The organism is Verrucosispora sp. WMMC514, from assembly GCF_027497295.1.
Lineage (GTDB): Bacteria > Actinomycetota > Actinomycetes > Mycobacteriales > Micromonosporaceae > Micromonospora > Micromonospora palythoicola.
Genome location: NZ_CP114906.1, coordinates 2,750,810 through 2,975,249, shown reverse-complemented (window position 1 = coordinate 2,975,249; position 224,440 = coordinate 2,750,810). Strand labels below are relative to the sequence as shown.

Annotated in this window: 225 protein-coding genes, 4 tRNA genes, 3 pseudogenes and 1 riboswitch (2 of these 233 cut by a window edge); of the genes and pseudogenes, 112 read left to right on the top strand and 120 right to left on the bottom strand. The window is 71.6% G+C overall.

Features of this window, described 5'->3' with window-relative positions:
• The 12 genes from O7597_RS13435 to paaA form a co-directional block, all read right to left on the bottom strand.
• Positions 1-813, bottom strand: the 5' portion of a protein-coding gene (locus O7597_RS13435) for a geranylgeranyl reductase family protein (protein ID WP_281582881.1). The gene continues 462 nt to the left of window position 1, outside the view; the window shows 813 of its 1,275 coding nt (coding positions 1-813); its start codon is at positions 811-813; the stop codon falls past the left edge of the window.
• Positions 814-944: 131 nt separating this feature from the next.
• Positions 945-1,154: a hypothetical protein gene (locus O7597_RS13430; RefSeq protein ID WP_269740264.1), complete on the bottom strand. Its 210-nt coding sequence runs from the start codon at positions 1,152-1,154 to the stop codon at positions 945-947.
• 127 nt (positions 1,155-1,281) lie between these two features.
• The gene (locus O7597_RS13425) at positions 1,282-1,992 is read right to left on the bottom strand and encodes a demethylmenaquinone methyltransferase (RefSeq protein WP_269740265.1); all 711 of its coding nucleotides are present in this window, start codon (positions 1,990-1,992) and stop codon (positions 1,282-1,284) included.
• A gap of 137 nt (positions 1,993-2,129) precedes the next feature.
• Positions 2,130-3,314 carry a cell wall anchor protein gene (locus O7597_RS13420; RefSeq protein ID WP_269740266.1) on the bottom strand — a complete coding sequence of 395 codons (1,185 nt, stop codon included), beginning with the start codon at positions 3,312-3,314 and terminating at the stop codon, positions 2,130-2,132.
• 491 nt (positions 3,315-3,805) lie between these two features.
• The gene (gene mqnC / locus O7597_RS13415) at positions 3,806-4,996 is read right to left on the bottom strand and encodes a cyclic dehypoxanthinyl futalosine synthase (RefSeq protein ID WP_269740267.1); all 1,191 of its coding nucleotides are present in this window, start codon (positions 4,994-4,996) and stop codon (positions 3,806-3,808) included.
• Between the two features lie 103 nt (positions 4,997-5,099).
• The gene (locus O7597_RS13410) at positions 5,100-5,510 is read right to left on the bottom strand and encodes a type II toxin-antitoxin system VapC family toxin (protein WP_281582880.1); all 411 of its coding nucleotides are present in this window, start codon (positions 5,508-5,510) and stop codon (positions 5,100-5,102) included.
• Entirely contained in the window at positions 5,507-5,785 is a 279-nt protein-coding gene (locus tag O7597_RS13405; protein ID WP_269740269.1) for a type II toxin-antitoxin system prevent-host-death family antitoxin, read from the bottom strand. The genes O7597_RS13410 and O7597_RS13405 overlap by 4 nt, the downstream gene beginning before the upstream one ends.
• 32 nt (positions 5,786-5,817) lie before the next feature.
• Complete coding sequence (gene paaE, locus O7597_RS13400) at positions 5,818-6,939, bottom strand: 1,2-phenylacetyl-CoA epoxidase subunit PaaE (protein WP_281582879.1); 1,122 nt, start codon at positions 6,937-6,939, stop codon at positions 5,818-5,820.
• Positions 6,936-7,412: a 1,2-phenylacetyl-CoA epoxidase subunit PaaD gene (gene paaD / locus O7597_RS13395; RefSeq protein WP_269740271.1), complete on the bottom strand. Its 477-nt coding sequence runs from the start codon at positions 7,410-7,412 to the stop codon at positions 6,936-6,938. Before paaD ends, paaE begins: the two co-directional genes overlap by 4 nt.
• Before the next feature lie 4 nt (positions 7,413-7,416).
• Positions 7,417-8,136 carry a 1,2-phenylacetyl-CoA epoxidase subunit PaaC gene (gene paaC, locus O7597_RS13390; protein WP_281582878.1) on the bottom strand — a complete coding sequence of 240 codons (720 nt, stop codon included), beginning with the start codon at positions 8,134-8,136 and terminating at the stop codon, positions 7,417-7,419.
• A 55-nt stretch (positions 8,137-8,191) separates the two neighbouring features.
• On the bottom strand, positions 8,192-8,479 hold the full coding sequence (paaB, locus tag O7597_RS13385) for a 1,2-phenylacetyl-CoA epoxidase subunit PaaB (RefSeq protein WP_093404003.1): 288 nt from the start codon (positions 8,477-8,479) through the stop codon (positions 8,192-8,194).
• The gene (paaA, locus tag O7597_RS13380; RefSeq protein WP_269740273.1) at positions 8,476-9,531 is read right to left on the bottom strand and encodes a 1,2-phenylacetyl-CoA epoxidase subunit PaaA; all 1,056 of its coding nucleotides are present in this window, start codon (positions 9,529-9,531) and stop codon (positions 8,476-8,478) included. The genes paaB and paaA overlap by 4 nt, the downstream gene beginning before the upstream one ends.
• 356 nt (positions 9,532-9,887) lie before the next feature.
• On the opposite strand from paaA, the gene O7597_RS13375 reads away from it, so the two are divergent.
• On the top strand, positions 9,888-10,865 hold the full coding sequence (locus O7597_RS13375) for a hypothetical protein (protein ID WP_281582877.1): 978 nt from the start codon (positions 9,888-9,890) through the stop codon (positions 10,863-10,865).
• On the top strand, positions 10,865-11,797 hold the full coding sequence (locus tag O7597_RS13370) for a serine hydrolase (protein WP_281582876.1): 933 nt from the start codon (positions 10,865-10,867) through the stop codon (positions 11,795-11,797). Before O7597_RS13375 ends, O7597_RS13370 begins: the two co-directional genes overlap by 1 nt.
• Positions 11,798-11,815: 18 nt before the next feature.
• Here O7597_RS13370 and O7597_RS13365 read toward each other — a convergent pair whose 3' ends face one another.
• Genes O7597_RS13365 through O7597_RS13355 form a run of 3 tightly spaced genes read right to left on the bottom strand, consistent with a single transcriptional unit; the run spans position 11,816 to position 14,623 of the window.
• On the bottom strand, positions 11,816-12,667 hold the full coding sequence (locus O7597_RS13365; protein ID WP_281582875.1) for a menaquinone biosynthesis protein: 852 nt from the start codon (positions 12,665-12,667) through the stop codon (positions 11,816-11,818).
• A gap of 33 nt (positions 12,668-12,700) precedes the next feature.
• Positions 12,701-13,999, bottom strand: a complete 1,299-nt coding sequence (locus tag O7597_RS13360; protein ID WP_281582874.1) for an MFS transporter — start codon at positions 13,997-13,999, stop codon at positions 12,701-12,703.
• A gap of 42 nt (positions 14,000-14,041) precedes the next feature.
• Complete coding sequence (locus O7597_RS13355) at positions 14,042-14,623, bottom strand: metalloregulator ArsR/SmtB family transcription factor (protein WP_281582873.1); 582 nt, start codon at positions 14,621-14,623, stop codon at positions 14,042-14,044.
• Between the two features lie 173 nt (positions 14,624-14,796).
• On the opposite strand from O7597_RS13355, the gene O7597_RS13350 reads away from it, so the two are divergent.
• From O7597_RS13350 to O7597_RS13340, 3 genes are all read left to right on the top strand, one after another.
• Positions 14,797-16,875: an AAA family ATPase gene (locus O7597_RS13350; protein WP_281582872.1), complete on the top strand. Its 2,079-nt coding sequence runs from the start codon at positions 14,797-14,799 to the stop codon at positions 16,873-16,875.
• A gap of 136 nt (positions 16,876-17,011) precedes the next feature.
• A complete protein-coding gene (locus O7597_RS13345; RefSeq protein WP_269740281.1) occupies positions 17,012-17,782 on the top strand; it encodes a VOC family protein in 771 nt (256 codons plus the stop codon).
• Positions 17,783-17,856: 74 nt separating this feature from the next.
• Positions 17,857-18,621: a VOC family protein gene (locus O7597_RS13340; RefSeq protein WP_281582871.1), complete on the top strand. Its 765-nt coding sequence runs from the start codon at positions 17,857-17,859 to the stop codon at positions 18,619-18,621.
• A gap of 17 nt (positions 18,622-18,638) precedes the next feature.
• Here the strand turns inward: O7597_RS13340 and O7597_RS13335 are convergent, their stop codons facing one another.
• The 7 genes from O7597_RS13335 to mqnE all read right to left on the bottom strand — a co-directional run bounded on the left by O7597_RS13335 (position 18,639) and on the right by mqnE (position 25,840).
• Complete coding sequence (locus O7597_RS13335) at positions 18,639-19,436, bottom strand: ABC transporter ATP-binding protein (protein WP_281582870.1); 798 nt, start codon at positions 19,434-19,436, stop codon at positions 18,639-18,641.
• Complete coding sequence (locus O7597_RS13330; RefSeq protein WP_281583248.1) at positions 19,433-20,524, bottom strand: iron ABC transporter permease; 1,092 nt, start codon at positions 20,522-20,524, stop codon at positions 19,433-19,435. The genes O7597_RS13335 and O7597_RS13330 overlap by 4 nt, the downstream gene beginning before the upstream one ends.
• Before the next feature lie 39 nt (positions 20,525-20,563).
• Entirely contained in the window at positions 20,564-21,499 is a 936-nt protein-coding gene (locus O7597_RS13325) for an ABC transporter substrate-binding protein (RefSeq protein WP_164446527.1), read from the bottom strand.
• Positions 21,500-21,610: 111 nt separating this feature from the next.
• Positions 21,611-21,671: riboswitch (cobalamin riboswitch) on the bottom strand.
• Between the two features lie 172 nt (positions 21,672-21,843).
• Positions 21,844-23,724, bottom strand: a complete 1,881-nt coding sequence (locus O7597_RS13320) for a M14 family zinc carboxypeptidase (protein ID WP_281582869.1) — start codon at positions 23,722-23,724, stop codon at positions 21,844-21,846.
• Positions 23,725-23,900: 176 nt separating this feature from the next.
• Entirely contained in the window at positions 23,901-24,191 is a 291-nt protein-coding gene (locus O7597_RS13315; RefSeq protein ID WP_093403985.1) for a DUF4229 domain-containing protein, read from the bottom strand.
• A gap of 32 nt (positions 24,192-24,223) precedes the next feature.
• Positions 24,224-24,646, bottom strand: a complete 423-nt coding sequence (locus O7597_RS13310) for a hypothetical protein (protein ID WP_269740286.1) — start codon at positions 24,644-24,646, stop codon at positions 24,224-24,226.
• A 24-nt stretch (positions 24,647-24,670) separates the two neighbouring features.
• Positions 24,671-25,840 carry an aminofutalosine synthase MqnE gene (gene mqnE / locus O7597_RS13305; protein ID WP_269740287.1) on the bottom strand — a complete coding sequence of 390 codons (1,170 nt, stop codon included), beginning with the start codon at positions 25,838-25,840 and terminating at the stop codon, positions 24,671-24,673.
• Between the two features lie 248 nt (positions 25,841-26,088).
• Here mqnE and O7597_RS13300 point away from each other — a divergent pair, with 248 nt between their 5' ends.
• Positions 26,089-27,687 carry a C40 family peptidase gene (locus O7597_RS13300; RefSeq protein ID WP_281582868.1) on the top strand — a complete coding sequence of 533 codons (1,599 nt, stop codon included), beginning with the start codon at positions 26,089-26,091 and terminating at the stop codon, positions 27,685-27,687.
• A gap of 626 nt (positions 27,688-28,313) precedes the next feature.
• Here O7597_RS13300 and O7597_RS13295 read toward each other — a convergent pair.
• Positions 28,314-28,739 (bottom strand): hypothetical protein, encoded by a 426-nt coding sequence (locus O7597_RS13295; RefSeq protein WP_281582867.1) that lies wholly within the window; start codon positions 28,737-28,739, stop codon positions 28,314-28,316.
• A gap of 271 nt (positions 28,740-29,010) precedes the next feature.
• Here O7597_RS13295 and O7597_RS13290 point away from each other — a divergent pair, with 271 nt between their 5' ends.
• The 3 genes from O7597_RS13290 to O7597_RS13280 all read left to right on the top strand — a co-directional run bounded on the left by O7597_RS13290 (position 29,011) and on the right by O7597_RS13280 (position 31,901).
• Complete coding sequence (locus O7597_RS13290; protein WP_281582866.1) at positions 29,011-29,478, top strand: hypothetical protein; 468 nt, start codon at positions 29,011-29,013, stop codon at positions 29,476-29,478.
• A 176-nt stretch (positions 29,479-29,654) separates the two neighbouring features.
• A complete protein-coding gene (locus tag O7597_RS13285) occupies positions 29,655-31,193 on the top strand; it encodes a DEAD/DEAH box helicase (RefSeq protein WP_281582865.1) in 1,539 nt (512 codons plus the stop codon).
• A 78-nt stretch (positions 31,194-31,271) separates the two neighbouring features.
• A complete protein-coding gene (locus O7597_RS13280; RefSeq protein ID WP_269740291.1) occupies positions 31,272-31,901 on the top strand; it encodes a putative glycolipid-binding domain-containing protein in 630 nt (209 codons plus the stop codon).
• Positions 31,902-31,961: 60 nt separating this feature from the next.
• Here the strand turns inward: O7597_RS13280 and O7597_RS13275 are convergent, their stop codons facing one another.
• A complete protein-coding gene (locus O7597_RS13275; RefSeq protein WP_269740292.1) occupies positions 31,962-33,053 on the bottom strand; it encodes a PLP-dependent cysteine synthase family protein in 1,092 nt (363 codons plus the stop codon).
• Positions 33,054-33,091: 38 nt separating this feature from the next.
• A complete protein-coding gene (locus O7597_RS13270) occupies positions 33,092-33,550 on the bottom strand; it encodes an Lrp/AsnC family transcriptional regulator (RefSeq protein WP_164446543.1) in 459 nt (152 codons plus the stop codon).
• 268 nt (positions 33,551-33,818) lie between these two features.
• On the opposite strand from O7597_RS13270, the gene O7597_RS13265 reads away from it, so the two are divergent.
• Complete coding sequence (locus O7597_RS13265; protein ID WP_099847941.1) at positions 33,819-34,088, top strand: BldC family transcriptional regulator; 270 nt, start codon at positions 33,819-33,821, stop codon at positions 34,086-34,088.
• Between the two features lie 27 nt (positions 34,089-34,115).
• Here O7597_RS13265 and O7597_RS13260 read toward each other — a convergent pair whose 3' ends face one another.
• On the bottom strand, positions 34,116-34,745 hold the full coding sequence (locus tag O7597_RS13260; RefSeq protein ID WP_269740294.1) for a UbiX family flavin prenyltransferase: 630 nt from the start codon (positions 34,743-34,745) through the stop codon (positions 34,116-34,118).
• 159 nt (positions 34,746-34,904) lie between these two features.
• Here O7597_RS13260 and O7597_RS13255 point away from each other — a divergent pair, with 159 nt between their 5' ends.
• A complete protein-coding gene (locus tag O7597_RS13255; RefSeq protein ID WP_281582864.1) occupies positions 34,905-36,035 on the top strand; it encodes a terpene synthase in 1,131 nt (376 codons plus the stop codon).
• On the opposite strand, the gene mqnP is transcribed toward O7597_RS13255, so the two are convergent.
• Together mqnP and O7597_RS13245 are read right to left on the bottom strand one after the other, a co-directional pair.
• Positions 36,010-36,927: a menaquinone biosynthesis prenyltransferase MqnP gene (gene mqnP / locus O7597_RS13250; protein WP_281582863.1), complete on the bottom strand. Its 918-nt coding sequence runs from the start codon at positions 36,925-36,927 to the stop codon at positions 36,010-36,012. The genes O7597_RS13255 and mqnP overlap by 26 nt on opposite strands.
• A complete protein-coding gene (locus tag O7597_RS13245) occupies positions 36,927-38,387 on the bottom strand; it encodes a menaquinone biosynthesis decarboxylase (RefSeq protein WP_269740297.1) in 1,461 nt (486 codons plus the stop codon). Before O7597_RS13245 ends, mqnP begins: the two co-directional genes overlap by 1 nt.
• Positions 38,388-38,565: 178 nt before the next feature.
• Here O7597_RS13245 and O7597_RS13240 point away from each other — a divergent pair, with 178 nt between their 5' ends.
• Both O7597_RS13240 and O7597_RS13235 read left to right on the top strand, forming a co-directional pair.
• A complete protein-coding gene (locus tag O7597_RS13240; protein WP_281582862.1) occupies positions 38,566-39,978 on the top strand; it encodes a hypothetical protein in 1,413 nt (470 codons plus the stop codon).
• 64 nt (positions 39,979-40,042) lie between these two features.
• Complete coding sequence (locus tag O7597_RS13235; RefSeq protein WP_281582861.1) at positions 40,043-40,930, top strand: transglutaminase-like domain-containing protein; 888 nt, start codon at positions 40,043-40,045, stop codon at positions 40,928-40,930.
• Between the two features lie 18 nt (positions 40,931-40,948).
• Here O7597_RS13235 and O7597_RS13230 read toward each other — a convergent pair whose 3' ends face one another.
• Positions 40,949-41,509: a carboxymuconolactone decarboxylase family protein gene (locus O7597_RS13230; RefSeq protein WP_281582860.1), complete on the bottom strand. Its 561-nt coding sequence runs from the start codon at positions 41,507-41,509 to the stop codon at positions 40,949-40,951.
• Positions 41,510-41,573: 64 nt separating this feature from the next.
• Between O7597_RS13230 and O7597_RS13225 the strand changes: the two genes are divergently transcribed.
• On the top strand, positions 41,574-42,050 hold the full coding sequence (locus O7597_RS13225) for a MarR family winged helix-turn-helix transcriptional regulator (RefSeq protein WP_281582859.1): 477 nt from the start codon (positions 41,574-41,576) through the stop codon (positions 42,048-42,050).
• Here the strand turns inward: O7597_RS13225 and O7597_RS13220 are convergent.
• Complete coding sequence (locus O7597_RS13220; RefSeq protein WP_281582858.1) at positions 42,040-42,234, bottom strand: DUF397 domain-containing protein; 195 nt, start codon at positions 42,232-42,234, stop codon at positions 42,040-42,042. The genes O7597_RS13225 and O7597_RS13220 overlap by 11 nt on opposite strands.
• Positions 42,222-43,013, bottom strand: a complete 792-nt coding sequence (locus O7597_RS13215; RefSeq protein WP_332317137.1) for a helix-turn-helix transcriptional regulator — start codon at positions 43,011-43,013, stop codon at positions 42,222-42,224. The genes O7597_RS13220 and O7597_RS13215 overlap by 13 nt, the downstream gene beginning before the upstream one ends.
• 220 nt (positions 43,014-43,233) lie before the next feature.
• Between O7597_RS13215 and O7597_RS13210 the strand changes: the two genes are divergently transcribed.
• The 3 genes from O7597_RS13210 (at position 43,234) to O7597_RS13200 (ending at position 44,708) form a co-directional block, all read left to right on the top strand.
• Positions 43,234-43,506, top strand: coding sequence for a hypothetical protein (locus O7597_RS13210; RefSeq protein WP_269740303.1), 273 nt, complete (start codon positions 43,234-43,236; stop codon positions 43,504-43,506).
• Between the two features lie 232 nt (positions 43,507-43,738).
• Complete coding sequence (gene nfi, locus O7597_RS13205) at positions 43,739-44,374, top strand: deoxyribonuclease V (RefSeq protein ID WP_269742677.1); 636 nt, start codon at positions 43,739-43,741, stop codon at positions 44,372-44,374.
• A 136-nt stretch (positions 44,375-44,510) separates the two neighbouring features.
• Positions 44,511-44,708, top strand: coding sequence for a hypothetical protein (locus tag O7597_RS13200; RefSeq protein WP_269740304.1), 198 nt, complete (start codon positions 44,511-44,513; stop codon positions 44,706-44,708).
• 12 nt (positions 44,709-44,720) lie between these two features.
• Here the strand turns inward: O7597_RS13200 and ccsB are convergent, their stop codons facing one another.
• The 6 genes from ccsB to hemL are packed head-to-tail and all read right to left on the bottom strand — an operon-like array spanning position 44,721 to position 50,837.
• On the bottom strand, positions 44,721-45,788 hold the full coding sequence (ccsB, locus tag O7597_RS13195) for a c-type cytochrome biogenesis protein CcsB (RefSeq protein WP_269740305.1): 1,068 nt from the start codon (positions 45,786-45,788) through the stop codon (positions 44,721-44,723).
• Complete coding sequence (locus O7597_RS13190) at positions 45,788-47,434, bottom strand: cytochrome c biogenesis protein ResB (protein WP_281582857.1); 1,647 nt, start codon at positions 47,432-47,434, stop codon at positions 45,788-45,790. Before O7597_RS13190 ends, ccsB begins: the two co-directional genes overlap by 1 nt.
• On the bottom strand, positions 47,434-48,273 hold the full coding sequence (locus O7597_RS13185) for a cytochrome c biogenesis protein CcdA (RefSeq protein ID WP_269740307.1): 840 nt from the start codon (positions 48,271-48,273) through the stop codon (positions 47,434-47,436). Before O7597_RS13185 ends, O7597_RS13190 begins: the two co-directional genes overlap by 1 nt.
• Entirely contained in the window at positions 48,273-48,848 is a 576-nt protein-coding gene (locus O7597_RS13180) for a TlpA disulfide reductase family protein (RefSeq protein WP_269740308.1), read from the bottom strand. Before O7597_RS13180 ends, O7597_RS13185 begins: the two co-directional genes overlap by 1 nt.
• A 1-nt stretch (position 48,849) precedes the next feature.
• Positions 48,850-49,497, bottom strand: a complete 648-nt coding sequence (locus O7597_RS13175) for a histidine phosphatase family protein (RefSeq protein WP_269740309.1) — start codon at positions 49,495-49,497, stop codon at positions 48,850-48,852.
• A 2-nt stretch (positions 49,498-49,499) separates the two neighbouring features.
• Complete coding sequence (hemL, locus tag O7597_RS13170) at positions 49,500-50,837, bottom strand: glutamate-1-semialdehyde 2,1-aminomutase (protein ID WP_281582856.1); 1,338 nt, start codon at positions 50,835-50,837, stop codon at positions 49,500-49,502.
• A gap of 139 nt (positions 50,838-50,976) precedes the next feature.
• On the opposite strand from hemL, the gene O7597_RS13165 reads away from it, so the two are divergent.
• Entirely contained in the window at positions 50,977-51,312 is a 336-nt protein-coding gene (locus O7597_RS13165; protein WP_269740311.1) for an STAS domain-containing protein, read from the top strand.
• Between the two features lie 111 nt (positions 51,313-51,423).
• Here the strand turns inward: O7597_RS13165 and O7597_RS13160 are convergent, their stop codons facing one another.
• Positions 51,424-51,984: a response regulator gene (locus O7597_RS13160; RefSeq protein WP_269740312.1), complete on the bottom strand. Its 561-nt coding sequence runs from the start codon at positions 51,982-51,984 to the stop codon at positions 51,424-51,426.
• Positions 51,981-56,351: a HAMP domain-containing protein gene (locus tag O7597_RS13155; protein WP_281582855.1), complete on the bottom strand. Its 4,371-nt coding sequence runs from the start codon at positions 56,349-56,351 to the stop codon at positions 51,981-51,983. Before O7597_RS13155 ends, O7597_RS13160 begins: the two co-directional genes overlap by 4 nt.
• Before the next feature lie 154 nt (positions 56,352-56,505).
• On the opposite strand from O7597_RS13155, the gene O7597_RS13150 reads away from it, so the two are divergent.
• Positions 56,506-58,587 (top strand): SpoIIE family protein phosphatase, encoded by a 2,082-nt coding sequence (locus tag O7597_RS13150; protein WP_281582854.1) that lies wholly within the window; start codon positions 56,506-56,508, stop codon positions 58,585-58,587.
• A 6-nt stretch (positions 58,588-58,593) separates the two neighbouring features.
• Here the strand turns inward: O7597_RS13150 and O7597_RS13145 are convergent, their stop codons facing one another.
• A complete protein-coding gene (locus tag O7597_RS13145; RefSeq protein WP_281582853.1) occupies positions 58,594-59,940 on the bottom strand; it encodes an FAD-binding oxidoreductase in 1,347 nt (448 codons plus the stop codon).
• Positions 59,941-60,022: 82 nt separating this feature from the next.
• Between O7597_RS13145 and O7597_RS13140 the strand changes: the two genes are divergently transcribed.
• A complete protein-coding gene (locus O7597_RS13140) occupies positions 60,023-62,119 on the top strand; it encodes a S9 family peptidase (protein ID WP_281582852.1) in 2,097 nt (698 codons plus the stop codon).
• 21 nt (positions 62,120-62,140) lie between these two features.
• On the opposite strand, the gene O7597_RS13135 is transcribed toward O7597_RS13140, so the two are convergent.
• Positions 62,141-62,821 (bottom strand): DUF998 domain-containing protein, encoded by a 681-nt coding sequence (locus tag O7597_RS13135; RefSeq protein WP_281582851.1) that lies wholly within the window; start codon positions 62,819-62,821, stop codon positions 62,141-62,143.
• Positions 62,822-62,954: 133 nt separating this feature from the next.
• Between O7597_RS13135 and O7597_RS13130 the strand changes: the two genes are divergently transcribed.
• Both O7597_RS13130 and O7597_RS13125 read left to right on the top strand, forming a co-directional pair.
• Complete coding sequence (locus O7597_RS13130) at positions 62,955-64,244, top strand: sensor domain-containing protein (protein WP_269740317.1); 1,290 nt, start codon at positions 62,955-62,957, stop codon at positions 64,242-64,244.
• Positions 64,232-64,894: a response regulator transcription factor gene (locus O7597_RS13125; protein ID WP_281582850.1), complete on the top strand. Its 663-nt coding sequence runs from the start codon at positions 64,232-64,234 to the stop codon at positions 64,892-64,894. Before O7597_RS13130 ends, O7597_RS13125 begins: the two co-directional genes overlap by 13 nt.
• A gap of 46 nt (positions 64,895-64,940) precedes the next feature.
• Here O7597_RS13125 and O7597_RS13120 read toward each other — a convergent pair whose 3' ends face one another.
• From O7597_RS13120 to O7597_RS13105, 4 genes are read right to left on the bottom strand one after another with little or no spacing between them, the layout of a single operon-like run.
• A complete protein-coding gene (locus O7597_RS13120; RefSeq protein ID WP_281582849.1) occupies positions 64,941-66,365 on the bottom strand; it encodes an FtsX-like permease family protein in 1,425 nt (474 codons plus the stop codon).
• On the bottom strand, positions 66,362-67,063 hold the full coding sequence (locus O7597_RS13115; protein ID WP_281582848.1) for an ABC transporter ATP-binding protein: 702 nt from the start codon (positions 67,061-67,063) through the stop codon (positions 66,362-66,364). Before O7597_RS13115 ends, O7597_RS13120 begins: the two co-directional genes overlap by 4 nt.
• Positions 67,060-67,596, bottom strand: coding sequence for a PadR family transcriptional regulator (locus tag O7597_RS13110; protein WP_269740320.1), 537 nt, complete (start codon positions 67,594-67,596; stop codon positions 67,060-67,062). Before O7597_RS13110 ends, O7597_RS13115 begins: the two co-directional genes overlap by 4 nt.
• A 58-nt stretch (positions 67,597-67,654) precedes the next feature.
• Complete coding sequence (locus O7597_RS13105; RefSeq protein ID WP_281582847.1) at positions 67,655-68,227, bottom strand: TIGR03086 family metal-binding protein; 573 nt, start codon at positions 68,225-68,227, stop codon at positions 67,655-67,657.
• Between the two features lie 31 nt (positions 68,228-68,258).
• Between O7597_RS13105 and O7597_RS13100 the strand changes: the two genes are divergently transcribed.
• Complete coding sequence (locus O7597_RS13100; protein ID WP_269740322.1) at positions 68,259-69,047, top strand: helix-turn-helix domain-containing protein; 789 nt, start codon at positions 68,259-68,261, stop codon at positions 69,045-69,047.
• Between the two features lie 37 nt (positions 69,048-69,084).
• Here the strand turns inward: O7597_RS13100 and O7597_RS13095 are convergent, their stop codons facing one another.
• From O7597_RS13095 to O7597_RS13070, 6 genes are read right to left on the bottom strand one after another with little or no spacing between them, the layout of a single operon-like run.
• On the bottom strand, positions 69,085-70,620 hold the full coding sequence (locus O7597_RS13095) for a SpoIIE family protein phosphatase (RefSeq protein WP_281582846.1): 1,536 nt from the start codon (positions 70,618-70,620) through the stop codon (positions 69,085-69,087).
• A gap of 1 nt (position 70,621) precedes the next feature.
• Positions 70,622-71,971: a sensor histidine kinase gene (locus O7597_RS13090; RefSeq protein ID WP_269740324.1), complete on the bottom strand. Its 1,350-nt coding sequence runs from the start codon at positions 71,969-71,971 to the stop codon at positions 70,622-70,624.
• On the bottom strand, positions 71,968-72,990 hold the full coding sequence (locus tag O7597_RS13085) for a SpoIIE family protein phosphatase (protein WP_269740325.1): 1,023 nt from the start codon (positions 72,988-72,990) through the stop codon (positions 71,968-71,970). The genes O7597_RS13090 and O7597_RS13085 overlap by 4 nt, the downstream gene beginning before the upstream one ends.
• Positions 72,978-73,397 carry an ATP-binding protein gene (locus O7597_RS13080; protein ID WP_269740326.1) on the bottom strand — a complete coding sequence of 140 codons (420 nt, stop codon included), beginning with the start codon at positions 73,395-73,397 and terminating at the stop codon, positions 72,978-72,980. The genes O7597_RS13085 and O7597_RS13080 overlap by 13 nt, the downstream gene beginning before the upstream one ends.
• Positions 73,394-73,804, bottom strand: coding sequence for an STAS domain-containing protein (locus tag O7597_RS13075; protein ID WP_281582845.1), 411 nt, complete (start codon positions 73,802-73,804; stop codon positions 73,394-73,396). Before O7597_RS13075 ends, O7597_RS13080 begins: the two co-directional genes overlap by 4 nt.
• Positions 73,804-74,664 carry an STAS domain-containing protein gene (locus O7597_RS13070; protein ID WP_281582844.1) on the bottom strand — a complete coding sequence of 287 codons (861 nt, stop codon included), beginning with the start codon at positions 74,662-74,664 and terminating at the stop codon, positions 73,804-73,806. The genes O7597_RS13075 and O7597_RS13070 overlap by 1 nt, the downstream gene beginning before the upstream one ends.
• A 164-nt stretch (positions 74,665-74,828) precedes the next feature.
• Here O7597_RS13070 and O7597_RS13065 point away from each other — a divergent pair, with 164 nt between their 5' ends.
• On the top strand, positions 74,829-75,185 hold the full coding sequence (locus O7597_RS13065) for an STAS domain-containing protein (protein ID WP_093403921.1): 357 nt from the start codon (positions 74,829-74,831) through the stop codon (positions 75,183-75,185).
• Positions 75,186-75,195: 10 nt separating this feature from the next.
• Here the strand turns inward: O7597_RS13065 and O7597_RS13060 are convergent, their stop codons facing one another.
• On the bottom strand, positions 75,196-76,542 hold the full coding sequence (locus O7597_RS13060) for an MFS transporter (RefSeq protein ID WP_281582843.1): 1,347 nt from the start codon (positions 76,540-76,542) through the stop codon (positions 75,196-75,198).
• 50 nt (positions 76,543-76,592) lie between these two features.
• Here O7597_RS13060 and O7597_RS13055 point away from each other — a divergent pair, with 50 nt between their 5' ends.
• From O7597_RS13055 to O7597_RS13040, 4 genes are all read left to right on the top strand, one after another.
• The gene (locus tag O7597_RS13055) at positions 76,593-77,276 is read left to right on the top strand and encodes an FCD domain-containing protein (RefSeq protein ID WP_281582842.1); all 684 of its coding nucleotides are present in this window, start codon (positions 76,593-76,595) and stop codon (positions 77,274-77,276) included.
• Positions 77,277-77,314: 38 nt separating this feature from the next.
• Entirely contained in the window at positions 77,315-77,788 is a 474-nt protein-coding gene (mscL, locus tag O7597_RS13050) for a large conductance mechanosensitive channel protein MscL (protein WP_269740331.1), read from the top strand.
• Between the two features lie 83 nt (positions 77,789-77,871).
• Positions 77,872-78,105 carry a hypothetical protein gene (locus O7597_RS13045; protein ID WP_164446583.1) on the top strand — a complete coding sequence of 78 codons (234 nt, stop codon included), beginning with the start codon at positions 77,872-77,874 and terminating at the stop codon, positions 78,103-78,105.
• A gap of 181 nt (positions 78,106-78,286) precedes the next feature.
• Entirely contained in the window at positions 78,287-78,646 is a 360-nt protein-coding gene (locus O7597_RS13040; RefSeq protein WP_281583247.1) for a hypothetical protein, read from the top strand.
• A gap of 33 nt (positions 78,647-78,679) precedes the next feature.
• Here O7597_RS13040 and O7597_RS13035 read toward each other — a convergent pair whose 3' ends face one another.
• Positions 78,680-79,861, bottom strand: a complete 1,182-nt coding sequence (locus O7597_RS13035; protein ID WP_269740332.1) for a LuxR C-terminal-related transcriptional regulator — start codon at positions 79,859-79,861, stop codon at positions 78,680-78,682.
• Positions 79,862-79,923: 62 nt separating this feature from the next.
• Here O7597_RS13035 and O7597_RS13030 point away from each other — a divergent pair, with 62 nt between their 5' ends.
• The 5 genes from O7597_RS13030 (at position 79,924) to O7597_RS13010 (ending at position 83,837) form a co-directional block, all read left to right on the top strand.
• The gene (locus tag O7597_RS13030) at positions 79,924-80,643 is read left to right on the top strand and encodes a protein phosphatase 2C domain-containing protein (RefSeq protein ID WP_269740333.1); all 720 of its coding nucleotides are present in this window, start codon (positions 79,924-79,926) and stop codon (positions 80,641-80,643) included.
• Between the two features lie 82 nt (positions 80,644-80,725).
• Positions 80,726-81,064, top strand: coding sequence for a PadR family transcriptional regulator (locus O7597_RS13025; protein WP_093403911.1), 339 nt, complete (start codon positions 80,726-80,728; stop codon positions 81,062-81,064).
• The gene (locus O7597_RS13020) at positions 81,061-81,879 is read left to right on the top strand and encodes an ATP-binding cassette domain-containing protein (protein WP_281582841.1); all 819 of its coding nucleotides are present in this window, start codon (positions 81,061-81,063) and stop codon (positions 81,877-81,879) included. The genes O7597_RS13025 and O7597_RS13020 overlap by 4 nt, the downstream gene beginning before the upstream one ends.
• Positions 81,876-82,568, top strand: a complete 693-nt coding sequence (locus tag O7597_RS13015) for an ABC transporter permease (protein ID WP_281582840.1) — start codon at positions 81,876-81,878, stop codon at positions 82,566-82,568. Before O7597_RS13020 ends, O7597_RS13015 begins: the two co-directional genes overlap by 4 nt.
• 54 nt (positions 82,569-82,622) lie before the next feature.
• Positions 82,623-83,837 carry a hypothetical protein gene (locus O7597_RS13010; RefSeq protein WP_281582839.1) on the top strand — a complete coding sequence of 405 codons (1,215 nt, stop codon included), beginning with the start codon at positions 82,623-82,625 and terminating at the stop codon, positions 83,835-83,837.
• A 12-nt stretch (positions 83,838-83,849) separates the two neighbouring features.
• Here O7597_RS13010 and O7597_RS13005 read toward each other — a convergent pair whose 3' ends face one another.
• Both O7597_RS13005 and O7597_RS13000 read right to left on the bottom strand, forming a co-directional pair.
• Positions 83,850-84,899 carry an NAD-dependent epimerase/dehydratase family protein gene (locus O7597_RS13005; RefSeq protein WP_281582838.1) on the bottom strand — a complete coding sequence of 350 codons (1,050 nt, stop codon included), beginning with the start codon at positions 84,897-84,899 and terminating at the stop codon, positions 83,850-83,852.
• 89 nt (positions 84,900-84,988) lie between these two features.
• Positions 84,989-85,474, bottom strand: a complete 486-nt coding sequence (locus O7597_RS13000; RefSeq protein ID WP_281582837.1) for an anthrone oxygenase family protein — start codon at positions 85,472-85,474, stop codon at positions 84,989-84,991.
• A gap of 171 nt (positions 85,475-85,645) precedes the next feature.
• Between O7597_RS13000 and O7597_RS12995 the strand changes: the two genes are divergently transcribed.
• Positions 85,646-85,717: transfer RNA gene (locus O7597_RS12995), tRNA-Lys, on the top strand.
• Positions 85,718-86,477: 760 nt separating this feature from the next.
• On the top strand, positions 86,478-86,969 hold the full coding sequence (locus O7597_RS12990; protein WP_281582836.1) for a hypothetical protein: 492 nt from the start codon (positions 86,478-86,480) through the stop codon (positions 86,967-86,969).
• Between the two features lie 206 nt (positions 86,970-87,175).
• Here the strand turns inward: O7597_RS12990 and tcmP are convergent, their stop codons facing one another.
• From tcmP to O7597_RS12975, 3 genes are all read right to left on the bottom strand, one after another.
• Positions 87,176-88,291: a three-Cys-motif partner protein TcmP gene (tcmP, locus tag O7597_RS12985; protein WP_281582835.1), complete on the bottom strand. Its 1,116-nt coding sequence runs from the start codon at positions 88,289-88,291 to the stop codon at positions 87,176-87,178.
• Positions 88,292-88,352: 61 nt separating this feature from the next.
• Positions 88,353-89,120 (bottom strand): phage Gp37/Gp68 family protein, encoded by a 768-nt coding sequence (locus O7597_RS12980; RefSeq protein WP_281582834.1) that lies wholly within the window; start codon positions 89,118-89,120, stop codon positions 88,353-88,355.
• Positions 89,121-89,433: 313 nt separating this feature from the next.
• Complete coding sequence (locus O7597_RS12975) at positions 89,434-90,423, bottom strand: HIRAN domain-containing protein (protein WP_281582833.1); 990 nt, start codon at positions 90,421-90,423, stop codon at positions 89,434-89,436.
• 310 nt (positions 90,424-90,733) lie between these two features.
• Between O7597_RS12975 and O7597_RS12970 the strand changes: the two genes are divergently transcribed.
• On the top strand, positions 90,734-91,300 hold the full coding sequence (locus O7597_RS12970; RefSeq protein WP_281582832.1) for an NUDIX hydrolase: 567 nt from the start codon (positions 90,734-90,736) through the stop codon (positions 91,298-91,300).
• On the opposite strand, the gene O7597_RS12965 is transcribed toward O7597_RS12970, so the two are convergent.
• On the bottom strand, positions 91,301-92,722 hold the full coding sequence (locus O7597_RS12965) for a helix-turn-helix transcriptional regulator (RefSeq protein ID WP_281583246.1): 1,422 nt from the start codon (positions 92,720-92,722) through the stop codon (positions 91,301-91,303).
• A gap of 259 nt (positions 92,723-92,981) precedes the next feature.
• Here O7597_RS12965 and O7597_RS12960 point away from each other — a divergent pair, with 259 nt between their 5' ends.
• From O7597_RS12960 to O7597_RS12935, 7 genes and pseudogenes are all read left to right on the top strand, one after another.
• Positions 92,982-93,209 (top strand): hypothetical protein, encoded by a 228-nt coding sequence (locus O7597_RS12960; RefSeq protein WP_281582831.1) that lies wholly within the window; start codon positions 92,982-92,984, stop codon positions 93,207-93,209.
• A 55-nt stretch (positions 93,210-93,264) separates the two neighbouring features.
• Positions 93,265-93,612: pseudogene (locus tag O7597_RS31755) on the top strand (hypothetical protein); the annotation flags it as partial.
• Positions 93,501-93,905 (top strand): hypothetical protein, encoded by a 405-nt coding sequence (locus tag O7597_RS12955; protein WP_281582830.1) that lies wholly within the window; start codon positions 93,501-93,503, stop codon positions 93,903-93,905. The pseudogene O7597_RS31755 and the gene O7597_RS12955, both read left to right, overlap by 112 nt.
• 155 nt (positions 93,906-94,060) lie before the next feature.
• Positions 94,061-94,454: pseudogene (locus O7597_RS12950) on the top strand (type II toxin-antitoxin system RelE/ParE family toxin).
• The gene (locus tag O7597_RS12945; protein WP_281582829.1) at positions 94,454-94,768 is read left to right on the top strand and encodes a helix-turn-helix transcriptional regulator; all 315 of its coding nucleotides are present in this window, start codon (positions 94,454-94,456) and stop codon (positions 94,766-94,768) included. Before O7597_RS12950 ends, O7597_RS12945 begins: the two are co-directional and overlap by 1 nt.
• Before the next feature lie 206 nt (positions 94,769-94,974).
• The gene (locus O7597_RS12940; protein ID WP_281582828.1) at positions 94,975-95,148 is read left to right on the top strand and encodes a hypothetical protein; all 174 of its coding nucleotides are present in this window, start codon (positions 94,975-94,977) and stop codon (positions 95,146-95,148) included.
• A 242-nt stretch (positions 95,149-95,390) separates the two neighbouring features.
• A complete protein-coding gene (locus O7597_RS12935; RefSeq protein WP_281582827.1) occupies positions 95,391-95,690 on the top strand; it encodes a type II toxin-antitoxin system prevent-host-death family antitoxin in 300 nt (99 codons plus the stop codon).
• A gap of 206 nt (positions 95,691-95,896) precedes the next feature.
• Here the strand turns inward: O7597_RS12935 and O7597_RS12930 are convergent.
• A pseudogene (locus O7597_RS12930) lies at positions 95,897-95,995 on the bottom strand (PIN domain nuclease); the annotation flags it as partial.
• Positions 95,996-96,105: 110 nt separating this feature from the next.
• Between O7597_RS12930 and O7597_RS12925 the strand changes: the two are divergent.
• From O7597_RS12925 to O7597_RS12915, 3 genes are read left to right on the top strand one after another with little or no spacing between them, the layout of a single operon-like run.
• Entirely contained in the window at positions 96,106-96,444 is a 339-nt protein-coding gene (locus O7597_RS12925; RefSeq protein WP_281582826.1) for a helix-turn-helix transcriptional regulator, read from the top strand.
• The gene (locus O7597_RS12920) at positions 96,441-96,917 is read left to right on the top strand and encodes an SRPBCC domain-containing protein (protein ID WP_281582825.1); all 477 of its coding nucleotides are present in this window, start codon (positions 96,441-96,443) and stop codon (positions 96,915-96,917) included. Before O7597_RS12925 ends, O7597_RS12920 begins: the two co-directional genes overlap by 4 nt.
• A complete protein-coding gene (locus O7597_RS12915) occupies positions 96,914-97,540 on the top strand; it encodes a dihydrofolate reductase family protein (protein WP_281582824.1) in 627 nt (208 codons plus the stop codon). Before O7597_RS12920 ends, O7597_RS12915 begins: the two co-directional genes overlap by 4 nt.
• Before the next feature lie 16 nt (positions 97,541-97,556).
• On the opposite strand, the gene O7597_RS12910 is transcribed toward O7597_RS12915, so the two are convergent.
• On the bottom strand, positions 97,557-98,582 hold the full coding sequence (locus O7597_RS12910; RefSeq protein ID WP_281582823.1) for a sodium:calcium symporter: 1,026 nt from the start codon (positions 98,580-98,582) through the stop codon (positions 97,557-97,559).
• A 123-nt stretch (positions 98,583-98,705) separates the two neighbouring features.
• Here O7597_RS12910 and O7597_RS12905 point away from each other — a divergent pair, with 123 nt between their 5' ends.
• Positions 98,706-99,476, top strand: coding sequence for a hypothetical protein (locus O7597_RS12905; RefSeq protein WP_281582822.1), 771 nt, complete (start codon positions 98,706-98,708; stop codon positions 99,474-99,476).
• Between the two features lie 91 nt (positions 99,477-99,567).
• Here the strand turns inward: O7597_RS12905 and O7597_RS12900 are convergent, their stop codons facing one another.
• Positions 99,568-100,296 (bottom strand): TetR/AcrR family transcriptional regulator C-terminal domain-containing protein, encoded by a 729-nt coding sequence (locus O7597_RS12900; protein WP_281582821.1) that lies wholly within the window; start codon positions 100,294-100,296, stop codon positions 99,568-99,570.
• A gap of 91 nt (positions 100,297-100,387) precedes the next feature.
• Between O7597_RS12900 and O7597_RS12895 the strand changes: the two genes are divergently transcribed.
• Positions 100,388-101,104, top strand: a complete 717-nt coding sequence (locus tag O7597_RS12895) for a DUF4386 domain-containing protein (protein ID WP_269740346.1) — start codon at positions 100,388-100,390, stop codon at positions 101,102-101,104.
• 148 nt (positions 101,105-101,252) lie between these two features.
• On the top strand, positions 101,253-101,738 hold the full coding sequence (locus O7597_RS12890) for a hypothetical protein (RefSeq protein ID WP_269740347.1): 486 nt from the start codon (positions 101,253-101,255) through the stop codon (positions 101,736-101,738).
• Positions 101,739-101,748: 10 nt separating this feature from the next.
• On the opposite strand, the gene O7597_RS12885 is transcribed toward O7597_RS12890, so the two are convergent.
• Complete coding sequence (locus tag O7597_RS12885) at positions 101,749-104,127, bottom strand: glycosyl hydrolase family 65 protein (RefSeq protein WP_269740348.1); 2,379 nt, start codon at positions 104,125-104,127, stop codon at positions 101,749-101,751.
• 57 nt (positions 104,128-104,184) lie between these two features.
• A complete protein-coding gene (locus O7597_RS12880) occupies positions 104,185-104,883 on the bottom strand; it encodes an A24 family peptidase (RefSeq protein ID WP_269742681.1) in 699 nt (232 codons plus the stop codon).
• Positions 104,884-105,569: 686 nt separating this feature from the next.
• On the opposite strand from O7597_RS12880, the gene O7597_RS12875 reads away from it, so the two are divergent.
• From O7597_RS12875 to O7597_RS12820, 12 genes are all read left to right on the top strand, one after another.
• The gene (locus tag O7597_RS12875) at positions 105,570-106,139 is read left to right on the top strand and encodes a hypothetical protein (protein ID WP_269740349.1); all 570 of its coding nucleotides are present in this window, start codon (positions 105,570-105,572) and stop codon (positions 106,137-106,139) included.
• Positions 106,140-106,216: 77 nt separating this feature from the next.
• On the top strand, positions 106,217-107,092 hold the full coding sequence (locus tag O7597_RS12870) for a hypothetical protein (protein ID WP_269742682.1): 876 nt from the start codon (positions 106,217-106,219) through the stop codon (positions 107,090-107,092).
• Positions 107,093-107,141: 49 nt separating this feature from the next.
• Complete coding sequence (locus O7597_RS12865; RefSeq protein WP_281582820.1) at positions 107,142-107,804, top strand: SAF domain-containing protein; 663 nt, start codon at positions 107,142-107,144, stop codon at positions 107,802-107,804.
• 2 nt (positions 107,805-107,806) lie between these two features.
• The gene (locus tag O7597_RS12860) at positions 107,807-108,607 is read left to right on the top strand and encodes a ParA family protein (RefSeq protein ID WP_269740351.1); all 801 of its coding nucleotides are present in this window, start codon (positions 107,807-107,809) and stop codon (positions 108,605-108,607) included.
• Positions 108,597-110,126: a CpaF/VirB11 family protein gene (locus O7597_RS12855; RefSeq protein WP_269740352.1), complete on the top strand. Its 1,530-nt coding sequence runs from the start codon at positions 108,597-108,599 to the stop codon at positions 110,124-110,126. The genes O7597_RS12860 and O7597_RS12855 overlap by 11 nt, the downstream gene beginning before the upstream one ends.
• A gap of 4 nt (positions 110,127-110,130) precedes the next feature.
• Complete coding sequence (locus O7597_RS12850; protein ID WP_269740353.1) at positions 110,131-111,033, top strand: type II secretion system F family protein; 903 nt, start codon at positions 110,131-110,133, stop codon at positions 111,031-111,033.
• Entirely contained in the window at positions 111,030-111,893 is an 864-nt protein-coding gene (locus tag O7597_RS12845; RefSeq protein WP_269740354.1) for a type II secretion system F family protein, read from the top strand. The genes O7597_RS12850 and O7597_RS12845 overlap by 4 nt, the downstream gene beginning before the upstream one ends.
• A gap of 26 nt (positions 111,894-111,919) precedes the next feature.
• The gene (locus tag O7597_RS12840) at positions 111,920-112,123 is read left to right on the top strand and encodes a hypothetical protein (protein WP_093403874.1); all 204 of its coding nucleotides are present in this window, start codon (positions 111,920-111,922) and stop codon (positions 112,121-112,123) included.
• Between the two features lie 3 nt (positions 112,124-112,126).
• Positions 112,127-112,570 (top strand): TadE family protein, encoded by a 444-nt coding sequence (locus O7597_RS12835; RefSeq protein ID WP_269740355.1) that lies wholly within the window; start codon positions 112,127-112,129, stop codon positions 112,568-112,570.
• Positions 112,555-113,019 carry a pilus assembly protein gene (locus tag O7597_RS12830; RefSeq protein ID WP_269740356.1) on the top strand — a complete coding sequence of 155 codons (465 nt, stop codon included), beginning with the start codon at positions 112,555-112,557 and terminating at the stop codon, positions 113,017-113,019. The genes O7597_RS12835 and O7597_RS12830 overlap by 16 nt, the downstream gene beginning before the upstream one ends.
• A complete protein-coding gene (locus O7597_RS12825; protein ID WP_269740357.1) occupies positions 113,016-113,441 on the top strand; it encodes a pilus assembly protein TadG-related protein in 426 nt (141 codons plus the stop codon). Before O7597_RS12830 ends, O7597_RS12825 begins: the two co-directional genes overlap by 4 nt.
• A gap of 16 nt (positions 113,442-113,457) precedes the next feature.
• On the top strand, positions 113,458-114,615 hold the full coding sequence (locus O7597_RS12820; RefSeq protein ID WP_281582819.1) for a LysM domain-containing protein: 1,158 nt from the start codon (positions 113,458-113,460) through the stop codon (positions 114,613-114,615).
• A 98-nt stretch (positions 114,616-114,713) separates the two neighbouring features.
• On the opposite strand, the gene O7597_RS12815 is transcribed toward O7597_RS12820, so the two are convergent.
• On the bottom strand, positions 114,714-115,565 hold the full coding sequence (locus tag O7597_RS12815) for a Rieske (2Fe-2S) protein (protein ID WP_269740359.1): 852 nt from the start codon (positions 115,563-115,565) through the stop codon (positions 114,714-114,716).
• Between the two features lie 86 nt (positions 115,566-115,651).
• Here O7597_RS12815 and O7597_RS12810 point away from each other — a divergent pair, with 86 nt between their 5' ends.
• Positions 115,652-116,416 (top strand): crotonase/enoyl-CoA hydratase family protein, encoded by a 765-nt coding sequence (locus tag O7597_RS12810; RefSeq protein ID WP_269740360.1) that lies wholly within the window; start codon positions 115,652-115,654, stop codon positions 116,414-116,416.
• Positions 116,417-116,463: 47 nt separating this feature from the next.
• Here O7597_RS12810 and O7597_RS12805 read toward each other — a convergent pair whose 3' ends face one another.
• The 8 genes from O7597_RS12805 to O7597_RS12770 all read right to left on the bottom strand — a co-directional run bounded on the left by O7597_RS12805 (position 116,464) and on the right by O7597_RS12770 (position 131,103).
• Positions 116,464-120,054 carry a discoidin domain-containing protein gene (locus O7597_RS12805; protein ID WP_281582818.1) on the bottom strand — a complete coding sequence of 1,197 codons (3,591 nt, stop codon included), beginning with the start codon at positions 120,052-120,054 and terminating at the stop codon, positions 116,464-116,466.
• 100 nt (positions 120,055-120,154) lie between these two features.
• Positions 120,155-122,998 (bottom strand): discoidin domain-containing protein, encoded by a 2,844-nt coding sequence (locus O7597_RS12800; RefSeq protein ID WP_281582817.1) that lies wholly within the window; start codon positions 122,996-122,998, stop codon positions 120,155-120,157.
• Positions 122,999-123,119: 121 nt separating this feature from the next.
• Positions 123,120-124,787 carry a glycoside hydrolase family 13 protein gene (locus O7597_RS12795; RefSeq protein ID WP_281582816.1) on the bottom strand — a complete coding sequence of 556 codons (1,668 nt, stop codon included), beginning with the start codon at positions 124,785-124,787 and terminating at the stop codon, positions 123,120-123,122.
• The gene (locus O7597_RS12790; RefSeq protein WP_281582815.1) at positions 124,784-125,671 is read right to left on the bottom strand and encodes a carbohydrate ABC transporter permease; all 888 of its coding nucleotides are present in this window, start codon (positions 125,669-125,671) and stop codon (positions 124,784-124,786) included. Before O7597_RS12790 ends, O7597_RS12795 begins: the two co-directional genes overlap by 4 nt.
• 13 nt (positions 125,672-125,684) lie before the next feature.
• Positions 125,685-126,641, bottom strand: a complete 957-nt coding sequence (locus O7597_RS12785) for a sugar ABC transporter permease (RefSeq protein ID WP_281582814.1) — start codon at positions 126,639-126,641, stop codon at positions 125,685-125,687.
• A 109-nt stretch (positions 126,642-126,750) separates the two neighbouring features.
• A complete protein-coding gene (locus O7597_RS12780; RefSeq protein ID WP_281582813.1) occupies positions 126,751-128,130 on the bottom strand; it encodes an extracellular solute-binding protein in 1,380 nt (459 codons plus the stop codon).
• 420 nt (positions 128,131-128,550) lie between these two features.
• Positions 128,551-129,552, bottom strand: a complete 1,002-nt coding sequence (locus tag O7597_RS12775; RefSeq protein WP_269740366.1) for a LacI family DNA-binding transcriptional regulator — start codon at positions 129,550-129,552, stop codon at positions 128,551-128,553.
• A gap of 72 nt (positions 129,553-129,624) precedes the next feature.
• Complete coding sequence (locus O7597_RS12770; protein WP_281582812.1) at positions 129,625-131,103, bottom strand: NAD(P)/FAD-dependent oxidoreductase; 1,479 nt, start codon at positions 131,101-131,103, stop codon at positions 129,625-129,627.
• 159 nt (positions 131,104-131,262) lie between these two features.
• On the opposite strand from O7597_RS12770, the gene O7597_RS12765 reads away from it, so the two are divergent.
• Entirely contained in the window at positions 131,263-132,627 is a 1,365-nt protein-coding gene (locus O7597_RS12765) for an Nramp family divalent metal transporter (protein ID WP_269740368.1), read from the top strand.
• Here O7597_RS12765 and O7597_RS12760 read toward each other — a convergent pair.
• Positions 132,624-133,946, bottom strand: coding sequence for a deoxyribodipyrimidine photo-lyase (locus tag O7597_RS12760; RefSeq protein ID WP_281582811.1), 1,323 nt, complete (start codon positions 133,944-133,946; stop codon positions 132,624-132,626). The genes O7597_RS12765 and O7597_RS12760 overlap by 4 nt on opposite strands.
• Positions 133,943-134,854, bottom strand: a complete 912-nt coding sequence (locus tag O7597_RS12755) for a phytoene/squalene synthase family protein (protein ID WP_281582810.1) — start codon at positions 134,852-134,854, stop codon at positions 133,943-133,945. Before O7597_RS12755 ends, O7597_RS12760 begins: the two co-directional genes overlap by 4 nt.
• A gap of 65 nt (positions 134,855-134,919) precedes the next feature.
• On the opposite strand from O7597_RS12755, the gene O7597_RS12750 reads away from it, so the two are divergent.
• From O7597_RS12750 to O7597_RS12700, 11 genes are all read left to right on the top strand, one after another.
• Positions 134,920-136,074 (top strand): polyprenyl synthetase family protein, encoded by a 1,155-nt coding sequence (locus O7597_RS12750; RefSeq protein ID WP_269740371.1) that lies wholly within the window; start codon positions 134,920-134,922, stop codon positions 136,072-136,074.
• Positions 136,075-136,104: 30 nt separating this feature from the next.
• Positions 136,105-137,586 (top strand): phytoene desaturase family protein, encoded by a 1,482-nt coding sequence (crtI, locus tag O7597_RS12745; protein ID WP_281582809.1) that lies wholly within the window; start codon positions 136,105-136,107, stop codon positions 137,584-137,586.
• 55 nt (positions 137,587-137,641) lie between these two features.
• A complete protein-coding gene (gene idi, locus O7597_RS12740; RefSeq protein ID WP_281582808.1) occupies positions 137,642-138,232 on the top strand; it encodes an isopentenyl-diphosphate Delta-isomerase in 591 nt (196 codons plus the stop codon).
• Entirely contained in the window at positions 138,222-139,163 is a 942-nt protein-coding gene (locus tag O7597_RS12735; RefSeq protein WP_269740374.1) for a MerR family transcriptional regulator, read from the top strand. The genes idi and O7597_RS12735 overlap by 11 nt, the downstream gene beginning before the upstream one ends.
• Positions 139,164-139,313: 150 nt before the next feature.
• Positions 139,314-140,102, top strand: coding sequence for a polysaccharide deacetylase family protein (locus O7597_RS12730; protein WP_281582807.1), 789 nt, complete (start codon positions 139,314-139,316; stop codon positions 140,100-140,102).
• A 154-nt stretch (positions 140,103-140,256) separates the two neighbouring features.
• Positions 140,257-140,329, top strand: a tRNA-Glu gene (locus O7597_RS12725).
• A 33-nt stretch (positions 140,330-140,362) separates the two neighbouring features.
• Positions 140,363-140,436 (top strand) — tRNA-Asp (locus tag O7597_RS12720).
• Positions 140,437-140,538: 102 nt separating this feature from the next.
• Positions 140,539-140,612 (top strand) — tRNA-Phe (locus tag O7597_RS12715).
• A 209-nt stretch (positions 140,613-140,821) separates the two neighbouring features.
• Positions 140,822-141,163, top strand: coding sequence for a hypothetical protein (locus O7597_RS12710; RefSeq protein ID WP_269740376.1), 342 nt, complete (start codon positions 140,822-140,824; stop codon positions 141,161-141,163).
• A gap of 273 nt (positions 141,164-141,436) precedes the next feature.
• Entirely contained in the window at positions 141,437-141,634 is a 198-nt protein-coding gene (locus tag O7597_RS12705; RefSeq protein WP_269740377.1) for a hypothetical protein, read from the top strand.
• Entirely contained in the window at positions 141,631-142,035 is a 405-nt protein-coding gene (locus tag O7597_RS12700; protein WP_281582806.1) for a type II toxin-antitoxin system VapC family toxin, read from the top strand. The genes O7597_RS12705 and O7597_RS12700 overlap by 4 nt, the downstream gene beginning before the upstream one ends.
• 192 nt (positions 142,036-142,227) lie before the next feature.
• On the opposite strand, the gene O7597_RS12695 is transcribed toward O7597_RS12700, so the two are convergent.
• Positions 142,228-142,554: a hypothetical protein gene (locus O7597_RS12695; protein ID WP_281582805.1), complete on the bottom strand. Its 327-nt coding sequence runs from the start codon at positions 142,552-142,554 to the stop codon at positions 142,228-142,230.
• Positions 142,555-142,635: 81 nt separating this feature from the next.
• On the opposite strand from O7597_RS12695, the gene O7597_RS12690 reads away from it, so the two are divergent.
• The 5 genes from O7597_RS12690 to O7597_RS12670 are packed head-to-tail and all read left to right on the top strand — an operon-like array spanning position 142,636 to position 145,118.
• Positions 142,636-142,989 carry a hypothetical protein gene (locus O7597_RS12690; protein WP_281582804.1) on the top strand — a complete coding sequence of 118 codons (354 nt, stop codon included), beginning with the start codon at positions 142,636-142,638 and terminating at the stop codon, positions 142,987-142,989.
• The gene (locus O7597_RS12685; RefSeq protein WP_281582803.1) at positions 142,986-143,423 is read left to right on the top strand and encodes a MerR family transcriptional regulator; all 438 of its coding nucleotides are present in this window, start codon (positions 142,986-142,988) and stop codon (positions 143,421-143,423) included. The genes O7597_RS12690 and O7597_RS12685 overlap by 4 nt, the downstream gene beginning before the upstream one ends.
• A gap of 45 nt (positions 143,424-143,468) precedes the next feature.
• Entirely contained in the window at positions 143,469-143,816 is a 348-nt protein-coding gene (locus tag O7597_RS12680; protein ID WP_281582802.1) for a metalloregulator ArsR/SmtB family transcription factor, read from the top strand.
• Positions 143,813-144,508, top strand: coding sequence for a cation transporter (locus tag O7597_RS12675; RefSeq protein ID WP_281582801.1), 696 nt, complete (start codon positions 143,813-143,815; stop codon positions 144,506-144,508). Before O7597_RS12680 ends, O7597_RS12675 begins: the two co-directional genes overlap by 4 nt.
• Positions 144,509-144,512: 4 nt before the next feature.
• The gene (locus O7597_RS12670; RefSeq protein ID WP_281582800.1) at positions 144,513-145,118 is read left to right on the top strand and encodes an isoprenylcysteine carboxylmethyltransferase family protein; all 606 of its coding nucleotides are present in this window, start codon (positions 144,513-144,515) and stop codon (positions 145,116-145,118) included.
• 125 nt (positions 145,119-145,243) lie between these two features.
• Here O7597_RS12670 and O7597_RS12665 read toward each other — a convergent pair whose 3' ends face one another.
• Positions 145,244-146,428 (bottom strand): hypothetical protein, encoded by a 1,185-nt coding sequence (locus tag O7597_RS12665; RefSeq protein WP_281582799.1) that lies wholly within the window; start codon positions 146,426-146,428, stop codon positions 145,244-145,246.
• A gap of 197 nt (positions 146,429-146,625) precedes the next feature.
• On the opposite strand from O7597_RS12665, the gene O7597_RS12660 reads away from it, so the two are divergent.
• A complete protein-coding gene (locus tag O7597_RS12660; protein ID WP_164446642.1) occupies positions 146,626-147,138 on the top strand; it encodes an SRPBCC family protein in 513 nt (170 codons plus the stop codon).
• 34 nt (positions 147,139-147,172) lie between these two features.
• Here O7597_RS12660 and O7597_RS12655 read toward each other — a convergent pair whose 3' ends face one another.
• Entirely contained in the window at positions 147,173-147,562 is a 390-nt protein-coding gene (locus O7597_RS12655) for a hypothetical protein (protein ID WP_281582798.1), read from the bottom strand.
• Between the two features lie 154 nt (positions 147,563-147,716).
• Between O7597_RS12655 and O7597_RS12650 the strand changes: the two genes are divergently transcribed.
• Positions 147,717-149,078 (top strand): ABC transporter substrate-binding protein, encoded by a 1,362-nt coding sequence (locus tag O7597_RS12650; RefSeq protein WP_281582797.1) that lies wholly within the window; start codon positions 147,717-147,719, stop codon positions 149,076-149,078.
• Positions 149,079-149,138: 60 nt separating this feature from the next.
• On the opposite strand, the gene O7597_RS12645 is transcribed toward O7597_RS12650, so the two are convergent.
• Complete coding sequence (locus O7597_RS12645; RefSeq protein ID WP_269740388.1) at positions 149,139-149,882, bottom strand: enoyl-CoA hydratase/isomerase family protein; 744 nt, start codon at positions 149,880-149,882, stop codon at positions 149,139-149,141.
• A complete protein-coding gene (locus O7597_RS12640) occupies positions 149,879-150,805 on the bottom strand; it encodes a 3-hydroxyacyl-CoA dehydrogenase family protein (RefSeq protein WP_281582796.1) in 927 nt (308 codons plus the stop codon). Before O7597_RS12640 ends, O7597_RS12645 begins: the two co-directional genes overlap by 4 nt.
• A 194-nt stretch (positions 150,806-150,999) precedes the next feature.
• Between O7597_RS12640 and O7597_RS12635 the strand changes: the two genes are divergently transcribed.
• Complete coding sequence (locus O7597_RS12635; protein WP_269740390.1) at positions 151,000-151,296, top strand: hypothetical protein; 297 nt, start codon at positions 151,000-151,002, stop codon at positions 151,294-151,296.
• A 77-nt stretch (positions 151,297-151,373) separates the two neighbouring features.
• Here the strand turns inward: O7597_RS12635 and O7597_RS12630 are convergent, their stop codons facing one another.
• Positions 151,374-152,153 carry a methyltransferase domain-containing protein gene (locus O7597_RS12630; RefSeq protein ID WP_281582795.1) on the bottom strand — a complete coding sequence of 260 codons (780 nt, stop codon included), beginning with the start codon at positions 152,151-152,153 and terminating at the stop codon, positions 151,374-151,376.
• Positions 152,154-152,207: 54 nt separating this feature from the next.
• Here O7597_RS12630 and O7597_RS12625 point away from each other — a divergent pair, with 54 nt between their 5' ends.
• Positions 152,208-152,588 (top strand): PPOX class F420-dependent oxidoreductase, encoded by a 381-nt coding sequence (locus O7597_RS12625; RefSeq protein ID WP_269740392.1) that lies wholly within the window; start codon positions 152,208-152,210, stop codon positions 152,586-152,588.
• 100 nt (positions 152,589-152,688) lie between these two features.
• Here the strand turns inward: O7597_RS12625 and O7597_RS12620 are convergent, their stop codons facing one another.
• Complete coding sequence (locus O7597_RS12620) at positions 152,689-152,898, bottom strand: BldC family transcriptional regulator (RefSeq protein ID WP_007073996.1); 210 nt, start codon at positions 152,896-152,898, stop codon at positions 152,689-152,691.
• A 252-nt stretch (positions 152,899-153,150) separates the two neighbouring features.
• Positions 153,151-153,990 carry a hypothetical protein gene (locus O7597_RS12615; RefSeq protein WP_269740393.1) on the bottom strand — a complete coding sequence of 280 codons (840 nt, stop codon included), beginning with the start codon at positions 153,988-153,990 and terminating at the stop codon, positions 153,151-153,153.
• A gap of 272 nt (positions 153,991-154,262) precedes the next feature.
• Between O7597_RS12615 and O7597_RS12610 the strand changes: the two genes are divergently transcribed.
• Positions 154,263-155,345: a Glu/Leu/Phe/Val dehydrogenase gene (locus O7597_RS12610; RefSeq protein WP_269740394.1), complete on the top strand. Its 1,083-nt coding sequence runs from the start codon at positions 154,263-154,265 to the stop codon at positions 155,343-155,345.
• Between the two features lie 294 nt (positions 155,346-155,639).
• Positions 155,640-155,852: a DUF3073 domain-containing protein gene (locus tag O7597_RS12605; RefSeq protein WP_093403828.1), complete on the top strand. Its 213-nt coding sequence runs from the start codon at positions 155,640-155,642 to the stop codon at positions 155,850-155,852.
• Between the two features lie 146 nt (positions 155,853-155,998).
• On the opposite strand, the gene amcA is transcribed toward O7597_RS12605, so the two are convergent.
• From amcA to O7597_RS12580, 5 genes are all read right to left on the bottom strand, one after another.
• Complete coding sequence (gene amcA / locus O7597_RS12600) at positions 155,999-156,235, bottom strand: multiple cyclophane-containing RiPP AmcA (protein WP_269740395.1); 237 nt, start codon at positions 156,233-156,235, stop codon at positions 155,999-156,001.
• Complete coding sequence (gene amcB / locus O7597_RS12595; protein WP_332317180.1) at positions 156,204-157,307, bottom strand: cyclophane-forming radical SAM peptide maturase AmcB; 1,104 nt, start codon at positions 157,305-157,307, stop codon at positions 156,204-156,206. The genes amcA and amcB overlap by 32 nt, the downstream gene beginning before the upstream one ends.
• Positions 157,308-157,483: 176 nt before the next feature.
• Positions 157,484-158,638, bottom strand: coding sequence for a phosphoribosylformylglycinamidine cyclo-ligase (gene purM, locus O7597_RS12590; protein WP_210939082.1), 1,155 nt, complete (start codon positions 158,636-158,638; stop codon positions 157,484-157,486).
• 64 nt (positions 158,639-158,702) lie between these two features.
• Positions 158,703-160,262, bottom strand: a complete 1,560-nt coding sequence (purF, locus tag O7597_RS12585; protein ID WP_281582794.1) for an amidophosphoribosyltransferase — start codon at positions 160,260-160,262, stop codon at positions 158,703-158,705.
• Between the two features lie 163 nt (positions 160,263-160,425).
• Positions 160,426-160,788, bottom strand: a complete 363-nt coding sequence (locus O7597_RS12580) for a sterol carrier family protein (RefSeq protein ID WP_269740398.1) — start codon at positions 160,786-160,788, stop codon at positions 160,426-160,428.
• Positions 160,789-160,890: 102 nt separating this feature from the next.
• Here O7597_RS12580 and O7597_RS12575 point away from each other — a divergent pair, with 102 nt between their 5' ends.
• On the top strand, positions 160,891-163,173 hold the full coding sequence (locus O7597_RS12575) for a carboxypeptidase regulatory-like domain-containing protein (RefSeq protein ID WP_281583245.1): 2,283 nt from the start codon (positions 160,891-160,893) through the stop codon (positions 163,171-163,173).
• Between the two features lie 157 nt (positions 163,174-163,330).
• On the opposite strand, the gene O7597_RS12570 is transcribed toward O7597_RS12575, so the two are convergent.
• The 4 genes from O7597_RS12570 to purS form a co-directional block, all read right to left on the bottom strand.
• Positions 163,331-164,086 (bottom strand): 2-phosphosulfolactate phosphatase, encoded by a 756-nt coding sequence (locus O7597_RS12570; RefSeq protein ID WP_281583244.1) that lies wholly within the window; start codon positions 164,084-164,086, stop codon positions 163,331-163,333.
• Between the two features lie 4 nt (positions 164,087-164,090).
• On the bottom strand, positions 164,091-166,901 hold the full coding sequence (gene purL / locus O7597_RS12565; RefSeq protein WP_281582793.1) for a phosphoribosylformylglycinamidine synthase subunit PurL: 2,811 nt from the start codon (positions 166,899-166,901) through the stop codon (positions 164,091-164,093).
• A 67-nt stretch (positions 166,902-166,968) separates the two neighbouring features.
• Entirely contained in the window at positions 166,969-167,652 is a 684-nt protein-coding gene (gene purQ / locus O7597_RS12560) for a phosphoribosylformylglycinamidine synthase subunit PurQ (protein ID WP_269740401.1), read from the bottom strand.
• Positions 167,649-167,912, bottom strand: a complete 264-nt coding sequence (purS, locus tag O7597_RS12555) for a phosphoribosylformylglycinamidine synthase subunit PurS (protein ID WP_281582792.1) — start codon at positions 167,910-167,912, stop codon at positions 167,649-167,651. Before purS ends, purQ begins: the two co-directional genes overlap by 4 nt.
• A 393-nt stretch (positions 167,913-168,305) precedes the next feature.
• Between purS and O7597_RS12550 the strand changes: the two genes are divergently transcribed.
• Positions 168,306-168,986: a trypsin-like serine protease gene (locus O7597_RS12550; RefSeq protein WP_269740402.1), complete on the top strand. Its 681-nt coding sequence runs from the start codon at positions 168,306-168,308 to the stop codon at positions 168,984-168,986.
• A gap of 25 nt (positions 168,987-169,011) precedes the next feature.
• Positions 169,012-169,575, top strand: a complete 564-nt coding sequence (locus tag O7597_RS12545) for a YbjQ family protein (RefSeq protein ID WP_269740403.1) — start codon at positions 169,012-169,014, stop codon at positions 169,573-169,575.
• Positions 169,576-169,680: 105 nt separating this feature from the next.
• Here O7597_RS12545 and purB read toward each other — a convergent pair whose 3' ends face one another.
• Complete coding sequence (purB, locus tag O7597_RS12540) at positions 169,681-171,105, bottom strand: adenylosuccinate lyase (RefSeq protein WP_269740404.1); 1,425 nt, start codon at positions 171,103-171,105, stop codon at positions 169,681-169,683.
• A 90-nt stretch (positions 171,106-171,195) separates the two neighbouring features.
• On the opposite strand from purB, the gene O7597_RS12535 reads away from it, so the two are divergent.
• Positions 171,196-171,405, top strand: coding sequence for a type II toxin-antitoxin system VapB family antitoxin (locus tag O7597_RS12535; RefSeq protein ID WP_269740405.1), 210 nt, complete (start codon positions 171,196-171,198; stop codon positions 171,403-171,405).
• Positions 171,402-171,827 carry a PIN domain nuclease gene (locus O7597_RS12530; RefSeq protein WP_269740406.1) on the top strand — a complete coding sequence of 142 codons (426 nt, stop codon included), beginning with the start codon at positions 171,402-171,404 and terminating at the stop codon, positions 171,825-171,827. Before O7597_RS12535 ends, O7597_RS12530 begins: the two co-directional genes overlap by 4 nt.
• A gap of 20 nt (positions 171,828-171,847) precedes the next feature.
• On the opposite strand, the gene O7597_RS12525 is transcribed toward O7597_RS12530, so the two are convergent.
• Both O7597_RS12525 and O7597_RS12520 read right to left on the bottom strand, forming a co-directional pair.
• The gene (locus tag O7597_RS12525) at positions 171,848-172,075 is read right to left on the bottom strand and encodes a hypothetical protein (protein ID WP_269740407.1); all 228 of its coding nucleotides are present in this window, start codon (positions 172,073-172,075) and stop codon (positions 171,848-171,850) included.
• A gap of 98 nt (positions 172,076-172,173) precedes the next feature.
• Positions 172,174-173,466 (bottom strand): acetyl-CoA C-acetyltransferase, encoded by a 1,293-nt coding sequence (locus tag O7597_RS12520; RefSeq protein WP_281582791.1) that lies wholly within the window; start codon positions 173,464-173,466, stop codon positions 172,174-172,176.
• Between the two features lie 54 nt (positions 173,467-173,520).
• On the opposite strand from O7597_RS12520, the gene O7597_RS12515 reads away from it, so the two are divergent.
• From O7597_RS12515 to O7597_RS12485, 7 genes are all read left to right on the top strand, one after another.
• Positions 173,521-174,894, top strand: coding sequence for a 3-oxoacyl-ACP reductase (locus O7597_RS12515; RefSeq protein ID WP_281582790.1), 1,374 nt, complete (start codon positions 173,521-173,523; stop codon positions 174,892-174,894).
• 308 nt (positions 174,895-175,202) lie between these two features.
• Complete coding sequence (locus O7597_RS12510) at positions 175,203-176,048, top strand: MaoC/PaaZ C-terminal domain-containing protein (protein WP_281583243.1); 846 nt, start codon at positions 175,203-175,205, stop codon at positions 176,046-176,048.
• Between the two features lie 84 nt (positions 176,049-176,132).
• Positions 176,133-176,885, top strand: a complete 753-nt coding sequence (locus O7597_RS12505; protein WP_281582789.1) for an NUDIX domain-containing protein — start codon at positions 176,133-176,135, stop codon at positions 176,883-176,885.
• Positions 176,882-177,856 (top strand): serine/threonine protein kinase, encoded by a 975-nt coding sequence (locus O7597_RS12500; RefSeq protein WP_281582788.1) that lies wholly within the window; start codon positions 176,882-176,884, stop codon positions 177,854-177,856. Before O7597_RS12505 ends, O7597_RS12500 begins: the two co-directional genes overlap by 4 nt.
• 10 nt (positions 177,857-177,866) lie before the next feature.
• Positions 177,867-178,826, top strand: a complete 960-nt coding sequence (locus O7597_RS12495) for a hypothetical protein (protein WP_281582787.1) — start codon at positions 177,867-177,869, stop codon at positions 178,824-178,826.
• Positions 178,827-178,945: 119 nt separating this feature from the next.
• Entirely contained in the window at positions 178,946-180,235 is a 1,290-nt protein-coding gene (locus tag O7597_RS12490; protein WP_281583242.1) for an adenylosuccinate synthetase, read from the top strand.
• 54 nt (positions 180,236-180,289) lie between these two features.
• Positions 180,290-180,904 (top strand): DedA family protein, encoded by a 615-nt coding sequence (locus O7597_RS12485; protein ID WP_281582786.1) that lies wholly within the window; start codon positions 180,290-180,292, stop codon positions 180,902-180,904.
• 11 nt (positions 180,905-180,915) lie between these two features.
• Here the strand turns inward: O7597_RS12485 and O7597_RS12480 are convergent, their stop codons facing one another.
• Complete coding sequence (locus O7597_RS12480) at positions 180,916-181,554, bottom strand: TetR/AcrR family transcriptional regulator (protein WP_281582785.1); 639 nt, start codon at positions 181,552-181,554, stop codon at positions 180,916-180,918.
• 67 nt (positions 181,555-181,621) lie between these two features.
• On the opposite strand from O7597_RS12480, the gene O7597_RS12475 reads away from it, so the two are divergent.
• Genes O7597_RS12475 through O7597_RS12465 form a run of 3 tightly spaced genes read left to right on the top strand, consistent with a single transcriptional unit; the run spans position 181,622 to position 184,854 of the window.
• Positions 181,622-182,074: an SCP2 sterol-binding domain-containing protein gene (locus tag O7597_RS12475; RefSeq protein ID WP_093403799.1), complete on the top strand. Its 453-nt coding sequence runs from the start codon at positions 181,622-181,624 to the stop codon at positions 182,072-182,074.
• A 1-nt stretch (position 182,075) separates the two neighbouring features.
• A complete protein-coding gene (locus O7597_RS12470; RefSeq protein WP_281582784.1) occupies positions 182,076-183,290 on the top strand; it encodes an acyl-CoA dehydrogenase family protein in 1,215 nt (404 codons plus the stop codon).
• Between the two features lies 1 nt (position 183,291).
• Positions 183,292-184,854, top strand: coding sequence for an AMP-binding protein (locus tag O7597_RS12465; protein ID WP_281582783.1), 1,563 nt, complete (start codon positions 183,292-183,294; stop codon positions 184,852-184,854).
• A 14-nt stretch (positions 184,855-184,868) separates the two neighbouring features.
• Here the strand turns inward: O7597_RS12465 and O7597_RS12460 are convergent, their stop codons facing one another.
• The 10 genes from O7597_RS12460 to O7597_RS12415 all read right to left on the bottom strand — a co-directional run bounded on the left by O7597_RS12460 (position 184,869) and on the right by O7597_RS12415 (position 199,225).
• The gene (locus O7597_RS12460) at positions 184,869-185,693 is read right to left on the bottom strand and encodes a hypothetical protein (RefSeq protein WP_281582782.1); all 825 of its coding nucleotides are present in this window, start codon (positions 185,691-185,693) and stop codon (positions 184,869-184,871) included.
• Positions 185,686-186,204: a SigE family RNA polymerase sigma factor gene (locus tag O7597_RS12455; RefSeq protein ID WP_281583241.1), complete on the bottom strand. Its 519-nt coding sequence runs from the start codon at positions 186,202-186,204 to the stop codon at positions 185,686-185,688. Before O7597_RS12455 ends, O7597_RS12460 begins: the two co-directional genes overlap by 8 nt.
• 64 nt (positions 186,205-186,268) lie before the next feature.
• Positions 186,269-191,353, bottom strand: a complete 5,085-nt coding sequence (locus tag O7597_RS12450; RefSeq protein ID WP_281582781.1) for a DNA repair ATPase — start codon at positions 191,351-191,353, stop codon at positions 186,269-186,271.
• On the bottom strand, positions 191,346-193,367 hold the full coding sequence (locus tag O7597_RS12445; RefSeq protein ID WP_269740419.1) for an SPFH domain-containing protein: 2,022 nt from the start codon (positions 193,365-193,367) through the stop codon (positions 191,346-191,348). Before O7597_RS12445 ends, O7597_RS12450 begins: the two co-directional genes overlap by 8 nt.
• Positions 193,368-193,509: 142 nt before the next feature.
• A complete protein-coding gene (locus O7597_RS12440; protein ID WP_281582780.1) occupies positions 193,510-194,142 on the bottom strand; it encodes a hypothetical protein in 633 nt (210 codons plus the stop codon).
• A 117-nt stretch (positions 194,143-194,259) separates the two neighbouring features.
• Positions 194,260-194,856 (bottom strand): hypothetical protein, encoded by a 597-nt coding sequence (locus tag O7597_RS12435; protein WP_269740421.1) that lies wholly within the window; start codon positions 194,854-194,856, stop codon positions 194,260-194,262.
• Positions 194,853-195,356 (bottom strand): RNA polymerase sigma factor, encoded by a 504-nt coding sequence (locus tag O7597_RS12430; protein ID WP_269740422.1) that lies wholly within the window; start codon positions 195,354-195,356, stop codon positions 194,853-194,855. Before O7597_RS12430 ends, O7597_RS12435 begins: the two co-directional genes overlap by 4 nt.
• 146 nt (positions 195,357-195,502) lie before the next feature.
• Entirely contained in the window at positions 195,503-196,753 is a 1,251-nt protein-coding gene (purD, locus tag O7597_RS12425; protein WP_281582779.1) for a phosphoribosylamine--glycine ligase, read from the bottom strand.
• 90 nt (positions 196,754-196,843) lie between these two features.
• Positions 196,844-197,761, bottom strand: coding sequence for a type IV toxin-antitoxin system AbiEi family antitoxin domain-containing protein (locus tag O7597_RS12420; protein ID WP_281582778.1), 918 nt, complete (start codon positions 197,759-197,761; stop codon positions 196,844-196,846).
• A gap of 174 nt (positions 197,762-197,935) precedes the next feature.
• Complete coding sequence (locus O7597_RS12415; protein WP_281582777.1) at positions 197,936-199,225, bottom strand: adenylosuccinate synthase; 1,290 nt, start codon at positions 199,223-199,225, stop codon at positions 197,936-197,938.
• Between the two features lie 125 nt (positions 199,226-199,350).
• Here O7597_RS12415 and O7597_RS12410 point away from each other — a divergent pair, with 125 nt between their 5' ends.
• Together O7597_RS12410 and O7597_RS12405 are read left to right on the top strand one after the other, a co-directional pair.
• Entirely contained in the window at positions 199,351-200,349 is a 999-nt protein-coding gene (locus tag O7597_RS12410) for a hypothetical protein (RefSeq protein ID WP_269740426.1), read from the top strand.
• A 76-nt stretch (positions 200,350-200,425) separates the two neighbouring features.
• Positions 200,426-202,453 carry a chromosome partitioning protein gene (locus tag O7597_RS12405; protein WP_281582776.1) on the top strand — a complete coding sequence of 676 codons (2,028 nt, stop codon included), beginning with the start codon at positions 200,426-200,428 and terminating at the stop codon, positions 202,451-202,453.
• A gap of 98 nt (positions 202,454-202,551) precedes the next feature.
• Here the strand turns inward: O7597_RS12405 and O7597_RS12400 are convergent, their stop codons facing one another.
• Positions 202,552-202,980: a DUF3151 domain-containing protein gene (locus tag O7597_RS12400; RefSeq protein WP_269740428.1), complete on the bottom strand. Its 429-nt coding sequence runs from the start codon at positions 202,978-202,980 to the stop codon at positions 202,552-202,554.
• 249 nt (positions 202,981-203,229) lie between these two features.
• Between O7597_RS12400 and O7597_RS12395 the strand changes: the two genes are divergently transcribed.
• Positions 203,230-204,474 (top strand): hypothetical protein, encoded by a 1,245-nt coding sequence (locus O7597_RS12395; RefSeq protein ID WP_281582775.1) that lies wholly within the window; start codon positions 203,230-203,232, stop codon positions 204,472-204,474.
• Positions 204,475-204,547: 73 nt separating this feature from the next.
• Here O7597_RS12395 and fbaA read toward each other — a convergent pair whose 3' ends face one another.
• On the bottom strand, positions 204,548-205,573 hold the full coding sequence (fbaA, locus tag O7597_RS12390) for a class II fructose-bisphosphate aldolase (RefSeq protein WP_281582774.1): 1,026 nt from the start codon (positions 205,571-205,573) through the stop codon (positions 204,548-204,550).
• Between the two features lie 190 nt (positions 205,574-205,763).
• Positions 205,764-206,156: a phage holin family protein gene (locus O7597_RS12385; RefSeq protein WP_269740431.1), complete on the bottom strand. Its 393-nt coding sequence runs from the start codon at positions 206,154-206,156 to the stop codon at positions 205,764-205,766.
• Positions 206,157-206,315: 159 nt separating this feature from the next.
• Here O7597_RS12385 and O7597_RS12380 point away from each other — a divergent pair, with 159 nt between their 5' ends.
• The 5 genes from O7597_RS12380 (at position 206,316) to O7597_RS12360 (ending at position 211,775) form a co-directional block, all read left to right on the top strand.
• Positions 206,316-206,528 carry a hypothetical protein gene (locus tag O7597_RS12380; RefSeq protein ID WP_093403775.1) on the top strand — a complete coding sequence of 71 codons (213 nt, stop codon included), beginning with the start codon at positions 206,316-206,318 and terminating at the stop codon, positions 206,526-206,528.
• Between the two features lie 260 nt (positions 206,529-206,788).
• Positions 206,789-207,718, top strand: a complete 930-nt coding sequence (locus tag O7597_RS12375) for a 3' terminal RNA ribose 2'-O-methyltransferase Hen1 (protein WP_281582773.1) — start codon at positions 206,789-206,791, stop codon at positions 207,716-207,718.
• Entirely contained in the window at positions 207,673-208,221 is a 549-nt protein-coding gene (locus tag O7597_RS12370; protein WP_281582772.1) for a methyltransferase, read from the top strand. The genes O7597_RS12375 and O7597_RS12370 overlap by 46 nt, the downstream gene beginning before the upstream one ends.
• Positions 208,218-210,743, top strand: coding sequence for a polynucleotide kinase-phosphatase (locus O7597_RS12365; protein WP_281582771.1), 2,526 nt, complete (start codon positions 208,218-208,220; stop codon positions 210,741-210,743). Before O7597_RS12370 ends, O7597_RS12365 begins: the two co-directional genes overlap by 4 nt.
• Positions 210,744-210,839: 96 nt before the next feature.
• The gene (locus tag O7597_RS12360; RefSeq protein ID WP_281582770.1) at positions 210,840-211,775 is read left to right on the top strand and encodes a DUF368 domain-containing protein; all 936 of its coding nucleotides are present in this window, start codon (positions 210,840-210,842) and stop codon (positions 211,773-211,775) included.
• Between the two features lie 50 nt (positions 211,776-211,825).
• Here O7597_RS12360 and O7597_RS12355 read toward each other — a convergent pair whose 3' ends face one another.
• The 9 genes from O7597_RS12355 to clpB form a co-directional block, all read right to left on the bottom strand.
• Positions 211,826-212,203 (bottom strand): metalloregulator ArsR/SmtB family transcription factor, encoded by a 378-nt coding sequence (locus O7597_RS12355; RefSeq protein WP_007073957.1) that lies wholly within the window; start codon positions 212,201-212,203, stop codon positions 211,826-211,828.
• A gap of 57 nt (positions 212,204-212,260) precedes the next feature.
• Positions 212,261-212,791: an orotate phosphoribosyltransferase gene (locus O7597_RS12350; RefSeq protein WP_281582769.1), complete on the bottom strand. Its 531-nt coding sequence runs from the start codon at positions 212,789-212,791 to the stop codon at positions 212,261-212,263.
• 168 nt (positions 212,792-212,959) lie between these two features.
• Entirely contained in the window at positions 212,960-213,775 is an 816-nt protein-coding gene (locus O7597_RS12345) for an SDR family oxidoreductase (protein WP_269740436.1), read from the bottom strand.
• On the bottom strand, positions 213,775-214,485 hold the full coding sequence (locus O7597_RS12340; RefSeq protein WP_281582768.1) for a hypothetical protein: 711 nt from the start codon (positions 214,483-214,485) through the stop codon (positions 213,775-213,777). The genes O7597_RS12345 and O7597_RS12340 overlap by 1 nt, the downstream gene beginning before the upstream one ends.
• A gap of 316 nt (positions 214,486-214,801) precedes the next feature.
• Complete coding sequence (locus tag O7597_RS12335; RefSeq protein ID WP_269740438.1) at positions 214,802-215,629, bottom strand: hypothetical protein; 828 nt, start codon at positions 215,627-215,629, stop codon at positions 214,802-214,804.
• A 130-nt stretch (positions 215,630-215,759) separates the two neighbouring features.
• Positions 215,760-216,362, bottom strand: a complete 603-nt coding sequence (locus tag O7597_RS12330; protein WP_269740439.1) for a DUF4178 domain-containing protein — start codon at positions 216,360-216,362, stop codon at positions 215,760-215,762.
• A gap of 72 nt (positions 216,363-216,434) precedes the next feature.
• A complete protein-coding gene (locus O7597_RS12325) occupies positions 216,435-217,445 on the bottom strand; it encodes a hypothetical protein (RefSeq protein ID WP_281582767.1) in 1,011 nt (336 codons plus the stop codon).
• Positions 217,446-217,515: 70 nt separating this feature from the next.
• A complete protein-coding gene (locus O7597_RS12320; RefSeq protein WP_281582766.1) occupies positions 217,516-217,896 on the bottom strand; it encodes a hypothetical protein in 381 nt (126 codons plus the stop codon).
• A gap of 62 nt (positions 217,897-217,958) precedes the next feature.
• Positions 217,959-220,550, bottom strand: coding sequence for an ATP-dependent chaperone ClpB (gene clpB / locus O7597_RS12315; RefSeq protein WP_281582765.1), 2,592 nt, complete (start codon positions 220,548-220,550; stop codon positions 217,959-217,961).
• Positions 220,551-220,712: 162 nt separating this feature from the next.
• Between clpB and O7597_RS12310 the strand changes: the two genes are divergently transcribed.
• The 4 genes from O7597_RS12310 (at position 220,713) to O7597_RS12295 (ending at position 223,683) form a co-directional block, all read left to right on the top strand.
• Positions 220,713-221,285, top strand: a complete 573-nt coding sequence (locus O7597_RS12310) for a hypothetical protein (protein WP_281582764.1) — start codon at positions 220,713-220,715, stop codon at positions 221,283-221,285.
• An 80-nt stretch (positions 221,286-221,365) separates the two neighbouring features.
• On the top strand, positions 221,366-221,866 hold the full coding sequence (locus O7597_RS12305; protein WP_281582763.1) for a cation:proton antiporter regulatory subunit: 501 nt from the start codon (positions 221,366-221,368) through the stop codon (positions 221,864-221,866).
• A 7-nt stretch (positions 221,867-221,873) separates the two neighbouring features.
• Positions 221,874-223,085, top strand: a complete 1,212-nt coding sequence (locus O7597_RS12300) for a cation:proton antiporter (RefSeq protein ID WP_281582762.1) — start codon at positions 221,874-221,876, stop codon at positions 223,083-223,085.
• Between the two features lie 169 nt (positions 223,086-223,254).
• Positions 223,255-223,683 (top strand): hypothetical protein, encoded by a 429-nt coding sequence (locus O7597_RS12295; protein WP_281582761.1) that lies wholly within the window; start codon positions 223,255-223,257, stop codon positions 223,681-223,683.
• A gap of 56 nt (positions 223,684-223,739) precedes the next feature.
• Here the strand turns inward: O7597_RS12295 and O7597_RS12290 are convergent, their stop codons facing one another.
• Both O7597_RS12290 and O7597_RS12285 read right to left on the bottom strand, forming a co-directional pair.
• A complete protein-coding gene (locus O7597_RS12290; protein ID WP_269740445.1) occupies positions 223,740-223,976 on the bottom strand; it encodes a hypothetical protein in 237 nt (78 codons plus the stop codon).
• Positions 223,977-224,155: 179 nt separating this feature from the next.
• Positions 224,156-224,440, bottom strand: partial view of a MerR family transcriptional regulator gene (locus O7597_RS12285; protein ID WP_164446726.1) — the 3' portion only. 153 nt of this gene lie beyond the right edge of the window; only the last 285 of its 438 coding nucleotides appear in the window; its start codon lies beyond the right edge, outside the window — the gene reads right to left on this strand; its stop codon occupies positions 224,156-224,158.

The following is a 224,440-nucleotide window of genomic DNA, read 5'->3' as shown; positions in this document are numbered from 1 at the left end:
GTCGGTCATCCCCCACTCCGGCGGCGTGTTGGCCAGCCAGTCGGTGAGCAGCCGCCGGTAGTTCGTCTTGCCGAAGGCGGAGGACGAATTGAGGATGCCGAGCCCCACGTTGACCCGGCCGTCACCGAGACCGAAGATCCAGCCGTACCCGGGCAGCAGTTCGTTCGTGCCCTTGGCCCGCAGTTCCAGCCAGGACTCCAGGTAGTCGTCGTCGTGACGGGCCGCGGAGCGGTAGTAGCGCCGGACGGCGACACCGATCGGGCGGTCCTCCCGTTTGGCCAGCCCGAGGGCGAGCGGGAACCGCCCCGAGACGCCGTCCGCGGCCACCACCAGCGGGGCGTGGAAGGTGACGGGGGCCTTGTCCGGCCCGTCCTCGCCCTGCACCCCGATCACCCGGCCGTCGCCGTCGAGCACCGGGCCGATGACGTTCACGCTGGTCCGCAGCTTGGCTCCGGCCGACACCGCGCGCTGGGCGAGCAGGTCGTCGAAGTCGAGTCGGGTGCGCACCAGGCCGTAGTTCGGGAAGCTGGCCAGATCCGGCCAGTCCAGCTCCAGCCGGACACCGCCGCCGATCACCCGCAGGCCACGGTTGTGCAGCCAGCCGGCCTCCGGTGAGGTGTCCACCCCCATCCGGATCAACTGCCGCGTCGCGCGCGGGGTCAGCCCGTCGCCGCAGACCTTCTCCCGGGGGAACTCGGTCTTCTCCAGCAGCAGCACGCGTACGCCGTGCCGAGCCAGGTGGTACGCGGTCGCCGAACCACCGGGACCGGCGCCCACGACGATCACGTCGGCGTCGTTCTCCACCGCGGTCATTAGCGCCTCCTCCCCGCCCTGCTCGTGAAATGCTTCACAAGCCAGCGGGGTCGAGTCTATGACCGGCGCCGTACGCTCGCCTTGTTAGGTTGGCCTAACCTGCTGGAAACGATCTGGGGGCCGGCAACCCCTCAGGGCCGGGCCGGGCCGGCGCCGTCCAGGCCGGCCCGGATGGTCTCCGGCAACTGCTCGCGCAGGGTGCCACCGGCGGCCCGGTCCAGGGCCGCGAGCACCTCGGTCACCACCTGGCGGACGTCGGCGGGATCCGCGCCGGCCAGACCCCTGAGCTGTTCGACCAGCTCCGCGGCATCCCCGATGGCCACGTTCTTCGGATCCGTCATGCCGGCCAGCCTAAGCGGCAAAGCCGACATAATCGCCTTATTCCCCTAAATGACAGTGCTGCTGCCGCGTCGACCCGAGCTGGGGACCGGGCTCACGTCCACGAGGGCGACGCGGCGAGTGCCGGGCTCAGATGCGCACCGCGCGGTGCAGCGCCACCACGCCGCCGGTCAGGTTGCGCCACGCCACCCGACCCCAGCCCGCGGCGGCCACCCGCGCCGCCAGCGTCGGCTGGTCCGGCCAGGCCCGGATCGACTCGGCGAGATAGACGTACGCGTCGGGGTTGCTGGCGACCGTCCGGGCCACGGCCGGCAGCGAGCGCATCAGGTACGACAGGTAGATGGTGCGGAACGCGGGATTGACCGGGGTGCTGAACTCGCAGATCACCAGCCGGCCCCCCGGACGGGTCACCCGGGCCAGCTCGGCCAGGGCGGCGTCGGTGTCGTTGACGTTGCGCAACGCGAAGGAGATGGTCACCGCGTCGAAGCTGGCGTCGGCGAAGGGCAGCCGCAGGGCGTCCCCGGCCAGCAACGGCACCTGCGGACGGGTGCGCTTGCCGGCGTGCAGCATGCCGAGGGACAGGTCGGCACCGACCGCGTACGCCCCGGAGTGGGCGAGTTCCTCGGTGGAGACACCGGTGCCCGCGCCGACGTCCAGCACCCGGTCGCCCGGTCGCAGGTCGAGCGCCGCCCGGGTGGCCCGCCGCCAGAACCGGTCCTGGCCGAAGGAGAGGACGGTGTTGGTCAGGTCGTAACGGGCCGCGACACCGTCGAACATCGCGGCGACCTCGTGCGGCTGCTTGTCCAGGCTGGCGCGCTGGCCCTGCGGGGTACGGCTCACCCCTCCACTCTGCCAGCCCGGCGGGCGACGGCCCGGACAGGGTCGAGGCGACACAGTGAGGGCGGGATGGTCACCCATCCCGCCCTCACTGCCGTGCGTTATGTGAACGGCCCGCGCGGGCCGATAGAGGACGAACCTCAGGCGTTCGTCTTCTCGTCACCCGGGGTCACCAGGACCACCCGGCGACGGCGGGCAACCAGGAACATGGCCACACCGGCGGCCAGCACACCCGCGCCGACGCCACCGATCAGACCGACCTGCACACCGGTGACCGGCAGGCCGCCACCGTCACCGTTGTCGCCACCACCGGAGCCACCCTTGGCGGCCACGACCACCGCGAAGTCGTCGGTGTTGTCGCTCGGGTCGACGTCGTTGCCCGCGACGCCCGTGGCGTTCTCCGGCAGGGCCGAGGTGGGGGCGGACCGGAGGATGCTGGGGGACTCCTGCACCGACAGCGAGTCGATGGTGACCTTGCCACCGGTCAGGCTGCTCGGCTTCACACCGTCGGCGACCTTCACCAGGTTGTAGAAGCGGGCGCCGGAGTAGAGGTCGTCACCGTCGGTGTCCTGCGCGGCCGGAATGAGGACGGCCTTGTCGTACTCGCAGGTCAGCGAGGTCATCGCGGCGTTGTAGGTGCAGTCCGGCTCCTTCTCCGCGAAGGTCGCGCCCTTGGGCAGCTGCACCTCGATGCGCAGACCGCGGGCGGCCAGGTCACCCTGGTTGAAGGCGCCGTAGATGAGCTGGCCGGTGTTGCCCGCGTACAGGTCGCCGACCTCGGTGATCGTGCCACCCTCGACCTTGACGGCCTTGCGGACGTCGTCGGCGACGACGGTCAGGTCCGGCCCGGTGCCCTCGACCTTGACGTCCACGGTCACCACGTTGTCGGACTCGTCCGGGTCCTCGCCGCCGTGCAGGATCACGGCGGTGATGGAGCCGGCCGGACCGACCTCCTTGCCCTTGCGGGTCAACGGGAAGAACCAGTCGACGTCCTCGCCGGCACGGATGGTGTCACCCTCGATGCCACAGAGGATCCAGCCGTCCTCGCGCGGGTTGCAGCCGCTCTCGTCGATGTCGACGAGGTCGGTCTTCAGCTTGCTGATGTCGAGGGCGACGAGCACGTTCTTGGCGTCGACCTTGCTCTTGTTCAGCAGCGAGACGCTGGCGTCCTTGCCCGGCGCACCGACCGCGATCGTGGTGCCGGTCGCCTTGATGGCGAGGTCCGCGCTGTCGTCCGCCAGAGCCGGGGCGGCGAAGGCGCCGGCCGCGAGGACGCCGGCGGCACCGGCTCCCAGGTACGCGGCAGCCCGGTTACGGAAAATCATGAAGGTGTCTCCCCGTGGGGTGAAGGAAGCGTACGGGCGGGGACGTTAGCGGTCAGCGATCACCCGCGCCACCCTGGATCACACCCGTCACAAGCTGCTCAGCTAATGGCAACTTAAGGATTGTCCGGATTGATGGGTCTTGCTACCTGGTCGCGCCCCGGCACCTGGCCGTGACGGCCCGGCGCTTCGAACCGGACGGATGATCCACGCGAGCCGTTCGGCTGACAACCGATCGTGCCACCCCTGTCACCCAGCGCCCGAAACCCAGCGACACATAGTGATCTCTCGCCCCGCTGCCCCCACCGGATCGAGGGCCCGGGATGCCGCAACTCGCGCCCTCCCGCCGCCGCGAAGACCCGAGACACCGCAACTCGCGGTACGCCGCTGCACGGGGGCGAGCCGGGATGCCGCAACTCGGGTCTCACGGCAGCGGCGTGCGAGGTCCAGGTCGCCGACCGGCGTTCGATTCGTTGGTCGGTGTGGGGCGTCGGTCAGCGTGCGTCGACCAGGGGCAGCGAACGGCCGGCACCGCCGCCGGGCAGGGCGATCGACGAGAAGTGCGAGACCACCCGGTCGTCGCTCGGGTCGTCGTCGGGCGTGTGGTGCACGGCCAGTCTGTTGTAGAGCGTGTCGCGCTGGGCCGGGATCCGGTCGGCGGAACGGATCATCCCGATCAGCTCGTGCAGGTTGGACCGGTGCCGGGCACCCGCCGAGGAGATGACGTTCTCCTCCAACATGATCGACCCGAGGTCGTCGACCCCCATGTGCAGCGCCAGTTGGCCGACGTCCTTGCCGGTGGTCAACCAGGACGCCTGCAGGTGCGGCACGGTCTCGAAGAACAGCCGGGACACCGCCACCAGCCGCAGGTATTCCAGGGTCGTCGCCTGGGTGCGGCCCTTGAGGTGGTTGTTCTCCGGCTGGTACGTCCACGGGATGAAGGCTCGGAAGCCGCGCGTCCGGTCCTGCACGTCGCGGATCATCCGCAGGTGCTCGATCCGCTCGGCGGCCGTCTCGCCGGTACCCATCATCATCGTCGCGGTCGACTCGACGCCCTGCCGGTGCGCCAGCTCCATGACCTCCAGCCAGCGCTCGCCCGACTCCTTCAGCGGCGCGATCGCCGTGCGGGGACGTCGCGGCAGCATCTCGGCGCCGGCACCGGCGATCGAGTCGAGCCCCGCGGCCTTGATCCGGGCGATCGCCTCGTCCAGGCTCACCCCGGAGACCTTCGCCATGTGCAGGATCTCGCTCGGCCCGATCGAGTGGATCGCGAGCTGCGGGTACGCCTGCTTGACCGAGGAGAACAGTTCCTCGTAGTACTCCACGCCGTAGTCCGGGTGGTGCCCGCCCTGGAGCATGACCTGGGTGGCGCCCAGCTCGACCGCCTCGCCGCAGCGACGCAGGATCTCCTCGGTCGGGTGGGTCCACCCCTCCTTGTGCTTCGGCGCCCGATAGAAGGCACAGAACTTGCACGCCGTCACGCAGACGTTCGTGTAGTTGATGTTGCGGTCGATCAGGTACGTGACGATGTTGTCCGGGTACCGCCGCCGACGGACCGCGTCCGCCGCCTCGCCGAGGGCGTGGAAGGGGGCGTCGGTGTAGAGCAGCAGGGCCTCCTCGGGCGTGATCCGCCCGCCGTCGGCACCGCGCTGCAGGATGTCGTCGATCTCCCGGTTCACCGTCACGCCCCCGAGCGTACGCCGACCAGCCGGTCAGCTCTCAGCGGCGCACTTCACCTGTGATCCATCCCCTGTCCGGCATGCCGTCCTCGCGCACGGAGTGCGGTGCTCAGGCGGCCCCCGGGCTGGCCACCGGAAGCCCGATGCTCTTGGCCGCGTCCAGCAGTCGACGGTCGTACGTCACGAAGGCGACGAAGTCGGCGCCCGCCTGCTGGGCCAGGATCTCCGCCGTGGCCAGGTGGATGGCATTGAGAGTGCGCAGCAGCGGCTCCTGGTAGGCGGCGGCAGTGGCCCGGACGGTGGCGTCGATCTCGACCCGGTAGAGCCGGGACAGCACGGTCGGTACCCCCACCAGCGCCTGCGGGGCGGCGCGGCGTAATGCCCGGGACACCTCCACCTCGGCCAGGACCGACGAGACGAGCGACGCCGAGCTGCGGTCGTTCAACCAGCTGACGAGTTCCTCGGTCCCTGGCTCCCGGCGGAGCAGCTTGATGACGGCTGCCGAGTCGAGGTAGATCACCAGCGTTCCTCGTCCCGCGAGGCGGCGAGGACCGCTGCCGCGTCCACCGTGGGATCACCGAGGACGGGGGGCAGGGGCAGAGGTCCGGTGGACGCCGGCGCGATAGCGCGCCCCTCTGCCACCAACCGGCCCAGCAGGGCGTCACCTGCCACCACGGGAACCAGCCGAGCGATCGGTTCGCCCCGGTCGGTCACCTCGACCGTCTCCCCGGCGCGCACCCGCGCCAGCACCTTGCTCGTGTGCTGGTTCAGCTCCCGCACTGCGATCTGCTCCACGGGAATGAGTGTAGAACGAAACGTTCTACACGTCACGCGTCGTAGTCGATGGTGAGGGTGTCGGTGAGCGGGCTGGACTGGCAGGTCAGTACGTAGCCGGCGGTCACCTCGTCGGGCTCCAGGGCGTAGTTGCGGGCCATCTCGACCTCGCCGGAGACGACCTTCGCCCGGCAGGTCGAGCAGACCCCGCCCTTGCAGGCGTACGGCAGCTCGCCGCGGACCTTCAGCGCCGCGTCCAACACCCGTTCGTCGCGGCGCATGGTGAAGCTCGACGAACGTCCGTCGAGCGTGATCGTCACATCGGTGCCGCCGGACGCGTCGTCGCTGCGGCGCACCGGCTCGGGCGGCGCGTCGACGTGGAACAGCTCGGTGTGCACCGCCGACTCCGCGACACCCCGCTCGGTCAGCACCGCACGAGCATCGACCACCAGCCCGTACGGGCCGCAGAGGAACCACTCCTCGATCGCCTCACCGGGCACGATGGTCTCCAGCAGCCGGCCCAGCCGCTCCGCGTCGATCCGGCCCGACAGCAGCGGCGAGTCGCCCTGCTCGCGGGAGAGCACGTGCACCAGGTGCAGCCGGGTCGGGTAGCGGTCCTTCAGGTCGGCAAGCTCCTCGGCGAACATCACGCTGCCGGCGGTGCGGTTGCCGTACACCAGCGTGAAGGTGCTGGCCGGTTCGACGGCCAGGGCGGTGGCGACCAGCGACAGCACCGGGGTGATGCCCGAGCCGGCGACCACCGCGCCGTAGCGGCGGACCCGGTCCGGTGCGAAGGCCGTGGTGAAGTGCCCCAGCGGCGGCAACACCTCGATGCTGTCGCCGTGCCGCAGCGCCCCGCAGGCGTAGCCGGAGAAGGCCCCACCCGGGATCTCCCGCACGCCGATCCGCAACCGTCCGTGCCGGGCCAGCTCCGCCGGGGTGGAGCAGATCGAGTACGAACGGCGCACGTCGCCGCCGCCGTCACCGTCCGCGGCGACGGCCGGCAGGCGTACGGTCAGGTGCTGGCCGGCGCGGAACGCGAAGGTCTCGCGCAGTTCCGCCGGTACCGCGAAGGTGATCGCGACGGCATCGGCGGTGAGCCGGTCCACGGCGACGACGGGCAGCGGGTGGAACGCCGGTCGGCGACGGACCGGGCGCTTGATGGTGACAGTCACAGGGCCTTCACCTGGTCGAAGGGTTCGGAGCAGGAGCGGCAGCGCCACAGCGCCTTGCACGCGGTGGAGCCGAACCGGCTGAGCTGCTCGGTCTCCGGCGAGCCGCAGCGTGGGCAGCGCACCGTCAGGGTGAGCGGAACCACGCCGTCGCGCCGGACCGGAGCGGGCGGGGCGATGCCGGCGGCGGCCAGCTTGGCCCGCCCGGCGTCGCTGATCCAGTCGGTGCTCCAGGCCGGGCTGTGCACCGTACGCACCTCGGCGTCCGGATGACCGGCGGCGGCCAACGCACGTCGGATGTCGGCGCGGATGACGTCCATCGCGGGGCAGCCGGTGTAGGTGGGAGTGATCGTCACCACCACCCGACCGGTGGCCGGGTCCTCCAGCACCGACCGCAGGATGCCGAGATCGTCGATGGTGACCACGCGGATCTCCGGATCCACCACCGCCGCCACCGCCTCCCGTGCCCGGCTCATCGGCTCACCAGCGGGCCCCGGGATGGGCGCGGTGCAGCACCTGCATCTCCGCGAGCAGGTACGACAGGTGTTCGGTGTGCACGCCGTCGCGCCCGCCGGCCGGCGTCCAGGCGACCTCCGGGACGGTGAGGGTCGCCTCGGCGAGCACGGCGGTCACCGTGTCGTCGAACTCGGGCCGCAGGGTCGCCGGGTCGACCGGCGCGTCCGGCCAGGGCCTGAACAGCTCGTCGGCGTACGGCCAGATCTCGTCGACACCGGCCTGCATCCGCCGGTGTGACTCCTCGGTCCCGTCGCCGAGCCGCCGTACCCACAGCGCCGCGTGATCCAGGTGGTAGGCGGACTCCTTGCGGGCCTTGGCCCCGACGGCGGCCAGCCGCTCGTCCGGGCAGGCGGCCAGGGCGGTGTAGAGCGGAACCTGGTAGGCCGCCAGCACGAGCAGCTTCGCCATGGTCACCGCGAAGTCACCGTTGGGCAGCTCGACCAGCAGGCAGTTGCGGAACTCCCGGTCGTCGCGCAGGTACGCCAACGCGTCCTCGTCCCGGCCGGCACCCTCCAGCTCGCCCGCGTACGACAGCAGGAGGCGGGCGGCACCGAGCTGGTCCAGGGCGATGTTGGCCAGCGCGATGTCCTCCTCCATCTCCGGTGCCCGGGTGGTCCACTCGGCCAACCGCTGCGCCGCGATGAGCGCGTCGTCGCCGAGGGCGAGGGTGAAGTCCACGCTCACAGGGCCTTCTCCGTTCGCGACTGCGGGGCTCGCAGACCCGGCTCACTCCTCGCGCTCACAGGTGCGCCACCCCGTCTGGGACCTCGTAGAAGGTGGGGTGGCGGTAGACCTTGTCGGCGGCCGGGTCGAAGAACGCGTCCTTCTCGTCGGGGCTGGACGCGGTGATGGCGCTCGCCGGCACCACCCAGATCGACACCCCCTCCTGACGTCGGGTGTAGAGGTCACGGGCGTTGCGCAGGGCCAGTTCCGCGTCGGGCGCGTGCAGGCTGCCGACGTGGGTGTGCGCCAGCCCGCGCCGGGCCCGGACGAAGACCTCCCAGAGTGGGGTGTGTTGCCGGCTCACGCTGCCACCTTCTCCTTCTCCGCACGCTTGGCGGCGTACGCCGTGGCCGCCTCACGCACCCAGGCACCCTCGCGGTGGGCGCGGCGCCGGTGCTCCATCCGCTGCCGGTTGCACGGCCCGTTGCCGTTGATCACCTGCATCAGCTCGTCGTAGTCCGGCTGGGTGAAGTCGTACGCCTGGCGCTCGTCGTTCCAGCGCAGCTCCGGGTCGGGAATGTGTAGCCCGAGCGCCTCGGCCTGACCGACGCACATGTCCACGAAGCGCTGGCGCAACTCGTCGTTGGAGAACCGCTTGATCTTCCAGGCCATCGACTGCGCGGAGTGGGTGGAGTCGCCGTCGGGCGGGCCGAACATCGCCAGCGACGGGTACCACCAGCGATCCACGGAGTCCTGGGCCATCGCCTTCTGCGCCGGGGTGCCGTGCGCCAGCGTGTGCAGGATCTCGTAACCCTGGCGCTGGTGGAAGGACTCCTCCTTGCAGACCCGGATCATGGCGCGGGCGTACGGGCCGTAGGAGCAGCGGCACAGCGGCACCTGGTTGACGATCGCGGCGCCGTCCACGAGCCAGCCGATCGCCCCGACGTCGGCCCAGCTCAGGGTGGGGTAGTTGAAGATCGAGCTGTACTTCTGCCGACCGCTGAGCAGCAGGTCGACCAGCTCGTCCCGGCTGACGCCGAGGGTCTCGGCGGCGGCGTAGAGGTAGAGGCCGTGACCGGCCTCGTCCTGCACCTTGGCCAGCAGGATCGCCTTGCGCTTCAGCGACGGTGCGCGGCTGATCCAGTTGCCCTCCGGCTGCATGCCAATGATCTCGGAGTGGGCGTGCTGCGCGATCTGCCGGATCAACGTGCGCCGGTACGCCTCCGGCATCCAGTCGCGGGGCTCGATCTTCTGGTCGGCGTCGACGACCTCGGCGAAGTAGGCGGCCAGGTCGCCACCCGGCTCGGCGGCGCCACGGTCGCGTGCCGCGGCCGCGCGCAACGCCGCCTCCGCCGCCTCGACCTCACCGAGCAGCCCGCCGGGCGGGTCCTCGCCCGGGAAGTCATTGCCATACATGCCCCCAGTGTTACAGCTAGGGGTTGAATAAGCCAGGGGGTGTCATACAAATTCAGGACTGCCCACCGTTACCTCCCGGTCGCCATCGGTGGCGCGGGAAACTATGAGTTGGGTCACGAATCAGCGACAAATCCTCGCAACGACCGCATAGCGGTTCGTTATCCCGCCTTCACGGCGAGTCGCCAGGTGTCGAGTCCTGGCATAACGCCGATCCGCACGTAGACTTCCCCCGTCACACCGATCGGCTGACGACGATCGCCAGCTCAGGCCGCTTCCCCCGGCCCAGGTGATCCGCACCGGTCAGTCCTGGCAGCAAGCCGGTCCCCCCGGCCCTGACATCTGGAGCTCACCCGCTCATGCGACCTCGCGTGACCATGGTGTTCGCCGCGACGGCGGTACTGCTCGGCGGCGTCATGCTGGTGCCGGCCGCCTACGCCCGACTCTCGGCCGGCGAGGCGGAGGCCAGCCCGGAGAGCGTCGCCGCGCCCGCACCCGCGCCACCGCCGCCGCCGACCCTCGCCGCCGGCAAGGTCTCGGTGAACTTCAAGGGCGAGTTCTTCTCCTGGGCGCTGCTGGACCGGGAGACCGACCAGCTCGCCGGCTCCAAGAACATGGCCGCGACCAGCTCGACCGAGTCGATGCTCAAGGCCTGGATCGTCGCCGACTACCTGCGCCAACTCGGCGACAAGGAGCTATCGGCGTCGATGAAGAAGGCGGCCAGCCGGGCCATCCGGGACAGCAACGACGACGCGGCCAACCAGGTCTACTTCGCTGCGGGCGGGTCCTACCGCCTGCCGGCCAAGGGGCAGCCCGGCGCGGTGGTCAAGCGGGCGATCAAGCTGTGCGGCCTGACCGACACCAAGCCCGGCAAGGTCAAGGGCTACGAGGGCTGGTGGAGCTTCACCGAGATGTCCCCGCGCGACGCGGTACGGCTCGGCGACTGCATCGCCGACGGCACCGCCGCCGGACCCAAGTGGACGGAATGGCTGCTCACCGAGATGAGCAAGGTTCGCGGCAGCACCGCCGCCAAGGACCAGAAGCCCCGGGAGGGCGGCGGCCGGTGGGGCATCGTCGACGGCCTGCCGGAGTCGATCGCCAGTCAGGGCCCGGTCAGCATAAAGAACGGCTGGACCATCCTCAACTACGACGGCAACTGGCACGTCAACTGCCTGGCCGTGACCGAGAAGTGGAGCCTCGCGGTGATGCTGCGCTACCCCCGGCAGAGCGGGCTCGACTACGGGTCGGACGTCTGCGCCAGCGTCGCGAGCCAGTTGGTGACGCCGCAGCCCGGCGGTGCCCTGAAGGTGCCGCAGCAGCCGATCGGGAAGCTCTGATGGCCGGCCGCAGCCGCGGCGAGACATCGCCGCTCCGGCTGATCGCGATCGCGACAGTGCTGATCGGGCTGGTCCTGGTCTCGCTGCGCCTGCTACCCGGATCGCCCTTCGAGTCCACGGCCGCCGCCCAGTGGGGCCAGGGCGAGTCACCGGCGGCCCGGGACGGTGCACTGACCGACCGCAGCGTACGACCGTCGCCGTCGCCAAGCCCTTCACCGGAGCCCGAGCCGCTGCCGTTCGAGGCCAAGGAGATCGACCTGGACATCGACGGCTGGTACGCGTGGAGCGTGCTGGACCGCCGGTCCGGCGAGATCATCGGCTCGGAGAACATGGCCGAGACCAGCACCACCGCCTCGCTGATCAAGGCCTGGATCGTCGCCGACTACCTGCGCCGTACCGCTGACGCCGGGCAGACCCCGAGCGACGGGAAGCTGGACGACCTGACCCGGATCATCCGGGACAGCGACAACACCCGCACCGAGCAGCTCTACACCCAGATCGGCAGGTCCGCCTCGATCAAGCGGCTGCTGTCCACCTGCGACCTGACCGACAGCAAGGTGTCCAGCGATCTCGGCTGGAGCCGTACCGAACTCTCCCCCCGGGACACCGCCCGCCTCGGCAACTGCATCGCCGAGGGCACCGCAGCCGGCCCGAAGTGGACGAAGTGGCTGCTCGGCGAGATGCGCCAGGTACGCGGTGCCGGCGACTTCGGCATCCGCAAGGCGTTCCCGGCCGCCGAGGCGAAGAAGATCGCCATCAAGAACGGCTGGGTCGACCGCACCCGCGAGCAGGAGATCCACGTCAACTGCCTGGCGATCGGCGACACCTGGACCATGGGCGTGATGCTCCAGTACCCGATCAACAAGGGCTACGAGTACGGCATGAAGAACTGCGAGAAGATCACCGAAGCCCTCCTCACCACCAGCCCGTGAGCCCGTCGCACCCGCCGGTCAGCGGGTGAAGAAGGTGGGGCCGGTGGGGGGCAGGGGCGGGGTCTCGCCGTGGGCGGCGGTGAGGCGGGCGAACTCGCGGATGCCGGCGATCTGGCGCTCGCCGAGGGAGAAGTCCAGGGTACGGAAGTAGTCGGCGAGCGTGCTGGCGTCGAACGGCTCCCATCGGGCCGCCGACTCGGCAACCTGGTCCAACTCGGCCAGGCACAGGTCGCGCGAGCGGAGGAACGCCTCGTGCACCTCCTTGACCAGGCCGGGATGGGCGGCGGCGAAGTCACGGCGGGCCGCCCAGACGGCGAAGACCATCGGCAGTCCGGTCCACTCCCGCCACGCCTGACCCAGGTCGGTCACGGTCAACCCCTGTCCGGGTGCCTCGTACATCGCCCGCAGCGCCACGTCGCCGATCAGCACCGCGGCGTCGGCCTCCAACAGCATCTGGGTCAGGTCCGGCGGGCACCGGAAGTACTCCGGACAAACCCCGTACCGCTCGCGCAGCAGCAACTGGGCGAGCAGCACGCCGGTCCGCGAGGTGGAGCCCAGCGCCACCCGGGCGCGGTCGAGGTCCGCCAGTGGCCGGGTGCTCACCAGGTTGACCGACAGCACCGGTCCGTCGCTGCCCACCGCCAGGTCGGGCAGGAGTAGCAGCTCGTCGGCGTGCCGCAGGTACTCGACCAAGGTGATCGGCCCGATGTCCAGGTCACCGGCGACGAGTTGGGCGCTGAGCCGGTCCGGCGAGTCCTTGCGCAGGTCGACGTCGAGCAGGGCGCCGGAGCGCATCAGCCCCCAGTAGATGGGCAGGCAGTTGAGGAACTGGATGTGCCCGACGCGGGGGCGGGCAAGGCGCTCGACCATGCCCCGACCGTATCCCCGCCGCCGGTGACCTGCTCAGGCGGACGTCACGGAAGTGGCCAACCCCGCATCCGCCGGTGTCGGGATCTGCCGGACGCGGTAGCGCTCAGCCCGGACCGCGCGGCGGACGGGCACCACGAAGCCGAGCAGCACCAGCACTCCAGCCACCCCGCAGCCGACGATCAGCGGGCGCGGTTCGGTCAGCTCCAGCAGCAGGCCACCGAGCAGGTACCCGACCATCGCCGCGCCCTGCACCGAGGCACCCACGGCGGCGAAGGCCCGCCCGCGCGCCGCCTCGGGTACCCGCCGCGCCACCACCAGGTTGTGGAAGACGTTGTCGCCGCCGTTGCAGAGGCCGCCGAGCAGCCAGAGCGGCACCAGCAGCGCAGCGGTGGGGACCGCCACCGAGAGCAGCACCGCCAGGCAGCAGCCGCCGAGCAGCAACAGGCCGCCCTGGACCAGGGCGCCGTCGTCGGCGAGCCGGCCGGCAACCCGGGCGAAGATCCACGCACCGCAGAGCACCCCGAGCGTCCAGGCGCCCGTCACCAGCCCATAGGTGGAGGCCGAAGCGCCAAGGGTCTCGCGTACGTAGAAGACCTCGATGACGTTTATCGCGCCGATGGCCGCTATGACGCCGGCCAGGGTGGCCACCATCGCCACCAGCAGCGGGTCCCGCCGCAGCCGCCAGCCACCGGCCAGCTCCGCGTCCGTGGCATCCACGCCCACCGAGGGGCCATCGCCGGTCGCTGTCACGCGCCGCGCGCCGCCTCTGCGGGTCCGGACGAGCAGGCCGGCGACGACGAGCGCCAGGTAGCCGACCGCGGCGATCAGCAGTGGTACCTGGGTGCCGAAACCGCCCACCAGGAACCCGGCCAGGGCCGGCCCGGTCAGGACGCCGAGCATGCCGGCGGTCTGGTTGAGGGCTGTCGCCCTGGGCAGGTCCGTGGCGCGCACCATCGCGGGCACCAGGGCGGCGAGCACCGGTTGGGCGACGGCGAGACCGCAGGCGAGCAGCGCGACCAGACCCACGACCAGCAACGGGTGCCCGGTGTACGCCAGCGCGAGGCAGATCGCCGACTGGGCCAGCCCGGCACCGACCAGCAGCGCCCGGCTGTCCACCCGATCGGCGAGCCGCCCGGTCAGCGGGGCGAGCGCCACGAGCGGCAGGGTCGCCGCCAACAGCATGCCGGCGACGGCACTGCCGCCCGCCCCGGAGGTCTGCAGGCTCAGCGTCAGGGTCGTGGCCGTGAGGAACTGCCCGCAGGTGGCGAAGCCACGGGCGGAGGTGGCCAGGGCGACGTCCGCCCACCGCGATTCGCCAGATATGAAGGACACACTTCGAAAATAATGCTTCACATCTGGTGGGCGCAAGCGCGTTCAGGCCAGCGGCAGCGCCCGGTACTGGACAGCCACCCGACGCGCACCCGGCGGCGGATCGGTCCGGGTGCGTTTGCGGTAGGGCTGGAGCAGGGCCGTCACGGCCTCGTTCAATTCCGCCAACTCCTCGGCGGTGAGCAGTAGCAACGACTCGCTGAGAATCGCGCTGCGATACCACTCCTCGGACTCGTCCCGAGCCCGGCGCAGCCAGTCCCGGCTGCGCTCCAGTTCCCGGGCCAGAAAGACCTCGACCAGGGTCTGCTCGGCATCGCGTACCGACGGGTCGGCGTCCCGGCCGGCGTCGATGGTCCACTGCTGGACCGCGGCACGCCACAGCCGCTCGCGGGCGTCCCCCCGGCTCGGCGCCTGCTCCACCAGGCCGAACTTGGCAAGTGCCCGCAGGTGGTAGCTGGTCGCACTCGGCGACAGGCCCACCACCTCGGCGCACTCGGTGGCGGTCATCGCGCCCTCGGTCGTCGCCAGGTGTTCCATGATCGCGAGCCGGGCCGGGTGGGCGAGCGCCCGCAGCGTCTGCGGGTCGCTGATCGTCACCCAGGGCGGCTCGGAGTGCGCCTGCGTCATGCCCCCATGATCCCCGGTCGGAGGGAAAACCGGTTGTCCACGGCATTCCCGGGAGTAGGCTGTTCGTTCCGCCTGACGGCCGCGGTGAGTAGCACCGCAGCGGACGTCCCCGCGCCGACCCACGAGTCGGAAACGCGAGCGGCAGCCTTCTTCCCGTGTCGAGGAGCCCGTGGATGAGCCTGCACGCCCAAGAAACGCCCCAACCGCCCGCGCTCGACGACGAACTGGCCGCCGAACGGGCGCATCTGACCCGCTCGCGGGCGGCGCTGCACCGGATGCGGGAACGCGCCGAGGCACTCTTCGCCACCGGCGACAAGGTGGCCGGAGACGCGTACACCGCCGAACAGCTCGGCCGGCACCTGGCCCGGCGGGTCGCCGAACTGGCCGACGACCCGCGCACCCCGCTCTTCTTCGGCCGACTCGACTTCGGCGACGCAAATGCCGAACACGCCGGCCGCCGCTACCACGTCGGCCGCCGGCACGTCACCGACGAGCAGGGTGAACCGCTGGTGCTGGACTGGCGGGCACCGATTTCCCGCACGTTCTACCGGGCCAGTGCCCGCGATCCGCAGGGCCTGGCGGTACGCCGCCGGTTCGGGTTCGGCGACGGGAAGCTGACCAGCTTCGAGGACGAGCACCTCGACCGGGGCGAGGAACTCGGCACGGCCAGCCGGATCCTCACCGCCGAGATCGAACGTCCCCGGGTCGGGCCGATGCGCGACATCGTCGCCACCATCCAACCCGAGCAGGACGAACTCGTCCGGGCCGACCTGGCCGACTCGATCTGCGTGCAGGGCGCCCCGGGCACCGGCAAGACCGCCGTCGGCCTGCACCGGGCGGCGTACCTGCTCTACCTGCACCGGGAGCGGCTGCGCCGGTCGAAGGTGCTGGTCGTGGGGCCGAACCGGGCCTTCCTCGGCTACATCGCGGCGGTGCTGCCCGCGCTCGGTGAGGTCGAGGTGGAGCAGGCCACCGTGGAGGACCTGGTCACCCGGGTGCCGGTCCGCGCGGCGGACCCGCCGGTGGTGGCCACGCTCAAGCACGACGCCCGGATGGCCGAGGTGCTGCGCCGGGCCGTCGACGCGTACGTCGGCGAGCCGGCGGAGCCGGTGCTCGTCTCCGACGGCTCGTTCCGCTGGCGGATCGGGCTGGAGCCGCTGCACCGGCTGGTCCAGGACACCCGCGCGGAGCGACTGCCGTACGCCGTCGGGCGGGACCGGGTCCGGGCCCGGGTGGTCGGACTGCTGCAACGGCAGGCCGAGGCCCGGCGGGCGGAATCACCCGGCGACGCGTGGCTGCGCCGGATGAGCCGGTCGAAGCCGGTCACCGGATTCCTGGACGCCGTCTGGCCGGCGCTCACCCCGGACGGCCTGCTGCACGCGCTGTACACCGACCCGGACCGGCTCGCCCAGGCCGCTGACGGTCTGCTCACGCCGGACGAGCAACGCCTGCTCACCCACCCGGCACCCGGGACCGGGCGCGCCACCGGCACCGGGCGGGGACGGACGGCGAAGGCGACCCGCTGGACGGCCGCCGACGCGGTGCTGATCGACGAGGCGGCCGGACTGCTGGAACGGCCGGGCGGCTACGGCCATGTCGTGGTGGACGAGGCCCAGGACCTCTCCCCGATGCAGTGCCGGGTCATCGCCCGGCGCAGCGAGCACGGCTCGCTCACGCTCCTCGGCGACCTGGCGCAGGCGACCGCGCCGTGGGCGGCCAGCGACTGGCGGGAGAGCCTGCGCCACCTGGGCAAGCCGGACGCGACGGTGGTGCCGTTGACCATCGGGTTCCGGGTGCCCGCCGCCGTGCTCTCCTTCGCCAACCGGCTGCTACCGGCGCTGGCCGTCGACGTGCCGCCGGCCGAGTCGCTGCGCAACGACGGCGCGCTCGAGGTGCGTACCGTCAGCGATCTCGCGGCCGCGACGGTGGCCGAGGTGCGGGCGGCGCTCGCGTTCGAGGGGTCGATCGCGGTGATCGCCGCCGACGACGCCGTGGACGGGCTGCGGGCGGCGCTGGCCGAGGCGGGGGTGCAAACCGCGACCCCCGACGAACCGGCCACCGGCGCGCGCGTCACGGTGATGCCCGCCACCCTGGTCAAGGGCCTGGAGTACGACCACGTCATCGCGGTCGAACCGGCCGCCATCGCGACCGCCGAGCCACGCGGCCTGAACCGGCTGTACGTGGTGCTCACCCGGGCGGTGTCCCGGCTGTCCGTGCTGCACGCCGCGCCGCTACCCGCCCCGCTCGGCTGACTCCCGACCTGGCGGGACCGGGTCGCCGGTTCAGTTGACGTTCCCCCGGTTTCCACCCCGAACCGCGGCGCACCGGTGCCACCATGCCGAGAAGGGCGACCGGTCGGTGGTCGCCGCGGGTCGGAAAGGGGTGGCCGTGGTCAGCGTCGCGCCGGGTACGCCCTGTTGGGCCGACCTGGCGACGCCGGGACTCGACGCGGCCCGGCGGTTCTACCCGGAACTGTTCGGCTGGACCGGCCGGGTCGACCCCGAGCCGGAGGCGGGCGGGTACACGGTCTTCCTGCTGGACGGGCGGGCGGTGGCCGGGGCGGGCCCACCGGCCGTACCGGACCAGGTGCCGATCTGGTCGACCTACGTGGCCACCGACGACGCGGATCTGGTCGCCGGCCGGGTGCAGCGGGCCGGTGGACAGGTGGTGGTGCCGCCGTTCGAGGTCTTCGACCGGGGTCGGATGGCGGTCTTCACCGATCCCACCGGGGCCGCGTTCAGTGTCTGGCAGCCGATGACCTTCGCCGGGGCCGAGGTGTTCGACGTGCCCGGCGCGATGAGCTGGACCGAACTGGTCACCCCCGATCCGGACGGGGCACGGATCTTCTACGAGTTGGTCTTCGGCTGGCAGCCGGAGGAGGAGCCGATGGGTCAGGTCGCCTACACCGGTTGGCGGCTCGGCGACCGCCTGGTGGCGGGGATGATGCCGCCGCTGGGCGACGAGTTCCCCGCGGACGGACCGGCGTACTGGTCGGTGTACTTCGCGGTGGCCGACGCGGACGCCAGCGCGGCGCGCGCCGCCGAACTCGGTGGCACGATCCTGGTGCCGCCCCGCGACATCCCGGCCGGCCGCTTCGCCGCGCTCCGCGACCCCCACGGTGCCCTGTTCCACGTCATCGCCCTCGCCGCAACCCGCTGAACCGCCAGCGGGGTGTCGGACCTGGATGCGACCCTCGGACCGCCCCCACATCGACGGAACCGGAGCGTACGCGCATGACCAGCATTCCACCGGGAAGGCCGGCCTGGGTCGACCTGTTCACCAGCGATCCCGCCGCGGCGGCCGGCTTCTACGCGCCGCTGTTCGGCTGGGCGGTCGCGGAGGCGACCGGCGAACCGCCGACCGGCCGTCTCGTCTTCCACCAGCAGGGCAGACCGGTGGCTGGCGCTGGCCCGACCGACGACGGGCAGCCGGCCTGGACGCCCTACCTGGCCACCGAGAGTGTCGACACGGCCTGCGAACTCGCGACGGCCACCGGTGGGCGGCTCCGCTCGGGCCCCGTCGAGGTGTCCGGCTCCCGTCGCTCGGCGGTGCTCACCGATCCGGCCGGCGCGTCGTTCGGGGTGTGGGAGTCGCTGGGCCTTCCCGGCGCGGAGGTCTTCGACGTGCCGGGCGCGCTGACCTGGGCCGAGCTGACCACCCGGGAGCCCGACCGGGCCAAGGAGTTCTACGGTGCGGTCTTCGGCTGGACGGCCGACGACCAGCCGATGGATGCGATCACCTACACCACCTGGCAGCGCGACGGCCAGCAGGTGGCCGGGATGATGCCGATGGTCGGCGAGGAGTGGGGCGACCTGCCGTCACACTGGATGGTCTACTTCGCGGTGACCGACACCGACGCGGTGGCCGACGAGGCGCAGCGGCTCGGCGGCAGCGTGTCCGTCCCGCCGACCGATCTGCCCCGGGGCCGGTTCGCGGTGCTGACCGATCCGCAGGGGGCGTTCTTCTCCATCCTCGGCCCGGCGCCCGCCCCCGCCTGACCCGCCCGGCGGCCGGACTACTGTCGCCTGGGGCGTACCGGCACCACGAGCGGGCCGTGCTCACCGTCGACGACGCGGACGCTGGCCCGGTAGTGCTCGGCGAGCAACCGGTCGGTGAGCACCTCCCGGGGGGTGCCGACCGCGACCACCCGACCGGCGGCGAGCAGCACCATGCGGTCGGCGTACTCGCCGGCGATGGACAGGTCGTGCATGGTGGCCAGGACCGTCAGCCCGTGCGTCCGACGGAGCTGGTCGACAAGTTCGAGCACCTCCTGCTGGTGGCCGATGTCGAGAGCGCTGGTGGGCTCGTCGAGCAGCAGCAGAGTGGCGCCCTGGGCCAGCGCCCGGGCCAGGAAGACCCGCTGCCGCTCGCCGCCGGAGAGGGTGGCCAGTTCCCGGGCGTGGAAGCCGGCGAGGTCCAGCCGGTCGAGCACCTCGTGCACCACGGCCAGGTCGGCGGCGGACTCCCGACCCAGCGGCGGGATGTACGGGGTACGGCCGAGCAGCACGTAGTCCAGCACCGCCATGCCGGGCGGTACGACCGGCGACTGGGCGACCGTGGCCACCACCCGGGCCCGGTCCCGGCGACGCAGCCCGCCGATCGGCGTACCGAAGAGCCGGACGGCGTCCGGCGCGGGGAGCAGGCCGCCGACGGCACGCAGCAGTGTCGACTTGCCCGCGCCGTTGGGACCGATCACCGTGACCCACTCGCCAGCGGCGACGGTCAGGTCGACGCCCGCGAGGATCGCCGTGCCGTCCAGGCTGATCCGCAGGTCCCGCAGGTCGACGGCGGGCGCGGCCGACGAGCCGGTCATGTCAGCACCCGCCGCGCCGAGCGCAGCACCACCACGAAGAACGGGCCGCCCAGCAGCGCGGTGACCACCCCGATCGGGATCTCCTGCGGTGCGGCGGCGGTCCGTGCCACCACGTCGGTCAGCGCCAGGAAGGCACCACCGAACAGCAGCGACAGCGGCAGGATCACCCGGTAGCTCGCCCCGGCCAGCATCCGTACGGTGTGCGGCACGATGATGCCGACGAAGCCGATCAGGCCGGAGGCGGAGACGGCGGCGGCGGTGCCCAGCGAGGCGGCGGCGATCAGCAGGTACCGGGACCGCTGCGGGTGCAGGCCGAGGCTGGCCGCCTCGTCGTCGCCGACCGACAGCACGTCCAGCTCCCGCCGGTGCAGCAGGATGACCAGGCTGGTCAGCAGGAAGTACGGCAGCACAAGCCGGACGTCCTGCCAGCCGGCGGTGGCCAGCCGGCCGAGCAGCCAGGAATACACCTGCTGGATGCTCTCCGCGTGTCGTTGCAGCAGGTACGTCTGACCGGCGCTGAGGAACGCGGAGACGGCCACCCCGGCCAGGATCAGGGTCGCCGGGGAGCGGCTGCGCCCACCGGCGGAGCCGAGCAGGTAGGTCATCGCCACCGCGCCGAGGGAGCCGACGAAGGCGGCCAGCGGGATGGTGGCCGGCAGGCCGCTCAGCGCTCCGCCCGCGCCCACCCCCAGGGTCAGCACCACGGTGACCGCGAGCCCGGCCCCGGCCGCGACACCGAGCAGGTACGGGTCGGCCAGCGGGTTGCGGAACACCCCCTGGTAGGCACCGCCGGCCAGGGCGAGCAACCCACCGACCAGCAGACCCAGCACCGCCCGGGGCAGCCGCAGCTCGGTGACGATGGCGATCTCCCGCTCGGTCAGCCCGCTGTCCAGGCGGACCCAGGGCAGCAGGTTGAGCAGTTCGATCGCGACGCTGCCGGGCGGCAGGCTGACCGGGCCGAGCGAGACCCCGGCCACCAGCGCGACGAGTACCGCGAGCACCCCGGCCGCGAGCCAACGCTTCCGCAGGCCCGCCGGCCGGGGCTGGGTGCCCGCCCCGACCGGCGCGCCGAGTCGGCCACGCTTCAGCACGTCGTGCACGATCCGTTCAGCGCTCGACGGCCAGCGTCACTCGGCGGCCTTTGCGGTGGCGTCCACGATGGTCCGCAGCAGGTCCACCACGCGCGGCCCCCAGCGGGAGGCGACGTCGTCGTCGAGTTCCACGACCTGGTCCTGCTGCACCGCGGTGAGCGAACCCCAGCCGCTGCGCGCCTTGACCGTCGCGGCGCTCTGCTGACAGCACTTCACGTCGGAGAGGAAGATGAAGTCCGGGTCGGCGTCGACGATCACTTCCTGGGACAGCTGCGGGTAGCCACCGTTCTTGCCGTCGGCGTCGGCCGCGTCGGCGATGTTCTCCAGCCCGGCCAGGCTGTAGATCGAACCGATGAAGGTCTTGCTGGTGGCGGTGTACAGCTCCGGACCCAGCTCGTGGAAGTAGGTGGGCGCCTGCGCACGCTGTGGCACCTCGGCCACGATCTTCGTGATGTCGTCCTTCATCCGCTGGACCACGTCGGTCGCCGCGTCGGCGTTACCGGTGAGCGTGCCCAGCTCGGTGAGCTGCCGGTACGTGTCGTCGAGGGTCTGCGCGGCGGGAGTCAGGTAAACCGGGATCTTGAGCGTGGTGAGCTGCTCGACGATCTTGTTGCGGTCGTCGCTGAGCACCACCAGGTCGGGGTCCTTCGCGGCGACCGCCTCGGCGTTCGGCTGGTAGCCGGAGAGATCCGTCTTCGGTGCGTCGGCCGGAAAGTTGGACTGGTCGTCGACCGCGGTGACCTGCGGACCGGCGCCGATCGCGAAGAGCATCTCGGTGGCCGTCGCCGACAGCGAGACGATCTTTTCAGGGCGCTGTTCCAGCGTCAGCGACCCGACGGTGACGGGGAAGGTGGCGGCGCTGGGGCTGCCGCTGGCGGCGGGGGTGTCGGTGGTCTTCTCGGCGCAGGCGCCGAGCGCGAGCGCGGCCACCGCCAGGCTGGCGGCGAAGACCCTGGGCGTACGTCTGAACATCGGTCCTCCTGTCGGTCGAGGAGTGTGCTGCTTCGCCGACAGGGAGCCAGAGGCGCCCGTCCGCGAGGCGCCCTTCCTCGAGAGCGCGGATCGCGACCGCGCCCCAGGCGACCTGGCTCGTCCCCGGTAACGGGGCATCACAGTTGCGGGACAGCGCCGGTGTCTCACCGGCTTCGCTGGAACGGGTCGGTAAGACCGTAGCGCACGTCGCGTCGGCACCCCGCCGGGCAGGCCGTCGCGCTGCCGCAGACCCGGCCGCGAGCCGTCGGGAGAACGGCGGTCTGCCCGTTTGCTCCCTGGAACGGGGCCCCGCGCGAGGGGGGGTGGCGGGGCCCCGTCCGCTCTCAGGAGGCGGTGATGGTGACGTTGTCCACAGCCGCCTCGACGAGGCTGGCGGTCGAGGTGTCCGCGGCCTCGACCAGGATCCGCACGGACTGGCCGGCGTACGGGGTGAGGTTGAGGTTCGACACCGTCCAGGCACCGTTGCGGTTGCTGGCCGCACCGGCCTGGGTGAGCAGCGCCGTGGTGCCGCCGTTGTGCACCACGCTGACCCGGAAGTAGTCCGCCGACGACGAGTTCGAACCGTGTGCCAGGTACCAGGCCAGCGACAGGGTCAACGTGCCGCTGGACGGCAGTGCGACCGCCGGCGAGCGGGCGCTCGTCACCCCGCCGTCGATGTCGTAGTCACCCGCACCGCTGCCGGCGAGCCGGCCGGTGACCAGGTCGTTGCTGCCCGCGTACGGGGTGAGCTGCTTGGCTCCGCTGGAGGTGGTGGCCTGCGCGGCACCGCGCTCCCACTGCCCGGTGGTCGCGCTGTCGGTGCCGTTGGGGTTGATCGTCCAGCCGGTCGCGGTCTCGAAGGTGTCCGACCAGACCGTGGTCCCCCCGCCGCCGCTGCCGCAGTACTGCGCCTGCTTGCCGATCGCCCGGTACGGGCAGTCGGCGTACTCGGAGAGGATCAGCACCGCCTCGCGGTTGCGCGAGGTCTGTTGCGGGATGACCTCGTCGGGCGGGTAGAAGCCGCCGCCGGAGGCCCCGCCCGGATACAGCTCGAAGGTGTACGCCCAGATGCCGTGCTCCGCCCACATCCAGTCGATGCTGCTGCCGTCGGTGATGTACAGGTCGCTGGACTGCTGCGGGGTGAAGCCGTTGGTCGCCGCCATCTGCTGGCCGATGGTGGCGAAGGTGTTGTACTGGTCGGTGCTCATCCCCGGGGCGGTGTTGTTGTACGTGTAGCCGTACGGCCAGAGCACCAGCTCGGAGTAGGTGTGGAAGTCGATGTTGGCCTTGATCTGCTGCGTCCCGCCGACGACCCGGCTGTTGACGAAGTTGCGCAGTGCCTGCGTCTCGGGCGCGGAGAACGCCGACGGGCCCCGGTAGGTGTCCGAGGAGGTGGAGCCGGACGAGCCGCCGCAGCAGCCCCAGTTGTAGCTCCAGTTCCGGTTCAGGTCGGTGCCCACGTACGACGATCCGCTGTTGGGTTGGCGGTTCTTGCGCCACGACCGGTAGGAGCCGGTGGCGATGTCGTACTCGCTGCCGTCCGGGTTGACCGACGGCACGACCCAGATCTCCCGGTTGTTCACCAGGCTGGTGATCCGGGAGTCGGAGCCGTAGTTGTCGGTGAAGAGGTTCAACAGGTAGAGCGCCATCTCGACGGTCAGGTGCTCGCGGGCGTGCTGCTGGGCGTTGAACAGGATCTCCGGCTCGTTCTCGTCACTGGCGACGTTGTCGGAGATCTTCACCGCCACCAGGTCACGGCCCTCGTAGGAGCTGCCGATGCTGATCTTGCGCGCGATCGTGGGGTGGTCGGCCACCACCTTGTTGACCGCCGCGATCATCTCCGGATAGTCGTGGTAGTTGGAGTCGGCCGACGGGAAGCCGAGGATCCCGACGTCGCCGTCGGCCTGCCCCCGGTCGGTGGGCAGCGCGGCGATCGCCTCCAGCCGGAACCCGAGCCGGGTGATGGCGGCGGCCTCGGCCCGGGTGGCCGAGACGTGCAGCACCCCGTGCTCGGAGTAGTCGATGGCGGCGCCGGTACGGGCGACCGCGTTGCGATCGGCGAGGGTCTTCGGGCCGAGCACCCGGTAGGGCACGGCGGCCGGTTGTTCGTCCCGGTTGGGCGCCGGCTCGGCGGAGACCGGTGGCGCGGCGATGGTGAGCAGGCCGAGCCCGGCGGCGACGATGAGCGCCAGGGCACGGCGGACGGGGATTGAACGGAAGGCCATGGACAACCTCCTGGAGGCGCGGGGATCCCCCGCTCGGTAGCGGACAGCCCACCACCGGTCACATGGTCATATCAACATTGATCGTTGTTTGGTCCATCCCAGCCTGATCCTCATGCCGGCGACATGGTCCGATCGGCCGACATGGCACCCAGGTGGACACCGGGCTGCCGGACGCGTCAGCCCTTCTCGTCGGTGGGCCGGTCACCCGTCGCGCCGTCGGCCTGGTCGTCGCCGGCCAGCGCGGACCGCAGCCGCTCCTTCTCCACGCGGCGACGCTCGGCGGCGGCGGCCATCTCCTCGGCCATCTCGTCACGCCAGCCCTTCAACAGGAAGAACGAGAGGGCGGCGGAGAACAGCAGCGCCAGGATCAACTTGAGGAAGATGTCCATGTCGACCGGCCAGAGGGCCGCCACCACGACCACGAACAGACCGATCCGGCCCAGCGTGTACTTGACCGCCGCACTCACGTTCGTTCGCTCCGCTCGCTCATCACTTCGTCTCAGCCGGTCCGGTTGGCCAGCCAGCGCACGCCGGGAAACCAGATCGTCGCGTAGACCACGGTGAACGTGGTCGCCGCGAGCACGCCGGACAGCAGCGCCGGCAGCGTCGTCGCCAGGCCGGCCACCAGCAGCCCGGACACCACCGCTGTCGCCACGGCCACCAGCGCGGCCACCACCCGGGGGGCACCGAAACCCCAGGCCCGGAAGTCCTCCCAGAACAGCCAGGCGGGCAGGATCACGGCGAGCCAGCCGTTGGCCTGGCCGAACTCACCGGCACCGAACCAGGCGAAGGCCACGTCGAAGAGCACCAGCACCAGTAGCCCGATGACCACCCCGGCAAGCCCCACCCCCACCAGGTCGCCCAGGGTCCGGATCCGCCCCTCGGCATCCCGGCGGGGGAACGCGCTCTGCTGCTCGGTCATCGTCGTGCCAGGGTACGCGTCGGATCAGGCCCAGACCTGCTGCGGCTCGGCCCGGCGCTCGGCCAGCGTGGGGGCGGCATCGTACTCACGGACCACCTCGTAGCGGGTGTTGCGCTCGACCGGCCGGAACCCGGCGTCCCAGATGAGGTGCAGCAGGTCGTCGCGGTGCATGGTGTTCGGCGTCCCGTACGAGTCGGCGTCGTGCGTGATCTTGTATTCCACGACCGAGCCGTCCAGGTCGTCGACACCGAAGTTGAGCGAGAGCTGGGCCACCGACAGGCCGTGCATCACCCAGAAGCACTTGACGTGCGGGACGTTGTCGAACAGCAGCCGGGAGACCGCGAAGGTCTTCAGCGACTCGGCCGGTGAGGCCATCGTGGTGCGGGCCTGGATCCGGTTACGGATCTTGCCGTCCGCCGAGTCGACGAAGTCGTGCTGGTAGCGCAGCGGGATGAAGACCAGGAAGCCACCGGTCTCGTCCTGCAACTCGCGCAGCCGCAGTACGTGGTCGACCCGGTGCCGGGGCTCCTCGATGTGGCCGTAGAGCATCGTCGACGGCGTCTTCATGCCCTTGCTGTGCGCCAGCCGGTGGATCCGCGACCAGTCCTCCCAGTGACAGGCGTGGTCGACGATGTGCTGGCGGACCTCCCAGTCGAAGATCTCCGCCCCGCCGCCGGTCAGCGACTCCAGGCCGGCGTCCATCAGCTCGTCGAGGATCTCGTCCGCGCTGAGCCCACTGATCTTCTCGAACCACTGCACCTCGGTCGCGGTGAACGCCTTGAGCTTGATGTTCGGCAGCGCGGCCTTCAGCTCGCGCAGCACCTTCGGGTAGTAGCGCCAGGGCAGCGTCGGGTGCAGGCCGTTGACGATGTGCAGCTCGGTGAGCTGCTCGTCCTCCATCTCCTTGGCCTTGCGGACCGCCTCGTCGATGCGCATCGTGTACGCGTCCTTCTCACCCGGCTTGCGCTGGAAGGAGCAGTACGCGCAGCTCGCGCTGCACACGTTCGTGAGGTTCAGGTGCCGGTTGACGTTGAACATCACCCGGTCGCCGTTCATCTCGGTGCGCCTGTGGTGGGCCAGCCGCCCCAACCAGGTCAGGTCGTCGCTGGCGTAGAGGGCGATCCCGTCCTCACGGGTCAGCCGCTCCCCCGCGTACACCTTCGCTTCGAGCTCGCGCTTGAGTCCGGCGTCCATCGAAAGCCCCGTCCCCTTCCACCTGCGGTCGCGACCCGAGCGCGGTCGCCACCCGAGCCTACGTCGGCCGCGCTGACAACTCACACCGTGGTCGTTGACAGCAGACTCTCAGCCTCCCGATATCCGGCCAGACATCGACATCAGTGCACCGGGTGAGGTAAGACAGGGTGGGGCACGACACACACTGGTAGCGTCCCGAACCGCCGCGCCGACCGAGCGTGGCACAGCTGCGCCGGACGGGGAGCGGAATGATCGACAGCAGGGACGGACGGCAGCGGCGACGGGGTCCGGTGGTCTCGCCGGTGCTACGTCCGGCCCTCTGGTCCGCCCTGCTCGCCGCGGTCGCCAGCACGGTCCTCGCCGCACCGGCGTACGCCGAGCCCGGCATACCCGTCACGGTGCCCGACACGGGTTCCCGGCCCTCGGTGACCGGTCCCCTCCAGCTGCCCGGCATGCCCGCCGGTACCACCCCGGGCCTGACGCCACCGACGCTCGGCGCTCCCGGTGCCAGCGCGCTGGAAACCCGGATCACGGCCGCCGAGGCACGGGTCGCCGAGTTGGGCACCCGACTCCTCGAACTGGAACAGCAGCGCAACGAGGTGCAGGTCCAGTTCCGCACCGCCGAGCGTGATCTGGAGTTCGCCCGCGGGGCGGTCCAGCAGGCTCAGCAGGGTGCCGACCAGGCCGCCGCCGAGGCAATGAAGGCGGCGGCCGCGCTGCCCTCCGGCGGCTTCGCCACCGACCTGCGTGACCTGGATCTGCTCAGTCGGGCCAACCGGGGGGAGAAGGTCGGGCACGACACCGGCCCGGCCGCCGGCAGGATGGCGCGCGCCCGGGCCGACGAGCAGGTGGCGACCCAGGCGTACACCGCCGCTCAGTCGCGGCTTCAGGGGGTCCAGCAGCAGTACACCGCCACCCAGCAGGCCCTGCGCGACGCCGAGGCAGAGCTGATCAAACTGCGCGACGAGAACTCCGCGCAGCTGGTCGAGCTGGCTCGCCAGCAGGAGGCCGCCGAGCAGCAGATCGGTGCCGACTACGTCGACCAGTCCGCCGGCGGCCTGGCCGCCCACCCCACGGCGAAGGCCGCCGTCGCGTACGCCCGCAAGCAGCTCGGTGACCCGTACGTCTGGGCCGCCGAGGGGCCGAACTCGTTCGACTGCTCGGGCCTGATGTGGGCGGCGTACCGGTCGGCGGGCTACCGCCAACTGCCCCGGGTTTCCCGGGACCAGTACCGCGCCACCAGCTCGCGGACCGTGCCCCGCACCGCCCTGCTCCCGGGCGACCTGCTCTTCTTCGCCTCGGGCAGTAGCTGGCGCAGCATCCACCACGTCGGCATGTACATCGGCGGCGGCAAGATGATCCACGCGCCGACCACCGGTGACGTGGTGAAGATCTCCACGGTCCGGTGGTCCCGGCTCTACGCCGCGACCCGGGTGGTGGGCGCGGTGCCGGCACCGACGACCACGCCGCCCCCGTCGCAACCGCCGACCCCCAAGCCCAAGCCGACACCGAAGCCCACGCCCAAGCCCACCAAGACGCCGAAGCCGACCAAGACGCCGACTCCCTCGCCCACTCCGTCGGGCAGCACGTCGCCGTCGCCGACCCCGACGGGTTCGACCACACCGTCGGCAACCCCGTCGGCGACGACCACGCCGTCGGCGACCCGGTCGGCGACCACCACGCCGTCGGCGACGACCTCCGCGTCCGAGACCACCGCACCGACCCTGGAAGCCAGCAGCGTCGCGCCGACCACGGCTGCCGCCAAGGCCGACCCGACCACCGCGGCGAGCAGCGCGGCACCGGAAGACAGCGCGTCGGCCAGCCCGTCCGCGGTCGGCGGACGGTGACCTGACCCGATATCCAGGCTGCCGGGCGGCCGATGACGCCGCGACGCGGTACCCACTCCGGGTGTGCCGCACGGGCGGAATGTGGCACGGTGTCACTCAGGCACTTCCGGTCCGGCGGTACGGGTCGGTGGCGAGCGTGGCGCGGAGGCGACGATGACGGAGCAAGAGGTTCCGGCGGGGCCGGCCACCGGCAGCGCCCCGGACCCGGCGGCCGATGAGCCGGCCCAACCCCCGGTCGCCCAACCACCCACCTCGCGTGCGGCCCCGGACGTCGTCGGCCAGTCGGCGGTTCCGGCCCGGGGCCGGGCGGGCGTCGCCAGGGTGACGGCAGCCGGCGATGTGACCCATGGGCAGCCGCCGGACGGCCCCGGACCGACCGTGTCCGGCGGGGGCACCACGTACCGGGCTGCCGCCGGACCGGTGGGCACGAGCGAGCCGCGCCAGCAACCGGCCGCACCGAAAGCGGCACGGGCCAGCGTTCGGGTGCCCAACCTCAGCCCGGTGAGCGTGGACGAGGCGCAGTTCGCCGGAGGCGGCGGCAAGGCACCAGGTGTCTATCGCTCCGCTCCGGCCCAGGTGGCCACTCCGGCTCAGGTGGTGACTCCTGCCCAGGTGGCCAGACCGGGTCAGGTGGCCACTCCGGCCGGACCGGAGCCGGTCGAGCCACCGGAGCCCGCCCGGCCGCCCAAGCCGGCCGAGCCGCCCACGCCACCGGCGCCCGAGCCGGAACCGGCACCCCATCCCCCGGTGCCCGGCCCGATGCCACCTGGACCGACTCCACCGTCGCCGGCACCGCCCTCGCCGGCACCGGCGCCGCCGACGCCCGGTCCGTACCCGCCGGGACCGGCCCCGGTTCCGCCGCCCACCCCCCGTCCCGCACCACCGGTGCCGGGCCCGCCGACACCGCCGCCCGGTCCGCCCGTGCCGGCGCCACCGCCGCCACCGGGTCCGCTGCCGGCACCGCCGTTCCCACCCCCACCGGCCACCGCCGACGTCGTCGGGGTCGCACCAACGACCGCCGACACCACCCGCGCGACGCCGTCCGCCGACACCACCCGACCCGCGCCGTCCGTCGCCGATTCCCGAGGTGTTCCGCCCGCCGGACCTCGCGAGGCCGACGCGGCTCCGGTCGTGCCGGCGCCGGCGCTGCCCGTCTGGCCGCCGCCGACGAATCCCGCCGGCCGCCGTGACGAGCCCGCGCCCAGTTCACCCGGGGCCGTGCCCCGGCCTTCGTCCCGTCCAGGACTGCGCCCGGGCTCCGCCGGGTCGCCCGCGGCGGCGGGCTCGTCGGGCGCTGATCCGGGTGCGACGCGAACCCCGAGCATGTCCGAAACCCCCGCGTGGGTCGGGACGCGCGCGACCGGTTCGCCGCCAGACGGCCGGTCGGGCAGCGGGACCGAGCGCACCCACCGGCCGGCCGAAGCGGAGCAGGCGTACCGCCCGGCCGAGGCGGAAGGCGCGCAGCTGCCGGCCGGGCCAGTGCCCGCACAGCGGCCCGGCGGCTCCGACCTGAGCGCGTACTACGCCGGACTCGAGAGTTCGGCGACGGTGGCGTTCCCGGCCGGTGACCAGGAGACCTCCGGCTCGTTGACCGGGCACATCCTGGCCCAGGGTTGGGCGGACACAGCGGCCGAGCGGTCCCGCGGCACCCTCCGGGTGGTGATCCTGATGGCGGTCGCGCTGGGGGTGCTGGTGGCTATCAGCGTCCTCGTGGTGCTGTTCGCGAACGACGCGCTGCCCAGCGCGAGCGGTGGCCTGGCGGATGACCGACGGCTTGTGGATCGTTGGTGAGTCCGCCCACTACCCGGCTCCGGTCGCGGGCAGGCAGGCGCCGGCCGCCGTACACTTGTCGCTGATCATTGACCTGGCGCGTGACCACGCGCGCCCTTGGGCGATCTTGCGGAAGATCCGGCGGCCACGGCCGCAGCGGGACATCGCGAAGATGCGCCCCGCTCGAAAGGCATTTCTTGACCACCTCCGCTGAACTCGGCATGCCCCCGATCTCCGCCGACCTCCCCGCCGCGCCGCAACCGGCCGGCTCGACCGCCCCGGTCACCTTCGACTCGCTCGGCCTTCCCCGGCAGTTGGTCCGGGCCCTGGACCGGCAGGGCATCACCACTCCGTTCGAGATCCAACAGGCCACCGTGCCGGACGCGCTCGCCGGACGCGACGTGCTGGGCCGGGGGCAGACCGGCTCCGGCAAGACCCTCGCCTTCGGGCTGCCGTTGCTGGCCCGGATCGCCGCCGGTGAGCGGGCCCGCCCCCGGCATCCCCGGGCGCTCGTGCTGGTGCCCACCCGGGAACTGGCCATGCAGGTCAACGACGCGCTGCTGCCGCTGGGCAAGGCCGTCGGCGTGTTCCTCAAGACCGCCGTCGGCGGGGTGCCGTACGACCGGCAGATCGATGCCCTGCGGCGCGGCGTCGAGGTGGTGGTGGCCACCCCGGGTCGGCTCGCCGACCTGATCGACCGGGGTGTCTGCCAGCTCGACGACGTCGAGATCACCGTGCTCGACGAGGCCGACCAGATGGCCGACATGGGTTTCCTGCCCGAGGTCACCGAGTTGTTGGCGAAGACGCCGGCGGACGCGCAGCGACTGCTCTTCTCGGCCACTCTCGACGGTGACGTCGACGCGCTGGTGCGGCGGTTCATGACCGACCCGGTCACCCACTCGACCGCACCGCCGACCGCGGCTGTGTCCACGATGGACCATCACCTGCTGCTCATTCCGCCGCAGGAGAAGTTCCCGGTCACCGCGTCGATCGCCGCGCGGGCGGGCCGGACCATCGTGTTCGCCCGTACCCAGTTGGGCGTGGACCGGCTGGTCACCCAGCTCGCCGCGGTGGGCGTCCGCGCCGGTGGGCTGCACGGGGGCAAGACCCAGCGGATGCGTACCCGCACCCTGGCGGAGTTCCGCGAGGGACGCACCAACGTCCTGGTCGCCACCGACGTCGCGGCGCGGGGCATCCACGTCGACGGGGTCTCCCTGGTGCTGCACGTCGACCCGCCCAAGGACCCGAAGGACTACCTGCACCGCGCGGGGCGTACCGCCCGGGCCGGTGAGACCGGCGCGGTGGCCACCCTGGTGCTGCCGAAGCAGCGCCGCACCACCCTGGCGATGCTGGAGAAGGCCGGTGTGGAGCCGGCCCAGTCCCGGGTCCGCGTCGGCGACCCGGTGCTGGCCGAGCTGACCGGGGCACGGGAGCCGAGCGGCGTGCCGGTGCGCGACGAGCCGGAGCCGCAGCCCCGGCGGGGCAGCCGGCCGGGCGGCCCCCGTCGCTTCGGCGACCGGCCTGGCGGCGAGCGCCGGTACGCCGACCACGGTCACCGGGGCGAACGCCGCTTCGCCGAGCAGGCACCGGGCGAGCGCCGTTACCACGACCACCCGCGCGGCGAGCGCCGCTTCGGCGGTGATCGCAGCGGTTGGTCGGAGGGCCGGAACACGCACGACCGGCCCCGCGAGGACCGGCGCGGTACGGGCGGCCGACCACGGGTTCGCAGCTACTGACCAACCGCGTTCCGCGCGCGGTGCTGATCTTCGGCGCATACGCTGCCCGGCTCCGCCGGGTGGCGTAACGTCCGGCTCATGCCGACCACGCCGAAGTCACTGCTGTGGACCCGTACGGACACCGCCGGTGCCGAGCACGCCCTGGTCGACGACGGCCACGGCCTGACGGCGCAGGGCACCCAGTTGGCCGTCGACCCGGTGCCCTACACGTGCCGCTACCAGGTGGCCACCGACACCGACTGGGCCAGTGTCCGGCTCGAGGTCGAGGTCGAGGGAGCCGGGTGGCGGCGCAGCGTACGGCTGGAACGGGCGACCCAACGCTGGCGGGTGACCGCCGCCGAGCAGGGCGATCTCGACGCGGTCCTGACCGCCGCCGGGCACGCCCCGGCCGGGCTGCCCGGCGTGGAGGACCAGGATCGGCTGGCCGACGCCCTCGACGTGGATCTGGGTGGCTCACCGCTGTTCAACACCCTGCCGCTGCGCCGGCTCGGCCTGACCACCGCGCCCCCCGACACCGCCCACTCGATAAGCGTGGCCTGGGTGCTGCTGCCCAGCCTCACCGTGCTGCCCGCCGAGCAGCTTTACACCGGGCTGGGCCCGAACCGCTTCCGGTACGCCAGCGGCGGCTTCAGCGCCGAGGTCGAGGTGGACGCCGACGGCTACGTGCTGCGCTATCCCGGTCTGGCCGAACGCGCCGCCACCCGCTGACGGCCCGGCCGGGCGGTCAGCCCGGCGACGCCGCCACCCGCTGACGGTGCGGGCCGGCCCTCAGGTCGGCCAGGAGCCGTCGGTCAGGAAGCGGTCGACGGTGGCCAGGTGCGGGGTCAGGTCGAGGCCCTGCCGAGCCACCCACTCGTCGGCGTAGTAGGTGTCGGCGTACCGGTCGCCCGCGTCGCAGATCAGGGTGACCACCGAGCCCGTCCGGCCGGCGGCCAGCAGTTCGGCGATCAGGCCGAAGGCACCCCACAGGTTGGTGCCGGTCGAGCCGCCCACCCGCCGGCCCAGCACCGCCGAGGCGGCTCGCATGGCCGCCAGCGAGGCCGCGTCGGGTACCTGCATCATCCGGTCCACCACCGAGGGCAGGAACGACGCCTCGACCGTCGGGCGGCCGATGCCCTCGATCCGCGAGCCCCGGCCGGTACGCACCGACCAGTCGGCCGCCTGCCAGGCCGGGTAGAACGCGGAGTTCTCCGGGTCGACCACGCAGAGCTTGGTGGGCAGCCGCCGGTAGCGGGCGTACCGGCCGATGGTGGCGCTGGTGCCACCGGTGCCCGCGCCGACCACGATCCAGGCCGGTATCGGATGCCGTTCCAGGGCGAGCTGCGCGTAGATCGACTCGGCGATGTTGTTGTTGCCCCGCCAGTCGGTGGCCCGCTCCGCGTAGGTGAACTGGTCCATGTAGTGCCCGCCGGAGTCCTCGGCGAGCCAGCGTGCCTCGATGACCACCTTGGCCGGGTCCTGGACCAGATGGCACCGGCCGCCCTGGAACTCGATCTGGGCGATCTTCTCGGGCGAGGTGGAGGCGGGCATCACCGCGATGAAGGGCAGTCCCAGCATCCGCGCGAAGTACGCCTCGGAGACCGCCGTGGAGCCGGACGACGCCTCGATGATCGTGGTACCCGGCCCGATCCAGCCGTTGCAGAGCCCGTACAGGAACAACGAGCGGGCCAGTCGGTGCTTCAGCGACCCGGTCGGATGCACCGACTCGTCCTTGAGGTAGAGGTCGATCCCCCAGTGCCGGGGCAGCGGGAACGGCAGCAGGTGGGTGTCGGCGGACCGGTTCGCGTCCGCCTCCACGGCCGCGATCGCCTCGGTCACCCACCGCCGGCTGACCTCGTCGCACCGGTCGAGATGAGTCACGCCGGGAAACCTAGCAAGCCGACCCGTGGTGCCGGGCCTCAGCCCGTCGGCGGAGCGACCGGCTGCGGCCGGTTCTCCCACTTGGTCGACAACGCGATGCCGGTACGGGTGGAGGCGACCCCCGGTGTCCGGTTCAGCCGTACGATCAGCTGCTCCAGCTCGGCGATGGTGCCCACCCGGGCCTTGAGCAGGAAGGACTCGACGCCGGCCATGAAGTAGCAGGACTCGATCTCGGGCATGGCCCGGAACGCCTCCAGCACGTCGTCGGTGTCCGCCCCGGAGTCCTCCACGATGCCGATCAGCGCGGTCACGCCCAACCCGATGGTCTCCGGCTCGACCTCGGCGCGGTACGCCCGGATGACGCCCCCGGACTCCAGCTTCCCGACCCTTTCGTGCACTGCCGGAGCGGAAAGACCGACCTGGCGGGCCAGTTCGGCGTACGACAGGCGGGCGTTGCCACGGAGCAGGTCCACGAGATTGAGGTCGATGGCGTCCACGGACTGTGACCCTAGTCGGCGGGGCGGCACAGCCGGACTCCGGTATCCGTTTGATCTGGCAGCGGGTGACAGTTCGCATACCCGGGGTTCGGAGGGCGCGACGCCGGTACCATTTACTAACTTCCCACTCAGTGCGTTTTTCGCGTTTGGCGGACACGCCAGGTCGCTGGTGCTGTAATTGCCATACGTCCCTCATGACGGCTCTGGGCTCGCACCGGCCGGGGGCAGTGTGTTCAGCCGGGGGCTTCGTCGATGCGAGGAGGGGGCTGTGGACACTGGAGATCGCCTGCTGACACCGGGTGAAGTCGCCGCACTGTTTCGGGTGGACCCGAAAACCGTGACGCGATGGGCGGCGGCGGGCCGGATCGGGAGCATCCGGACTCCAGGAGGGCATCGCCGGTTTCGGGAATCCGAGGTGCGGGCCCTGCTTGAAGGGGAGGGCATGCTGGACGAGGCGGACGAGATGGGTAGACCGCGTAATGCGGGCCCGACCGCTTCGACCGGCCCTGCCGGCCCGGCAAACGCCGGCATGTACTGAATTGCGGGTCGGGGCGCGGACCGGCCGTCAGGTCCGGTCCGCGTTCAATTTTCCGGCCCACCGCTTGAACAGGGTGTGCGGCACGTCGAGGGCGTCGAGCACCTTGCCCGCCACGAAATCCACCAGCTGGGCCGCGGAGGCGGCGGCACCCGCACCGTAGAAGCCGGGGCTGGCCGGGAGCACCACCGCACCGGCGTCATGCAGCGCGATCAGGTGTTCCAGGTGGCTGCGGGTCACCGGCGTCTCCCGGGGCACCACGACCACCCGCCGACGTTCCTTGAGGTTCACCTCGGCGGCCCGCTGCAACAGGTCCTTGGACAGGCCGATCGCGATGCCGGCGCAGGCCGCCGTGCTGGCCGGCACCACCACCATCCCGCGTACCGGGTAGGAGCCGCTGCTCGGGCCGGCGGCGAGGTCACCGGCGGGCCAGTGACGCAGGTCCGCTGCGGCGACGTCCCGGCCCAGCCAGGCGGCCAGGTCCTCGGCCCAGTGCGCGTCCCGGAACGGCCGTCCGGTCTCGTCCAGCACGGTCAGCCGGGCGGCCCGGGAGACGATCAGGTCCACCGGCTCCCCGGCGTCGAGCAACCCGCGGACGACTGCGGCCGCGTACGGCGTGCCGGACGCCCCGGACACCCCGACCACCCATGGTTCGCGCATGCCCTCAGCCTGCCTGGTCACCGTGGGCGCCGGTCGGGCACCCCGGGGAAGCGTGTCCGAGGTGCCCATGATCGTCGCGGCTGCGCCGTTACGCCACCGATGCCCGGCCGGTCTGCGGGGCTTATCGGGAGCTGGCATGCTGCCGGGGACGGAAGCACCGTGGGGGCCGACCGGAAGGATGTGGAGATCATCTCGTCGTCGGCCGGCTCCACCCGCCACATCCTGCCGTCGCTCCGTGCCGCCTGCCCGATCGCGCCGCAGCTCTCCCCGTACGCCGACGACGTGCAGGAGTGGCTGGTGTCCGAGCTGCCGCTGGACGCGCCGACGCGGGAGCGGCTGGGTCGGGCCGGTTTCGCCCGCTACGCGGGACGGCTCTATCCCGATGCCACCGAGGCCGACCTGCGCACCCTGACCGCGCTGTTCACCTGGTTCTTCCTGGTCGACGACGCCTGCGACGGCCCCGAGCGGATCGGTCAGGACCAGATCCGGGCCCTGCGCGACGGCGCGGTCGCGCTGCTGCGCGGCGGCCCCCGGCTGCGGCACCCCGGTCTGGCCGGTCCGCTGCGCCGGCTGCTGGTCGGTGCCTGGCGGGAGCCGCACCGCCGGATGCCGGCCCGCTGGCGGCTGCGCTTCGCCGACGCGGTCGCCCATCACCTCGACGGCACGTGGCAGGAGGCGGTCAACAAGGCGGCCGGGCATGCGCCCGCCGTCGAGGAGTACGTCGAGCTGCGCCGGGCGACCTCGGCGGCGTACGTGTCGTACCCGCTGGTGGAGTTCGTCACCGGCCGGCCGCTGCCCGAGCCGGTCTACCACCATCCACGGCTGAGTCAGCTCCGCGACGTCGGTAACGACCTGCTCTCCTGGTACAACGACATCGCGTCGCTGGACCGGGACGCGGCCACCTCCGGCGGGCACAACCTGGTGCTGGCGCTGGCCGCGGCGCATCGCGTGCCGGTGCCCGCCGCCGTCGAGCTGGCGGCGCGGCGCTGGCACGCCTCGATGCGCCGGTTCGTCAACCTGCGCGCCGCGCTGCCCTCGTTCGGTCCGGTGCTGGACCCGGCCGTCACCGACCACCTCGACGGAGTTGCCCGGGCCGTCCGCGGCACCATCGACTGGACCATGGAGAGCGCCCGCTACGCCGTGCCGGGCAGCAGGTCGTCGGGCGCGCACGCCGAGCCGGTCGGCCGGTCCGGCGCGTATGCCGAGCCGATCGGTCAGGCCCGCAGGCCGAGCCGGTCAGGCCCGCAGGCCGAGCCGGGGTCAGTCAGGCCCGCAGGCCGAGCCGGATGACCAGGTCGAGCAGGGCGAAGGCGAACAGCGCGAGGCCGACGAAGCCGTTCGCGGTGAAGAACGCCCGGTTGACCCGGCTCAGGTCGGTCGGCGTGACCACCAGGTGCTGGTAGCCGAAGGCGACGGCGGTGAGGGCCAGCCCGATCCACCAGAGCCAGCCGAAGCCGATCAGCACGCCGAACCAGCCGAACAGCGCGAAGGTGACCAGGTGCGCGACGGTGGAGGCGTGCAGGGCGAAGCGCAGGCCGTAGCGGGCCGGCACGCTGTGCACGCCGATCTCCCGGTCGACCTCGGCGTCCTGGCAGGCGTAGATCAGATCGAACCCACCGATCCACAGGCCGACGGCGGCACCGAGCAGCCAGGCCGGTCCCGAGCCGGCGAAGGTGCCGGTCACCGCGAGCCAGGCGCCGACCGGGCCGACCATCTGCGCGACGGCCAGGATGGCGTGCGGCCAGTTGGTGAACCGCTTGCCGTACGGGTAGACCACCAGCGGCACCACGGCCAGCGGCGCGAGCGCCAGAACGAGCGGGTTGAGCAGGGCGGCGGCGACCAGGAAGACCACCAGCGCCACGCCCGCGCCGGTCCAGGCCGTCCGCAGGCTCACCGCCCCGGTCACCAGCTCCCGGTTCGCGGTACGCGGATTACGCGCGTCGATCCGCCGATCCAGGATCCGGTTCGCCGCCATCGCGAACGTCCGCGCCCCCACCATCGCCACGGTGATCAGCAGCAGATCCAGCCACCGAACCCGCCCCCCATTCACCTGCATCGCGGCCAACGCCGCCAGATACGCGAACGGCAACGCGAACACCGAGTGCTCGATCGCCACGAGCTTGAGGAAGGACTTCACGCGCCCGGGACGCTCGGTCGGCTGCGCAACGGCGTCGGTGGCCATCAGATGCCGTACTCCTTCCAGCGCTTGTCGACCAGCGAGACGACCTCGGGGGCCATGGTCATTTCCTCGGGCCAGCCTCGGTGGTAGCCCTCCTCCGGGAGCTTGCGGGTGGCGTCGATGCCGGCCTTGCCACCCCAGAACTGCTGGTACGACGAATGATCCAGGTGGTCCACCGGGCCCTCGGTGAGCAGCAGGTCCCGGGCGTAGTCGACGTTGCCGAACGCGCGGAAGGCGACCTCGCGGTAGTCGTGCACGTCGCAGTCCTCGTCGACGATCACGATCAGCTTGGTCAGCGACATCATGTGCGCGCCCCAGATCGCGTTCATCACCTTCTGGGCGTGCTTCGGGTAGCGCTTGCGGATCGACACGATCGCGCAGTTGTGGAAGACACCGGCGGCCGGCAGGTCGTAGTCGACGATGTCCGGGATCAGGAAACGCAGCAGCGGCGCGAAGATCCGCTCGGTGGCCTTGCCGAGGCCGTGATCCTCCTGCGGCGGCTTCGAGGTGACGATCGAGTGGTAGACCGGGTCGCGCTGCATGGTCATCGCCTCGACGTGCAGCACCGGGAAGGGCTCGACCGGGGTGTAGAAGCCGGTGTGGTCGCCGAACGGGCCCTCCGGCAGCCGCTCACCCGGCTCCAGGTAGCCCTCCAGCACCACCTGGGCGTGCGCCGGCACCTGCAACGGGACGGTCAGGCAGTCGACCATCTCCACCCGTTCGCCGCGCAGGAAGCCGGCGAACAGGTACTCGTCGATGTCGGCCGGCAGCGGCGCGCTGGAGGCGTAGCTGACCACCGGGTCGCAGCCGATGGCGATGGCGACCGGCAGCCGCTGGCCGAGCCGTTCGGCGACGGCGTGGTGCGCGGTGGAGTTCTTGTGGATCTGCCAGTGCATCCCGAGCGTGTTGTGGCTGTGCTGCTGAAGCCGGTAGAGGCCGAGGTTCCGTTTGCCGGTCTCCGGGTGCTTGGTGTGGGTCAGCCCGAAGTTGTGGAAGATCCCACCGTCGCCCGGCCACACCTGGAGCCCGGGCAGCCGGTTCAGGTCGACGTCGTCACCCCGGTAGACCACCTGCTGGCAGGGGGCGGTCCGGACCTTCTTCGGCGGCATCGAGGTGAGCTGCATGACCTTGCCCAGGCCGCCCATCATGCCGGAGAAGCCCACCGGCAGCTCCGGCTTGAGCATCTCGCCGATCCGGTTGCCGATCTCGTCCAGCGACTCGACGCCGAGCGCCATCGCGGTGCGCTTCTCGGTGCCGAACAGGTTGATCGCCACCGGCATCTCACCCCGGGTGGGCTGCTCGAACAGCAGTGCCGGCCCGTCGGCCCGCACCGTCCGGGTGACGATCTCGCTGATCTCCAGCGTCGGGTCGACCGGGACGCCGACGCGCCGCAGTTCACCCGCGCGCTCCAGCGCCGCGAGGAAGTCCTTCAGATCGGTGTACGGGAAGCCACGAGCCGCCATGCCCGCAAGTCTCCCGCACCGCCCGACCGGCCCGCCAAGCGCGGGCGGACTTTCGGTCGGGGATCACCTCGCACGGGGCATCGGGTGTCGCACTCCACATCTAGGCTCATGACTCCCGACCCAGCCGGCGCACCGGGTGCCGATGTGCCGTCGCGGGTCCCTCCGTTGAAGGAGTCAGATGCGATCTGTGCGTAGTCCGGGCGTCCGGGCGGGCCGGTCCGCCGTGGCGCTGGCGGTCGCCGCCTCGGCCGTGGCGTTCGGGGCTCCGGCCCACGCCGAGAGCGGGTCCGGTTGGTTCCAGGCCCAGCTGGACGACGTGGTGATCGGGGCGTCCGGGGCTCCGGGCAAGGTCAAACCCCTCTACGTGTACGCGCAGGACACGGTCAACCCCCGGGTCGTGGTCGACCTGAGCGACCTGGCCGGCGTCGCCACCGCAGAGTTCCCCGCCTGGTGCGCCGCCGCCGGCACCCAGGTCACCTGCCCGCTCCCGCCGGATGTCGACCCGACCGCCAGCCTCCAGGCCGGCAGCATCCCGGTGCTGTTCCGGCCGGCGGACGGCGCCACCAGGGGCGACAGCGCCAGCGTCGTCTACCAGGCGTTGGCCGACAACGCCGAGCCCTGGGTGGCGACGGCGACGGTCTCCGTCAGCAACGGAGCGGATCTGGTCAACCTGGGCGACGGCCGGGTGGACAGCGCCGCCGTCGGCGACCGGTTGGCCGCACCGGTCCGGCTCACCAACCTCGGCAACCGGACCAGCCGGGGAGTCCGGGTCACCTTCACCCTCTCCTCCGGGCTGACCCCGTCCACCTGGTCCAACTGCTGGTACGCGCCGCTCACCGGGCACCGCACCTCGGTCGTCTGCGACCTCACCGGGCGAGTCCAGCCGGGGACGACGATGGAGGTTCCGGGCGGCTTCGGCTTCGAGATCGGCAGCTCGGCGTACGCCGGGGAGAGCCTCGACCAGTTCGTCGAGCCGCTGGCCGGTGCCGCGCCGCTGCCGGCGCAGCTCGGCTACCAGCGTCCGGAGGGCGGCACCGAGCTGAAGCTACGACCCAGCCGGACCACGTCCACAGCGGCCCGCACCCTGACCAGGGAGATCGATCCGAGCGACAACTGGGCGTCCTTCTACGTCGACGACGTGCCGAACAGCCTGGACCTGGCCGCTCTGGCGGAGCCGGTCGTCGGCCCGGTCGGCGGTTCGGCGGTCCTGCGGGCCGGGGTTCGCAACAACGGTGCCGGCAGCCTCGACGACTTCCGCAGCGGCGCGGGCGAGGTGGCGCCGTTCTACCTGAGGGTGCCGGCCGGGGTGACCGTGGAGTCGGTGCCCGCGTCCTGCTTCGCCCTGTACGAGTCGGAGGACGGTTGGTACGGCGGTGAGCCGCTGCTCGGTGCCACCCGGTACCGCTGCGCGGTGCCCAGCTCGGTGTTCGCCGCCGGCGAGACCCACCAGGTGGACTTCGGTGTCCGGATCACCGCCGTGGGCGGCGAGGCCGGCGCGGTGAGCCTGAACGCCCCCGGCCCGTACCGGTCCTGGTGGGATGACGACGCCGACAACGACGAGGTGCCGGTCGCCGTGTACGCCCAGTCCTGAGCGTGCTCATCCGCGCCCCGCGCCGTTCCTGCCCGAGCAGGACGCCGACTTCGAGGAGTGACACGTGGACCAGGACCGGACGAACCTCTCCCGGTACGCCCGGCCGGGCCGGCTGACCTCCGCCGGGCCGTTCGCCCCGCTGCTCGAAGCGGTGCCGGCCGAGCCGGCCGAGATCGCCCGGACGATCCAGGGGCTGCTGATCCACGAGCACATCGCCGACGCGTACGGGGTCGCCCTGACCGACGCCGATCGGCAGACCGTGCACCTGCGGCCGGCCGACGATTTGCTCGCCCGCATCGCGGGTGGGCCGGATGCCCAGCCGCTGACCATCGCCCGTCCTCCTGAGCAGCGGGTGGCCGGCAACTGTCGGCACTACTCGCTGCTGCTGGTCACGGCGCTGCGGGCCCGGGGCGTGCCGGCCCGGGCCCGCTGTGGGTTCGGTGACTACTTTGTCGACGGCCGGTACGAGGACCACTGGGTCGCGGAGTACTGGAGCCCCGAGCAACTGCGCTGGATCATCGTTGACGCCCAGCTCGACGCGCGCCAGCGGGAGCTGTTCGGCATCGACTTCGACACCACAGACGTGCCCCGGGACCGGTTCCTGGTCGCTGGCGAGGCGTGGGCCCGCTGCCGGGCCGGTCACGCGGACCCGGACGTCTTTGGACTCAGCTTGACCGACGAGGGCGGCTGGTGGTGGATCGCCGGCAACATGATGCGCGACGCTGCCGCGCTGCACGGGGTGGAGCTGCTGCCGTGGGACTCCTGGGGCGCGATGCCCGCCCCGGAGGAGAAGCTCGACGATGAGCGGATGGCGCTCTTCGACGAGCTGGCCCGACTCACCCGCGAGCCCGACAGACACGCGGATGAGCTGCGGCGGCTCTGCGCGGACGTACGGCTACGCGTCCCCGCCACCGTCCGCAACGACGTGCGTGGTTGCGACGAACCTGTGTGACGACCCGTCCCACCCCGGTCAGGCAGCCGGCTGCCAGGCGTACGCGGCCAGGGGCGGGTCGATCGGTGCCCGGGTGAGCCGGTTGGCGAAGGTGGAGATGGTGTACGTGCCGACGCCGAGCACCACGTCCAGGGCGTGCCGGGGCTGGTAGCCGGCGGCCAGGAAGGCGGACAGTTCCGCGTCGGGCACCGCGCCCCGGTTGTCGAGCACGGCCAGGGTGAAGCACCGCAACGCCTCCAGCCGCTCGTCGGGCAGCGTCGCGCCCACGCGCAGCGCGTCGATCAGCTCCGCGGCGGCGCCGTGCCGGACGAGGGTGGCGGTGTGCATGGCCACGCAGAGGTGGCACTCGTTGCGGCCGGCGACCGTGAGCACCACGACCTCCCGCTGGATCGGGTCCAGCGCGCACCTGTCGAAGCTGGCGTTCGCGGTCAGGAAGCCGGTGAGCAGTTCGGGGGACTCGGCCATCAGACCGACCGCGCCAGGCAGGTAACCGATCCGGCGGTGCACCCCGTCCATGGTCGCCCGGGCGGCCTCCGGTGCGGAGTCGATGGTGTGGGTGGTGAAGACGTGCGTGGACATGGCGGCGCCCCTTGCCGTAAATTAGTCAACGTGGTTGACCAAACCGTAAACCAGGTTGTCGAAATTGCCAACACCTGAACCGCAGCGACCCGGCTTCGTGCTGCCGCTGCTGCTCCTCGCCGGTTTCCGGGCGCTCATCGACGACCTGCACGCCGAGCTGGCCCGGCAGGGCCATCCGGAGTTGCGGCCACTGCACGGCTTCGTGCTCCAGGCCGTCGGCACCGCCGGCACCACCGCCTCCGAGCTGGGCAACCGGCTGGGCGTCTCCAAGCAGGCCGCCGGCAAGACCGTCGACCGACTGGTCGCCCTCGGCTACCTGGAACGCGTCGACGACCCCCGCGACGCCCGGCGCAAGCTGGTCCGGCTGACCCCGTACGGGCTCGACGGGCTGCACCGGTCGGCGGTCGTCTTCGACGAGCTACGGCAGCGCTGGACGGAGACGCTCGGCGCGGATCGGGTGGCCGCCATCGAGGACGACCTGCGGAGCGTCACCCCCGCCAACTGGTTCCGGCTCGACATCCCGGGGTGGTTCACCGGCTGACCGGGAGCACCTCCAGGAACGCCCGCCAGGCCGCCGGGCCGAAGGTCAGCACCGCGCCGTCGCGGTCCTTGCTGTCCCGGACCGCGACCAGGCCGGGCAGGTTGTCGGCCACCTCGACACAGTTGCCGCCGTTGGTGCTGCTCCGGGTGCTGGTGCGCCACCGGGCGCCGGTCAGCTCCGCCATGACTCCGCCACCTCCGTCAACAACTCGATCGACTGCCGGGGCGGCAACGCCTCACCCTGGATCGCCTCCCAGGAGGCCCGGATCGCCAGCACGTCCTCGGTGTGGTCGATCACCTGCCCCTTGAGCTGATCGTCCAGATAGGCCACATCCTCCCCACCCGGAAGGGTAGCCAGCACGAAGGCCCCGGCGACACCCGGATACGCGCCGACCGAGGCGGGCACCACGTGCAGCCGTACCCGGGCGTGCTCGGTGGCCAGCTTGACCAGCCGCCACAGTTGCTCGCGCATCACCACCGGCCCACCGACCGGGCGGCGCAGCACGTGTTCGTCGAGCACGGTGACCAGTTGCGGCGGTCGCTCGCCGGCGAGCACCGCCTGCCGGGCCAGTCGCGCCTCCACTCGCCGCTCCACCTCCGCGTCGTCGTAGAGGCCGACGCTGCGGAACAGCGCGCGGGCGTACGCCGAGGTTTGCAGCAGCCCCGGCACCACCGTGTGCTCGAACGACCGCAGCACGGTGGCCTGCCGCTCGTTGGCCTCCCACTCCCGCATCCACTGCGGCGACCCGAGCCGGGCCAGCATCCGGACGAACGCGCCACCGGTGTCGAGCGCGTCGTCCGCCCGCTGCCAGAAGTCGGGCGGCGGCTTGCGCGCCTCGGTCTCCACCATGGCCACCGTGGACGGCGAATAGTTGATCGCCCGAGCCAGGTCCTCCTGCGTCACCCTGCGCGCCGCCCGCATGTGCCGCAGCTCCTCGATCAGCACCCGCGACCGCTCGTCCACCCGCACCACTCCTCACCAGGACGCCCGCGTTCTCACCGCCCTCACCAGCGGCCACGTCAGGCACACAGGGCGATCGATTGCCTTCCGAGCGTAGTCGGCGTCTGGCCAGACTGTCCCCATCGGAACCGCCCGGATCCGACCCGAAAAGGACGGGCGCAACCGAAGCGGGGCCGTCCGGCACGTCGGCGACGGACGGCCCCGCCTCCAGAGGGGTGGGCAGATGACCGCGCGGTTCCACGTACCGCTCCGGCCGCTCTGGCTGTGTCGGGTCTGCGCCGCACCGTGGCCCTGCGCCACCGCCCGGCTCGCTCTTCTCGCCGAGTACCGGGACAGCCACGTGGCCCTGTCGATCTACCTGGCCGGGATGCTGTACGACGCCGTCGACGACCTGTACCGCCTCAATCCGCACGACGCACCGAAGCCGGCCGCGCTGCACGACCGCTTCCTCGGCTGGGCCGCGCCTCGCGCACCCCGCCCGCAACCCACCGACTGACCGCCCGGCCACCCGGTCCGCCCGGCCACCCGGTCCGTCGGGCCGCCCGGCCGTCGGGCCGCCCGGCCATCGGCGACGACCTGTCAGGTCCCGATTGGTCGTACGCTCGCACCTCATGACGATCGTCCCCGCCGACCGGCCTTGCTCCGACGACGAGCCCGCGGTGGTCGAGGAACTGGGCGCGGCGGTCACCGCCGAAGAACTGGGCGCGGCGGTCACCTCCCCGGAGTCAGTGGCGGAGGCGGAGCGAATCCAGCAGGAGTTGCGGCAGCGCCTCGACCTGGATGACTGCCTGGACGTCGCGCCGAGGCTGGTCGCCGGCGTGGACGTGTCGTACCACAAGGACTCGTCGCGAATCGTCGCCGCCGCCGTGGTCATCGACCTGGCCACCGGTGCCGAGGTGGAGTCGGCCGTGGTACCCGGTCAGGTGAGCTTCCCGTACGTGCCGGGGCTGCTGGCCTTCCGGGAGGTGCCGATCCTGTTGACCGCGCTGGGCCGGCTCGACCATCAGCCCGACGTGGTGGTCTGCGACGGGTACGGCGTCGCCCATCCCCGGCGGTTCGGGCTCGCCTGCCACCTGGGCGTGCTGACCGGGCTGCCCACCTTCGGGGTGGCGAAGACGCCCTTCGTCGGTGCGTACGACGAGCCGGGCACCCGGCGGGGCGACTGGTCGCCGCTGCGCGAGGGCGACGAGGTGCTGGGTCGGGTGCTGCGTACCCAGACCGACGTCAAGCCGGTGTTCGTCTCCGTCGGCCACCGCACCAGCCTCGACCTAGCAACCAGGATCACGCTCGACCTCAGCCGCCACTACCGCCTGCCCGAGGTGATCCGCCGAGCCGACTTCCTCTCCCGCGAAGCCCTCCGCTGACCGCGGCATTCCTATGTCGAGTAATTCTTGGACACTTTCCGTTAGCGAATAACAGGAAATGTCCAAGATCTCGACGCACCTGGGGGAAATCTCACCAGTGGTGGACCGGGACGGCGGGGGACGACAGCATTGCGGCATGTCGGATGCGTACGTCGTGGGCCAGCCGGACGGGCTGTCGCCGCTACAGGTCGAGTTGCGCGACGCCATCGCCCGTGAGTTGCACGCACAGCTCGCACTGCGGTCCGAGCGCATCGAGCTGTCCGACGTACCGGAGGTCGCCTACCAGGTCACCCTGCGAGTGAACGAAACGCTGCGGCGGCACCGGCCGGTGTAGGCGTCTTGCGGGTCAGAGGCCGCCGTAGGAGTGCAGGCCCTCGAAGAAGATGTTCACGCCGAAGAGGTTCATCAGCACGGTCAGGAAGCCGAGGATGGCCAGCCAGGTGGCGGTGCTCCGGCGCACGCTCGGCGTGGCGCGGGCGTGCAGGTAGCCGGCGTACACCACCCAGGAGATGAACGCCCAGGTCTCCTTCGGGTCCCAGCCCCACGGGCGGCCCCAGGCCGCCTCGGCCCAGATCGCCCCGGCGATCACCGCGAAGGTGAAGATCGGGAACGAGAAGGCGTGCAGCACGAAGGTGAGCCGCTCCAGCCCGGCCGCCGCCGGCAGCCGCTTCGCCAGGGTGTACGGGAAGCTGCGCCGGCCGTCCTCGTAGCCGGCCCGCATCAGGTACGCCGCCGCCGGCACCACGCCCAGCAGGAACAGCCCCGACGCGAAGACGATCGTCGACACGTGCACGATGAACCAGTACGAGTTGAGCGCCGGCACCAGCGGCACGATCGGCGTGTAGAGCACCAGTTCGGCGGTGGCCACCAGCAGCACCATCACCAGCGTCAGGAACAGCCCGAGGCGGCGCAGGAACGGCCACTTCACCAGCACGGTCAGCCAGGCGGCGACCCCGATGAACGAGACCGTGAGCACGAACTCGTACATGTTGCCCCACGGCATCCGGTCGGCCGCGAGGCCGCGGGTGACCAGGGCCGCCAGGTGCAGCGCGGCGGCCACGGCGGTCAGCCCGACCGCGATCCGGCCGCCCAGCTCCGCCCGCCGCGCGGTGCGCTCGGCCCGACTCGGCGCCGCCGGACTCACCACAGCAGCACCGACCGACGGCGACCCGTCGGCGAGATCATCGGCGCTCCGGCCGTCCGCAGCGACGCCGTCCTCACCCGGGCCGACCACGGCCGGGCCGTCCGCGACGGTCGGGCCCGCGCCCACCCCCGCGCCGACCAGCTCGCGGGCCGGTGCCGCGACCGCCCTGGCGCGCGAGTTGCCCAGGGCGTACTCGACGGCATGACTGATCATCGCCAGCAGGTAAACCAGCGTGGCGATCGACACCAACTGATCGGAGAGTGCGGACATCACTCGGCTCCTTCCCGCGCCCGGGCCGGCGCGCCCGGGTCGGTGCCGGCGTCACCGGATCGTCCACCGATCGCGGTGACCAGTTGGGCGAACTCGGCGGCGAACCCGGGATGCTCGGTACGCGGCAGACCAGCCACCTCGACCAAACTACTACCGCCCGTCGGAGATCCACCGTCGGGGTCACCCGGAGCGGCCGGCAGCAGCCGGACGAACACCCGCCGACGCCTGACGAACAGCGAACCCATCAGCCCCAGCACCAGCCCGATCGAGCTGACCAGCAGCAGTGTCATGCCCGGGTCGTGGCGTACGGAAAGCGTGATGAACGGGCGGGTACCCAGGAACTCGACAGTCGTGCCGTCGTCCAGCGTCCAACTCTCACCAATCCGCAGCTCCCTGGCTCCGATCTCGGTGAGCCGACCGTTGCGCACCTGCCGCTGGTCGAGCTGGTAGACCGAACCGGGGATGCCGCCGTCCAGCCCCAGGTTGCCCCGGTAGGCGATCAGACCGAGCAACGGGTTCCGCTCGGTCGGATACTCGGAGCGGTCACCCGGAGGATCCTGCGGGGCGGTCGGCAGGTACAGGCCGTCGAAGGCCATCTGAAGGTCTGGATTCCGCTCGCCGGTCTCCGGATCGACGTTGGCGTCTGGGAAAGCGGCCAACCCTTCGCTGGTCAGCCCGATGTCACCGGTGCTGAGGAACGGCACGGCACTGGTCTGGCTCCGGCCGAACCGGTCGGTGTAGCGGATCACCGGGGCGTACCCGTGCCCGAGCAGGTAGACGTTCGCGCCGTCGAGACGCAGCGGCGAGTTGACCGAGAACTCCTCCGCGCGTGGCGCACCCCCGTCCTCGTCGACGGTCACCTTCGCGTTGTAGAACGCGGGCTGACCGGTTTCCAGGAAGCGGGCGTCGAACTCGTCGAGCTGCATGCAGAACCGGGGCAGGTTGTCACCGACGCGCGGGCCAAGCTTGGCCTCGGCGTACTGCTGGCGGGTGTTGCAGAAGACCTGGTCCGCTCCGGCGACCAGCAGCCGGTTGCCGTGCCAGCCGTACCAGGAACCGAGCGCCACACCGACCAGCACCAGCACCATCGAGCTGTGGAAGATCAGGTTGCCGGTCTCCTTGAGGTAGCCCTTTTCGGCGGAGACCTCGTCGCCGCGTACCGTCACCCGCCACCGCCGTCGCCGCAGCGTCTCCACGACCGCCGCCGCGCCGCCCTCGGGCGCGGGCACCACCGCGTGCTGCGGCAGCCGCTCCAAGCGTTTCGGTACGGCCGGCGGACGGGCCCGCAGCGCCCGGACATGGTCCCGCAGCCGGGGCGTGATGCACCCGATCAGCGAGGTGAACAGCAGCAGGTAGATCGCGGAGAACCAGACCGAGCTGAACGCCTCGAACGCGCCCACCCGGTCGAGCAGCGGGGCCAGGTCGGGGTTGGCGGTGTAGAAGTCGCGTACGTCCTCCGGGTTGACCCCACGCTGCGGCAGCACCGAGCCGGGGATCGCCGCGATGGCGAGCAGGAAGAGCAGCACCAGCGCGGTACGCATGCTGGTCAGCTGCCGCCACGAGTTGCGCAGCAGGGCGAGCAGCGGGTTGGGGCGGCGCCGGGGCGCCTCGGCCGGGGTGGCGGGCCGGTCGTCCACGGCGGTCATCAGATGCCCACCTCGAAGTTGCCCACCCCGACGGTGGTCTGCAACCAGATCACCACGTTGGTCCAGCCGCCGGTGACCAGCGCCAGCCCGATCAGGATCAGCAGCGCCCCGCCGATCCGGGTGACCCAGCGGCTGTGCCGGCGTACCGTCCGGAAGACCCCCAGCAGGCGGTTGAAGCCCAGCCCGAAGACGACGAACGGCAGGCCCAGCCCGAGGCAGTACGCCACGGCCAGCACCACCGCCCGGTCCGTCTGCCCGCTGGTGGTGGCCATGCCGAGCACCGCGGCCAGCGTGGGCCCGGTGCACGGCACCCAGCTCAGCGCGAACACCGCACCGAGCACCGGCGCGCCGAGCAGCCCGGCGGCGGGTAGCCGGTTGATCCGGAACTCCCGCTGGAACCCGGGCAGCGCACCGAGGTAGCCCAGACCGAGCACGACGATGAGCCCACCGACGATGATCTCCAGTGTCCGCTCGTGGTCGAAGAAGACCCGGCCGACCCCGCTGAACAGGACCGCGGTGGCGGTGAACACGACGGTGAAGCCGGCGATGAACAGCAGCGTCCCGGCCAGCACCCGACCCTTCACCGCCGGGACGACCCGGCTGCGCTCCCGTACGGCCGTGCCGACGCCACCGCCACCGCCACCTGGTGACTCTGCGGGCGTCGGCTCCTGCCGGCCTTCGAGGTCCGCGCCGGCCAGGCCGGTGACGTACGAGAGGTAGCCGGGCATCAGCGGCAGCACGCACGGCGACAGGAAGCTGACCAGACCGGCCAGCGCCGCCGCGCCCAACGCCAGCAGCAACGGGCCGGACTCGGCGAGCTGACCGAACGTCCCGCCCATCAGCGCTGACCGGCCGGCGCGGGTGTCTCGGCGGCGATCCGCTCGACGATGGGTTGCAGCCCGTCCTGTCGGACCGCCGCCCGGATCACCGTGGCGATGCGGCCCTCCCGGTCCAGCACGACGGTGGCCGGGATGGTGTTCGGCGGGATGTCCATGTCGAGGGCGAGCCGGCTGCCCGGGTCGAAGATGCTCGGGTAGCTGACCCGGCCCTCCTCGAAGGCGATGGCCTTGTCCCGGCTGTCCTGCACGTTGATGCCGAGGAAGGTCACCCCGGAGTCCTTCGTCGCCTGGTAGGTGTTCTCCAGGTCGTCGGCCTCGGCCCGGCACGGCGCGCACCAGGAGCCCCAGAAGTTGACCACGACGACATTGCCCCGCTGGTCGGCCACGTCGTAGGAACCGCCGGCCAGCAGCTCACCGGCGATCTGCGGGGCGGCGGAACGCTGCTCGGGGGCGCACTCGACGATGCCGCCGGCGCTGTCGCAGGCGGACTCCCTACCGTCGGCCGTGCAGCCGGTCAGGACCACCGCGGCGGTCGCGGTGGCGAGCAGGCCAGCGGCCAGCCTCCCGGCACCCATCTCAAGCCCCCTTGGCCGTCCGCGCGGTCGGCGACATCGCCACCAGGTGCGCGGCCGGCTCGGAGTAGCCGATTCCGACGATCTTGGCGCCGTCGAAGTGGAAGGTGGTGAGCGAGGCCAGTCCACACTGCCGGCGACGTGGGTCGTGCCACAGCCGCTTGCGTTCCACGTAGCGGCGCAGCGTCCAGATCGGCAGCTGGTGGGAGACCAGGACGGCCTCCCGGCCCTCGGCGGCGATCCGGGCGGCGTGCAGCGCGGCGAACATCCGCTCGGCGATCGCCCGGTACGCCTCGCCCCAGGACGGGGTGACCGGGTCACGCAGCACCCACCAGTTGCGCGGGTCGCGGAACGAGCCGTCGCCCGGAGAGACCTTCTTGCCCTCGAACCAGTTGGCGCTCTCGATCAGCCGCTCGTCCACCCCGACCGGCAGCCGGAACTGGGCGGCGATCGGCTCGGCGGTCTGTTGGGCGCGTTCCAGCGGGCTGGCCGCCACGTGCACGACCTCGCGTTCGGCGAGCCCCTGCGCGGCGGCCTTGGCCATCTGGACGCCCAGTTCGCTGAGGCGGAAACCAGGCAGGCGGCCGTAGAGGATGCCGTCCGGGTTGTACACCTCGCCGTGCCGGAGCACATGGACCACCGTCTTGCCCATTACTACCCCCCGTGACCTGCCGCCGCCGCCGCGTTGGCCGCCGTCGGCAGCGCGGCGGCGATCTGTTCCAGGGCGGCATCGTCGATCGCCGCCGAGACGAACCAGGACTCGAACGCGCTCGGCGGCAGGTAGACGCCGGCGGCGAGCATCGCGTGGAAGAACGCCTTGAACGCCGGCACCTGCTGGGTACGGGCGCTGTCGTAGTCGACCACGTCGGCGTCGGTGAAGAAGATCGAGAACATGTTGCCGGCGTACGACAGTCGGTGTGGAACCCCGGCGGCGGACAGCGCGTCGGTGGCGAGCCTGCCCACCGTGGCGGCCGTGTCGTCCAGCCGGCGGTAGAGCGCGTCGTCGGCGAGCCGCAGCGTGGTCAGCCCGGCCGCGCAGGCGAGCGGGTTCCCGGAGAGGGTGCCGGCCTGGTAGACGGGACCGGCCGGCGCCAGTCGCGACATGATCTCCGCGCGCCCGCCGAACGCCGCGGCGGGCAGCCCACCGCCCATGACCTTGCCGTACGTCCACAGGTCCGCCTCGACCGGGTCGAGTCCGTGCCAGCCGGCACGGGAGACCCGGAACCCGGTCATCACCTCGTCGACGATCAGCAGGGCACCGTGCGCATGCGCGATCCGGGCCAGCTGTGCGTTGAACCCGTCGCGGGGCGCGACCACACCCATGTTGCCCGGTGCGGCCTCGGTGATCACCGCGGCGATGTGCTGACCCTCGGCGGCGAAGGCCGCCTCGACGGCGGTCACGTCGTTGTAGGGCAACACGATCGTCTCGCTGGCCGCCGCGCCGGTGACCCCCGGCGAATCGGGCAGGCCCAGGGTGGCCACGCCGGAGCCGGCGGCGGCCAGCAGCGCGTCGACGTGCCCGTGGTAGCAGCCGGCGAACTTGATGATCTTCGAGCGGCCGGTGTGACCCCGGGCCAGGCGGATCGCCGACATGGTCGCCTCGGTACCCGAGTTGACCAGCCGGACCTGCTCGACCGGGGTACGCGCGACGATCTCGTCGGCCAGCTCGACCTCGCCGGGGGTGGGCGTACCGAAACTGGTGCCGTTGGCGGCGGCGGCCTGCACGGCAGCGACCACCTCGGGGTGGGCGTGGCCCAGGATCAGCGGACCCCAGGAGCAGACCAGGTCGACGTAGCGGCGACCGTCCGCGTCATGGAGCCACGGGCCCTCACCTCGGACCATGAAGCGTGGGGTGCCGCCGACCGCCCGGAAGGCGCGCACAGGGGAGTTCACCCCGCCCGGCACGATGGCGCAGGCGCGGTCGAACAGGGCCGCTGAGGCCGGCGCGTCGACCGGGTAGCGGTCGGAGCCGGCGGTAAACACCTCGGTCACGATGCCGCCATTGTGTCAGCGCCCGGCTGCGGATCGGCAGCCACCCCGGCTTGGGGTTACCGGGCTCACCCCCGGCACGCTGCGCCGGGACGGCACGCCTCGACAGGCCGGGCGACGGAGATCGCGATAGGCTGACCCGGTGGATCGTGCCGAACTGTCCATCACCGTACACCGAACGGGCGACGAAGCCGTGCTCCGCCTTGCCGGTGAGATCGACATGCAAACGGCCGCCCAGCTGTCGACCGTCGTCAACGAGGTTCTCACCGAGCCCCCGCCCCGGATCGTCCTGGATCTCGGGGGCGTGACGTTCTGCGATTCGCAGGGTCTGGGCACCCTGGTCGTCCTCAGCCGCAAGGCCAGCCACGCCCAAGCCCTGCTCGTGCTGACGAACGTCGGCGAGTTCCTGCTCCGCGTCCTGGACATCACCGGCCTACGCAGCGCCCTGATGATCCGCAACGACACCCCCACCCCCTGATCCACCCCCTCACCCCCACTGACGCGCGTTGATCACGAGGTTAGCAGCGATTTCGATCTTCAAATCGCCGCTAACCTCATGATCAACGGGGAGGGCTCGGGGGTGGGCGGGTTAGTCGGGGGTGGTGCCCCAGCGGGCTTGTTCCAGGAGGGTTACGGCGCGGGAGCGGGACTCCGGGGCATCGGTGTCGCGGAGCAGGGTGGTGGCCTCGTCGACGGCGTTGGTGAGCAACCGCCACTGGGCGTCGCGCTCGCGGACCATCTCGGACTGCGCGGCCAGTTGGCGGGTCTTGGTCCACAGCTCGACGAAGACGGAGACCTTGGCCCGCAGCACCCACGGGTCGAACGGCTTGGTGAGGTAGTCCACCGCACCGGCCGCGTAGCCGCGCAGGGCCAGTTGGGCGTCCCGGTCGGCAGCGGTCAGGAAGATGATCGGGACGTGCCGGGTACGCTCCCGCCGCTTGATGTGGCTGGCCGTCTCGAACCCGTCCATGTCCGGCATCTGGGCGTCCAGCAGGATCACCGCGAAGTCGTCCACGAGCAACTGCTTCAGCGCCGCCTCACCGCTCTCCACGGCGACCGACTGCACCGGCAGCCCCTGGAGGATCGCCTCCAGGGCCATCAGGTTCTCCCGGCGATCATCGACCAGCAGCGCCTTCGCCACCTGAGTCACGAACCCTCCTCGGTACGGCTGCCACTGATCCAGGTGCCCATCAGCTCGATCAGCTGGTCCAGGTCGACCGGCTTGGTGATGTAGTCGCTGGCCCCGGCCGCGATCGCCGACTCCCGGTCGCCCGGCATGGCCTTCGCGGTCAGGAACACGATCGGCAGGTCCGCGAACCGATGGTTACGCCTGATCTGCCGGGTTGTCTCGTATCCGTCCTGATCGGGCATCATCGCATCCATCAGGACGATATCGACCTCCGGGTGTTCGGCCAACAGGCGAACCCCGTCGGCGCCGTTGTCGGCGTACAGCACGGTCATGCCGTGCAGTTCGAGCGCGCTGGTCAACGCGAAGACGTTACGCACGTCGTCGTCGACGATCAGCACGGTCGCACCGTCCAGCTGACGGGTCTTCGGTGCCTCGGGTGCCTCCGACAGCAGCTCCATCGGCGGCATCAGCAGCGAGGACGGCAGCCCCGCCCGCTGCGGTGACGGTGGGGCGGGTGCCACCACCGCGTCCGGCGCCAGTACGTCGGGCAGGTAGAGCGTGAACGTCGATCCCTGACCGGGTGCCGAGGCGACCGTGATGGTGCCACCGATCAACCGGGCCAGATCGCGGCTGATCGACAGGCCCAGCCCGGTACCGCCGTACCGGCGACTGGTGGTGCCGTCCGCCTGCTGGAACGCCTCGAAGATCAGCGACAACTTGTCGTCGGAGATCCCGATCCCGGTGTCGATCACCGTGAAGGCGATCACCTGCCGGGCGTTCGTCAGCGCCGGCACGTCGAACACCGCGTGCTCCGGCGCCCGGGAGATACGCAGGGTCACCGCACCGTTGTCGGTGAACTTCACCGCGTTCGACAGCAGGTTACGCAGCACCTGCTGGAGCCGCTGCGCGTCGGTCACCACGGCCGGCGGCAGGTCCTTGCCGATGCGTACCTGGAAGTCCAGGCCCTTCTCCTCGGCCTGCGGGGCGAACGCCTGCTCCACGTAGGTGCAGATCTCGGTGAACCGGACCTCGGTCGGCTCGACGTCCATCCGCCCGGCCTCGATCTTGGAAAGGTCCAGGATGTCGTCGATCAGGCGGAGCAGGTCCGACCCGGAGCCGTGGATCGTGCGGGCGAACTCGATCTGCTTCGGCGTGAGGTTCCGCTCCGAGTTCTCCATGAGCAGCCGGGCCAGCAGCAGCAGCGAGTTCAACGGCGTACGCAGCTCGTGGCTCATGTTCGCCAGGAACTCCGACTTGTACGCCGAGGCCCGGGTGAGCTGCTGCGCCTTGTCCTCCAGGCCCAGCCGGGCCAGTTCGATCTCCCGGTTCTGGGTCTCGATGTTCGCCTTCTGCTCCGACAGCAGCTTGGCCTTGTCCTCCAGCTCGGCGTTGGTCCGCTGCAACTCCGCCGACTGCTCCTGCAACTCGTGTGCCAGCCGCTGCGACTGGGCGAGCAACTCCTCCGTACGCCGGTTCGCCTGGATGGTGTTGACCGCGATGCCGATGGTGGAGACCAGCCGCTCCAGGAACGACAGGTGCAGCTCGGAGAAGGGCGTGACGGTGGCGAACTCGATCACGCCGAGCAGCTCGCCCTCGAACAGGACCGGCAGGATGACCAGGTCCGCCGGTGGGGTGTCCGCCAGCCCGGACCGCAGCGTGATCCGACCGTCCGGTACGGCGCCGACCCGGATGGTGCGCCGGGACAGCGCGGCCTGGCCGACCAGCCCCTCGCCCGGTCCGAAGGTCACGTCGTGCCCCCGGGACACATAGCCGTACGAGGCGGTCAACCGCAGCCGCATCACGCCCTCGGAGTTGTCCACCAGGAAGAACGCGCCAAGCTGCGCGTCGACGAGCGGTGTGACCTCCTGCATGATCATTCGGCAGACCTCGCCGAGATCCCGCTGCCCCTGGAGCAGCCCGCCGATGCGGGCCAGGTTGGAGTCGAGCCACCCCTGCTCGGCGTTCTTGTGGGTCGTCTCCCGCAGGGTGACGATCATCTGGTTGATGTTGTCCTTCAGCTCGGCGACCTCACCCTGGGCCTTCACCGCGATCCGTTGGGTGAGGTCACCCCGGGTCACCGAGGTCGAGACCCGGGCGATCGCCCGCAGCTGGGTGGTGAGCGTCGAGGCGAGCTGGTTGACGTTCTCGGTGAGGTCACGCCAGGTGCCGGAGACCCCCTTGACCTGCGCCTGACCGCCGAGCTTGCCCTCGGTACCCACCTCGCGGGCCACCCGGGTCACCTCGTCGGCGAACGACGACAACTGGTCCACCATCGTGTTGACGGTGTTCTTCAGCTCCAGGATCTCGCCCTGCGCGTCGACCGTGATCTTCTGCGACAGGTCACCGTTGGCCACCGCGGTGGTGACCGAGGCGATGTTCCGCACCTGGCTGGTCAGGTTCGACGCCATCGAGTTCACGTTGTCGGTCAGATCGCGCCAGGTGCCGGCGACGCCGCGTACCTGGGCCTGACCGCCCAGCTTGCCCTCGGTGCCCACCTCACGGGCCACCCGGGTCACCTCGTCGGCGAACGACGACAGCTGATCCACCATCGTGTTCACCGTCGACTTCAACTCCAGGATCTCGCCCCGGGCATCCACCGTGATCTTCTGGCTCAGGTCGCCCTTGGCCACCGCCGTGGAGACCTGGGCGATGTTCCGCACCTGGGCGGTCAGGTTCGACGCCATCGAGTTGACGTTGTCGGTCAGATCCCGCCACGTACCGCTGACGCCCTTGACCTGCGCCTGACCGCCGAGGTTGCCCTCGGTGCCCACCTCACGGGCCACCCGGGTCACCTCGTCGGCGAACGACGACAGCTGATCCACCATCGTGTTCACCGTCGACTTCAACTCCAGGATCTCGCCCCGGGCATCCACCGTGATCTTCTGCGACAGGTCACCGCGCGCCACCGCCGTGGTCACCGAGGCGATGTTGCGCACCTGGCTGGTCAGGTTCGACGCCATCGAGTTCACGTTGTCGGTCAGATCCCGCCACGTACCGCTGACGCCCTTGACCTGCGCCTGACCGCCGAGCTTGCCCTCGGTACCCACCTCCCGGGCCACCCGGGTCACCTCGTCGGCGAACGACGACAACTGGTCCACCATCGTGTTGACGGTGTTCTTCAGCTCCAGGATCTCGCCCCGGGCGTCGACAGTGATCTTCTGGCTCAGGTCACCCTTGGCGACGGCGGTGGAGACCTGGGAGATGTTGCGGACCTGGCTGGTCAGGTTGCCGGCGAGCTGGTTGACGTTCTCGGTGAGGTCACGCCAGGTGCCGGAGACGCCGCGTACCTGCGCCTGACCGCCCAGCTTGCCCTCGGTGCCCACCTCCCGGGCCACCCGAGTCACCTCGTCGGCGAACGACGACAACTGGTCCACCATCGTGTTGACGGTGTCCTTGAGTTCCAGGATCTCGCCCTGCGCGGCCACGGTGATCTTCTGCGAAAGGTCACCCCGGGCGACCGCCGTGGAGACCTGGGCGATGTTGCGCACCTGGGCGGTCAGGTTCGACGCCATCGAGTTGACGCTGTCGGTCAGGTCCTTCCAGGTGCCCGCGACGCCCGGCACCTCCGCCTGACCGCCGAGCTTGCCCTCGGTGCCCACCTCCCGGGCCACCCGCGTCACCTGCTCGGCGAAGAGGCGCAGCGTGTCGGTCAGCGAGTTCATCGTGTCGGCCAGCTCGGCGACCTCGCCGCGAGCACTGACGGTGATCTTCTGGGAGAGGTCACCCTTGGCCACCGCGGTCGCCACCTGGGAGATCGACCGCACCTGGCCGGTCAGGTTCGACGCCATGGTGTTCACCGAGTCGGTGAGGTCCTTCCAGGTGCCGGCGACGCCACGGACGTCGGCCTGGCCACCCAGCTTGCCCTCGGTGCCCACCTCCCGGGCCACCCGGGTCACCTCGTTGGAGAACGACGAGAGCTGGTCGACCATGGTGTTGACCGTGCGGCCGATGCGCAGGTACTCACCACGCAGCGGGCGACCGTCGATCTCCAGCGCCATGTGCTGGGTGAGGTCACCGTCGGCGACCGCCACGATGACCCGGGCGATCTCGGTGGTGGGCCGGCCCAGGTCGTCGATCAGCGAGTTGACCGCCCGCTGACCCTCCGCCCAGGAGCCGTCCAGCCCCTCCTCGTCCAGGCGCTCGGTCAGCCGGCCGTCGCGGCCCACGACCCGACTGATCCGGCGCAGGTCCAGGTGCTGCCGCTCCTGGAGCGACACCACGTCGTTGAAGGCGTCCGCCACCTCACCGGCCGCGCCCGAGCGCCGGGGCAACCGCACCTTGAGGTCACCGCCCCGGACCCGCCGTAGCGCCTCAGCCAGCTCGGTGAGGACCGCATCGTGGTCGGCGGCGGAGGTCTCCGCGGTCACCGACTGTTTCGCCGTGGTCATCATTCCTCGCTCACCTCGGGGTACACCGGCTCCCACCGGCCACCCCATCATTGTCCCCGTGACCTCGAAAACGCCACGGCACGGCGCCGTCCGACGGCAAAGAGCCGGTGGTGATCAGCTTGGCAGCGGCGGAGTGTCGGTGGAGGATACGAGGGTGTCAGCGGAGGCGGGGCCCGCGACGAGGACGGGCCCAGACGAGCACGTGCGGCGCGTCCGGCTTCCCGCCGACCGCCGTACGCCGGCCGCCGCCCGCGCGGTCGTCCGGTCCGTGCTCGCGGAGGCAGACCTGGACGAACTGCTCAACGAGGCACTTCTATTGACCACCGAGTTGTCCACGAACGCGGTCGAGCACGCCCGCACGGAACTGGACATCGAGGTCACCGCCGACCAGGCGGGGCTGACCGTGACGGTCTCCGACTTCGCCGCCGGCCCGGTCGACGAGCTGACCGTCGGGGTACGCAACCTGGCCACCGACATCGCCGAGGTCGCCGAGCGGGGGCGCGGCCTGCTACTGGTCGACCACTTCGCCAGCCGCTGGGGCACCACCTATCTGCGCACCGGCAAGGGTGTGTGGTTCCGGCTGGACCGGGCCGACCGCAAGGGGAAGGGGCCGACCACCCCCGCACCACCGGCGAGCGCCACCCAACCGGACGGCGCCGGACAGACCGCCGTACCCAGCGCCGGCGCGATGAACGCGCTGATGCAGACCACCCCCGACCCGTACGCCGAGGATCCGCTGCCGGACTTCGCCGCCGGCCTGCTGACCCGGGTGGCGGAGATGGTCGGTGCCGCCGGTGGCGTGGTGCGGCTGGACCGCGGCGACGGCCAGGGTGCCCAGGTCCTCGCCCGCTACGGCCGTCAGCCCCGGGCCGGCAACGACCTGCTCCGGGTGCCGTTGGCCGTGCACCGCCCGTACGCCGGTGAGCTGGAACTGGACGCCGCGCCCACCGCGTACGCCCAGCCGTTGGCGGTGCTGACCGCCGAGCGGCTCTCGCTGCACCTGGAGAACGACCGGCTGCGCCGGGCGGACGTACGCCGGCAGGCCTGGCTGACCTTCCTCGCCGAGGCCAGCGAGCTGCTCGCCCAGTCGCTGGACGTGGAACTGACCATGGCGCTCATCCCGCAGCTGGTGGTGCCCCGGCTCGGCCAGTGGTGCGCGGTGCACACCACCGACGAGTGGGGCCGGCTCCGGCTCGCGGCGGCCAGCCACGCCGACGAGTCGATGCTGCCGCAGTTGCACGCCATGCTCCGCGAGGCCGGCCCGGATTCCGTCCTGGCCCGGCTGCGTGAGGCCAGCCGCAACGGCACCCGCACCCCGCTCGGCGCGCCGATGGAGGGCTTCGCCGTACCGTTGATCGCCCGTGGGCAGCGCCTCGGCACGCTGGCGGTCGGACGCCACCAGCGGCACCGGCAGGACCCGGACGAGATCGCCGTGCTGGAGGACGTGGCCCGGCGGGCCGCGCTCGCCATCGAGAACGCCCGCATCCACGCCGAGCGCCGCCGGGTCGCCCAGACCCTGCAGCAGTCGTTGCTGCCGCCGGTGCTGCCGGTGGTCGAGGGCATCGGCTTCGCCGCCGAGTACGTGCCGACCGGCGGGGACGTCGACGTCGGTGGCGACTTCTACGACGTGGTGCCGCTGCCGGACGGGCGCTGGCTGGTGGTGATTGGCGACGTCTCCGGCAAGGGCGTGCAGGCGGCGGCGGTCACCGGGCTGGTGCGGGACGTGATCCGGGTGCTGGCCGGCGACGGCAAGCCGCTGCCGGAGGTGCTGGCCCGGCTCAACGAGACGCTCGTCGAGCGGGGTGCCGGCCGCTACTGCACGCTGGCGTTGGCGGCGGTCGGGCCGGGCGAGGGCGACCGGCTCGACGTCGGGCTGCACCTGGCCGGCCACGACCGGCCGGTGCTGCTGCGGTCCAGCGGCGGTCCGGCCGCCTTCGTCGGCACCGGTGGCACCGCCCTCGGGCTGCTCGACGCGATCGCCTCGCCCACCGCGCAGCTCAGTCTCGAGCCGGGCGACTGCCTGGTTTTCTACACCGACGGGGTGACCGAGCGTCGCCGGGGCCGGGAACTGTTCGGCACCGGGCGGCTGCGCGACGCCGCCGCGCCGCTGGCCGGCTACTCGGCGGACGTGGTGGCGGCCCGGCTGCGCGCCACCGCGATCAACTTCTCGGTCGAGGAACCTCGCGACGACATCGCCATCCTCGTCCTCCGCAACGACGCGCTGCCCGACCGGTGAATCGGCCTAGAGGCCGCCGGGGAGGCGGCCGGGGGCGAGGCGGTGGGTGGGGTCCAGGTGCTGCTTGACGGCGCGTAGCTGGGCCAGGTCGGCGCGCTCACCCCACAGGTCGACGGTGCGGCGGACGGCCGGCGGGGCGGCGAGCACCACGCACCGGCCCTGTCGGGCGAGCAGCACGCCACGCACCGCGGCCAGGATCGACGCGACCCGGCTCGGTGCCATCGCCCCGGGCAGGGCGGCGTGCACCACGCCGAGCCCGGCCGAGCCGCGTACCGGCACCGGGCCGCCGGCCGCGTCACGCAGGGCGTAGACGGCGGCGTGCAGGTCGGTCATCGGCACCTCCAGTCGCAGTGCCGTGTCGCCGGGGGCGAAGGGATAGCTGCGCCACCACGGGGGTGCCGTGCGGGCGACCGTCGCGCGGGCGCCGAGGAGACCGACCAGCCGGTCGGTCCGCTCCGCCACCTCCGCGGGGCCACCCTCGAGCAGCACCACGAGCGAACCGGTGCCCGCCGGGCCGGTCGGCACGCGCCCGGTCATCGACGGGTGCAGCGCCATCGACTCGGCGCGGCGGTCCCGCCGGGGCCGGCAGCCGGTGCCGACCGGCAGGTCCAGCTCGATCGCGGCCGGGTCGAGCCGGGCGGCGAGCACCGCCTGGATCAGGTCGTGCACCTCCAGTGGGGTCCACACCGGTCGGGTCACCCACACCCGCGCGGCCGGCACCGCCTGCACCCGCAGCGTCGCGCCGACCAGCACGCCGAGCGCGCCCTCCGAGCCGCACAGCAGCCGCGCCTCGGCCAGCCCGGCCGCTCCACCACCCGCCTCGGCCAGCTCACCGTCGGCGGCCAGGTAGCGCAGGCCGACGAGCTGGTCGCAGGCGGTGCCGTGCCGGTGCCGCAGCGGGCCGGCCTCGTCCGCCGCCAGCACCCCGCCGAGGGTGGCACCCGGCGAGGGGGCGTCCAACGCCAGTCGCCGGCCGGTGCGCTCCAGGATGGCCTGGACCGCGCGCAGCGGCGTACCGGCACCGATCTCGGCCGTGCCGCGATCCGGGGCCTGGTGCCCGATGCCGGCCAGTCTTCCGGTGTCGAGCATGATGTCGACCCGCTCGGGCGGCGCACCCCAGTCGATCTTGGTGCCGGCGCCTCGGGGCACCACGCTCAGGTCGTGCCGGGCGGCCAGCCGGAGCACCTGCGCGGCGGCGTGCGGGCCGCCGGGCACCGCCACCCAGCGGGCGGTGCTGCCGGCCACCTCGTCGGCGGGGCCGGCGAGGCGGGCGAAGCGCGGACCGCAGATCTCGGCCAGTCGGCGGGTGATGTCGCGGACACCGGACGCACCGGCGGGAGGGGGTGGCACCATGCCGGCGATCGTACATGTGTTCGAACGATCGGAGGTGGAATTGCGCCGCGCCACATGTCGCTACGGCCGGTAACGTGACGCCGTGACCACCGAGACCCCCGTTCCCGCGGCCAGGCGGGTGCCGACCGAACGTGTCCACCACGGCGACACCGTCGTCGACGAGTACGCCTGGCTCGCCACCAAGGACGATCCAGAAACGATCAAGTATCTGAACGCCGAGAACGCCTGGACCGAGGCCCGGACGGCACACCTGTCCGGGCTGCGTACGGAGTTGTTCGAGGAGATCCGGCGACGGACCCAGGAAACCGACCTGTCCGTGCCGACCCGCAAGGGCCAGCACTGGTACTACACCCGCACGGTCCAGGGCCAGCAATACGGTGTGCACTGCCGCCGGGTGGTCCACCCCGACGAGACCACCCCGCCGATCAGCGCCGACGGTGCTCCGCTGGACGGCGAGCAGGTGCTGCTGGACGGTAACGAACTGGCCGAGGGACGCGACTTCTTCTCGCTCGGCGCCTTCGACGTCAGCCCCGACGGGCGCTATCTGGCCTACTCCACCGACTTTTCCGGCGACGAACGGTTCACCCTGCGGGTCAAGGACCTGAGCACCGGTGAGCTGCTGCCCGACGAGATCCCCGGCACCTTCTACGGCACCGCGTGGTCCGCCGACGCCACGGTGCTGTTCTACGTCACGGTGGACGAGGCGTGGCGACCCAACCGGGTCTGGCGACACGTGATCGGCACCGCCGCCGCCGACGACGTGGTGGTGCACGCCGAGGACGACGAGCGGTTCTGGGTGGGGGTCGAGCTGACCCGCTCGGAACGGTTCGTGCTCATCGACATCGCCAGCAAGCTCACCAGCGAGGTACGGGTGATCCCGGCCGGCAACCCGACGGGCGAGCCCGCGGTGATCGCGCCCCGCCGGCAGGGTGTCGAGTACTCGGTGGAGCACCACGGTCACCGGTTCCTCATCCTGCACAACGACGACGCCGAGGACTTCGCCCTCGCGTACACCTCGGCCGACGCCCCGGGCGACTGGGTGCCGCTGATCGAGCACTCGCCGGGCACCCGACTGGAGTCGGTCGACGCCTTCGCCGACCACCTGGTCGTCTCGGTACGCAGCAACGGCCTGACCGGGCTGCGGGTGCTGCCCGTCGGCGGCGGCGACGCCCACGACATCGAGTTCCCGGAGCCGCTGCACACGGTCGGCCTGGACGCCAACCCCGAGTACCGCACCGGGCGGCTGCGGCTGCGCTACACCTCGCTGGTCACGCCCGACTCGGTGTACGACTACGACCTGGTCACCCGCGAGATGACGCTGCTGCGCCAGCGACCGGTGCTGCCCGGGCCGGACGGTCAGGTGTACCGCTCGGAGGACTACGAGCAGCAGCGCGACTGGGCGCTGGCCGACGACGGCACCAAGGTGCCGATCTCCCTGGTCTACCGGCGCGGCACCCCCCGGGACGGTTCGGCGCCCTGCGTCATCTACGGCTACGGCTCGTACGAGGCGAGCATGGACCCGTGGTTCTCGGTCGGCCGGCTGTCCCTGCTGGACCGTGGGGTGATCTTCGCGGTGGCACATATCCGGGGCGGGGGCGAGCTGGGTCGCCGGTGGTACGACCACGGCAAGATGCTCGCCAAGAAGAACACCTTCACCGACTTCGTGGCCTGTGCCCGGCACCTGGCCAAGGCCGGCTGGACGGCGCCGGACCGGCTGATCGCCCGGGGCGGCTCGGCGGGCGGGCTGCTGATGGGCGCGGTGGCGAACCTGGCACCGGACGCCTTCGCCGGCATCGTCGCGCAGGTGCCGTTCGTGGACGCGCTCAACACGATCCTGGACCCGTCGCTGCCGCTGACCGTCACCGAGTGGGAGGAGTGGGGCAACCCGCTGGCCGACCCGGAGGTGTACGCGTACATGAAGTCGTACACGCCGTACGAGAACGTCGCCGCCCTCGACTACCCGGCGATCCTCGCGATGACCAGCCTCAACGACACCCGGGTGCTCTACCACGAGCCGGCGAAGTGGATCGCGCGACTGCGGGCGGTCGCGCCGCAGGGTGACTACCTGCTCAAGACCGAGATGGAGGCGGGTCACGGCGGGCCGAGCGGGCGCTACGACGCCTGGCGGGAGGAGGCGTTCATCAACGCCTGGACCCTGGACCGCCTCGGCCGCGCCTGAGGCGTCGACCGGCCTGGTGTCTCAGTGACGCGACCGTGTCGCCGGGGCATCAGGCCGGGCCGTCTGCTCCGCCTCGGGACGGGGACCGAGTCCGCTGCCGATCACCACCGTCCAGAGCAGGAACGGGAGCACGGCCACCCGTTCCATCCCGCCGACACCGAAGCCGAGATCCACCTGCCCGAGGAAGAGCAGGGTTCCGGCGACCCCGGTCAGGCCGAGCAGGAGATTGACCCGACGGGCCGGACCGAGCACCGCTGACCGCTGGGGCAGCGCCGCGAGCAGCAACGCGCCGTTGCCCGCACCGAACACCAGCAACGCGGCCAGGAAGTGCAGGTTCTCGTCGACGTCCGCCGGGTGGACGCCGGCCAGCACGTACCCGCCGGCAGCGGTCAGCGCCGCGAGCTGCACGGCCCGTACGGCCGCACCACGGCCGAGCATCGACCAACTGAGCAGCAGGCCGGCGATGATGAGCAGCCCGGTGGCGATCATCGTGCCGTTCATCAGCGGATGCCACGGCGAGCAGACCGGACGCGGCCGGCTGGTGTCCCAGACGCCGCAGGCGACATTCCCGAGGTCACTGATGTTGTGGGTACGCCAGTCGTACGGCGGCTGCCGCCACCCCCGCGCGGTCACCGCGATCCCGGCGGCGAACAGCGGCGCGGCGAGCAGCAGGGCGTAGGAACCCAGACGGTGCGCAGGCATGCGTCCACTTCAGTCGATGCGGTGGCGCGGGCGCACTACCGCTGTGCCGAGGACCGGGGTAGTGCTGGCCATACCCGGGACACGGGGTCCAGCGGGCTGGGGCCGTCCGGGTCGGATCACTAGCGTCGGCGGCATGACCCCAGCCGCGCCGATCCATCTCGCCCAAGCCCTGCGGCGGCCCCGCTACTCGCTCACCGGCTGGCCGTGGCGCGCCCTGGCGTACCTGTTGACCAGCGTGCCGTTGGCCGGTGTGCTCTCCCTCGGGCTGCTCGTCCTGCTGGCACCACTTGTCGCCGCCACGAACGGGGCACGGCAGGGCCGGCCGATGCCGCTGGCGCTCACCGTCTTCCTGACCGGCGGCGCACTGCTCATCGTGGCGCTGGCACCGCTGCTCAGCGTGCCGGTGGCGGCGTTCGAACGGCACCGGCTCGGCCTGGTCGACAACCGGCCGATACCCGCGGTGCCGTGGCGTGGTCTCGCCGCCCGCTACACCACCGGCACCGCCTGGCGGGAGGCCGCCTACCTGTTCGTCCTCGGCGGCCTGGTCCCGGCCGGGTACTGGCTGTTCACCATAGTGGTGCTGTTGGACGCCGTGCTGATCGTCAGCCCCTTCCTGGTCGCCAACGGCGACGAGGTGGCGCTGCTCTGGGCCACTCCGGACACGGCGGCCGAGGCGGTCCCGCACGCGATCGTCGGGGTGCTGCTCGTGCCGGTCCTCTGGTACGCGGTCGGGGCGCTCGCCATGGCGCAGGGCACCGTCGCGCGATGGCTGCTGCGAGGCGCTCCGGACGGCCTCGCGCTGCGCGAGGTGACCCGGTCGCGCGCCCGGTTGGTCGACGCGTACGAGGCGGAGCGCCGGCGCATCGAACGTGACCTGCACGACGGCGCGCACCCCCGGCTGACCAGCCTCAGCCTGCAGATCGGTCTGGCCCGGCTGGACGTACCGGAGGACTCGCCGGCCGCCCGGCCGCTCGCCGTGGCGCACGAGCAGGCGAAGGGACTGATGGTGCTGCTCCGGCAGATCGTCCAGGGCATCCGTCCGCAGAGCCTCACCGACCTGGGGTTGGCCGGTGCGGTCCGGGAACTCGCCGACGAGGCCACCATCCCCGTCGAGGTGCACGCCGACCTGCGCCGCGCGGTGCCGGAGACGGTCGAGGCCACCGCCTACTTCGTGGTGTCGGAGGCCCTCGGCAACGTCGCCCGGCACGCCGGGGCGACCCGCGCCGAGGTCCGGCTCACCGACACCGGCACCAAACTGGTCGTCGAGATCAGCGACGACGGCCGGGGCGGCGCGGACCCGGCGCGGGGCACCGGGTTGACCGGGCTTGCCGACCGGGTGGCCGCCGCCGCGGGCCGGCTGCTGCTGGCCAGCCCGGCGGGCGGTCCCACGGTCGTCCGGGTGGAGCTACCGTGCGAGGCGTGACCCGGGTCGTGCTCGCCGAGGACGAGGTGCTGCTGCGGGAGGGACTGGTGGCCCTGCTCGCCCGCTTCGGCTTCGACGTGCTCGACGCCGTCGGTACCGCTGCCGCGCTGGTGGACGCCGTCCGGACGCACCGGCCGGACCTGGTGGTGACCGACATCCGGATGCCGCCCCGGCACCGCGACGACGGGCTACGGGCGGCGGTGGAGCTGCGCGCCGAGCAACCCGGTCTGGCCGTGGTGGTGCTCAGCCAGCACGTGCAGCCCGAGTACGCCGCCGCGCTGCTCGACAGCGCCGACGGTCGGCGGGTCGGCTATCTGCTCAAGGACCGGGTCGCCGAGGTCACCGAGTTCGTCGAGAACCTGCGTACCGTCGTCGGCGGCGGCACGGTGGTCGATCCGGACGTGGTCCGCCGGTTGCTGCACCGCCCCCGCGATCCGCTCGCCAACCTCTCCGCCCGCGAGCGGGAGGTGCTGGTGCTGGTCGCCGAGGGGCGGTCCAACGCGGCGATCGCCGGCCGCCTGCACGTCACCGAGGCGGCGGTCGGCAAGCACATCGGCAACATCCTGGCCAAGCTGGGCCTGCCGCCGGACGACGACACCAACCGCCGGGTGTTGGCGACGCTGACCTACCTGCGGGCCGCTCCCACCTGACCGCGAGCGCGGTGCCCCAGGAACGTCGGTGCTGCCCCGGCCGGCGCTAGCCGGCCCGCAGTTCCGTCACCTCGGTGGCGGACCGCAGGAACAGCAGTCCCAGCCCGATCACCACCAGCACCGCGACGATCGCGCCAGCGCCCTGCACCGCCAACTGCTGCAGCGGTACGTCGGGCGTCCGACCGCCCTGGCTGAGGTCGCCGGTGAGCAGTCGACCGATGGCGTACCCGGCGCCGAGCGCGATGAGTACGGCCGGCACCACGGGGGCCAGGATCTGCCAGGTGATCGAGGTGCCGATGGTGGCCCGGGGCACGCCGGTCGCGACCAGGGCGGCGTAGGTCCGGCGGCGGGAGACGATCCCCTCCACCAGCGTGACGAGCAGGCCGGTGGCGGCGATGGCGACCGCCACGGCCACGGCGAGGTCGACCAGATCCATGGTGTTCAGATAGAAGGAGTCGGGCGAGCCGTCGCCACCGAAGCCGGCCAACCGGTTCTGCTCCTCTTCCAGTTCGGCCCGGAGCTGGAACGAGGCCCGAAAGGCCGCCGCGCCGCCCGCGATGATCAGAGCAGCCAGCAGGGCGGCGAAGGTGCGGCTGCTGGCCCACGGGTCGTCGGTCAGCCGGCGGGCCGCCAGCAGGGCGGCCGGACGCCGGGCGTAGCGGTGCAGCGTCCGCCCGGCCAGGTGTGAGATCCAAGCAGCCCCGAAGATCACCCCCATCACCGCACCGAAGATGCCGAGCATGACGACCAGGAGCAGCCACTCGACGGCGGCGCCCCGCAACGCCCACTGGATCGGTTCGACCATCGCCGCCGCCAGCACGCCGAGCCCGATCAGCAGCGCCGGCCACGGCCGGGGCGACCCGGTGCGACCGGCCCGGCGGATCACGCCGAGCGGCGTGGTGGCGACCCGTCGCAGCAGGACGGCGGTGGCCGCCGCGGCGAGCACCGGCAGGCCGAGCACCACGATCGCCATGGCCGGCACCGGCGGCAGGACGTCGGTGGGCAGGGCCAACTGGCCGTTGGCGTCGGGACGGTGCAGCACCGACCGCCCGACGAGGTAGCCGGTCAGTCCGACCAGGGTGCCGAGCAGGCCGGCGAGCCCGGTCTCCAGCATCGCCACCCGGGTCACCTGGCCGGGGGTCGCACCGGCGAGCCGGAGCGCGGCGAGCCGACGGTCCCGTGCCGGCGCACCCAGCCGGGCGCTCTGCCCGGCCAGGGCGAGTACCGGGATGGTCAGCAGCACCAGCGCGAACGCCGTCCCACCGCGCAGCCCCGGCTCGCGCAGCAGCGCGCTGACGTACTGCTCGGACTGCTGCCACGGGTCACCCGGTGGTCCGGGGATGGCCAGCACCGTCAGGGCGGCCAGCCCGGCGAGGCTGGCCAGCAGGGCGCTCAGCGCGGTCAACGCCACCCGGGCGGCGTCGGTGCGGTTGCCGGCCAGCGCCAGCCTGGTCAGGGTCGCGAGGCTCACCGGGTGCCGCCGGCGAGCGGCGCGTCGAGGCCCAGGCCGGTGTGGTCGATCACGCCGTCGCGCAGGACCACCTCACGATCGGCGTACGCGGCGATCCGTGGCTCGTGGGTGACCAGGACGACGCTGGTGTGCTGTTCCCGGGCCAGCCGGACCAGTTGGGTGAGCACCTGCTCCCCGGCGAGAGTGTCCAACGCGCCGGTCGGCTCGTCGGCGAAGAGCACCCGTGGTTCGGTGACCAGTGCCCGGGCGGTGGCGCAGCGCTGCTGCTGACCGCCGGACATCTCGCCGGGACGCACGTCGGCGCACTCCGCCACACCCAGCCGCGTCAACCAGGTGAGCGCCGCCGTCCGTGCCGCTCGCCGCCCCGTGCCGGCGAGCAACAACGGAAGGGCGACGTTCTCCGCCGCGGTCAGCTCGGGGACGAGCTGCCCGAACTGGAACAGCACCCCGAACTCGGTACGTCGCAGCCGGGACCGGGCTGCCTCGGACCAGGTGTCCAGCCGGTGCCCCCGCCAGTTCACCTCACCGGCGTCCGGCCGCAGGATGCCGGCGAGGCAGTGCAGCAGGGTGGACTTGCCGCAGCCGCTCGGCCCGGTCACCGCGACGATCTCCCCCTCGTCGATGTCGAGGGTGATGCCCCGCAGTGCGGGTGTGGGTCCGTACGACTTCACCAGACCGCGAGCCTGAAGTAGCGTCACGAGTGCACCTCCCGGTGCCAGTCGGCGACCCGGTCCAGGGTGGTGTGCAACCACCGCAGGTCGGCGTCGAGATGGGCGATGGCGAAGTCAGCCGCCACGACGTCGTCGACGCTGGCCGACCGGGCCGTCTTCAGTGCGGTCAGCTCACGCAGCCGCTCGGTGTGCGCACGCCGCTGCGCGACGAGGTACGCCCGCGCCCGGTCCACGTCGGCCACCAGCAGCGCCACCACGACCTTCGCGAACAGCGGACTGTTCACGTACGGCATCGGCGGCTCGACGCTGCTGAGCCACCGGTCCAGCGTGGCCCGCCCCTGCTCGGTGAGCGTGTACGCCGTCCGGTCCGGGCCGGCGAGGCGCTCCGGGCCGGTGGACGCCACCAACCCGTCCCGCAGCAGCCGACCCAGCGTGGCGTAGACCTGCCCGAACGCCAACGGGCGGGCCTGCGGCAGCCGCGTGTCGTGGGCCCGCTTCAACTCGTAACCGTGCATGGTGCCGGTGGCGAGCAGACCCAACAGCAGGTGCGGTGTGGACACCACGCCACTATTCACTGAGTGAATAGTGGCGTCAAGGTGGCTACCGGCGGGTCGCCGGTCAGCCGACCGGGGACCAGGCCGGATCGCGGCCGGTCATGCCGAGCAGCCGGGGCAGGTCCGGCGGGCCAGCCTCGACCGGCACCGCCTCGGCGAACACGCCCATCTGCCGCGCCGTCGGACCGAGCTGGCCGGCCAACTCGTGCAGCGCGGGCAGCACCTCGGCCGCCGCACCGTACGGCTGACCTGTGGCGACCGCGAGGTCCCAGCCGTGCACGGTCAGGTCGAGCAGCGCCATCGCACCCACCACCTGCTGCGGCATCCCCATCCCCGGCGAGACGCCCTGCTCGCTGGCCGGGTCCGACCACGCCTCGACCAGTCGGCGGGTCTCGGCCGCGAACCGGTCGCGCCAGCCCTCGGTGAGGTAATCGGGCTTGTCGGCCCAGGTCACCGGCGAGCGACGGGCGAGGGTCTGGAAGTTGACCACCACCTCGTACAGGTGGTTGATCAGGTCGCGGACGCGATAGTCCCGACAGGGAGTCGGCAGGTCGAGCTGGTCATCGGTGATCTGCCGAAGCACCGCCACGGTTCCCGGCGCCGCGGCCGCCAGCAGGTCGCTAGTGTGAGTGGCCATAGGGCCAGCGTATGAGGGTGGTCTTGAACAAATGCGACAGCCGCGCGCAGATCACCGGGGCATCCTCGACCCGGCCCGGTTGAAGCGGCGGGTGCGGTTCCGACGGCACCTGCCCGCGGTTCCGTTACGCCATTGGGTGGAGCACTACTGGCTGGTCGACTGGGACCTCACCGAACCGTTCGAGCAGCGGATCGTCCCGCATCCGGCGGTCAACGTGGTGTTCCAGCGCGACGGTGACGGCCCGGAGCGCGCGGAGGTGGCCGGCGTCGGCACCGAACTCTTCTCGATCACCCTGACCGGCTCCGGGCGGGTCAGCGGGGTGCAGTTCCGGCCCGGCGGGTTCCATCCGTTCTGGCGGCGGCCGGTCGCCGAGCTGACCGGCCGACGACGTCCACTCGTCGACCGGGCAGACCTCGGCGTGACCCCGGTCTGCGCCGGTACGGACGCCGAACGCGGCCAGGCGTTGGACAGCCTGCTGACCGGCTGGGCACCCCGACCGGATCCGGTGAACGACGAGGTGATGCGCCTGGTCGAGACGATCCGGACCGACCGGAACGTACGCCGGGTCGACGAGTTCGCCCGCGAGCACGCGGTGTCCGTCCGCCGGTTGCAGCGACTCTTCCTCACCCACGTCGGAGTCGGTCCCAAGTGGGTGATCCGCCGCTACCGGCTGCACGAGGCGATCGAACGGGCGGCGGACGGGCTCGACTGGGCCGGGCTCGCCGTCGAACTCGGCTACAGCGATCAGGCCCACCTGGTACGCGACTTCACCGCGACGACCGGCGTCTCCCCGGCCGCGTACGCCCAGCGCCGACGGTAGGTCGGTTGCTGGCGTCGAGGGGGGGTCGCCCAGCACCTCAGCGGCGGCGGAGAGCGACCACGGCCACGTCGTCCTGGATCTCGTCCGGGGCCAGCTCGACGAGCAGCCGCTCGCAGAACCGGTCGAGGTCGTCGTCGACCTCGCTGGCGCACGCCGATAGGGCGGTCAGGCCCTCGTCGATGGTGGCGTCCCGTCGTTCGATCAGACCGTCGGTGTAGAAGACCATCGTCGCACCGGCCGGCAGCACGAACTCCAGGTCGGCGGGGCGGGGCGCGCGCACCCCGAGCAGCGGCGCGGCGTGCTGCAGGTACTCGGCCTTGCCGTCCTGCACGATCAACGGCGGCAGGTGACCGGCGCTGGCCAGCCGGACGTGACCGGTCGTCGGCTCCAGCAGCAGCACGCAGATCGTCGCCAGCTCGTCGGGCAGCAGCGTACGCATCAGCTCGTTGACCCGGTGCAGGATCTCGCCCGGCTGGTGCCCCTCCACCGCGTACGCCCGCAGCGCGTGCCGCAGCTCGGCCATGATGGTGGCGGCGTGCAGGGAGTGGCCGGCCACGTCCCCGATGGCCAGCAGCAGGTGACCGTCGAGCATCACCAGCTCGTAGAAGTCGCCGCCCACCTCGGTCCGGGCGCTGGCCGGCTCGTAGCGCACGGCCAGGTCGAGGCCGGTGATCCGCGGGATCTGCCGGGGCAGCAGGCTGCGTTGCAACGTCACCGCGATCCGGTGTTCCTCGTCGAAGGAGCGTTGCGCCTCCACGGCGGAGGCCACCGCCTGGGCGAGCTGGACCAACACCGGGGTACGGGCGGTCTGCGTCGCGGTGGGTACCACGACGTAGAGCGGCGCGCGGTCCTCGCGCAGCCGGGCGGCGGCGACGGTGACGGTGTCGCCGGCCGGCCAGTCGACAAGCGACCATCCGTCCGGCTCCTGCACCACGACGGTGGCGCCGGTGGGCACCCCGGTGTCGTCGACGATCCAGGTCACCACGCGGGGCTCGGCACCGGGCCCCGCGCAGACCCCGGCGAGGCAGTCCCCGTCGAAGGTCTCGGCGACCACCGCGGCGGGGCTCTTGAAGATCTCCGCGGCGCCGGCCGCAGCCGCCTGCAGCAGCCTGGTGAAGCTCGGCGCGGCGTGCACCGCGACGGTCGTGTCCGCCAGCCCGGTGAGCCGCTCGGCGAGCAGCTCGGCCCGCTGCCGGGCCTGGTAGTACCGCAACACCGACTGGGCGGTGGCAACCAGTTCCTCCGGCTCGATCGGCTCGGCCAGGTAGGCGTCCGCCCCCCGGTTCAGGCCCTGGGTCCGGTCGTTCGTGTCGACCGCGTGCGCGGACACGTGGATCACCGGCAGCGCCGGGTGCGCCGACTTGATCCGCTCGCACACCTCGAAGCCGCTGAGGTCCGGCAGCCGGACGTCGAGCACGACCAGGTCGATCGGGTCCACCCCGACCCGGCTGAGCGCCTCGCCACCCGTCTCCGCCTCCAACACGGTGAAGCCGGCCCGGGTCAGCCAGCTCACCAGGAGGTAGCGCTTGGTCCGACTGTCGTCGACCACCAGCACTGTCGCCGCGCCGTCCACGTCACGTCCCGTCCGTGGGCAGCCACACCGTGAAGGTGCTGCCGCGACCCGGCTCGCTGGCCAGGTCGAGAGTGCCGCCGAGCAGGTTCACCAGCCGCCGGGCGTACGGCAGGCCGAGGCCGGTGCCGCCGACCCGGGTCGGGCCGGGCGCCTGGTAGAACTCCTCGAACACCCGGTCGTGCAGCTCCGGCGGGATGCCCGGTCCGGTGTCGGAGACGGTCAGCCGCCAACCGTCACCGTGCCGCTCCGCACGCAGCCGGACCTCGCCCGCGGTGGTGAACTTCAGGCCGTTGTGCAGCAGGTTGCGCAGCACCTGGGCGAGCAGTACCTCGTCGGTACGCACCGTGGCCGGCGTGGCCGGCTCCTCCACCACCAGGTCTACGCCGTCGGCGGCCGGCAACGCCCGTAGCGTGCCGCGCAACTGGCCGAAGACGGCCCGCAGGTCCACCTCGGACCACTCCGGCTCGATCCGCCCCGACTCCGCCTTGGCCAGGTCGAGCAGCTCGTTGACCAGCGTGAGCAGGTCCGACGCCGAGGCACGGATGAGGCCGACCTGGCGTTCCTGCTCGGTGGTCAGCGGGTCGGACGCGGAGTCGCCGAGCAGGCGGGCCAGCCCGATGATCGCGGTCACCGGTGCCCGCAGCTCGTGGCTGACGTTGGCCAGGAACCGGCTCTTGGACTCGCTGGCCGCGCGCAACTGCGCCGACTTCTCGTCCAGCTCCGCGTAGAGCGCCACCACGCCCTGGTTGGTCGCCTCCAACTCGTCGGTGAGCTGTTGGTAGAGCGCCATCACGCCCCGGTTGGTCTGCTCCAGTTCCTCGTTGAGCCGGGCCAGCTCGTCGCGCTGGTTGCGCACCTCGTCGAGGGCGTTGATCAGTTGAAGGTTCTGGGTGGCGAGTTCCTCCTCGGCGGTGCCCGGGGCGCTCTCGCCGAGTTGGGCACGCAGCTCCGCCAGGCGCTCGGCGGTGAGCGCCTGGGCGGTGGCGGGAACCCGTCGTGACATCCTGACGACCGTAACCCCCTGAACCGTCAGCACGCTCAATGTGTCCACCAGGCGTGCCACCGCGCCCGACTCCGGCTCGTACCGCCCGCTCGGCAGGGATGCCACCGGAGTGAGGTCGACGTGCAGGTGGCAACGGCCGTCCGGCGACTCGGCGACGGCGAAGACCACGTCGGCACCGCCGACCGCCCGCAGCAGGTCCCGGGCGACCTCGCTCAACGCGGTGGCGATCCGGACCTGGTCCTGATGTTCCAGTCCGACCGCCGCGGCGACCTCCCGGCCACGCTGGCGGACCACGAAGATGTCCTGCTCCACCCGTAGCGCCATCCTCAGCACCGGCGTCGTGGTCATGACCAGGACCTCGCCACCAGCACCCCGGCGTCGTCGCGCCGGATGCCGGCGTCGCGTAGCAGGGTGGCGGCCACCACCAGGGGCGCCCGCCCGGCCAGGCCCGGGTAGTCGGCCAGGCGCCACCTGTCGACCACGCCGTCGGTGTGCATGACCAGCAGGCTGCCCGCCTCGAAGGGATAGTCGTACTGGCGGATCACCGGTCGTTGGTGCCCGGCGATGCCGGGCAGCGAGACCAGGCCGCGACGCCGACCGTCGCCGGTGGCCACGACGCCGGTGATGTTGCCCAGCCCGGCGTAGCGCAGCATGCCGGCCGCCGGATCCGGTTCGGCCACGGCGAGGGCCGCACCACGGGTGTGCGACATCGACCGGTGCAGGTGACCGACCACCTCCGCCGGTGAGCCCGCCGGGGCGTCCCGGAAGGCGGCGAGCGCCGCGTCGGTGGCCGCGGCGGCCAGCGGCCCGTGCCCCAGACCGTCGGTGACCAGCACCTGACGGCGGTCGCCCACGATCCGGACCGCGTAACCGTCCCCACTGACCGTCTCGCCGGTCAACGGCCGGGTCAGTCCGCCGACCCAGGACGCCGCCGGGTCCGGGGCGGCGAACACCCGCACGGCGATGACCGTCCCCCGGCCCGGCCGCGAGTACGCGTCGAACCAGCTCGCCTGCCGGACGATCGCGCCCAGACCGATGCCCAGGGTGCCGGCGGTGGAGTGCCCGTCGCGGGCGGAGTCGGCGAGGTCGACCATGCCCGGACCGGTGTCGACGGCGATCATCTCCACGCCGGCGTCCAGCTCGCGGCGCACCGGTCGGAGCAGCAGCAGCCCGTCGTCGGCGTGCTTGATGAGGTTGCTGGTCAGCTCGGCGGCCACGATGGCCAGGTCGGCGATCCGCCCGGCGGGCAGACCCAGCTGGCCGCCCAGCCGCTCGGCGGCCCGCCGCACGGCGCTGCCGGCGCTGCCGTTCTCCACCCGGAACCAGGTGCCCCGGTCGGCGACCGGCTCGACGGTCACCGGGACCACTTGGTGATCGTGATCCGGGTGCCCTGGCCGGGCGCGGTCTGGATGTCGAACTCGTCGACGAGTCGTCGGGCGCCGCTGAGGCCGAGGCCGAGGCCACCACCGGTGGTGTAGCCGTCGGTCAGCGCGAGATCCAGGTCGGCGATGCCGGGACCCGAGTCGGCGAAGACGATCCTGATGCCGGCTCGCCGGCCGTTGTCGATGGCGGTCACCTCGACCGTCCCGCCGCCACCGTAGACGAGCGTGTTGCGGGCGAGTTCGCTGGCGGCGGTGACCACCTTGGTCTGGTCGACCAGGGAGAGCCGGACCGCCACGGCGACGGTACGCACCAGCTGACGGACGCGTACGACATCCTCGTCGCTGCCGACCGACTGCGCCTGGGGGCGGCCCAGGTCGACCCCGCTCGTCATGGTGACGCCGTCGGCTCTGGGACCGGCTCGTCGTCCGGATCGTCGTGGTCGTCGGCCCGGTCGATCGCGATGAGTTCCATCCCCCGCTCGACGTTGAGTGCGGTACGGATGCCGTTGAGCGACAGCCCCAGCTCGACCAGGGTGATGGCGACGGCGGGGCGCATCCCCACGACCACGGTCTCCGCGTCCAGCACGCGGGAGATCGAGGCGATGGTGGAGAGCATCCGACCCACGAAGGAGTCGACGATGTCCAGCGCGGTGATGTCGATGATCACGCCGTGGCAACCGGTCGCCACGATCCGCTCGGCCAGGTCCTCCTGGAGGGCGACCGCCGTCTGGTCGGACATGTCGACCTGGATGGAAACCAGCAGGATGTCGCCGATCTTGAGGATCGGCACCCGCTCCATCACGCCTCCCGACGCGACTGGCGGCGGGACGTCTCCACCCCGGTGAGCCGCAGCACGTGCCGCAGCGCGTCGGCGAGACTCGCCTTGGTGGCGATGTCACCGAACTCGATGCCGAGCGCCACGATGGTCTGCGCGATCTGCGGCCGGATGCCGGAGATGATGCAGTCGGCGCCCATCAGCCGGGCGGCCACCACGGTCTTCAGGATGTGCTGGGCCACCTGGGTGTCCACCGCCGGCACGCCGGTGATGTCGATGATCGCGTACGGCGAGCCGGTGTCGACCAGGGTCTGCAGCAGTCGTTCCATCACCACCTGGGCGCGGGCCGAGTCGAGCGTGCCGACCAGCGGCACGGCCACCACACCCTCCCAGAGCTTGACCACCGGAGTGGAGAGCTCCAGCAGTTGCTCGGCCTGATCGGCGATCAGGCTCTCCCGGGTGCGGACGAAGGTCTCGAAGGTGAACAGGCCCATCTGGTCGACGAGCGCCGAGAAGGAGACGTAGTCACGCAGCGTCGCGGCATCCTGGTCGGTCCCCAGCACGCTGAGCAGCGCCTCCTTGAGGGCGAACACGCCGGTGGCGGTCTCGGTGGCGGAGAAGCCCTGCCGGGCCTGGCCGCGGGAGAACTCGGCGAGCACGGCCCGCAGCTCGGTGGCCTCTTCTGCGTTCAGGTCCACCGCGCCCTTGCCGAGGGCGTCGACCAGAGCACGGTGCAGCTCCTGCACCTGCCGGACCAGTTCGGCCTGGCTGAGCCGACCCCGCAACTGCCCGGCGATGATCTCCGTCCACCGCTGGGTGACCGGCTCGGCCCGGCCGGTCAGCAGCTCACCCAACCGGCCGCTCTCGTCAGCGCTGAGCGCCATGGCAATACCCCCTAGACCTGGACCGGCCGGACTCTATCACCGGGGCCCGACGAACTACTTGTCGCAGAGCAACGGAATGACGGTGACCACCTGATACTGCTCCCGTTCTGCGTACCACCGTCCCGGTGGGATACCGTTCCACCGATAAACAGGAGGTCTGACGAATGTCCTTGACGGTGCACACGGAACAGCGCGGTGACGTGGTCGTCGTGTCGGTCGCGGGCGAGTTGGACATGGCCACCGCACCGCAGTTGCAGGACCAGATCACCGACCTGCTCGACAAGGGGCGCAGTCGCCTCGTGTTCGACCTGTCGGACGTCTCGTTCTGCGACTCTACCGGTCTGTCGGTCTTCGTCCGCGCGAAGAACAGCTGCGACGAGGCCGGCGGAGTGGTCCGGCTCGCCGCCCCCCAGCGCGGCGTGCTGCGGATCCTGGAGGTGAGTGGCCTGGTCGAGGTGCTGCACACGTATCCCACCGTCGAGCAGGCGGTCGCCGGCGATCCGACGCCGGCCTCCTCCTGACCGTGACGACTCAACGCTCGTCCTCGATGTAACGGGGGCGAGCGATCAGCACGCCCGCGCAGGTCTGCACGGCCAGGGCGACCAGCAGGAAGCCGATCGGCGCCAGCCATCCCCCGGTCGCGTCGTGCAGGATCCCGACCAGCAGCGGCCCCAGCGCCGCGATGACGTAACCCGTGCTCTGCGCGAAGGCCGACAGCGCCACCGTGCCGTCGGCGGTGCGGGCCCGCAGCCCGATGGTGGCCAGGATGAGCGGGAAGGCACCCTGCCCGAACGCCAACAGCACCACCCACACCAGCGCCCCGCCGCGCGGCGCGAACGCCAGACCCAGGTACGCCAGGCTGGAGGCGGCGGTCAGCGCGAAGACCAGCGGCCGCAGGCTGCCCAGTCGGCCGGCGAGCGTCGGCATCAGCAGCGCGATCGGCACCCCGAGCGCGGTCACTCCGGCGAGCAGCAGCCCGGCGTCCTGCGGGCGGAAACCCGCGTCCCGGAACATCTGGGCCAACCAGCCCATGATCGCGTAACCGCTCAGCGACTGCGCCCCGAAATAGACCGCCATCGCCCAGCCGAGCCGGGTGCGTCCCGGCCGGACACCCGACCGGGCGGCGATGCCACCGCGCCGTGCGGCGGCGCCGCCGCGCAGCGCCGCCGGCAGCCACGGCAGTACGGCCACCGCCGCCAGCCCGGCCCAGACACCCAGCCCGGCCCGCCAACTGCCGAAGGCGTGCGCCACCGGCACCGCGGACGCGGCGGCCACCGTCGTGCCCACCGTCAACGCCATCGTGTACGCCCCGGTGACCAGCCCGGTGCGATGCGGGAAGTGCTGCTTGACGAGCATCGGCAGGAGGATGTTCGCCACCGCGATGCCGGCCAGCGCGAGCGCGCTGGTGACCAGGAACACCACGGCCGAGCCGGTGACCGCCCGCAACACCTGCCCGACGGCGAGGGCCAGCATCGCCAGCACCAGCAGCCGGGCCGGGGAGAACCGGCGGACCAGCCACGGGGTGGCCGCGCCGAGCCCGGCGAACGCGATGGTGGGCAGGGTGGTGACGAGTCCGGCCATCGTCCCGGAGAGGGCCAGTCCGACGCGTACCTCGTCGAGCAGCGCGCCGAGGCTGGTGACGGCGGCCCGCAGGTTGAGCGCCACCAGCAGCATCCCGGCCAGCACCAGCCATGTCGGGTTGACCCGAGATGTGGTCGTAGCCGCGCCGCCGGCCGGGCCGACCGCGCCCGGGAACCCCGCAGCCGTGACAACTTCGCCGGTCGGGACGCCCCGACCGGCGACCGCACGCGTCGGGGCGGCCTGGCGGTTGACCGGGTTCCTTGGGACGGCGGGGACGGCAGGGGGTGACGGGGGCATGACCTCGAACCTACAATCATGGGATGAATTTCGGCGAGAGGTTGTAACCAGTGCCACCGGCAGTCGACGCCACCCCGGTGCCGCCGCGCGGCCGGCGGGTCCGGGAGACGATCGCCCAGCTCCGGCAGCGGATCATGGACGGCGAATGGCCGGTGGGCGGACGGATCCCCACCGAACCGCGACTGGTCGAGATCCTCGGCGTGGGGCGCAACACGGTGCGTGAGGCGGTCCGCGCGCTGGCCCACGCCGGGGTGCTGGAATGCCGCCAGGGCTCCGGCACCTACGTCCTGTCCACCGACGAACTCGCTCCGGTGGTGGCCCGCCGGCTCACCGACGACCGGATGACCGAGGTGATCGAGGTGCGCCGCGCCTTCGAGGTGGAGGCCGCCCGACTGGCCGCTCGGCGGCGTACCCCCGAGGACCTGGCCGCCCTCGACGACGCGCTCGCCGCCCGCGAGGCGGCCTGGCGCGGCGGCCGGGTCGCCGAGTTCGTGGCGGCCGACGCCGCGCTGCACACCGCGGTGGTCGCGGCGGCGCACAACGCCATGCTCGCCGAGTTGTACGCCTCGGTCGGCACCGCGATGCGCAGCACGCTCACCCAGGCCATGGGCGACGCGCTGACGCCGGACCGGCACGTCGACCACGCCCGGCTGGTGGCCGCCATCCGGGCCGGCGATCCGGAGCTGGCCGCCCGGGAGGCCGGCACTTTTCTGGAGCCCCCGCCCGGGGCATAGGTTGTCCCCGACATAGACGGGACACCTCGGGAGTACGGATGCTCAAGGGCTTCAAAGACTTCATCATGCGCGGCAACGTCATCGACCTCGCGGTGGGCGTCGTCATCGGTGCCGCCTTCACCGGCGTGGTCACCCAGCTCACCAAGTCCTTCCTGGAACCACTGATCCGGGTCTTCGTGCTGCTCATCACCGGCAGCGACAAGGGCATCGCCGGCACCGCGCCAGAAATCGAGGGCATTCCCTTCGACTGGATCGCCTTCGTCAACGCGACGATCACCTTCCTGCTCACCGCCGCCGCGCTGTACTTCCTGGTGGTGTTTCCGATGAACCGGCTGGCGGAGCGTCGCCAGCGGGGTGAGGAGCCGCCGCCGGCCGCGCCGAGCGAGGAGATCAAGTTGCTCACCGAGATCCGGGACGCCCTCGTCGCCGCCGGCCGGACCACCCCGGCGCAGCAGCGCGGCGCCCTGGACGACGTGCTCGGCCGGAGGGACGAACCGCCCGCCGCGCGCTGAATCCGGCAACCGCACATCGGCCCCTGCGGGATTCCCGCAGGGGCCGCCCTTGTCTCGAACAGATGTTCGATAGAGTCCGGGCCATGGAGCAGCGGAAACACCTGTGGAACGGGAAGTGGGGGCGGCTGGCCCGGCGGGACGTCTTCCTCCGGACGGATGCCGACCGATGGTTCGTCGAGCAACGCGCCGGCGGCGCCGAAGGCGTCTCCCGGTTCTACGAGTACGACACCGTCGACGAGGCCGAGGACACCATCCGCGCGCTGCTCCAAGGCACCGACACCTGGCGCGAACTGACCCCCCGCCCCCCAACCCCCTGACCCACCCACCCTCACCCTCACCCCCACCCCCACTCGCGTTGATCAAGAAGTTTTGGTCGGGATCCGCGCCGCTGCCGACCAAAACTTCTTGATCAACCGGGTGGGGTGCGGGGGCGGGTGGGGGTGGGTGGGTTTAGCGGGTGGGGAGGGTGGGAACCGCGCGGGGATGGAGCAGCAGGGCATCGATCAGCGGACAACCCTCTCGCGGGTCACCACCGGCATGCGGGTGGTCGACTCGGCCGGCGTCGACGTGGGCACCGTGGACCTCGTGCAGCGCGGCGACCCGAACGCGGTGACCGTGCAGGCACCGACCACCGACCCCGGGAGCAGCCTGGACGAACTGATCGAATCCGCGACCGTGGAGGAACCGGACGTGCCGGCGGACCTGGCCGCTCGACTGCTACGCACCGGCTACCTCAAGGTCTCCACCGAGCTGGTACCCACCGGCGCCGTCTACGTCCTCGCCGACCAGATCTCCACCGTCACCCCCACCGAGGTAACCCTCAACACCCCCGCCGCCACCCTCCCCCCAGAAGACTGACCCACCCCACCCACCCCTTGGTCGATCATGAAGTTATTGCGGCGGGTAAGCGCTTGCCGGGGTAATAACTTCATGATCAGCGCGGTGGCGGGTGGGACGCTGCGGGGTCGGGTGTTGGCGGACCGCCCAGAGGGCCACCTCGGTGCGGGAGGCGGTGCCGGTCTTACGGAGCAGGTTGGAGACGTGCACGGTGACCGTGCGTACCGAGATGCCCAGGGCGCGGGCCACCTGTTTGTTGGACATCCCGGCGACCAGGCAGTCGAGCACCTCCGCCTCCCGGCCGGTCAGGCAGACCGGGAGCGTGGCCGCCGACCCATCGGTGGATCCGGGCTCCGGCACGGCACGGCGGCGCGTCGACCGGCCGGGAGTGGACTCCGGCACGGCAGCCCGGGAGGCGGGCACGGCCGGACGGGAGGGGGGCGGCGCGGACTCGGCCAGCACCGGCGAGCCGGCCGCAGCCAGCAGGGTGTCGGGATCCTGCCCGGCGTACGCGGCGAGCAGTTCGGTGAGCGCGTACGGGTTGCCGTCGGTGCGCCGCCAGACCTCGTGCACCAGTTCGGGGCGTGGGGCCGGGTACACCTGGGTCAGCACCTCGGCGACCTCGGCCGGGCGCAGCGGGCCGAGGTGCTGGCGCACGACGCCGCGTACCCCGCAGAGGCGGGCCAGGGTCCGGCCGGCGAGTTCCGGTGAGACCGCGCGCGCGGCGGGCCTGGTCGCCACCACCAGCAGGGCCGGCAGCCCGTCGGCGGTGGCAAGTTCGCCGACCAGGTTGAGGCTGGCCGGATCGAGGGCGTGCAGGTCCTCCACCACGAGCACCGCCGGACCGGCGCCGACCAGCACCCGGACGGTACGCACGGCCAGCCGGAGCAGGGTGCCCGGGGCGTAACGCTCGCGCGGCGCGGTGGGCTGCTGGGCCAGCCAGGCCAGCGCGTCGGCCGGCAGGTCGAGCCGGGCGGTGTCGCGCCCGCTCAACACCGCGGCCAACCAGTCGTACGGGGCGGGGCTGTGCACCCGGGCGGCGCCGTTGAGCACCACCGCCGGTCGCGGGGTGAAGGCGTCCAGCGCGGCGGCGACCAGCAGGCTCTTGCCCACCCCCGGCCCCCCGGTGACGACCGCGACGGCCGGGGAGCGGCGGCGGCCCAGGACCACGCCGGACCAGGCCCGGTCCAGCTCAGCCAGCTCACCGGCACGCCCGACCATGGACACCGGCAACATTCCTCAACCCTACGCAGTAGTGCGTAGAGACGCGGGAAGGGTCTTCTTGGCAAGCTTGTCCCATGACGCTGATCCTCCGCTCGGCCATCCTCAACGACATCGGTCTGGTCCGGACCAACAACGAGGACTCCGCCCTCGCCGGCGAGCGCCTGGTCGCGGTGGCCGACGGCATGGGTGGCCTGCCCGCCGGTGAGGTGGCCAGCGAGATCGTCATCCGGATCCTCGACGAGCTGGTTCCGCCGACCGCGCCGGACGCCGCCACCGAGGCGCTGCGTGCCGTGGTGAGCACCGCCAACCAGCGCATCCACGCCGCGATCACCGCCGACCCGGCCCGCGACGGCATGGGTACGACGCTGACCGCGGCCCTGCTGGCCGGGGAGACGCTGGTGCTGGCGCAGGTCGGCGACTCCCGCTGCTATCTGCTCCGCGACGGCCAACTACGCCAGCTGACCCGGGACGACACGTTCGTGCAGGCGCTCGTCGACCAGGGTGCCCTCTCTCCCGAGCAGGCCCGCCACCACCCGCAACGCTCGCTTGTCACCCGGGCGGTACAGGGTGCCGACGCGCCGCCGACGATGGGCGCGGTGACCGTCGCCGCCGGTGACCGGCTGCTGCTGTGCAGCGACGGGCTCTCGGACTATGTGGCGCACGACGCGATCGCCGCCACGCTGGGCATGCACGCCGACCGCCACCAGTGCGGCGAACAGTTGGTGAAGCTCGCCCACCAGGCCGGTGCGCCCGACAACGTCACCGTGGTGATCTCCGATGTGGTGACCGGCTGAGGTACGCCGGCACCGGTCCGTCGGTCGGCCGCACCACACTAGGTAGTTGTGCCATCTAGATAGCGGCACTAGGGTTCGGCGGGTGGATTCCGACCGTCGGGGGCAGTGGCTGCGCGGGGTGCTCGACCTCTGCGTACTCGCCCTGCTGCGCGACGGCGAGTCCTACGGCTACCAGCTCGCCCAGTCACTCGACGCCGCGGGCGTCGGACCGATCCAGGGCGGCACGCTCTACCCGGTGCTGCTACGGCTGCAACGCACCGGTCTGGTCACCGCGCGGTGGCGGGAGGGCGACTCCGGTCCGGCCCGCAAGTACTACCAACTGACCGACGACGGGCGAGCGGCGCTGCGGCACGGCGGCAACGCCTGGTTGGCGTTCGTGGCCCCGGTGACCGGCATCGTCACGAAGGGGGTCGACGGGTGAACGCCGACGACTGGCTGCGCGCGTTCGCGGCCGAGCTGTACCAGCGCCGAGTGGACGGCGACACCGCCCGGCACGTGGTCGCCGAGGCGGCCACCCACCTGCGCGAGGGCGGCGGTGACCCGTGGCTGGTCTTCGGCACGCCACAGGCGTACGCCGCCGCCATCGTGGAGAGCATCGGCACCGCACCCGGCCCGCGTCCGGGCCCCGTCCGGCTGCACGCCCGGGGCCTCACCAAGCGGTACGGCCGACGCGTGGTGCTCCGCGACGCGTCCCTGACCGTACGGGCCGGACAGATCGCCGCCGTGGTCGGCGCGAACGGCTGCGGCAAGAGCACCTTCCTGCGGATCTGCGCCGGCCTGGTCTCGCCGGACGCCGGGGAGGTGACCGTCTCGGGCCGGTTGGGTTACTGCCCCCAACAGGGCGGCACCGCCGACTTCCTGCTGCCCGACGAGCATTTCGTACTGGTGGGCGCCGGTCAGGGCGTGGCGCGGGGGCCGGCTCGGCAGGCCGGCCGGGCGGCGGCCCGACAGCTCGGTTGGGACGCCGAGAACACCGTGCTCGCCCGGCACCTCTCCGGCGGTACGCGGCAGAAACTGAACCTCACCGTGTCCACCCTGACGCAGCCGGACGTGCTGCTGCTCGACGAGCCGTACCAGGGCTTCGACCAGGGCAGCTACGTCAACCTCTGGGACCAGCTGACCCGGCTGCGCGACGAGGGACGGGCCATCGTCGTGGTGACCCACCTGCTCAATCAACTCGACCGGGTCGACCTGGTCCTCGACCTGACCCCCGCCCAGCAGGGAGGCCGTTCGTGAACCGGCTGGTCACCGTGGCCGAGATGACGCTGCGGGAGCTGGCGCGCCGCCGGGGCGTACTCCTGCTCCTGCTGTTGATGCCGTTGACCTTCTGGCTGATCCGGCGGGACTCCTACGTCGGGCAGTCCGTACGCGCGCTGCTGCTCGGCATCAGCTGGGCGGTCAGCACGGCGGCGCTCTTCGCCACCAGCGCGGCCCGTGAACTGGAACCACGACTCCGGCTCGCCGGCTACCGGCCACACCACCTCTACCTCGGCCGGATGCTCGGCCTGTGGGCGCTCGGACTGGCGATCTCGGTGCCGTTCTTCCTGCTCACCGTCATCGACGCGAACAACCTGCGGTACGGCGGCATCGCCGTGGCGATGCTCTGCTGCGTGGCCGTGGCCGCACCGTTCGGCATGGTGATCGGTGCCCTGCTGCCCCGCGAACTCGAGGGCACGCTGCTGCTGCTCACCGTGGTGGCAATGCAGATGCTGCTCGACCCGGCCGCCGCGGGGGCGAAGCTGACGCCGTTCTGGTCCAGCCGGGAGATCGCCACCTGGGCGGTGGACCACACCGACGACGGTTACCTGACCCGGGGCGTCCTGCACGGGCTGGTGGTCACCGTGCTGCTGATCGTCACGGTGGCGGCCGTCTTCGCCGTCCGGCTGCGTCGACGCCGGCACCTGCACCACGTGCCGATCGCCTGATCCTCGCGCCCACGGCGGGCCCAGGTTCGTTGACACAGGCCCTAGCATCACGGGGTGCGCCTCAGACCCTCCATCGCCGCGGTCGCGTTCGGCGTCGCCATCGCCACCCTCACCGCGTGCAGCCCGTCCGTGCCGAGCGCCGACCCGCGCGGCGCGCAGGCCCCGGCGAGCGACCCGTCCACGACGCCGAGCGCGGGGCAGACGCCGGATGCGCCGGCCACTCCGGCGGCTCAGACCGGGCTGGGCAGCAGCCCGACTGCCAGCGCCAGCCCGACCCCGTCCCGTGCGTCCCGGGCTGCCCCCAACAGCGGCAACCCGAGCGGACGGGTGACCGTGCCGGCGGCCGGGCGGGCGGTCGACACATCGAAGCCGACCCGCACCGTCGGCAACGGCACCGCCGACAGCTGCACCTCCGCCGCCGTCATCCGGGCGGTCGCGGCCGGCGGCATCATCACCTTCGACTGCGGTCCCGACCCGGTGACCATCCGGATGACCGCCACCGCCAAGGTACGCAACGCCAACGGCCCGCAGGTGGTCCTCGACGGTGGTGGCAAGGTCACGCTCAGCGGGCAGGGCAAGCGGCGCATCCTCTACATGAACACCTGCGACGCGTTGCAGGGCTGGACCACCTCGCACTGCAACGACCAGGATCACCCGCGCCTGACCGTGCAGAACCTCACCTTCGCCGACGGCGACGCCACCGGCCAGCGCACCGACGGTGGGGGCGGTGGGGCGATCTTCGTCCGGGGTGGCCGGTTCAAGGTGGTCAACTCACGCTTCGTCGACAACCGCTGCGACCGGACCGGCCCGGACCTCGGCGGCGCCGCGATCCGGGTGCTCGACCAGCACGACGACCAGCCGGTGTACGTGGTCAACAGCACCTTCACCGGTGGCTCCTGCGCCAACGGCGGCGCGTTGAGCAGCATCGGTGTCTCCTGGGTGGTGCTCAACAGCGTGCTGCGGGACAACGAGGCGGTCGGCGAGGGCGCCAACCCGGCCCGCTCCGGCACGCCTGGCGGCGGCAGCGGCGGGGCGATCTACTGCGACGGCAACACGTTCTCCGTACGCCTCGCCGGCACGGTCATCGAGGACAACGACGCCCGGGAGGGCGGCGGGGCGATCTTCTTCGTCAGCAACGACCGCACCGGCACGCTGCGCGTCGAGAACTCGACCCTGCGCCGCAACCCCAGCCACGGCTTCGAAAACCACCCCGGCATCTTCTACCTGGGCTCCGGCAAGCCCACCTTCACCGCCTCCACCGTCCGCTGACCCGCCGACGGGTCAGTAGGGGTTGCCCTCGCCTGCCGGGAAGGTGGGTGAGATGGACATGGGTGGGCTGGCGGTACGGGATTGCGCGGCCAGGCCGGCGAAGAGTTCCCGCAGCGCGGTGACCGAGTCGACGCTCGGGCGCCAGCCGAGCTCGGTCTCGGCCCGCTCGCTGGACATCAGCGGCGCGTTGAGCGCCAGCTCGATCCAGCCGGCGTCGACCGGTTGCAGCCGGGCCCGCCAGGTGAGCGCCGCGGCGGCCCGCAGCACCGGGGCGGCCACCGGCACCGTCCAACCGTGGAAGTGCCGGGCCACCAGCTCCGGAGTCAGCACCGGGTCCGACGCGACATTGAAGGCGCCCCGCGCGTCACCCATGATCGCCCGGGCGTACGCGTCCGCCACGTCGTCGGCGTGCACCACCTGCATGCGCAGCCGCCGGTTGGTCGGCACCAGCGGCAGCCGACCGAACCGCAGCAGCCGAACCGGTGCCAGCGGGCCGAGGAAGTAGCGGCTGATCTCGGTGCCGGCCTCCCGCTGGAAGATCAACCCAGGACGCATCCGGACCAGGCGCAGCTCCGGATGGCTCCGCTCGATCCCGTCGAGCATCTCCTCCACCGTCGCCTTGTCCCGGCTGTACGACGACCCGGGTACCCCGGTGGCCGGCCAGCGCTCGCTGACCGGCACGTCCTTCGGACCGGGCGCGTAGGTGCCGACCGACGAGGCGTAGACCAGGGCCGGCACCCGCGCACGCAGCACCGCGTCGACCACCGCCCGACTGCCACCGACATTGGTCCGGTGCAACACGTGCTGGTCGTGGCTGGGCTGGATCTGCCAGGCCAGGTGCACCACCACGTCCGCACCGGCGAAGACACCGGCCAACTCGTCCGCCGCGCCGGCCAGCCCGATGTCGCAGGAGTGCCACGACACCCCGTCGTACGGCTCACCCGCACCCGGAGGCGGCAACCGCCGCGCCACCCCGACGATCTCCACTTCGGGCTCACGCCGTAACCGACGCAGCACCGCCGAGCCGACGTTCCCGCTCGCACCCACGACCACGATCCGCATGCCCGGTCCGTACCCGGTCAGCCGCTCTCCAAGCTTGCCGCCGCCGGCTCGGTGCCAGCCGCGCTCGGGGTGTCACCGGTACCGGCCGCTCAGCGGGCGAGCAGCGCGCCGATCAGGCAGGCGAAGGCGGCGACCGAGCTCACCGTCCGGACCAGGTTCCAGCGCACCCAGGGCGACTCGAACCACTGCCGTACCCCCGCCAGATCGTCGATCCCGTCGACCGGCCCGGCGGCCTCCAACCGGTTGTTGAGCGGCACGTTGCACCGCCCCGTGACAGCGAGCGTGACCAGGTGGCCGACCAGCGCCGCGACGAGCCAGCCGAGCACCGCACCGCCGCTGCCGAGGTGACCGACCACGGCCACCACCACGAGCAGCGGCCCACCGAGAAACGCCGACAGGAACCAACCGTTGATGATCTTTCGATTGATCGACTGCATGGTGCCGACCAGGGTCCGACCGTCGGTCGCGGCCAGACCTGGCATCACCGAGCAGGCGTACGCGAAGAACAGCCCCGCCACCAGCCCGGTGGTGAGCGTGGCCCCGGCCAGCACGGCGAGGCGGATCGGCTCCGACATTGCGGCACCTCCAGGAAGCAGGCAGCCCGGCCGACGACGAGACGCGCGGGCCGCTCAGCCGATCCTGCCAACCGGCGTCCACCCCGATCCGGCCGGAGCCGCTCCACGCATCGACGGCAGGCCGGAAGCCGCGAGCCCGCTCCCGCCGGTGTCCGGTAACCTGAGCGACGCGGGCCGCTAGCTCAATGGCAGAGCTGTGGACTTTTAATCCATAGGTTCAGGGTTCGAGTCCCTGGCGGCCCACTCTCACGCAGGTCAGCGGCCCTTTGCGGGATCGCTGTTCTTGTCTGCACGGCTCGTACAGCAGCGAACTACAGCAGTAGTGCCTTACCGGTCCAGGGCGTTGCGGAGTCGCTTGAGCGCGTCGCGGGTGGCCGCCGAGGAAACCACGTGTAGATCTCCATGGTGGGGCCGCACGCGCCGCCGCCTGGACGCGCGTCCGTCGCTCCGCTGGCGCTCCGACTCCGGCCACGCAACACGCCCGACGGCTGGCGCGGAGAGCGGAGAGCGGAAGCCCTGGGCCACCGCAGATGGAGACGGCGAGAAGAGTGGCAAGATTTGTCGCCGGCAGCAGGCCGCGCCGCGCTTGAGCAGCGCGGCGCAGGTGACGCGCCGACAGACCCGCCCGGCAAGCTCCAAGCATGGGGCAGTGCCCGCCGATGGCATGGCGGTTGTCCAGGGGTGAGCACCGCAGCCGCTCCGGTCAGGTCAACTGCTCGCCTGGGAGGGGAGGGTGCCCGTCGGCAGCCAGCTCCGACCCCGGGAGCCGGGTCCGCACCGGGCGAAGTTAGGTCAACTGCGTCACCGTGGCGGTGTCTGTCGGGGGCGCGGTCCGCGACACGAGAGCCGACCCAGCCCATCTACGGCGTCCGTCCGTGCGTCAAGGTCCGCTTGAGGTGGCGGGCCGGGCCGACCCGCTTCCCAGGTGGGCGGGTCGACGGGATGGTGACATTCGGTTAGAGGGGAAGCGCCGAACCTCAGTATCGCAATTAGGATGACGTGCATGACTTCTCCTGGCCGTGCTTTGGGGCCTACGCCCGGGCCCGGGGCCGCCGTGCAATCCAAAGAGGATACGTATAAAGATATATACAAGGAGAAATTCGGGGACAAGCTCACCGTCTTCTCAATTTGGACACTAGGTCTTCCTGTAGTCCTCCTCATGCTTGGCGGCGTCTTCGACATCGAAGCCATCAAGGTGCAGAATCTATATGTGCTGAACGTCGGCATTCTTCTGTCCGGAATCGGTGAGGCTCTGGCCTCGGGGGATGGCCATCACCGGAAGATGCATGTGTCGATAGGGGCCAACCTCGCCGCGATCATTTTCCTTATTCTGGCCTGGGTTATGACAGCCGTTAACCCTGAAGGCAACAAGTTCTTCGAGGGGTGGTGGTGCGCGGTGCTTGCGACCCTCATAACCACGATGGCCACAGTTGCTAACATCATGATTGGCGTGGGCCGAGATGCAGGAAAGGAGGTGGCGCGATGGATTGGATAGAAATCGCCGCCCTGGCTGCGCCCGTGGCTGCGATTATCTCCGGCTTGGCGTCAGCCCTTGCAGCTCGCAAGGCCGCCCGTTCGGCCAGACTTGCTAAGGAGGACTTGCGGGACGTGGCCCGTCAGGTCGTATTGGGCAAGGACGGGCAGGGCGGCAGTCGCCGCGGTGGCTCCTAGCCGACTGGTCGAACTTAAGCAGAGACGACGTTAGAACAATGCCATAGAGCCCGTGTGAGAGATTCGCGACGTCCCGACCAACCGCTTTCCAGCAGGTTCAGCGATGACGCTTCCTTCATCGATCAAGAGCCGAACAGCACTGAGCGTCTGTCCTGGGCGGAAGATGGTTTTATGAAGCGCGAAGCGGCGTAGGTCATCTAGGGTTGCTACCTGCCCAGGAAGGTTCACCAAGTGCTCCAAGATGAGTCGACGGAGCGGTCCTAGAAGTGGCTCGGGTCGGATGGGCAAGGTCTCCTGGTTTGGGTCCCGAGGGTCTCGGTAGCCAATTCCCTGATACGGGTCGACGCGCCAGATTGCATCCTTCATCTTCTCGAAGCCTCTGTCAGAATTCGTGCCAAAGACGAGATAGAGAAGATTGTTGCGCTCGTCGGCTAATTCAAAGTCCAGTACATACTGGAATCCGGCTTCATTTAAGACTCGACGGTACTGTGACTTGATATACTGGGCCTTATTCTCTTTGGGCTGAGCCTGGACATCACGCCACACCACGGGCCCGAATACTCTGTCCCCGTAGTGCCTTGGGTTAGATGCGAAACGCCAAAACTGGCTTGGCTGGATGGTTACGATTACCTCGCCCGCTTTGCTGGCGGCGGTCCGTTTTAGGATCTTAAAATCAACGGCTGACCCCCAAGTGTCGAGAATCAGCAGCAGCGGCTTGTTCCAAGCGCGGTGTTCATCAAGCAGAGGAAGGAGATCCTCTCGGCAGTTGCCCTTCTGGGTTTCAACGACTAAGCCGCGAGCTGCGAGTTCCACCCTGTCAAGCGTCCCAAGCTCACGGAGAAGGACACCCCTCAAGTAGTCGACGCGTGACTGGCTGTCTTCTAGGAGTAGGAAGCGACCCTCTCGGCCGGGCCCTGGCGGCATTTTGCAGCCGAGGGCCGACCTGAGGGCGATGATTGGCGAACCGGGCGAACCATCCTTGTACTCGCCAGGGCCCGAGAACCCTTCGGCGTAGGTGACCCCTTTCGAGCCATAGGCCGACTGAAGCAGGATGGGGAACCACGCATCGAAGTAACTGCGGTATACGAGGTGCTTTGCGGCCGTGTGCGGGTCTTTGCCCCACAGCACATCGTCAGGCGTCGGCAAGGTTCCCCCTGTCTACGGTCCGCAGTTGTTCGGACACCGTATGACAGGAAGCCTTGATCGGCTACCCCCGATGTCGAACGGCTGACATGACGGGAAGACCCGGCATCTCGTCCCAGGTCTCGCCATCCAGGTCTCGGCCGCCCGCCTTTGGCGTCCTACCGCCCCACTGCTTGAAGAAGAAGGCGACACCGTCCTCTTGACACTGATCGCGGAGGTCGCGGACCCATGCAGGGTCTACAGGCCGGGCGCCCACACCTGACTCACCTCCAGCGATAAGCCAATCGATACCGCTCAGGTCGAGGGGAGTCATGGGACCGAGAAGGGGCTCAGCGGAGATGAACCGGACTGCCGCCGGCACAGTCCTCAGGTCATCGATCCGGCCGACCTCGGAGGAATCTTCCACGCTGACACCCATCCAGACGTTGCTGGGCCAGGTAAGCCGTGGAGCGAGCTTCGCTAGCCGAGAAGCCCGTTTAGTGAGTACCTGGTAGGTGTGCTGAGGGGTTGCCGCCATGACGTCAAAGACTTGCTCGACGAAGTCGAAGGACACCCGGGCATGGAACAAGTCGCTCATTGAGTTGACGAACACGATCCGAGGCTCTCGCCACCGGAGAGGGAGAGCCAGCTCGGCCTGATGAGTGGCTACGCCGAAGCCGGGCCCAGAGGTTCGCGGGTCGCCATCCGTCTGGTACTTGGGTGACCCCATGGCCTTCAGACGCTTCGCGAGCGTCAGGGCGTAGCAGTGATCGCAGCCGCGCGAGATGCGATCACAGCCGGTTGTCGGGTTCCATGTGGCTTCGGTCCACTCGATGGCGCTCTTGTCTGCCATTGCCACACTCCCAGGCCGTTTGAGCCGATTCTGTCGAACAAGCGTACGGATTGAAAGGTGTGGAGGCGATCTTTCTTCACGGCCGAGCGCGTGAGCCGGACGTCCGTACTCAGCTCAATCAACTTGTAGGAGGCAGCTTCAGACGCGGCTAGGCCGTCACCAGGCACCGTCAGAGGTCAATCAAGAGTGACCAACGGCGACCAATGACAATGGCGTCTGCCCAGGTGGCGAGGCGTGGCCGGTTCGATGACCAGGCCAGCCACAAGCGCCTTACCTGTAGTTGGTGAACTGAGGAGTAGGCGGAGGGACACTCTCAGTCTCTGACCCAGAACTGCCAGTCGTCAGGCGCAGGAGGCCACGATGGATCGGGCCGCCAGCCTTCGGGCGGGACCCAGCCTGCGGGCGGGGGCGGCCATCCCGGTGGAACCACGAACCGCCATTGCTGCGCTCGGGCAACATCGTGACCGTGGCTCTGCGCAGCCGCCTTTTGTGCCGGCCGGGCTCCTTCAGCCGCCGGCGGCGCATCCAACCAGGCATCAGTCAGCGAGCTGGCCTTGCACACGTTCAGGGTCACGTCGGCCTTGACCCGGTTGCCCTTCAGGACTGCACGGGCCGCCGTCAGCATGTCGAGTTCCGAGAGGTGGGCGAGCACCGGCAACATCTCGGCTGACGTTGCGGGGCTCAGGGTGCCGGCGGGTTCGCCGTTGACTCGAACCTCTACCAGCGTCCGCGTCGATCGAGCCCGCTGCTGCTCAACCTGGTGCAACGTCACATAGATCCAGCACTCGCCCTGCGGGCTCACCATCTGAGCCAAGTGAGTCATGTGCTTCTCTTCGCCCGCCACTTGGACGACGCGGCCTTGGGGAAGCATCACATGCAGGTCGGCCGGCGGCATGTTCGCTGGAACGATCATGTGCGGTTCAGCGAGGTCGAGAGTCACCGATCCCATGAACTGGGGCAGGCGGCGCCCGTCCCAGTCTTCCTCTTCACGTCCCCAGATGCGGGCTCGGACCTGGGGGGTCCAGCCCTGGTTGACGAGCGCCATGAGGACCGGCGAGTAAACCTTGGCCTGATCTTTTGGTAGATGCCCGAGAGTTTGCCCACCGTAGGCGATCTTGACGGCATTCGGATCGAACCGGTTGGTGGGCTCCGGGATGAGGTACACGTCCTTCTCTACCTCAGACCCGTACGACTTGAAGTCCGCGCCAAGTGCCGCACGGATTTCCTTGGCGTAGTTGGACTCGCCTACGACCTCCTGGTTGCACCAGCCTCGCTGGCCCCACAGGTCAAATGGTCGGATCATTGGCGGAGGCTACCGTTCCCGACCGAGCCCTCGTCAGCCCAGACACATGCAAGTGTCAGGTAGTCGACACCGTGTGGCCGAGACGTTAGACAGCGAGGCAGCAAAGAGGCAGCGGAAGCCCTCGATGCGGGTCGGTCCGGAACCTCAACCGATGGATCCAGACCCCTGCTCGTCGACGCTGGCCGCCACCGGCTGGCAGCAGCCGACAGCTTGAGACCACATCCCCCCGGCGGGGATCGTCGTGCACCGAGTCGAATCGGCGGCGTGCCGTGAGGCGGCGGCTCGGTACCGCCGGTCGGATACTGGCCGGATGGCGGAGGAACAGGGCATCGGATCGACGCGGTGGACGATCCACGGTGAGCGAGTGGTGGACGGTAGCCGGCGGGCGCGGTTGAGCATTGCCGATGTGGAACTGCCCGATGGGGTCCGCTTCGAGCAGTACGTGATCCGTGCGCCCCGGTCGGCAATGGTTGCCGTGCTTGACGGTCAGGAGCGCTTGTTGCTGATGCGGCGGCACCGGTTCGTGTTCGATCGGTGGGTGTGGGAGCTGCCGGGTGGCTACGTCGATGGTGGGGAGCAGCCAGCGGCGTGTGCGATCCGGGAGGTCGAGGAGGAGACCGGGTGGCGTCCGGCTGCGGTGGAGCCATTGCTGTCGTTCCAGCCATGGGTAGCGACCGCGGATGCGGAGAATCTGCTGTTTCTTGCTCGGGATGCGAAGCACACCGGTGCTCCGGTCGATGTCAACGAGGCCGAGCGGGTCGCCTGGATCCCGCTGGAGGAGGCGCGGCAATTCGTCTCCCAGGGTGAGATCGCGGGTGCCGGTACGGTGATCGCGGTGCTGGAACTGGTGGCGCGTAAGGCCCGGGGCGAGTTGTAGTCAGCGGCGTTGCCCGAGGGCGGCGTCGATACGGGTGATGAGGTGTCGGACGGCTGGTCGGCGGCGGTGCGCCATGAGATCCGTTTGCAGATCGCGGACGTAACCGACGGCGCGGGCGGACTTTAGTTGTGCGGTCAGGGTGAGGGCTTGGCCGCCGATGAGGCTGGCGCGTTCGGGCTCGCCGTAGCGGGCCTGGATGGTGGCGAGGAGTGCGAGGTTGAAGGCTTTGCCGCGTACGTAGCGTTCGTCCATCCGCAGCGAGCGAGCGGCGAAGCGTTCGGCCTGGCGGTGTTGGCCGAGTGCCGTGAAGCAGTGGCCGAATTTGGCTGACAGGTACGCCTCGTCAAAGTAGCCAAGCCATTGTGGCTCGCGTGTGCGGTCGGCCCGGTCGAGGGCTTGTTCCGCCTGGTGCAGTGCGGTGGCGCAGGCGGGTGCGTCGTGGGCGGTGGCGTGGGCGTGGGCTTCCATGACCAGCGCCTCGGCGGTCAGCACGGTGATTCCGGCGCGGTGTGCGGTCTCCCGGGCGGCGCGGGCGAGGTCGACGCCGGTGGCGGTGTGGCCGAGGTAGGTGGCTTGGTGGCTCATCGCGGCGAGGATTTCGGCGCCCAGGCCGGCGTCGGCGGCTGTTCGGGCCAGGTCGAGGGCGTCGGTGAGGTATCGCTGGGCGAGGCCGTGTTCGGCTATGTCGTACGCCTGCCAACCGGCAAGCTGTGTCAGCTCGGCGACGGCGGCGAGCAGCTTGCGGCCGGTTGCCGGATCGTATCGGCCCTCGGTCACCAGCGGCGTGACCTCATGGTGGAGGTAGCGGGTGACGTTGTCGCGGGCGTGGCCGCCGCCGTACTGGTTGTCGAGTCGCCGGTACGTGGCGGTCATCTCGCGGATGGTGTCGATGTCGGGCTGACCGACCGTTCGGCGTCCCTCCTGTGCGACGGGTTGCGGGCCTGCGGCGGTGAACCAGCGCAGGGCGGGCAGCGTGTATGCGGAGGAGCTGAACACTGTCTGGCGGAGCAGTTCTCGACGGTTCACGTCGCCTTCCCATAGCTGTGCGGCAGCGCGGATGTCGTCGCGCCAGGAGCGGTTGGCCGGCGGATCACTGTGCCGGCCGTGCCGATGGTCGGCCATGTCCGCGCGATATGACCGCTGGCGAGGCGCGAGACCGAGCGTCATCCGTGATTCGTCGGGCATGCCGCAACCGTCGGCGATCCGTTCCAGGACGTCGATGGAGGTCACTCGCCGACCGGCGACAATCCGGCTGACGTAGCCCTGCTCCAGGCCGACGGCAGCCCCGATGCGGGTCTGACTCGCGCCGGTGTGCCGGGCGATCAGCCGAAACAGGGCACCGATATCGCGGGCGACCAAAGCCGCACGGATGTCCTTGTGCGACCAGAGGCCATCGGGAATCCGAAGGTGATCGAGCAGCACAGCGGCTCCCAGCGTCGTCAGGTGACTACTCATGGTGCTCAATCTGGAGCCTAGGGTAGCTGTCCGGGCAGGTCGAGGCCGCCCATATCACCGTGACATGACCAGCGGACATGGCCGCGCCGCCCTGTTCGACGGAATCGTCTCGGACATGTTCTTCGATGTCGACAACCCGCCGGAGTCTGGCGAGGACAGGCACCCGCCACAGCTCAGAACATTCCGTCGGACCCGCCTTTCCGGCGCTCGACGAGGGGGCGGGACTGTGACGCTGCGATCCCACCTGTACGTGCTGATGCGGTGGCTGCTGGGGCGTCCGGAGCCGCCACCACCGCCGGGGACCGGACAGCGGTACCAGGAAATTGAGCAGACGGCGGCGCAGCAACGGTTGCTCGACCATGCGGCACGCCTACGGTCCGACGGCGGCCACGAGCGGCCGTGGGACCTGCCCAGCGAACCAGCCAGCGGACCTGGGCCGGGGAACCTCCGGTGAGCCGAGCCGTGGCCGGCGCGTCCGGACGGGCGACTCCGAGCAGGCGGCGCGTCTCGTACGACGAGTACCTCTCAGCCACCGCGTTGACTTTCGCCCGACGGCATCGGCCGGTGTGGTCGTGGCGGCTCTGGCGGCGCATCTGCGGTTGCGGAGCCGACCTGCCGTGCCGAGCTCGGCACCGGATTCCGATCAACCGTGACCACTGGCCACAGGAGGACGAACAGTGACCAGCGGTCCGGAGTGGCTGATTCTCGCAGTGCATGTGCGGGGGCTCGACGGCATGTGCGCTGGATGTCGCGCTTGGTGGTCGCGGCTGTCGCCGTACCCGTGCTGGCAGGTGGACTGGGCGACCAGCCGGCAGGCCCGCGCGAGCGTGGCCCAGTTCCTTGGCGGCGTGCCGTGACCACCCACGGGCCGGTCCTGCCGATCTGGAGCTGCGGCGGCTGCGACCTGCCCTGGCCCTGCCCGACCCGGCGGCGAGAACTACGCGCGGAGTACGCCGACGCGCCGGTGTCGCTTGCCCTTTACCTCGGTGGCTATCTCGTGCAGGCAGCCGAGGACATGCCCTGGGCGCCGGCCGGCGCACTGCACCGCCGCTTCATCGGCTGGACCCGTCAGCCGGCGGAAGTACAGCAGCGAAGTACAGCAACCGTGCCAGCCGAACCCGACCGAGAAGCGCGCCAGCAGCCCGGATGACCTCGAACCACACCGCAGAAGACCGGTTCGCCGGCAATCCATAGGTTCAGGGTTCGAGTCCCTGGCGGCCCACCGACCGAGGTCATTCAGCTCTCGACCTGCGCTTCTCGGTTCGTATGCTGTCCCGAGGTATAGGCTGGGCTATACTCAGTCCCATGCCTCACGGTTCCGATCGTCGCTGGGCGATCAGAACGACCAGCGATGTCCGCGACTGGTTGCGCTCGCTCCGCCAAACCGATCCGGCGACGTACCGGTCGGTCAACGTGGCGATCGACATGCTCGCTGACGCCGGCCCGGGTTTGGGGCGTCCACTGGTCGACACGCTCAAAGGCTCGAATATCAGCAACCTCAAGGAGCTGCGACCGAGGTCTGGGGCGGGAAGTCGCCGTCCGGGTTCTGTTCGTCTTCGACCCCAGGTCGCAGGCGGTGCTGTTGGTGGCCGGCAACAAGGCCGGCGACTGGTCTCGATGGTATGAGGAAGCGATCCCGGTCGCCGAGGTCGCGTACGAGGGCTGGCTCGCCTTTGAGAGGAAGCGGAGGGAGGGCTGATGGGCGACTTCCATGACTGGGACGACATCCGTGCCGAGTTGCACGACGGGGACGACGGCGCGCTCGATGTGGAGCGCGCCCGTACCGAGGCGTGGGTCAGTGCGTTCCACCTTGCCGAGGAGCGTAAGCGGCTCGGTCTCACTCAGCGGCAGGTGGCCGAGTTGATGGGGGTCACGCCGGGCCGGGTCAGCCAGATCGAGAACGGCGACCTGGAGGCCAACGAGGTCGCGACCCTGAGCCGGTACGCCCGAGCGCTGGGCGCTCGGATGCGGATCATCTTCGACTACGGCGGCGATCTCCGTCAGATCGCCTGATCTTGCGCCGGGCCGCCGGGCCGCGCTCCTGACCTGCGCATCCGCAGCGGGAACGGGCCGCCGGCGATAGTCGCTGGCCTGCCGCGCTGGTGGCTCAATGAGCAGGCGAGCGCCTATGTCGCTCCAGAAGGCGGCGCAACGGCTCCGCGCATTTCGGCCACCCTGGGCTGCGAGTGGCCGCAGCCTCTGCGGAACATCTGTTGGCCATGAAGGTGCTTGCCGCACGACGGCGGGACGCCGAGGACATCCGTTTCCTGATCGACCACCTCGGGTTGACCAACGCGGAACAGGTTCTCGCCCTGTGCGGCAAAGTCTTCCCGGAGGAGGAGATGCCAGGCCGGGCAAGACTCGTGCTCGGCGACATCTTCGACGACTCGTAGGCCCGTCATCCGGCTTCCAACGCCGTACGGGAAACTACTCGAACAGTGGCACCGGAGCGCCGGGGATCGTGGCGGTGTGGCTAGCATGGTGGTACCTCCGGCCCACTCTCCCGCAGCTCAGCGACCCTTCGCCGGGCCGTTCTGGCCACGATCTTGGCTCGTAGCGGCACCCGCGGATCCATCGCCAACTGAACCAGGAGCGAGACCCCCGCCAATCTTTCTGTACCTACCCGGAGGTGGTCATGCGGACTGTGAACTTCACCCAACTACGGCAGAACCTGGCCGCCGAACTCGACAGCGTCATCAACGACGCGGAGGAAGTGGTGGTGACCCGGTCGGGCCACAAACCGGTGGTCATCGTGCCGCTTGCGGAGTACGAGTCCATGAAGGAAACCGAGTACCTCCTTCGCAACCCGGCCAACGCCGCAGCCCTGCGCCGCTCGATCGCGGAGCTTGATGAGGGCGACACGGCCGAGCGGGACCTGGTCGACCCGGCCGCAGGTGGAGTCTGGGCGGTGCGGCGAGGCCATCGCCGGCAGTGAGTCGTTGACCGACCGAACAAGATCATTCGGGACACCTCGGGCACAACTGACACCGAAAGCAACTGGCAAGCGATGTAGGACAGCGCAAGAGGTCGTCCAGGTCAGCACGACGATCCGTCCGATTCGGATGATCCATGGGAGGGACGGCCAGCGGGCGAGTTGGGCCGGGGCCTCTCGGGGGATCAGGCGTGGACCGAGTTGTCCGATCACACCTTGAGGACGTCCAGGTCGTACAGCGCTATCGACGTGTCGCGGGAGGCGAGGGTCAGCCCTTCGGTGATTGCCTGTGCCACCAGCATGCGGTCTAGCCTGCTTGGCGGCATGCGTCAGCGGCCTTGGCTGCTCACGGCCGGGGTCGGCAGACGCTAATACTTAGCCGTTGCGCTAAGTATTGTCGCCAGGGATACTTAGCCATATGGCTCAGTATTCGGCGCAGCTCGACGGCGTGTTCGGCGCCCTCGCCGACCCGACAAGACGCGGGGTCCTTCGACGCCTCGGCCGTGGTCCGACGACCGTCGGTGAACTCGCCAGCGAGTTCCCGATGACCCTTCCCTCGTTCATGAAGCACGTCCGGGTCCTCGAGTCCAGCGGGCTGATCCAGACGGCCAAGGCCGGTCGGGTACGCACCTGTGTGCTCAACCGCGAGCGCCTCGCCGTCATCGACCACTGGCTCGCCGAGGAGCGCCGGATCTGGGAAGAGCGCACCGACCGGCTCGAACTCTTCGTCACCGACCCTGAGGAGCAGCAACAGTGAAACCCGACCTGGACCTGATCGTGGAGCGGGTCATCCGCGCGCCCCGAGCCACGGTGTGGCGAGCGTGGACCGACCGATCCCGGCTGGCGAAGTGGTGGGTTCCGACCCCCGCTCTCTGTCGTGTCGACCGCTTGGACGTCCGGCCCGGCGGCGGGTTCGTGACCCGGCTGAGCGACGGCGGCGGTGAGTTCGTCCCGCACATGGACGCGACCTTCCTGGTCGTCGACGAGTACGAGCGGATCGTGTTCACCAACGCGATCGACAGCGCCTGGCGGCCCGCGAGCCCGGTCCCGGTCGCCATGACCGCCGAGGTCACGCTCGACGACCATCCGGACGGCACGGACTACCGGGTCGTCGTCCGCCATGGTGATCCCGCCGCTCGTGCCCGGCACGAGGAACTCGGCTTCGCCGACGGCTGGGGCTCGGTGACCGCCCAGCTCGCCGGATTCGCCGAAAGCGAGGAGGCCCGATGAAGATCGCCCTGACCGAGTTCGTGACCCTCGACGGGGTCAGCCAGGGTCCCGGCTCGCCGACCGAGGATTCGAGTGGCGGCTTCACCCGGGGCGGCTGGCTCGTGCCCTACCTGGACTCGCTCTTCGTCCAACGCACCTCCGAATGGCTTGATCTTGCCGACGGTCTGCTGCTGGGGCGCCGGACCTACCAGGCGTTCGCTCGCGACTGGCCGCAGATCACCGACCCGAACGACCCGTTCACCGGACGGATGAACTCGTTACCGAAGTACGTCGTGACCAACACCCTCACCGAGGGAAGTTGGCGTCCTGTGACGCTGCTCCACGGCGACCCGATCCAGACTGTCGGGCAGTTGCGGGCGCAGCCGGGACGGGAACTTCAGATCCATGGGAGTGCTCGACTCGGCAAGGCCCTGTTGACGGCCGGTCTTGTCGACACGCTCCGCCTGGTCGTCGCTCCCACCGTGGCCGGTTCCGGACGGCGCCTACTGGACCACCCGAGCGCACCCGTCGGCCTGCGACTCGTGCGCCACGAGGCGACGCCGAACGGCCTGCTGCTTGTCGAGTACGAGCAGGTCGGCGCCGCGCCCGTGGCCGAGTACGACGGCGTCACGGCGTTCGTCTAAGGCGGGATCGCGGCCGTCAGCCGGGGCGGATCAGCAGGAGCGCGACGGTGGCCAGGTAGATGATCGGGATGGCGGCGCCCTCGAAGCCGATGCCCCGGCGTTCCCTGATCAGCAGACCTGCGGTCAGCGTGGCCGTCATCAGCGTGGTCATGCCGGTGAACAGCAGCCCGGACAGGTTCGCCTCGGAGTAGATCGACCCGGGCCGGTAGGCGGCGTCGGCGAGGAAGATCATCAGAGAGTCGAAGGCGTTGCCGCCGAGGATGTTGCCGATGCCGAGGGTCAGCGCCCCGATGCGGACCGCCGCGATGAGGGTGATCAGCTCCGGCAGCGAGGTGATCGCCGTGGTGATGGTGAAGCCCACGAAGCCGCTGGGCAGACCGGACGCGGCGACCACGCCGAGCCCACCCTGACCGATCAGGTAACCGGTGGCGGCCACCACCGCCGCCAGGGCGGCCAGCCGGAACCACAGCCGACGCAGGCTCAGCCCGGACGTCTCGGCAGCCGGCTCGTCCTGACGGGTCTCGGTGGTACGCCGGGCGAACCACATCGGTTCCCGGCGGAGCCGGCGCAGCAGCACCAGACCGTACAGGTAGATGACGGGGATCAGCAGGCTCGCCGGGTGCACCCAGAGCAGGGTGAGTTCAGGCGTGGCGTACGCCACCACGGGTAGGCAGAGCAGCGCCACCAGCACGACCGCCTGCAGGACGTTCTCCAGGGAGGCCGCCGCGTGCTCGATGTTCGAGCGGCGGTAGAGCAGGTCGGCGATGGCCAGCCACACCGTCTGCACCGCGATGCCACCGATCGGGTTGGCGAGAGCGAACTCGGCGTCCTGCCGGACCGACCCGATGACCGTGGTGGCGATGCCGGGCAGTGAGGTCACCGCGCCGAGCAGGAGGGCACCGGCCACCGCCTCGCCCATCCCGGTCCGGTCCGCCAGTTCGTCGGCCGTCCGCACCAACGCCCGGCCGGCGGACAGGATCGCCGCGAGCGCGGCGACCAGCGCGACCACGCTGGGCAGGAGCGGCCAGGTACCGGTGATCACGAGATGCTGCCCGAGGGCCGGGAAGTAGTGCGCATGTCTCCCCCGTACCCAACTGGCGGGGTTTTGAGCGGCCCATCCGTCGCGCACCGGCGACGGTGCGCGGGTCTGTCAGACTCGCTCGGCGTGAGGCATCAGCAGCTTCTGGACAAGCTCGCCGCGCCGCTCCTCGTCCGCGCGCTGAACGAGGATCTGGCCCGGTGGGTGAGCTGGCAGCTGCTGACCCACCCGGAAGATCACCACGAGCTGACCCGGGCGGTGATCCCGCCGATCCTCACCCGCTGGCGGTGCCTGCTCGACGCCGACGACACCGCTGCGGCGACCCGGCACCGCGGCTGGGTGGCGATGGCCGTGCTGCTGCACCGGTACGGCCTCGCCGCCCCGGCCGTCACGGCCCACGCGTCGGCCGCCATCGACTCGCTCAACCGTGATGTCGTGCTCTCCGACGCCTTCGCCCGGCAGTCCCCGGCCATCAAGGACTTTCTGTCCACGCCACCACCACCGCTGACCCGCCGGCCGCGCCGGCCCGGAACGCTGACGCTCCTGCGCCCCGGAGACGTGGTGTCCATCCAGGTGAAGGCCAGCTTCCACGCGGCGTTCGTACGCGAGGTGGCGGGCGGCAACGAGTACCCGGTCATCGAGTTCTACGCCGGCCGTTTCGACCGGCCACCGACGTTTGGCGAGTTGTCCGGCCGGGCCGCCGTCCGTGACCGGGGCGGGGCCCGGTTCGGGGTGGTCGGGCTCACCTACCTGCCCGACCCGGCCAACCAGGTCCGGGCCCTGGCCGCCGGGTATCAGCAGCCACCGCTGGGCACCGATCCCGGGCCGGGCGAGGGCCGGTACACGATGACCGACATCATCCGGCTGCAACACGTCATCGACCGCCTGTTCGGATGAGCGTGACCGCGCGGCGGCGGGTGGCCGGACAGGGAGATGTCCTGCATGCGGCGACGGTAGCGGTGACCGGCACGGCGAGCGACGTCACCGGTCACAGTGGCGCCGCGGGTGTCTCCCGGTGCGCCGGGGCGGTTGCGCCGCGAGCCTGTTCCAGACCGTCGAAGAGCAGGTCGAGGGTGAACTCGAACTCGGTCTGGCTGTCACACCAGCCGAGGGTGGGGTCGGTGGCGTCGTGCAGTTCGGCGGCCACCATCGCCGCCAGGTGGGGAAGCCGCGCGGACAGCTCGGCCAGTTCCGCCTCCGCCGCTTCGGCGTCGACCTCCTCGCCCGCCCCGGGCTGGAAGACCTCCTGGGCGAAGCCGAGGGCCAGGCTGCCGAACGCGTGCAGCGCCCGGTGGGCGATCCGGTACGAGAAGCCGCCGTCGATCAGGGTGGCGAGGATGCCCTCGTAGTAGCCGTACACCCCGGCGGGAATCGTCGAACGGGCAGTGAGCAGGGCCGGCGCCCACGGGTGCCGCAGCATGACCGTGCGGGCGGCGAGGAAACGCAGTCGTAGTCGGGTACGCCAGTCGCCGCCGGCCGCCGCCATCTCGGCCTGCGTGGCGGCCGTGGTGATCTCGGCGACGACGGCGTCGACGAGGCCGTCGAGCAGCCCTTCCTTGCCGGGCAGGTGGTGGTAGAGCGACATCGCCTCGACGCCGAGGGCGGCGGCGAGCCGGCGCATCGTCAGGGCCGCCATCCCTTCCGCGTCCACCAAGGCGATGGCGGCGGCAAGCGCCCGGTCCCGGCTCAGCGGCTCGCGGCGTTTCCTCGCTCCCATGCGGCTCCCATCTTCCCTTGACCTTACAACGTATGGTTGCCTTACGACGTAAGGCTGGTCTCGCCACCGCCGCGCAATCGAAGGAGCGACAATGCATCCACTGATCCGCACCGCCCGGACGACCGGGCTTTTCTACCTCGGGCTCGGCATCGCCGGCGCACTGGGCTTCCTCACCATCCGACCCATGATCTTCGAGGTCGGCGACGCCGACGCGACCCTCGCGAACCTGGTCGCCAACGAGTCGTTGGCGCGCCTCGGAGTGGCGTTCGAACTGCTCGTCGTGCTCACCCAGACGCTCGCCGCCGTCTGGTTCTACCGGCTGTTCCGATCCGTCGACAGCACCGCCGCCGGCAGCATCGCCGCCTTCGGCATCGTCAACGCCGTCGCCATCCTCGGCAGCGCCGCGATGCTGGGGACCGCGCTCGGGGTGGCCACCGGCGAGGCCGGCGGCGCCGCCGACACCGTCCAGTTGCTGTACCTCGTCAGCGAGAACCTGTGGGCCGTGGGCGGGCTCTTCTTCGGCCTCTGGCTGATGCCGATGGGCTGGTGCGTGCTGCGTTCGGGTTGGCTGCCCCGGGCGCTCGGCTGGATCCTCGTGGCCGGTGGTGTGGGGTACGTGCTGATGACGTTCGTCGGGTACCTGGCCCCCGGCGCCGGGGTCGCCCGCGACCTGCTGGTGGTCCCCGCCACCGTGGGCGAGCTGTGGATTCTCGGCTACCTGGTCATCTTCGGCGTCCGGAAGCGGGCGCTCACCGAGGCACCGCGAGCGACGCCGACCGCGCCGCTCACCGCCGCGTCGACCGCCTGACCGTCCCGGGCGGCCCGGGTCCGGGTCGTGCCCGCATCCGGGTACGCCCGAACCGGGGCCGCTCGTCCCGCCGTGTCGTTGATCCGGTTGTGCCTGCCACCCGCCGGTGACCACCGTGGGGGCGCCGAGAAGTCCGGGAGGGACGCCGATGACCAGCGAACGCGAGACCGTCGAGGTCGACCCCGCCCTGTTCCAAGCCGTCTACGACTCGCCCGCCGCACTGCCCGGCCGGCACCGCTGGACCACCCCGGAGTCCGATGTACGGCGGATCGAGAAGCTGCTCAACATGCCGCCCCGGACCATCGGCGCACCGCTGTGGGTGAGTGGCGACCACCCGGACTGCCCGAAGTGCGGTCGCCGGATCACCTGGTACGACATCGTCGCCTCGGCGCTGAAGGGCGTGCACGACCCGATGATGATCGCCACGGTGATCCTCGGCGACCGCCGCTACGTGAACACCGGTCTGCCCGCCGCCATCCCCGGCGTACGCTGCGCCGACTGCCGGTCGCCCATCGAGGGGCTGCGCAGCTTCAAGTGCCACAACTGGGCGTACGCCTTTGAGGAGCTGGACGCCGTGCGGCAGCGGATGTCCGGCGGCCCGGTCCTCGGCGACCAGGGTGAGCCGGTCCACTGACACCACCGGATCAGCGGCGGGCGGGGCGGCGCCCGGGTGGCGAGGCCGGCTCGGGGCCGGAGTCGGGTAGCGGAGGCATGGGGCGGATGGTCGCCTCGCCGGCGGCCACCCGCAGGCGTTCACCGTGGTGCCACAGCTCGATCGCGACGTCGGCGTCGGCGTCCGGCAGTTCGTACCGGGCCTCGTCGGCGGTCAGCGTCACGTGTAGCCGGTGACCGCGCCAGAGCAGGCTGAACGCGAGGCGGTCGATCCGGTCGGGCAGCCGGGGGTCGAACGACAACAGCTCCCGGTCGTCGCGCAGGCCGCCGAAGCCCTGCACCAGTGCCAGCCAGGCCCCGCCCAGCGAGGCCAGGTGCAGCCCGTCGCCCGTCTTGTCGCCGAGATCCTCCAGGTCCTGGAGCACCGACTCGGCGAACAGGTCGTACGCCAGGTCGAGGTGGCCCAGCTCGGCGGCGAGCACGCCCTGCGGTGCGGCGGACAGCGACGAGTCCCGGACCGTGCGCGCCTCGTAGTAGGCGAAGTTGGCGGCCTTCTCCTCGGCGGTGAACTCGCCCGGGCAGCGCAGCATCGCCAGCACCAGGTCGGCCTGCTTGACCACCTGGTGCCGGTACAGCTCCAGGTAGGGAAAGTGCAGCAGCAGCGGATAGTCGTCGTCGCCGGTGTCGGCGAAGTTCCACTCCGGCCGGTCGGTGAACCCGCCGGACTGCTGGTGCACCCCCCGCTTCGGGTCGTACGGCATGGTCATCGCCTCGGCGGCGGCCCGCCAGCCGGCCACCTCGGCCGGGTCCACGCCCAGCCGGCCGGCCGCCTCCGGGTGCCGTTCGGCGGCATCGGCCGCGCCGCGCAGGTTCCGCCGCGCCATCAGGTTGGTGAACAGGTTGTCGTCGACGAGCGCGGCGTACTCGTCCGGGCCGGTGACACCGGCGATGTGGAAGCTGCCGTCGTCGGTGAAGTGCCCGAAGCCGTGCCACAGCCGGGCGGTGGCCACCAGCAGGTCCAGCCCGGGGCCGGTACGGAAGTCCTCGTCGTCGGTGGCACCGACGTAACGCAGGACCGCGTCGGCGATGTCGGCGTTGACGTGCAGCGCGGCGGTTCCGGCCGGCCAGTAGCCGGAGCACTCCTGACCGCTGATGGTCCGCCAGGGGAAGGTGGCGCCGGTGAGCCGCAACTCCGCCGCGCGGTCGTACGCCTGGGGCAGGTGGGCGTGTCGCCAGCGCAGTGCCGACCGGGCCACGTCGGGCGCGATGTAGGTCAGCACCGGCAGCACGTAGCCCTCGGTGTCCCAGAGCACGTGCCCGTCGTAGCCGTTGCCGGTCAGCCCCTTGGCGGGGATGGTCCGGTCGCCGTCCGAGCGCCCGGCCTGGATCAGGTGGAACATGGCGAACCGGATCGCCAGTTGCAGCTCCTCGTCGCCGTCGAGCAGCACGTCCGCGGTGCGCCAGGCCTGGTCGAGGGCGGCCCGCTGCTCGGTACGCAGCTCGCCGAAGCCGTCCGTACGCGCGGCGTCCGCCTCGGCGGTGACCTGGGCGGCCAGCTCCTCGACGGTGGAGTCGTCCACCGGTGCCCACTCGAACGCCGCGAACTTGGTCAGCCGCACCTGCTCCCCAGGACGCAGCGGACCGGTCAGGGTCAGCCGGATCCGGTCCGGGGTGGCGTCGGCGTCGGTGGTGAGCTGTGCCGGCGCCGCCGCCCGGTGGGCGACCGCGACGGCGACCCGCTGCCCGCTGCGCTCGGTCCGGTGCACCAGCAGAGCGTCGGCACCGTCGACCCGGTGCAGCTCGGCGGTCAGCGGATCCTGGATCAGCGAGGCGGCCCGGGGGTCGTCGGCCCGCTCGGGGACATGCTCGTTGGCCAGCAGGTCCGCGCAGATCCGCACGTCGACCGGCCCGTCCAGAGGTTCCACCGTCCAGTCGACGGCGGCGACCCGGCGGCGGGCCAGCGACACCAGCCGGGTGCTGCGTACCCGCACCCCGTCGCCGGCCGGCGAGACCCACTCGGTGAGCCGTTCGATCACCCCGGCCCGCAGGTCCAGCACCTGCTCGTGGGCGAGCACCGTGCCGGTGCGCAGGTCCAACGGCTGGTCACCGACCCAGAGGCGTACCAGGGTGGCGTTCGGTGGGCTGATCACGGTGTCACTGAGCTGCGGGAAGGCGTAGCCGCCCTCGGGGTAGGTCAGTTCCCGGCGTTCGTGCAACCCGTTGAGGTAACTGCCCGGCATGTCGACCGGTGCGCCCTCGTCGAGGGTGCCGCGCCAGCCCAGCCACCCGTTGCCCAACGCGAAGACCGACTCGGTCTCGCCGAGCCGGTCCAGGTCGTCCCGGGTCCGTCGGATCCGCCACCGCTCCTCGGGCTGCGGCTCGTCCGGCTGCTGGTCAGGGGTGGGATGCACAGTGCCTCCAGGACTCTCCGACGGTCCCTGCGGGCTGACAGTTCCCCGCCGGGCGGTTCACCACACCAGCAGCAGGGCGCCGACCGTGCCGAGCACCAGGTACGGCCCGAACGGCAGGTGACTCGACAGGCGGGCCCGGCGGCTGACCAGCAGGCCCAGGGCGACCAGCCCGGACAGGGTCAGGGCGAGCAGCAGGCCGAGCACCGGCACACTCCAGCCGTACCAGCCCAGCAGGGCGCCCGCGCTCAGCGCGAGCTTGGCGTCGCCGATGCCGAAGCCCCGCGTACCGAGCAACAGGGTGGTGGTGGCGAAGAAGAGCGCCAGCCCGAGCCCGGCGGCGACGGCGCGCAGCCACGGTGTCGCACCGGCCCCGGTCAGCGCGGCCAGCCCGAGCAGCAGCCAGGTGCCGGCGACGGCCGGCCAGGTCAGCCGGTCCGGCAGCCGGTGCACCGCGACGTCGATGAAGAGCAACGGCACCGCGCAGGCGAGCCACCACCCGGCGGCGACCATCTCGACGGCGGGTGGGCGGGTCAGCAGCAGCGCCGCCACGGCTGCCAGGGCGGCCAGTTCGACGGTGGCCGGCGGGGCACCGACCCGGGCGCCGCAGCCGCCGCAGCGGGCGGTCGGGCCGAGCGCCGGCCAGGGACGGTGCGGGCCGATCGGCGCGCCACAGGCGTCGCAGCCGGTCCGGCGGGCGGTGCCCGGGCGTACGGCGTGCCGGGCGACGGCGTACCGAAGCAGTGGGGTGATCGCCAGTAGCGCTGCGGCGGACCGTGACCGGGCGGTGCGCCCGGACGGCGGGTCGGTCGGCGTGGCCGCCCGGTGCGCCTCCGCCGGTGGAGCGGGTGGCCGGGTCACCTGGACCACCCCCTCACGTAGGGTAGTGTGTCCGGTCGGTTCCGGTGGCGGTCCGATCGTCGGGCACCGCCTGCCGTCGCGTCGTCCGATCGTCGGACCGAATGCCCGGAACGGGCAGATGCAAATCCCGCCGGTGACAATTCACCGCCCATTGGCACCATTTTTGCCGGGGACGGATCGGACCGATTGCCATTTCCCGCCGCATTGTGCCCGACCGACCGGGCACCCGCCCATCGGTGGGATCGCCCGCTCCGCGGCCGGCGGCCGCCCGCGTCGAACACCGGGCCGATCAACTTCGGCAACCTGTCGGTAACCATGCGACGCCACCACTCTCCATCACTCATCGTGTTCGAATGAATTGCCTCTGTTGCATCGGCCAGCGTCAGCCTATGCTCGCCCCTTGGATGTGACGCAACCCACGTCCACCACCGACGAGCAGCCTGGCGAGTGCATTGTTCAGAGATCCATAACAGTAAATGTGGCTGCGCACGGAACCGGACCGGGGAAGGTTCGCCGGTCGCGCCGCCGCACGCCCGGAGACGCTGGTGACGGCGTACGCCGGTCGGCACCGAGGAGGGCACGAGGTGCGAGCACGGCAGCTGAGCCGCTGGACGGCCGGCCTGGTCGCGGTGGCCACGGTCGGCACGAGCACCGCCTGTGGCGGCACCCAGGAGGCGGCCACCACCGCGACACCCGAACGGAACAGACCAGCCGGCGCCGAGCGGGCCGCCGAGGAGGCGGCTGCGGAGAAGGCGGCGCTGGCGGCCTACGCCGGCTACCTCGCGGCGTCCCGCACGGCCAGCCGGCGCAGCGATCCGCAGGAGCCGGCGCTGGCCCGGTTCCTCGCCGACCCACTGCTGACCAGGGTCCGGTTCAGCCTGCGGCAGGCCCGCCAGAACGGTGCGGTGAGTGCCGGCACACTTCGCTCCGAGGGGCCCACCGTCATCTCGACGGACCTGGACGCGACACCGCCCACGGTGGAGATCCAGGACTGCGTCGACGCCAGCAACTACCGGCTGGTCTACCTCGCCGACGACAAGGTCGTACCGGGCACCCGCGGCTCCCGCCACCTGGTCACCGCCACGGCGGCCCGCTATCCCGACGGTCGCTGGCGGATCAGCGCCGGCGCGGCCCACCAGGACCAGCCGTGCTGACCGGGCGAGCCGACGGCCGCCGACCGGCCGCCGCCCGTACCGCCGTCGTCCGACGGGCGCTGCTCGGCGGCGCGCTGGTGGCGCTACTGGCCAGCGGCGGTGCGGTTCCGGCGACCGCCGCCGATCCCGGTGCCAACTGCCCACCGGCCCAGCCGAACTGCAACGTGTGGGACGACGACCCGGGCACCCCCGGTGGCGGCGGCAACGGCGGGGACAACGGCAGCGGCGGCGACAACGGCGGCGGGGGCGGGGGCGTCTGCCAGTGGCAGGGCCGCACCGTCGCCTGCTACGACGACGTGCTCGGCTGGTTCAACAGTGGTGACGGCTGCTACTACAAGCTCGCCGAGTCGCCGCCCACCGAACCGCCCGCCGGCCAGCAGTACTACCTGCAGAGCTGCAACGCCGGTGCCTTCGGCCAGGGAGTACTCGTGCTGCTGGACGCGCCGCCGCCGGGCTTCGGCGCTCCGCCGGACCCGGAGGAACTGGCCCGTCGGGCGTTCGCCTCGATCACCCTGCTCGCGCCCCGCGCGGCGGTCGCACCCCGCAAGTCCGTCGGCCCCGGTCTGGTGGGTCTGCCGGTCTGGATGTGGGCCGAACGGGGCGCCAACCAGTTCGGTCCGTTGCGCGCCTCCGCCTCGGATCGCGGGCTCACGGTGACCATCCGGGCCCGGGTCAACCGGGTCGTCTGGGACATGGGCAACGGCGACACGGTCACCTGCACCGGCCCCGGCACCCGGTACCGCCCGCGAGGCCAGCACGCCGGACAGCCCTCCCCCGACTGCGGCTACCACAGCGGCTACCCCGAGGCCGGGACGTACACGGTCCGGGCGACCACGCACTGGTCGGTGCGGTGGACCAGCAACGGTGGTGACAGCGGAAGCATCGGCGGCGTCACCCGCACCACGGGCCCGGTCGCCATCCAGATCAACGAGCTTCAGGTGGTGACCAGGTGAGTGAGCCGATCCTGCGAGCCCCGCAGTGGCGAACGAAAGGTTGGTACCAGTGAGCGTGGCGACCCGCAACGGAACCTCTCCCGTGGACGCGCCGGTCGCCCCGCCCCGGGTGGTCCGCCAACGCCGGGTCCGGCCCGGCCTGCTCGGCCTCGCCGTCCTGCTGATCGCCCTCGGTGGGCTGGGCTCGGCGTTCGCGGTGACCTCGGTCCGGGCGACCGGCAGCTACCTGGCGGTGGCTCGGGCGGTCGAGGTGGGCGACGTGGTACGCGCCGACGACCTGGTGTCGGTGCAGGTGGCCGGCGGTCAGGGACTCGAACCGGTGCCCGCCTCCCGGCTCGCCGACGTGATCGGGATGCGCGCCGCCGTCTCGTTGGCCCCGGGCACCCTGCTGACGATGGCCCAGCTCACCGACGACCCGCTGCTCGGTCCCGGGCAGCAGCAGCTCGCGCTCGGGCTGCGCGCGGCCCAGGTGCCGGCGCCGAAGCTCCGCCCCGGTGACCAGGTGCTGCTGGTCAGCACGCCGAGCAGCGACAGCGGCGGAGGCTCGTCGTCCGGTGGCACCCGGTTCACCGCGACCGTCACCGACGCCGTTTCCACGGATGGGCGGGACGAGGTCGTCGTCTACCTGGCGCTCGCGGTCCGGGACGTACCGGCCGTGGTGGCACTGGCCGCCCAGGATCGGATCGCGGTCGTCCTGACCAAGGCGGCCTGAGCATGGCGATCATCGCGCTGGTCTCGGCGAAGGGCTCGCCGGGGGTCACCACCACCGCGCTGGCCTGCGCGTTGAGCTGGCACCGGCGGCTGATCCTCGCCGAGTGCGACCCGGCCGGCGGCTCCGTCCTCGCCGGCTACCTCGGTGGCGCGCTCGACGGACCGCGCGGCATCGGCGAGCTGGCCGTCGGCGAGCTGCGCGACGGCAGCCTGGAGAGCTCGTTCTGGTCACAGCTGGTCGACCTGGACGCGCCGCGCCGGGAACGGCTCCTGCTGCCGGGGGTGATCGACCCGGCCCAGGCCGGCAGCGTCACCCCGCTCTGGCAGCGGTTCGCGGACTTCTTCACCGGCCTGGAACGCGGCGACCCACCGTACGACGTGATCGTCGACTGCGGACGATTGCACGTGCTCGGCCCACCCTGGCCGCTACTGCGCGCCGCCTCGGTGGTGCTCGTGGTGTCCCGCGCGCAGCTGCCCGACCTGTCCGGCACCCGGGCCATGCTCCAGGCCATCGAGCGGGACTTCACCGAGCACCGGGTGCCGTCGGGCACCCTGCGCCTGCTGCTGGTCGGCGGCGGCCACGGTCGGAGCGAGGTCAGCAAGGCCCTTCAGCTGCCGGTGATCGCCCGGCTGCCGCACGACCCGCGTACCGCCGAGGTGTTGAGCCTGGGCGGGACCGTGCGGGCCAACCGGCCGCTGCTGCGGGCGGCCCGCGAGCTGGAGGTGCCGATCGGCGCGCTGCTGGAGCGGCGGCGGGCCCGGCTGGCGTGGCCCGTGTCCCAGGGGGTGCCGGATGCGATTTGAGCCGGTCTCGTCCGACCCGCGCCGGCAACCACCGGGCGCCACCTCCACCGCCCCGCCCCTGGCCCCGGTCAACGGTTGGCACCAGCCACCGAACGGGTCGGTGCCCGTCGCGGCACCGCCGGCCGCGCCACCCCGACCCAGGGTCGACTTTCAGGTGGTGCGCGAGCTGCGCCGGCAGCTCAGCGAGCGGCTCACCCGGTGGCAGCGTGGCCGCGAGTTCAGCGTCGCCGAGGAGGACACCGAGCGCGCCCGGCTCGCGGTCGAGCTGGTCGCCGAGTACGCCGACGCGGTGCGCCGCGCCGGCACACCGATGGCGGCCGGCGAGGAACGGCTGCTGCTCGACCAGGTCACCGCCGAGCTGGCCGGCCTCGGTCGACTCCAGACCCTGCTCGTCGACGACACCATCGAGGAGGTGCACATCCTCGGCTGCGACCAGGTGCGCGTCACCCGGCACGGCGGTGGGGTCGACTGGGCCGACCCCATCGCCGACAGCGACGACGAGCTGGTGGAGATCCTCCAGGCGGCGGCCCGCCGGGCCGGCGCGACGGAACGGTCCCTGTCCACCTCGAAACCCACCCTGGACCTGCAACTGCCCGACGGCAGCCGACTGGCCGCGGTGTTCCTGGTCAGCCACCGCCCGTACGCGGTGATCCGCAAGCACAACACCCTCGACGTGACCCTCGACGACCTGGCCGGTGGCCGGGGTGACCTGGACGAGATGATCGACCCGCTGCTGCGCGACTTCCTCCGGGCGTCGATGCGGGCCGGGCTGAACATCATGGTCGCCGGGCTGGCCGGTGCCGGAAAGACCACCGTGATCCGGGCGATGATGAGCGAGATCCCGCCGGACGAGCCGTACGTGCTGCTGGAGGAGAGCCGGGAACTGCTGCCGGCCCGCCGCGGCGACCGGCACCGGGCGGTGATGAGCTTCGAGGCCCGCGAGGGGCACGGCGAACGCGGACCGGACGGTCGACCGGCCGGCGAGGTGAGCATCGCCGACCTGATCCCGGTCTCGCTGCGGATGGGCGTGTTGCGGATCATCGTCGGGGAGGTGCGGTCCCGGGAGATCGTGCCGATGCTCCAGGCGATGACCACCAGCCGGGGGTCGATGTGCACGATCCACGCGCGTACCCCGGCCGGGGTGAGCGAGCGGATCATCGAGTTGGCGCTCGCCCACGGCCGGGAGATGACCGTCGACCAGGCCCGCCGGATGGCCGGCAACGCGCTCGACCTGATCGTCTACGTCACCGTCGACGACGAGACCGGCATCGGCGGGCGCAAGCACCGCTTCGTCTCGCATGTCGAGGAGGTGTTGGGCGTCGGTGAGAGCAGCCGGATCACCACCACCCAGGTCTTCGGCCCCGGCCCGGACGGGCGGGCGGTCCCCCGGCACCTGCCGGAACGGGTCCGGGATCAGCTGCTGCGGGTGGGCTACGACGCCCGGTTGCTGAGCCGCTGGATCGAGGCCGGTCAGGGCGCCTGGCGCCGGCCCCGGCAGACCCGACTCGGGCGGCGGTGAGCCGGTGCGGACGAACATCGAGCTGATCGCCCTGGTCTCCGGCGCGGCCTGCGTGGCCGGCCTGGTGCTGGCGGTGGTGGCGCTCGTCGGCACCCGCCGGCCGCCCGGCCGGGCACCCGGCGCGGGGCCGGGGCTCGGGCGGCTGTGGCGCGGCTCCGGCAGCACCGCCCGCGAGCAGCGGGCGCACCAGTCCCTGCTGGTCGGCGCGGTGGTCGCCGGTGCGTTGGCCTTCCTGCTGACCGGCCTGCCCGTGGTGGGCCTGCTGGTCGCGGTGGCGGTGCCGGGCGCGCCGTGGCTGTTCTCGGTGGGGCGGGCCGAGCAGCGGGCCATCGCCCGCATCGAGGCGGTCGGCGAGTGGACCCGCCGGCTCAAGGACGTCTCCGCCACCGGGCAGGGGCTCCAGCAGGCGATCATCGGTACGGTCACCACCGCCCCGGAGGAGATCCAGGAGGAGGTACGCCTGCTCGCCGCCCGGCTCCAGGCCGGGTGGTTGGCCCGTTCCGCCCTGCTGGCCTTCGCCGACGAGATCGGCGACCCGGTCTGCGACCAGGTGGTCGCCGCGCTGATCCTGCACCTCACCGACCGGGGTGAGCGCCTCGGTGACGTGCTCGGTTCGATCGCCTCGGCCGCCGCGGCGGAGGTCGCGACCCGCCGGGAGATCGAGGCCAAGCGCACCCAGCCCCGGTTCGCGGTCCGCTTCCTCACCGGCATGACGCTGGCCACCATCGCGTACGGGCTGCTCAACCGCGAGTACGTCCAGCCGTACGACACCCCGTTCGGGCAGCTGGTGATGGCGGTGCTCGGTGCCGCCTTCGTGGCGCTGCTGGCCTGGGTGCGGTCGATGAGCCAGCCGCCCCGACCGGCCCGTTTCCTGCCGGCACCCGACCCGAACGAGGTGGTGGCGTGAACCTGCACCTCACCCTCGCGGTGGTGGCCGGCGCCACGTTCGGGTTGGGCGTGTTCCTGGTGGTCCGTGAGCTGGTCCCGGCGACTCCCGCGCTCGGCCCGGCACTGCGCCGGCTGCACCAACCGCCGGGAAGCGCCCGCACCGGGCCCGCCGACCGGCGGCTGGACTGGCTCACCGGGTTGTCCCGTTGGCTGCGACCCCCGCACCGGCAACTGGCGTTGCTCGACCGCACCCCCGAGCAGTACGCCCTCTCCCTGCTGTTGTCCGCCCTGATCGGACTCTCCGCTCCGGCGCTGCTCAGCGTCACGCTTTTCACCGTCGGCGTGTCGCTGCCGCTGGCCGTGCCGGTCCTGGGCAGCCTCGGCCTGGCGCTGCTCTGCGCACTTGTGGCGCACCGGTCGGTGCTGACCAAGGCGGACGCCGCGCGGGACGAGTTCCGTCAGGCGGTCTGCACCTACCTCGACCTGGTCGCGTTGCAGTTGTCCGCGGCGCACGGGCCGGTGCAGTCGCTGGAGCGAGCCGCCGCGATCTGCGAGGGCTGGGTCTTCGACCGGATCTCCGAGGCGCTGCGGATGGCCCAGATGCAGATGCACTCGCCCTGGGACGAGCTACGCGATCTCGCCGACCGGATCGGCATCCCGGAGCTGGGCGACGTCGGCGCGATCATGCGCTCCTCCGGCAGCGAGGGCGCGCAGGTACACGAGACCCTGCGCAGCCGGGCCGACTCGTTACGCGACCAGATCCGCACCGACAACCTGGCCCGGGCCGAGGGGGTGACCAGCCGGCTCGACATACCCGGCGCGCTGCTGGTCTTCGTCCTGCTCGGCTTCGCCATCTACCCGTTCCTGGCCCGTCTCTAGGCCCGACCCCCAGTGAAGGAGCCCCGATGTCCGTAATCACCTACCTGCACGTCGCGCTACGGGCGCGGCTGGCGGAACTGCGCGGCGACCGTGGCGACAGCCCGGTGCCGACCGCCGTCATCATCTTTGGCCTGGTGGCCGTGGCGATGGCGGTGACCGCCGCCGCCCTCGGCGCGGCCAACGACTGGATGGACAACATCCCGGCCCACCAGGATCCGACGGCCGACTGATCGATGTTCCGTCGCCTCTGTGCCGGCTGGTGCCGGGTGGTCGCCGCCACCCGGCACCGCCTGCTGCCCGGCGACGGTGAGCGGGGTGGCAATCCGGTCGAGTTGGCGGTGGCCCTGCCGGCGATCCTGGTGATGCTGTTCGCCTCGATCCAGGTGGCCGTCGTGTTCGTCGCCCGGTCGACCGCGCTCAACGCCGCGCAGAGCGGTGTCAACGCGCAACGGCTCTACGACGCCCCGGCCGGTGCCGGCGAGCAGCGCGCGGCCGAGTTCCTCCAGGTCGCCGGGGACTGGCTGGTCGACTGGGACGACCCGGGGCCGAGCTGCGCCGCCACCGACACCGACGTGACCTGCACGGTGAGCGGCAAGGCCCTGTCGGTGGTGCCGGGCGTCGACTTCGCCGTCGAGCAGACGGCGCACGGGACGGTGGAGCGATGGACCGAGCCATGAGCCGAGGTTCTGTCTCGATCGAGGTGGCGGTGCTGGCACCGGCCTTCGTGGCGATGATGGTGCTGGGCGGGGTCGCCGGGCGTACCGCGGTCGCCAGCGCGGCGCTGGAGGCCGCCGCGCACGACGCGGCCCGGGCCGCGTCGATCTCCCGGGACGCCGCCACCGCCCGGCGGGAGGCGCGCGAGGCCGCCCGCCGCCAGCTCGACTGGCGGGGCGTGTCCTGCTCCGGGGCCCCGCAGGTGACCCTCCGCGGCTCGGTCGACGGACAGTCCACCAGCTTCAACCGTGTCTTCACCAGTGAGGTCGGGCAGAACGCCACCGTCACCGTCGAGATCGCCTGCACCGTCTCCTACGCCGACATCAACCTGCCGGCGCTGTCGATGCCGGACGGGCAGCGGATCACCGCCTCGTTCACCTCGCCGCTGGACCGCTACCGGAGCCGGGGATGACCGCCGCGCGGGGCGACGCCGGTCGGGTGAGCATCTTCCTGGCCGTGGCCCTGATCGGGGTGCTGGCCATCATCGGCATGGCGTTCGACGGCGCCGGTCAGCTCCGCACGCTGCAACGCGCCGAGAACCTGGCCGCCGAGGCGGCCCGCGCCGGCGGTCAGGCCATCGACCGAGCCACCGCCATCGAGGGCGGACCCAAGCGGATCAACCGGCGCGAGGCCCGCAACGCCGTCCGGAACTACCTCACCACCGCCGGCGCCAGCCACCACACGGTGACCTTCCCGGTGGTCGACGGCGAAACCCTGATCCGGGTACGCGTCGAGGTCACCTACGACCGGGCGGCGCTCGGTTTGTTCGGCTTCTCCAACACCGTCACCGTTTCCGGTGAGGCGACCGCACGGGCGCTGACCGGGGCCTCCTAGGAAAGGGAAGGTAGCCATGGCCGCATCAGGTGGCACCGCCGTACGGCGGGCCGGTCGGGTGCTCACCGGCTTCGGTGCGCTTGTCGTGCTGATCGGTCTGCTGGTCGGCGGACCGATCGCGCTGCTGGCCTTCGCCGGCAACCCGCTCCCCGACCACGTACCCACCCTCGCGGAGATCGGCACCACGCTGACCAGCCGCGACGACGGGCAACTCTTCCTGCGGGCGCTGGCCATCGCCGGCTGGTTCGGCTGGGCAACCTTCGCCCTGTCGGTGCTCGTGGAGCTGGGCGCGCAGGCGCTGGACCGGCCCGCGCCCCGGCTGCCCGGCATGGGCCGGCAGCAGCGGGCCGCCGCCGCGCTCGTCGGTTCGGTCGCGCTGATCCTCGCCGCCAGCCCCGCCGCCACGGCCGCCACCACGGTCTACGGCACGACGGCGTACGGCGGTCCGGCCGCCGCCGTAGCATTCACGCCGGCTCCCGCGCTGGCGGCGACCGGGCCGGCGACGGCCACGACCTCGGCACCCGACACCTCGGCCCCGGCCTCCGTGTACCGGGTCGCCAAGGGTGACTACCTGGGCGGAGTCGCCGAACGGTACCTGGACGACTTCGACGACTACCACCGGCTGGCCGCGCTGAACAAGCTGCGGGACCCGGACCGCATCCGCCCCGGTCAGCTCATCAAGCTGCCCGAGGAGGCGCACGACCAGGGTTCCCGGCAACATGCCACCGGCCGGCTGGTCGCTCCGAAACCCCGGCCCGGTCCCGGGTCGGAACGGACCGAGCAGACCCGCCCGACGCCGGCCAACCCGGGCGACGCGGTGGAGCGGCCCGGCGAGGCGGTGGAGTCGCCCGGCGACCCGACCGAGCGACCGGGGTCGGCCACGACCGCACCGGCCAGTCCGGAGGGACGACAGCCGGAGCCGCCGCGGAGCGAGACGCCGGAGGGTCACTCGCCGGTGGTGACGGTGGGCGCGTCCCGGGCCGGCGAGCCCGACCGGGTGAACCGTCCACTCGCCGTCTCCGCCGTGCTGGCCGTGGCCAGCATCGTCGGGGCGCAGATCGGTGCGGTGCTGGGCCTGCGCCGTCGACCGGCCGTTTCCCGCACCGGCACCCGCCACCAACCGCCGGTCAGTACTCCCCGCGAGCTGCCCGTCGGCCGACACCGCAAGGACTGAGCGAAGCTGTCACCGCCGCCCGCCCCCTACGGACCTACCGGAACCTGCACGGCGCGCAGCCGAGACACGGTGTCCGGAAGGTTCAGCCGGATGTCGGGTCAGGGCAGCCGGGCCTCCAGGCGGCCGTCGACGATCCGGGTCGGCAGCACCTGCTGGTCGTTCGCGGAGGGGCCGTGCACCACCTCGCCGCCGTTGAGTCGGAAGGTGCTGCCGTGCCACGGGCACACCACGCAGGCGTGCCCGTCGACCTCGCGTACCTCGCCCTCGCCGAGCGGCCCGCTCTGGTGGGGGCAACGCTCCAGCATGACGGTCACGTCGTCGCCGTGGCGGTACAGAATCACCGACACATCGTCGATATTGCGGGTGACGAGTTCCCGCTGCGGCAGGCTGGTCATCTCCGCCACCGGGTGCCAGCCCTCGCTGATCAAATGCAGGTCGGAGACGCTCACGTTCACCTGGGCACCCTGCTTGTACGCCAGATGCCCGCCGAGGTACGCCCCGGCACCGGCGGCGCTGAGCCCGAGCCAGCCGAGGGTGCGCCCGAGGCCGTGCCGACCGGACAGGCGCGCGGCCAGCGAGGCACCGTACAGCGCCAGCCCGACGGAGTTCGACGCGGCGTGCACCAGGCCGACCCGACGCTGGTCACGGGAGAGCCCCGCCCAGTCGTTGAGCCCGGCCACCGCCGCCGGCAGGGCACCGATCGTGCCGACCGCGGTCATGGTGGTCGCCGCCCGCTGCTGGCCGGGCATCAGGTCCAGCACGGCCGCGCTGATCCACGCGCCGACCGGTAGCTGCACCATCGCCGGGTGCAGCGGGTGCCCCAGCCAGACCCCGTGCAACAGGTCGCGGACCCGCTGTGGGCGCAGCACGCCCTGCACCGTCTGCTGCAACCGGTCACCGAACCGGTCCAGGCCGGAGGCTTGCTCGATTTTCGTCAACAACGCTCGCACGAGTAACGACTTCCCGCCGTACGCCGCCGCAAACCGGTCGTCGGGGACGAATAGCCAGCCGGGCGACGCCGGGGCATGCTGACGGGATGACGGTACGGGTGGAACGGGACGGGCCGGTGACGACGGTGATCCTGGACCGGCCGGCGGCCCGCAACGCGGTCGACGGGCCGACCGCTCGGGCGCTCGCCGACGCGTTCCGGGCCTTCGACGCGGATCCGACGGCGACGGTGGCGGTGCTCTGGGGAGCCGGCGGGACGTTCTGCGCGGGGGCCGACCTGAAGGCGATCGGTACGCCGAGCGGCAACCGGGTCGAGCCGGACGGCGACGGCCCGATGGGTCCGACCCGGATGGTCCTCGGCAAGCCGGTGATCGCCGCGATCTCGGGGTACGCGGTGGCCGGTGGCCTGGAACTGGCGCTCTGGTGCGATCTGCGGATCGCCGAGTCGGACGCGGTGCTCGGGGTCTTCTGTCGGCGGTGGGGAGTGCCGCTGATCGACGGCGGCACGGTCCGGTTGCCCCGGCTGATCGGCGAGAGCCGAGCGATGGACCTGATCCTCACCGGGCGTGCGGTGCCGGCCGCGGAGGCGTACGCCATGGGGCTGGTCAACCGCCTGGTCGACCCGGGCGGGTCCCGGGCGGCGGCCGAGCAACTGGCCGCCGAGATCGCTCGCCACCCACAGACCTGCCTGCGCAACGACCGCGCCTCGGTGCTGGCCACCGCCGCGCAGCCGGAGCCGGACGCCCTGGCCACCGAGCTGGCGTACGGCCTGCACTCCCTGGCCACCGACGCGGCGGCCGGCGCCGCCCGCTTCACCGCCGGCGCCGGCCGCCACGGATCCCCCATCCCCTGACGACCCACCCCACTCGCATGGTGGGCGCGCCAGGGGGAGGGGTCGGGTCAGTTGCGGGTGATGGAGAAGGTGGAGGTGATGTTGCGGATGTCCTGGTGGTTGTTGGTCAGGCGGAGGTTGGTGAAGGTGACGGAGCCGACGGCGGGGCCTTGGCCTGGCTCGGGCATCTCGTTGGCCCAGATGGCGAAGCCGGACTTGGCGTCGAAGGCGTCGCCGCTGCGTTGTGCGCCGCTGATGGACACGTTCGTGAAGACCGTGTCGGTGATCGGGTTCTCCGGCTGGCCGCCGGTGTACTTGGTCTGGAACATGATGCCCGAGTACGTCGGGTCGACGATGTCCACGTCACTGACGCGGATGCCACGGAACTCCTTCGACGCGGAGAACACCCAGATCGCCGGGAAGGTCTGCGCGCCCCAGAAATGACCACCGGACCGGATCAGTGAGATGTTCTCGAAGCGGGTCGGCGGGCTCGCGCCGAATCCGATGAACGGGTAGCCGAAGTCCAACGAACTGATCGTGATGCCGGAGTACGTCAACTGATCGGCGATGTAGAGGTTGCGGAAGACGTTGTCGTAGCCGCCGTAGACCGCGATTCCGGCCGCCCGCCAGGTCAGCGTGGCGGTCAGGTTCTCGAACACGTTGCCGTGGTTGCCGGTGGACGCGCCCTGGTCGGTGGCGGAGAAGAGGGCGAACGCGTCGTCGCCGTTGGACCGGCCCTCCGAGTTGCTGACCAGGTTGTCGGTGCTGCCGTTGGTCAGGTTCACCGCGTCGGCGAAGGTGTTGCGGAACCGGCTGTTGGTGATCTTCAAGCCGCTGACGCTCACTCCCCAGTACGCACAGACGGTGTGCTCGACCCAGACGTTGTCCAGGGTCAGGTTGTCGACATCCTTCAGCTCACCCCAGACCTTGCCCGGCCCGTCCTGCCGGATCGTGTAGTTGCCGAAGAAGGCGAGGTGTTCGAAGGACGACCCGCTGGCACTGGGCTCGACCCGGAACCCGGCGTCGGTGTTCTGCTGCGACGGTGGCGTCTGGAAGCGGGTGAACCACATGCCCGCTCCGACCACCTTCACCGCCTTGCCGTACACCTGGAACTTCTGGGCCGTCTCGTAGCTGCCGGCTGGCAGGTAGACCCCGATCAGGTTGCCGGTGGCGTCCATCCGGACCGCGTCGAGCGCACTCTGCACGTCGGCATGACTGAATCCGTTCGGCACCCGGTACCGCGCCGGGTCCGGGTTCGCCCGGGGCGCGACCTGCTCCAGGTTCACGAAGTCGATGGCGTACGTGGTGGAGTTCGCCGGATCCTTCTGCAAGCGGATCCGGCTACCCGCCGGGATGGTCGAGTTGAGCAGCACGTTCGCCTCGTCGTAGAGGTGCCGGGGCGGCCCGGCGCTCGGCGAGTCGCTCGGGCTGGCCTCGGCGCCGTACAGCCAGATGTGCTTCGACGTCAGGCTGATCGGCTTGTGCAGCACGCCGTTGACGTAGATGTTCAACGTCGAGTTGATGCCGCCGCCGTTCGGGGCGTCGGGCATGGAGAAGCGGGTGACCAGGGCGTTGGCCGGCGCTCTGGTGGTCCACTCGACGTACGCGCCGGTGGTGTTCAGGGTGACCGCCCGCCGGCCGGACGCCTCACCGGCCAGGTCGCCGATGGTCCGGTTCGGTCCGACGACCTGCGCCCCGCCGCCGACTGAGCCCTCCTCGGCCTCGTACATGTCGTACGGCAGGTCGGCGCCGCGACCCACGAACAGGGCACGCTCGCTGGTGTTGTTGGCCCGCTTCACGGGCAACTCGTTGGCGTCGGCGGCGATGACGACCCGGACGGTGTACCGCCCGTTGGCCGCCGTCCAGGTGCCCAGGTTCACCGGGCCTGCCGTGGCACCCGCCCCGATGGTGCCGGTGTACGAGCCGGTGAGCGTACGCACGGTCGTGCCGGAGTCGTTGAGCACGGTCAGCGTGACGTTGTGCGCCCCGCCGGCCGAAGCGACGGTGCCCTGGTTGCCCAGGCTCACCGAGAAACCGACAGTGGCGCCCGCGCTCGGTGTGCCCGGTGACCAGGTGATCGACGAGGCGACCAGGTCGGCGCTGGCCACCGGACTGACCACCAGCGGGCCGGAACTGGTCCGGCTGTTGTTCGACTCATCCTGCTCGATCACCGTGTTCGCCGGGTCGACCGCGGCGCTGAGCTGGTAGCTGCCCGCGTTGCGGGCGGCGACGGTGGTCGACACGGTGGCCGAGGCGCCGGCCGCGAGGGCACCGACGTTCGCCTGGCCCACCTTCGTGCCGTCCAGCGCGAAGTCGACCGTCGTCGCCCCGGCACCCGACGTGCCGGCGTTGCGTACCGACGCGGTGAGCGTGAGCTGGTCGGTCTCCACCGGCGCGGTGGGGGCGAACGTCAGGTTGGTGACGGTGAGGTCTGGGTTCGGGGCGGGGGTTCCGATCACCTGGAACTCGGCGACCTGCCCGTTGGGCGATCCGGTGTTGGCGGTGAACTGGAGCCGGACGTCGGCTGCGGTAGCCGCGACTGGGATGGTCACCGTGTTGCTGCTCGACGGGCTGAACGAGTGGTTCGCCGAGCCGACCAGCGTACTGAATCCGGAGCCGGACTGAGTGCGCCCGAGAATCGAGAAGGTCTGGGTACGCGGCCCCCAGACCGGGTCCGGGTTCAGCTTGACCACGACGGCGCTGATGCTCGCGTTGGCGCCGAGCGCCACGGTCAGGGTGCTCGGGTACGCCCCGGGCGCTCCCTCCCAGTAGGTGGTGACGTCGTCGTCGACGGCGTTGGCGGCGGCGAAGACGTGCACCATCGAGGAGGCGGTGGCCGGCTTGCCGGCGGCCAGGTTGGTGCCACCCGGGGTGCTGCCCACCCGGGTCACCGTGTTGCTGTTCGCCGAGACGTTGCCGGCGGCGTCCCGGGCTCGTACGAGGTACGACACCGTCGCGCTTGCCGGCTGCGTGTCCGTGTACGTCAGGGTGGTGCCCGAGACGGTCGACCGCAACGACCCGTTGGCGTACACGTCGTAGCGGGTCACCCCGACGTTGTCGGTCGACGCCGACCAGGTCAACCGGACCTGCCCGCCGCCCGGCTCGGTGAACGCCAGGTTCGTCGGCGCCGACGGGGCCTGGGTGTCTCCGGTGGCCGGGCCGTACACCTCCAGTTCGGAAAGCTGCCCGGCGGGCCAGCCGGTGTTCGCGGTGATCAGCAGCCGGACGTGCCGGGTGCTGGCCGGGGCGACTGACACGGTGACCGTGTTGCCGGCCGCCGGGTTGAACGCGTACCCGGTGGAGCCGACCAGGGTGCTGAATGCCGACCCGTTGGTGCTGCCCTGCACGGTCAGGGTCTGGGTACGCGAACCCCAGCCGGTGGGCAGTTTGAGCACCAGCCGGTCGACCGTGACCGTGGCACCCAGATCGACCTGGATCCACTGCGGGAAGGCGTGGTTCGGGCTTTCCCAGTAGCTTCCCTGACTGCCGTCGTTGGCGTTGGCGGCGACGTAGACGTCGGTGTGGCCGCTGGCGGACATGCTCCGGCCGGCGGCCAGGTTGGGGCCGCTCGCCGCGACGGCGGGCGGTGCGGGGGCTACGGCGAGGGCGAGGCCGACCGCAACGAACACGGCGGTCAACCGGGTGCGGAATCTGGACATGGGGGATCGACACCTTCTTCCGGGATGTGGAGAGGCGTTGCGAGGTGGTGCTTCTGGTGCGGCGTCGCCGGGCCCCGCCGGAGCCGAGCCCGGCGACGGGTCAGGTGGAGTGGACCTCGAACTCGGCGACCTGGGCCGCCGGCCAGCCGGTGTTGGCGGTGACGTGCAGTCGGAGGAACCGACGCTCCCCGGCGGGCAGGTTGATCGACACGATGTTGCCGGTGGCCGGATCGAAGGTGCGGCCGGCCGTGCCGGCAAGGGTGGTCCAAAAGTTGCCGTCGGTGGAGCTGAGCACCGACAACGTCTGCGTACGGGTCTGCCAGGCCGGCGATGGTGGCAGCTTCAGCACCACCCGACCCACCTGCCGGACGCTGCCCAGGTCCAGGGTGAGGGTCTGCGGGAAGGCGTTGTTGGCGCTCTCCCAATAGGTGTTCGCGTTGCCGTCCACCGCATTGCCGGCCAGGTACCCGTCGGTGTGGCTGGAGGCGACCGCCGGCCGGCCGAGAGCGAGGTTTCCGGTTGGTGGCGGGGTTGTGGACGGTGGCGGGCTGCTGCCGCCGTACACCTCGATCTCGGCGATCTGGGCCGCCGGCCAGCCGGTGTTGCCGGTGATGCTCAGCCGGAGGAACCGACGCTCGCCGGCGGGCAAACCAATCGACACGACGTTGCCGGCGGCCGGATCGAAGGTGCGGCCGGCCGACCCGGCGAGCGTGGTCCAGGCGTTACCGTCGGTCGAGCCGAGCACCGACAACGTCTGCGTCCGCGTCTCCCAACCGGCCGGCAGCTTCAGCACCGCCCGATCGACGGAGCGGGCGCTGCCCAGGTCGACGGTGAGGGTCTGCGGAAAGGCGTTGTTGGCGCTCTCCCAGTACGTGTTCGCGTTGCCGTCGACTGCGTTGCCCGCCTGGTAGGTCTGGTTGTGGCTGGAGGCGAGGACCGGCCTGCCCTGCGCCAGGTTGCCCCCGGCCGGCGGCGGCGTGGTGGGTGGCGGAGTGGTGGGCGGTGGCGGAGTGGTGGGCGACGGTGGGCTGGTCGGGCCGCTGCCCCACTGCGGCTCCGGCCACGGCCCGCAGTACGGCGTCGAGGTGTACCAACCGGAGTTTCCGGCCCCCTGAGTGATCTGGAAGCCGCTGCCCACACAGTTGTGCATCGGGTTTGCCTGTGCGATGCCGGTGGCCCGGACATTCGTGAAGGAGACCTGACTCGGTGCCTGCACCTGGAGGGCGTACGTGCCGGCACCGTCGATGCGTACGTCGGTGAAGCTGATCCCGCTTGTCGCGCCCTCGATCCAGTGCAGTGCCGCGTAGGAGCTGTCCAGGATGTCGGTGTCGCTGACCACGATCGACGCGTTCTGGATCGGTTCGTTCAACGCGGAGAACCAGATCGCCCCGACACCGAACCGCCAGTTGTAGTCCGAGTTGCCGTTGCGGATCAGGGTGTTGCGGGCGACCGTGATGGTGCCGGCGACCGCCGTCGGGCCGTGCACGCCGGTGTAGCGGTTGGCCACGTGGATGCCGCCGCCGTTGGTGACCGAGTCGGCGGTCACGTTGTCCGTGATCCGGATGTCCCGCCCACCGTAGGTGACCAGGTGGTTGGCGAGGATCGTCACGCCGACGGTGTTACGGGTGAACGAGTTGCCCACGTTCGGCACGGTGTCCGCCCACATGGCGAGGGCGTCATCGCCGGTGTTGCGGACGAAGGTGTTCGTCACCGTGGAGTTGGTGACCCCCCAGTGGAAGTTCACCCCGTCGGCGGTCTGGTCGAGGATCCGGCTGTTACGGATGGTGAAGTTGTCCATCGGGCCGTCCATCCAGGCACCGACCTTGGTGTGCTGCATCCAGACGTTGTCCACCACGGAGTCGGACATCGCTCCGCCGATGGCGTTGACCTGATCGGAGTCGACCCGTTCCCGGATGTCGCCGATGATGGCGAAGTCCCGCAGCAGCACGTTGCGGCTGGGGCCGCCGGCCTCGTGCGGGCGGATCTCACCCCGGTAGCCGCCACCGTCGACGTACTTGCCGTAGATGCCGGCGGCCCGCTGGCGGTCGGTGGGGTGCCGGCCGCCGAGCACCGAGTACCAGGGGCCGGCCCCGCGCAGCGTCACCCCGTCGACGACCACATGGTCCCAGAGGGTGAAGCTGCCCGGCGGGATCCAGACCGTACGGCCCTGCGCCCGACCAGCGTCCACGGCGGCCTGGAAGCGGGCGGTGGAGTCGGTGGCACCGGTCGGATCGGCACCGAAATCGGTGACCACGTCGAGGACGTTGGCCGGCTTGGTGATCGGTGCGCCGACCAGCTCGAAGTCGGCCAGGTCGATGGTGAAGGTCGGCGACTGGGCGGTCGACGCCACCTGGAGCCGGATCTTCGTACCCGTCGGGTAGGTGGTGCCGAACAGGGCCCGGGCCTCATCGTAGAAGTGGTGCGGGTTGATGTCGCCCGGGTTGTTGTTGAACGGGTAGCCGCCGTAGTACCAGCCGTACTTCGAGGTGACCGGCACCGCCTTGACCAGGGTTCCGTTCGCCCGTAGGTCGATGGTGGCGTCGCGGCCGGTGCCGGCGGCGTTGTCCGGGATGCTGTAGCGGAACGTGACCGCGTTCGCCGGGGCGGTGAGGGTGAATTCGACGTGCTCCCCGACCGCGTCGAGGGTAACCGCCTCCCGGCCGCTCGCCTCGGACGGCAGTGTTCCGTAGCGCCGGTCCGGCCCGATCCTGGTGCCGCTGTACGCGGCGTTCTCCGCCTCGTGCTCGATGAACGGTACCGTCGCACCCCGGCCGGCGATGTCGAACGGGGAGAGCCCGGCGGCCCGGGCCGGGGTCGCGGTGGTGGTGAGTGTGATCACCGAGATCGAGGCGGCGGCCAGTGCGGTGCCGGTGAGCAGGGCAAGCGTCGCAATGCTCCGGTTTCTGGGCGGGTGCGGGTGGTGCGGGACGGTGTGGTCGGCCATGAGCAGCGCTCCCTTTCTCAGGTGGCCAGGTCCCCCGTGGTGATGGCGGAACGGCGGTGCGGGTACCTCCTCGTCGGCGCGGGCTGGTGGTTCGGTCGGTGGTGTGCTGGCGCGGCGGGAGTCACCCGGACCGGCCCGGGGTACGCAGCCAGATGGCGGTGTCCGGGGGTAGCCGGTCGTCGTCGAGCGGGCCGCTGGCCAGCAACGTGTCGGTGTGCGGCGGTAATGGCACGGCACTGCCGGACAAATTGACCAGGCAGGTGAAGCCGGGTTCCCGGCGGAACGCCAGCACGTCGTCGGGTGTCGGCAACCAGGTGAGCGTCCCGTCGCCGAGCGCCGCCTCGGTACGCCGCAGCGCGATCGCCCTCCGGTACAGCTCCAGCATCGAATGCGGGTCTCCGGCCTGAGTCCGGGCCGTGCGGTCCTTCCAGTCGGCGGGTTGCGGCAGCCACGGCACGTGGCTCGCGTCATCGGGGCTGAAGCCGTAGGGCGGCACGTCCCCCGACCAGGGCAGCGGAACCCGGCAGCCGTCGCGGCCCGGGTCGACCCCGCCGGAGCGGACGAACATCGGGTCCTGCCGGAGCGCGGCTGGGATGTCCTCGACCTCCCACAGCCCCAGTTCCTCACCCTGGTAGACGTAGGCGGCGCCGGGCAGCGACAGCGACAGCAGCGCCGCGGCGCGGGCACGGCGGGTGCCCAGTTCCAGGTCGGTGGGGATGCCCTCGCGCTTGGCCGCGAAGCTGAACGTGGTGTCCGCCCGGCCGTAGCGGGTCACCTGCCGGGTGACGTCGTGGTTGGCGAGCACCCAGGTGGCGGGGGCACCGACCGGAGCGTGTGCGTGCAACGTGCCGTCGATGCTCTCCCGTAGTGCGGTGGCGTCCCAGGCGCAGCCGAGAAAATCGAAGTTGAACGCGGCATGCAGTTCGTCCGGGCGCAGGTAGCGGGCGAACCGCTGGCGGTCCGGCAGCCACACCTCACCGATCAGGGCCCGGTCCCCCGGATACGCGTCGGCGATCCGCCGCCAGTCCCGGTATATCTCGTGCACCCCGTCGACGTCGTGGAAGGGGTGCGGCCGATCTGCCACGATCTCGGGCAACGTCGAGTCCTTGACCAGCAGCCCGGCCGAGTCGATCCGGATACCGTCCACGTCCCGGTCGAACCAGAACCGCAGGATGTCCTCGAACTCGGCGCGCACCCGCGGATGGTCCCAGTTGAGGTCCGGCTGTTCGGGGGCGAAGAGGTGCAGGTACCAGTCACCGGGCGTGCCGTCCGGGTCGGTGGTCCGGGTCCAGGTCGGCCCGCCGAACTCGCCCACCCAGTCGGTCGGGCGCTGGTCGCCGTTCGGGCCGCGCCCCGGCCGGAACCAGAACAGCTCCCGCTCCGGTGCTCCCGGACCGCCGGCCAACGCCGCCTGGAACCAGGGGTGTGCGGCGGAGCAGTGGTTCGGCACCACGTCGACGATGGTCCGGATGCCGAGCGCGTGCGCCTCCGCGATCAGCGCCTCCGCCTCGGCCAAGCTGCCGAAGACGGGGTCGATGTCGCGATGGTCGGCGACGTCGTAGCCGGCGTCGGCCATCGGGGAGGGGTACCAGGGGCTGAACCAGATGGCGTCGACGCCGAGCGCCGACAGGTAGTTCAGCCGTGATCGGATGCCGGCGATGTCGCCGATGCCGTCACCGTTTCCGTCGGCGAAGCTGCGCGGGTACACCTGGTAGATCACCGCTCCCCGCCACCACGGACCACTGGCTGCTGCGGACACGCGCACCTGCTTTCTGGGGTCGGCGGTCATCCCTTGAGACCGCCCGTGGTGAGGCCGGACATGATGTTTCGCTGAAACACCAGGAAGATGACGACGGTCGGTATCGCGGCGATCACCGACGCGGCGATCACCACGTTCATCGGCGTACCGCCGGCGAAGGCGTAGATCCCCACGCTTACCGTGCGGGTCTCGGGGGACGGCATGACCAGCTTCGGCCAGAGGAAGTCCTTCCAGACCGCGGTCACCGCGAAGATCGAGACAACGCCGAGGATGGGCCGCGACATCGGCAGCACGATCGACCAGAGCGTGCGCAGTGGCGTCGCCCCGTCCATCAGGGCGGCCGCCATCAGGTCCTCCGGAATCGAGTCGAAGAACCGCTTCAGCAGGAAGATGTTGAACGCGTTGGCGACCAGGGGAAGCCAGATCGCGAACGGCGAGTCGAGCAGGTTGATGTGCAGGATCGGCAGGTCGATCACGGTCACGTACTGCGGGACGATGAGGACCATCGCCGGGATCATCAGCGTGGCCAGCATCATGCCGAGGATCACGTTGCCGAGGACCGGGCGGAGCTTCGACAGGGCGTACGCCGCGGCGGTGTCGAAGACCAGTTGGAACAGCACCGCGCCGGTCGCGTAGTAGAAGGTGTTGAACAGCAGCTTGGCCAGCGCCAGGTTGTGCCAGGCGTCGGCGTAGTTCTGCCACTGTGGATCCTGCGGGAACAGCGACGGTGGGGTCTGCGCGATCTCCTGGCCGGACTTGAGGGCTCCGGTGACCATCCAGTAGAGCGGCCCGAGGAAGACGAGCGTGAACCCGACGACCACGACGGCGAGCAGCATCCAGTAGGCAGCCCGTCCGCGACCGCGCCGAAGCTGGGCCTGTGAGATGAGGGTCCGGGTCCCGGTGTCCGGTGCCATGGGTGGTCTCCTCCTAGTCCTGTCTCGCGGTGAGCCGCAGGTAGACGGCGGAGAACCCGGCCAGCACCACCAGCATGATCACTCCGAGTGCCGCCGCGCCGTTGAGATCGTTCTGGAAGAACCCGTGTTGGTAGATGAGGTACGCGACCGAGGTCGCTGAGTCCTCCGCGCCCGCGCCGTTGGCGAGGATCAGCGGCTCGATGAAGAGCTGCATGGTGGCGACGATCTGGAGCATCGCCAGTAGCGCGAGAATCAGCCGGGTCTGCGGGATGGTGACGTGCATGATCCGCCGCCAGATCCCGGCCCCGTCCAGCTCGGCCGCCTCGTACAGCTCGCCCGGGATGTTCTGCAACGCGGCCAGGTAGATCAGCACGGCGCTGCCCATGTTCATCCAGGTCGACGCGATCACCATCGCCGGCATCGTCATCTCCGGCGACTGCATCCACTGCGACGTGGGCAGGCCGAAGGCCTTGAGGATCGCGTTGAACAGCCCCGCGTCGCTGGGGTCGTACGCGTAGAACTTGAACAGGAACAGCGCCGAGGCGGGCGGCAGCATCACCGGCAGGTAGACCAGGATCCGGAGGTACCCACGGGCGTGGCGGAACTCGTTGAGCAGGATCGCCACGAAGAACGGCACCGCGTACCCGAGGACGAGGGCCAGGGCGGTGAAATAGAAGGTGTTCTGCCAGGCGGTCCAGAAGCTGGGGTCGTCGAGGATCTGAAGGTAGTTGTCCCAGCCGACCCAGGTGGTTTCGCCGCGCCGGGTGCGCTGGAAGCTCATCACGACGCCGCGGACCATCGGATACCAGGAGAAGACCGCGAAGCAGAGCACCGCACCGAGCAGGAACGCGTGTCCGGTGAGATTGTCCCGTACCTTGCGGCCGAGGCTGGAACGCGGTGGCCCTGCCGGCGGCGACGGGGCGGGTCGACCCGGTGCGCGCACGGCACCCGGGACGGTGGTGATCGCCAAGGCAACTCCTGGTGGGCTGGGTGACCGGTCAGTGCTACGCCGCCCCCGGACGGTGGATCGGGGCGCTGCGGTCGGGGCGGGGGCCGGAGAGCAGGCCCCCGCCCCGCGCTCAGCTCGCGGTGGCGAGGAGCTTGTTGACCTTGTCCTCGGCGGTCTTGAGCAGCGCGTCGATGTTGGCGTTCGGGTTCGTCAGCACTCCCGACATCACCGCGTCCAGCACCGCGTAGATCGCCTGCGCATTGCGCGGCTCACCCTTGATCGGGACCGGATTCGCCTCGAAGTTCGCGAAGTTCGCGGTGTCCACATTCGCGTTGGCCTTGCGCAGCTCCAGCTCCTGCTGCTGCGCCTGGCTGCCGTTGGTGAACAGCAGCGGCTGCGGCAGACCGACCGGGTAGTTCTGTGGCTTGGCCCGGACGTAGTCCAGCTGGCCCTTGCCGGGCGTGAGCTTCTGGTACGCGATCCACTTGAGACCGGCGCGGACCTGCTCCGGAGTGAGGTCCTTCTTGAAGAAGTAGCCCTCGCCACCACCGAGCGTGCTCTTGGCCGGGCCGTCCTGGCCAGGCAGCGGCCCCATCGCCCAGTCCTCGAATTTGCCCTGGAACTGGCTGACGATCGCCTGGGTGGCGTCCGGGGCGCCGATGAACATACCGACCTTGCCCGCACCCGCGTTGGTCAACAGGTCGCCCCACTGGAGCAGCTGACGATCGCCCATGCTGTCGTCGCCGTAGCGCATGTCCTTGAGGTTCTGCAGGACCTGCCGACCCACGGCGTTGTTGAAGTCGGCCTTGCCGCCGTCGGCGGTCAGCACCTGGCCGCCCTGCGAGTAGAGCAGAGCGGTGAAGTGCCAGCCGCCGGTGTTGCCGGCGCTGTACTCCGCGTAGCCGGCGATGCCGTCGCCGAGCGCGGAGATCTTCTTGGCGGCGTCCCGGACCTCGGCCCACGTCTTCGGCGGGTTGTTCACGTCGAGACCGGCCCGTTGGAACAGCACCTTGTTGTAGACCAGGCCCATGGAATAGTTCTTCACCGGCACGGCGTAGAGCTTCCCGTCGTCGGTGAAGACCTCCTTCAGGGCCGGGTCGACGCTGTCCCAGGTGGGGACGGTGTCCGTGGTGGCGTACTCGGTGATGTCCATCGCCTGGCCGGAGTCGAGCACCTGCTGCAGGTCGGTCATGTACCCGTAGAACACGTCCGTCACGGTGCCGCCGGCCAGTCGGGCGGTGAAGTCCGGCGGGTTGTTGCACTGCTCGCCGACGCTCACGCTCTTGACGACGATGTCGGGGTTCTGCCGCTGGAACTCGGCGACGTCGGCGTTCCAGTTTTGCAGCAGTTCTTTCTGGGCGCCGACCGGCTGGCAGTCGACGGTGATGGTGACCTTGCCGCTCGCGTCGCCGCTGGTGTCGCCGCTCTTGGTGGAGCAGGCCGCGAGGCCGAGCCCCAGACCGGCCACGAGCGTCAACGCGGCTGCCTTCCGGTACTGCGGTACGGACATCTGTCCATCCCTTCGGGAACGGGTGTCGAGGTGAAGTCGGTGATCGGCGGTTGGTGTGCCACGCCGCGAAACCTGCTGGTGATCGTGTCCGCGCTGCACCCCTGACCCTCCGTTACCTACCGGCGGCCAGGTGTGAGTGGAGTCACTGTAACGTCGGCGACTTGATTCAGCAAGGTTCGAATGTAGAAGTGAAAATATGCGACTTGCTTGCGGCAGATCGTGACTGCCCGGCGGTGGTGGCGATAGGAAGGCATGGGACCACTACCCGACGGCATGACGAAGCGGCCGCCGACCGCAGGCAGCGGACGGCGGCCGAGGATCTCGGGTTCAGCCGGAAGGGCGACGACCGGTCACGTCGATGGCCGTGCGACGGTGCCGCCGGCACGTCGGATCATCGCCGATAGCCGGTGGGGACAACGGTCAGGAACGGGGCGTGGGGGCGGTCGAGCCACGCACCACCAGTTCGGGCTCGAAGAGCAACTCGTCGGTGAGCACACCCCCGCCCTCGATCTGAGTGACCAGCAGGTCCACGGCCGCCTGCCCCATCGTCTCGATCGGCTGCCGGACGGTGGTCAGCGGCGGATCGGTGCAGGTCATGAACGCCGAGTCGTCGTAGCCGACCACCGACACGTCGTCGGGCACCGAGCGGCCGAGCCGGCGCACCGCGCGGATGGCGCCCAGAGCCAACACGTCGCTGGCGCAGATGATCCCGGTGACTCCCCGGTCGACCAGCTTGGTCGCCGCGACCCGGGCACCTTCCATCGAGAAGCTGGAGCGCTCGACCCACTCCGCCCCCTCGTCCCAGCCGATGACGCGGCGCATGGCGGTCAGTTTCCGCCGTGACGGCACGTGGTCCTCGGGCCCGAGCACCAGGCCGATCCGTTCGTGCCCCAACGAGCGCAGGTGGCCGTACGCCTGCTCGACCGCGACCGCGTCGTCCGTGGAGACCCGGGGGAAGCCGAGTTCGTCCACACCCGCGTTGACCAGCACCACCGGCAACCCCCGGTCGGTCAGCCGGCGGTAGTGCTCGTGCGACGCGTCGGCCAGCGCATACGACCCGCCGGCGAAGATCACGCCGGAGACCTGATGGTCCAGCAGCATCTCGACGTACGCGGACTCGGAGACGCCACCGATGGTGCGGGCGCACAGCGCCGGGGTGAAGCCGCGTTGGGCCAGCGAGCCGGTGACCACCTCGGCCAGCGCCGGGAAGATCGGGTTCTGCAACTCGGGCAACACCAGCCCGACCAGTCGGGCACGTTCACCGCGCAGCTTGCTCGGCCGCTCGTAACCGAGCACGTCCAGGGCGGTCAGCACCGCCGTCCGGGTCGCCTCGGCCACGCCATCGCGGCCGTTGAGCACCCGGCTCACGGTGGCTTCGCTGACGCCTGCCTTGCGGGCGACCTCGGTCAGTCTCTTCGTCACGGCCGCAATAGTACGCCGAGGCTCTGCAAGAAAAGAACAGCCATCTGTCGGTGGATGACGGATGGTGTCCGGTCACTGTCCGAGATTGCGCAGCGCGTCGGAGATCGCGCGGTGGAAGGTCGGGTACGCGTAGATCATGTGCCGGAGCTGGCTCAGCGGTACGGCCGCGTGCACGGCCACGGCCAGGCCCGACAGCACCTCGCCGCCGGCCGGGCCGGCCGAGGTGGCCCCGATCAACACCCCCTGGTCGGCGTCCGCGACGAGCTTGATGAAGCCGTCGTCGTCGGTGCCGTGGATCCAGCCACGGGCGGACGACGCCAGCCGGGTGAAGCCGACCTGCACGTTGATGCCGCGGTCGCGGGCCTGCTGCTCGGTGAGACCGACCGCGCCGATCTCCGGATCGGTGAAGGTGACCCGGGGCAACGCCCGGTAGTCGGCGCGGGGCACCGAACCCGCCGAACCGCTCGATCCGGTGGCGGCCAGCGAACTGGCCACGCCGACCGCGCCGCCGACCACGCTGGCCGTACCGCTCGGGTCCGCGCCGCCCCGCGACCGTCGCGTGTGGTCGAGCACGTCGGCGACCACGATGGACGCCTGATACATCGCGACGTGAGTGAAGGCACCCTCGCCGGTGACGTCGCCGACCGCCCAGATTCCCTCGGTGACGTGCAGCCGGTCGTCCACCGGCAGGTACCGCCCGCCCGGGTCGACGCCCACCGAGTCCAGCCCCAACTCGTCGAGGTGGGCGCGGCGGCCGGTCACCACCAGCAGCCGCTCGGCGGTGAACTCCTCGCCCCCGGTGCCGCGCAGGGTGAACCCGCCGACGCCGTGTTCGACCCGGGCGGCCTTGACCCTGGTGTGGATCTCCACCCCGTCGGCCCGCAACGCGGCGGCCGCCGCCTCGGACGACTCCGGCTCCTCGACGGCCAGCACCCGGTCGAGCGCCTCGACCACGGTGACCCGTACGCCGAAGCGGGCGAAGACCTGCGCCAGTTCGAGCCCGATCGCGCCGCCGCCCAGCACCAGCAGCGAGCCGGGCAGTTCCTCGACCTCGATGGCCTCGCGGTTGGTCCAGTACGGGGTGTCCGCCAGCCCGTCCACCGGTGGCACCGACGGGCGGGTGCCGGTACCCAGCACGATGCCGTGGCGAGCCTGGAAGACCTGGTCGCCGACCCGCACCCGACCCGGTCCGTCGAGTCGGCCGCTGCCGCGTACGAAGCGCCCGCCCTTGTCGGTGAACCGCTGCACCGCCACCCGGTCGTCCCAGTTGTCGGTGGCCTCCGCCCGGATCCGTTTCGCCACCGGCGCCCAGTCCGGGGTGACCTGTGCGGTGCCGCCGAGGCCGTCGACCCGGCGGGCCTCGGCGATCGCGTTCGCTGCCCGGATCATCATCTTGCTCGGCACGCACCCCCAGTAGGGACACTCCCCGCCGACCAGGTCGCGTTCCACGCCGACCACGGTGAGCCCGGCCTCCGCCAGCCGACCGGCGACCTCCTCCCCGCCGACTCCGAGTCCGAGCACCACCACGTCGACCAGTTCCGGCTCCGCCATGCCGCCAGCATCGCGCACCGGGCGGCCCTCGGCCACCCGGCCACGCCAATGTCGGCGGACAGGGGGCGGGACCGACTGGATCCGCGCCCGACCGGTACGACGCCGGGCCCCATGGGTAGGGCCAAGGACAGCAGAAACCGACAACGAAGGGTACGGGTGATGGAAGAGGCGCTGGTCAGCAGCCGCGAACGACGGGTGACGGTGCCGGAGCCGCCGACCGGCCGCGCCAAACTCGGCTACATCGGCCCCGGTGTGCTCTGGGCGCTGGCCGCCCTGGCCACCGGAGAACTGCTGTTCACGCCCCGGGTCGGCGCCCAGTACGGGTACGCCCTGCTGTGGGCGCTGGTCGCGGCCCTACTGCTCAAGCTCTTCGTGACCCGGGAGATCGGGCGCTACAGCGTGGTGACCGGCCGACGGTTGCTCAGCGGGATGGCGGAGCTGCCCGGTCCCCGTGGCTGGGCGCTGTGGGTCATCCTGGTGCCGCAGCTGGTGGTGGGTGTCGCCGCCATCGCCGGCATCGCGAGCGCCGCTGGCAGCGCCTTCACCCTGGCCGTACCCGGTCCGATCCAACTCTGGACCGCGGTGGTCATCGCGGCGGCGGCTGGTCTGGTGCTGTTCGGCCACTACACCGGCGTGGAGTGGGTGTCCCGGGTCATCGGGCTGCTGCTGGCGGTCGGAGTGGTGCTGGCCGCCGTCCTCGTCGGCCCCGACCTCGGCGAGGCGGCATCGGGTGTGGTGCCCAACGTGCCCGAGGATCTTGTGGTCGCCGACATCCTGCCCTGGCTCGGATTCCTGTCAAACGGTGCCGCCGGGCTGATGTGGTACTCGTACTGGGTCGCGGCGAAGGGTGTGGGTGTCGGCGCGCTGGAGGAGCCGACCCGGCTCGACCCGCGCGGCCTGGACGACGGTCAGGTGGCCCGGGTACGTCAGTGGCTGCGGACCATGACGCTCGACTCGACGTTCGCCGTCGTGGGCGTCGGGATCATCACGGTGGCCTTCCTGGTGCTCGGTGCGGAACTGCTGCGTCCGGAGGGCATCGTGCCCGCCGAGTCCGACGTCGCCCGGGACCTGACCACGCTGTTCAGTGAGGTCTTCGGAAGTGTCGGGTTCTGGTTGATGGTGGTGGGCCTCATCTCGGCCTTCTGGACGGCCACGCTGACCAACATCGACGGCTGGAAGCGGCTGTACACCGACGGCATCCGCAAGGCCCTGCCGGACCACCTCACGCAGCGGCCGTGGGCCCGACCGCTGGTCATCGGCCGGGTCGCCGTCATCGGCTGGCTCGCGGTGCTGCCGTTCGCGGTGTTCGTGATCTTCGGCGATCCGGTGGCGCTGCTCACCGTGGCGGGGTCGATCGAGGCCCTGCACATTCCGCTGGTCGCGGCGCTCGTGCTCTGGCTCAACCGGCGTACGCTGCCGGCCGCGCTGCGCGCCGGTCGGGTAGCCACCGGGCTCGTGGTGATCGCGATCGTGTTCTTCGCCGGCTTCGCGCTGTACTACCTGTGGCAGCAGGTGCTCGGTTAACGCAGCCAGACCGGGGTTTCGCCGGGCGGCTCCAGCGGCGGCGGATAGTCGAGGGTGCGGCGCACCGCTTCGGGTAGTCGCCACGGCTGGTGCACCGCCCCACCGGCCACCGAGACCAACTCGGGCACCCACCGCCGCACGTACGCGCCGTCGGGGTCGTACCGCTCGGCCTGCCGGACCGGGTTGAATCCCCGGTACGGCCGGGTGTCGTTGCCGGTGCCGGCGACCCACTGCCAGTTGCCCGAGTTGTCGGCGATGTCGCCGTCGAGCAGCCACCGGAAGTAGACCGCCTGCCCGTCCCGCCAGTCCAGCCCGAGCGTCTTGGTCAGGTAGCCGGCGGTGATGAGGCGGGCGCGGTTGTGCAGCCATCCCTGCGCCCGTAGCTGACGCATGCCGGCGTCCACGACCGGCAGCCCGGTGCGCCCCTGCGCCCAGGCGGTGAGGGCCTGCTCGTCGTAGCGCCATTGCTCGGTCGCCCGACGTCGGTACGCCTTGCGGGGCAGGTCGGGGAAGGCCGCGGTCACCTGGTGGTAGAAGTCCCGCCAGCAGAGTTGCCGGACGAACGGCGACTCCCGGTCGTCGATCGCGTTGGCCACGGTCAACGGTGACAGGCAGCCGAAGCGTAGGTACGGACTGAGCCGGGAGGTGGCGTCGCCGGCCATGTCGTCGTGGCGGTCGCCGTAGCGCGCGACGTCGGGCCGCCACCGCGCCAACCGACGTCGCGCCTCGTCCTCCCCGCCGGCGACCGCGTCCGGCGACTCTCCCGGCGGCAGCGCCGGCAGGCGCCCGACCGGCACGCCGGCCGGCAACGTCAGGGTGGTCGGCGCCGACAGTTCCGCCCGCCACTGCCGGGCACTCCACGCCCGGTGGTACGGACTGAACACCCGGTAGTGGTCACCGCCGGCCGGGGTCAGCTCTCCCGGCTCGACCACCGTCAGGCCGGGAAAGAACCTCAGACACAGCCGGTGCCGGTCGCACTCGGCGCCCAGGCGTCGCGCCCGGCGGGCCGCGTACCGGGAGACGTCCGCGGAGAGCGCGACGCCCTCGGCACCCACCTCGCCGGCCAGCCGGATCGTCTCGGCCACCGGATCACCGTGTCGCAGCACCAGGTCACCGCCGAGCCCACGCAGCGCCTCGCGGAGCGCGGCGAGGCTCTGGTGCAGGAAGCGGGTGCGGTTCGGCGACAGTTCGGCGAGCGCGGGGTCCAGCACGTACAGCGGGACCACGCGGTCGAAGGCGGCGCAGCTGGTCGCCAGGGCCGGGTGGTCGTGCACCCGCAGGTCGCGGGTGAACAGCACGACGGCGGTACGGTCGCTCACCGCGGCGGCGGACCGGGCACGGCGACCGGGCTGCCGGCCGGTGACAGCAGGGCGCGGGTGGCCACGCCCAGCCGGCGCCGCTGCGGCACGGTGGCGCGGCGGGCGAAGACGTCGTAGTCCTGGCCGGCCACCTCGTCGAGGATGCCGCCGTACAGCAGGTAGGCGGTACGGATACAGGCCTGCGAGGCACCGTCGAGCAGGACCACGCCCGGCGCCGCGGCGAGGTAGTGCGCCTGGGCGCGGGTCACCTCGTACCGGATGAGTTCGCGGACCGGCTCGCTGGCCCGCCCGGCGGCGGCGCAGGCGGTAAGGTCGTCCCGCGTCACGCCGAAGGCGGCCAGATCCTCGTCGGGCAGGTAGGTCCGCCCCCGGGCCAGGTCCTCGCCGACGTCCCGGATGAAGTTGGTCAGCTGGAAGGCGAAGCCGAGCTGGCGGGCGGGCTCGCGGGCCGCGACCGGATCGGAGCTGCCCAGGATGGGCAGCATCATCGTGCCGATGACCGCGGCCGAACCCTCCATGTAGTCCAGCAGGTGCTCGTAGGTGCGGTACGAGGTGACGGTCAGGTCCATCGCCATGCTCTTGAGGAACGAGGCGAAGTCCTCCCGGTCGAGGTCGAACACGGCGATGGTGTGCAGTACCGCCGGCAGCAGCGGGTCGGTCACCGGCGCACCGTGCAGCCCGGCGACGAACCGTCCACCCCAGTCGTCCAGCCGGGCCGCACGCTCGGCCGCCGGCAGGGCGTCGGTCTGGTCGACGATCTCGTCGGCGTAGCGAGTGAACCCATATAAAGCGTGCACATGCCGCCGTTTCCATGCGGGCAGCAGCCGAGTGGCGAGATAGTAGGTGCGGCCGTGCCGTCTGTGCAGCTCACGGCATCTGTCGTAGGCAGCGGCGAGATCCAGGTCCACCGGGCCCTCCTCTGATTCGACGCACCAATCGACGCAACTTGAGACCCTAGGGTACGCTCAGCGGCATGGCCAGCGACGGACCAACCGGTAACCTCCTTCGCGTGGTCCCTGAGCAGCCGGTCGGTGGAGACGACCCGATCGCTGCGGTGCTGGCCGCCTACACGCGCGACATCGTCATCGCCGTCGACAACACGCTCGCCGAGTTCCTGACCGCCGAGGTCGACGCGCTCACCGCGATCGACCCGGCGATGGGCGGCTTCGCCGCCACCGCCCGCGACTGTGTCCTCTCCGGCGGCAAGCGGGTCCGGCCCACGTTCGCCTACTGGGGGTGGCGTGGCGCGGTCGGCGGCGACGTGCCGGTGACCCCGGTGCTGCCCGCACTGGCCACCTTGGAGTTGCTGCACACCTTCGCGCTGGTGCACGACGACGTGATGGATGCCTCCGCCACCCGACGCGGCCGACCCACCGCGCACGTGGCGGTGGCCGCCCAGCACGCCGCGGCCGGCCGCAACGGCGACTCCGGGCGCTTCGGCGAGGCGGTCGCCGTACTCATCGGTGACCTCTGCATGGTCTGGGCCGACCAGTTGCTGGCCCTGGCCGAGCTGCCCGCGGACCGGCTGCTCCAGGTACGACGCGGCTACGACCGGATGCGGGTGGAGACGGTCGCCGGGCAGTACCTCGACGTCCTCGGCGAGACCGACCCGCAGAGCTGGTCGGTGGACCGGGCGCTCCGGGTGGCCCGGTACAAGACCGCCAGCTACACCGTGCAGCGACCGCTGCTCTTCGGCGCCAGCCTGGCCGGCGTGGACGGAAACAGCGAGCTGGCCGGGGCGTACACCCGCTACGGCCTCGCCGTGGGCGAGGCCTTTCAGCTCTGCGACGACCTGCTCGGCGTCTTCGGTGACCCGACCACCACCGGCAAGCCGGCCGGCGACGACCTGCGTACCGGCAAACCGACGGCGCTGCTGGTCCTGGCCCGGGAACTGGCCACGCCGACACAGCTACGGGCACTGGACGGCGCCGGTCGACGCGCGGACGGGCCCGAGATCGCCCGGCTCGCCGAGGTCGTGGTCGACACCGGCGCCGTACGACGGATCGAGCGGATGATCGACGAGCGGGTCGAGGACGCGCTGGCCGCGCTCGACGCGGTCGCCGTCGACGAGACCGCCCGTACCGCACTTGTCGGCCTCGCGACCGCCGCCACCCATCGGCGGGCATGATGGGCTCCGTGCACAGAGAGGTGGTCGCCGGTGCGGACCGTTGACGGGCGTACTGATCGGGTGGTGGTTGTCGGGGCCGGGCTCGGCGGGCTGGCCTGCGCGCTGCACCTGGCCGGCAGCGGACGCCAGGTGACCGTGCTGGAGCGCGAGCCGGTGCCGGGGGGACGGGCCGGTCGGCTCAGCGTCGACGGCTACGAGTTCGACACCGGCCCCACGGTGCTCACCATGCCCGACCTCATCGCCGAGGCGCTGGCCGCGGTCGGTGAGGAGCTGACCGACTGGCTCGACCTGGTGCCGCTGGACCCGGCCTACCGTGCCTACTATCCGGACGGTTCCACGCTCGACGTGCTCACCGACACCACCGCGATGGCGGCGGAGATCTCCCGGGTCTGTGGGCCCCGGGAAGCCGACGGCTACCTGCGGTTCGTCGACTTCGCCCGGAACCTGTGGCGACTGGAACGGGCCGACTTCATCGAACGCAATCTCGACGCGCCGACCGACCTGCTCACCGGCAACCTGCTCAAGCTCGTCGCCACCGGCGCCTTCCGGCGACTGCAAACAAAGATCAACCAGTTCTTCCGGGATCCGCGTACCCGACGGATCTTCTCCTTCCAGGCGATGTACGCCGGCCTCGCTCCGCACGACGCACTCGCCATCTACGCGGTCATCGCGTACCTCGACTCGGTGGCCGGGGTCTTCTTCCCACGCGGCGGCATCCACGCGGTCTCCCGGGGCCTGGCCGGCGCCGCCGAGAAGCACGGCGTACGCATCCGGTACGGCACCACGGTGACCCGGGTGGAGACCGCGAACGGCCGGGCCACCGGGGTGGTGACCGCCGACGGGGAGTTCGTCCCCGCCGACGCCGTGGTGCTCAACCCCGACCTACCGGTGGCCTACCGCGACCTGCTGCCGCCGGCCCGGCAACGCCGGCTCACCTACTCGCCCTCGTGCGTCGTGCTGCACGTGGGTTCGACCCAGGGCTACCGGCGGATCGCCCACCACAACATCCACTTCGGGCGGGCCTGGCAGGGCACCTTCGACGAGGTCATCCGACGCGGACACCTGATGTCCGACCCGTCCCTGCTGGTCACCAACCCGAGCCGGACCGACCCGGCGGTGGCACCCGCCGGCCGGCACACCTACTACGTGCTGGCTCCGGTGCCGAACCTCGACCGGGCGCCCGTCGACTGGCGCGGCGACCTCACCGCCCGCTACACCGATCAGCTCATCGCCACCCTGGAGGAGCGCGGATACGTCGACTTCGGGGCGGGTGTCGAGGTGTTGCGGGCGATCACCCCGGCGGAGTGGGCCGAGCAGGGCATGGCCGCCGGTACGCCGTTCGCCTCCGCGCACACCCTGTTCCAGACCGGCCCGTTCCGACCCTCGAACCTGCACCGCTCGCTGTCCAACGTGGTCTTCGTCGGCTCGGGCACCCAGCCCGGTGTCGGCGTGCCGATGGTGCTGATCTCCGGCAAGCTCGCCGCCGCCCGGATCACCGGGGAGCCCCGGTGAGCATGCGGAGCGAGGCGGTGCCGAGCCCCGAGTCGACCAACGGAGGGTGGCGCTGATGCCGCAGTCCCGGGAGAGCCACCTCGTCGAACTGGTCGACGACACCGGTCAGCCCGTCGGGGAGGCCACGGTGGCCGCCGCCCACCAACCACCCGGTCAGCTGCATCGGGCGTTCTCCGTACTGCTCGTGGCGCCGGACGGCCGGCTGCTGCTCCAGCGGCGCGCGGCGACGAAGACCCGCTTCCCGTTGCGCTGGGCGAACTCCTGCTGCGGTCATCCGCGGCCGGGGGAGGCGCTGGCCGAGGCGGCCAACCGCAGGCTGTCGGAGGAACTGGGCGCCGGACCGGTGCCGCTGCGCGAGATCGGCGTCTACGCCTACCGGGCGGAGGATCCGGCCACCGGGCGGGTCGAGGTCGAGTACGACCATGTCCTGCGCGGCGAGTTCCACCCCGACGGGTCGTTACGCCCGGAGCCGACCGAGGTGGCGGAGCTGCGCTGGGTGGAGCCGGCCGAGCTCGCCGCCGCGCTGCACCGTGACCCCGACGCCTACGCGCCGTGGCTGGGTGGCGTACTGGACCGGCTGTGGCAGCCGGCACAACCGCCCGGGCAGCCGGCCGACGACGCGCCGGAGCGGCCAGGTGGCCGATGAGGCGCTGAGCGCGGGCGTGGTCGCCCAGCGCCTCGGGGTCGCGGTGACCACACTGCGTACCTGGCACCAGCGGTACGGCCTCGGGCCCAGCGAGCACATTCCCGGCCACCATCGGCGTTACACCCCGGCCGATCTGGCCCGCCTCGAGGTGATGCGGCGGCTCACCGCCGAGGGAGTCAGCCCCGCCGAGGCGGCCCGCTGGGCCCGTCAGGCGCCGGACACCCTCGCGGCTGTCGGTGCCTCCCGTGCCGTGCTCAGACGACGCGACGGCGGCGGTACGACCATCCCGGTCGGCCGGGCCGGGCCGGCGGTCCGGGGGTTGGCCCGCGCCGCGATGCGGCTGGACGCCGCGGCCATCGGTGAGACGATCTCCCGCGCCATCGCCGCCGACGGCGTGGTCACGACCTGGGACCGGCTGCTGCGTCCGCTGCTCGTCGGTCTCGGCGAGCGGCACGCCGCCACCGGCGACGTGATCGAGGTCGAGCACCTGGTGTCCCGCTGTGTCTCGGCTGCGTTGGGTGCGGTGGCGTCCGCCGGCCCCGCGTCCGGGCCACCGCGCGTCCTGCTCGCCTGCGCCGACGAGGAGCAGCACAGCCTGCCGCTGGAGGCGCTCGCCGCAGCCTTGGCCGAGGCCGGCGTCGGCTACCGGATGCTCGGTGCCCGGGTACCGGTGACCGCGCTGCTCGCCGCCGTCGGCCGGACCGGTCCGGCCGCCGTGGTGCTCTGGTCACAGACTCGGGCCACCGCCGACCCGGCCCAACTCACCGCCCTGCTCACCGTGCCGAACCGGCCGCTGCTGGTGCTCGCGGCCGGACCGGGCTGGCCGGCCCGGAGCCTGCCGGTCGGCGTGGTACGCCCGAGCGACCTGACCGAGGCGGTCGCCCTCACCGTCGCCGTGCACGACTCGATCGACCGTCCGGCCGCCTCCTGACCGCTCGGCCCGGCAGCCTTCGGCGGCGGCTCGGCCCGCACCCCGGCCGTACGGAGGGCAGCCGCGTCCTGACCCGGCGTCGGCCCACTCGAATCGGGTGAACTAGCGTCGGGGCGTCCGCGTACCCCGAACCCCTCTCGGGAGCGAACGATGCGTCACCGTGCCCTGCTGGCCGCCCTCACCGGCCTGGTCGTCCTGCTCGTCGCCGGTTGCGGCGACGGTGGCGGCACGCCGGCCGCCAGCGTCCCGTCCAGCCCGCCGCCCTCGGCCGCCCTGCCACCGGAGCCCGCTCCGTCACCGACCCGCGCCGTGCCGCCCAAGCCGCCGCTACGGCCGCTGCCGGCGAAACTGCCGGCCGGCCTGGTCCGCACCACCGGCACCGCCAAGGTGGCCCTCACCTTCGACGACGGTCCGGATCCGGCCTGGACCCCGAAGGTGCTCGACCGCCTCAAGGCAGCCAAGGTGACCGCCACCTTCTGCGTGGTGGGTACCCAGGTCCGCAAGCATCCGGGCCTGCTGCGGCGGATCGTCCGGGAGGGGCATCAGCTCTGCAACCACAGCTGGAACCACGATCTCGACCTGGCCCGGCGACCGGTCGCCGAGATCCGCGCCGACCTGGTGCGCACCAACCGGGAGATCAGGCGGGCGGCGCCGAAGGCGAAGGTGCCGTTCTACCGTCAGCCCGGGGGCCGGTGGACCGCCGAGGTGGTGAAGGTCGCCAAGCAGCTCGACATGCGCTCGCTGCACTGGACCGTCGACCCGCAGGACTGGGCCAAGCCGACGGCGGCCACCATCGAGAAGCGGGTGAAGCGCTCGGCCCGCCCAGGAGCCGTGGTCCTGCTGCACGACGGGGGCGGCAACCGGGCGGCCACCCTCGCGGCCTGCGCCAAGGTGATCGCCGGTCTGAAGCGTGAGCACGGCATCGCCAGGCTCACCTAGACCGACTCTGAGCTGGTGTTTTCCGTGCCGTTGTGGCTGCCGCCATACCGGTTTGGTCGACCGGTACGCCATCACGTATGCTTTCGAAGCCTCCGGCGGGGCCGGATGGGAGCAAGTCCGTTCAACGTTGCGAGTGTGCAATGATGGCGGGGCCGCCCTCATCGTCTAGCGGCCCAGGACGCCGCCCTTTCAAGGCGGTAGCACGGGTTCGAATCCCGTTGGGGGCACGGTTCGGCTCAGGCCGGAGGCAACACCAGCAAGGTCCTGTGGAGCAGTTGGAGTGCTCGCCGCCCTGTCAAGGCGGAGGTCGCGGGTTCAAGTCCCGTCAGGACCGCAGCGCTGACGCCGCGCAGCTAGCGCGGCGTTCTGCGTATCGGGGCATGTGACCCGTCCCAGCGGCGATCCCGCAGGTTGGGTAGCATGAGCCGAGCACCACGGCCAGGTAGCTCAGTTGGTACGAGCGTCCGACTGAAAATCGGAAGGTCGGCGGTTCGACCCCGCCCCTGGCCACATAGCCTTTCGCCGGGCTATTGCGACGCCGACCAGCGGAAACGCCGGTCGGCGTTCTGCTTTGCGCCCCAGAAGGCCGGCGGCCCGGTCTGGCTCTCGTTGCCCCCGGAATTCCCCAGTTGCGGCCTCCTATCGCACGTGGATCGCGCGGCCCGGTGCTGCGAGATCAGGCTGCCTTCCAGGAATCAACCGATGGTTCAATCGTCGCCGTGACGGAAGGATGGCCGATCCCGCTCCGCACCGCGCTCCGGCGCGGGCAGCAACTCGTCGCTGAGGTCCCCGCCTCCGCGCCCGGACAACGGGCCTGGGTCGCCATCCACCCGATCCGGCCCTCCGCCCCCGCCGGTGACAAGCAGGCCTTCAACCTGTTTCACCGCGAGTTCGACGCCAGCTACATCGACAACGACTGGTGCATCGGGCCGGGTGACGGCATGACCGACCTGCGGACCGCGCAGGCTCAGGACGAGAACGACCTGAAAGCGCTGCTCATCAGTTGGGGCGTCGAGCCGGGCCAGCTCACCTACGTCCATCGGACCGACTACCCCGTCTGACTCCGGTCGACAGCCACAAGGTCGACCATCTGCCCGGATCGCGTGGTCAGCGGGGGTGTGCCGGATTATGACCGCTATTGACCGGCTGGGACCCGTTACCGGCACGTGGCCAGCACGGCCGCGTGGTTGTCCGGCGGACGTGGCTTACCCCGGGCTTGCCGGGCCAGGACGGCTCGGCCGTGTCTCCGGCTCTCCGCGCGGCCGAGTGACGGTGGTGCCGGTGCTGACCGTGCGACAATGGGCAACGGTGTGTGTTGGAGGAGGTGGGTCGTGATGTCGAGCAACGCCGAGCGGATGTCCGAGTGGCCGACCGCTGAGCATGTGCCGGCGGAGGAGTTGGCCCGCCGTCAGGGCGTGCGGCCGGTCGCCTCCGTCGACGATCTGGCCCGCCCGGATCTGTTCGAGTCCGACGAAGAGTTGGATGACTTCCTCGCCGATCTGTACGCCTCTCGGCGGGCCAGTGCCGCGTGAGCCTGGTCGTCCTGGACACCGACGTCGCGTCGGCGATCCTGCGAGGCCGACTGCATGACCGGCTTCGTGCCCGGCTGGCCGGTAAGACCCCGTGTATTACGTTCGTCCCGCTCGGAGAGTTGACCAAGTGGACCGTGCTGCGGAGCTGGGGGCCGCGCAAGCTCGCTGATCTCGCGCAGTGGCGATCCGGCGTGGTGCTGCTGCCCTTTGACGAGGCGGTGGCGACCACCTGGGGCCAGCTCCAGGCGAGGGCGCAGCATCGGGGGCGTCCTCGGCCGACGAACGACTCTTGGATCGCGGCCTGCTGCCTGGCCGACCGGCTTCCGCTGGCGACCTTCAACGGCAAGGACTACGCCGACTTCGCGGAGTACGACGGCCTGCGCCTGTTCGACGTCTCTTAGCTGCACCGTCCCGGCCCGCCGCTACCCTACGCCAGCGGTCGGTGGCAGAGCCGAGTGCCGCTCGTGCCTGGAATCGGAAGGTCGGCGGTTCGACCCCGCCCCTGGCCACATAGCCTTTCGCCGGGCTATTGCGACGCCGACCAGCGGAAACGCCGGTCGGCGTGCTGCTTTGCGCCCCTCGGCTGGTTGATCTCAGCGCCGGAGCAGGGCGAACCAGCCCACCGCACTCACGACCAGCAGCAGTGCCAGGGCGAACAGGATCCGTCCGACCGCGACGGGCACGGGGGCGAGAAACGGCACCTGCTGCACGAGCAGGCTCGCACCGCACAGGGCGAGGAACCCACCGCGACGGAGGGGCTGGGACCGCTGCCGCTCGGTCAGCCGAGCGGCCCGCGTCCAGCACACGGGAAACCGTCGCGTCACCGCGACCCGCACGCCGAGTAGGAGCACGGCAAGGCTGAGGACCGCAGCGACGAGACGCAGGGCGGCCCATACCGGGTCCGAGTCATCCATCGTCACGGGAACGATCATGCATCTGGGTGTCAACGCCCGGCCTCGGAGCTTGCATCCGGTACCTGGGTACCGGCTTACCGTCGAGGTATGGGTTCCCAGGACATCATCGGAGCGGGGTGGGTGCCGGACGCGTGCACCCTGCCGACGGCGGACCGGCCGCTGCGGCTCGCCGAGTTCGATCGGTTCTTCGGCGCCGCCGTACGAACGGCGGAGCGGGTGTCGGCGCAGCATCTGCGGTTGCGGCTGGACAGTGCGGCACAGGTGGAGCAGACGGCCCGAGATCTGACGGCCCGCGAGTCGTCGTGCTGCTCGTTCTTCGTCTTCGACCTGCTCCGGCCCGATCCGGATGCGCTGATCCTGGACGTTCGCGTGCCAGCTGGGCACGTCGACGTGCTCGACGCCCTCGCCGACCGGGTCGCGGCCGTGCGGCAGCGGACATGACGTCGTACGGGCTGCGCAGTGGGGAGTTGGCCGACGCGGCCGGCGTCAACCGACAGACCCTGCGCTACTACGAACGGCGCGGCCTGCTCGCCACCCCCCAGCGGTCACCGGGTGGGCACCGGATCTATCCGGCCGAGACGGTCGATCTCCTGCGGGTCATCAAGACGGCGCAGCGTCTCGGCTTCACGCTCGACGAGGTCGCCGATCTGCTGGACGCCGGCCGCCACCGGCACGGTCGTCGACCGGACGGCGGTCTGCAGGCCCGGGCCAGGAGCAAGCTCACCGAGGTCGAGCGGAAGCTGGCGGACCTGACCGTCGTCCGCGACACCCTGCGCGCCGCCATCTCCGCCGGCTGTGACGATCTGGTCGCCTGCGCCGACAGTCCCTGCTGCCCGCTGCCCTTCGCCGAACTCGCGGGACGAAACCCGCGATAGCGCCCGCCGGGCAAATACATCTCCAGATCCGGGTATCATCGCCCCGTGGCGATCGATTGCACGTCAGCACCGACCCCGGCCGTGGCGCTGTTCCGCTCCCTCGGTGATCCGACCCGGCTGGCCATCGTGCGCCGTCTCGCGGCCGGCGAGGCGCGGGTGGTGGACCTGACCGGCGAGTTGGGCATGGCCCAGTCGACGGTCTCCAAGCACCTGGCCTGCCTGCGCGACTGCGGGCTGGTCGACTACCGGGTCGAGGGCCGCCAGTCGTTCTACGGGTTGACCCGACCCGAGCTGCTGGACCTGCTGCGCTCGGCCGAGCTGCTACTGGCGGCCACCGGCGCGGCGGTCGCCCTTTGCCCGGTGTACGGTGCCTCCGCCGAGGCGCGGGCGTGAGCACGTCGGCCGTCACGCCGCGACGGCGGGCGGTGCTGTCCCGACGCAGCCTGTGGCTCGCCTACGCCACCGCCGGCTACAACCTCCTGGAGGGCCTGGTCGCGATCGCCGCCGGAGCGGCGGCCTCCTCCACCGCGCTCGTCGGCTTCGGTCTGGACTCGTTCGTCGAGGTGTCCAGCGCGGCGGTGCTGATCTGGCAGTTCCGCTCCCGGGTCCCCGAGGACCGGGAACGGCTGGCGCTGCGGCTGATCGGCCTCTCCTTCTTCGCTCTGGCCGCCTGGGTGACCGTCGACGCCCTCCGGTCGCTGCTGGGCGGTGCTGACGCCGAGGCCAGCCCGGTCGGGATCGGCCTGGCCGCGGCGTCGCTGATCGTGATGCCGCTGCTCGTCGCCGCCAAGCGCCGCACCGGACGCGAGCTCGGCTCCGCCACGGTCATCGCCGACTCCACCCAGACGTTGCTGTGCACGTACCTGTCCGCGGTGCTGCTCGTCGGCCTGCTCCTCAACGCCCTGTGGGGCTGGTCCTGGGCGGACCCGCTCGCGGCGCTCGTCATCGCCGGGGTCGCGGTCAGGGAAGGCGTGCAGGCGTGGCGCGGCGAGCACTGCGACGACTGCGGACCGGTTGCGAACGCCGAGACCACCGGACGGGCCTCGGGCTGTGCCGACAACTGCTGCATCCACCGGGAGGTGTGACGCCATGGCCTGGCTCGCGCTGCTGCACTACCTGCTCGGCCTGCTGCTCGCGTTCGGTTGGCGCACGTTCGCCCAGTGGCGGCGCACCGGAGACACCGGCCTGCGTCTCGACGCCGGCCCGGTCGGCCGGCTTCGGTGGTGGGCCAAGCTGCTGTTCGTCGCGGCCCTCGTGCTCGGCCTCGCCGGCCCGGCCGCCGCCCTCGCCGGTCTGCCTCCGCTGCCCGGTCTGGATCACCGACCGTTGCACGTGGCCGGCTTCGTCGTCACCGCCGTCGGCATCGGCGCGACGCTCGCCGCCCAACTCGCCATGGGGGCCTCGTGGCGCATCGGTGTCGACCCGCACGAACGCACCGAACTGGTGACCGGAGGGGCGTTCGCGTACGCCCGCAATCCGATCTTCACCGCCATGGCCGTGACCATGCTCGGCCTCACCCTCATGGTGCCCAACGCCGCGGCACTCGCCGCCCTGGGCGTCCTGGTCGTGGCGCTGCAGGTACAGGTCCGTGCGGTGGAGGAACCGTACCTGATGGCCACCCACGGTGACGCCTACCGCCGCTACGCGGGACGCGTCGGCCGCTTCCTGCCCGGGCTGGGACGGCTCAGCGGCTGAAAACGATCTCCTGCCGGTCAGGCGCAACGGATTGCGGCAAGTCGCGGCCTCCGGAGCAGGGAGAGAGCGCGAGTTGCGGGATCTCGTGCGGTGGCGGTTGGTCGGGCCAGCTGACTCCGACCGGCTCACCGGTCCTGCTGTCGGCGCTGCGCCATGCCGCTCTGGATCGCCTCCCACACGCTGCGCGCGGCCTGTAGGAGCGTCTCCCCCGCCTGCTCGGCCAACTGCCGAGTGCTGGACGTCTCGTCGTGGCCGGGCGGGCCGTGCTCCGACGAGGCAGCCCCCTCGCCGCCCCGGCCATGCCGCTCGGCCGGTTCCTCCGGCCCCGCTCCCCGGCCCACGTCCCGACCTCGACTCGCATCCCGGTCCTCGGGCCGCTCCGTCTGGCGACCTTGGCTCTGATTCCGGTTCCGGTTTTGGTCCCGGGCCTGGTCGTCCTCCCGGCCTTGACTGTGGACCTGCGCCTGGTTGTCCGGTTCGCGGCCGGGTGCCCGGTCGGCGACCGCACCGATGGCACCCACCTGCTGCCCCAGGTCGTCGGTCGCACCACCTGGTTGCCCAGCTCCCGGACCCGAAACGCCGGCCGCCGGCACCGAACCGCCGGCCGCCGGACCCGGACCGCCCGGCCGCCCCGCCGCCGGACCCGACCCACCGGCCGCCGGACCCGGACCGCCCGGCCGCCCCGCTGCCGGGCCCGGGCCGCCGGCCGCCGGCTCCGCAGGGTCGGTGGGATCTTCCCGCTCGCCGATCAGCCGGCCAGACGGTCGGTCCGCCCTCTCGGTGGACCGGGCGGTGACCGGTGCGGCCCGGTCCGTCATCAGGCCAGGCCGCCGGACAGCGGGTTCGGTCTGGACCACGGTCGGACCGGCGGCGGGCACAGCAGCGGAAGCCACCTGCTCGACCACACCGGCAGCATCGTCCGCCACCCGGTTCACGTCCGCCAAGGCCGCGCTCGCGGTGTGGGCCAGCGCGTCGATCACCTGCGGGTTCCGGTCGATGGTGGTCAGCGCGCGGTCGAGGATCGTCACCAGCTTCTCCAGGCGCACCTTCAGCAGGGCCTGCGCCTCCACGCCGTCGATGTCGAGTTCGACGCCCTCGACGTGTACGCGAACACCGGCGTCGAGCTGGAGCAGACCGGCGAGCCGGGCACGCAGGGACAGGTCGGCGTCCAACCGGTCCACGGAGAGCTTGATCGAGTTGACCGAGACCTGCGGAACGTCGAGCAGCACGTCCGGCTCCGGCACATCGCCGCCGTCCGGACCGATCAGCCGTCCCGCACCGGGCACCGAGAACTCTTCGCTGTCTGTCATGTTCCCGCTCCGCCTCACCGTCGCGGACCGCCCGGCGACGTCCCGCCGCGCATACCCGCTCTCCGGACGGCCATCCCGGCGGGGAGGCGGATCGACAGTGCCTGGTCGATCGACGTCGACGAGTACGGCGATCATCAGGCGGGACAGACATCGGAGGAAGCTGCGCACCGGGGCATGAGCCGGTATGGTCCGGGCCTATGGGACAGGGGATGGCCGATCCTACCGACATCCAGCAGGAACTTGAACGGTTCGCACTCCGCAGCACCCTGTTCGTCCCCGCCTCCGCCGACCGGGCGTACGAGGTCTTCACCGGACGGCTCGCCGACTGGTGGGTGATGGAGTACACCTGGTCGGGCCCCACCCTCCTGGCCGAGCTGGGCATGGAGCCCCGCCCCGGCGGGATGCTCTACGAGGTCGGCCCCTACGGGTTCCGCACCGACTGGGGGCGCGTGCTGACCTGGGATCCGCCCCGCCGCCTGGTGTTCACCTGGCAGATCAGCGCGGATCGCGCACCGGTGCCCGACCCGGCGCGGGCCAGCGAGGTCGAGGTGCTCTTCACCCCCGCCGAGGCCGGCACCCTCATCGAGGTGGCACACCGGCACTTCGACCGGCACGGCAGCGCCGCCGAGGGCTACCGGCGGGCGCTGACCGCCGGCTGGCACGAACTGCTCTCCCGCTACGCCGCGACACTGATCCACTCGCCCGCATGAGCGCCGAGCCGGGCGCGACCACCGACGCGGACGGTCAGGCGGCCCGCTGCCGCAGCGTCGCCACGGTCGAGCCGGCAAGCGTGAGCAGACACTCCGGCAGCAACCCGTCGGCGGCCGCCGCGCCGAACAGCGCCCGGGCGGTGTCCAGGTCGGCGTTGGCGTACGCGCTGACGAAGCGAGCCACCCACCGGGCGTCGTACCCGGCCTGGTCGATGCCGGGAAAATCGAGCGCGCAGGATCCGGGCGGCACCGGATCCCCCACCATCGTCGCGGCCAGGCACCACGCCACGTCGTACGCGCCGGCCAGGCCGGCCCGGTCGACCACCGCGTCGAAGGTTCCCACCACCGCGTCGGAGTCCCCGTCGAGGGCCGAGCTGAGAATGGCGGCGGCGTCCTCGAACATCTGCTGTGGCGAGTCGGTCACGGACCGCACAGTACGGGTGCCGGTCAAGGAACCCACTATGGTTACTCTCCGCACATGGTGAAGGCGACCTGCGGATAGACCGGCCTCCACGGTCCCGCCGCCCGTCACGGCACGCTAGTCTGCGCAGCGGACCTTCGCCCGAGGAAGGACGACCATGTACATGTCGCGCGGCTCGCGGACGGCCATCCTGGCTGTCTGCGCCACGGTCCTGCTCGCCACCAGCGCCTGCGGGGAAGAGCAGCCCGAGGAGGCGACCACCCAACAGGTGCGCCTCTACGGCACGGACGGCAACATGCTCAACTCCTACCCGGAGGCGTTGCAGGATCGCGCCGGCCTGGTCGACGGGATGAAGGGCACCACTCCGCTCACGCCGCTGCCGGACAACTTCAAGAACCGGCTACGGTCCGTGGACCCGAAGTTGACCGACTACCTCTACTCCGCCGAGGCGTACGACGCGGTGCTGATCAGCGCACTGGCGGCACAGCTCGCCGGGTCGACCGATCCCGCGGACATCGCCAAGCAGATCGTGGGCGTCACGAACAACGGCACCAGCTGCACCACCGCGAGTCAGTGCCTGCGACTGGCCCGCCAGGGCACCGACATCGAGTACCGCAGCGTGTCGATCACCCGGGCCGGCTTCACGGAAGCGGGCGAGCCGGCCACCGCCAGTTACGCGACCCTGCACTTCGACGGTCAACAGCTCAACGACGCCAAGACGGAGTTCGTCGGCGCCGGCGACGAGGCGGCGGCGAGCAAGAAGAAGCCGCCGAAGGCGAAGCGGCAAGACGGCAACTTCCCCGACCCGAACAGCGGCGCCCCGCTGGTCCTGGGTGGCCTGCTCCCCAAGACCGGTGACCTGGCTATCGCCAACCCGCCGATCGCGGCCGGTGCGGCGCTGGCGCTCAAGGAGATCAACGCGGCCGGTGGGGTGCTCAGCGAGGACGTGGTCTGGATCGACGGCGACGACGGCACCAGCCCGACCGTGGCCAAGGCGACCGTGGCCAGGCACATCGACGCCGGCGTACACGTGATCATCGGTGCCGGTGGCTCGGGCATCTCCGCGGCCGTGCTGCCCGACGTGGTGGACGCCGGCCTGATCCTGTTCTCGCCGTCGAACACGGCGGCGGATCTGACCGAGGCCGACGACAAGGGTCTCTACTTCCGCACCGCACCGCCGGACAGTCTGCAGGGTCGGGCGCTGGCCGACGTGATTCTCCGGGACGGCCCGCAGAAGATCGCCATCGTGGCGCGGGCGGACTCGTACGGCAAGGGGCTCCAGGAGGTCGTCCGGGCCGAGCTGGAGCGGGCCGGCTTCGGTGGCGACAAGGTGAAGCTGCTCGGGTACGAGCCCGGGGAGGACGCCGAGGCCGCTCCGATCAACTTCGGCGAGGGCGCCAAGCAGATCAAGCAGTTCGGGGCCGACGCGGTGCTCATCATCGGCTTCAGCGAGTCCGCCGCGGTGATCCGGGCACTCGCCGACGCCGACGTACCGCTGGCCGCGCTCACCTCCTCCTGAGCCGGTCGACACCGACGGCCGCACCGCGACACGGTGCGGCCGTCGCCGTTTCCGGGCGCGTCAGCGCCCGCGCCGCCGCTCCAGGAACTCCGTCATCCGGCGGTGCTTCTCCTCGTCGGCGAAGAGCACCGCCTGGCTGACCAGGTCCAACTGTGGATGCGCGGCGGTCGGCGCGTCCACGGCGAGCTTGGTCAAGCGCAGCGCCAGCGCCGAGCCCTTGGCCATCTCGTCGATCAGACCGTGGGCCGTCGGCAGCAACTCGTCGGGCGTGGCCACCACCCGGTTCACCAGGCCGATCCGCAGCGCCTCCGCCGCGTCCACCCGCCGGCCGGTGAACAGCAGTTCCTTGGCCAGCGCCTCACCCACGAGCGCCGGCAGCCGGTGCGTGGCGCCGGCACCGGCCAGGATGCCGAGCCGCACCTCCGGCTGGCCGAACACCGCCCGCGCCGAGCAGACCCGAAGATCGCAGGCGTACGCCAGTTCGGCACCGCCGCCAAGCGCCGGGCCGTCGATCGCCGCCACGGTCGGCATCGGCAACGCCCGGATCCGGGCGAAGGCCGCCGAGTTGATCGCGGCCAGTGCGTCCAGCCGGCCGCGCTCCCGCAACTGGGCGATGTCCGCCCCGCCGGCGAAGATCCCGTCGGTGCCGCCGGTCAGCAGCAGCATCCGGGGGTGTGCCTCCAACTCGGCGCAGACCTCGTGCAGCGCCGCGACCAGGTCGGAGTCGATGGCGTTGCGCTTCTCCGGCCGGTCCAGCGTGACCACCAACCGGTCCGGTCGTTCCTCGACCCGCAGTCCGCTCATCGTGCCGCCTCCGGTGACCCGGCACCGCCCGGGACACCACCAGTGGTCACCACCGGTTCGCTGCCGCCCGAGCGCACCCCGTCGGTCCACCGGTAGAAGCCGTGCCCGGACTTCTTGCCCAGCCGACCGGCGGCGACCAGTTCCACAAGCAGCGGCGGCGGCGCGAACCGGTCGCCGTACGCCGCCTGCAACGTCCGCGCGATGTCCAGGCGCACGTCCAGACCGACCAGGTCGGTGAGTTCCAGCGGCCCGACCGGGTGCCGGTAGCCGAGCACCATCGCCTTGTCGATGTCGGCGGGGCTGGCCACCCCGTCGGCGACCATCCGGATCGCCTCCAGCCCGAGCGTCACGCCGAGCCGTGACGTGGCGAAGCCCGGCGTGTCGCGTACCACGACGGGATCCTTGCCCAGCCGGCCGGCGAGCGTGACGGCCGCGTCGGTGGTCTCCACCGCGGTGGCCGGCCCGACCACGACCTCCAGCAACGCCATCGCCCAGACCGGGTTGAAGAAGTGCAGCCCGCAGAAGCGCTCCGGCCGGGTCAGCCCGGCCGCGAGATCGGCGATCGGGATGCTCGAGGTGTTGCTGCCCAGCAGCGCCGGCCGCAGCGCCTCCGCCTCGGCGAGCACGGCCCGTTTCAGGTCGGCCCGTTCCGGTACCGCCTCCACGATCACGTCCGGTGCCGGTGCCACCTCGGCGAGCCCTGCCCGCAGCGTGATCCGCGCCTGGTTGGCCTCCGCCTGCTCGGCGTCGAGCCTGCCTCGCCGCACGGCCCGCGCCCAGAGTTCGGCGAGCTGCCGCACCGCGGCGGCACCCCGCTCCCGGTCCACCTCGACCAGCTCCACGGCATGTCCGCTGCCGGCCGCCACGTACGCGATGCCGAGACCCATCGTGCCGGCGCCCACCACCACGAACCGTTCCGTCATCACGACACCACCGCACAGTGAGAATCCGCCCCCGGCCGACGCCCGTGGCGCGCGGGGTCGCCGCCACGCCGGGAATCGGCCCGTACGCTCCGCTCAGTCATGCTGCGACCCTATGCAGCGCCGGCTGCGGTCCCATGCGTGGGGGCAGACGGGATCGGGTACAGATCGCCGACAACCGAGGGAAGGACGAGCAGATGAGCCAGGCACCGGAGACCGTGGACGGCGCGGGCGCCGAGGGAACCGTCGAGACGCGCGGCGACGAGCGCGTCGAGCTGCTGCGTGCCGACACCAACAACGACGGCCGTACCGACGTGTGGGTGGTCGACACCGACGGTGACGGGAAGGCCGACCTGTTCCAGTTCGACACCGACGGCGACGGCAAGGTGGACGTCACGATGGTCGACATCGACGAGGACGGCCAGCCCGACGAGATCGTCGACGGTGACGGCGGGCTCCCCCCGGAGCCGCTGCCGCCGACCATCACTGTCTGAGACGTCCGGAAGGGCCCCTGACACCGCCTCCGGTGCAACAGGGGCCCTCTGACGTTCTCGCGGGCGCTGCGTCGAGATCAGCGGGCCAGCCGCAGGGTGGCGAGATAGTACGGCGCGTCTTGGTTGTCCACGTCGACCAGCTGCCAGGGCGAGCCGTGCACCAGCTCGGCGAGTTCCTCCGGCGAACAGACCAGGTAGTCGAACCAGGGTGTGCCCAGCTCGCGGTAGCGCAGCCGCAGCCGTAACTGCCCACCGAGGCGGCCCCGCCGCCGGTTGTGCTCGTGGTACGAGGTGTGCACCGGATCGCGGGTGCCGTACGGGTCGGTGCCGTGCGCGATCAGCTGCGCGCCGGGTCGGGCCACCGCCGCCAGCGCGGCGAGGAAGGCCGGCGCCCGTTCCCGCCCCTCCAGCAGGCCGAGGTTGTTGCCGAGCAGCAGGAAGGTGTCGTACCGCCGCCCGCTCGCGGCGTGCTCGTCCACGGTCGCGTGCACCAGGTCGCGTACGCCCCGGCGGCGGCACACCCGCAACGCGCCGGCCGAGGTGTCCAGCCCGGTGACCGGTACGCCCCGCTCCTGCAGCAGCAACGCGATCCGTCCGGCGCCGACACCGACGTCCAGCGTCGCGCCGCGGACCCGGTCGACCGCCCGGTGGTCGTGCGGCTGCCAGTCCTGTGGTCCGTCGAGATAGTGCGCGGCCGGTGCGCCGTTGACCAGCCCGTCGTCCCGCTCGATGATCTCGATGACCGGGCGGGGCAGGCGCCCACCGGCCAGCGGCCGGGGACCGATGCCGGTCGCCACCGCCAGCGCGTCGCGCAGCAGTTCCCCGAAGACGTCACCGATTCGTGGTTCCCCCGTCACGCGCTTCACGCTATCCGGCCGGTCAGTTGGCCGCAGCGCCCGTATCCTGGCGGCGTGACCACGTTGGACCGCCTCTCCGCCGAAAAGTACATCCTCCTGACGACGTTCCGGAAGGACGGTCGTGCGGTGCCGACCCCGGTCTGGGCGGTCCGCGACGGCGACGCCCTGGCGGTGTGGTCGGCGGCCGACGCCGGCAAGGTGAAGCGGATCCGCCGCAGCGGGCACGTCACCGTGGCTCCCTGCGACGTACGCGGCCGGCCACACGGCGAGGCGGTGCCGGCCCGGGCGAGCCTGTACGACCCGGGCGCGACCAACCGCATCCGTGGCCTGATCAAGCAGAAGTACCGGGTGATCGGCCGGCTGACCCTGCTCGGCAGCCGGCTGCGCCGGGGCGAGGGTGGCACGGTGGGCATCCGGGTCGAGCTGACCGACTGACGTCGCGGCCCGGTGCCCGGGTACGCCGGCCCCGGGCATGGCGAAGGGCGACGGACCACGGTCCGCCGCCCTTCGTGAAGCTCTGTTATCAACCGTGTGGTCAGTCCCCCTGGCGCTGCTGCGGAATCTGTCCCTGCAGCAGTGCCCTGACCTCAGACTCGCGGTATCGGCGGTGACCGCCGAGGGTCCGGATGGCGCTCAGCTTGCCAGCCTTCGCCCAACGGGTCACCGTCTTCGGGTCGACACGGAACATCGACGCCACCTCGGCCGGTGTGAGTAGCGGCTCTGGTTCGTGCGTTCGCGATGCCATCGGTCACTCCTCCACATGTATAGACATCGGCCGGGGTCCCGCCGGCCGACGCGTCTCCCATGGTCCGGCTAGTCCCCGATGTCCGACATGGGCCGAACGGCCGAACGTCCCTAGACGGACGGATGAACCATGCCCGATTTATACGACTTTTACACGCCACAAAGTAACTTATTCGGACTCATGATCACGGTTCGTGATGCGTCAACTACGAAGCAACCTCGCGTTGCGCCGGGAAATTGGGACATTAGCCCCCTAGTTGCAGCGCTCCAGAAGTTGCACCGCGCGCCATCGCGCGACCAACTTGTCGTACGCGGCCGACGCCTCCTCCGCCTCGCCCCGGGACAGCCCGGCCAACCCGGCCGCGACCAGTTCCGGCGAGTCGTCCTCGGCCAGGGTCTCGTCCGAGAGCAGCTCGACCAGCCCGCCGTAGTCGAGTTCCACCACCGAACGCGGGTGGAACTCCTCCAGCCAGCGGGCCGCCTCCTCGACCGCCTCCGTGATCGGCGCGTCGCCGACCGACTTGCGGAGCACCGCGAGCGCCCGGGACGAGCGACGGCGAGCCTTGGAGATCTCCGTCCGGAAGCGCAGTGAGCGCCGGTCGGGGACGGTCACATGGTTGCGCTCCTGCGCCTCGAAGAGCACGAACCAGCGCAGCGGTACGCCCCAGGTGGCGATCTGTTCGTGCACCCGCGGAACGCCGTGCTCGAGCACCCGGGCGCCGCTGCGCCAGTCCTCCACCACCGCCTTGGCCTGCCCGGCCAGCACCGGCGGCACGAAGGCGTCGGCCAGCACCGGCGGCACGCCGTCCCGCGCGCTCAACGCCGCCTCGGCCACCCGGATCCGCAGGTTCCACGGGCACACCAGCAGCGTCTCGTCGGTCTCCAGCACGTACGCCTCGTCCGGCAGATCCGGCAGCCGCGTCCACCCGGCACCGAGCGCCTCGATGACCGAGGTCCGCTGCCGGCCGGGCCCCTCGACCGGCGCCACGGCCCGCCCCTGCTCGACGTAGCGCCGCCAGTAGGACTGGCGGTCCCGGTCGAAGGCGGTCAGCGGCTCGTACACGCGCAGGTATGAAGCGAAGAGCGACGGCACGGCGCGATCCTCCCACGAACGGCAAGCCGAGCGTTGCTCGGCGTCACCGGGCGACCTGACGCGCCGGCAGGAGCAACCCGGGCAAAGCACTGCGCGCCGCCTCGTCCGCGGCGCGGAGGCGGGGCCGGGACGGACCGCCCGAGGGGCGGGACGGCGACCACTGGGGTACGGCGCGACGCCCGCCGATACTAGGCTCGCAGCACCGGCAGCATCCCCGCCGGGTTGACCAGGTCCGCGCCTCACGAGGGCGCCCGCCGACACAGGAGCCAGTCATGGGCGTATTCGCCACCACGGACGACCCGGAGTCCACGGGTCACGAACAGGTCGTGTTCTGCCAGGACAAGCAGACCGGCCTGAAGGCGATCATCGGCATCTACTCCACCGCGCTGGGTCCCGCGCTCGGCGGCACCCGGTTCTACCCGTACGACAGCGAAGAGGCCGCGCTCGCCGACGTGCTCGACCTCTCCCGCGGCATGGCGTACAAGAACGCCCTCGCCGGCCTGGACCTGGGCGGCGGCAAGGCGGTCATCTGGGGCGACCCCGAGCAGATCAAGAGCGAGGCGCTGCTGCGCGCCTACGGCCGCTTCGTGGAGTCCCTCGGTGGTCGTTACTACACCGCCTGCGACGTCGGCACCTACGTGCCGGACATGGACGTGATCGCCCGGGAGACCCGGTACGTCACCGGCCGCAGCGTCGAGCACGGCGGGGCGGGCGACTCCTCGATCCTCACCGCCTGGGGTGTCTTCCAGGGCATGCGGGCGGCGGCCGAGCACGTCTGGGGCGTGCCGACGCTGCGCGGTCGGCGGGTCGGCGTCGCCGGGCTGGGCAAGGTCGGCAAGTACCTCGTCGGTCACCTGTCGGAGGACGGGGCCGAGGTGGTCGCCACCGACGTGAACCCGCGCGCCCTGGACTGGGCGCGTACCACCCACCCCGAGGTCCACCTCGTCGACGACGCTTCCACCCTGGTCGCCGCCGACATCGACGTGTACGCCCCGTGCGCCCTCGGCGGCGCGCTGGACGACGACACGGTGGCGGCGCTGCGGGCCAAGGTGGTCGCCGGGGCGGCCAACAACCAGCTCGCCCACTCCGGCGTGGAGAAGCTGCTCGCCGACCGGGGCATCCTCTACGCGCCCGACTACGTGGTGAACGCCGGCGGTGTGATCCAGGTCGCGGACGAGATCGAGGGCTTCGACTTCGAGCGGGCCAAGTTGCGCGCCACCCGGATCTACGACACCACGCGGGAGATCCTCCGCCTGGCCGACACCGACGGCGTGCCGCCGGCCGTGGCGGCGGACCGGCTGGCCGAGCGGCGGATGGCCGAGATCGGCCGGCTGCGCGCGATTCACCTGCGCTGACGACGCGTCGTCGGGGCGGGGCCCGATGGTCCCGCCCTCGACACCCCGGTCGGGCTAATCTGAACATACGACGTGTTCGTGGAGATTTGCCTCATGTCACGACCGATCCCAGCATCGCTCCTTACCGGGTACACTGGGTGACGTCCTGATGACCGCAACGCGCGGTCGCGGTCGTAGGTAACCCGAGGTGCCGAACGGTGGCATCCCCATGTACCGTAAGAGCCACGAGAGATGCCTGACGTCATCGGGGCCCGCCTTCGGGCTGCCCCGCATTCTGTGCGAGGGGGTCGAGCCATGGGGCGCGGCCGTGCTAAGGCCAAGCAGACAAAGGTGGCCCGGGAGCTGAAGTACCACTCCCCGAACACCGACCTCGCCGCCTTGCAGCGAGAACTCGGCGGCAGCGGCAAGTCGGACCGCAACTTCGACGACGACTACAAAGAGTACGTCGACGATGACGAGGACCACTCCGACGACGACCCGGACAACTGGGTCCGTCCGACCCGCTGACCCCCGGTCACATCTGAGCACGCGGTGACTCCCCGCGTGCTCACGCATGTGCCCGCTACGCGGCGGCGTGCAGCACCCGACGAGCCGAGGGCCCACCACGGCCGGAACTACGCTCCGGCGCGTGACGGGCCCTCGGCACGGACGGGTCAGCGGGGACGGTTGTTCCAGTTGTAGAACGTCGGGATGTTCTCGAAGTGGTTCCAGGCGCAGACCGCACTGGCTCCGTCGCCACCGGCCACCTCCGCCCGTAGTCGACGCGCGACCTCGGCCTCGTGGAGCAGGGCGTTGAGTCCGGCAGCGACCGCCCGCACCCGGTCGGCGACCCGGTCGGGTTCGTCTCCCGTCGCGGTCTCAGGCTGCCGGTGACTGGTGGTCTCGGGCATGCTCCAACACTCCCTCCAGTAGGCGGATCTTGCTGTTGCGGCAGTGCTCGGTCTCCGTACCGTCAAAACGCCCCAGCTCGAAGTAGCGGTTCGCCGCGTGGCCTCCGCCACAGAAACCGAAGTACGGGCAGGCGGAGCGGCACGCCTCCACGCCGTCGATGAACTCACCGACCCAGGCCGTGCGCGCCGCGGCGGCCAGGATGGTGTGCAACGGGGTGGTGAGCACGCTTCCGCTGGAGAAGTCGCCGTAGCGCGGATCGGTGAAGCCGGCCAGCTCGGGCGAGAGCACCACGACCGAGCCGTCGTACGCCACCGTCGGTATCGGGTCGAGCCTGCCGGGCAGCAGGTCGTCCGCCGTACCGTCCAGCACCGCCGCGGCGTACCGCAACGACCACTCCACCTCCCGCAGGTGGATCCGGGGATCCCGACGCCAGGCCGAGACCAGCTCGGCCCAGAACCCGGTCACGACCGGGGCGGCATGGGCGTTGTCCCGGGTGTTGACGCCCTCGGTCTCCTCGATGTTGACGCCGAGCACCTCACAACCGAGATCGAGGAAGTAGTCGTACAGCTCGGTGGCCCGGCCGGGGGACGGGTCGTTGACCACCGCGAGCGCCGAGAACGGCAGCCCGTGCCGACGCAACGCGGCCACCCCGCGGACGATCCGGTCGTACGCCGGCCGGCCCGCCCGGGTGACCCGCTCACCGTTGCGTTCCCGTGGCCCGTCCACGCTCACGCTCACCCGCATCCGGTGCCGGGCGAAGAACTCGCACCAGGCGTCGTCGATCAGGGTGGCGTTGGTCTGGACGTGGTGCTCCACCTCGGGCCCGAAGGGCGCCATCAGCGCCGCCAGCCGCTCCCGGCCGGCGGCCAGCGGCTCCCCGCCGTGCCACACCACCGAGAACCGGTCGGTGGCCGCCCAGCGGTTCACCGAGGCGGCCACCGCCTCGGCCACCGCCACCGGCATCTGCCGGTCCGCCGCCCGAAACGGCAGGTAGCAGTACGCGCAGTCGAGATTGCAGAGGGTGGTGGGCTGCATCACGACGTACGACGGGACGGTGGCCAGGCCCCGCATCCCGCCCAATGACCGTCCCCGCGCAGCCATCGCCCTCCTCCGTAGCGGTCTTGGGCTGCCGGGCGCGACCCGGCCTGGGCGCGCCCCGCAGCTCTCGAGGGTGCCCTTCAGGCTAGGCGGCGACGGCCACTCGGGTGAAGCCCTGATCAGGTGGTCGGACGATCAGCGCAAAGTCATCATCCTCGGGTGTGCTGCCCGACCATCCGCACCTCACCGGTGCCCTCGATGATCTCGCCGACCTGCCAGGCGTCGACGCCGCGCCCGGTGAGCGTGGCCAGCGCCCGGTCGGCGTCCTCCGCCGACACGATGGCGAACATGCCGACGCCCATGTTGAAGGTCGCCTCCATCTCCGGGTCCTCGATCCGGCCCTTGGACTGGACCAGGTCGAAGACCGGCTGCGGCTTCCACGTCGACCGGTTGACCACGGCGTCCACGTGTTCCGGCAGGATCCGCACCAGGTTGCCGGGGATGCCACCGCCGGTGACGTGGGCCAGCGCCCGTACCTCGGCCTCGGCGATCAGCTTGAGGCAGTCCTGCGCGTAGATCTTGGTGGGGGTGAGCAGTTCCTCGCCGAGGGTGCGCTGGCGACCGAAGTCGTCGATCACCACGTCCAGTCGCATCCGGCCGGCGCCGAGCAGTACGTGCCGGACCAGGGAGTAACCGTTCGAGTGCAGGCCCGACGATCGCATGGCGATCACCACGTCGCCCACCTCGACCCGCTCGGAGCTGAGGATCTCGCTCTCCTCCACCACGCCGACACCGGTGGCGGAGATGTCGTACTCGTCGGGGCGCAGCACACCCGGGTGCTCGGCGGTCTCGCCACCCAGCAGCGCGCAGCCCGCGTACCGGCAGCCGTCGGCGATGCCGGCGCCGATCTCGGCGACCTTGTCCGGCACGACCTCGCCGGTGGCGATGTAGTCGAGCAGGAACAGCGGCTCCGCACCGCAGGCGACCAGGTCGTCGACGACCATCGCGACGAGGTCGATGCCGACCGTGTCGTGGATGTCCATCTGCTGGGCGATCACCAGCTTGGTGCCGACGCCGTCGGTGGAGGAGGCCAGGATCGGGTGCTTGTACTTCGTGGTGTCCAGCCGGAACAGGCCGGCGAAACCGCCGAGGTCACCCATCACCTCCGGCCGGCGGGTCTGCTTCACCTTCGACTTGAGCAGCTCCACGGCACGGTCACCCGCCTCGATGGACACGCCGGCGTCCGCGTACGAGACCGCGCGTTTGCGCGCCGGCCGGCCGGAGCCGGCCGTCCAGGGCTGACGGTCCCCGCCAGCGCCGCTCGGGCTGCTTCCTGCGCCGCTGCGCTCGGACACGTGCGTCACGGTTCTCCCCTTAGTGGTTCTCGGCTGTCGCGTCGACGGTGACCGGCGCCGCAGCCGGGTGGTGCTACGGGCGGTTTGTGGTCGCCGACGGTTTGAGGTCGCCGAAGCTGTCGAGTTGCGGGACGAGTTGCTCGGCGGATCCGATCTCGTCGGCCGAGTGGTTGGCGACCCGGCGGCCGATCCCTTCGAGCACGTGCTTGCCGATCAGGTTGCCGACCGGCAGCTCGATCGGGTACTCCCCGTCGAAGCAGGCGCGGCAGAGTCGGGTCTTCGGCTGCTCGGTCGCGGCGATCAGGCCGGACAACGAGACGTAGCCCAGCGTGTCCGCGCCGATCGAGCGCCGGATGCCGTCGTTGTCGAGGCCGTTGGCGAGCAGTTCGGCGCGGGTGGCGAAGTCGATGCCGTAGAAGCACGGCCAGGAGACCGGCGGCGAGGAGATGCGTACGTGCACCTCGACCGCGCCGGCCTCGCGCAGCATCCGCACGATCGCGCGCTGGGTGTTGCCGCGGACGATGGAGTCGTCGACCACGACCAGACGCTTGCCCCGCACGTTCTCGCGCAGGGGGTTGAGTTTGAGCCGGATGCCGAGCTGGCGCAGCGTCTGCGACGGCTGGATGAAGGTACGGCCGACGTAGGGGTTCTTCACCAGGCCGGCACCGTAGGTGATGCCCGACGCCTCGGCGTAACCGATCGCCGCCGGCGTGCCCGACTCGGGCACCGGGATCACCAGGTCGGCGTCGACCGGGTGTTCCTTGGCCAGTTGCCGCCCGATCTGCACCCGGGCGGCGTGCACGTTGCGGCCGGCGATGGTGGCGTCCGGGCGGGCGATGTAGACGTACTCGAAGAGGCAGCCCTTGGGCTCGGGTGCGGCGAACCTGGTGGACCGCAGCCCCTCCGCGTCGATCGCGATCAGCTCGCCCGGCTCGACCTCGCGGACCACGCTGGCACCGACGATGTCCAGCGCGGCGGTCTCGCTGGCCACCACCCAGCCGCGTTCGAGTCGGCCCAGCACCAGCGGACGCACGCCGTGCGGGTCGCGCGCGGCGTAGAGGGTCGACTCGTCCATGAAGACGAAGCTGAACGCGCCGCGCAGTCGCGGCAGCACCTCAAGCGCGGCCGCCTCGACAGAGAGATCCGGCCGGCTGGCCAGCAGCATGGTGACCAACGAGGTGTCGTTCGTCGAACCGTCGGTGCCCAGGCCGCGCTCGGCCACCTCACGCTGCAACTCGGCCGTGTTGACCAGGTTTCCGTTGTGCGCCAGCGCGATGGTGGTGCCCGAACTGGTCGCCCGGATGGTCGGCTGGGCGTTCTCCCAGGTCGACGCGCCGGTGGTGGAGTAACGGGCGTGCCCGATCGCGACGTGCCCGCGCAGGCTGGCCAGCGTCGGCTCGTCGAAGACCTGGGCCACCAGGCCGAGATCCTTGTAGACCACCACGCCGGAGCCGTCGCTGACCGCTATGCCGGCCGCCTCCTGCCCCCGGTGCTGCAACGCGTACAGCCCGAAGTAGGTCAGGTTGGCGACCTCCTCCCCCGGGGCCCAGACGCCGAAGACACCACACGCGTCCTGGGGGCCGGGTCGCTGGGGATCAAGGTCGTGGCTCAGCCGGCCGTCGCCTCGGGGCACCTGCCGCTCCCTCTTGCTGGTCTGGACTGGCCTGGCGGAACCACGGGGGTTGCTCCGCACCTCTCGGCCGGGGACCACACTGTCGTCGCCTGACAGTGTACGCGAATCCATGTCGCCACATACAGTCACATTATCGGCGCTCTGTGTCATCCGATCTCGGCTGTCACCGCAGTTCGAGGGGCAGATAGGCGGACAGGTCCGCGCGAGCGCCACTCGCCTTTACGCGACCCTCCGTGACCGCCCGCGCCCAGTCGAGTCGCCCCGCGGCCAGACCGAGCCAGGTTTCCGGATCCATCTCCACCGTGTTCGGCGGAGTACCGCGGGTGTGTCGCGGCCCCGGAACGCACTGAACTGCACCGTAAGGTGGGACTCGCACCTCCACCGATCGGCCGGGGGCGCGGTCCGCGAGGAGGGTCAACAGGGCCCTGACCGCCTCGCGGAGCACCGACCGTTCGGGTGCACGCCCCTCATCGAGCGCCGACAGTGCCGCCGCTACCGAGGCGGACTTAATGTACGGAGAGGACACGACGGGACGATACGGCGTGACCGCGCCGGCCGTCACGCTGGCCCTGGGTCGCGCCGATCCGGCCGGACAAGGCATAGTTGCCGACGGCGTATTCGTACCGTGATGTTCCCCCGCCCGGCACCCGCCGGCCAGGGGAGGTCAGTCCGGAAGGCGGTGGACGTGTCAACACACCGACGAGCCTGGCACAAGCGGGCCGGTGTGGTCGTGGCGCTGATGATCGGTGCCCTGCTCGCCGTCCCAGCCACACCCGCCTTCGCCGACGACCCGGACGTCCAGATCACGAACCTGCCGAACGGTACCCTCCAGTCCGGCCAGCAAACGTCGATGACGTTCACCGTCAAGAACAACAACGATGCACCGACGCCGTTCAGGATCACCGTCAGCACCTTCAATGGTCTGAGCTGCCAGGGCAGCTGCAACATTCCGGCCCAGCTGATTCCGGGTCAGGGAACGTCAGACCCGATCACGGTGAACCTGGTCGCGGGTGATGTGGCCGCTGGTCAGGAGCGCTCCGGCAAGGTGCGGGTGTCCGCCCAGGCCGGCGGTGACCAGGGCAGTGACGAGCGGGACATGACGGTGCGGGGCCCCAACCCACCGCCGACGACGCAGGCGCCGCAGACGGTGCGGTCGATCTCCGGCAAGGTCGTCAACCAGGGCGGCGAGGCGGTGCCGAACGCGTACGTCCTGCTCAAGGACAGCGCCGGGAAGCAGCGGGACACCACCACCAACGGCGACGGCAACTTCCGGTTCACCGGCAGCAGCGACAACCCGATCGCGCCCGGGCGGATCGACATCGGCGCGAGCGCCGAGAACAAGAACGCCGTGGCGAGCTTCACCGCCAACGCCGGGCAGAGCATCACCGGACGGCGGATCACCCTGCCGATCGCGGCGGCCTCGGAGAGCCCGAGCGCCAGCCCGTCGGCCAGCGAGTCGGCGGTGCCGACCGAGGATCCGTTCGAGGACGAACTCGGCGAGGACGAGGAGACCGCTGGCGAGAGCGCCGCCGCCCAGGCCCCGGCCTCCAACGAGGACTCCGGTGGCTTCGGCAACTGGCTGCTCATCCTGCTGGGTGGTCTCTTCGTGGCCGTCGGTGTCGGCACGATCGTGCTGCTGTGGATGAAGCGCAAGGAGAACGAGGACGGCGAGCCGGACGGTGACGTGCCCGCCGGTGCTCCGGCCGGCGCGGTCCCGGCCGCCCGTGGCTCGTTCGCCGGCGCGGACGACCAGACCCGGGTGGTGAACCGGGTCGGTGCCGCACCGGACCCGACGATGGTCGGCGGCCCCGGGTTGGCCAACGCGCCGACGATGATGCACCAGCCGGTGGTCGACGACGTCCCGCCGGACCCCTACGGCGCACCGCCGCAGCCCTACGGCGCCGCGAGCGGACCGGGTGGCTGGTCCGGTGGCGGCGGCTACGGCGACGAGCCGGGCGGTTACGGCGCCGCGGGCTACGGCAACGCTCCCTCGTCCGGCAGTGGCTACGGCAACGCCCCGTCCTCCGGTGGCGGCTACGGCAACGCTCCGTCCTCCGGCAGTGGCTACGGCAACGCCCCCTCCTCCGGTGGCGGCTACGGCAACGGGCCGGCGGCGGGCGGCGGCTACGGCAGCCGCGACTACGGTGCCGGCAACGCCGGCCCGGACTACCCCCCGGCGGGTGGCGGCTACGGCGAGCGGTACGACGAGCCGACCGGCCGCTACCAGGGCGAGGAGACGGCCTACCCGGCCCCCGCCGACCCGTACGCCACCGGGATGTACCAGCCGGACGCCGGCGGCCCGGGCTACGGCCAGTCCGAGCCGGGCGGTTACGGGCGGAGCGAGGCCGGCGGCGACTACGGCCGCAACGAGCCCACCGGCGGGTACGGTCAGAGCGACCCGACGCGGGGTTACCGGCACGGCGAGCCGGGCGGATACGGCCAGAGCGACGCGACTCGCGGCTACGGCGAGGGTGAGTCGGGTGGCGGCTACGGCCAGGCCGACCCGAACCGGGGCTACGCTCCGGGCCAGTCCGGTGGCGGCTACGGCGCGTCGCCGAATGGTGGGTACGACCAGCCGGCCGGGAGCTACGGCCAGGACGCCGGGCACCAACGCGGTGGCTACGACAACACCAGCTACGACAACGCTTACGACCAGGGTGGCTACGGCGGCGCATACGGCCAGGACGCGCCGTCACGTGGTGGGTACGACCAGGGTGGTTACGGCGGCGGCCAGGGCGGCGGCGGGTACGGCCAGGAGCCCCCACGCCAACGCGGTGGTTACGACGAAGGCTATGACCAGGGTGGCTACGGCCAAGGCGGCTACGGCGACCCGGCACAGGCCGGCCGCGGCCGGCCGGAGGGCACACCCCAGGACCGTGGCGGTCGCCGCCTGGACTGGCTCGACGACTAGCTGACGTGCCGGCCCGTCGAACCACACTGGACCGAACGACCGCATGTCACTCAGAAAGATTCATGTCTGAGTGACATGCGGTTCGCGCTACTCATCGTCGCCCACGCGACGGCGGGTGCGGGCTGACGGTCCGGCCGACGCCAGGCACCGCGGGCGGTCAGGCAGCGGAGAAGACGCCCTGACGCAGCAGTGGGATGACGTCGGAGGTGCCGAGGCGCAGCGCGATCTCGACATCCTCGGCGAAGCCGCCCTCGATCAGCTCTCGGCCGGAGACACAGCCGCGGACCGCCGCCGGTATGTCGGGGATGCTGGCCAACGCGGCAAGTGCCGTGGCCGCCTCCACCGAGAGCCCGCCGGGCGCCCCGGAGAGGGCGTCCAGCACGCTGGCCGCGCCCAGCTGGTCCTCCACCGACGGGCGCAACGAGCCGTCCGGCCACCGTTCACCGGCGGCCACCACGCCGACCGGGGCGGCAGTCGAGCCGTACCCCCGGCTGGTCAGCCATCGCCCGACGGCGCGGGCGTTGCGCAGGTTGGCCGCGACCACCGGCAGCCCGGTGGCGCTGGCGGCGGCGCTGATCGCCGAACCGTTCGGCGACGGCAGCACCAGGTCGGTCACCACCGGAGCCCGACTCAGCGCGGCCGGGGACAGCGACCACGGATGGTCACGGGTGACCTGCCGGCGGCCGGTCGCGGCGACCGCGCCGACCCGGCGCGCGTACGCGGCGGCCTGCTCACCCCAGGGAAACGGATGCACGCGCATCCCCCGACCCACCGCCACCTCGACGGTGGTGGTGAACGACAACACGTCCACCACCACCAGTGCGGCGCAGACCCGGCCGAGTTCGGCCGCACCCGCCAGGCCCCAGTCGAACCGGACCCCCGATCCCGGTTGGGCGGAAACGGCCGCGGCCAGCGCCTCAGCGCTCGTCGGGCGCGGGGGGCTGCTCGGTGTCACCGTGCTGCGGAGCGTCCGCCCCGGATGCCTCGTGGCTGCCCGCCGAGTCGGCCGGACCGGCGGCCTCGGCCGACGGCGCCGCGACGCGACCGGTACGCACCGGCGGGGTGGCCCGCTCGGCCGGCCGGTCGGCCGCCTCCTCGGTCGGGTCCACCGACGGCGCGGTTCCGGCCGACGCCGGTGCGGACTGAGCCTCGCCGTCGGTCTGCTCGGCCTGCTGCCGGCTGGTGGCCGGCTCCGAGGCCGGCTCAGCAGCGGTCGTCGCGCCGGGTGCTTCGGCCTGCGCCGCCGCGTCCTGGTCGACCCCGCCGGCCGGCGCGTCGATGACGACCTCGGCGACTGCCGGTGCGGTCACCTCGAACGGCTGCACGCCGCCGAACAGCGCCGGCAGGGTGCCGGTGTACGCCTCGCGCAGCTCGTCCAGGCTGATCCGGAACTGGCCGTGCACCTCCAGCGCGTCGGCGGTCGGGTCGGTGACGCCGATCAGCTCCCACGGCACGCCGTGCTCACCGCAGAGCGCGGTGAACGCCTTCTCGTGTCCGCGCGGCACCGAGACGAGCACCCGGCCGGCCGACTCGCTGAACAGGAAGACGAACGGCATCGAGGTGCCCTCGAAACGCTCCGGCACCGCGATCCGGGCCCCGACGCCGTGGCGCAGGCAGGACTCCACCAGGCTCTGCGCGAGACCACCGTCGGAGAGGTCGTGCGCGGAGCTGAGGTGACCGACCCGGGCCGCGTCGGCCAGCAGGCCGGCGAGCTGCTTCTCGCGGTCCAGGTCGACGTGCGGGGGTACGCCGCCGAGGTGCTGGTGGACGACCCAGGCCCACTCCGAGCCGGAGAGTTCCACGTGCGTCTCACCGAGCAGGAAGAGCTGGTCGTGGTCGGCACCGGCGCGCGGGACGAAGCCCGACGCCACCCGGTCGGCCACGTTCTCCAGCACGCCGAGCACGCCGACGACCGGCGTCGGGTGGATGGCCGCCGCCCCGGTCTGGTTGTAGAAGCTGACGTTGCCGCCGGTCACCGGGATGCCCAGCTCGGCGCAGCCGTCGGTCAGGCCGCGGACGGCCTCGGCGAACTGCCACATCACGCCCGGGTCCTCGGGCGAGCCGAAGTTCAGGCAGTCGGTGACCGCGATCGGCGTGGCGCCGGTCACCGCCACGTTCCGGTACGCCTCGGCCAACGCCAACTTGGCACCCTGATACGGGTCGAGCCGGGCGTACCGGCCGTTGCCGTCCACGGACAGCGCCACGCCCAGCCCGGTGCGCTCGTCGATGCGGATCACACCCGAGTCCTCCGGCTGGGCGAGCACGGTGTTGCCCAGCACGTAGCGGTCGTACTGCTCGGTGACCCAGGTCTTGTCGCAGAGGTTGGGCGAGGCGATCATCCGCAGCACGGTCTCGCGCAGCGTGTCCGGGTCGCCCGGCCGGGGCAGCGTCTCGGCCCGGTCGGCCTGGAGCAGGATCAGGTCCGCCGGCTCGCGCATCGGCCGGGCGTAGACCGGCCCGTCGTCCACGAGCGAGCCCGGCGGCACGTCCACCACCAGGTGGTCCCGCCAGGTGATGTGCAGCCGGCCCGGCGAACCGTCCGGCTCGGGGGCGGTGACCTCGCCGATCGCGGTGGCCCAGACGCCCCACTTCTCGGCGGTCTTGAGCACCGTCTCCAGCTTCTCCGGCGCGACGACCAGCAGCATCCGCTCCTGGGACTCGCTGGCCAGGATCTCATGCGGCTCCATCGACGGCTCGCGCAGCGGCACCCGCTCCAGCCATACCCGCATGCCGGTGCCGGCGGAGGCGGCCGTCTCGGTCAGGGCGCAGGTCAGGCCGGCACCGCCGAGGTCCTGGATACCGACGACCAGTTCGGCGTCGTACAGCTCCAGGCACGCCTCGATCAGCAGCTTCTCCATGAACGGGTCGCCCACCTGCACGGACGGGCGACGCTGCTCGCTGCCTTCGGTGAAGGTGGCGCTGGCCAGCACCGAGACGCCGCCGATGCCGTCCCGGCCGGTCTTGGCGCCCATCAGCACCACCACGTTGCCGGGACCTGTGGCTTCCTTCTTCTGCAGTCGGTCGACCGGCAGCACGCCCAGGCAGAGCGCGTTGACCAGGGGGTTGCCCTGATAGCAGGGGTCGAAGACCACTTCGCCACCGATGTTGGGCAGACCGAGGCAGTTGCCGTAGCCGCCGACCCCGGCGACCACGCCGGGGAGCACCCGGGCGGTGTCGGGGTGGTCCGCGGCGCCGAACCGCAGCGGGTCCATCACCGCCACCGGACGGGCGCCCATCGCCAGGATGTCGCGGACGATGCCGCCGACACCGGTCGCCGCGCCCTGGTACGGCTCGACGAAGCTCGGGTGGTTGTGCGACTCGACCTTGAAGGTCACCGCGAGTTCGTCGGAGATCCGCACGACCCCGGCGTTCTCCCCGATGCCGGCGAGCATCCGGTCGCTCGGCGGGGCCTTCTCGCCGAACTGCCGCAGATGCACCTTGCTGGACTTGTAGGAGCAGTGCTCGCTCCACATGATCGAGTACATCGCCAGCTCGGACTGGGTCGGCCGGCGACCCAGGATGTGCCGGATGCGGTCGTACTCGTCGTCGGCGAGCCCCAGCTCGGCGTACGGCTGAAGCTCCTCCGGGGTGCCCGCGGCGCGCGGCACGGTGTCCACCCCGTCCGCCCAGTCGGTGGCCGCCGGGACGGCGGCGTGCCGGGCCGGAGCGGCCGGCTGCGCCGGGACCGCCTCCGGGTTCTCCCGCACCGGGTCCGGGTGCGTGGTCATGACGTCTCCTTGTTGCGCTCGCCGCCCGACGGGCGGGTGAGCCGACCGATGATCCCGCCGCGCACGGTCACGCCGGCGCCCCCACCAGGTGCTTGAGCACCGAGGTGAAGAAGCCGAGACCGTCGAGGGAGGGGCCGGTGAGGGCCTCCACCGCGTGCTCGGGATGCGGCATGATGCCGACCACGTTGCCGGCCTGGTTGGTGATCGCGGCGATGTCGCGCTGCGATCCGTTGGGGTTGCCGCCGACGTAACGGGCGACGACCCGGCCCTCGGCCTCCAGCTGGTCCAACGTCGCCGGGTCGGCCACGTAGCAACCCTCGCCGTTCTTGACCGGGATCAACACCTCCTGGCCCGGCTGGAACGTGTTCGTCCAGGCGGTGGCGGTCGCCTCGATGCGCAGGATCTGGTCGCGGTTGCGGAAGTGCAGGTGCTGGTTGCGGGTGAGCGCCCCGGGCAGCAGGTGCGCCTCGCAGAGGATCTGGAAGCCGTTGCAGATGCCCAGCACGGGCAGGCCGCCGCCGGCGGCGTCGATGATCTTCTCCATCACCGGCGCGAACCGGGCGATGGCGCCGCAGCGCAGGTAGTCACCGTAGGAGAAGCCGCCCGGCAGGACGACCGCGTCCACCCCGTGCAGCTCCGCCTCGCCGTGCCAGAGACGGACCGGTTCGGCGCCGGCGATCCGTACGGCCCGGGCGGCGTCCCCGTCGTCGAGCGAGCCGGGGAACGTCACCACGCCGATCCGGGCGGTCACGGTCGGGCTTCCGCGGGCTCGTCGGTCTCGACCACGCGGACCGTGAAGTCCTCGATGACCGGGTTGGCGAGCAGCTTGTCGGCGATCTCCCGGGCCCGGTCCAGGTCCGGTTCACCGGTAAAGTCGATCTCGATCCGCCTGCCGATCCGTACCGAGGCGACGTCGTTGACGCCGAGCCGGGGCAGCGCGTTTGCGACGGCCTGGCCCTGAGGATCGAGGATCTCGGGCTTGAGCATGACGTCGACGACGACGCGAGGCACTGGGCACTCCTGACTGTGTACGCAGTTGGGTGCCGACCCACAACGGGCGAGCGCAGCCAGCCTACCTGGCAGATGCCGCGCCGGACGCACCGGCCGGAGGCCGCTGGAGCGCCGCTCGACCCCGCCCGCACGGACCGATCGGGACCGATACGGGTTCGTTGCGATCCCGATACGGCTTCGTTGCCAGCGCCCGACGGGTCGCGAGTGGCCTGGCGCCGGGAAATCGAGCTGTTACATCACCCTGTTTCAATGAACCTCTTGTGAAACACCTCACCGAGCCCTACGGTACATCGTCAGACGTCGATGTAACGACGTCGCGGTGGCGGCTCACCCCCGTCCGTCACCGCAGGCCGGCCCGGTGAACCCGGGTCCTGGGAACCCCGAAGGAGTCCCATGCGCATCCGATCCCTGCTCGCGGTCCTCGCCACCGCCATGGCCGCGGTGATGGGCGCCAGTTCAGGCGCCGTCGCCTCACCCGTCGCTCCCCTCATCATCGGCGGCGGCACCGTCTCCTCGGCGCCGTGGGCCGCCGCGGTCTTCAGCAACGGCTCGTTCACCTGCTCCGGCACGATCATCGCCCCGCAGTGGGTCCTCACCGCACGGCACTGCCTCGGCGGCTCGATGTCGGTCCGGGTGGGCAGCGTCTACCGCTCCTCCGGTGGTGTCACCCGCACGGTAAGCGCCACCTACGGCCGGTACGACCTGGCCCTGATGCGCCTGTCCAGCTCGGTGAGCACCAGCTACGTCACGCTGGCCTCGAGCAACCCGCCGGTCAACTCGACCAACTCGATCTACGGCTGGGGCATGACCTGCTACAGCGGCTGCTCGGCGTCGAGCCAGCTCAAGACCGCGAGCGTCCGGGTCACCAGCACGAACGTGAGTGACGCGTACGGCGGGCAGGCGATCCGGAGCACCCGGATCAACGGCAACGCCTGGCGTGGCGACTCGGGCGGACCGCAGTTCTACAACGGCCAGCAGGTCGGCGTGGCCTCCACCGCCGACGGCCAGAGCATCCAGAACTACGGCAGCGTCGCGTACAACCGTGCCTGGATCCGGTCCGTTTCCGGCGTCTGACGCGTTAGCGCCCGTGGCGGCGCGGATGGTGGGCCCTGCGCCTGCCGTCCGCGCCGCGCGGTTTTTCAGCATCCGAGCAGGTGAACAAGGCTCACGATGTGCCGCACCCGGGCCTGCCAGCATCGGAATCGTGCTGGTCGTGACGACGGATCAACTTCCCGGCTACGAGATCCGCCAGATCCTCGGCGAGGTGGTCTCCTCCATGGCCAGGACCCGTAACCCGTACCGCGAAGGGGTGAAGAACCTGCGCGGTGGCGCGTACGACCCGATGGCGCCGGACAACCTCACCCGCTGGCGTACCGACTCGGTGGCCCGCCTCGGCGAGGAGGCCCGGCGGCTCGGCGCGAACGCGGTGGTGGGGATGCGATTCGACAGTCGCGACTGCGGCGAGATGTGGATGGAGATCTGCGCCTACGGCACCGCCGTCATCGTGGTCCCCAAGGTCCCCGACGTGATGCCCCCCGACCAGCCCCTGGTTGCTGCCGAGACGGCCCAGGAACCAGCCTTCGCCGAGGAACCCGGCAAGATCGCCGAGCCCCCCAGCGCCCCCACCCTCGGCACCGCCCCCGAAACCCCCACCCGCGACTGACCCCACCCACCTTCAGTCGCGTTGATCATGAAGTTGTTGCCACCCCGTCCGGCGTGGCGCGACAACAACTTCATGATCAACGAGAGATGTCCCCGGGGCGCCGAGTCAGAGGATGGGGGGTGGGGAGTAGGTGGCGGCTTGGGGGTGGGCTTCGACGATCTTGGTGATTCTGGCGGTGACTGCCTGGATCTGGGTGGGGGTGGCGCCGACGAAGGCGGCGCGGTCGGCCACCAGGGCGTCGATCTCGGGGCGGGACAGGCCCAGGCGAGGGTCGGCGGCCAGGCGGTCGAAGAGGTCGTTGTCGGGGGTGCCCTGCTCGCGCATGGCCAGGGCGACCGCGACCGCGTGCTCCTTGATCGCTTCGTGGGCGGTCTCCCGGCCGACGCCCCGACGGACGGCGGCCACCAGGATCTTGGTGGTGGCCAGGAACGGCAGGAACCGCTCCAGCTCGCGGTTGATCACCGCCGGGTACGCGCCGAACTCGTCGAGCACGGTCAGGAACGTCTGGAACAGCCCGTCGGCGGCGAAGAAGGCGTCCGGCAGGGCCACCCGGCGCACCACCGAGCAGGAGACGTCACCCTCGTTCCACTGGTCACCGGCCAACTCGCCGACCATCGACAGGTAGCCCCGGATGATCACCGCGAAGCCGTTGACCCGCTCCGACGAGCGGGTGTTCATCTTGTGCGGCATCGCGCTGGAACCGACCTGGCCGGGCTTGAAGCCCTCGGTGGCCAGCTCCTGACCGACCATCAACCGGATCGTGGTGGCCAGCGACGACGGTGCCGCGGCCACCTGAGCCAGCGCGGAGAGCACGTCGAAGTCGAGCGAGCGCGGGTAGACCTGCCCGACGCTGCCCAGCACCCGACTGAAGCCGAGGTGCTCGGCGACCCGGTGCTCCAGCTCGGCCACCTTCGCCGCGTCGCCGTCGAAGAGATCCAGCTGGTCGGCGGCGGTGCCCACCGGCCCCTTGATCCCCCGCAACGGGTACCGGACGATCAGGTCCTCCAGCCGCTCGTACGTGATCAGCAGCTCCTCGGCGGCCGACGCGAAGCGCTTGCCCAGCGTGGTGGCCTGCGCCGCCACGTTGTGCGACCGGCCGGCCATCACCACGTCGGCGTACTCGTGGGCGTGCCAGGCGAGCCGGGCCAGCGTCGCCACCACCCGGTCCCGGATCAGCTCCAGCGAGCGGCGCACCTGGAGCTGCTCGACGTTCTCGGTGAGATCCCGGGAGGTCATCCCCTTGTGCACGTGCTCGTGCCCGGCGAGCGCGCTGAACTCCTCGATCCGGGCCTTCACGTCGTGCCGGGTGACCCGCTCCCGCGCCGCGATCGAGGCCAGGTCGACATCGTCGAGCACCCGCTCGTACGCCTCGACCACCCCGTCCGGCACCGGCACACCCAGATCCCGTTGCGCCCGCAGCACGGCCAGCCAGAGCCGCCGTTCCAGCCGGACCTTCTCCTCCGGCGACCAGAGAGTGACCAGCTCGGGCGAGGCGTACCGATTGGCAAGCACGTTCGGAATCATCGTCACCCCGCCATTCTCGCGTCATCGCGGCTCAGCTACCCGAGCGGGTCCAGCCGGATATACTGGCTCCGCAAGTCGTATATAGGGGGGCGCTCGATGACCAAGATCCTGGTGGACGTCGACGACGAGGCGCTGGCCGACGCCGCCGCCGCGTTCGGCACCAAGACCAAGAAGGACACCGTCAACGTCGCCCTTCGGGAAGCGGCGGCGCGGTTGCGCCGCGCCCGGGCGCTCGCCGAGCTGAGCGACCGGGCCCAGGCGGGCGATTTCGACGAGCTGTTGGAGAAGACGACCTACCGGCCATGAGCTACGCCGAATATCTCGTCGACACCAGCGCGCTCGTCCGGCTGCTGCGGGATCCGACCGTACGGGATCGCTGGGAGCAGCCACTCGTCGCCGGCCTGCTCGCCGTCTGCCCGCTGGTCGAGTTGGAATTCCTCTACTCCGCCCGCTCGGCCAGCGACCGCGCCCGACTGACGGAGCTGCTCCGTACCGTGTTCGGTTGGGTGCCGGTGTCGGAACGGGGCTACGAACGGGCGGCCGAGATCCAGAGCGAGTTGACCGACCGGGGCACCCACCGCTCAGCCGGAGCAGTCGACCTGCTGATCGCCGCAACCGCCGAATATCACGGGCTGTCCCTGCTGCACTACGACCGCGACTTCGACCAGATCGCGAACGTGACCGGCCAGCCGATGCGATGGTTGGCCCCCGTCGGCAGCATCAAGTAGTCCGCCGATCTGTGTTCAGGTCACCATCCGCGGAGAGCCAACGGCTCCTCGCGCGTGATGGCCGCCAAGGCATCACCGACGTAGTCGACCAGGTCGGGCGGCAGCGCCGAAGCCTGCACCCAACAGAGTTCACTGCACTTGTCGGGCTCTGCGATGAACGGCTCACCGCGCCAGCGGGCCACCGAGAAGAACAGGTGAAAGTACTCGCGGTCCGCAGGGTCCTCCGGGGCGGAATGCATCAGCAGCACAAGGCGACAGCTCTGCTGGGCGGGCGAGCACCGACGCCCGTCCCACCACCCAGCGGCGGGACGGCCGATCCGGAGCAGACGGACCGGCGTCCGGTGGGTCAGCGTTCCAGGATGGCGGTTACGCCCTGGCCGCCGGCGGCGCAGATGGAGATGAGGCCGCGTCCGGTGCCCTTTTCGGCGAGCAGTTTGGCCAGGGTGGCGACGATCCGGCCGCCGGTGGCGGCGAACGGGTGACCGGCGGCCAGCGACGAGCCGTTGACGTTCAGCTTGTCGGTGTCGATGGGGCCGAGCGGGGCGTCCAGGCCGAGGCGGTCCTTGCAGAACTCCGGTGACTCCCAGGCCGCCAGGGTCGCCAGCACCTGCGAGGCGAACGCCTCGTGGATCTCGTAGTAGTCGAAGTCCTGGAGGGTGAGCCCGGCCCGGTCGAGCAGCCGGGGCACCGCGTACGCGGGCGCCATCAGCAACCCCTCCTCGCCGTGCACGAAGTCCACCGCGCCCGTCTCGGACCAGGAGAACCAGGCCAGCACGGGCAGGTTGTGCTCGCGCGCCCAGTCCTCGCTGGCCAGCAGGACGGTGGAGGCGCCGTCGGTCAGCGGCGAGGAGTTGCCGGCGGTCATGGTGGCCCGTTCGGCGTCCGGCCCCTTGGCGCCGAAGACCGGCCGCAGCGTGCCCAGCTTCTCCAGGGTGGTGTCCGGGCGGAGGTTCGCATCGCGGGTCAGCCCCAGGTAGGGGGTCATCAGGTCGTCGAAGAAGCCCTTGTCGTAGGCGGCGGCCAGCCGCTGGTGCGACCGCAGCGCCAACTCGTCCTGCGCCTGCCGGTCGACGTTCCAGCGCAGCGCGGTCTGCGCGGCGTGCTCACCCATGGACAGGCCGGTACGCGGCTCGGCGTTGCGGGGGATCTCCGGCCTGAACGGCTGGGCCGGGCGCAGCTTCGCCGCGATCCGCAGCCGCTCGCCGAGGGTGCGGGCGGAGTTGAGCTTGAGCAGGGTGCGGCGCATGTCCTCGTTCACCGCGAGCGGCGCGTCGGAGGTGGTGTCGACGCCACCGGCGATGCCGACGTCGAGCTGACCGAGGGCGATCTTGTTGGCGACCAGGATGACGGCCTCCAGCCCGGTGCCGCAGGCCTGCTGGATGTCGTACGCCGGGGTGCGCGGGTCGAGCTTCGAGCCGAGCACCACCTCGCGGGTGAGGTTGAAGTCCTTCGAGTGCTTGAGCACCGCACCGGCGACGACCTCGCCGACCCGCTGCCCGGCCAGACCGAACCGGGCGATCAGCCCGTCCAGCGCGGCACCGAGCATGTCGGAGTTGGAGGCGCTGGCGTAGCGCGAGTTGGAGCGGGCGAAGGGGATCCGGTTGCCGCCGATGACCGCGACCCGTCGAACGTTCTGCACGATCCGCCTCCTCGAAAGTGTTGCCCACACCCTACTCACCAGTAGGCTACGCCTATGACCGACAGGTATGCGAGCTTCGTCCAGTCGGGGGCCGGGCGGGCGCTGGTCAAGCGCCTCGGGCTGCCCGATCCGCCGCGACTGCGCCGGCACGCACCCGGCGAGCCGATTCTGCCCGGGCTGGTCCTGCTCGGTGCGGCCACCGGCGGGCGGCTCGCCGAACCGGTCGGCAAGGCCCTGGCCGCCGCCGGGCTCGCGCTGCGCGACCCGGCCACCGCCGTGCCCGATCCGGCAACCGGTCGTACGCCGGAAAGTGCCGCCCTCGTCTTCGACGCTACCGGCATCACCGAGTCGTCACAGCTGCGCCAGCTCTACGACTTCTTCCACCCGCAGGCCCGGGCGGTGCAGCCCAGCGGCCGGGTGATCGTGCTGGGCACCCCGCCGGCCGAGTGCGGCACGCCCCGCGAGGCGACCGCCCAACGGGCCCTGGAGGGGTTGACCCGCAGCATCGGCAAGGAGTTCGGCCGGGGCATCACCGCACAGCTGGTGTACGTCACGCGCAACGCCGACGAGGGGACCTGGACCAGCCTTGAGGGGACCCTGCGGTTCCTGCTGTCGGGCCGCTCCGCGTACGTGTCGGGACAGGTGATCCGGGTCGGCGCGGGCCAGGCCACCGTTCCGGCCGACTGGGACCGCCCACTCGACGGGCAGGTGGTGCTGGTCACCGGTGCGGCCCGAGGCATCGGTGCGGCGCTGGCCCGGGTGCTGGCCCGCGACGGGGCGACCGTGGTGGCACTGGACATCCCGGCCGCCGGAGACGAGTTGGCCGCGGTGGCCAACGAGATCGGCGGCAGTGCGGTGCAGCTCGACCTGACCGCCGCCGACGCACCGGTCCGGCTCGCCGAGCACCTGGCCAACCGGCACGGCCGGGTGGACGTGGTGGTGCACAACGCCGGCATCACCCGGGACAAGACCCTCGGCCGGATGGACGCCGACCGGTGGGACCAGGTCATCGACGTCAACCTGTCCAGCCAGGAACGGATCAACGACCTGCTGCTGGAGCGCGGGTTGATCCCGGCCGGCGGGCGGATCATCGGTGTCTCCTCGATCGCCGGGATCGCCGGCAACCGGGGCCAGACCAACTACGCCACCAGCAAGGCCGGGGTCGTCGGGCTGGTCGACTCGCTCGCCCCGGCGTTGCGCGAGCGGCAGATCAGCGTCAACGCGGTCGCCCCCGGATTCATCGAGACCCGGCTGACCGCCCGGATCCCGCTGGTGCTGCGGGAGGCCGGCCGCCGGATGAACAGCCTCTCGCAGGGCGGGTTGCCGGTGGACGTCGCCGAGACCATCGGCTGGCTCGCCTGGCCGGCCTCCGGTGCGGTCAGCGGCAACGTGGTCCGGGTCTGCGGCCAGAGCCTGCTGGGGGCGTGATGGCCAGGCGTAGACGTGGTGACGAGCCGGCCGACGACCTGTCGGTCGGTGAGCTGATCGACGGGCCGACCGAGATCCTGACCCCGGAGATCCGGGCCGCCGCGCTCGCCGGCGCGGCCGGCGACGCGGACCTGGAGAAGACCCGTGACCTGTCCGGCCACGCTCCGGCCGGCGGTGGCGACGCGCCGACCGTCTCACCTACGGCGGATCCGGCGGCGTCGACGTCCGCCGGCACGCGCCGGACCGGCACCAGCGGCGGCGTCCCGACCGGCCCGCCGGCGAGCGGGGATCCGGCGGCGCGGGCCCGGGTGGAGTTGCCCCGGTTGCCGGCGGCCGGGCCGCTGTACCGGCGGGCGTTGCTGCACGCGCTGCCAGGGCTGGGTGGGCGGCGCGGTGAGACGGTGCCGGCGGTGGAACTGGCGGTGAACGGCGTGCCGGTGGATCCGGAGCGGCTGGCCGACTACGACCGGGTCTGCGGGTTCCGCCTCGCCGACCGGCTGCCCGCGACCTTTCCGCACGTCATGGGCTTTCCGCTGGCGCTGCGTCTGATCACCGCGCCGGAGTTCCCGATCCCGCTGACCGGAGTGGTGCACGTCGGCAACCGGATCACGGTGCGCCGACCGGTCACCGTCACCGACCGACTGGACTTCACCACCTGGGCGGAGAATCTGCGTCCGCACGACCGGGGGCGGCAGGTGGACGTCGTACTCGTCGGGTCGGTCGGTGGCGAGGAGGTGTGGCGCGGCGTCTCGACGTACCTCGGCCGGCAGCGCACCCCGGACGGCGGTGAGCGGCGCGACCAGGGTGAGCGAACCCCACCGCCGGCCGCCACCGCCCGCTGGCCTGTCACGCCCCGGGTGGGTACGGACTACGCGCGGGTCTCCGGCGACCACAACCCGATCCACACCTCGCGGCTGGGCGCGCGGCTGCTCGGCTTCCCCCGACCGATCGCGCACGGCATGTGGAGCAAGGCCCGGTGTCTCGCGGCACTGGAGAGCCGGCTGCCCGACGCGTACACGGTGGACGTGGCGTTCAAGCTGCCGGTGCCGCTGCCCGGCGTGGTGGCCTTCAGCGCCACCCCGCTCGATTCGGGCTGGGATTTCAGCCTGCACGACCGACGGGGTCGCCCACACCTGGTGGGCACCATCCGCTGAGCGGGGCCGGGCACTTGCCCGGCCCTGTCTTTTCCGCTAGGTTCTTCTCAAGTCGAGATGTTCTCTGATTGAGAGTGACCGAGCGTGAACGAGCAGGATTTCCTCGCCGCCTACGACCCGCACGCCTACCCGGCGGTCGCAGTCACCGTCGACATCGTCGCCCTGACCATCCGCGACGGCGCTCTGCACCTGCTGCTGATTCGCCGGGGCGAGCAGCCGCACGCCGGCCTCTGGGCCCTTCCCGGCGGTTTCGTCCGGCCGGACGAGGACCTGGTGGCCGCCGCCCGGCGAGAGCTGGCCGAGGAGACCGGTCTCGACGGCGAGCCCCTCCGTCGCGTCCACGTCGAGCAGTTGGCCTCCTACGGCGCGCCCGACCGCGACCCCCGGATGCGGATCGTCTCGATCGCCCATCTCGCCTTCGCGCCCGACCTGCCGGACGCGACGGCCGGCACCGACGCCGACGAGGCGGTCTGGGTGCCGGTCGCCGAGCTGACCAACCGGCAGCTCGCCTTCGACCACGGCCAGATCGTCGCCGACGGGCTGGAACGGGCGCGCGCCAAACTGGAATACACCCCGCTGGCCACCCGCTTCCTCGCGACCGAGTTCACCATCGGGGAGCTGCGGGCCGTCTACGAGACGGTCTGGGGGCACCAGCTGCACGCCGGCAACTTCCACCGCAAGGTGCTCTCGGTGCCGGGCTTCGTGGAGAGCACCGGTGCCAGCACCGAACGCGGCGGCACCCGGGGCGGCCCGCGGGCCCGGCTCTACCGGGCCGGCGACGCCCGGCTGCTGCACCCGGCGCTGCTGCGCCCGGCACGCGAGGAGACGGTGCGATGACCACCGACGAGGCGATCCGCCTGGTGACCACCGCCCGTGACGACGACGAACTGTTCGGTGGCGACGCGCCGGAGCGGCGCTACCGGGAACTCGTCGGCGCCCTGCACCCGGACCGGCTCGGCTGGGCCGGTCCGGGGATCCGGGCGGCCGCCACCGCCGCCTTTCTCCGGGTCACCAGCCGCTGGCGGGCCCGGCGGGTCACCGTGCTGCACGGTTACCGGTGCGGGCGGCCCGCGTACTCCGGCGACCTCGCCGACCTGTACGACGTCGGTGCGGACCGGTTGCTCAAGTTGCCGCGCGACGCGGCCGACAACGACCTGATGGTGCGCGAGCAACGGGCCCTGCGCACGCTCGCCGAACGGGGTGACCCGCGCTGGCTGCCGTACGTCCCCCGGCTGGTCGACAGCTTCACCCACCGCGACGCCGACACCGGTGCGGAACGCCGGATCACCGTGCTCGGCACCGCGCCCGGGCTGCACAGCCTGGTCGAGGTGCGGCGCGCCTATCCGGACGGGCTGGACGGCCGGGACGTGGCGTGGATGTGGCGGCGGCTCCTGGTCGCCCTCGGCCTGGCCCACCGCGCGGGTCTGGTGCACGGTGCGGTGCTGCCGTCACACGTGCTGATCGACCCCGCCGCCCACGGCCTGGTGCTCGTCGACTGGTGCTTCTCCACCGTGCCGGGCGGCCGGGTGCCGGCGATGGTGCCCGACCACGACACCTGGTACCCGCCCGAGGTGCCCGACCGGGGCCCGTGCGGGCCCGGCACCGACATCTTCATGGCCACCCGCTGCATGACCTGGCTGCTGAACCGCGACGCCCCACGCCAGCTGCTCGACTTCGCCCGGGGCTGCCGGCAACGGCTCCTGCGGGCCCGCCCCGACGACGCCTGGCTGCTGCTGCGCGAACTCGACGAGGTGCTGCACCACCTCTACGGGCCGCGCACCTTCCGCCCCTTCACCCTCAACCCCTAAGGAGGCTGCCATGGGCAGCGGAGCATGGTCCACCGATGTGTACGACGCCGCCGACCGCTACCGCCGGGCCACCGGCACCAGCGCCTTCTCCTACAGCGACAGCGGGGCCCGGGTGGTGCACCCGGCGCTGGACCCGCGCGGCGCGGTCCGGGAGAGCCGGGACAGCGCGGAACACCCGCGGTCGACCCCCGTCGCGGTCCTGTTCGACGTGACCGGCTCGATGGGGCACGTGCCCCGCGTCCTCCAGGCCAAGCTGCCGCAGTTGCTGGGGCTGCTGCTGCGCCAGGGCTACGCCCGCGACCCGCAGATCATGTTCGGCGCGATCGGCGACGCCACCTGTGACCGGGTGCCGTTGCAGGTGGGGCAGTTCGAGTCCGACAACCGGATGGACGACGATCTCGGTCGGATCGTGCTGGAGGGTGGCGGCGGCGGCCAGATGCGGGAGTCGTACGAGCTGGCGCTGTACTTCATGGCCCGGCACACGGTCACCGACAGCTGGGAGAAGCGGGGCCGGCGCGGCTACCTGTTCGTCATCGGCGACGAACTGGCGTACCCGCGGGTGAAGTCGGGCGAGGTGGCCCGGCTCATCGGCGACGACCTGGGCGAGGACGTGCCGATGCGGCAGATCGTCGACGAGGTCACCCGCCGCTGGGACACCTACTACCTGCTGCCCGCCGGCAGCCACTACTCCGGCAACCGCCGGGTGCTCGACTTCTGGCGCGACCTGCTCGGCCAGCAGGCTCTGGAGCTGGACGACCTGGCCGCGGTCTGCGAGACCATCGCGCTCACCGTCGGTCTCGGCGAGCAGGCGATCGACCTTGACCAGGGCCTGCGGGACCTGGACCGGGCCGGTTCGTCCGCCACCGGCACGGTGTCGCAGGCGCTCGCCCGGTTGGGCGGAAGTTCGCGGGCCGAGGTGTCGGAGCTGCCGACCGGTCGGACCACCGGTCGCGGAGTGGTCCGGCTGTGACCCGGACGGCGGCGGGTGTGGTCCCGGGCGGCAGGGTGACCGGCGAGCCGGCGGACGCCGTGGCGGGTCGGTGGTCGACGGGCGGGTCGGCGGCGAGGGGGCCGCACGACCAGCACGTGATCGTGGTCGACCTCGGGTACGGCGACGCGGGGAAGGGCACCGTCGTCGACTGGCTCTGCGCGACCCGGCCGGTACGGACGGTGGTGCGGTTCAACGGGGGTGCGCAGGCGGCACACAACGTCGTGCTGCGCGACGGCCGGCACCACACGTTCGCCCAGTTCGGCGCGGGCACCTTCCGGCCCGGGGTACGCACCCACCTGTCCCGGCACGTGGTGGTGGACCCGCTGGCCCTGGCCGCCGAGGCGGACCACCTCGCCGCCGTCGGGGTGCCCGACGCGCTCGACCGACTGACCGTGGACGGTGCGGCGCTGCTGGCCACCCCTTACCACCGGGCCGCCAACCGGGCCCGGGAACTGGCCCGTGGAGCCGACCGGCACGGTTCCTGCGGGCTGGGGGTGGGCGAGGCCGTCGCGTACGGTCTCGCCCACCCCGACCAGGCGCCCCGGGTGGCGGACTGCCGCAGCCCGGAGTTGCTGCGCCGCCGGCTGACCGTGCTGCGGGACCGGCTCAGCGCCGAACTCGGCCCGCTGGACGCCCCGCCGGTCGCCGACTGCCTGCCCGCGTACCGGGCCTTCGCCGAGCGGGTGGAAATCGTGGACCGGAGCTGGCTCGTCGCGGAGCTGCGCGCCGGCACCTGCGTGTTCGAGGGCGCGCAGGGGGTGCTGCTGGACGAGTGGCACGGCTTCCACCCGTACACCACGTGGAGCACCACCACCGCCGCCAACGCGGAGGCACTGCTGGCCGAGGCCGGGCTGGCCGGATCGGCGACCCGGCTGGGCGTGCTGCGCACGGTCACCACCCGGCACGGGCCGGGCCCGCTGGTGACCGAGGATCCGGCGCTCGGGTTGACCGATCCGCACAATCCGACGAACCCGTGGCAGGGCCGTTTCCGGTTCGGTCACTTCGACGCCGTCGCCCACGCGTACGCCCTGGCGGCCGCCGGTGGGGTCGACGGCCTGGCGCTGACCCACCTGGATCTCGTCGGTCAGGGTCTCGACCTGCGGATCTGCCACCGCTACACCGACCCGGACGGGCTGGCGCCCGGCCCACCCGGCGACCTCGACCGGCAGGCGGCGCTCACCACCCGCCTGCTGCGGGCCAGACCGGTGTACGACGCTCCGTCGCCGGTCGACTGGCCCACGGCGGTCGAGCAGGCGCTGGGCGTACCCGTGGTGCTCACCTCCCACGGGCCCACCGCCGAGGACAAGGCGGTTCGGCTCGACGCCAACCATGCGGGACGCGGCGCGGTCACCCGGTCGACGGTGGCAACGGGTGGAAGGCCCCATTAGCGGTGATCCGTCCGTCCCGGCCCGGTGCCTCCGCCCGGCAGCGAGCATGTAGCCATGGAGGCCGCGCTCGACCTGCTCCGGCACACGCTCACCTCGCCGTGGGTGTATCTGCTGCTGTTCGGGCTCACCGCTGTCGACGCGGTCCTCCCGCTGGTGCCGGCCGAGGCGGCGGTCATCACCGCCACCGTCCTCGCCACCGGCGGCGAGCCGAACCTGGTGGTGGTGTTCGTGGTGACCATGCTCGGTGCCGTGCTCGGCGACCACGTCTCCTACGCCATCGGGCGCGGCGGCGGCTCGCGTCGGCTGGATCGCTCCCCCGAGAACAGCCGACGCCGGGCCGGATCGCAGTGGGCCCGGCGGGCGGTGTGCCGGCACGGCGGCGTCATCCTGACCTCCGCCCGGTACCTGCCCGGCGGGCGGACGGCGGTCACCCTGACCATGGGGGCGGTGCGCTACCCACTGCGCCCGTTTCTGCTCTACGACCTGATCGGCGGCGGGACGTGGGCGCTGTACTGCGTGCTGCTCGGCCTCGTCGGCGGGCTGGCCTTCGAGCGTGAACCGATCTACGGGATCCTGGCCGGCATCGGCCTGTCGGTCGCGGTCACGTTGCTGGTGCAAGTGGCACGCGGGCTGCGCCGCCGGGCCCACCACCGGGCCGCCCGGCGCTGAGGCCCGGCCGGTCAGGCCACGGGCGGACGCCAGGTCAGGCCGTGCAGCAGTTGCCCGGCGCCGAGCCAGGCGACGTTCATCATCTGGGTGGCGGTCTTCTCCGGGTCGGCCTCCGGATGGTCGGCCAGCCAGTCGGCCAGTGACTCGCTCGCACCGACCAGCGCGTACGCGACCACCTCCAGCTCGGTGTCGGCCACCTCGCGCCCCTCGGCGCGCAGCGCGTGGTCGAGCATCCCGGCGACCACCTCCACCAGCCGGGCCCGCATGACGGTCAGCTCACGCGCGAAGGGCTGCTCGGCGCGGGCCTGCCGGTAGAGCACCGCCCAGCCGTCCCGGTGCGCGCCGACGAAGCCGAGGAACGCCCGTAGTCCGCGCCAGAGTCGCTCGTCGGCGGGCAGGTCGGGGGCGGCGGCTCCGGCGATGGCCTCCATCATCCGGGTGCCCTCACGGTGCAGGCAGGCGACGAAGAGTTCCTCCTTGGTGCCCAGGTACGCGTACACCATGGGCTTGGAGATGCCCGCCACCTCGGCGATCTCGTCCATGCTGGCGCCGTGGTACCCGCGCCGGGAGAAGATCCGTACCGCGGAGTCGAGCATCTGCTGCTGCCGTACGGCGCGCGGGAGGCGCTTGAAGGCGGGACCGGTGGACACCTTGCGAGCATACCTACTCGTGCGTAAGGTTACGCACGAGTAGCCACTGTCCGAGAGGTGCCTTCCCATGACTGACTTCGACCCGGCCAACTTCGCGAACGTCGGCCCGAAGGAGTTCGCCCAGCTCGTCAAGAACACCCCGGAGAGCAAGCTGGCCGAGGTGATGTCCGGTGACCTGCGCGGCAAGATCCTCGGTGAGGTCTTCGGGCGGATGCCGCAGCTGTTCCGCGCCGACCGGGCCGGCTCCACCAACGCGGTCATCCACTGGAACATCACCGGCGCCCCGGACGGCGGCACCGACACCTACGAGGTGGTCATCGCCGACGGCACCTGCACGGTCAACGAGACGCCGCAGCACGACCCCCGGCTCAGCCTGACCATGGGCCCGGTCGAGTTCCTGAAGATCGTCTCCGGCGGCGCCAACCCGGTCATGATGTTCATGACCGGCAAGCTCAAGGCAAAGGGTGACCTGGGCCTGGCCGCCAACATCGCGAACCTCTTCGACATCCCCAAGGCCTGACATGGCCGAGTTCTCGCTCGACCTGAACGAGGAACAGCGGGATCTACGGGACTGGGTGCACGGCTTCGCCAGCGAGGTCGTGCGCCCAGCCGCGGCCGAGTGGGACGCCCGAGAGGAGACCCCCTGGCCGATCATCCAGGAGGCGGCGAAGGTCGGGCTCTACGGCTTCGAGTTCCTCGCCACCTGCTGGGCCGATCCCACCGGGCTGTCGCTGCCGATCGCCAGCGAGGAACTGTTCTGGGGCGACGCCGGGATCGGGCTGAGCATCTTCGGCACCTCGCTCGCGGTCGCCGCCATCTACGGCGCCGGCACCCCGGACCAGCTCGTCGAATGGGTGCCGCAGTGCTTCGGCGACGCCGACTCCCCGGCCGTCGCCGCCTTCTGCAGCTCGGAGCCGGAGGCCGGTTCGGACGTCGCCGCCATGCGTACCCGGGCGACCTACGACGAGGCCACCGACGAGTGGGTGCTGAGCGGGCAGAAGGCGTACGCCACCAACGGCGGGATCGCCGGGGTGCACGTGGTGACCGCCTCCGTCGAACCGGAACTGGGCTCGCGGGGACAGGCCGCGTTCGTCGTACCACCGGGCACCGCCGGCCTCTCCGCCACCCGCAAGCTGCGCAAGCTCGGCCTGCGCGCCTCACACACGGCCGACGTCTTCCTCGACGACGTCCGGGTACCGGGTCGGTGCCTGCTCGGCGGCAAGGAGGCGTTGGCGGAACGCCTGGCCCGCGCCCGCTCCGGGCAACGCGCCTCCGGCCAGGCCGCGATGCGTACGTTCGAGCTGTCCCGACCCACCGTCGGCGCGCAGGCGCTCGGCGTGGCCCGGGCCGCCTACGAGTACGCCCTGGCGTACGCGAAGGAACGCGTGCAGTTCGGTCGCCCGATCATCACCAACCAGGCGGTCGCGTTCGCGCTGGCCGACATGCGGATGGAGATCGACGCCGCCCGGCTGCTGGTCTGGCGGGCCTCCTGGATAGGCCGCAACAACCGGCCGTTCACCGCCGGTGAGGGCTCGATGTCCAAGCTCAAGGCCGGCGAGGTGGCCGTCTCGGTGACCGAGAAGGCGGTCCAACTGCTCGGTGGTGCCGGCTTCCTCCGGGACCACCCGGTCGAACGCTGGTACCGGGACGCCAAGATCTACACCATCTTCGAGGGCACCTCGGAGATCCAGCGGCTGGTCATCTCCCGGGCGATCTCCGGGATGCCGATCCGCTGACATGGATTTGCCGTTCATCGTCACCACGCTGACCCGGCGGGGGCTGCTCGCCCCGGGTCGTCCGATCCGCGTCGCGTCGCAGCTCAGCGCGCTACGCAAGTGGGGTTGGAGCCTCGCCGGTGAACTGCGCCAGGCGGCGGCCCGGGACCCGGGCCGGGTCGCCGTCATCGACGAGCAGGGCACCGAGCTGACGTACGCCGAACTGCTCGACCGGTCCACGCGGCTCGCCCGGGCGCTGCGCGCCGCGCTCGGCGTCCAGGCCGGCGACCGGATCGCCGTGCTCGGTCGCAACCACCCGGGCCTGATCGAGACCATCGTCGCCGCCACCCTGCTGGGCGCCGACGCGGTGCTGGTCAACACCGGTCTCTCAGCGGCGCAACTGGCCACCGTGGCGCAGGAGCAGCGAATGCGGATCCTGGTGCACGACGACGAGTTCACCGAGCGGACCCTCGGGTTGCCGGCGGACCTGCACCGTCTCGATGAGCAGGCCCGCAACGAACTGATCGACACCGCGCTTCCCGGCGAACTGCGCCCGCCCGAGCGGGACGGCCGGATCATCGTGCTCACCTCCGGCACCACCGGTGCACCCCGGGGCGCCCGCCGGCCCACCCCGAACGGCTTCGGCCCGCTGGTCTCCATCATCGACCGGATCCCGCTGCACGTCCGCGACCGGGTGCTGATCGCCGCCCCGATCTTCCACACCTGGGGGTACGCGGCCCTACAGGTCTGCTTCGCCCTGCGGGCCACGATCGTGCTGCACCGACGCTTCGACCCGGCCGCCACCCTCGACGCCTTGGTGCGGCACCGCTGTCAGGCGCTGTTCGCGGTGCCGGTGATGCTGCAACGACTGATGGAGCTGCCGCCGCCGGAGCGCCGGCCACCGCTGAAGGTGGTCGCGGTGAGCGGCTCGGCGCTGCCCGGCGGGCTGCCGGCGGAGTTCATGGACACCTACGGCGACGTGCTCTACAACCTCTACGGGTCGACCGAGGCTTCCTGGGCCTCCATCGCCCCCCCTGCCGACCTGCGACGGGCACCCACCACCGCGGGCAGACCGCCGCACGGAACCCGGCTGGAGATCGTCGACGACGATGGTCGACCGGTGGCCGCCGGCCGGGTCGGGCGGATCCTGGTCGGCAACGAGATGCTCTTCGAGGGCTACACCTCGGGGGCCGACCGGGCTCGGCACGACGGCCTGCTGGACACCGGCGATCTGGGCCGGGTCAACACCGACGGACTGCTCTTCGTGGACGGCCGCGCCGACGACATGATCGTCTCCGGCGGGGAGAACGTCTTTCCCGCCGAGGTGGAACAGCTGCTCACCCAGCTCCCCCAGGTGCGGGAGGCCGCCGTCATCGGCGTACCCGACCCCGACTACGGCCAGCGGCTCGCCGCCTTCCTCGCCCTGTACCCCGGCGAAACCCTCGACGCCGAGGCGGTCCGCGAGTACGTCCGGCACTACCTGGCCCGCTTCTCGGTGCCCCGCGACGTCGTCTTCGTCAGGTACCTGCCCCGCAACGCCACCGGCAAGGTGCTCACCCGCGAACTGCGCCGCTACTACGGCTGACATCCGCCGCCGGCTCAGGGGTGGAGGGTCAGACCGGGTTCCTGGGCGAGCGCAGCCAACTGTTCCAGGCTGAGCAGCGGCGGATCCACCCGCGTCGTCGGCCGGCCGACCGGCCGCTCCCGCAGTTCCAGGTTGGTGCCGAGCACTGTGACGGTCGTACCGTCCGCCCGCCGTAGCTGCGCCGATCGCTGCTCGTGACCGAACTCGCCAACGCGACTGAGTCTGGAGACGAGGACGCTGCCGTCGGCCAGCCGGGTGCTGGTGCAGTCCACGTGGACGGAGCGGTCCGCGCACGGGACCGGTAGATCGGTTCCGGTCGGCTGGACGGTCACCACGAGGTAGTTCGTCAGCCCGCCGCCGCTCAGCACCGCATGTGCCCGGTAATCCTGATACGTCGGGTCGTAGGTGAACTGGATGAGGTCGCAGTCGCGAGGCACCCAGCCCCCCTGCGCCGTCACGTCCCCCGGCAGCCGAGTCTCCAGCATCGGGCGCAGGACCCCGGTCAGCCTCGCCACGGCATCCTCCGGCGGTTCGGTGGGGCGCGGGCGTACCGTGTCGTACGACTCCGGGCTTGGTCGGCCCGGATCCTCCGGCACCGGACAGAGCGCCGGCGGCAGAGCAGCGGCTGGCATCGCGGGCTGTGGACGACTCGATCCGGGGCCAGGACCAGCAAGCAACGTCGGAGCGAGCGCCACCGCTGCGACCAGCACCGCACTGCCGGCCATCAGCCGGACGCGACGGCGACGCAGCCGCTCACCGGCGATGAGCGCCTCCACGTCGATCCGGCTCGGAGTGGGCGCTTCGGTCGCAGCATGCAGCTTCCGGGACAGCTCATGCATGAACAGACACCTCCTCATCTCCGGCCGCACCGCCGACGAGTCGCCCACGGAGCGTCTCGATGGCCCGGGCAGCCTGACTCTTCACAGTTCCAGGGGTACAGCCGAGCTCCCGGGCGGTCTCCTCCACCGAGAGGTCACAGAAGTAGCGGAGCACCAGGACCGCCCGGCGGCGCGGCGGCAACTCGGCAAGCAGGGCGAGGATGGCCAGCCGGTCCGCCGTACCCTCGACGGCCGGGATGACCGCCCGATCCGGTACTTCGGACCAGGCGTCCTCGCGCCGCCATGGCCGGCGGCGTTCGTCCAGCCAGACCCGCAGCAGGGTACGCCGCACGTACGCGTCGGGATTGTCCATCGCGGACACCCGTCGCCAGTGCCGCAGCAGCTTGACCAACGCCGTCGACACCAGGTCGTCGGCGGTGTGCCAGTCACCGCACAGCAGGTACGCGGTACGCCGCAGCGGATCCAGCCGCGCCGCGACGTACTCGCGGTAACCCTCGTAGTCCACCGGCAACCCGGCCACCTCCTCGCCTCACCCCTCAAACGGCGGCGGGGGTGGCCGGGGTTGCCCGGCCAGGTCAGGGACGTTCGGTGGCGCGGCCGATGGCGGCGGCGACGCCGCCGACCCGGTCGGCGAGCAGGCCGAGCGCGCCGACCGCCCGGTCGACCGGGTCGTCGCCGGCCCCGCCGAGCGCCCGCGAGCGCTGGAAGGCGTCCTTCACCTCGGCCCAGCGGGCGGCCTGCTCCGGCGTGAGCCGACCGCGCAGCTCGGCGAGCTTGAGCAGGTTCGCCTCCGCGCCGGCCGCCAGGGTCTGCGCCTCACCCAGGTAGTGATCGTCGATCACCGCCTCCAGCTCCTCGTCGGTGAGCACCGGGACGATCCGCTCGGCCAGCTTGTTCATGTTCCGGTACGACCCCTGGAGCTGGAACGGCGGTTCGGTGCGGGCGTCGTCGGACTGTGCCGCCGAGGCGATGTACGCCTGGTTGTTGGCCAGCACCACCTGCTGCACCCGCAGCAGCTTGCGCAGCACCGAAACGACCTGCTCCAGCTCCACCGGCTGGTACGGGTGGGACAACTGGTCGGCGCGGACCGTGTCGTCGCCCCGGGCCATCCGCACCAGCAGCTCCAGGTCGGCGCGGTCCCGCCCGGACAGCGGTGCCAGCACCGGGTTCGCGGTGAGCGCGTTCTCGACGTAGCTGAGCGCGAAGACCTCCTCCCGCCCGGAGAGCACGTCGCCGAGGTTCCACACGTCGGCCCGGTTGGCGAGCATGTCCGGCACCCGGAACCGCTTCCCCGACTCGGTGTACGGGTTGCCCGCCATGCACACCGCGAACCGCTTGCCGCGCAGGTCGTACGTGCGGGTCCGGCCCGCCCAGACACCCTCCATCCGGCGTTGCCCGTCGCAGAGCGAGATGAACTTCTGCAACAGCTCCGGGTTGGTGTGCTGGATATCGTCCAGGTAGAGCAGCACGTTGTTGCCCAGCTCAAGGGCGAAGGAGATCTTCTCGACCTCCTGCCGGGCGGTGGCGTCGGGTGCCTCCGCCGGGTCCAGCGAGGTGACCTTCGAGCCCAGCGCCGGCCCGTTGACCTTGACGAAGACCAGGCCGAGCCGGCTGGCCACGTACTCCATCAGGGTGGTCTTGCCGTAGCCGGGCGGTGAGATCAGCAACAGCAGGCCGGACTGGTCGACCCGCTTGCCGTCGCCGGTCGCGCCGAGCTGCCGGGCCAGGTTGTCGCCGATCAGCGGCAGGTACACCTCGTCGAGTAGCCGGTTGCGGACGAAGGCGTTCATCACCTTCGGCCGGTACTCCTCCAGCCGCAACCGCTCCCGCTCGACCTCCACCAGCGCGTTGCGTCGCCGCTGGTAGTCCCGGTACGCCGGGACCAGGTCGGTGCGGAACGCGCGGGTCCGGGCCAGCGTCTCGTCCAGCCGTACGTCGAGAGTGGAGCCGTCGATGCGCGGATGCGCGCCGAGCAGGTCGCCGACCGTCTCCGTCATCGTCGCCGCGCTGTCCTCCCGGGCCAGGTCGGGGCCGCACAGCTCGACGGCGACCGCCTCCGGCAGGTCGTAACCGGACAGGCCGCCGTCGTCGGTGGCCAGGAAGGCGGTCAGCCACGCCTCGACGAGCTGGTACCGGCCGGCCAGGTCGTCACCGAGCGCCCGCAGGTCGTCGTCGAACTCCCGGGAGGAACGGGACTGCGGGCCACCGAGCGCCCGGCGGAACCGGTCCAGCAGGGTACGCGCCCCGCCACCGGTGACGAACCGCACCGGAGGAGCGGCGAGTTCGGCGAACAGGTACTCCCCGGCGAGCGCGCTGCCACCGGGCGGCACCGGCAGTCCGGCCTCGCGCAGGAACACCTCGATCGCCTCGGCCAGTTGACCACAGAGCAGGTCGGCGGCGTCCGCGCCGTCCGGGCGACCGAACCGCGCCCGGGCCCGGGCCAGCGAGGCGGCGCGTGCTGTCCAGGTCGACCGGGTCGACTCGTCGGTGGCGTACCGCCAGAAGAGTTGGGCGGCGGCGCGGTCGGCCGGCGGATAGCGCAACAGTCCCGCGCCGGCGTGCAGGCGCAGCAGCACCCGCAGGATCTCGGCCGCGTCGTGGTCGTGCACGCCACGCTCGTATCCCTCGTCGTAGCGGGTCTCGGCGATCCGCCGGACCAGCTCCCGCAGCCCGTCGGCGTCCACCGCCGCCGTGTGCAACTCGTCGAGGTCGGGCCCGTCGCGACCGGCCTCGGCGGCGGCCAGGATCGCGGTGGCCAGGTACTCGGCCCGGTACACCTGCGCCGACTCGGAGACCAGCAACTGGTCCCAGAACCGTCGGGTCTGCTGGAACTCCTCGTCGCGTACCGGGGCGCGGTAGTCGGTGCCCGTCACCGCCACCACCATCCGACCCTCGGCCGGCACCACCGCCACGTCGATCGGTTGGGTGTTCACCGCGAAACGGTGCCGGCCCAGCCGGATCGTCTCGCCGCCGTCGGCGTACAGGTCGAGCCGGTCGCGCAGGCCACGCCCGGCCTCCTGGCGGGCGGCCCGGACCCGGCCGTCCAGCTCCTCGGCCCGCACCGCGTCGCCGAGGGTACGCAGCTCCTCGACCACCGCGCGCAGCTTGTCCACCATCGGATCGGCCGCGAAGTAGGTGTTGATGTCGTCGAGCGAGCCGAGGGTGCCGGCTCGCCGGTGCACGCTCACCAGGATCCGTTCGGCCGAGGCGACGAGCCGGTCGGCCCGGCGGGCCCGCTCGTCCAGCAGCGCCTGCTTGCGGGAGGAGAACGCCTCGTAGATGTCGGTGCGGCGGGTGGCCAGTTCGGCGAGGAAGTCGTCGAACTCGCCGAACCGGGACTCCAGCTCCTCCACCCGCAGCAGCAGCCGACCCAGTTGCTCGTCGCAGCGCTCGGCGGTGTCCGCCGCCGCCAGCGCACCGGTGACCGCCTGCCCGAGCAGGGCGAACTCGGCGGCGAAGCCGGCCCGGCCCTCCGCGGCGGCCAGCTCCCGGCGGCGCTTGTCCAGCACCGCGCGGGCCCGGTTGACCGCGCCCAGCACCTCGCCGACGCGGCCCAGGATGCCGGTGCGGACCGTCGCGTCGGCGATGTCCAACCCGCCGACCACGTCGGTGATGGTCTGCAGTCCGTCGGTACGCGCGGCCAGTTCGTCGTGGACGGTGCCCGCCTCGGCCACCGTGCCGATCTCGGCGGCCTTCGTGGCGAGCCGCGCCACCTCCTGCTGGTAACCGGTGAACGCCTCGTCGCGGCGCAGGAACTCCACCGCCCGGCGACCGGCCACCGCCAGTTCCTCGTCGAGTCGACCGGCCAGCTCGTCGATCCGGGCGTGATCGACGTAGCGCAGCTCCCGCAGCGTCTCCAGGTGCCCCCGGGCGCGGCGCAGGCCGCCCAACTGGGTGACCCAGTCGTCGGCGGTCAGCGGCGCCTCGCCGCGCGCCCGACGGGCCAGCGAGGCGATCTGCTCGGCGCTGTCGTCCAGTTCGGCCCGGGCCCGCTCGGTGAGGGTCCGGACCTTCTCGTGCTCCTCCAGCACGGCCGCGGCGGTGCGACGCAGCCCGGCCAGCGGGGTGGCCAGGTCGCCGAGGTCGTCCTCGCCGAGCCAGTGGTAGTGGTCGGTGATCCGGGCGCAGGCGGCGAGCAACGCGTCGTAGACCTCGGCGGTGGCGGTGCCGTCGACCATCCGGGCCGCCGAGAGGCAGTCCGAGATGCCGCGTACCAGGTCGGCGTTGCCGACCCGTTCCAGCGGCCCGGTGCCGGCCGGCTGCGCCGCCGCGTACGCGTCCGAGACGTATGGCGTCTGCCAGACCTGCATCGGATGCACCCGGGTCGGTTCCTCGGACACGGCCCGGAACACCACGAGGGTGCCGTCGTCGAACAGCGAGAAACCGTGGCACGGGATCGGCGCGGCCACCTCCTTGCGGATCGCGTTGTACGGCAGCAGCAGGCTGCGGCCGTCGGCGCGGGCGTGGAAGACGTAGAGCACGTCCTCGCCGTTGGGTGAGCGCACCACCCGCTCGAACTCCAGCTCCGACACATCGGTGTCGAACGTCCTGGTGACGCCGGTGACCAGGTGGTACCCGCCCGGGAAGATGATGCCGTGGTCCTCCGGAAGCCGTTGGCAGGCGACGCCGATGCCGTCGAGCCGGACCACCTCCCGGGTGAGCGTGTTGAACACCAGGTGCCGCCACTGCGTCTCCTTGTACGGCCGCAGCCGCAACAGGATCAGCGGCCCCACCCGGGCCCAGTGCACGTCGGCGTCGGCGAGGCTCTGCAACGGCTCGTCCACCGGCTCGCTGTAGACGCCCTCGCCGACCTCGGTGTTGTTCTCCACCTTCACGGTCAGCGTGCCGCCGACCGTCTCCACGAAGACCTGGCCGTCGATGGAGATGTGCGGGTGCCGGCCGAGTACGTGGTCCTCACGGGTCGTCTCGGTCCACTCGAAGTCGTGCGACGGCGGGAAGACGTGGTCCCGCTCGCCCCGGCTGTCCAGGTACTCGGGCATCCCGTCGACGCCGACCCGCCACCGCAGCACCCGGATGTCCTCGGTGCGCGGCCCGGTCTGGAACACCGCCAGCAGCCGACCGTCGACCCGACGCAGTTGCAGCAGGCGGGCCTGCCGGTAGTAGCGGTACAGCTCACCGAAGTCGCGGACGAACTGCGGGTCGCGGAGCAGGCCGGGCAGCTCGTCGTGGCCCGCCTCGTCGAACCGGAACCCGGCCACCGCCGGCCCGCCGTCACCGCCGTCGCCGGGTTTTCCGGGCTCGCGACCGAACCGGTGCAGCGAGAAGACGTCGTCGACGGTGGTCTCCGGCTTCAACCCGATGAAGACGTTGTAGCCGAACAGCATCAGCCCGCCCACCGAGACGATGTCCCGGGGTACGCAGTTGTGCTCCGTACGGATCCGCTCGGTGCTCAGCAGCCGCAGCTCGGTGCTGCCGAAGACCTCCAGTCGGCGGGCGTTGAGCGCCTCCGCCCGCCGGGCCAGCTCGGCGGCCTGGGTGGCGAGCCGCCGCCGCAGCACCTCGTAGCTGCCGTCGTCCAGTCCCGGCCGGGTACCGGCGTCCGCGGCCCCCGGCCCGGTCGGATCCGGGGCGGCCGGAGCCGGTCCGGCGTCGCCGGGCGTACGCCCGACGGCGGCCGGACCGGTGGTCGGCTCACTCACCGGCGCGCTGCCGTGGACCGGTCAGGGCGGCGACCGGAGTCTCCGCCACGCCGAGGCGTTGCGCGGCCTTCAGCAGCTCCTGGAGCTTGCCCTTGTCCCCACCGCCGGAGCGCATCTGCTGCATCAGGAACGCCGAGAGGGTGAGGTTCTGCACGTCGGCGCTGTCGATCGAGCCGACCATCCGGGCCAGGTCGTCGGTGAAGCTGGCGGTGCCGTCCAGCCACGGCTGGGCGAGATTCTTCGCCACGTCCGAGTGCGCCACGAAACCGTCCACGCTCTTGCCGTACGAGATCGAGCTGAGCAGCCGGTCGAAGAACACGCTGTCGCCGCCGACGATGTCGATGTTCGCCTTCTCCAGGCCGGTGGCGACCAGCTTGGCCTGTGCCTCGGCGACCTGACGCTGGGTGTCCAGCCCGGCCAGCCGGACCTCCTTCTCCAGTTCCAGGCGCAGCCGGTACTCCTCGTGCTCCCGGGTCGCGTCGTCGAGCGCGGCCATCGCGGCGGCCTTCTCGGTGAGACCCTCGGCCTCACCCTTCAGCTTCTCGCGCACCGCCTCGGCGGCGGCCACGGCCTTCTCCCGCTCGACGGCGGCCTCGGCGCGTCCGACCTTCTCGATCGCCTCGGCGCTACGCTCCTGAACCTGCACGTCGGCCAGGCCGGCCGCGGCCGCCTCGGCCTGGACGCCTTCGGCCAGTCGGATCTTCGCCCGGGTGTCCAGCTCGGCGGCCTGCTGCCGGGCCTCGGCCAGCACCAGTTCCTCGCGGGCCTTGTGCTTCGCCGCCGCCTCGGCTGCCTCCGCCGCCTTGATGTCCTTGACCAGATTCTCCTGCGCCTCGGCCTCGGCCTGGATGACAATCGCCTGCCGGGTCCGCTCGGCCTCCTCGACCACCCGCAGCCGCTTGATGTTCTCCTCCTGCTCGGCCACGGTCTTCTCCACCGCGATCCGCTCCCGGATCACCTCGGCGATGGCCCGCTTCTCGGCCTCGACCTCCTTGTCCTTGGCGATCGTGCTCAGCTCGGTCTCCCGGTCCCGGCCGATCACCTCCAGCAGGCGGTCCTTCTCGATCCGCTCGGTCTCGATGGCGATGACCCGCTCACGGTTCTTCTCGGCGACCGCGATCTCCCGGGCCCGGTTCTCGTGCTGGATGCCCAACTGCTCGTCGGTACGGATGTTCGCCGTCTCCGCCCGCAGGCGCTCCTCCGCGCGTACCCGGGTGACCTCAGCGTCCTCGCGGGCGCGTACCGTCTCGATCTCGCGGCGCTGCTTGGCCTCGGCGTCCGCCTGCCGGCGCTCCAGCTCCAGGATCGCCTCCCGGGCGTCGACGTTCTGCCGGGTGATCTCCTTCTCCTCGCTGCGGCGGAACTCGTTGGTCCGCACGTGCTCCAGCGCGGTCAGCTCGGTGATCTTCCGGATGCCCTGGGCGTCGAGGATGTTCTTCGGGTCGAGCTGCGCCATCGGCGTCTGCTCCAGGAAGTCGATCGCCGCGTCCTCCAGGCTGTAGCCGTTGAGGTCGGTGCCGATCACCCGGATGATCTGGTCCCGGAACTCGTCGCGCTTGGTGTAGAGGTCGACGAAGTCGAGCTGCTTGCCGACCGTCTTGAGCGCCTCGGAGAACTTCGCGTTGAACAGCTCCTGGAGGGTCTCCCGGTCGCTGGCCCGCGCGGTGCCGATCGCCTGCGCCACCTTGATGACGTCCTCGACGGTCTTGTTGACCCGGACGAAGAAGGTGATCCGGATGTCCGCCCGGATGTTGTCGCGGCAGATCAGACCCTCGTTGCCGGTCCGTTCGATGTCGATGGTCTTGACCGAGATGTCCATGGTCTCGGCCTTGTGCAGGACGGGCAGCACGACCGCGCCGGTGAAGGTCACGTCGACCCGCCGCACCTTCGACACGATCAGGGCCTTGCCCTGCTCGACCTTCCGGAACAGCCGGCTGACCATGAACACCACGCCGAGCGCGACGAGCAGGACAACGGCGAGGAGTACGCCTATACCGGTGGTGATGACATCCATGGCTGGGCGCGCGTGCGATGGCGACCGGCCGAGGCGGCCGGACGGGACGCCGCGCATCCTCCTTTCGGGGCGGCTCAGGGGCAGCGTGGGGCGGGCCGGCCTAAGGGGGTGGGCCGGCTGCGCTCGGCGGATTGGTGGTGAGCTATTCGGGTACGTGTCTCAGCGGATCGAAGGCGGGTCCGGCGGGCATCACCCAGAAGAACTCGCCGTCGGTGTCGTAGTCGTAGATCAACGCGGAGCTGCCGGCCGGCATCCGCTCCTCGCCCGGCTGCCGGATCTGCACCACCGCCGACGAACCGTCGGCTGCGGTCACCTCGGCCTGACCGAAGTCGGCGGTGACCGTACCGGTGCGCACGACGCAGAGGCGACCGACGAAGGCGTGCCGGGTGGCGTCCGTCTCGGTGGGGAAGAGTCGGCTCAACGGCACCGCGACCAGCCGGGTCACCAGCCAGGCGCAGGCCGCGGCGCCCAGCAGGACACCGACCGAGACGACGATCCGGGTGCCGGAGCCGAGCCCGAGACCGTCCAGCAGGGCGGTGCCGGCGAGACTGACGAACCAGGCCACGGCCACGAGCAGGGAGAAGATGACGGCACTGGGCACACCGCCCAGGCCGAGACCGGCCAGCACGGTGCCCGGTACGCCGTCGACGTCGAGGTCGTCGCCGAGATCCAGCACGCCGGTCAACACCAGCAGCCAGTAGCCGACGACCACCACCAGAAGGAAGCTGAACAGCACGGTCGGAAAGCTGAGCGCCGCACCGACAAAGCCGGTCACCGCGTCCTCCCTCCCCGTTGCGATGGCCCTGGCCGGCCACCGGCACGATGATCGTGACACGGGATGTCAACGCCCAACGGTGGCCGATCGGCCGGTCCAGCCGGCCTGAACGGCCGCTCAACCGAGATTGACCTCGATCAGGGCGTCCAGTGTCGACCACCGGGTCTCCGCGTCTGCCGCCGTCACCGCCAGGAACCAGCAGCGCCCGTCCGGTGCCCACGCCGACAGGTACGCCGTGGACGTCGCCGGCTCATCCGTGGCCAGCACCTCGGCACTGGTCGGGACGGTCACCTCGCGCGGTGTGCCGGGCAGGCCCGGTGGAGCCTCGAAGTCGGTCACCGCGACCACCCGGGAAACCGGGCCGGTTCCCTCGTACGCCGACCGGGTGCCGGCCGGCACCACCTCCGGCCGGGCCATCCGCAGCACCGCGTCGGTGGCGTCGACCGGCCGCAGACCGGGCGGCAGGCCCCGCAGCCCGGGTGCGACCGGGCTGGCCGGCGGTCCGGCGGGGGGCGGCGCAGGTTCGTCGTGCCGTGCCGTCACCGCCATGAGCACCGCCAAGCCGACGACCGCGCACGAGGCGAGCGCGGCGGCGGTGGCCCGCACCCGGCGACGACGGCGCAGCCGGGCCCGCACCGCCGGCAGCGGGTCCGGCGCGGGCGACCCGGACTCGGTGGTCCACACCCGACGCAGCGCGTCCCGGACGTCGGTCATCCCGCCGCCTCCACTTCCGGGCGTACCCGGGTGATCGGCAACCCGTCCCGCACGGTGTCGAGGGCGCGATGACGCAGCGATCGCACGGTCCCCGGGCGGCGCCCGATCGCCGCCGCGATCGACTCGTCGTCCAGATCGTCCAGATAGGTCATCACCAGCACCACCCGTTGCAACGGGGCGAGCCCGGCGAGCAGCCGGCGCAGGTGACCGTCGTCCGGCCCACCGGCCTCGGCACTCACCGGCCTTCGGGCGGTCGGCAACGACCGGACCCGACGGGCGATCGTCCGCAGCCGGCTCACGTGCAGCCGGACCATGGCGACCTTCGCGTACCCGAGCGGACTGCCGTCGGCCAGGAGTCGCTGCCACGACGTGGCCACCCGCACGTAGGTCTGCTCGAGGAGTTCCTCGGCCCGGCCCGGATCGGCGGTGACGGCGCGGGCGTACCGACGCAGCGTCGGTGCGGACTCCCGTACGAACGTCTCGAACTCGTCGGCGTCCATCCCACCTCCCTCACCGGTTAGAGACGCCACCACCGGTGCGTCGAGTTGCACGGTCGGCGGTTGGCTTTCACCAACGGACGGGACGCGTCACGGCAACGGTGCGGCGAGCACCCTCAGCACCGGTGGGGCGGACCGGCAGGCGCCCATCAGCCGGGCAGGGTGATCAGGCCGTCGATGGCGGCGGCGGCGATGTCCCGGCGATAGTGCGATCCGGGCAGCTCGATTCCGCGTACCACCTGGTAGGCGGCGTCGCGGGCGGCGGCCAGGTCCGGGCCGGTGGCCGTACCACAGAGGACCCGGCCGCCGGCGGAGAGCAGGGCGCCGTCGGCGGCCCGGCGGGCGGTGCCCGCGTGGATCACGCCGGGCTGTTCGCCGCCGGTGATCACGTCGCCGGTACGCGGCCCCGCCGGATAGCCCTCGGCGGCGACCACCACCGTTACCGCGGCGCCGGTACGCCAGCGCAGCGGCGGATGGTCGGCAAGGGCGCCGGTGGCGGCGGCGTGCAGCAGCCCACCCAGCGGCGTCTCCAGCAGCGCGAGCACCACCTGGGTCTCGGGGTCACCGAAGCGGGCGTTGAACTCGATCACGCGGGGGCCGTCAGCGGTGATCGCCAGCCCGACGTAGAGCAGGCCGGAGAAGGGCGTGCCCCGGCGGCGCATCTCGGTCAGCGTCGGGTGCACCACGTCCCGCATGACCTCGTCCACCAGATCCGGCGGCGCCCACGGCAGCGGCGCGTACGCCCCCATGCCGCCGGTGTTCGGCCCGCTGTCGCCGTCGCCGACCCGCTTGAAGTCCTGCGCCGGCAGCAGCGGCACCGCCGTCTCGCCGTCGGTGACCACGAACAGCGACACCTCGGGGCCGGCGAGGTACTCCTCGATCACCACGCGACCGCACTCGCGGGCGTGCGCCTCGGCTGCGGCGCGCTCGTCGGTGACCACCACGCCCTTGCCGGCGGCGAGCCCGTCGTTCTTGACCACGTACGGCGGGTCGAACCGGTCCAGGGCGGCGGCCGTGCTCGCCTCGTCGGTGCACGGGTAGGCCCGTGCGGTGGGGACACCGGCGGCGGTCATCACCTCCTTGGCGAAGGTCTTGGAGCCCTCCAGGCGGGCCGCCTCGGCCGACGGCCCGAAGACCGCGATGCCCTTTGCCCGAACCGCGTCGGCGACCCCCGCGACAAGTGGCGCCTCCGGCCCGATCACGACCAGGTCCGCGCCCACCTCGACGGCGAGCCCCGCCACCGCCACCGGATCGACCGGGTCGACGGCCCGCAGCTGCGCCACCGCCGCGATCCCCGGATTGCCAGGTGCCGCGATCAGCGCCTCGACGGACGGATCATCGGCCAACGCCAGGGCGAGCGCATGCTCCCGCCCACCACCACCAAGAAGAAGAACCCGCACGCCGAGTCATCCTACCGACCCCTCCGCCGATCCCGTTGATCAAGAAGTTTTCGTCTCAGATATGGCGTCCGTGTGACCAGAAGCTCTTGGTCATCTACCCAAGGCGCGGCGCACGGTTGTGGGTATGTAGTCGGGGCGGAGGGTGTCGGACCAGGTGAAACGGAGGATCTTCCAGCCGGCGTTGATGAGACGGTTCTGTCGGAGCCGGTCCTCGTAGACCGCCTGGGGTGTGCGGTGCGGAGCTGCGCCGTCCGCCTCGGCGATGACCCTCGGTTCTCGCCAGCCCAGGTCGCCGATACCGAGCAGGTATCCGTCGTGATCGCGCACCTCCACCTGCAGAACATCCGGTGGCACGCCTCCGTCGACGCACCTCAGGCGGGTACGGGTCTCCAGCGGGGACTGCGCACGGCCGTCCGCCTCGGCCAGCCGTTTCCGCGCCGCCACTGCTCCCCGCCGGCCGGCGATCAGCGCTGGGATCGCCGCGAAGTCGGCCTCGGTGACAAGCTGTCGGTTCAGCGCCGAGTCCAGGACGCAGACCGCCGGGTAGCGACCCACCCGGAGGATGACGTCGGCAACGGTACGCACGGCACTGGTGACCGGAATGCCGGCAACGACGTCCACATCCGCCGACCCCAGCGTGAGCTGGTGCACCACGAGCCCGGGGTCGCCGCGACGCTGCGGTCGAGGACTGCCCGGCGGTACCGACACGTGGATCGTTGCGGTGGGCCGGAGGCCGGCGACGCCGTGCAGCTCAGCAGCCGTGCCGAGGACTGCCACCGCCCCGGGTCCCAGGCTGTCCACCGCAGCGCCGATCCGCGCCCGACGATGGCGGAGCACATCCAGCGCAGGGTCGGGCAGGAACCGCCCGCGGGCCACCCTCGCCCAGCGTCCCGACCGAACCATATGTCGGATCTGGTCACGGGTGTAGCCGGCGGACAACGCCTGCGCCGCCGTCACCACTCCACCCTGCCCGGCAGCCACTCGACTCAACAGCTGAGACGCATCCACCCACCCACCCTGTCCACCACGCACCCACCCCCGCAGCCCCTGTGGACAACCCTGTGGACAACCAACCATCCTCGCCCGTTGATCAAGAAGTTTGCGTCGGGCGAGCGCTTATTTCAGACCAAAACTTCTTGATCAACGGGGAGGTGGCGGGGTGGTGGTGGGGTGGGGTGGGGGTTAAGGGAGGAGGGGGTGGCGGGTTACGTTTTCTTCGCGGCCGGGGCCTACGCCTACGACGCTGACGCGGGTTCCGCAGAGTTCTTCGATGCGGGCGATGTAGCGTTTGGCGTTTTCGGGGAGGTCGTCCTCGGTGCGTGCCTTGGTGATGTCTTCCCACCAGCCGGGGTGCTCTTCGTAGATCGGGGCGGCGTGGTGGAAGTCGGTCTGGGTCATCGGCATGTCGTCGACCCGTTTGCCGTTGATCTCGTAGCCGACGCAGATCGGCACCGTGGGCAGGCCGGTGAGCACGTCCAGCTTGGTGATCACCAGATCGGTGACGCCGTTGACGCGGCAGGCGTACCGGGCGACGACCGCGTCGAACCAGCCGCAGCGGCGTTCCCGACCGGTGGTGGTGCCGTACTCGTGGCCGACCTTGCGCAGGTGCTGGCCGTTGTCGTCGAACAACTCGGTGGGGAAGGGCCCCGAACCGACCCGGGTGGTGTACGCCTTGCTCACCGCGATCACCTTCGTGATCGCGGTCGGTGGGATGCCGGTGCCCACGCACGCCCCGCCGGCCGTCGGATTGGACGAGGTGACGAAGGGATAGGTGCCGTGGTCCATGTCGAGCATGGTGGCCTGGGCACCCTCCAGCAGGACGGTGTCGCCACGGTCCAGCGCGTCCCAGAGCATCGCCCGGGTCTCCGCGATGTACGGCCGCAGCCGCTCCGCGTACTCGAGGTATTCCTCGATGGTGGCGTCGACGTCGATCGCCTTGCGGTTGTAGACCTTGAACAGCACCTGGTTCTTCTCGCGCAACGCGAGTTCCAGCTTCTTGCGCAGGATCCCCGGGTCCAGCAGGTCCTGCACCCGGATGCCCATCCGGGCCACCTTGTCGCCGTACGCCGGGCCGATGCCCCGCCCGGTGGTGCCGATCCGCGAGCTGCCCAGGTACCGCTCCACCACCCGGTCGAGCGCCCGGTGGTGCGGCATGATCAGGTGCGCGTCGCCGGAGATCCGCAGCCGGGACACGTCGACACCCCGCTCGGCCAGGCCGTCGATCTCGCTGAGCAGCACCTTGGGGTCGACCACCACGCCGTTGCCGATGACGATCACGGCGTTCGGGGAGAGCGCGCCCGACGGCATCAGGTGCAGGGCGTACTTTTGCCCGTCCGGGGTGATCACCGTGTGACCGGCGTTGTTGCCGCCGGAGAAGCGGACGACGTAGTCGACCCGCCCACCCAGCTGGTCGGTAACCTTGCCCTTGCCCTCGTCGCCCCACTGGGCACCGAGGAGCACGATCGCTGGCATCTTCTCGCCTCCAGAAGGCTCGGGTGCCAGATGGCGACCGGTCAGCGAGCCCGGGGTGTCAGGCTAACAAGTAGTGACGGCGCGACCGGCAGGGGTCGCGTCGGCAACAGCAGGAGGCGCTACCCGTGTACGACGTGGTGCTGCTCACCCTCGGCTCCGAGCGGGACGCTCCGGGAGCCGCGTGTGGCAGCGGCGGAGCCTGCTGTGGTGGCGGCACCGACGCCGCCAAGGAGCGCGAGGAACGCTGCGAGACACCACGCGTACCGGTGCTGGCCTGCTCCGATGCGCTGACCGCCCGGGGTGCCCGGGTCGAGACGGTGACCGCCCGGTCGGACGCGGAGATCGACCAGGTGCTGGCCCGGCTGGACGGGCCGCCCCGCCCCGACGGGCTCACCTGGCCGGACGCCGATACCAAGACCCGGCTCGTGGTCGCCGTGGCCGGTGACGCACAGTTGCGCGCCGTGCTCCGCCGCATGGTGCGCCGGTACGCCCCACCGCCCAGTCGCCGCCCGACCGACCTGGCCGGCAACCGGACGATGCCGGACCTGCCACCGGTCGGCGTACTGCCGCTCGATCCGGCCCGGGGCACGACGCACCGCGACCTCGCCGCGCAGTTGGGGCTGCCCCGCGACCCGGCGGCGGTGGCGGCCGCGGTGCTGGACGGCTCACCACGCCGACTCGACCTGCTACGCCACGACGGCGGCTCGGTGACGCTGGACGGCGTGCTGCTCGGTGCCGCCGGTGAGGACGGCACCCCGCTGCCCTGGCGCGGCCGGGTCGAGGTGGACGACGCCGTGCTGTCGAACGGCGACGAACCGTTGCTCGCCTGCGCGATCGGCAACGCGGGCGGCTACGCCCGGCTCGACGACGTGACGCTGCTGGCCGGCCCCGACCCGACCGACGGCCTGGTCGAGGTGGCGGTGGCCGTACCGGTGGTCACCCGGTCCCGGTGGGGTCGGCGCCGGGTACGCCTGGAGGTCCGGCGGGCCCGCGGCCGGGCCGCGTCGGTGCTGCCCCGGGACGAGGCGGCGCTGCCGTATCTGGACGACGGTGTGGCGGGGCAGCTGACGCGCAAGCGGTCCTGGTGGACCGAGCCGGGTGCCTGGGCGGTCTGGACGGCCTGATCCGAGCCGGCCGGCGCACCGGAGGCCCGGGTCGGCCACTGGGCCTATCCTCGTCAGGAGGAATGGGGAGGACACCGTGGTGGACGACAACGCCGACCGGGTGCACGTGCCCGGCCAGCATGGCATGCCGGAACGGGACATCGAACCACTCTGGCCGCCGGAGCAGATCGACGGCTTCGGCGCGCCGACGTGGGCTGCCCCGCCGGTGCCGCCCACCGTGCCACCTCCGCCCATGCCGCCGTCGCCCGCGCAGCCGACCGATCAGCCACCGGTCACGCAGCCGACCGACCAGCCCTCGGTCGCGGGACCGGCGTACCGGCCCGCCACTACCGGGCCGCAGCACGCCCCCGGACGGCCGACGTACGCGCCCGGTGCACCTCCGTCGCCTGCGGACTATCCGTCGTTGACGAACGGCGCGCCGACCACCACCGGCTGGGAGCCGGCACCCCGACCCGGGCCCGGCCAGGTCGATCTGGACCTGCCCTTCACCCTGGACCCACCCACCGCCGTCGCGCCCACCCAGGACGACGGGCCGACCGACGCGGATCCCCAGGGCCTGGCGGACGACCCGGCGAACGTGGCCGACACCGGTGCCGGCGACGATGCTGCGCCGGTGGTCCGGCCGGAGCCGGTGGCCCGACCGCAGACGGAGTCGCCGTGGGCACATCCACCGCAGCGTCCCGGATCCGACCCGGTCGCGTCCGCCGAAACCTCGGTCGGGCCGCCCCGCCCCACCTGGGCCGGGCCGGCCCAACCGCTACCACCGATTCCGCAGCCGCTGCCACCCCAGCAACCCGGCCCGTACCCCTTCGTCGCGCCGCAGCACGGCAGCGCCCCGGTGCCACAACACGGCAGTGCCCCGGTGCCGCAGCCCGGTGCTCCGCTGCCGCCCGTGTCGTCGGACGCCGAGGTGCCGCCCGCGTCACCACCCGCCGGCCCGCAGCCGGTGGATGCCGGACCCGGTGGGCCGCCGCAGCCCGAGCCGCCCGCCCCACCGTCGTACGCGCCGGCGCCTCCCGGTCCGTTCCCACCACAGCCGGCCTGGCATCCCGCGCCGTGGCAGCAGGGCGCGCCGCCGACCATGCCGCCGGCACCCCAGCAGCCCTATCCGCAGACCAACAGCGCGCCACCGGCGCCGTCGGCCTACCCGGAGCCGGCCTGGAATCCGGAGGCCGCTGCGGCGCCCACCGCCGAGGACTTCGCCCGCCGCCGGCAGGTGCGCCCCGCCGACCCGGTCGCGACGACCGGGCTCCGCGCCGTGGTCAACAAGACGGGCCTGGTGAAGCTCCCGCCGGGCCGGCACGAGCTGGAACGCAAACGGGACATCGAGATGGTGCGCCGCAACTTCGGTGGGCTGCGGCAGGTCACCGTGGTCAACCCGAAGGGCGGTGCCGGCAAGACCGTCGCCATCCTGCTGCTCGCGATGACCTTCGGTCAGAATCGCGGTGGATACGTGCTGGCCTGGGACAACAACGAGACGCAGGGCACCCTCGGCATGCGCGCCCAGCAGGACTTCCATTCGCGTACGGTCCGGGACCTGCTCCGGGATCTCGGCCAGTTCCACGGCGCGCAGGGGCGGGTCGGCGACCTGTCCCAGTACGTCCGCTCACAGGGCGAGGGGATGTTCGACGTGCTCGCCTCCGACGAGTCGGCCACCGGCGGTGAGATGCTCACCGCCGCCGCCTTCGGCGAGATCCGCGAGGTGGTCAGCCGGTTCTACAAGTTGATCTTCGTGGACACGGGGAACAACGTCCGGGCACAGAACTGGCAGGCCGCCATGGACGCCACCGACCAGCTGGTGGTCACCATGTCCGCCCGGAACGACTCGGCGGAGACCGCCGCCCGGATGCTCGACCACCTGGAACAGAGCGGACGGCACCGGCTGGTCCGGCAGGCGGTCACGGTGGTCTCCATGCCACCGTCCCGCAAGGAGATCGACCTGCCGGCGATCCAGGAACACTTCGCCGCGCGTACCCGGGCGGTGCTGCTGGCGCCGTACGAGCGGCTCATCGACACCGGCGAGCCGCTGCGCTACGCGCACCTGTCGACCGCCACCCGGGACGCCTGGCTCAAGATCGCCGCTTCGGTGGCCGAGGGTCTGTAGCGGCCACCGTCGCGCGCCGCCGGCCCGGGCGTACCCGGGGCCCGGCGGCGGCACGTCGACGGGTCGGAGCCGGTGCGGGTGGTCAGGCCCGGCACGCGTCAGTTGCTGGCCAGCGCGTCGGCGGCGGCCGGGTCGCAGTCGCGGAGGAACTGGGCGCAGCGGGCCGCCTCGTCCGCCTCGGCGATCGCGTCCGCCGCCCGGGACAGCACGTAGAGGCAGCGCAGGAAGCCGCGGTTGGGCTCGTGCGACCACGGCACCGGCCCGTGCCCCTTCCACCCGCTGCGGCGCAGCTGGTCCAGTCCCCGGTGGTAGCCGGTACGGGCGTACGCGTACGCCGGCACGACCTGGCCCTGGGCGAACGCCCGGGCGGCGAGCGCCGCCCACGCGGCGCTGTGCGTCGGGTACCGGGCCGCCACCTCGGCGAACGCCTCGTCGCTGCCGCTCTGCTCGGCTGCGACCAGCGCGGAGTCGGCCTCGACGTGCGCGGGCAGGAGCGTGGCGGGCGGCTCAGGTAGGAGGTTCTGCATCGTCCCATTCAACCCGCTTCGCACGGCGGCCCGCGAGGGGGTCCGGCGAGCCGGTCGGCTGAACGGCCGAGAGGTCGGTCACGCCTGCGGCCCATGCCGTCGCCGGGTCGCATCCACTACAACTATGGATCCGGAGCCTCCCCAGGAACCGGAACGCGGGAGCCCGGCCAGGCCGCCGGGCTCCCGTCTCATCACCGGGTCGCCCGGGGTCACGTCCACGGCGTTGCGCCCGCCCGGCAGGATGACCCGATGCCGACCCCACCTCCCGCGGACGTCATCGAGCCGCACACCTGGACCGACGAGATCCAGACCCGGGCGGAGTTCGACCGGCGACTGGCCACCGGCAGCCTGGTCGGGCTCACCGTGCAGGGGCTCCGACTGGACCTGGAGCCTCCCGACCTCACCGGGGTCGAGGTGGCCGGAACGCTCTTCGTCGGCTGCCGTTTCGCCTCCCGGCGGGTCGGCGCCGACCTGGTCCGGCGCGGCGCCAACGTGGTGCCGCCGTTCTCCGGGCTGCCGTACCCGACCCAGCCGTCGCACCTCTACACGCCGGAGGAACTTGCCGCCGGCTTCACCGAGGGCGGGTTCGCGGCGATGTACGACACCCGGGTGTACGCGCACTTCCGGGCGCACGGTGGCGCACTGCCCGACGTCCGGGAGGCGCTCGGCCAGCGGCTGCACGACCACGGGGTGGACAACGCGCTGGCCGACGCCACCCGGGCCTGGCTGACCACGCACGGGCCGCAGTCGGTGGTCGGGGTGATGGGCGGGCACGCGGTCCGCCGGGGCAGTCAGCCGTACCGGATGGCCGCGGTGCTCGGCCGGGAACTCGCGCGGGCGCACCGGCTGGTGGTCACCGGTGGCGGGCCGGGGGTGATGGAGGCCGCGAACCTGGGTGCGTACCTGTCGACCCGCCCGGCGGAGGACCTCACCGCGGCCATCGACCTGCTCGCCGCCGCGCCGGACTACACCGACCACGACCGCTACACGGCGGCGGCGCTGCGGGTACGGGAACTCTTCGGCCGGTCGGTCGCGCCGCCGGCGAACGGCACCGAGCCGGTGACCGCCTATCGGGCCGACTCGGCCGCGCTGACCACCGGTGACCTGGACTGGGCGGGCTGCGGTGGACTCGCCGTGCCGACCTGGCTGTACGGGCACGAGCCGGCGAACCTGTTCGCGGGCCGGATCGCCAAGTACTTCTCCAACGCCATCCGGGAGGACACCATCCTGCGACTGGCCCGGGGCGGCATCGTCTTCGCCCCCGGCCGGGCGGGAACCGTGCAGGAGGTGTTCCAGGCGGCCACCAAGACCTACTACGGCACCGACGGCGCCAGCGGCGCGTACGTCTTCCTGGACCGCGCGTACTGGACGACGGAGCTGCCGGTGGAGTCGCTGCTGCGCCCGCTGCTGGCCGCCTCCCCCTTCGGGGATCTGTCGGACACCGTGCACCTGACCGACGACGTCCACGAGGCGGCCCGCCTGCTGACGAGGTGAGGAAGTTCGGCTGCGACGGCACGGCGGCCGGCCCCGAGTCGGAGCCGGCCGCCGTCCGGGCGACGTCAGTTCGTCACTTGGTCATCGTGGTGCCGGTGGAGCGCAGGTGCTCGCAGGCCTCCGCCACGCGGGTGGCCATGCCCGCCTCGGCGGCCTTGCCCCACACCCGCGGGTCGTACATCTTCTTGTTGCCGACCTCGCCGTCGACCTTGAGCACGCCGTCGTAGTTGCGGAGCATGTGGTCCGCCGCCGGACGGGTGAAGGCGTACTGGGTGTCGGTGTCGATGTTCATCTTCACCACGCCGTAGTCCAGCGCCTCGCGGATCTCCGACAGCAGCGAACCGGAGCCGCCGTGGAAGACCAGGCTGAGCGGCTTCTCCTTGCCGTGCTTGGCGCCGACCGCCTCCTGGATCTGGTTGAGGATCTCCGGGCGGAGCTTGACGTTGCCCGGCTTGTAGACGCCGTGCACGTTGCCGAAGGTCAGCGCCGCCATGTAGCGGCCCTTCTCGCCCAGGCCGAGCGCCTCGACCATGGCCAGACCGTCCTCGACGGTGGTGTAGAGCTTGTCGTTGATGGCGTTCTCGACGCCGTCCTCCTCGCCGCCGACGACACCGACCTCGATCTCCAGGACGATCTTGCCCTTGGCCGCCTCGTCGAGCAGCTGAGCCGCGATCTCCAGGTTCTCCGCCACCGGCACGGCCGAGCCGTCCCACATGTGCGACTGGTACAGCGGCTCCTGGCCGGCCTTCACCCGCTCCTGGGAGATGGCCATCAGCGGCCGGACGAACTTGTCCAGCTTGTCCTTCGGGCAGTGGTCGGTGTGCAGGGCGATGTTGACCGGGTACTTCTTGGCCACCTCGTGCGCGTACGCGGCGAACGCCACCGCACCGGTGACCATGTCCTTGACCGAGGGGCCGGAAAGGTACTCCGCACCACCGGTGGAGACCTGGATGATGCCGTCGCTCTCCGCGTCGGCGAAGCCCTTGAGCGCCGCGTTCAGCGTCTGCGAGGACGTCACGTTGATCGCCGGGTACGCGTACCGGCCGGCCTTGGCGCGGTCCAGCATCTCGGCGTAAGCCTCGGGGGAAGCGATGGGCATGTCGAACGCTCCTTACTTGCCGCTGTCGGCCGTACGGCCGCTGTTCTCCGTAGGGGCCCGGCCGTGCGGCCGCCTGTCCTACCTTGGGGGCCGGCCGTGCGGCCGCCTGTCCTACCGTGCTGCGCCGGACCGCGCTGTCCTCCGCGGGCAGTATCCCGTAGCGGCACCCGACCGGCACAACCGGGCCGGTTCACCGCCGGTCCGCTGGATCCGGCACCGCGACGCTGATCAACCAGGTGACCACCGCCATCACGATGGCTCCCCAGAAGGCCGCCCAGAAGCCGTCCACCTGGAACGGCAGGTCGAGCGCCCGGGCGATCCGGTCGGTCAGCAGGAACAGCAGGGCGTTGACCACCAGGGCGAACAGGCCGAGGGTCAGCAGGTAGAAGACACAACCCACGACCCTGATGACCGGCTTGAGCACCGCGTTGACCAGACCGAAGATCAGTGCCACGACGAGCAGGGTGAACGCCGTGTCGTAGCCGGTGCGCCCGGTCACCTCGACCCCGGGCACGATCAGCGTGGTGATCCACAGTGCGATGGCGGTCGCCGCCAGTCGGATGAGGAAGCCCACGGCAACCATCCTGGCACCGGCGACTGCCGCCGGTGGGTCGATTCGGCCGACTCGACCGCGAGGGCGGCGTACCCTCGACGGCTCGGCGGCCGGCCGGTTGCCAGCACCGCGCCGGCACAACCCGTACGGTGGGTGGGTACCCGTCCGCCGACATCCCGGAGGCATCGAATGGGCCAGCCCGACGAGGACTTCGCCCCCGGCGACCACCTGAGCCCGGAGGAGCGTGACCTGGAGGCCGAGCCGGCCGACGCCGTCGAGCAGGCCGCCGTGGTCGACCCGAGCCAGGTCGACGTCGAGCCGCACCGTGGCCTGGAGGTCGACGACTGGGACGCCATGGAGCAGGCCCGCGTGGTCGGCGCCGACGAGGACGACTACCGCTGACCAACCCTCCGGCCGGACTTCACCCGGAACGGTCGGCACTTCGCCACCCGTTCCATCCCTGCCGCACAGACCGCCCACCACCCCCATGACAAACCGGCACCGCCGCTGCAAGCCGGACCCGACGGGTTTGCGGGGCAGCCCCACCCGCGCAGGGATCAAGCCTGACCGCCCGGAGCGGGTGGGGCTGCCCCGCAAACCCCCACCGCAACCACCGAAAAAACAGGACGGCGCAAGATCGGGAGAGCTGACACCATGGGCGGGTGCTGCTCACCCTCACCACGACGCACCAGCCGGCGACGGACCTCGGTCACCTGCTGATCAAGCACCCCGACCGGGTGCACGCCTTCGACGTGCCCGTCGGCACCGCGCACGTCTTCTACCCGGAAGCCGACGAGCAGCGCTGCACGGCCGCGCTGCTGCTCGACGTCGATCCGTTGAAGCTGGCCGCCGCCCGGGGTCGCGGCCGGAAGTCGACCACCGCCCCGGAGAGCTTCACCCTCGGGCGGTACGTCAACGACCGGCCGTACGCCGCGTCCAGCCTGCTCGCCTCGGCACTGTCGAAGGTGTACCGCTCGGCGCTGCGCGGCGCCTCCAAGGAACGTCCCGAGCTAGCCGCCCGAGGCATTCCGCTGGAGGTGCGGGTGCCGGTGCTGCGCTGCCGTGGTGGGGCCGACGTGGCGGAGCGGGTGTTCGGTCCGCTCGGCTGGGCGGTCACCGCCACCGCCATTCCGCTCGACGAGCTGCACCCGCAGTGGGGCGACAGCCGCTACGTGGACCTGACCCTCACCGGCACGCTGCGGGTCGCCGACGCGCTCAACCACCTGTACGTACTGCTACCCGTGCTGGACGACGCGAAGCACTACTGGGTGGCACCGGACGAGGTGGACAAGTTGCTGCGGGCCGGCGCGGGTTGGCTGGCCGACCACCCGGAGCGCGGGTTGATCATCCGACGCTACCTGGCGCACCGGCGGGCGTTGGCGGGCACCGCACTGGAACGGCTGGACGCCCAGCGCCCACCGACGAGCCGACCGCCGACGACGAGTTGGCGGATGCGGTGCCGGCCGAGCCGGCGCCCCGGGCGTCGCTGGCCGCCCTCCGCCGGCAGGCGGTGCACACCGCCCTTGTCGACGCGGGCGCCCACCGGGTGCTGGACCTTGGCTGCGGCGGGGGTGCGCTACTGGCCACGCTGATCGGTGACCGACGGTTCACCGAGATGGTCGGCAGCGACGTCTCCACCCAGGCCCTCACCCTGGCCGCGCGGCGGCTGCGACTGGACCGGCTGCCGGAACGCCAGCGCACCCGGGTCACGCTCCGGCAGTCCGCGTTGACCTACCGCGACGAGCGGCTGTGCGGGTACGACGCGGCGGTGCTGATGGAGGTCGTCGAGCACGTCGACCCGCCCCGGCTGCCGGCGTTGGAGGATGCCGTCTTCGGCTACGCCCGACCGACGACGGTCGTGGTGACAACGCCGAACGTGGAGCACAACGTGCGCTACGAGGGATTGCCCGCCGGCGCGTTCCGGCATGCCGACCACCGGTTCGAGTGGACCCGCGCCGAATTCGCCGACTGGGTGCGGCGGGTCGGTGCGACGTACGGCTACACGGCCGTGGTGCACGGCGTCGGCCCGGACGATCCGGAGACCGGCGCACCCACCCAGCTGGCCGTGTTCACCCGTGCGGAGGCAGCCCGATGACCGTCCTGGACATTCCCGAGCTGGCCCTGGTGGCGCTGGTCGGCATCTCCGGCTCCGGCAAGTCGACATTCGCCGGCCGGCATTTCGCGTCCAGCCAGGTCCTCTCCTCCGATGCCTTCCGGGCGATGGTCGCCGACGACGAGAACGACCAGTCCGCCTCGGCGGAGGCCTTCGACGCGCTGCACTACGTGGCCGGCAAGCGGCTGCGCGCTGGCCGGCTGACCGTGGTCGACGCGACGAATCTTCAGCCGCACGCCCGAGCCGCCCTGGTCCGGGTGGCCCGGGAACACGACGTGCTGCCGGTGGCGATCGTGCTGGACGTGCCGGAGGCGCTGGCCTGGGAGCGTACCGAGGCCAGGTCCGACCGCACCTTCGGCCGGCAGGTGCTCGGCCGGATGTCCCGGGACCTGCGGCGCAGCTACGGTCAGCTGGCGCGGGAGGGCTTCCGCAAGGTGCACGTGCTGCGCGGAACCGAGGAGATCGAGGCCGCCGAGATCCGCTACGAGCGGCTGTTCAACGACCGGCGCGAGCTGACCGGGCCGTTCGACATCGTCGGTGACGTGCACGGCTGCCGGTTCGAGCTGGAGGCGCTGTTGACCCGGTTGGGCTGGCGGCTGCACCGCGACGACGCCGGCCGGGCGGTGGACGCGACGCATCCGTCGGGGCGTACCGCCGTGTTCGTCGGCGACCTGGTGGACCGCGGCCCGGACTCGCCCGGGGTGCTCCGCCTGGTGATGGGCATGGTCACCGCCGGGCACGCGCTCTGCGTGCCCGGCAACCACGAGCAGAAGCTGCTGCGCAAGCTGCGCGGTCGCAACGTCAAGGTGGCGCACGGTCTGGCCGAGACGCTGGCGCAGCTGGACGCGGAGCCGGCGGAGTTCACCGCCGAGGTGGCCGCCTTTGTCGACGGACTGGTCAGCCACTACGTGCTCGACGGCGGCCGGCTGGTGGTGGCGCACGCCGGGCTGAAGGAGGAGTACCAGGGCCGGGCCTCCGGGCGGGTACGCGCGTTCGCGTTGTACGGCGAGACCACCGGCGAGACCGACGAGTACGGCCTGCCGGTGCGCTACCCGTGGGCCCGGGAGTACCGGGGTTCGGCGATGGTCGTCTACGGCCACACCCCCACCCCCGAGCCGGAGTGGGTGAACAACACCATCTGCATCGACACCGGCTGCGTCTTCGGCGGCCGGCTGACCGCGCTGCGCTACCCGGAGCGGGAACTGGTCTCGGTGCCGGCGGAGCGCGAGTGGTACGCCCCGGTCCGGCCGCTGACCGCCGCGCCGGCCAGGCCCGACGAAGTGCTCGAGTTGACCGACGTGACCGGTCGCCGGCACCTGGAGCACGCGTACGGCTCGCTGACCGTGCCGGCGGAGAACGCCGCTGCCGCGTTGGAGGTGATGAGCCGCTTCGCGGTCGACCCGCGCCGGCTGGTGTGGCTGCCGCCGACCATGGCGCCCTGCTCGACGTCGCAGTTGGACGGCTACCTGGAACATCCGGCGGAGGCGTTCGCCGACTACCGGGCGGCCGGTGTGGACCGGGTCGTGTGCGAGGAGAAGCACATGGGCTCCCGGGCCGTGGTGCTGGTCTGCCGGGCGCCGGACGGTGGTCCGTTCGGTCCGGGCGGCGGGGTCGTGCACACCCGCACGGGTCGGCCGTTCTTCGGTGAGCCGCTGGACACGGAGCTGCTGGACCGGGTACGCGCGGCGGTGACCGGTGCCGGGCTCTGGGACGAGTTGGCGACCGACTGGCTGCTGCTCGACTGCGAGCTGCTGCCGTGGTCGGCCAAGGCCGCCGGCCTGATCCGCGAGCAGTACGCGGGGGTCGGCGCGGCTGGCCGGGCCGGCCTGCCGGTGGCGGTGGCGACGCTGGACGCGGCGATCGGGCGCGGACTCGACGTGGCCGAGCTACGCGACCGGATGGCCCGCCGCCGCGACGACGTGTCGGCCTACACGGCCGCGTACCGGGCGTACGTGGGCCCGACCGACGGGCTGCGCGGGGTGCGGCTCGCGCCGTTCGCGGTGCTCGCCGGGGCGAAGGCCAGCCACAGCGACCGGGATCACGGCTGGCACCTGGCGTTGGCCGACCGGCTCTGCGCGGCCGACCCGGAGTTCTTCACGCCCACCCGGCGTCGAATCGTCGACCTGTCCGACGACGGCTCGGTACGGGAGGCGACCGACTGGTGGCTGGCGCTGACCGGGACCGGCGGCGAGGGCATGGTCGTCAAGCCGTACGCGGGTCCGGCCGCCCGCAGCGAGCGGGGCTCGCTGCTCCAGCCTGGCATCAAGTGCCGAGGCCGGGAGTATCTCCGGATCATCTACGGTCCCGAGTACACCGAGCCCGAGCAGTTGGCCGTGCTGCGGCGTCGGTCGTTGGGCCGCAAGCGGGGCCTGGCACTGCGCGAGCACGCGCTCGGCCTGGCAGCCCTGGACGCCCTGGTCGACGGTGCCCCGTTGTGGCGCCGCCACGAGTTGGTCTTCGCGATCCTGGCCTGCGAGTCGGAGCCGGTCGACCCACGGCTGTGACCTGGCCGGGCGGGCGACCGAGCCCCCGGTAGCCTGATTGACCGTGGCGGACGCCACACGGGCCAGTGATCGAGCGATTCACGGAACGGAATCTTCATGGCATTGGGCGAACGGGTAGGCCATGTCCTGCGCGGCGCGGCCATCGGCGTGGCCGAGGCCGTGCCAGGGGTCAGCGGCGGGACGATCGCGCTGGTGACCGGCGTCTACGAGCGGGTCATCGCATCCGCCGGGCATCTGGTGAACACGGTGCGGTACGCGGTGACCGACGTCCCGCGCGGGCACGGGTGGACGCGGGCGGGGCACCAGCTACGGCAGGTGCACTGGGAGGTGGTCGTCCCGCTGCTGATCGGCATGCTGCCCGGCCTGCTGATCGCGGCGAAGCTGCTCGAACCGCTGCTGGCCGACCATCCGGAGCAGACCCGGGGACTCTTCCTCGGGCTGGTCTTCGCCTCCGTGCTGGTGCCGATCTCGATGGTCGGCAAGCCGTGGCGGGGGCCGGAGGTGGTCGCGCTGATCGTCGCCGGGGTCGCGGCGTTCGTGCTGACCGGACTGCCGCAGGCCACCATCGAACCGCACCCGCTGGTCGTGCTGGTCGCGGCGGCGGTCGCGGTCTGCGCCCTGGTGCTGCCCGGGGTCTCCGGGTCGTTCCTGCTGCTCACCATCGGCCTGTACGAGCCGACGATCAGCGCCGTCAACGACCGCGACTTCGGCTACCTGGCGATCTTCGCCACCGGGATGGTCATCGGTCTGGCGCTCTTCGTCAAGCTGCTCCAGTGGCTGCTCGAGCAGCACCGCCGGATGACTCTGGCGGTGATGGCCGGCGTGATCCTGGGCAGCCTGCGGGCGCTGTGGCCGTGGCAGTCCGAGGACCGGGCCCTGCACGCGCCGGGCGACCACGTGCTGTCCATTGTGGCGCTGTTCCTGATCGGCGTCGCCGTGGTCGCGGCAATGATCATCGCCGAGCGTCGCCGGCTACGCCGGGCCGCCCGGGATCTCACCGAGGAGACGTACGAGACGCCGCACGTCCGCTGAAACCACCGCTTGGTGGCTGCCCGGCTGGGCCGCCACCAAGCGGTTCCGGTTCAGCGAGCCTTTTTGGTGGCCCGCTTGCGCGGCGGGGTCAGCAGGTCGGCGATCGTGGCGATCGCGGTCGGGACCAACCGGTAGTAGGCCCACACACCGCGCTTCTCCCGTTCGAGCAAGCCGGCCTCGGTGAGGATTCGGAGGTGGTGGCTGACCGTCGGCTGGGAGAGGCCGAGCGGCGCGGTGAGGTCACACACGCACGCTTCGCCCTCCGGTGCCGACTGGATCAGGCTGAGCAGCCGCAGCCGGGCGGGGTCGGCAAGGGCCTTGAGGACCCCCGCCAGCCGCTCGGCGTCGGCGCGTTCGATCGGCTCGCCGGCAAGCGGCGAGATCTGAGGCATAGTCATTTCGGCCAACGCAGTTCCCACGTATTCCATCCTTCCACCAGCAGCATCGATCCGCCTGCATATCAGCAGATCCGAATCGGCAGACTTTTACGCCACAAGGCCGAGGTCAGCCAACGTATAGGCCGCCCGATAGGGCAATCCGGCGGCTCGCACCGCGTCGCCGGCACCACGATCAACGATAACCGCCACCCCCACGACCTCGGCCCCGGCCTCGCGAAGGGCCTCGACGGCGGTCAGCACACTTCCCCCGGTGGTGGAGGTGTCCTCCACCGCCAGCACCCGACGGCCGGCGACGTCGGGTCCCTCGATCCGACGTTGCAACCCGTGCGCCTTGCCTGCCTTGCGGACCACGAACGCGTCCAACGGACGCCCGGCGGTGTGCAGCATCGCGAAGGCGATCGGGTCGGCACCCAGGGTCAGACCGCCCACCGCGCCGTACGACCAGTCGGCGGTCAGCTCTCGCATCACCCGTCCCACCAACGGTGCCGCCCGGTTATGCAGCGTGACGCGACGCAGATCGACATACCAGTCGGCCTCCCGCCCGGAGGAGAGCACCACCCGGCCATGGACCACAGCCAGGTCGGAGATGAATTTACGCAGGTCGTCGTGGTCCCCCATGGCGATAGAGGGTACTGCGCAAGTCTGTGGGCCGGGTGTGCGGGCCACGCCGGTCAACCCCTCCGGTGGACCGATGAGTGGCGATGTCCGGTTACCCTACGTCGATCATTACGGCGGATCGAGTCATGTCTTCCTCCCCGCCGGGCGGCCGACCAACCGGGCCGCCGGTCAGCCGCGGTCGCGGCCGATGCGGCCTCGGGTGTCTCGGGAGACGACGTCGAGCAGCCGGCGCGGAGCGTGCCGCAGTCCCGCCACGGCGAGCTTGTACTTCCACGACGGAACGCTCACCAACTTGCCTTTGTGCAGGTCACGGAGGGCCTCGTCGACCACGTCGGTGGCTTGGAGCCACATCCACCCGGGGGTTTTCGACATGTCGATGCCGGCTCGCTTGTGGAACTCGGTGCGGGTGTAGCCCGGGCAGAGGGCCATCACCCGTACGCCGAAGGAGCGGGCGGACTGCCCGACCGACTCGCTGAAGTTGGTGACCCACGCCTTGCTGGCCGAGTACGTCGATCCGGGCATCACCGCGCCGAAACCCGCGACGGAAGAGACATTTATCACTGCGCCGCTGCGCCGTTCGGTCATCGTGGCCAGCGCGGCGAGGGTGAGCCGAAGCACCGCGTGGACGTTCAGCCGCAGCAGTCGGGTCTCGTCCTGGACGGACGACCGGAGGAAGGGCTTGTTGAGACTGATGCCGGCGTTGTTGACGAGCAGCTCGACGGGCGGCCCGTCAGCCAGCCGACGTTCGACCGCGGCGCAGCCGTCGTCGGTGGACAGGTCGGCGGTGATGGTCTCGGTCTGCACGCCGTGCCGACCGGTCAACTCGGCGGCCTGGGCCGCCAGCCGGGTGCCGTCCCGGGCGACCAGCACCAGGTGCCATCCGTCGGCGGCGAGGCGGGTGGCGAACGCCGCCCCGATGCCCGCCGTCGCCCCGGTGATCAACGCCCATCGTTCGGTCGTCGGTTGGGGCGTCACGGGCGACATCACCTCGGTGGGTACGGGGGCGACGGCGGCGCCCCGGGCGGCGGGTAGGGCTGGTACGGCGGTGCCGGCGGCGGGTAGGGGGACGGTGCCGGCGGGTGTCCGAACGCTGCGGTGGGCGGCTGGTACGGAGCTGTGGACCCCTGGGGTGCCGGCCGACGCCGGAACCAGGCGTTGGCCGCAGGCAGCGCCAGCAGCACGGCTACCACAAGGTAACCGAGCACCTGGGCGATCGAAAGGGTGACGGTGAGCGGAATCCACCAGGACGGGTGGGCGTCCGGCACCAGAGCGAGCAGTTCGGCGGTCGCCCGGTCGTCACCGAGATCGAGGGGCGTCGCGCGCTGCACGACAAGCGTGGCCAGCCCACCACACCCACAGCACATGCCCAGCCCGGCGACCACCCAGGTCGCCACCCGAGCCGCCGGCAGGCGGGCGGCCAGGCCCAGCGCGAGGCCGACGAGGAGCAGGCCGGCGAGGATGCTCAGCACCGCCGACACCACGACCGAGGCGCGTATCAGCGCCACCACCGCGTCGACCTGAGCGGGGTCGGCGTCGGCGTCGGCCGTCGCGCGGAACCGGTCCGCCGTGCCGCTGACCGTCGCCAGCCCGGTTGCCGCGAACGCGAGCGCGCCGAGCGCCATCACCACAAGCGTCACCGCCGCCAGCACGACCACCGCCGGCCGGCGGGCCGGTGCCTGTTCGGGGTACGACACGACAAGTCCCTCCGGTAGGCGTTCGGAAGCAACCTACTCGGAAGGGACCGTCGCGGTCGTGCCGTACGCGGGTGTCGACGTTCCGGGGCGAGCCGAGTTTCAGGCGACGACCGGCCAGGGACGCCGGCACCCGCACCTAGTGCGGTGTCCAGGAACGTTGGCGGTGTCGCGGCGAGGTCCAGGCGGCGATCCGGCAAGGCGGAGTCGGGCCTGGATACCGGTGTTGTATCCAGGCCCGACTCCAACGCCGCCGGTCGTCGGCTGGACCGGGCGCGGCCCGGTGAACGTTTCTGGACACCGCACTAGCCACCGAGGGTCAGCCGGGGCGGTCGGTGGGCGGCTGCGTGCCGGGCTGCTCCGGACCGTCGGCCGGCGGGGTCTGCCCGCTCGGCTGGCCGCCCGGGTCGCCGGCCGCTGGCTGGCCACCGGTGGCCGGCGGATAGCCGGGCTCGGCCGGCTGCTGCGGGGTGGCCGGGTAACCGGGCTCGCCCGGCGTGGTGCCCGGGTAACCGGGGGCCGGCGGATAGCCGGGCTGGCTCGGGTACGCACCGCCGGGCGTCGGCGGCTCCCACTGCTGGGTCGGCTTGCGGAAGAACTCGTTCGCCTTCGGCAGTGCCAGCAGGATCAGCGCCACCAGCAGCGAGATCAGGCTGATCACCCCGAGCAGGATGCTGACCGGGGTGGTCCAGCTGGGCAACGCGTCTTCCAGCCGGCGCTGGATCTCCTCACCGCTGGGCATGTCACCGCTGGTGTCGCCGGGCGTGCCCAGGTTGCCGGCGAACCCGCTCAGCTGGCCGAACCCGATGCAGCAGAAGAGGATGCCACCGACGATCCAGGTGGCGATCCGGGCGCCGTTCTTGCCGCGCAGGTTCAGCAGTCCCAGGCCGAACAGCGCGAACGCCGCCACCAGCAGGAAAATGGCGGTGCCGACGCTGACGAGGACCACGACGTCGGCGACGTTCTGCGCCCCCTCGACGGTGGAGTCGCGGTAGGCGTCCTCCATCACGTCGCGGACGGTGCCGATGGTGGACAGCGAGATGATCACGCTGATCAGTTGGCAGATCGCGAACAGCAACAGCAGGTAGGTGGATATCGTCACCACGCCCGGTCGCGACCGGGCCGGGGTGTTCTGAGGATCGACCATCTTTCTCCCTTCCTGGAACGCGCTTCACCGTATCGGCAACGGGCCATTCCGGCACGACGCGACGCCGACCGGTGGGCGCGTCACCGGCCAGCCGGTCGGTCGGGATCGATCAGAAGGCCGTTGCCCCCGCTCAGGAGTCGCTCTGCGGGTGGACGGTCACCCCGTCGCCGTCCAGCCGTTCACCACGGGCCATCTCCCAGCCCGCCTCGCCGTACGCCTCGAAGGTCAGCCGCGCCCCGCCCGGGGCCCGATAGTCGTGGTAGCGCATGGTGCCGCTCGGCGTCAGTCCGATGGATCCGGATGCGGTGTACCGAGCCTGGCCCGACTCGTGCCAGCTGTAGCTCCGCCCGCCGGACCTCACCACCGGCGCCCCCGGCGTGACGGTCGCGTCACGCGGCGCCGACTCCCACAGCACCAGTTCGAACGCGGGGCTCTCGGCGACCGAGAGCCGACGCCGACCACCGTGCTCGTCCAGGTCGTCGAGGAGGTGCTCGGCCCACCTCCACTCGCCCTCCACCAAGCGGATCGACCCCCGCACGGCATAGCTGGCGTCACCGATCTCGACGATGTCCCCGACCTCGATCCGCCTCGGGTCACGTCGCTGCCCGCCGCCGTGCCCCTGCTGCGGGCGACGGTCCGCCGTCGACCGGCCACGCCACCAACGCAGCGCGAACCCGGCGACGGCCAGCCCGGCCAGGCAGCCGGCCACCAGGTACACCGTCGTCCCGTCCACCGGTCACCTCCCGAGACAGTTCGGCGGAGACGTCGACCATGATCCGGGCAGGTGGCGCCCGCCGCCACCCGGCTACCGGTCGGCCTGATCCACCCCGCCGGAACCCGCACCGCCCGGCTCACCACCGCCGGGGGCCGCCGACCCGTCCGACGTGGGTGGATCAGGCGGAGTCTGCGGGTCGGTCGGCGGGGCCGCCTGGTGCGGGAAGTGCCCGGCCGGGTCCGGACCGGGCACGCGGTACCCGGGCATCGCATACCCCGCATCAGGGGCCCCATACCAGGGCGGTGACGGATAACCCGGCGGATACCCGGGCTGCGGTGCGTGACCGTACGGCGCGGGATGGGCGGGGTGGCCCATGGGCACGGGGTAGCCGACCAGGTAGGCGTTCGGTATTTCGCGCCCGGGCAGCGGCCAGGCCGGCGCGGGGTCGGTGCGGGGCACGAACCAGCGGTGCGCCGGCGGCAGCGCCAGCAGCAGCACCACCGCCGCCGTGAGCAGGAACACCAGCAGCACACCGAGACCCGTCAACGGGAGGAACACCTCGAACGCGTTCGGCTGGTCGTACAGGGCCTCCATGAAGTTCGACTCAGACCAGAATTCGTCGTCCGGCGGCGGAACCTCCTCCGGATAGGTCTCGTCGACGTACGGCCCGTCGGTCAGTGCGAACGCCAGACCGAACGGGACCAGGAACGCGCCGGCACAGCCCTGGACGACGCAGAGCAGCAGTTGGAGGCCGCCGGCCACGAAGACCATCACCCGGGCGGTGTTGCTGCCCCGGAGCACCCAGCCTGACGTGAGCCCCAACCAGAGCGCCAGCAGCAGGGCCGGCACACCGAAAACCGTCGCCATCATGACGGTGTTCCAGCGCTCCGCGCGTACCTCGTCCGGGTCGGCGTCGGGCACCTGCCGCAGCGCCTTGTCGATCGCGTCGTTCCAGTCGACCGCCGCCAACACCAGCAGGGTGACGAGGCCGAGCAGGATCAGCACGGTGGCCAGTTGCAGCCAGAAGGCCACGGTGACGGTACCGGGGCGCGGCGGCCGGGGCGGGGGTACGGCTGCCGACGGTTCGGCGGTCGCGGTCATGTCGCGGACGGTACGGACCGTTGGCAAGCCTCCGGCAGCTCCGTTCGGCTGAATCCGAACGGCGGTCGGATCAGGTGGCGGCGAGCCGCTCGACGGCGTACGCGCCCACCGTGGTGCTTCCCATCACGCAGCCGGTCATGGTGCTCAGCTCCGCGGCGTCGCCGCGCAGCGCCGTCCAGGCCGCCTGCCCGGCCGCCGGGTCGAGCCGCTCCAGCAGGGTGGCGGCGTACACGCGACCCGCGGGGGCGCCGCCGGTCAGCAGCCGGTCGAGCAGGTCGCGTACCTCCTCCGGTCGGTCGGTCACGGCCGCCGCGACGCGCTGGTACGCCTCGGTCTCGGGCAGCAACGTGCCCGCGATCCCGACCCGACCGAACGCCAACGTGTTGGCGTGACCGAGTTCCGCGACGGCTCTCGCCAGCTCCGACTCCTTCTTGCGGCGCATCCCGAACATCTCTCCATCCTCGCCCCGGAAGCCCGCCTCCGCTCGTCGGAGGCGGGCCCGGCGCGACGGGTTCAGCTGGAGGTGACCGACAGACCGTCCTTGCTGTCCCGCAGGTCGACCCGCACCGTGTCGCCGTCGCGGACCTCGCCGGCGAGCAGCGCCCTGGCGAGTTGGTCGCCGATCGCCGACTGGACCAGCCGGCGAAGCGGGCGGGCGCCGTAGATCGGGTCGTACCCGTGCTCGGCGAGCCACCCACGCGCGTCCTCGGTGACGTCCAACGTCAACCGGCGGTCCGCGAGACGCCGGCTCAGCCGCGCCAGTTGGATGTCCACGATGGCCCGCAGGTCGTCGCCGTGCAGGGCGGCGAAGACCACGATGTCGTCGAGCCGGTTGAGAAACTCCGGCTTGAAGTGTGACCGGACCGTGGCCAGGACGCCCTCGCGGCGCTGTTCCTCGGCCAGCGTCAGGTCGCTGATGACCGCCGAACCCAGGTTCGAGGTGAGGATCAGGATGGCGTTGCGGAAGTCGACCGTACGCCCCTGGCCGTCGGTGAGCCGGCCGTCGTCGAGCACCTGGAGCAGGATGTCGAAGACGTCCGGGTGGGCCTTCTCCACCTCGTCGAGCAGGACCACCGAATACGGCCGGCGGCGCACCGCCTCGGTGAGCTGGCCGCCCTCCTCGTAACCGATGTAGCCGGGCGGTGCGCCGACCAGGCGGGCCACCGAGTGCTTCTCGCCGTACTCGCTCATGTCGATGCGGACCATCGCCCGCTCGTCGTCGAAGAGGAACTCGGCCAGCGCCTTGGCCAGCTCGGTCTTGCCGACACCGGTCGGGCCGAGGAAGAGGAAACTGCCGGTCGGGCGGTCCGGATCGGCGACTCCGGCCCGCGCGCGTCGGACGGCGTCCGAGACCGCGGCGACCGCCTCGGACTGGCCGACCACGCGTCCGCGCAGCGACTCCTCCATCCGCAGCAGCTTGGCGGTCTCACCCTCCAGCAGCCGGCCGGCGGGGATGCCGGTCCAGGAGGCGACCACGGCGGCGATGTCGTCCGCGCCGACCTCCTCCTTGAGCATCGCGCCGGCGGACTGCAGCCGGGCCAGTTCCTCCTCGGCGGTGGCCAGGTCGGCCTGGAGCGCCGGGATCCGGCCGTACCGCAGCTCGGCGGCGCGTTCCAGTTCGCCGTCGCGCTCGGCCCGTTCCGCCTCGCCGCCGAGCCGTTCCAGCTCCTCCTTGGCGGTGGAGAGCTTGGTGATGTGGCTCTTCTCCAACTGCCACCGCTCGGACAGGGCGGTGAGCTGCTCACGCTTGTCGGCCAGCTCCTTGCGTAGCCGCTCCAGTCGCTCGGCGGAGGCGGCGTCCGGCTCCTTGGCCAGCGCCATCTCCTCGATCTCCAGCCGGCGCACCGCGCGCTCGATCTCGTCCACCTCGACCGGCCGGGAGTCGATCTCCATCCGGAGCCGGGAGGCGGACTCGTCGACCAGGTCGATCGCCTTGTCCGGCAGGAACCGGTCGGTGATGTACCGGTCGGAGAGGGCGGCGGCGGCGACCAGCGCGGCGTCGGTGATGCGTACGCCGTGGTGCACCTCGTAGCGCTCCTTGAGCCCGCGCAGGATGCCGATGGTGTCCTCGACGGTGGGCTCACCGACCAGCACCGGCTGGAAGCGCCGCTCCAGGGCCGGGTCCTTCTCGATGTGCTCGCGGTACTCGTCGAGTGTGGTCGCGCCGACCATGCGCAGCTCACCGCGGGCCAGCATCGGCTTGAGCATGTTGCCGGCGTCCATCGAGCCCTCGCCCTTACCGGCGCCGACGACGGTGTGCAGCTCGTCGAGGAAGGTGATGACCTGCCCGTCGGAGTTCTTGATCTCCTCCAGGACGGACTTCAACCGCTCCTCGAACTGCCCCCGGTACGACGCGCCGGCCACCATCGCGCCGAGGTCGAGCGAGACCAGCTTCTTGTCCCGCAGCGACTCCGGCACGTCACCGGCCACGATCCGCTGGGCCAGGCCCTCGACGATGGCGGTCTTACCCACGCCGGGCTCGCCGATCAGCACCGGGTTGTTCTTGGTGCGCCGGGACAGCACCTGGATCACCCGACGGATCTCGGAGTCCCGCCCGATCACCGGATCGATCTTGCCGTCCCGGGCGCTGGCGGTCAGGTCCACGCCGTACTTGGTCAGCGCCTGGTAGGTCTGCTCCGGGTCGGCGGTGGTCACCCGACGATCACCGCCGCGTACCGTCGGGAAGGCGGCGACCAGGCTCTCCTCGGTGGCACCGGCGGTCTTGAGCGCGGCGGACACGGCCCCGCCGACCCGGGCCAGCCCGGCGAGCAGGTGCTCGGTGGAGGTGTATTCGTCGCCCAGGGGGCGGGCAATCTGCTCGGCGGCACCGATGGCGTTGACGAACTCGCGGGCCAATGTCGGCTCGGCGATGCTGGACCCGCGGGCGGCGGGCAGCCCGTCGACGGAGCGCTGGGTGGTGCGGCGCAGCTCGGTCGGGTCGGCCCCGACGGCGCGCAGCAGGCCGGCAGCGGTCGAGCCCTCGGTGTCCAGCAGCGACAGCAGCAGGTGCCACGGTTCGACGGTGGCGTGCCCCCGCTGGTTCGCCAGGGCGACGGCGCCGGTGATGGTCTCGCGGCTCTTGGTGGTGAGGCGTTCGGTGTTCATGGGCTCCCCTGGATCGGTGTGTCCACTGGTACCGACAGAACCAGAGTTGAGTCTATTCCACTCAACCTGAGCGGTGTGAGCTGTATCACTTGTCGCACGTCACTCCATCGATCGACCCTCGCCGAGGAGGCCTTCCGATTCGATCAGGGGTGGAGGGAGGGCATGCAGATCGACGTGACGAGATGGCTGTCCCTGGTGACCCGGGACGCGGTGGCGTCGGCGACCGCGACCGTCGGCACGACCGGTCCGGACGGCACCGTCCAGCACCTGTCCGAACACCGGCTGGCCGCTTCCGGCCTGCTGCGCTGGTCGTACACCGTCAGCGACGCCGACGGCGAGGTGCACCGCCGCTGCGACGGCCGGCACCTGGTGCAGGTGAGCGGCGACGGCGAGCAGCTCAGCTCCCCGGTGCCGGAGGAGGACTCGCGGGACGACCCCCGGTACTTCTACTCGTGGCCGGCGGTCGTGGACGCCTGGTTGGTGGAGATGCTCCGCCCGGTGGACCTGCTGTCCCGGGTCGTGGTGTCGGCGGTGACCGAGCCGGACGCCACCGGCCTGGTCCACATCGACGCCAGCCCGCTGGGAAACGAACCGTCGCCGTACCACGGCTTCGCTCTGCCGGACCGCCGGACGCTGCGGATCGTCCTCGACCCCGAGCGGGGCTGCCTGGTCGCGGTGACCGTGAGCCGCGTCGACCGGCCCCCGCTGACCTGCCGGCTCACCGAGCTCGTCTGAGCCGTCAGGCGGCCGGCGCGGATGTCGTACCCGCTGCGCCGGCCCCGTACGTCCGGCGGCGTGCCGGTAGCGTTGCCGGGGTGCGAGTACGTGTCGAACAGACTGCCTTACCGGGGATCGGTGTCCGCCACGAACTGGTGACGGAGTCCGGCCGTCGCCTGGGCGTGGTCTCCCATCGCAATGGCCGTCGGGACCTTGTCCTGTACGACCCGGACGACCCGGACGCCAGCGCGGCGGACATCCCGCTCACCGATGACGAGGCGGAGGCGCTGGCCGACATTCTCGGCGCGTCGCTCATGCTCGGCCAACTCTCCGGGCTACGCGAGCAGGCCGCCGGGCTGCTCACCGAGCAGATCGCCATTCCGGCCTCCTCGCTGTACGTCAACCGGCCGTTGGGGGACACCAAGGCCCGGACCCGCACCGGTGCCTCGATCGTGGCCGTGCTGCGCAACGGCGAGGTGAACGTCTCACCGGCTCCATCGTTCCGGTTCGCCGCGGGCGACGTGGTGGTCGTCGTCGGGACCCGGCACGGCCTCGACGCCGTGACGGCCATCCTCGCCGACGGCGATCCGGACGGCTGAGGCGCGGATGCACGAGACCACGACCCTGCTTGTCGAAGTCGGTGCCCTGCTGTTCCTGCTCGGTCTGCTCGGGCGGCTCAGCCGCCGGATCGGCCTGTCACCGATCCCGCTGTACCTGCTCGCCGGACTCGCCTTCGGCCACGGCGGCATCGTGGAACTCAACGCCAGCGAGGAATTCTTCGCCGTCGGCGCGGAAATCGGCGTGATCCTGCTGCTGGTGATGCTCGGCCTGGAGTACTCGGCCACCGAACTCGTCGGCAACCTGCGGGCATCCGCGCCCGCCGGGCTGATCGACGCCCTGCTCAACGCCTTGCCGGGGGCGGCCTTCGCGCTGCTGCTCGGTTGGGGCTGGGTGTCCGCGGTGGTGCTCGCCGGGATCACCTGGATCTCGTCCTCGGGGGTGATCGCCAAGATCCTCGCCGACCTGGGCCGGCTCGGTAACCGAGAGACACCCGTGGTCCTCTCGGTGCTGGTGATCGAGGATCTGGCGATGGCGTTCTACCTGCCCCTGGTGACCGCCCTGCTGGCCGGCGTGGGCGTGGCGAAGGGCGGCGTCGGTCTGGGCATCGCGGTGGTGACCGTCATCGCGGTGCTCGTGGTCGCCGTCCGGTACGGCAAGCAGATCTCCAGATTCATGTCGGCCAACGACGCCGAGGCGCTGCTGCTCGGTGTGCTCGGGCTGACCCTCCTGGTGGCCGGGATCGCGGCGAAGCTCCAGGTCTCGGCGGCGGTCGGCGCGTTCCTGGTCGGCATCGCGCTGTCCGGCCCGGTCGCCCACCACGCCACCGAACTGCTCACTCCGCTGCGGGACCTGTTCGCCGCCGTGTTCTTCGTCTTCTTCGGCCTGGTCACCGATCCTCGGGGCATCCCGCCGGTGCTGCTGCCGGCGCTGCTGCTCGCGTTCGTGACGATGGGCACGAAGACGTTGACCGGCTACCTGGCGGCCCGGCGGGCCGGGATCGCCGAGCCCGGACGCTGGCGGGCCGGGTTGGCACTCGTACCCCGGGGCGAGTTCTCCATCGTCATCGCCGGGCTGGCGGTGGCCGCCGGCGGCGTCGATCCGCAGCTGGCGGCGCTCGCCACGGCGTACGTACTGATCACGGTGGTGACCGGGCCGATGCTCGCCCGGTTGCCGGATCTGGGTTGGTTCAAGCAGTGGCTGCGGGCCCGGGCCCGGGCCCAACGGGCGCAACGGGCACCGGTGGCCGACCGGGCGTGACCGCTCACCGGCCGGTGAGACCGTCCGGACGACCCCCGTCGACCAACAGATGCCGAATTGCTTCCCGCAGGGTCTACCGGTACTCACCGGTACCGCGTTAACGTGTCGCCCCAGCAGCCAGGTTCCCGGTGGGCGCACGTCCCCGCGGGCGGAAGCGGAAGGTTGGCCGGTGAGCGTGCAGGAGTCAGCGTTCCACGGCTTCGCCAACCCCGTCGATCCGAGCCCGGCGGAGTTGCGAGCGTGGGCCTACCAACCCGACTCGGTCCCGTTGACGTCGATGCCGCCGGACTGGGACCTGCTGGTCTCCGGTGACCGGCTGGTGATGACGCTGTTCGAACTCGCCATGGACACCCGCTGTCCGGCGCGTCGGTTCGCGCTGCACTGCCTCTACATCTACGCCGCCGACGGGATCCGGACGAACTTCCGGGCGCACCCGAAGCGTCGCTTCCGGAAGCTCGTCGACCAGGCCGAGCGCAACGGCGACGAGTTGATGCGTACCTGGGCGCACAACAGCCGGGTACTGCTGACCCGGCCGGAGCTCTTCGTGTACCGGGAGTGGTGCGAGGGCGGGCTGGTCCGGGAGAATCGCCGGCTCTGAACGTGCCGAACGGGCCGGGACCCCCCGTGGCTCCCGGCCCGCACGCCGGCGGATCGTCAGCGCGACCCGCCCCGCTCACGACGGTGCTGGTCACTGCGCACCTGGCCGGCACCACGGCCGACCTGACCGCGGTCGGCGGCGACCCGATCGCCCCGCCCGCTGAACCTGCCCGCCTGGACCTGGTCGGAGACGCGTCCCTTGGTGATCCGGTCGAACCGGCGCTGGACGTCCTCAGCCAGGTCGTCGAGGCGTTGCTCCGTCTGCTCGGCCACCTTCCTCGCCGCTTCCGTCATGGCTCCCCCCGCCAGATCGGAGTCCGGATTGAGTTGGTTTAGACGTTATTTGGAAGGCTAGTCGGGACAACCCGTCCGGCGCTCGGGTTTGCGGAAACACGAGCGACGCAGCGCCGCGGAGACGCCGAAAGGGTGTGGCTCCGCCTGGCGGAGCCACACCCTTTCGGCGATGGCGGGCGTCAGCGCCCGGGGCTGCGTCGGGGACGCCAGACCACCAGAGCGGTCGAGGTCTGGTTGGTGGGTACGAGATCCCGGCCGGGGAAGCGGGCCAGCGACTCCAGCTCGGCCATCCGGCGGTACGCGGCGTCGAGTTCGGCCTCCAGCTGGGCGACCCGCTGCTGCGCCTGCTCCAGCAGTCGCTCCAGCCCGATGATCCGCTTGATCCCGGCGAGGTTGACGCCGTCGTCCTGGCTGAGCCGCTGCACCTCGCGCAGCAGCACCACGTCCCGGACGCTGTACCGCCG

Excerpts from the sequence above, each read along its gene's own strand:
- O7597_RS13430 (WP_269740264.1), bottom strand. The coding sequence starts at position 1,154 with ATGACGGATCCGAAGAACGTGGCCATCGGGGATGCCGCGGAGCTGGTC.
- O7597_RS13420 (WP_269740266.1), bottom strand. The coding sequence starts at position 3,314 with ATGATTTTCCGTAACCGGGCTGCCGCGTACCTGGGAGCCGGTGCCGCC.
- paaD (WP_269740271.1), bottom strand. The coding sequence starts at position 7,412 with ATGAGCCGGGCACGGGAGGCGGTGGCGGCGGTGGTGGATCCGGAGATC.
- paaA (WP_269740273.1), bottom strand. The coding sequence starts at position 9,531 with ATGTATGGCAATGACTTCCCGGGCGAGGACCCGCCCGGCGGGCTGCTC.
- O7597_RS13375 (WP_281582877.1), top strand. The coding sequence starts at position 9,888 with ATGCGACCTCGCGTGACCATGGTGTTCGCCGCGACGGCGGTACTGCTC.
- O7597_RS13370 (WP_281582876.1), top strand. The coding sequence starts at position 10,865 with ATGGCCGGCCGCAGCCGCGGCGAGACATCGCCGCTCCGGCTGATCGCG.
- O7597_RS13365 (WP_281582875.1), bottom strand. The coding sequence starts at position 12,667 with ATGGTCGAGCGCCTTGCCCGCCCCCGCGTCGGGCACATCCAGTTCCTC.
- O7597_RS13355 (WP_281582873.1), bottom strand. The coding sequence starts at position 14,623 with ATGACGCAGGCGCACTCCGAGCCGCCCTGGGTGACGATCAGCGACCCG.
- O7597_RS13350 (WP_281582872.1), top strand. The coding sequence starts at position 14,797 with ATGAGCCTGCACGCCCAAGAAACGCCCCAACCGCCCGCGCTCGACGAC.
- O7597_RS13340 (WP_281582871.1), top strand. The coding sequence starts at position 17,857 with ATGACCAGCATTCCACCGGGAAGGCCGGCCTGGGTCGACCTGTTCACC.
- O7597_RS13335 (WP_281582870.1), bottom strand. The coding sequence starts at position 19,436 with ATGACCGGCTCGTCGGCCGCGCCCGCCGTCGACCTGCGGGACCTGCGG.
- O7597_RS13325 (WP_164446527.1), bottom strand. The coding sequence starts at position 21,499 with ATGTTCAGACGTACGCCCAGGGTCTTCGCCGCCAGCCTGGCGGTGGCC.
- O7597_RS13320 (WP_281582869.1), bottom strand. The coding sequence starts at position 23,724 with ATGGCCTTCCGTTCAATCCCCGTCCGCCGTGCCCTGGCGCTCATCGTC.
- O7597_RS13310 (WP_269740286.1), bottom strand. The coding sequence starts at position 24,646 with ATGACCGAGCAGCAGAGCGCGTTCCCCCGCCGGGATGCCGAGGGGCGG.
- mqnE (WP_269740287.1), bottom strand. The coding sequence starts at position 25,840 with ATGGACGCCGGACTCAAGCGCGAGCTCGAAGCGAAGGTGTACGCGGGG.
- O7597_RS13300 (WP_281582868.1), top strand. The coding sequence starts at position 26,089 with ATGATCGACAGCAGGGACGGACGGCAGCGGCGACGGGGTCCGGTGGTC.
- O7597_RS13290 (WP_281582866.1), top strand. The coding sequence starts at position 29,011 with ATGTCCGAAACCCCCGCGTGGGTCGGGACGCGCGCGACCGGTTCGCCG.
- O7597_RS13280 (WP_269740291.1), top strand. The coding sequence starts at position 31,272 with ATGCCGACCACGCCGAAGTCACTGCTGTGGACCCGTACGGACACCGCC.
- O7597_RS13260 (WP_269740294.1), bottom strand. The coding sequence starts at position 34,745 with ATGCGCGAACCATGGGTGGTCGGGGTGTCCGGGGCGTCCGGCACGCCG.
- mqnP (WP_281582863.1), bottom strand. The coding sequence starts at position 36,927 with ATGGCCACCGACGCCGTTGCGCAGCCGACCGAGCGTCCCGGGCGCGTG.
- O7597_RS13245 (WP_269740297.1), bottom strand. The coding sequence starts at position 38,387 with ATGGCGGCTCGTGGCTTCCCGTACACCGATCTGAAGGACTTCCTCGCG.
- O7597_RS13240 (WP_281582862.1), top strand. The coding sequence starts at position 38,566 with ATGCGATCTGTGCGTAGTCCGGGCGTCCGGGCGGGCCGGTCCGCCGTG.
- O7597_RS13230 (WP_281582860.1), bottom strand. The coding sequence starts at position 41,509 with ATGTCCACGCACGTCTTCACCACCCACACCATCGACTCCGCACCGGAG.
- O7597_RS13220 (WP_281582858.1), bottom strand. The coding sequence starts at position 42,234 with ATGGCGGAGCTGACCGGCGCCCGGTGGCGCACCAGCACCCGGAGCAGC.
- O7597_RS13210 (WP_269740303.1), top strand. The coding sequence starts at position 43,234 with ATGACCGCGCGGTTCCACGTACCGCTCCGGCCGCTCTGGCTGTGTCGG.
- O7597_RS13200 (WP_269740304.1), top strand. The coding sequence starts at position 44,511 with ATGTCGGATGCGTACGTCGTGGGCCAGCCGGACGGGCTGTCGCCGCTA.
- ccsB (WP_269740305.1), bottom strand. The coding sequence starts at position 45,788 with ATGTCCGCACTCTCCGATCAGTTGGTGTCGATCGCCACGCTGGTTTAC.
- O7597_RS13190 (WP_281582857.1), bottom strand. The coding sequence starts at position 47,434 with ATGACCGCCGTGGACGACCGGCCCGCCACCCCGGCCGAGGCGCCCCGG.
- O7597_RS13185 (WP_269740307.1), bottom strand. The coding sequence starts at position 48,273 with ATGGGCGGGACGTTCGGTCAGCTCGCCGAGTCCGGCCCGTTGCTGCTG.
- O7597_RS13180 (WP_269740308.1), bottom strand. The coding sequence starts at position 48,848 with ATGGGTGCCGGGAGGCTGGCCGCTGGCCTGCTCGCCACCGCGACCGCC.
- O7597_RS13175 (WP_269740309.1), bottom strand. The coding sequence starts at position 49,497 with ATGGGCAAGACGGTGGTCCATGTGCTCCGGCACGGCGAGGTGTACAAC.
- O7597_RS13155 (WP_281582855.1), bottom strand. The coding sequence starts at position 56,351 with ATGACCACGGCGAAACAGTCGGTGACCGCGGAGACCTCCGCCGCCGAC.
- O7597_RS13145 (WP_281582853.1), bottom strand. The coding sequence starts at position 59,940 with ATGGTGCCACCCCCTCCCGCCGGTGCGTCCGGTGTCCGCGACATCACC.
- O7597_RS13135 (WP_281582851.1), bottom strand. The coding sequence starts at position 62,821 with ATGCCTGCGCACCGTCTGGGTTCCTACGCCCTGCTGCTCGCCGCGCCG.
- O7597_RS13130 (WP_269740317.1), top strand. The coding sequence starts at position 62,955 with ATGACCCCAGCCGCGCCGATCCATCTCGCCCAAGCCCTGCGGCGGCCC.
- O7597_RS13105 (WP_281582847.1), bottom strand. The coding sequence starts at position 68,227 with ATGGCCACTCACACTAGCGACCTGCTGGCGGCCGCGGCGCCGGGAACC.
- O7597_RS13100 (WP_269740322.1), top strand. The coding sequence starts at position 68,259 with ATGCGACAGCCGCGCGCAGATCACCGGGGCATCCTCGACCCGGCCCGG.
- O7597_RS13090 (WP_269740324.1), bottom strand. The coding sequence starts at position 71,971 with ATGACCACGACGCCGGTGCTGAGGATGGCGCTACGGGTGGAGCAGGAC.
- O7597_RS13080 (WP_269740326.1), bottom strand. The coding sequence starts at position 73,397 with ATGACGAGCGGGGTCGACCTGGGCCGCCCCCAGGCGCAGTCGGTCGGC.
- O7597_RS13075 (WP_281582845.1), bottom strand. The coding sequence starts at position 73,804 with ATGGAGCGGGTGCCGATCCTCAAGATCGGCGACATCCTGCTGGTTTCC.
- O7597_RS13070 (WP_281582844.1), bottom strand. The coding sequence starts at position 74,664 with ATGGCGCTCAGCGCTGACGAGAGCGGCCGGTTGGGTGAGCTGCTGACC.
- O7597_RS13065 (WP_093403921.1), top strand. The coding sequence starts at position 74,829 with ATGTCCTTGACGGTGCACACGGAACAGCGCGGTGACGTGGTCGTCGTG.
- O7597_RS13060 (WP_281582843.1), bottom strand. The coding sequence starts at position 76,542 with ATGCCCCCGTCACCCCCTGCCGTCCCCGCCGTCCCAAGGAACCCGGTC.
- mscL (WP_269740331.1), top strand. The coding sequence starts at position 77,315 with ATGCTCAAGGGCTTCAAAGACTTCATCATGCGCGGCAACGTCATCGAC.
- O7597_RS13045 (WP_164446583.1), top strand. The coding sequence starts at position 77,872 with ATGGAGCAGCGGAAACACCTGTGGAACGGGAAGTGGGGGCGGCTGGCC.
- O7597_RS13035 (WP_269740332.1), bottom strand. The coding sequence starts at position 79,861 with ATGTTGCCGGTGTCCATGGTCGGGCGTGCCGGTGAGCTGGCTGAGCTG.
- O7597_RS13030 (WP_269740333.1), top strand. The coding sequence starts at position 79,924 with ATGACGCTGATCCTCCGCTCGGCCATCCTCAACGACATCGGTCTGGTC.
- O7597_RS13005 (WP_281582838.1), bottom strand. The coding sequence starts at position 84,899 with ATGCGGATCGTGGTCGTGGGTGCGAGCGGGAACGTCGGCTCGGCGGTG.
- O7597_RS13000 (WP_281582837.1), bottom strand. The coding sequence starts at position 85,474 with ATGTCGGAGCCGATCCGCCTCGCCGTGCTGGCCGGGGCCACGCTCACC.
- O7597_RS12990 (WP_281582836.1), top strand. The coding sequence starts at position 86,478 with ATGACTTCTCCTGGCCGTGCTTTGGGGCCTACGCCCGGGCCCGGGGCC.
- O7597_RS12980 (WP_281582834.1), bottom strand. The coding sequence starts at position 89,120 with ATGGCAGACAAGAGCGCCATCGAGTGGACCGAAGCCACATGGAACCCG.
- O7597_RS12975 (WP_281582833.1), bottom strand. The coding sequence starts at position 90,423 with ATGATCCGACCATTTGACCTGTGGGGCCAGCGAGGCTGGTGCAACCAG.
- O7597_RS12970 (WP_281582832.1), top strand. The coding sequence starts at position 90,734 with ATGGCGGAGGAACAGGGCATCGGATCGACGCGGTGGACGATCCACGGT.
- O7597_RS12955 (WP_281582830.1), top strand. The coding sequence starts at position 93,501 with ATGTCGCGCTTGGTGGTCGCGGCTGTCGCCGTACCCGTGCTGGCAGGT.
- O7597_RS12945 (WP_281582829.1), top strand. The coding sequence starts at position 94,454 with ATGGGCGACTTCCATGACTGGGACGACATCCGTGCCGAGTTGCACGAC.
- O7597_RS12940 (WP_281582828.1), top strand. The coding sequence starts at position 94,975 with ATGAAGGTGCTTGCCGCACGACGGCGGGACGCCGAGGACATCCGTTTC.
- O7597_RS12935 (WP_281582827.1), top strand. The coding sequence starts at position 95,391 with ATGCGGACTGTGAACTTCACCCAACTACGGCAGAACCTGGCCGCCGAA.
- O7597_RS12925 (WP_281582826.1), top strand. The coding sequence starts at position 96,106 with ATGGCTCAGTATTCGGCGCAGCTCGACGGCGTGTTCGGCGCCCTCGCC.
- O7597_RS12915 (WP_281582824.1), top strand. The coding sequence starts at position 96,914 with ATGAAGATCGCCCTGACCGAGTTCGTGACCCTCGACGGGGTCAGCCAG.
- O7597_RS12900 (WP_281582821.1), bottom strand. The coding sequence starts at position 100,296 with ATGGGAGCGAGGAAACGCCGCGAGCCGCTGAGCCGGGACCGGGCGCTT.
- O7597_RS12895 (WP_269740346.1), top strand. The coding sequence starts at position 100,388 with ATGCATCCACTGATCCGCACCGCCCGGACGACCGGGCTTTTCTACCTC.
- O7597_RS12890 (WP_269740347.1), top strand. The coding sequence starts at position 101,253 with ATGACCAGCGAACGCGAGACCGTCGAGGTCGACCCCGCCCTGTTCCAA.
- O7597_RS12860 (WP_269740351.1), top strand. The coding sequence starts at position 107,807 with ATGGCGATCATCGCGCTGGTCTCGGCGAAGGGCTCGCCGGGGGTCACC.
- O7597_RS12855 (WP_269740352.1), top strand. The coding sequence starts at position 108,597 with ATGCGATTTGAGCCGGTCTCGTCCGACCCGCGCCGGCAACCACCGGGC.
- O7597_RS12840 (WP_093403874.1), top strand. The coding sequence starts at position 111,920 with ATGTCCGTAATCACCTACCTGCACGTCGCGCTACGGGCGCGGCTGGCG.
- O7597_RS12835 (WP_269740355.1), top strand. The coding sequence starts at position 112,127 with ATGTTCCGTCGCCTCTGTGCCGGCTGGTGCCGGGTGGTCGCCGCCACC.
- O7597_RS12830 (WP_269740356.1), top strand. The coding sequence starts at position 112,555 with ATGGACCGAGCCATGAGCCGAGGTTCTGTCTCGATCGAGGTGGCGGTG.
- O7597_RS12825 (WP_269740357.1), top strand. The coding sequence starts at position 113,016 with ATGACCGCCGCGCGGGGCGACGCCGGTCGGGTGAGCATCTTCCTGGCC.
- O7597_RS12820 (WP_281582819.1), top strand. The coding sequence starts at position 113,458 with ATGGCCGCATCAGGTGGCACCGCCGTACGGCGGGCCGGTCGGGTGCTC.
- O7597_RS12810 (WP_269740360.1), top strand. The coding sequence starts at position 115,652 with ATGACGGTACGGGTGGAACGGGACGGGCCGGTGACGACGGTGATCCTG.
- O7597_RS12805 (WP_281582818.1), bottom strand. The coding sequence starts at position 120,054 with ATGTCCAGATTCCGCACCCGGTTGACCGCCGTGTTCGTTGCGGTCGGC.
- O7597_RS12800 (WP_281582817.1), bottom strand. The coding sequence starts at position 122,998 with ATGGCCGACCACACCGTCCCGCACCACCCGCACCCGCCCAGAAACCGG.
- O7597_RS12795 (WP_281582816.1), bottom strand. The coding sequence starts at position 124,787 with ATGACCGCCGACCCCAGAAAGCAGGTGCGCGTGTCCGCAGCAGCCAGT.
- O7597_RS12790 (WP_281582815.1), bottom strand. The coding sequence starts at position 125,671 with ATGGCACCGGACACCGGGACCCGGACCCTCATCTCACAGGCCCAGCTT.
- O7597_RS12780 (WP_281582813.1), bottom strand. The coding sequence starts at position 128,130 with ATGTCCGTACCGCAGTACCGGAAGGCAGCCGCGTTGACGCTCGTGGCC.
- O7597_RS12770 (WP_281582812.1), bottom strand. The coding sequence starts at position 131,103 with ATGGCGGAGCCGGAACTGGTCGACGTGGTGGTGCTCGGACTCGGAGTC.
- O7597_RS12765 (WP_269740368.1), top strand. The coding sequence starts at position 131,263 with ATGGAAGAGGCGCTGGTCAGCAGCCGCGAACGACGGGTGACGGTGCCG.
- O7597_RS12750 (WP_269740371.1), top strand. The coding sequence starts at position 134,920 with ATGGCCAGCGACGGACCAACCGGTAACCTCCTTCGCGTGGTCCCTGAG.
- idi (WP_281582808.1), top strand. The coding sequence starts at position 137,642 with ATGCCGCAGTCCCGGGAGAGCCACCTCGTCGAACTGGTCGACGACACC.
- O7597_RS12730 (WP_281582807.1), top strand. The coding sequence starts at position 139,314 with ATGCGTCACCGTGCCCTGCTGGCCGCCCTCACCGGCCTGGTCGTCCTG.
- O7597_RS12705 (WP_269740377.1), top strand. The coding sequence starts at position 141,437 with ATGTCGAGCAACGCCGAGCGGATGTCCGAGTGGCCGACCGCTGAGCAT.
- O7597_RS12690 (WP_281582804.1), top strand. The coding sequence starts at position 142,636 with ATGGGTTCCCAGGACATCATCGGAGCGGGGTGGGTGCCGGACGCGTGC.
- O7597_RS12685 (WP_281582803.1), top strand. The coding sequence starts at position 142,986 with ATGACGTCGTACGGGCTGCGCAGTGGGGAGTTGGCCGACGCGGCCGGC.
- O7597_RS12670 (WP_281582800.1), top strand. The coding sequence starts at position 144,513 with ATGGCCTGGCTCGCGCTGCTGCACTACCTGCTCGGCCTGCTGCTCGCG.
- O7597_RS12665 (WP_281582799.1), bottom strand. The coding sequence starts at position 146,428 with ATGACAGACAGCGAAGAGTTCTCGGTGCCCGGTGCGGGACGGCTGATC.
- O7597_RS12660 (WP_164446642.1), top strand. The coding sequence starts at position 146,626 with ATGGGACAGGGGATGGCCGATCCTACCGACATCCAGCAGGAACTTGAA.
- O7597_RS12650 (WP_281582797.1), top strand. The coding sequence starts at position 147,717 with ATGTACATGTCGCGCGGCTCGCGGACGGCCATCCTGGCTGTCTGCGCC.
- O7597_RS12645 (WP_269740388.1), bottom strand. The coding sequence starts at position 149,882 with ATGAGCGGACTGCGGGTCGAGGAACGACCGGACCGGTTGGTGGTCACG.
- O7597_RS12640 (WP_281582796.1), bottom strand. The coding sequence starts at position 150,805 with ATGACGGAACGGTTCGTGGTGGTGGGCGCCGGCACGATGGGTCTCGGC.
- O7597_RS12635 (WP_269740390.1), top strand. The coding sequence starts at position 151,000 with ATGAGCCAGGCACCGGAGACCGTGGACGGCGCGGGCGCCGAGGGAACC.
- O7597_RS12620 (WP_007073996.1), bottom strand. The coding sequence starts at position 152,898 with ATGGCATCGCGAACGCACGAACCAGAGCCGCTACTCACACCGGCCGAG.
- O7597_RS12610 (WP_269740394.1), top strand. The coding sequence starts at position 154,263 with ATGGGCGTATTCGCCACCACGGACGACCCGGAGTCCACGGGTCACGAA.
- O7597_RS12605 (WP_093403828.1), top strand. The coding sequence starts at position 155,640 with ATGGGGCGCGGCCGTGCTAAGGCCAAGCAGACAAAGGTGGCCCGGGAG.
- amcA (WP_269740395.1), bottom strand. The coding sequence starts at position 156,235 with ATGCCCGAGACCACCAGTCACCGGCAGCCTGAGACCGCGACGGGAGAC.
- amcB (WP_332317180.1), bottom strand. The coding sequence starts at position 157,307 with ATGCGGGGCCTGGCCACCGTCCCGTCGTACGTCGTGATGCAGCCCACC.
- O7597_RS12575 (WP_281583245.1), top strand. The coding sequence starts at position 160,891 with ATGTTCCCCCGCCCGGCACCCGCCGGCCAGGGGAGGTCAGTCCGGAAG.
- purL (WP_281582793.1), bottom strand. The coding sequence starts at position 166,901 with ATGACCACGCACCCGGACCCGGTGCGGGAGAACCCGGAGGCGGTCCCG.
- O7597_RS12550 (WP_269740402.1), top strand. The coding sequence starts at position 168,306 with ATGCGCATCCGATCCCTGCTCGCGGTCCTCGCCACCGCCATGGCCGCG.
- O7597_RS12545 (WP_269740403.1), top strand. The coding sequence starts at position 169,012 with ATGGTGGGCCCTGCGCCTGCCGTCCGCGCCGCGCGGTTTTTCAGCATC.
- O7597_RS12535 (WP_269740405.1), top strand. The coding sequence starts at position 171,196 with ATGACCAAGATCCTGGTGGACGTCGACGACGAGGCGCTGGCCGACGCC.
- O7597_RS12530 (WP_269740406.1), top strand. The coding sequence starts at position 171,402 with ATGAGCTACGCCGAATATCTCGTCGACACCAGCGCGCTCGTCCGGCTG.
- O7597_RS12515 (WP_281582790.1), top strand. The coding sequence starts at position 173,521 with ATGACCGACAGGTATGCGAGCTTCGTCCAGTCGGGGGCCGGGCGGGCG.
- O7597_RS12500 (WP_281582788.1), top strand. The coding sequence starts at position 176,882 with ATGACCACCGACGAGGCGATCCGCCTGGTGACCACCGCCCGTGACGAC.
- O7597_RS12495 (WP_281582787.1), top strand. The coding sequence starts at position 177,867 with ATGGGCAGCGGAGCATGGTCCACCGATGTGTACGACGCCGCCGACCGC.
- O7597_RS12485 (WP_281582786.1), top strand. The coding sequence starts at position 180,290 with ATGGAGGCCGCGCTCGACCTGCTCCGGCACACGCTCACCTCGCCGTGG.
- O7597_RS12475 (WP_093403799.1), top strand. The coding sequence starts at position 181,622 with ATGACTGACTTCGACCCGGCCAACTTCGCGAACGTCGGCCCGAAGGAG.
- O7597_RS12470 (WP_281582784.1), top strand. The coding sequence starts at position 182,076 with ATGGCCGAGTTCTCGCTCGACCTGAACGAGGAACAGCGGGATCTACGG.
- O7597_RS12465 (WP_281582783.1), top strand. The coding sequence starts at position 183,292 with ATGGATTTGCCGTTCATCGTCACCACGCTGACCCGGCGGGGGCTGCTC.
- O7597_RS12460 (WP_281582782.1), bottom strand. The coding sequence starts at position 185,693 with ATGCATGAGCTGTCCCGGAAGCTGCATGCTGCGACCGAAGCGCCCACT.
- O7597_RS12445 (WP_269740419.1), bottom strand. The coding sequence starts at position 193,367 with ATGGATGTCATCACCACCGGTATAGGCGTACTCCTCGCCGTTGTCCTG.
- O7597_RS12435 (WP_269740421.1), bottom strand. The coding sequence starts at position 194,856 with ATGACCGACGTCCGGGACGCGCTGCGTCGGGTGTGGACCACCGAGTCC.
- O7597_RS12430 (WP_269740422.1), bottom strand. The coding sequence starts at position 195,356 with ATGGACGCCGACGAGTTCGAGACGTTCGTACGGGAGTCCGCACCGACG.
- O7597_RS12415 (WP_281582777.1), bottom strand. The coding sequence starts at position 199,225 with ATGCCAGCGATCGTGCTCCTCGGTGCCCAGTGGGGCGACGAGGGCAAG.
- O7597_RS12400 (WP_269740428.1), bottom strand. The coding sequence starts at position 202,980 with ATGCAGAACCTCCTACCTGAGCCGCCCGCCACGCTCCTGCCCGCGCAC.
- O7597_RS12395 (WP_281582775.1), top strand. The coding sequence starts at position 203,230 with ATGCCGACCCCACCTCCCGCGGACGTCATCGAGCCGCACACCTGGACC.
- fbaA (WP_281582774.1), bottom strand. The coding sequence starts at position 205,573 with ATGCCCATCGCTTCCCCCGAGGCTTACGCCGAGATGCTGGACCGCGCC.
- O7597_RS12385 (WP_269740431.1), bottom strand. The coding sequence starts at position 206,156 with ATGGTTGCCGTGGGCTTCCTCATCCGACTGGCGGCGACCGCCATCGCA.
- O7597_RS12380 (WP_093403775.1), top strand. The coding sequence starts at position 206,316 with ATGGGCCAGCCCGACGAGGACTTCGCCCCCGGCGACCACCTGAGCCCG.
- O7597_RS12365 (WP_281582771.1), top strand. The coding sequence starts at position 208,218 with ATGACCGTCCTGGACATTCCCGAGCTGGCCCTGGTGGCGCTGGTCGGC.
- O7597_RS12360 (WP_281582770.1), top strand. The coding sequence starts at position 210,840 with ATGGCATTGGGCGAACGGGTAGGCCATGTCCTGCGCGGCGCGGCCATC.
- O7597_RS12355 (WP_007073957.1), bottom strand. The coding sequence starts at position 212,203 with ATGGAATACGTGGGAACTGCGTTGGCCGAAATGACTATGCCTCAGATC.
- O7597_RS12350 (WP_281582769.1), bottom strand. The coding sequence starts at position 212,791 with ATGGGGGACCACGACGACCTGCGTAAATTCATCTCCGACCTGGCTGTG.
- O7597_RS12345 (WP_269740436.1), bottom strand. The coding sequence starts at position 213,775 with ATGTCGCCCGTGACGCCCCAACCGACGACCGAACGATGGGCGTTGATC.
- O7597_RS12335 (WP_269740438.1), bottom strand. The coding sequence starts at position 215,629 with ATGGTCGATCCTCAGAACACCCCGGCCCGGTCGCGACCGGGCGTGGTG.
- O7597_RS12325 (WP_281582767.1), bottom strand. The coding sequence starts at position 217,445 with ATGACCGCGACCGCCGAACCGTCGGCAGCCGTACCCCCGCCCCGGCCG.
- O7597_RS12320 (WP_281582766.1), bottom strand. The coding sequence starts at position 217,896 with ATGTTCGGGATGCGCCGCAAGAAGGAGTCGGAGCTGGCGAGAGCCGTC.
- clpB (WP_281582765.1), bottom strand. The coding sequence starts at position 220,550 with ATGAACACCGAACGCCTCACCACCAAGAGCCGCGAGACCATCACCGGC.
- O7597_RS12310 (WP_281582764.1), top strand. The coding sequence starts at position 220,713 with ATGCAGATCGACGTGACGAGATGGCTGTCCCTGGTGACCCGGGACGCG.
- O7597_RS12300 (WP_281582762.1), top strand. The coding sequence starts at position 221,874 with ATGCACGAGACCACGACCCTGCTTGTCGAAGTCGGTGCCCTGCTGTTC.
- O7597_RS12290 (WP_269740445.1), bottom strand. The coding sequence starts at position 223,976 with ATGACGGAAGCGGCGAGGAAGGTGGCCGAGCAGACGGAGCAACGCCTC.